Annotated in this window: 186 protein-coding genes, 2 tRNA genes and 4 pseudogenes (2 of these 192 running past the window's edge); 110 read left to right on the forward strand and 82 right to left on the reverse strand. The window is 62.9% G+C overall.

Annotated elements, in window-relative coordinates:
- The 4 genes from AC07WT_RS04630 to AC07WT_RS04645 form a co-directional block, all read left to right on the forward strand.
- On the forward strand, positions 1-181 hold the end of the coding sequence (locus AC07WT_RS04630; RefSeq protein WP_492591073.1) for an ABC transporter substrate-binding protein. 1,067 nt of this gene lie to the left of the window's left edge; 181 of the gene's 1,248 nt are visible here — the last part of the coding sequence; its start codon lies beyond the left edge, outside the window; its stop codon occupies positions 179-181.
- A 197-nt stretch (positions 182-378) separates the two neighbouring features.
- Entirely contained in the window at positions 379-1,320 is a 942-nt protein-coding gene (locus AC07WT_RS04635; protein WP_494946215.1) for a carbohydrate ABC transporter permease, read from the forward strand.
- The gene (locus tag AC07WT_RS04640) at positions 1,310-2,167 is read left to right on the forward strand and encodes a carbohydrate ABC transporter permease (protein WP_492591071.1); all 858 of its coding nucleotides are present in this window, start codon (positions 1,310-1,312) and stop codon (positions 2,165-2,167) included. The genes AC07WT_RS04635 and AC07WT_RS04640 overlap by 11 nt, the downstream gene beginning before the upstream one ends.
- Before the next feature lie 101 nt (positions 2,168-2,268).
- On the forward strand, positions 2,269-3,384 hold the full coding sequence (locus AC07WT_RS04645) for an ABC transporter ATP-binding protein (protein WP_494946216.1): 1,116 nt from the start codon (positions 2,269-2,271) through the stop codon (positions 3,382-3,384).
- A gap of 79 nt (positions 3,385-3,463) precedes the next feature.
- Here the strand turns inward: AC07WT_RS04645 and AC07WT_RS04650 are convergent, their stop codons facing one another.
- From AC07WT_RS04650 to trxB, 5 genes are all read right to left on the reverse strand, one after another.
- Positions 3,464-4,384, reverse strand: a complete 921-nt coding sequence (locus AC07WT_RS04650; protein WP_492591069.1) for a LysR family transcriptional regulator — start codon at positions 4,382-4,384, stop codon at positions 3,464-3,466.
- A gap of 170 nt (positions 4,385-4,554) precedes the next feature.
- Positions 4,555-5,214, reverse strand: a complete 660-nt coding sequence (locus AC07WT_RS04655) for a glutathione S-transferase family protein (protein WP_494946217.1) — start codon at positions 5,212-5,214, stop codon at positions 4,555-4,557.
- A 204-nt stretch (positions 5,215-5,418) separates the two neighbouring features.
- Positions 5,419-6,042, reverse strand: a complete 624-nt coding sequence (locus AC07WT_RS04660) for a trimeric intracellular cation channel family protein (RefSeq protein ID WP_492591067.1) — start codon at positions 6,040-6,042, stop codon at positions 5,419-5,421.
- Between the two features lie 10 nt (positions 6,043-6,052).
- Positions 6,053-6,820, reverse strand: coding sequence for a Smr/MutS family protein (locus tag AC07WT_RS04665; RefSeq protein WP_494946218.1), 768 nt, complete (start codon positions 6,818-6,820; stop codon positions 6,053-6,055).
- Positions 6,821-7,047: 227 nt separating this feature from the next.
- Positions 7,048-8,046 carry a thioredoxin-disulfide reductase gene (gene trxB / locus AC07WT_RS04670; protein ID WP_494946219.1) on the reverse strand — a complete coding sequence of 333 codons (999 nt, stop codon included), beginning with the start codon at positions 8,044-8,046 and terminating at the stop codon, positions 7,048-7,050.
- A 420-nt stretch (positions 8,047-8,466) separates the two neighbouring features.
- On the opposite strand from trxB, the gene AC07WT_RS04675 reads away from it, so the two are divergent.
- Together AC07WT_RS04675 and lolA are read left to right on the forward strand one after the other, a co-directional pair.
- Positions 8,467-10,782, forward strand: coding sequence for a DNA translocase FtsK (locus AC07WT_RS04675; protein WP_494946220.1), 2,316 nt, complete (start codon positions 8,467-8,469; stop codon positions 10,780-10,782).
- A gap of 222 nt (positions 10,783-11,004) precedes the next feature.
- Positions 11,005-11,748, forward strand: coding sequence for an outer membrane lipoprotein chaperone LolA (gene lolA / locus AC07WT_RS04680; RefSeq protein ID WP_492591063.1), 744 nt, complete (start codon positions 11,005-11,007; stop codon positions 11,746-11,748).
- A 95-nt stretch (positions 11,749-11,843) separates the two neighbouring features.
- On the opposite strand, the gene AC07WT_RS04685 is transcribed toward lolA, so the two are convergent.
- A complete protein-coding gene (locus tag AC07WT_RS04685; RefSeq protein ID WP_494946221.1) occupies positions 11,844-12,764 on the reverse strand; it encodes a LysR family transcriptional regulator in 921 nt (306 codons plus the stop codon).
- A 159-nt stretch (positions 12,765-12,923) separates the two neighbouring features.
- Here AC07WT_RS04685 and speB point away from each other — a divergent pair, with 159 nt between their 5' ends.
- From speB to AC07WT_RS04705, 4 genes are all read left to right on the forward strand, one after another.
- Positions 12,924-13,913 carry an agmatinase gene (gene speB / locus AC07WT_RS04690; RefSeq protein WP_492591061.1) on the forward strand — a complete coding sequence of 330 codons (990 nt, stop codon included), beginning with the start codon at positions 12,924-12,926 and terminating at the stop codon, positions 13,911-13,913.
- Between the two features lie 366 nt (positions 13,914-14,279).
- Positions 14,280-15,593 carry a replication-associated recombination protein A gene (locus AC07WT_RS04695; RefSeq protein WP_494946222.1) on the forward strand — a complete coding sequence of 438 codons (1,314 nt, stop codon included), beginning with the start codon at positions 14,280-14,282 and terminating at the stop codon, positions 15,591-15,593.
- A gap of 146 nt (positions 15,594-15,739) precedes the next feature.
- Entirely contained in the window at positions 15,740-17,035 is a 1,296-nt protein-coding gene (gene serS, locus AC07WT_RS04700; RefSeq protein WP_492591059.1) for a serine--tRNA ligase, read from the forward strand.
- Between the two features lie 166 nt (positions 17,036-17,201).
- A tRNA-Ser gene (locus AC07WT_RS04705) sits at positions 17,202-17,291 on the forward strand.
- Positions 17,292-17,557: 266 nt separating this feature from the next.
- Here AC07WT_RS04705 and AC07WT_RS04710 read toward each other — a convergent pair.
- Complete coding sequence (locus AC07WT_RS04710; RefSeq protein WP_494946223.1) at positions 17,558-18,901, reverse strand: DUF3443 family protein; 1,344 nt, start codon at positions 18,899-18,901, stop codon at positions 17,558-17,560.
- Between the two features lie 29 nt (positions 18,902-18,930).
- Complete coding sequence (locus tag AC07WT_RS04715) at positions 18,931-19,470, reverse strand: DUF2844 domain-containing protein (protein WP_494946224.1); 540 nt, start codon at positions 19,468-19,470, stop codon at positions 18,931-18,933.
- A 545-nt stretch (positions 19,471-20,015) separates the two neighbouring features.
- Here AC07WT_RS04715 and AC07WT_RS04720 point away from each other — a divergent pair.
- From AC07WT_RS04720 to AC07WT_RS04755, 8 genes are all read left to right on the forward strand, one after another.
- Positions 20,016-22,205: a two-partner secretion domain-containing protein gene (locus tag AC07WT_RS04720; protein ID WP_494946225.1), complete on the forward strand. Its 2,190-nt coding sequence runs from the start codon at positions 20,016-20,018 to the stop codon at positions 22,203-22,205.
- A gap of 8 nt (positions 22,206-22,213) precedes the next feature.
- Entirely contained in the window at positions 22,214-24,055 is a 1,842-nt protein-coding gene (locus tag AC07WT_RS04725) for a ShlB/FhaC/HecB family hemolysin secretion/activation protein (protein WP_494946226.1), read from the forward strand.
- Between the two features lie 10 nt (positions 24,056-24,065).
- Positions 24,066-24,983: a peptidylprolyl isomerase gene (locus tag AC07WT_RS04730; protein ID WP_494946227.1), complete on the forward strand. Its 918-nt coding sequence runs from the start codon at positions 24,066-24,068 to the stop codon at positions 24,981-24,983.
- Between the two features lie 127 nt (positions 24,984-25,110).
- Complete coding sequence (locus AC07WT_RS04735; RefSeq protein ID WP_494946228.1) at positions 25,111-36,627, forward strand: beta strand repeat-containing protein; 11,517 nt, start codon at positions 25,111-25,113, stop codon at positions 36,625-36,627.
- Between the two features lies 1 nt (position 36,628).
- The gene (locus tag AC07WT_RS04740) at positions 36,629-37,150 is read left to right on the forward strand and encodes a hypothetical protein (RefSeq protein ID WP_494946229.1); all 522 of its coding nucleotides are present in this window, start codon (positions 36,629-36,631) and stop codon (positions 37,148-37,150) included.
- Between the two features lie 115 nt (positions 37,151-37,265).
- Positions 37,266-37,736 carry a hypothetical protein gene (locus tag AC07WT_RS04745; protein ID WP_494946230.1) on the forward strand — a complete coding sequence of 157 codons (471 nt, stop codon included), beginning with the start codon at positions 37,266-37,268 and terminating at the stop codon, positions 37,734-37,736.
- Between the two features lie 2 nt (positions 37,737-37,738).
- On the forward strand, positions 37,739-38,308 hold the full coding sequence (locus tag AC07WT_RS04750) for a hypothetical protein (RefSeq protein WP_494946231.1): 570 nt from the start codon (positions 37,739-37,741) through the stop codon (positions 38,306-38,308).
- A gap of 218 nt (positions 38,309-38,526) precedes the next feature.
- A complete protein-coding gene (locus AC07WT_RS04755; protein WP_494946232.1) occupies positions 38,527-39,036 on the forward strand; it encodes a hypothetical protein in 510 nt (169 codons plus the stop codon).
- Positions 39,037-39,270: 234 nt separating this feature from the next.
- Here the strand turns inward: AC07WT_RS04755 and AC07WT_RS04760 are convergent, their stop codons facing one another.
- Entirely contained in the window at positions 39,271-39,486 is a 216-nt protein-coding gene (locus AC07WT_RS04760; protein ID WP_494946233.1) for a hypothetical protein, read from the reverse strand.
- 262 nt (positions 39,487-39,748) lie between these two features.
- Here AC07WT_RS04760 and AC07WT_RS04765 point away from each other — a divergent pair, with 262 nt between their 5' ends.
- From AC07WT_RS04765 to AC07WT_RS04810, 10 genes are all read left to right on the forward strand, one after another.
- Positions 39,749-40,351, forward strand: coding sequence for a hypothetical protein (locus AC07WT_RS04765; protein WP_494946234.1), 603 nt, complete (start codon positions 39,749-39,751; stop codon positions 40,349-40,351).
- A 32-nt stretch (positions 40,352-40,383) separates the two neighbouring features.
- Positions 40,384-42,102, forward strand: coding sequence for a DUF637 domain-containing protein (locus AC07WT_RS04770; RefSeq protein WP_494946235.1), 1,719 nt, complete (start codon positions 40,384-40,386; stop codon positions 42,100-42,102).
- A gap of 13 nt (positions 42,103-42,115) precedes the next feature.
- Positions 42,116-42,946 carry an Imm49 family immunity protein gene (locus AC07WT_RS04775; protein ID WP_494946236.1) on the forward strand — a complete coding sequence of 277 codons (831 nt, stop codon included), beginning with the start codon at positions 42,116-42,118 and terminating at the stop codon, positions 42,944-42,946.
- Positions 42,947-43,667: 721 nt separating this feature from the next.
- Complete coding sequence (map, locus tag AC07WT_RS04780; RefSeq protein ID WP_492594087.1) at positions 43,668-44,453, forward strand: type I methionyl aminopeptidase; 786 nt, start codon at positions 43,668-43,670, stop codon at positions 44,451-44,453.
- Positions 44,454-44,638: 185 nt separating this feature from the next.
- Entirely contained in the window at positions 44,639-45,172 is a 534-nt protein-coding gene (locus tag AC07WT_RS04785; protein WP_494946237.1) for a GNAT family N-acetyltransferase, read from the forward strand.
- Positions 45,173-45,341: 169 nt separating this feature from the next.
- Positions 45,342-46,217: a septum site-determining protein MinC gene (minC, locus tag AC07WT_RS04790; RefSeq protein WP_494946238.1), complete on the forward strand. Its 876-nt coding sequence runs from the start codon at positions 45,342-45,344 to the stop codon at positions 46,215-46,217.
- A gap of 104 nt (positions 46,218-46,321) precedes the next feature.
- Positions 46,322-47,137 (forward strand): septum site-determining protein MinD, encoded by an 816-nt coding sequence (minD, locus tag AC07WT_RS04795; protein ID WP_492594084.1) that lies wholly within the window; start codon positions 46,322-46,324, stop codon positions 47,135-47,137.
- A gap of 14 nt (positions 47,138-47,151) precedes the next feature.
- Complete coding sequence (gene minE / locus AC07WT_RS04800; RefSeq protein WP_012432104.1) at positions 47,152-47,406, forward strand: cell division topological specificity factor MinE; 255 nt, start codon at positions 47,152-47,154, stop codon at positions 47,404-47,406.
- 649 nt (positions 47,407-48,055) lie between these two features.
- Entirely contained in the window at positions 48,056-49,060 is a 1,005-nt protein-coding gene (gene waaC, locus AC07WT_RS04805) for a lipopolysaccharide heptosyltransferase I (protein WP_492594082.1), read from the forward strand.
- A 526-nt stretch (positions 49,061-49,586) separates the two neighbouring features.
- Positions 49,587-49,724: a hypothetical protein gene (locus tag AC07WT_RS04810; protein WP_494946239.1), complete on the forward strand. Its 138-nt coding sequence runs from the start codon at positions 49,587-49,589 to the stop codon at positions 49,722-49,724.
- A gap of 146 nt (positions 49,725-49,870) precedes the next feature.
- Here AC07WT_RS04810 and AC07WT_RS04815 read toward each other — a convergent pair whose 3' ends face one another.
- The 3 genes from AC07WT_RS04815 to AC07WT_RS04825 form a co-directional block, all read right to left on the reverse strand.
- Complete coding sequence (locus tag AC07WT_RS04815) at positions 49,871-50,050, reverse strand: hypothetical protein (protein ID WP_494946240.1); 180 nt, start codon at positions 50,048-50,050, stop codon at positions 49,871-49,873.
- 102 nt (positions 50,051-50,152) lie between these two features.
- On the reverse strand, positions 50,153-51,460 hold the full coding sequence (locus tag AC07WT_RS04820) for an MFS transporter (RefSeq protein WP_494946241.1): 1,308 nt from the start codon (positions 51,458-51,460) through the stop codon (positions 50,153-50,155).
- Positions 51,461-51,988: 528 nt separating this feature from the next.
- Complete coding sequence (locus tag AC07WT_RS04825; RefSeq protein ID WP_494946242.1) at positions 51,989-52,531, reverse strand: energy transducer TonB family protein; 543 nt, start codon at positions 52,529-52,531, stop codon at positions 51,989-51,991.
- 200 nt (positions 52,532-52,731) lie between these two features.
- Here AC07WT_RS04825 and AC07WT_RS04830 point away from each other — a divergent pair, with 200 nt between their 5' ends.
- Positions 52,732-53,037, forward strand: a complete 306-nt coding sequence (locus AC07WT_RS04830; RefSeq protein WP_492594077.1) for an NIPSNAP family protein — start codon at positions 52,732-52,734, stop codon at positions 53,035-53,037.
- A 262-nt stretch (positions 53,038-53,299) separates the two neighbouring features.
- Here the strand turns inward: AC07WT_RS04830 and argH are convergent, their stop codons facing one another.
- Both argH and AC07WT_RS04840 read right to left on the reverse strand, forming a co-directional pair.
- The gene (gene argH / locus AC07WT_RS04835) at positions 53,300-54,706 is read right to left on the reverse strand and encodes an argininosuccinate lyase (RefSeq protein WP_494946243.1); all 1,407 of its coding nucleotides are present in this window, start codon (positions 54,704-54,706) and stop codon (positions 53,300-53,302) included.
- A 221-nt stretch (positions 54,707-54,927) separates the two neighbouring features.
- On the reverse strand, positions 54,928-55,740 hold the full coding sequence (locus AC07WT_RS04840; protein WP_492594075.1) for a helix-turn-helix transcriptional regulator: 813 nt from the start codon (positions 55,738-55,740) through the stop codon (positions 54,928-54,930).
- Positions 55,741-55,908: 168 nt separating this feature from the next.
- Here AC07WT_RS04840 and AC07WT_RS04845 point away from each other — a divergent pair, with 168 nt between their 5' ends.
- Positions 55,909-56,661 (forward strand): class I SAM-dependent methyltransferase, encoded by a 753-nt coding sequence (locus AC07WT_RS04845; RefSeq protein ID WP_492594074.1) that lies wholly within the window; start codon positions 55,909-55,911, stop codon positions 56,659-56,661.
- 152 nt (positions 56,662-56,813) lie between these two features.
- On the opposite strand, the gene ppc is transcribed toward AC07WT_RS04845, so the two are convergent.
- The gene (gene ppc / locus AC07WT_RS04850; RefSeq protein ID WP_494946244.1) at positions 56,814-60,041 is read right to left on the reverse strand and encodes a phosphoenolpyruvate carboxylase; all 3,228 of its coding nucleotides are present in this window, start codon (positions 60,039-60,041) and stop codon (positions 56,814-56,816) included.
- Between the two features lie 380 nt (positions 60,042-60,421).
- Here ppc and hemC point away from each other — a divergent pair, with 380 nt between their 5' ends.
- Genes hemC through AC07WT_RS04865 form a run of 3 tightly spaced genes read left to right on the forward strand, consistent with a single transcriptional unit; the run spans position 60,422 to position 64,625 of the window.
- Positions 60,422-61,411: a hydroxymethylbilane synthase gene (hemC, locus tag AC07WT_RS04855; protein ID WP_494946245.1), complete on the forward strand. Its 990-nt coding sequence runs from the start codon at positions 60,422-60,424 to the stop codon at positions 61,409-61,411.
- Positions 61,411-63,432, forward strand: a complete 2,022-nt coding sequence (gene hemDX, locus AC07WT_RS04860) for a fused uroporphyrinogen-III synthase HemD/membrane protein HemX (protein WP_494946246.1) — start codon at positions 61,411-61,413, stop codon at positions 63,430-63,432. The genes hemC and hemDX overlap by 1 nt, the downstream gene beginning before the upstream one ends.
- Before the next feature lie 2 nt (positions 63,433-63,434).
- Positions 63,435-64,625: a heme biosynthesis protein HemY gene (locus AC07WT_RS04865; RefSeq protein ID WP_494946247.1), complete on the forward strand. Its 1,191-nt coding sequence runs from the start codon at positions 63,435-63,437 to the stop codon at positions 64,623-64,625.
- 53 nt (positions 64,626-64,678) lie between these two features.
- Here the strand turns inward: AC07WT_RS04865 and AC07WT_RS04870 are convergent, their stop codons facing one another.
- From AC07WT_RS04870 to AC07WT_RS04880, 3 genes are all read right to left on the reverse strand, one after another.
- Positions 64,679-65,998, reverse strand: a complete 1,320-nt coding sequence (locus AC07WT_RS04870; RefSeq protein ID WP_492594069.1) for an MFS transporter — start codon at positions 65,996-65,998, stop codon at positions 64,679-64,681.
- Between the two features lie 144 nt (positions 65,999-66,142).
- Entirely contained in the window at positions 66,143-66,901 is a 759-nt protein-coding gene (locus AC07WT_RS04875) for an SDR family oxidoreductase (RefSeq protein WP_494946248.1), read from the reverse strand.
- Positions 66,902-66,992: 91 nt separating this feature from the next.
- The gene (locus AC07WT_RS04880) at positions 66,993-68,432 is read right to left on the reverse strand and encodes an aldehyde dehydrogenase family protein (protein ID WP_494946249.1); all 1,440 of its coding nucleotides are present in this window, start codon (positions 68,430-68,432) and stop codon (positions 66,993-66,995) included.
- 262 nt (positions 68,433-68,694) lie between these two features.
- Between AC07WT_RS04880 and ppa the strand changes: the two genes are divergently transcribed.
- Positions 68,695-69,222, forward strand: coding sequence for an inorganic diphosphatase (gene ppa, locus AC07WT_RS04885; protein ID WP_492594066.1), 528 nt, complete (start codon positions 68,695-68,697; stop codon positions 69,220-69,222).
- 320 nt (positions 69,223-69,542) lie between these two features.
- Complete coding sequence (locus AC07WT_RS04890; protein ID WP_494946250.1) at positions 69,543-71,636, forward strand: FUSC family protein; 2,094 nt, start codon at positions 69,543-69,545, stop codon at positions 71,634-71,636.
- Between the two features lie 67 nt (positions 71,637-71,703).
- Here the strand turns inward: AC07WT_RS04890 and AC07WT_RS04895 are convergent, their stop codons facing one another.
- Both AC07WT_RS04895 and AC07WT_RS04900 read right to left on the reverse strand, forming a co-directional pair.
- Positions 71,704-72,021 (reverse strand): GIY-YIG nuclease family protein, encoded by a 318-nt coding sequence (locus AC07WT_RS04895; RefSeq protein ID WP_492594064.1) that lies wholly within the window; start codon positions 72,019-72,021, stop codon positions 71,704-71,706.
- A gap of 9 nt (positions 72,022-72,030) precedes the next feature.
- Positions 72,031-73,200, reverse strand: a complete 1,170-nt coding sequence (locus AC07WT_RS04900) for a GNAT family N-acetyltransferase (RefSeq protein WP_494946251.1) — start codon at positions 73,198-73,200, stop codon at positions 72,031-72,033.
- A 132-nt stretch (positions 73,201-73,332) separates the two neighbouring features.
- Here AC07WT_RS04900 and AC07WT_RS04905 point away from each other — a divergent pair, with 132 nt between their 5' ends.
- Both AC07WT_RS04905 and glnK read left to right on the forward strand, forming a co-directional pair.
- Positions 73,333-75,021 (forward strand): NAD+ synthase, encoded by a 1,689-nt coding sequence (locus tag AC07WT_RS04905; protein WP_494946252.1) that lies wholly within the window; start codon positions 73,333-73,335, stop codon positions 75,019-75,021.
- A 148-nt stretch (positions 75,022-75,169) separates the two neighbouring features.
- Entirely contained in the window at positions 75,170-75,508 is a 339-nt protein-coding gene (glnK, locus tag AC07WT_RS04910) for a P-II family nitrogen regulator (protein WP_006048444.1), read from the forward strand.
- A 288-nt stretch (positions 75,509-75,796) separates the two neighbouring features.
- On the opposite strand, the gene AC07WT_RS04915 is transcribed toward glnK, so the two are convergent.
- The 5 genes from AC07WT_RS04915 to AC07WT_RS04935 form a co-directional block, all read right to left on the reverse strand.
- Entirely contained in the window at positions 75,797-76,921 is a 1,125-nt protein-coding gene (locus AC07WT_RS04915) for a porin (protein ID WP_492594061.1), read from the reverse strand.
- Positions 76,922-77,521: 600 nt separating this feature from the next.
- Positions 77,522-78,301 (reverse strand): ABC transporter ATP-binding protein, encoded by a 780-nt coding sequence (locus AC07WT_RS04920; protein WP_494946253.1) that lies wholly within the window; start codon positions 78,299-78,301, stop codon positions 77,522-77,524.
- A gap of 41 nt (positions 78,302-78,342) precedes the next feature.
- The gene (locus AC07WT_RS04925) at positions 78,343-79,056 is read right to left on the reverse strand and encodes an ABC transporter permease (RefSeq protein WP_494946254.1); all 714 of its coding nucleotides are present in this window, start codon (positions 79,054-79,056) and stop codon (positions 78,343-78,345) included.
- On the reverse strand, positions 79,053-79,742 hold the full coding sequence (locus tag AC07WT_RS04930) for an ABC transporter permease (RefSeq protein WP_492594058.1): 690 nt from the start codon (positions 79,740-79,742) through the stop codon (positions 79,053-79,055). The genes AC07WT_RS04925 and AC07WT_RS04930 overlap by 4 nt, the downstream gene beginning before the upstream one ends.
- Positions 79,743-79,945: 203 nt before the next feature.
- The gene (locus AC07WT_RS04935) at positions 79,946-80,722 is read right to left on the reverse strand and encodes an ABC transporter substrate-binding protein (RefSeq protein WP_494946255.1); all 777 of its coding nucleotides are present in this window, start codon (positions 80,720-80,722) and stop codon (positions 79,946-79,948) included.
- 686 nt (positions 80,723-81,408) lie between these two features.
- Between AC07WT_RS04935 and AC07WT_RS04940 the strand changes: the two genes are divergently transcribed.
- The gene (locus tag AC07WT_RS04940) at positions 81,409-82,119 is read left to right on the forward strand and encodes a pirin family protein (protein WP_494946256.1); all 711 of its coding nucleotides are present in this window, start codon (positions 81,409-81,411) and stop codon (positions 82,117-82,119) included.
- A gap of 215 nt (positions 82,120-82,334) precedes the next feature.
- On the opposite strand, the gene AC07WT_RS04945 is transcribed toward AC07WT_RS04940, so the two are convergent.
- Positions 82,335-82,871: a Spy/CpxP family protein refolding chaperone gene (locus AC07WT_RS04945; RefSeq protein WP_494946257.1), complete on the reverse strand. Its 537-nt coding sequence runs from the start codon at positions 82,869-82,871 to the stop codon at positions 82,335-82,337.
- 220 nt (positions 82,872-83,091) lie between these two features.
- On the opposite strand from AC07WT_RS04945, the gene AC07WT_RS04950 reads away from it, so the two are divergent.
- Positions 83,092-83,817 (forward strand): response regulator, encoded by a 726-nt coding sequence (locus AC07WT_RS04950; protein ID WP_492594054.1) that lies wholly within the window; start codon positions 83,092-83,094, stop codon positions 83,815-83,817.
- Complete coding sequence (locus AC07WT_RS04955) at positions 83,801-85,117, forward strand: ATP-binding protein (RefSeq protein ID WP_494946258.1); 1,317 nt, start codon at positions 83,801-83,803, stop codon at positions 85,115-85,117. Before AC07WT_RS04950 ends, AC07WT_RS04955 begins: the two co-directional genes overlap by 17 nt.
- 83 nt (positions 85,118-85,200) lie before the next feature.
- Here AC07WT_RS04955 and AC07WT_RS04960 read toward each other — a convergent pair whose 3' ends face one another.
- Together AC07WT_RS04960 and AC07WT_RS04965 are read right to left on the reverse strand one after the other, a co-directional pair.
- Positions 85,201-85,467 (reverse strand): hypothetical protein, encoded by a 267-nt coding sequence (locus AC07WT_RS04960; protein ID WP_115104224.1) that lies wholly within the window; start codon positions 85,465-85,467, stop codon positions 85,201-85,203.
- A gap of 163 nt (positions 85,468-85,630) precedes the next feature.
- Entirely contained in the window at positions 85,631-87,322 is a 1,692-nt protein-coding gene (locus tag AC07WT_RS04965) for a sensor domain-containing diguanylate cyclase (protein ID WP_494946259.1), read from the reverse strand.
- 712 nt (positions 87,323-88,034) lie between these two features.
- Between AC07WT_RS04965 and AC07WT_RS04970 the strand changes: the two genes are divergently transcribed.
- Positions 88,035-89,786: an ABC transporter permease gene (locus tag AC07WT_RS04970; RefSeq protein ID WP_494946260.1), complete on the forward strand. Its 1,752-nt coding sequence runs from the start codon at positions 88,035-88,037 to the stop codon at positions 89,784-89,786.
- Positions 89,787-89,809: 23 nt separating this feature from the next.
- Positions 89,810-91,156, forward strand: coding sequence for an ABC transporter ATP-binding protein (locus AC07WT_RS04975; RefSeq protein ID WP_494946261.1), 1,347 nt, complete (start codon positions 89,810-89,812; stop codon positions 91,154-91,156).
- Positions 91,157-91,218: 62 nt separating this feature from the next.
- On the opposite strand, the gene AC07WT_RS04980 is transcribed toward AC07WT_RS04975, so the two are convergent.
- The 3 genes from AC07WT_RS04980 to AC07WT_RS04990 form a co-directional block, all read right to left on the reverse strand.
- Positions 91,219-91,734, reverse strand: a complete 516-nt coding sequence (locus AC07WT_RS04980; protein WP_494946262.1) for a hypothetical protein — start codon at positions 91,732-91,734, stop codon at positions 91,219-91,221.
- A 74-nt stretch (positions 91,735-91,808) separates the two neighbouring features.
- Positions 91,809-92,387 carry a hypothetical protein gene (locus AC07WT_RS04985; RefSeq protein ID WP_492594048.1) on the reverse strand — a complete coding sequence of 193 codons (579 nt, stop codon included), beginning with the start codon at positions 92,385-92,387 and terminating at the stop codon, positions 91,809-91,811.
- A gap of 312 nt (positions 92,388-92,699) precedes the next feature.
- A complete protein-coding gene (locus AC07WT_RS04990; RefSeq protein WP_494946263.1) occupies positions 92,700-93,761 on the reverse strand; it encodes a sigma-54 interaction domain-containing protein in 1,062 nt (353 codons plus the stop codon).
- 342 nt (positions 93,762-94,103) lie between these two features.
- Here AC07WT_RS04990 and AC07WT_RS04995 point away from each other — a divergent pair, with 342 nt between their 5' ends.
- The 6 genes from AC07WT_RS04995 (at position 94,104) to otsA (ending at position 98,827) form a co-directional block, all read left to right on the forward strand.
- The gene (locus AC07WT_RS04995; RefSeq protein ID WP_494946264.1) at positions 94,104-94,421 is read left to right on the forward strand and encodes an ElaB/YgaM/YqjD family protein; all 318 of its coding nucleotides are present in this window, start codon (positions 94,104-94,106) and stop codon (positions 94,419-94,421) included.
- 61 nt (positions 94,422-94,482) lie between these two features.
- A complete protein-coding gene (locus AC07WT_RS05000; protein ID WP_494946265.1) occupies positions 94,483-94,749 on the forward strand; it encodes a hypothetical protein in 267 nt (88 codons plus the stop codon).
- A gap of 305 nt (positions 94,750-95,054) precedes the next feature.
- Positions 95,055-96,458 carry a sigma-54-dependent transcriptional regulator gene (locus AC07WT_RS05005; RefSeq protein ID WP_494946266.1) on the forward strand — a complete coding sequence of 468 codons (1,404 nt, stop codon included), beginning with the start codon at positions 95,055-95,057 and terminating at the stop codon, positions 96,456-96,458.
- 135 nt (positions 96,459-96,593) lie between these two features.
- Positions 96,594-96,821, forward strand: coding sequence for a hypothetical protein (locus tag AC07WT_RS05010; RefSeq protein ID WP_492594043.1), 228 nt, complete (start codon positions 96,594-96,596; stop codon positions 96,819-96,821).
- 154 nt (positions 96,822-96,975) lie between these two features.
- Complete coding sequence (locus tag AC07WT_RS05015; RefSeq protein WP_494946267.1) at positions 96,976-97,188, forward strand: hypothetical protein; 213 nt, start codon at positions 96,976-96,978, stop codon at positions 97,186-97,188.
- 214 nt (positions 97,189-97,402) lie between these two features.
- Positions 97,403-98,827 (forward strand): alpha,alpha-trehalose-phosphate synthase (UDP-forming), encoded by a 1,425-nt coding sequence (gene otsA, locus AC07WT_RS05020; RefSeq protein WP_492594041.1) that lies wholly within the window; start codon positions 97,403-97,405, stop codon positions 98,825-98,827.
- A 55-nt stretch (positions 98,828-98,882) separates the two neighbouring features.
- Here the strand turns inward: otsA and AC07WT_RS05025 are convergent, their stop codons facing one another.
- The 4 genes from AC07WT_RS05025 to dcm form a co-directional block, all read right to left on the reverse strand.
- Positions 98,883-100,316, reverse strand: a complete 1,434-nt coding sequence (locus tag AC07WT_RS05025; RefSeq protein WP_492594040.1) for an MFS transporter — start codon at positions 100,314-100,316, stop codon at positions 98,883-98,885.
- Positions 100,317-100,451: 135 nt separating this feature from the next.
- Positions 100,452-100,961, reverse strand: coding sequence for a YbhB/YbcL family Raf kinase inhibitor-like protein (locus AC07WT_RS05030; protein ID WP_494946268.1), 510 nt, complete (start codon positions 100,959-100,961; stop codon positions 100,452-100,454).
- A gap of 163 nt (positions 100,962-101,124) precedes the next feature.
- A complete protein-coding gene (locus tag AC07WT_RS05035) occupies positions 101,125-101,571 on the reverse strand; it encodes a very short patch repair endonuclease (RefSeq protein ID WP_494946269.1) in 447 nt (148 codons plus the stop codon).
- Positions 101,572-101,603: 32 nt separating this feature from the next.
- Complete coding sequence (gene dcm / locus AC07WT_RS05040) at positions 101,604-102,893, reverse strand: DNA (cytosine-5-)-methyltransferase (protein WP_494946270.1); 1,290 nt, start codon at positions 102,891-102,893, stop codon at positions 101,604-101,606.
- Between the two features lie 336 nt (positions 102,894-103,229).
- Between dcm and AC07WT_RS05045 the strand changes: the two genes are divergently transcribed.
- On the forward strand, positions 103,230-103,451 hold the full coding sequence (locus AC07WT_RS05045; RefSeq protein ID WP_494946271.1) for a hypothetical protein: 222 nt from the start codon (positions 103,230-103,232) through the stop codon (positions 103,449-103,451).
- Between the two features lie 189 nt (positions 103,452-103,640).
- Positions 103,641-104,345, forward strand: a complete 705-nt coding sequence (locus tag AC07WT_RS05050) for a glutathione S-transferase C-terminal domain-containing protein (protein WP_494946272.1) — start codon at positions 103,641-103,643, stop codon at positions 104,343-104,345.
- A 93-nt stretch (positions 104,346-104,438) separates the two neighbouring features.
- Here the strand turns inward: AC07WT_RS05050 and AC07WT_RS05055 are convergent, their stop codons facing one another.
- Entirely contained in the window at positions 104,439-104,663 is a 225-nt protein-coding gene (locus AC07WT_RS05055) for a hypothetical protein (RefSeq protein ID WP_492594034.1), read from the reverse strand.
- 161 nt (positions 104,664-104,824) lie between these two features.
- On the opposite strand from AC07WT_RS05055, the gene AC07WT_RS05060 reads away from it, so the two are divergent.
- Positions 104,825-105,151 (forward strand): DUF4148 domain-containing protein, encoded by a 327-nt coding sequence (locus AC07WT_RS05060; protein WP_494946273.1) that lies wholly within the window; start codon positions 104,825-104,827, stop codon positions 105,149-105,151.
- Between the two features lie 576 nt (positions 105,152-105,727).
- Here the strand turns inward: AC07WT_RS05060 and AC07WT_RS05065 are convergent.
- Positions 105,728-105,802: transfer RNA gene (locus AC07WT_RS05065), tRNA-Arg, on the reverse strand.
- A 601-nt stretch (positions 105,803-106,403) separates the two neighbouring features.
- On the opposite strand from AC07WT_RS05065, the gene AC07WT_RS05070 reads away from it, so the two are divergent.
- From AC07WT_RS05070 to AC07WT_RS05080, 3 genes are all read left to right on the forward strand, one after another.
- Positions 106,404-106,958, forward strand: coding sequence for a tyrosine-type recombinase/integrase (locus AC07WT_RS05070; RefSeq protein ID WP_494946274.1), 555 nt, complete (start codon positions 106,404-106,406; stop codon positions 106,956-106,958).
- 173 nt (positions 106,959-107,131) lie between these two features.
- Complete coding sequence (locus AC07WT_RS05075) at positions 107,132-107,845, forward strand: trypsin-like serine peptidase (protein WP_494946275.1); 714 nt, start codon at positions 107,132-107,134, stop codon at positions 107,843-107,845.
- Positions 107,846-107,937: 92 nt separating this feature from the next.
- On the forward strand, positions 107,938-108,168 hold the full coding sequence (locus AC07WT_RS05080; protein ID WP_494946276.1) for a hypothetical protein: 231 nt from the start codon (positions 107,938-107,940) through the stop codon (positions 108,166-108,168).
- 102 nt (positions 108,169-108,270) lie between these two features.
- On the opposite strand, the gene AC07WT_RS05085 is transcribed toward AC07WT_RS05080, so the two are convergent.
- Together AC07WT_RS05085 and AC07WT_RS05090 are read right to left on the reverse strand one after the other, a co-directional pair.
- Complete coding sequence (locus tag AC07WT_RS05085) at positions 108,271-108,957, reverse strand: SOS response-associated peptidase (protein WP_494946277.1); 687 nt, start codon at positions 108,955-108,957, stop codon at positions 108,271-108,273.
- A 123-nt stretch (positions 108,958-109,080) separates the two neighbouring features.
- Positions 109,081-109,425, reverse strand: a complete 345-nt coding sequence (locus tag AC07WT_RS05090) for a hypothetical protein (RefSeq protein ID WP_494946278.1) — start codon at positions 109,423-109,425, stop codon at positions 109,081-109,083.
- Positions 109,426-109,659: 234 nt separating this feature from the next.
- Between AC07WT_RS05090 and AC07WT_RS05095 the strand changes: the two are divergent.
- Positions 109,660-109,962 (forward strand): annotated as a pseudogene (locus tag AC07WT_RS05095) (DNA adenine methylase); the annotation flags it as partial.
- A gap of 39 nt (positions 109,963-110,001) precedes the next feature.
- Here the strand turns inward: AC07WT_RS05095 and AC07WT_RS05100 are convergent.
- The 4 genes from AC07WT_RS05100 to AC07WT_RS05115 all read right to left on the reverse strand — a co-directional run bounded on the left by AC07WT_RS05100 (position 110,002) and on the right by AC07WT_RS05115 (position 113,447).
- Positions 110,002-110,214: a hypothetical protein gene (locus tag AC07WT_RS05100; protein ID WP_494946279.1), complete on the reverse strand. Its 213-nt coding sequence runs from the start codon at positions 110,212-110,214 to the stop codon at positions 110,002-110,004.
- A 233-nt stretch (positions 110,215-110,447) separates the two neighbouring features.
- Positions 110,448-111,407 (reverse strand): hypothetical protein, encoded by a 960-nt coding sequence (locus tag AC07WT_RS05105; protein WP_494946280.1) that lies wholly within the window; start codon positions 111,405-111,407, stop codon positions 110,448-110,450.
- Between the two features lies 1 nt (position 111,408).
- Positions 111,409-112,554, reverse strand: coding sequence for a hypothetical protein (locus AC07WT_RS05110; protein WP_494946281.1), 1,146 nt, complete (start codon positions 112,552-112,554; stop codon positions 111,409-111,411).
- Between the two features lie 701 nt (positions 112,555-113,255).
- Entirely contained in the window at positions 113,256-113,447 is a 192-nt protein-coding gene (locus AC07WT_RS05115) for a rubredoxin (protein WP_492596128.1), read from the reverse strand.
- A 324-nt stretch (positions 113,448-113,771) separates the two neighbouring features.
- Between AC07WT_RS05115 and AC07WT_RS05120 the strand changes: the two genes are divergently transcribed.
- The 5 genes from AC07WT_RS05120 to AC07WT_RS05140 all read left to right on the forward strand — a co-directional run bounded on the left by AC07WT_RS05120 (position 113,772) and on the right by AC07WT_RS05140 (position 121,783).
- The gene (locus AC07WT_RS05120; RefSeq protein WP_494946282.1) at positions 113,772-114,173 is read left to right on the forward strand and encodes a DUF4399 domain-containing protein; all 402 of its coding nucleotides are present in this window, start codon (positions 113,772-113,774) and stop codon (positions 114,171-114,173) included.
- Between the two features lie 171 nt (positions 114,174-114,344).
- Positions 114,345-116,273 (forward strand): ATP-binding cassette domain-containing protein, encoded by a 1,929-nt coding sequence (locus tag AC07WT_RS05125; RefSeq protein ID WP_494946283.1) that lies wholly within the window; start codon positions 114,345-114,347, stop codon positions 116,271-116,273.
- A gap of 374 nt (positions 116,274-116,647) precedes the next feature.
- A complete protein-coding gene (locus AC07WT_RS05130) occupies positions 116,648-118,633 on the forward strand; it encodes a DNA topoisomerase IV subunit B (RefSeq protein ID WP_494946284.1) in 1,986 nt (661 codons plus the stop codon).
- A gap of 62 nt (positions 118,634-118,695) precedes the next feature.
- Positions 118,696-121,020 (forward strand): DNA topoisomerase IV subunit A, encoded by a 2,325-nt coding sequence (parC, locus tag AC07WT_RS05135; protein WP_492596124.1) that lies wholly within the window; start codon positions 118,696-118,698, stop codon positions 121,018-121,020.
- Positions 121,021-121,324: 304 nt separating this feature from the next.
- Positions 121,325-121,783: a CopD family protein gene (locus AC07WT_RS05140; protein ID WP_492596123.1), complete on the forward strand. Its 459-nt coding sequence runs from the start codon at positions 121,325-121,327 to the stop codon at positions 121,781-121,783.
- Positions 121,784-121,882: 99 nt separating this feature from the next.
- On the opposite strand, the gene AC07WT_RS05145 is transcribed toward AC07WT_RS05140, so the two are convergent.
- From AC07WT_RS05145 to AC07WT_RS05165, 5 genes are all read right to left on the reverse strand, one after another.
- Positions 121,883-123,091, reverse strand: coding sequence for a chromate transporter (locus AC07WT_RS05145; RefSeq protein WP_492596122.1), 1,209 nt, complete (start codon positions 123,089-123,091; stop codon positions 121,883-121,885).
- A 192-nt stretch (positions 123,092-123,283) separates the two neighbouring features.
- The gene (locus AC07WT_RS05150) at positions 123,284-125,644 is read right to left on the reverse strand and encodes a bifunctional diguanylate cyclase/phosphodiesterase (RefSeq protein ID WP_494946285.1); all 2,361 of its coding nucleotides are present in this window, start codon (positions 125,642-125,644) and stop codon (positions 123,284-123,286) included.
- A gap of 829 nt (positions 125,645-126,473) precedes the next feature.
- The gene (locus tag AC07WT_RS05155; RefSeq protein ID WP_492596120.1) at positions 126,474-126,938 is read right to left on the reverse strand and encodes a RidA family protein; all 465 of its coding nucleotides are present in this window, start codon (positions 126,936-126,938) and stop codon (positions 126,474-126,476) included.
- 57 nt (positions 126,939-126,995) lie between these two features.
- Positions 126,996-128,192, reverse strand: a complete 1,197-nt coding sequence (locus AC07WT_RS05160; RefSeq protein ID WP_494946286.1) for an aminotransferase-like domain-containing protein — start codon at positions 128,190-128,192, stop codon at positions 126,996-126,998.
- Between the two features lie 75 nt (positions 128,193-128,267).
- A complete protein-coding gene (locus AC07WT_RS05165; RefSeq protein WP_494946287.1) occupies positions 128,268-128,957 on the reverse strand; it encodes a VOC family protein in 690 nt (229 codons plus the stop codon).
- A gap of 261 nt (positions 128,958-129,218) precedes the next feature.
- Between AC07WT_RS05165 and AC07WT_RS05170 the strand changes: the two genes are divergently transcribed.
- The 8 genes from AC07WT_RS05170 to AC07WT_RS05205 all read left to right on the forward strand — a co-directional run bounded on the left by AC07WT_RS05170 (position 129,219) and on the right by AC07WT_RS05205 (position 138,522).
- Positions 129,219-130,673, forward strand: a complete 1,455-nt coding sequence (locus AC07WT_RS05170; protein ID WP_494946288.1) for an aminotransferase-like domain-containing protein — start codon at positions 129,219-129,221, stop codon at positions 130,671-130,673.
- Positions 130,674-130,813: 140 nt separating this feature from the next.
- Positions 130,814-132,712 (forward strand): molecular chaperone HtpG, encoded by a 1,899-nt coding sequence (gene htpG / locus AC07WT_RS05175; RefSeq protein WP_494946289.1) that lies wholly within the window; start codon positions 130,814-130,816, stop codon positions 132,710-132,712.
- Between the two features lie 405 nt (positions 132,713-133,117).
- The gene (locus AC07WT_RS05180; protein WP_494946290.1) at positions 133,118-133,813 is read left to right on the forward strand and encodes a chorismate--pyruvate lyase family protein; all 696 of its coding nucleotides are present in this window, start codon (positions 133,118-133,120) and stop codon (positions 133,811-133,813) included.
- Entirely contained in the window at positions 133,813-134,286 is a 474-nt protein-coding gene (locus AC07WT_RS05185; RefSeq protein ID WP_494946291.1) for a DNA-deoxyinosine glycosylase, read from the forward strand. The genes AC07WT_RS05180 and AC07WT_RS05185 overlap by 1 nt, the downstream gene beginning before the upstream one ends.
- A complete protein-coding gene (locus tag AC07WT_RS05190; protein WP_494946292.1) occupies positions 134,283-135,197 on the forward strand; it encodes a class I SAM-dependent methyltransferase in 915 nt (304 codons plus the stop codon). The genes AC07WT_RS05185 and AC07WT_RS05190 overlap by 4 nt, the downstream gene beginning before the upstream one ends.
- Positions 135,198-135,483: 286 nt before the next feature.
- Positions 135,484-135,723: a DUF3311 domain-containing protein gene (locus AC07WT_RS05195; RefSeq protein ID WP_494946293.1), complete on the forward strand. Its 240-nt coding sequence runs from the start codon at positions 135,484-135,486 to the stop codon at positions 135,721-135,723.
- Entirely contained in the window at positions 135,723-137,273 is a 1,551-nt protein-coding gene (gene mctP / locus AC07WT_RS05200) for a monocarboxylate uptake permease MctP (RefSeq protein WP_494946294.1), read from the forward strand. The genes AC07WT_RS05195 and mctP overlap by 1 nt, the downstream gene beginning before the upstream one ends.
- A 124-nt stretch (positions 137,274-137,397) precedes the next feature.
- Positions 137,398-138,522: an FUSC family protein gene (locus AC07WT_RS05205; protein ID WP_494946295.1), complete on the forward strand. Its 1,125-nt coding sequence runs from the start codon at positions 137,398-137,400 to the stop codon at positions 138,520-138,522.
- 99 nt (positions 138,523-138,621) lie between these two features.
- Here AC07WT_RS05205 and AC07WT_RS05210 read toward each other — a convergent pair whose 3' ends face one another.
- From AC07WT_RS05210 to AC07WT_RS05230, 5 genes are all read right to left on the reverse strand, one after another.
- The gene (locus AC07WT_RS05210) at positions 138,622-139,038 is read right to left on the reverse strand and encodes a VOC family protein (RefSeq protein WP_494946296.1); all 417 of its coding nucleotides are present in this window, start codon (positions 139,036-139,038) and stop codon (positions 138,622-138,624) included.
- Between the two features lie 290 nt (positions 139,039-139,328).
- Positions 139,329-140,282: a transaldolase gene (gene tal / locus AC07WT_RS05215; protein ID WP_494946297.1), complete on the reverse strand. Its 954-nt coding sequence runs from the start codon at positions 140,280-140,282 to the stop codon at positions 139,329-139,331.
- A 249-nt stretch (positions 140,283-140,531) separates the two neighbouring features.
- Positions 140,532-141,752 (reverse strand): benzoate/H(+) symporter BenE family transporter, encoded by a 1,221-nt coding sequence (locus AC07WT_RS05220; RefSeq protein WP_494946298.1) that lies wholly within the window; start codon positions 141,750-141,752, stop codon positions 140,532-140,534.
- Between the two features lie 40 nt (positions 141,753-141,792).
- The gene (locus AC07WT_RS05225) at positions 141,793-142,968 is read right to left on the reverse strand and encodes a vWA domain-containing protein (RefSeq protein WP_492595422.1); all 1,176 of its coding nucleotides are present in this window, start codon (positions 142,966-142,968) and stop codon (positions 141,793-141,795) included.
- Between the two features lie 94 nt (positions 142,969-143,062).
- Positions 143,063-143,905 carry an AAA family ATPase gene (locus AC07WT_RS05230; RefSeq protein WP_494946299.1) on the reverse strand — a complete coding sequence of 281 codons (843 nt, stop codon included), beginning with the start codon at positions 143,903-143,905 and terminating at the stop codon, positions 143,063-143,065.
- A 435-nt stretch (positions 143,906-144,340) separates the two neighbouring features.
- On the opposite strand from AC07WT_RS05230, the gene AC07WT_RS05235 reads away from it, so the two are divergent.
- Both AC07WT_RS05235 and AC07WT_RS05240 read left to right on the forward strand, forming a co-directional pair.
- Positions 144,341-144,709, forward strand: a complete 369-nt coding sequence (locus tag AC07WT_RS05235; protein WP_115104129.1) for a c-type cytochrome — start codon at positions 144,341-144,343, stop codon at positions 144,707-144,709.
- Between the two features lie 47 nt (positions 144,710-144,756).
- Positions 144,757-145,140: a c-type cytochrome gene (locus tag AC07WT_RS05240; protein ID WP_492595424.1), complete on the forward strand. Its 384-nt coding sequence runs from the start codon at positions 144,757-144,759 to the stop codon at positions 145,138-145,140.
- Between the two features lie 157 nt (positions 145,141-145,297).
- Here the strand turns inward: AC07WT_RS05240 and AC07WT_RS05245 are convergent, their stop codons facing one another.
- From AC07WT_RS05245 to rsxB, 3 genes are all read right to left on the reverse strand, one after another.
- Entirely contained in the window at positions 145,298-145,732 is a 435-nt protein-coding gene (locus AC07WT_RS05245) for a DUF1841 family protein (RefSeq protein WP_115104124.1), read from the reverse strand.
- 249 nt (positions 145,733-145,981) lie between these two features.
- Complete coding sequence (nth, locus tag AC07WT_RS05250; protein ID WP_494946300.1) at positions 145,982-146,626, reverse strand: endonuclease III; 645 nt, start codon at positions 146,624-146,626, stop codon at positions 145,982-145,984.
- Between the two features lie 24 nt (positions 146,627-146,650).
- Positions 146,651-147,493 carry an electron transport complex subunit RsxB gene (gene rsxB, locus AC07WT_RS05255; RefSeq protein ID WP_494946301.1) on the reverse strand — a complete coding sequence of 281 codons (843 nt, stop codon included), beginning with the start codon at positions 147,491-147,493 and terminating at the stop codon, positions 146,651-146,653.
- Between the two features lie 346 nt (positions 147,494-147,839).
- Here rsxB and AC07WT_RS05260 point away from each other — a divergent pair, with 346 nt between their 5' ends.
- Positions 147,840-148,472: a TetR/AcrR family transcriptional regulator gene (locus tag AC07WT_RS05260; RefSeq protein ID WP_492595427.1), complete on the forward strand. Its 633-nt coding sequence runs from the start codon at positions 147,840-147,842 to the stop codon at positions 148,470-148,472.
- 124 nt (positions 148,473-148,596) lie between these two features.
- On the opposite strand, the gene AC07WT_RS05265 is transcribed toward AC07WT_RS05260, so the two are convergent.
- A complete protein-coding gene (locus AC07WT_RS05265; protein WP_492595428.1) occupies positions 148,597-149,874 on the reverse strand; it encodes a polyhydroxyalkanoate depolymerase in 1,278 nt (425 codons plus the stop codon).
- Between the two features lie 184 nt (positions 149,875-150,058).
- The gene (locus tag AC07WT_RS05270; RefSeq protein ID WP_494946302.1) at positions 150,059-151,939 is read right to left on the reverse strand and encodes a glycoside hydrolase family 15 protein; all 1,881 of its coding nucleotides are present in this window, start codon (positions 151,937-151,939) and stop codon (positions 150,059-150,061) included.
- 230 nt (positions 151,940-152,169) lie between these two features.
- On the opposite strand from AC07WT_RS05270, the gene AC07WT_RS05275 reads away from it, so the two are divergent.
- On the forward strand, positions 152,170-152,415 hold the full coding sequence (locus tag AC07WT_RS05275; protein ID WP_492595430.1) for a hypothetical protein: 246 nt from the start codon (positions 152,170-152,172) through the stop codon (positions 152,413-152,415).
- Positions 152,416-152,692: 277 nt separating this feature from the next.
- On the opposite strand, the gene AC07WT_RS05280 is transcribed toward AC07WT_RS05275, so the two are convergent.
- A complete protein-coding gene (locus AC07WT_RS05280; RefSeq protein WP_115104110.1) occupies positions 152,693-152,845 on the reverse strand; it encodes a DUF3096 domain-containing protein in 153 nt (50 codons plus the stop codon).
- 349 nt (positions 152,846-153,194) lie between these two features.
- Between AC07WT_RS05280 and AC07WT_RS05285 the strand changes: the two genes are divergently transcribed.
- Entirely contained in the window at positions 153,195-154,352 is a 1,158-nt protein-coding gene (locus AC07WT_RS05285; RefSeq protein ID WP_494946303.1) for a lactonase family protein, read from the forward strand.
- A gap of 92 nt (positions 154,353-154,444) precedes the next feature.
- On the opposite strand, the gene AC07WT_RS05290 is transcribed toward AC07WT_RS05285, so the two are convergent.
- Together AC07WT_RS05290 and AC07WT_RS05295 are read right to left on the reverse strand one after the other, a co-directional pair.
- Positions 154,445-158,287, reverse strand: a complete 3,843-nt coding sequence (locus AC07WT_RS05290; protein WP_494946304.1) for an FtsK/SpoIIIE family DNA translocase — start codon at positions 158,285-158,287, stop codon at positions 154,445-154,447.
- A 315-nt stretch (positions 158,288-158,602) separates the two neighbouring features.
- Positions 158,603-159,130 (reverse strand): META domain-containing protein, encoded by a 528-nt coding sequence (locus AC07WT_RS05295; RefSeq protein WP_494948381.1) that lies wholly within the window; start codon positions 159,128-159,130, stop codon positions 158,603-158,605.
- Positions 159,131-159,590: 460 nt separating this feature from the next.
- On the opposite strand from AC07WT_RS05295, the gene purT reads away from it, so the two are divergent.
- From purT to AC07WT_RS05325, 6 genes are all read left to right on the forward strand, one after another.
- A complete protein-coding gene (gene purT, locus AC07WT_RS05300; protein ID WP_492595433.1) occupies positions 159,591-160,805 on the forward strand; it encodes a formate-dependent phosphoribosylglycinamide formyltransferase in 1,215 nt (404 codons plus the stop codon).
- A 104-nt stretch (positions 160,806-160,909) separates the two neighbouring features.
- Positions 160,910-161,122, forward strand: a complete 213-nt coding sequence (locus AC07WT_RS05305; RefSeq protein ID WP_492595434.1) for a DUF6726 family protein — start codon at positions 160,910-160,912, stop codon at positions 161,120-161,122.
- Between the two features lie 113 nt (positions 161,123-161,235).
- Positions 161,236-161,604: an MliC family protein gene (locus AC07WT_RS05310; protein WP_494946305.1), complete on the forward strand. Its 369-nt coding sequence runs from the start codon at positions 161,236-161,238 to the stop codon at positions 161,602-161,604.
- Positions 161,605-161,876: 272 nt separating this feature from the next.
- Complete coding sequence (locus tag AC07WT_RS05315) at positions 161,877-163,529, forward strand: acetolactate synthase large subunit (protein WP_492595436.1); 1,653 nt, start codon at positions 161,877-161,879, stop codon at positions 163,527-163,529.
- A 140-nt stretch (positions 163,530-163,669) separates the two neighbouring features.
- The gene (locus AC07WT_RS05320) at positions 163,670-165,106 is read left to right on the forward strand and encodes an aldehyde dehydrogenase family protein (protein WP_494946306.1); all 1,437 of its coding nucleotides are present in this window, start codon (positions 163,670-163,672) and stop codon (positions 165,104-165,106) included.
- A 471-nt stretch (positions 165,107-165,577) separates the two neighbouring features.
- Positions 165,578-167,038, forward strand: coding sequence for a DEAD/DEAH box helicase (locus tag AC07WT_RS05325; protein ID WP_494946307.1), 1,461 nt, complete (start codon positions 165,578-165,580; stop codon positions 167,036-167,038).
- 72 nt (positions 167,039-167,110) lie between these two features.
- Here AC07WT_RS05325 and gluQRS read toward each other — a convergent pair whose 3' ends face one another.
- Positions 167,111-168,004 (reverse strand): tRNA glutamyl-Q(34) synthetase GluQRS, encoded by an 894-nt coding sequence (gluQRS, locus tag AC07WT_RS05330; RefSeq protein WP_494946308.1) that lies wholly within the window; start codon positions 168,002-168,004, stop codon positions 167,111-167,113.
- A gap of 42 nt (positions 168,005-168,046) precedes the next feature.
- A complete protein-coding gene (locus AC07WT_RS05335; RefSeq protein ID WP_494946309.1) occupies positions 168,047-168,910 on the reverse strand; it encodes a sulfurtransferase in 864 nt (287 codons plus the stop codon).
- Positions 168,911-169,270: 360 nt separating this feature from the next.
- Between AC07WT_RS05335 and dnaE the strand changes: the two genes are divergently transcribed.
- Positions 169,271-172,849, forward strand: a complete 3,579-nt coding sequence (gene dnaE / locus AC07WT_RS05340; RefSeq protein WP_494946310.1) for a DNA polymerase III subunit alpha — start codon at positions 169,271-169,273, stop codon at positions 172,847-172,849.
- Here the strand turns inward: dnaE and AC07WT_RS05345 are convergent.
- A complete protein-coding gene (locus AC07WT_RS05345) occupies positions 172,843-173,625 on the reverse strand; it encodes a glycosyltransferase family 2 protein (RefSeq protein ID WP_494946311.1) in 783 nt (260 codons plus the stop codon). The two genes, dnaE and AC07WT_RS05345, sit on opposite strands and share 7 nt — an antisense overlap.
- 242 nt (positions 173,626-173,867) lie before the next feature.
- On the opposite strand from AC07WT_RS05345, the gene msbA reads away from it, so the two are divergent.
- Entirely contained in the window at positions 173,868-175,661 is a 1,794-nt protein-coding gene (gene msbA / locus AC07WT_RS05350) for a lipid A export permease/ATP-binding protein MsbA (RefSeq protein WP_492595443.1), read from the forward strand.
- 142 nt (positions 175,662-175,803) lie between these two features.
- A complete protein-coding gene (locus tag AC07WT_RS05355) occupies positions 175,804-176,871 on the forward strand; it encodes a glycosyltransferase family 4 protein (RefSeq protein ID WP_494948382.1) in 1,068 nt (355 codons plus the stop codon).
- 98 nt (positions 176,872-176,969) lie between these two features.
- On the opposite strand, the gene AC07WT_RS05360 is transcribed toward AC07WT_RS05355, so the two are convergent.
- Entirely contained in the window at positions 176,970-178,073 is a 1,104-nt protein-coding gene (locus AC07WT_RS05360) for a glycosyltransferase family 4 protein (protein WP_492595444.1), read from the reverse strand.
- Between the two features lie 66 nt (positions 178,074-178,139).
- The gene (waaC, locus tag AC07WT_RS05365; RefSeq protein ID WP_494946312.1) at positions 178,140-179,168 is read right to left on the reverse strand and encodes a lipopolysaccharide heptosyltransferase I; all 1,029 of its coding nucleotides are present in this window, start codon (positions 179,166-179,168) and stop codon (positions 178,140-178,142) included.
- A 302-nt stretch (positions 179,169-179,470) separates the two neighbouring features.
- Here waaC (AC07WT_RS05365) and AC07WT_RS05370 point away from each other — a divergent pair.
- Positions 179,471-179,686 (forward strand): annotated as a pseudogene (locus tag AC07WT_RS05370) (transposase); the annotation flags it as partial.
- A gap of 66 nt (positions 179,687-179,752) precedes the next feature.
- Here the strand turns inward: AC07WT_RS05370 and AC07WT_RS05375 are convergent.
- From AC07WT_RS05375 to AC07WT_RS05390, 4 genes and pseudogenes are all read right to left on the reverse strand, one after another.
- Positions 179,753-180,763 (reverse strand): glycosyltransferase, encoded by a 1,011-nt coding sequence (locus AC07WT_RS05375; protein WP_494946313.1) that lies wholly within the window; start codon positions 180,761-180,763, stop codon positions 179,753-179,755.
- Positions 180,760-182,016, reverse strand: a complete 1,257-nt coding sequence (locus AC07WT_RS05380; RefSeq protein WP_494946314.1) for an O-antigen ligase family protein — start codon at positions 182,014-182,016, stop codon at positions 180,760-180,762. The genes AC07WT_RS05375 and AC07WT_RS05380 overlap by 4 nt, the downstream gene beginning before the upstream one ends.
- A 314-nt stretch (positions 182,017-182,330) precedes the next feature.
- A complete protein-coding gene (locus tag AC07WT_RS05385; RefSeq protein WP_494946315.1) occupies positions 182,331-182,651 on the reverse strand; it encodes a hypothetical protein in 321 nt (106 codons plus the stop codon).
- 142 nt (positions 182,652-182,793) lie between these two features.
- Positions 182,794-182,928, reverse strand: a pseudogene (locus AC07WT_RS05390) (ester cyclase); the annotation flags it as partial.
- A 206-nt stretch (positions 182,929-183,134) separates the two neighbouring features.
- Between AC07WT_RS05390 and AC07WT_RS05395 the strand changes: the two are divergent.
- From AC07WT_RS05395 to AC07WT_RS05440, 10 genes and pseudogenes are all read left to right on the forward strand, one after another.
- Positions 183,135-184,058: a recombination-associated protein RdgC gene (locus AC07WT_RS05395; protein WP_494946316.1), complete on the forward strand. Its 924-nt coding sequence runs from the start codon at positions 183,135-183,137 to the stop codon at positions 184,056-184,058.
- 18 nt (positions 184,059-184,076) lie between these two features.
- Positions 184,077-184,382 (forward strand): hypothetical protein, encoded by a 306-nt coding sequence (locus tag AC07WT_RS05400; RefSeq protein ID WP_494946317.1) that lies wholly within the window; start codon positions 184,077-184,079, stop codon positions 184,380-184,382.
- Positions 184,383-184,754: 372 nt separating this feature from the next.
- Positions 184,755-192,569: a hemagglutinin repeat-containing protein gene (locus AC07WT_RS05405; RefSeq protein ID WP_494946318.1), complete on the forward strand. Its 7,815-nt coding sequence runs from the start codon at positions 184,755-184,757 to the stop codon at positions 192,567-192,569.
- A gap of 150 nt (positions 192,570-192,719) precedes the next feature.
- Positions 192,720-193,931, forward strand: a complete 1,212-nt coding sequence (locus AC07WT_RS05410; RefSeq protein ID WP_494946319.1) for a hemolysin — start codon at positions 192,720-192,722, stop codon at positions 193,929-193,931.
- Positions 193,928-194,197: a hypothetical protein gene (locus AC07WT_RS05415; RefSeq protein WP_494946320.1), complete on the forward strand. Its 270-nt coding sequence runs from the start codon at positions 193,928-193,930 to the stop codon at positions 194,195-194,197. The genes AC07WT_RS05410 and AC07WT_RS05415 overlap by 4 nt, the downstream gene beginning before the upstream one ends.
- A gap of 80 nt (positions 194,198-194,277) precedes the next feature.
- Positions 194,278-194,829, forward strand: coding sequence for a hypothetical protein (locus tag AC07WT_RS05420; protein WP_494946321.1), 552 nt, complete (start codon positions 194,278-194,280; stop codon positions 194,827-194,829).
- Between the two features lie 42 nt (positions 194,830-194,871).
- Complete coding sequence (locus AC07WT_RS05425; RefSeq protein WP_494946322.1) at positions 194,872-196,473, forward strand: UbiA family prenyltransferase; 1,602 nt, start codon at positions 194,872-194,874, stop codon at positions 196,471-196,473.
- A 12-nt stretch (positions 196,474-196,485) separates the two neighbouring features.
- A complete protein-coding gene (locus tag AC07WT_RS05430) occupies positions 196,486-197,658 on the forward strand; it encodes a hypothetical protein (protein ID WP_494946323.1) in 1,173 nt (390 codons plus the stop codon).
- 2 nt (positions 197,659-197,660) lie between these two features.
- The gene (locus AC07WT_RS05435; RefSeq protein WP_494946324.1) at positions 197,661-198,002 is read left to right on the forward strand and encodes an EamA family transporter; all 342 of its coding nucleotides are present in this window, start codon (positions 197,661-197,663) and stop codon (positions 198,000-198,002) included.
- Positions 197,999-199,769: pseudogene (locus tag AC07WT_RS05440) on the forward strand (ShlB/FhaC/HecB family hemolysin secretion/activation protein). Before AC07WT_RS05435 ends, AC07WT_RS05440 begins: the two are co-directional and overlap by 4 nt.
- A 406-nt stretch (positions 199,770-200,175) precedes the next feature.
- Here the strand turns inward: AC07WT_RS05440 and AC07WT_RS05445 are convergent.
- The 3 genes from AC07WT_RS05445 to AC07WT_RS05455 form a co-directional block, all read right to left on the reverse strand.
- A complete protein-coding gene (locus tag AC07WT_RS05445; protein WP_494946325.1) occupies positions 200,176-201,384 on the reverse strand; it encodes an MFS transporter in 1,209 nt (402 codons plus the stop codon).
- 73 nt (positions 201,385-201,457) lie between these two features.
- Positions 201,458-201,919, reverse strand: a complete 462-nt coding sequence (locus AC07WT_RS05450) for a VOC family protein (RefSeq protein ID WP_492595451.1) — start codon at positions 201,917-201,919, stop codon at positions 201,458-201,460.
- 229 nt (positions 201,920-202,148) lie between these two features.
- Positions 202,149-203,804: an SH3 domain-containing protein gene (locus AC07WT_RS05455; protein ID WP_494946326.1), complete on the reverse strand. Its 1,656-nt coding sequence runs from the start codon at positions 203,802-203,804 to the stop codon at positions 202,149-202,151.
- Between the two features lie 142 nt (positions 203,805-203,946).
- Between AC07WT_RS05455 and AC07WT_RS05460 the strand changes: the two genes are divergently transcribed.
- The 6 genes from AC07WT_RS05460 to AC07WT_RS05485 all read left to right on the forward strand — a co-directional run bounded on the left by AC07WT_RS05460 (position 203,947) and on the right by AC07WT_RS05485 (position 209,716).
- Positions 203,947-204,372 (forward strand): TOBE domain-containing protein, encoded by a 426-nt coding sequence (locus AC07WT_RS05460; protein WP_494946327.1) that lies wholly within the window; start codon positions 203,947-203,949, stop codon positions 204,370-204,372.
- A 219-nt stretch (positions 204,373-204,591) separates the two neighbouring features.
- Positions 204,592-205,101: a GAF domain-containing protein gene (locus tag AC07WT_RS05465; protein WP_494946328.1), complete on the forward strand. Its 510-nt coding sequence runs from the start codon at positions 204,592-204,594 to the stop codon at positions 205,099-205,101.
- 275 nt (positions 205,102-205,376) lie between these two features.
- Positions 205,377-207,077, forward strand: a complete 1,701-nt coding sequence (locus tag AC07WT_RS05470; protein ID WP_494946329.1) for a putative bifunctional diguanylate cyclase/phosphodiesterase — start codon at positions 205,377-205,379, stop codon at positions 207,075-207,077.
- Positions 207,067-208,284 carry a glycosyltransferase family 87 protein gene (locus AC07WT_RS05475; protein ID WP_494946330.1) on the forward strand — a complete coding sequence of 406 codons (1,218 nt, stop codon included), beginning with the start codon at positions 207,067-207,069 and terminating at the stop codon, positions 208,282-208,284. Before AC07WT_RS05470 ends, AC07WT_RS05475 begins: the two co-directional genes overlap by 11 nt.
- A gap of 894 nt (positions 208,285-209,178) precedes the next feature.
- On the forward strand, positions 209,179-209,316 hold the full coding sequence (locus AC07WT_RS05480) for a hypothetical protein (protein WP_492595457.1): 138 nt from the start codon (positions 209,179-209,181) through the stop codon (positions 209,314-209,316).
- Positions 209,317-209,392: 76 nt separating this feature from the next.
- The gene (locus tag AC07WT_RS05485) at positions 209,393-209,716 is read left to right on the forward strand and encodes a hypothetical protein (RefSeq protein ID WP_494946331.1); all 324 of its coding nucleotides are present in this window, start codon (positions 209,393-209,395) and stop codon (positions 209,714-209,716) included.
- A 215-nt stretch (positions 209,717-209,931) separates the two neighbouring features.
- Here AC07WT_RS05485 and rng read toward each other — a convergent pair whose 3' ends face one another.
- From rng to upp, 9 genes are all read right to left on the reverse strand, one after another.
- Positions 209,932-211,401, reverse strand: coding sequence for a ribonuclease G (gene rng, locus AC07WT_RS05490; protein ID WP_494946332.1), 1,470 nt, complete (start codon positions 211,399-211,401; stop codon positions 209,932-209,934).
- Positions 211,402-211,410: 9 nt separating this feature from the next.
- Positions 211,411-212,037 (reverse strand): Maf family protein, encoded by a 627-nt coding sequence (locus AC07WT_RS05495; protein ID WP_494946333.1) that lies wholly within the window; start codon positions 212,035-212,037, stop codon positions 211,411-211,413.
- Between the two features lie 252 nt (positions 212,038-212,289).
- A complete protein-coding gene (gene rlmH, locus AC07WT_RS05500) occupies positions 212,290-212,760 on the reverse strand; it encodes a 23S rRNA (pseudouridine(1915)-N(3))-methyltransferase RlmH (protein ID WP_115104009.1) in 471 nt (156 codons plus the stop codon).
- Between the two features lie 79 nt (positions 212,761-212,839).
- Positions 212,840-213,292 (reverse strand): ribosome silencing factor, encoded by a 453-nt coding sequence (rsfS, locus tag AC07WT_RS05505; RefSeq protein WP_492592144.1) that lies wholly within the window; start codon positions 213,290-213,292, stop codon positions 212,840-212,842.
- Positions 213,293-213,296: 4 nt separating this feature from the next.
- Positions 213,297-214,052 (reverse strand): nicotinate-nucleotide adenylyltransferase, encoded by a 756-nt coding sequence (locus AC07WT_RS05510; RefSeq protein WP_492592149.1) that lies wholly within the window; start codon positions 214,050-214,052, stop codon positions 213,297-213,299.
- A gap of 49 nt (positions 214,053-214,101) precedes the next feature.
- Positions 214,102-215,025, reverse strand: a complete 924-nt coding sequence (gene hemF, locus AC07WT_RS05515) for an oxygen-dependent coproporphyrinogen oxidase (protein ID WP_494946334.1) — start codon at positions 215,023-215,025, stop codon at positions 214,102-214,104.
- Positions 215,026-215,303: 278 nt separating this feature from the next.
- Positions 215,304-216,602, reverse strand: coding sequence for a phosphoribosylamine--glycine ligase (gene purD, locus AC07WT_RS05520; RefSeq protein ID WP_494946335.1), 1,299 nt, complete (start codon positions 216,600-216,602; stop codon positions 215,304-215,306).
- Positions 216,603-216,832: 230 nt separating this feature from the next.
- The gene (locus AC07WT_RS05525) at positions 216,833-217,561 is read right to left on the reverse strand and encodes a YebC/PmpR family DNA-binding transcriptional regulator (RefSeq protein WP_494946336.1); all 729 of its coding nucleotides are present in this window, start codon (positions 217,559-217,561) and stop codon (positions 216,833-216,835) included.
- 451 nt (positions 217,562-218,012) lie between these two features.
- The gene (upp, locus tag AC07WT_RS05530; RefSeq protein ID WP_410834401.1) at positions 218,013-218,663 is read right to left on the reverse strand and encodes a uracil phosphoribosyltransferase; all 651 of its coding nucleotides are present in this window, start codon (positions 218,661-218,663) and stop codon (positions 218,013-218,015) included.
- A 255-nt stretch (positions 218,664-218,918) separates the two neighbouring features.
- On the opposite strand from upp, the gene AC07WT_RS05535 reads away from it, so the two are divergent.
- The 11 genes from AC07WT_RS05535 to AC07WT_RS05585 all read left to right on the forward strand — a co-directional run.
- A complete protein-coding gene (locus tag AC07WT_RS05535; RefSeq protein WP_494946337.1) occupies positions 218,919-219,698 on the forward strand; it encodes an SDR family oxidoreductase in 780 nt (259 codons plus the stop codon).
- 58 nt (positions 219,699-219,756) lie between these two features.
- Positions 219,757-220,146 (forward strand): methylglyoxal synthase, encoded by a 390-nt coding sequence (locus AC07WT_RS05540; protein WP_494946338.1) that lies wholly within the window; start codon positions 219,757-219,759, stop codon positions 220,144-220,146.
- A 53-nt stretch (positions 220,147-220,199) separates the two neighbouring features.
- Positions 220,200-221,174 carry a quinone oxidoreductase family protein gene (locus tag AC07WT_RS05545; protein ID WP_492592139.1) on the forward strand — a complete coding sequence of 325 codons (975 nt, stop codon included), beginning with the start codon at positions 220,200-220,202 and terminating at the stop codon, positions 221,172-221,174.
- 261 nt (positions 221,175-221,435) lie between these two features.
- Positions 221,436-221,549, forward strand: a complete 114-nt coding sequence (locus AC07WT_RS05550) for a hypothetical protein (protein WP_028196918.1) — start codon at positions 221,436-221,438, stop codon at positions 221,547-221,549.
- The gene (kdpF, locus tag AC07WT_RS05555) at positions 221,546-221,638 is read left to right on the forward strand and encodes a K(+)-transporting ATPase subunit F (RefSeq protein ID WP_007583461.1); all 93 of its coding nucleotides are present in this window, start codon (positions 221,546-221,548) and stop codon (positions 221,636-221,638) included. Before AC07WT_RS05550 ends, kdpF begins: the two co-directional genes overlap by 4 nt.
- Positions 221,635-223,440, forward strand: a complete 1,806-nt coding sequence (gene kdpA, locus AC07WT_RS05560) for a potassium-transporting ATPase subunit KdpA (protein ID WP_494946339.1) — start codon at positions 221,635-221,637, stop codon at positions 223,438-223,440. The genes kdpF and kdpA overlap by 4 nt, the downstream gene beginning before the upstream one ends.
- 78 nt (positions 223,441-223,518) lie before the next feature.
- The gene (kdpB, locus tag AC07WT_RS05565; RefSeq protein ID WP_492592137.1) at positions 223,519-225,630 is read left to right on the forward strand and encodes a potassium-transporting ATPase subunit KdpB; all 2,112 of its coding nucleotides are present in this window, start codon (positions 223,519-223,521) and stop codon (positions 225,628-225,630) included.
- Positions 225,631-225,682: 52 nt separating this feature from the next.
- Positions 225,683-226,261 carry a potassium-transporting ATPase subunit KdpC gene (gene kdpC / locus AC07WT_RS05570; protein WP_494946340.1) on the forward strand — a complete coding sequence of 193 codons (579 nt, stop codon included), beginning with the start codon at positions 225,683-225,685 and terminating at the stop codon, positions 226,259-226,261.
- A gap of 197 nt (positions 226,262-226,458) precedes the next feature.
- Complete coding sequence (locus AC07WT_RS05575) at positions 226,459-229,473, forward strand: DUF4118 domain-containing protein (protein WP_494946341.1); 3,015 nt, start codon at positions 226,459-226,461, stop codon at positions 229,471-229,473.
- A complete protein-coding gene (gene kdpE, locus AC07WT_RS05580; RefSeq protein WP_494946342.1) occupies positions 229,466-230,164 on the forward strand; it encodes a two-component system response regulator KdpE in 699 nt (232 codons plus the stop codon). The genes AC07WT_RS05575 and kdpE overlap by 8 nt, the downstream gene beginning before the upstream one ends.
- A gap of 283 nt (positions 230,165-230,447) precedes the next feature.
- Positions 230,448-230,686, forward strand: the beginning of a protein-coding gene (locus tag AC07WT_RS05585; protein WP_492592133.1) for a DUF4126 domain-containing protein. The gene runs 373 nt beyond the window's last position; the window shows 239 of its 612 coding nt (coding positions 1-239); it begins with the start codon at positions 230,448-230,450; its stop codon lies beyond the right edge, outside the window.

Raw genomic sequence — 230,686 nt, forward strand, 5'->3', positions numbered from 1 at the left:
GTATGCGGATGAACAGGTGGCGATCAAAGCGGGCGGCTATGTGCCTTCGCTGGCACATGGCATGGCGCAACCGGATGCAGCAGCCGGCGCGATCTCGGACGTGGTCACGAAGTTCATGAACTCGCAGCAGGATTCGAAGACCGCGGTCGCAGCGCTCGCGAAGGCAGCGAAGACCAAGTAAGTGAAGTAGACGAAGCGGCACGCCCGGCTGTCCAGTGAGCGGGTGCCGGGCGCGCTCTTCGGATCGCCTGCAGCGGTTGCGTTACATCGGGCAGGAAACTTCACCCCTGGTTTCATAGAGTCACACCCATGCCGTTGCGGCCGCGCGTTGTCCTGGCGTGAGCGCCCCGGCGGTACAGTTTCAGCAGGAGTCGAGTAGTGACTGCTTCTATCAGCGGAAACGGGAAAAACACGGCCTCCGTGACCCGCCGCGCGTCGCCGATGGCGGCCCTTGCCGATCGCTGGATTCCGAAGCTGGTGCTCGCACCCAGCGTCGTGATCAGTCTGATCTTCGTGTACGGCTTCATCGCCATTACCGGCTATCTGTCGTTGTCCAATTCGCGACTGATGCCGCGCTATGAATTTGTCGGTCTCGACCGTTATCGCGAACTGTTCGATAACGATGTGTTCTGGACCTCCGCCGCGAACCTCGGCTGGTTCGGTATTCCGTTCATCGGTATCTGTATCGGCCTGGGTCTGTTCCTCGCCATCCTGCTCGATCAGCAGATCCGCAATGAAGGCGCGCTGCGCGCCGTGTTCCTGTATCCGATGGCGCTGTCGTTCATCGTGACGGGTACGGCCTGGCAATGGATCATGACGCCGAGCATCGGCCTCGAAAAAGTCTTCCACGACTGGGGCTGGACGAGCTTCTCGTTCAGCTGGCTGGGTGATCCGGACAAGGCGATTTTCTGCGTCGTGGTCGCGGCCGTGTGGCAATCCACCGGCTTCGTGATGGCGTTGTTCCTCGCCGGTTTGCGTGGCGTCGACGCGGAAATTTTTAAGGCTGCGCAGATGGACGGCGCGAGCTTGCCGACCATCTATCGCAAGATCGTGATCCCGAGCATGCGTCCGGTATTCTTCTCCGTACTGCTGATTCTCTGCCACATCACGATCAAGACCTTCGACCTGGTCGTCGCGTTGACGGCGGGCGGGCCGGGTACGTCGTCTTCGCTGCCGGCTATTTTCATGTACACGTTTTCGTTCAATCGCGGGCAGCTGGGCGTCGGCGCGGCATCGTCGATAATGATGCTCGCCACCGTCGTGGCCGTGCTCGTGCCGCTGATGTATCTGGAATCGAGGAGCACCCGCAATGCAGCCTAAGATGACGATCAGCCGTGCCGTCATTTACGCGGCCTTGGTTCTGTTTGCCCTGTATTTCCTGTTTCCGCTGTACGTGATGCTGTCCACGTCGTTCAAGGACATCGACCAGCTGCGCACCGGCAACCTGCTCACGCCGCCGTCGCACTGGACCGTCGATCCGTGGATCAAGGCGTGGAGCGGCGCCTGTACGGGCGTGCGTTGCGACGGCATGCAGCCGTTCTTCATGAACTCGGTGCGCATGGTGATTCCGGCCGTGCTGATCTCGTCGATCGTCGGCGCGTTCAACGGTTATGTGCTCACGCACTGGCGTTTCCGCGGCGCCGATCCGATCTTCACGATGCTGCTGGTGGGCTGCTTCATTCCGTTCCAGGCGATCCTGCTGCCGATGGCGCGCTTCGAAGGCTTGCTCGGCCTGTCGAATTCGATAACCGGTCTGGTGGTGGTGCACGTAATCTACGGTATCGCCTTCACCACGATGTTCTTCCGCAACTTCTACGTGAGCGTGCCGGCTGAACTCGTGAAGGCCGCGCGTATCGACGGCGCCGGGTTCTTCACGATCTTCACGAAGATTCTGCTGCCGGTGTCGCTGCCGATCTTCATGGTGTGCCTGATCTGGCAATTCACGCAGATCTGGAATGACTTCCTGTTCGGGATTGTGTTCTCTGGCGTCGATTCGATGCCGATCACGGTGGCGCTGAACAACCTCGTGAACACCTCGACCGGCGTGAAGGAATACAACGTGGACATGGCCGGCGCGATCATCGCCGCCTTGCCGACCTTGCTCGTGTACATCATCGCCGGACGCTATTTCGTGCGCGGCCTGACGGCGGGCGCAGTCAAGGGCTAAGGGCTTAAACCATCCGAGCGCGGCGGCGTTTCCTCGGCGAAGCGCCGCCGTTACCCGACAAGACGTTTTCAAGCAGTACCAGAGACAAGAGGATTCACAGCATGGCAAGCCTTTCCATCCGTGACGTGTACAAGACTTACCCGAATGGGGTGCCGGTTCTGAAGGGTGTCAATATCGACATCGAAGACGGCCAGTTCCTGATTCTCGTCGGCGGCTCGGGCTGCGGGAAGTCGACGCTGCTCAACATGATCGCCGGCCTCGAGACCGTGACCAAGGGCGAGATCCAGATCGATGGCAAGACGGTGAACAACCTGTCGCCGAAAGATCGCGACATCGCGATGGTGTTCCAGTCGTACGCGCTGTATCCGTCGATGACGGTGCGCGAGAACATCTCGTTCGGGCTGAACATCCGCAAGGTGCCGAAGAGCGAACAGTCGCAGATCGTCGATCGTGTGTCGAACACGCTGCAGATCACACATCTGCTGGACCGCAAGCCGGGCCAGCTGTCCGGCGGCCAGCGTCAGCGCGTGGCGATGGGCCGTGCATTGGCGCGCGATCCGGTGATGTTCCTGTTCGACGAACCGCTGTCGAATCTGGACGCGAAACTGCGTATCGAGATGCGTTCGGAAATCAAGCTGCTGCATCAACGCCTCGGCACGACGATCGTCTACGTGACGCACGATCAGATCGAAGCGATGACGCTCGGCGACCGGATCGCGGTGATGAAAGACGGCATCGTCCAGCAGTTCGGCGCGCCGCAAGAAATTTACGACTCGCCGTCGAATCTGTTCGTGGCCGGCTTCATCGGCGCGCCGCCGATGAACTTCATTCAGGGCACGCTGGTGGAGCAGGGCGCGGGTGTCGGCATCGAGCTGGATACGGGCGTGGCGCGCAATGTCCTGAACCTGCCTTTCGACTCCGCGAAGGTGAAGTCGCATCTTGGGCGCGACGTGATCCTCGGCTTGCGCCCGGAGCGGATCACCGACGCGCGCGGCGCGCATGGCGACCACGCGAAGTTGCAGCCGATCGAAGTGAAGGTCGACGTGATCGAGCCGACCGGCCCGGACACGCTGGTGTTCGCGCAGGTCAACGGCAAGCGCATCGTGAGCCGGGTGCACCCGGCTTCGAATCCGCAGCCGTTGTCGAACACGACGCTGTTGTTCGATGCGTCGAAGGCGGTGCTGTTCGATCCCGCCAACGAAGAGCGGCTTGCCTGACAACAGGCGGTTGGCTGAGCGATCCGGTTTGAAAAAGCCCCACGCGTCGTGAAACGTGTGGGGCTTTTTCTTTGGTTTGCTAGTGCTCGTCGGCGCTGCGCAGGTCCGGATTGTTGCGCGCCAGTTCGGTCACCCAGTCGATGAACGCGCGCAGCCGTGAGCTCAGATTACGGCGATGCGCGTAGAGAATCGACAGCGGCGTGGGCGGACTGGCGTACGACGTGAGTATCTCCTGCAGCGCGCCTTGTTCGATCAGATCGGCGACCATGAAGCGCGACGGCTGGATGATGCCGTGTCCGAGCGCGCCCGCGCACATGTAGACCGTGCCGTCGTTCACGGCCAGCACGCTTTTCATCGTGACCTTGACGAGCTCGCCGCCGACTTGATACTCGAACGGGAAGGTCTTGCCGCTGCGCGCGGAAACGTAGTTGACCGCGCGATGCTCGCTGAGCTCTTCCAGCGTGGTCGGCGTGCCGTATTTGTCCAGATAGGCGGGCGACGCGCAGGTGACGATCCGCGCGTTGCCGATGCGCCGCGCCACGAGACTCGACTCCTCCGGTGTACCCATGCGGATCACGCAGTCCACACCGTCCTGAATCAGGTCGATATTGCGGTCCGCCAGCCCGAGCCGCACGTCGATCTCGGGGTATTGCCGGTAGAAATCGTCGAGCGCGGGAAGCAGCAGTACGCGGGCGAGCGTGCCGGACGTATCGACGCGAATCGTGCCGCTCGGGTTTTCTCGCTTGTTCGACAGCGAAGACTCCGCGTCGGCGACTTCGGCGAGGATGCGCACGCATCGCTCATAAAACAGCGCGCCGTCTTCGGTGACGCTGACCTGGCGCGTCGAACGGTTCAGGAGCCGTACGCCGACGTGTTCTTCCAGTGCCTGGATCGTGCGGCTTACTTTGGCGCGGGGCAGGTCGAGCGATTCGGATACTTTGGAGAAGCTGTTGGCGTCGACCACACGCGTAAATATCTCCATCGCCTCGAAACGGTCCATATCTATGCCTTGTCAGTGATTGGCGGAAGGTGTTTTCGAATTGAAGTGTATAGGTTGACAGGATTGTTGTGGCAAGCCGCGCAAGCCGATGCGTCCGCGCTTGGGTCCCTGTCGCGTCCATGCCCGCGCGCGGGGCGGCGCACCGGAAGCGCGCGGTCGGTTCGATGTGGTCAATCCCGATCGGGTGCGCCGAGCGGGAATAGCGGGCGATAGGGGCGTGCTTCGTCGACGGCGCGCGCAAATGACGGGCGTGACAGCAGTCGTTGCCGGTAGGCGAGCACGTGAGGGAACGCTGGGCCGATGCGATGCGTCCAGTCGGCAAAAAACAGGGAGGGGGCGGCACTGCAGTCGGCGAGGCTGAACGTGTCGCCGGCGGCCCATTCGCGTTCCGCCATGGTTTTGTCGAGCCAGCCGTAGGCGGTATCGAGCATCGCGCGTGCGTCGGCGACGCCGCGGACGTCACGCTCCGTCTCAGGCCGCAGACTGTCGTAGACGATCTTTTGCTGCGGTGTCGAAATGTAGTTGTCGAACAAGCGATCCATGCTGCGGACTTCGAGCGCGGCGCGGGCGTTCGCTGGAAGCAACGCCACGGGGCCGGGATGATACAGGCCGAGGTATTCGATGATGGTGGTGGCTTCCGTCACGGTGCGGCCGGCGTCGACGAGCACGGGAAAGCGCTTGAGCGGCCACAGTGCCGCGAATTCGGCCATGATTTGCGGGCCGTCGTGCGACAGAACGCGAAAATCGAATGCCGTGCCGTTTTCGTACAGCGCGATCAGGACCTTTTGGGAGTACGACGAGAACGGGTGGGCGTAGAGCTTCAGAGTCATCGTGATCACCTTTTCGATTGAACAGGAGTAACGGCGGGAGTAACGGCGGGAGTAACGGCCGCCGGCAGGGCCGCTTTATCCGACGACGAATGACGCGGGGAGAAATCGACACCGGCGAAGTCGTTTTCTGCGCGGCGCTTCGCCGAGGCGCCGCCGAGGCCCCCCGCGGCGCGAAGACTTTGCCGCGCCGTAGGCAAACAAGAATCAGTGTGGCAACCGCACATCGAACCTGAACGTCACCAATCTGGCGAGCAAAATAAACCCGGTAGCGATCAGCACGCTATAAACCGTATCGAGATTGACGTAATCAAGCGCCACATACAACCAGCACCCGACAAAAGCACAAGTCGCATACGGCCGCGAATCGCGCAAAATAAGCGGCACTTCATTGCAGAGCACGTCGCGGATCACGCCACCGAACACGCCGGTCAGCACCCCCATCATCACGGACGTGAACCACGGCATCTGCGCGTCATGCGCGATCGAGGTCCCCGCGATACTGAACAACCCAAGCCCGACCGCATCGGCAATCAGCAGCACACGTTCAGACAACAACCGCGAAGTCATTTTCAGCAATGTCGGCGCAAACAGCGACATCACAAATATGGCGATCAGATAATCCTGATGCTCGACCCAATAAAAGGGCCGGCGCTCCAGCAGCACGTCGCGCAACGTCCCGCCGCCGAAGGCCGTGGCGATCGCCACCAGAAAAGTCCCCACTGCATCGAGTCGTCGCGTCCTCGCTTCGATGAAACCGGAAATCGCGTACGCGAAAATAGCCAGCGCCTCCATGATGGTCAGCGCGAGCGTCAGCCTCGGATGGATCATCGGGACTCCGTCAGGACCTGGCGTGAGCCGGCGATGCGCCCGGCTGTAGCAGCACGACCACCGCGCCCGCGCCGCCGTCGTGAGGGCGCGCCTGACAGAACGCGATCACCTCGGCTTTCTGCACGAGCCACGCCCGTACCTTGCCCTTCAGCACCGGCTCTTTACCGACCGACCCCAAGCCCTTGCCGTGAATCACGCGCAAACACCGCAAGCCGCGCTTCACCGATTCGCGAATGAATTCGGCCAGCGCCTCGCGCGCTTCCTCGCGCCGCATGCCGTGCAGATCGATTTGCGCCTGCACGATCCAATCGCCGCGCCGCAGTTTCCGCACGACGTCCTGACTCACGCCTGGCCGGCAATAAGACAGCGTCTCGTCGGTTTCGAGCAGCACTTCGGGGTCGAACTCATCGGAGATCGCTTCGTGCAGTACGGCTTCTTCGTCGAGTCTGGTTTGAACCGGCACCGGCGACGGCGGATTGCGCGGTAGCGTAGCGCGCGGCGGCGCGGCTAACGGCGCAACCGCGCCGATCTCGCGGCGAAACAGATCGGCGTCCGCGGAGGCCTCGCGTTGCGCCGCCGCGGCTGCCGCGCGTTCGCTTTCACGCCGTTGCGCCTCGCCCTTCAATGCGTCGCGCAGCGCGCCGAGCCCGGCAAGACCCGCTGCGGGGTCGAGCTTCGGTGTGACGACCGGCGCGGCCGGGCTGGGCGCCGCCACCGCGGGCCTGGCAACGGCACGCGGGCGTTTCGGTTCGCTCGGATGAGGCAGATTCTTCGGCATATCGCTAATACACGCGGAAAAGTAGATCGATCACGCAACGCCGCACTCGCTTCGAACCGTGTCGCGGTGCATCGTTCAGCAGCAAGGCACAAAGGACGCAGAGCAGCAAGCGTAAAGCGAAGGACGCAAAGCGAAGGACGCAAAAAAGGCCGCTGGCTTGTCAGCCGCGGCCTTTTCGATACAGCAAGCGGCCGGGCCACGCCCAACCGCTATTTTACCGTCGCGGATCAGCGCTCTGCTTCCGCGCTCATCACGTGCTCGCCGATCCCGTCGATGGTTTCCAGATAGCGTTGCGCGTCGAGCGCGGCCATACAGCCGGTGCCCGCGCTGGTGATCGCCTGACGATAGACGTGATCCTGCACGTCGCCCGCGGCGAACACGCCCGGCACGCTGGTGGCCGTTGCAAAGCCGTTCAGGCCGCCCTTGGTGATGATGTAGCCGTTCTTCATCTCCAGCTGGCCTGCAAAAATGTCCGTGTTCGGCTTATGGCCGATCGCGACGAACAGGCCCTGCAAGGCGATGTCGGTGGTGTCGCCGGTTTGCGTGTGCTTGATGCGCAGGCCGGTCACGCCGGATTGATCGCCGGTCACTTCGTCGAGCGTGTGGTTCCACTTGATTTCCACCACGCCTTCTTTTTCCTTCGCGAGCAGACGGTCGATCAGGATCGGCTCGGCGCGGAACTTGTCGCGGCGATGGATCACGGTCACCTTTTTGGCGATGCCCGAAAGATAGAGGGCTTCCTCGACCGCGGTATTGCCGCCGCCGATCACGGCCACATGTTGTTGCTTGTAGAAGAAACCGTCGCAGGTGGCGCAGGCCGACACGCCTTTGCCCATGAACGCTTCTTCGGACGGCAGGCCGAGATACTGCGCCGACGCGCCGGTCGAGATGATCAGCGAGTCGCAGGTGTACTCGCCCGAATCGCCGATCAGGCGGATTGGCTTCTCATCCAGCTTGGCCGTATGGATGTGGTCGAAGATGACTTCGGTGTTGAAGCGCTCGGCGTGCTCCAGAAAGCGCGTCATCAGTTCCGGGCCTTGCACGCCGTTGCCGTCGGCCGGCCAGTTTTCGACGTCGGTCGTGGTCATCAGCTGGCCGCCCTGGGCCAGACCCGTGATGAGCACCGGCGACAGGTTGGCGCGCGCCGCGTAGACCGCAGCCGTATAGCCGGCGGGACCGGAACCGAGAATCAGAACCTTGGCGTGTTTCGTGGAAGATGCGGGCATGATCGAAATCCTTATACGGCGCCGGGCTCGCCCATGCGAGGCCGCGCGACTTGAGCTGAAACTGTAGTTGGGTATCAGGGCGCCATTATAAAGGCCGGCAAGCCGGCCTGCTCTATGAAGCTTTCTGATCGCCGCGATAGCCTGCAGGCATTCTGCGGGCATTCTTCGTACGCCCGTTCCGGCGCGCGCAGGTGCGCTCAGGCATTCGCCGGCATATTCGGACTCGCCGGGACGGCCGTTGCCTGGGCGGTTGCCTGGCCAGTCGGCCAAGTTACCGTCATTTACAGCCTTGCATCCGGCACTGCGTTTACAATAGCCCGGATCGAAGTCCCCGCTAGCCGGGACCGGGCCTGAAGCCGCGCGGGGCGCCGCTTGGGCCGCGACTCCGGCCGCGAATTGGCCACACAAGCAACAGGATCAATGGCAAAAGCTCCCTATTCCGCGAGCGCGCAGGCATTGCCGCACCGCATGTCGCGCCTTTTCACCGAAATCCGCTGGATCTTGCAGGTGGCGCTCGGCGTGTTCCTGCTGATGGCGCTCGTCAGCTACAGCCGGCGCGATCCGAGCTGGACGCACGCCGCGCAGGTCGACCATATCGCCAACTGGGCGGGCCGCGTCGGCGCATGGACGTCGGACATCTTGCTGCTGCTGTTCGGGCTGTCCGCCTACTGGTGGATCGTGCTGCTCGGGCGCCATATCTCCGCCAATTACCGCCGTATCAGCCGCAACGAGGACCTTCAGGAGGACGCGCCGCGCGACGCCGGCTGGCTCGCGGACGCGTTCGCCTTCGTGCTGGTGTTGCTCGCCTGCGACGGTATCGAAGCGCTGCGCATGTGGTCGCTGAAAGTGCAGTTGCCGCGCGCGCCGGGCGGTGTGATCGGCGAGGCGGTCGCGCGCGGGGTGTCGCACGCGCTGGGCTTCACGGGCGGCACTTTGGCGCTGCTGATCGTGCTCGGAATCGGTTTGTCGCTGTATTTCCGTTTTTCCTGGCTGTCGGTGTCGGAAAAGGTCGGTGAATCGATCATTTCGGCCGTCACGTTCGCCAAGCTGCGCCGCGAGGCGGGCCGCGACCGTAAATTGGGCGAAGCCGCGGCGGTCAAGCGCGAAGGCAAGGTCGAGAAGGGCCGTGTGCGGATCGAGGAGCACGAGCCGGTCATGATCGTGCCGCCGGTGGTCACGCCGGCCAAATCGGAGCGTGTCGAGAAAGAGCGCCAGGTGCCGCTGTTCACGGACCTGCCGGGCGATTCCACCTTGCCGCCGATCTCGCTGCTGGACGCGGCGCCGGCCGCGCAGGAAACCATTTCCGCCGACACGCTCGAATTCACGTCGCGGCTGATCGAGAAAAAGCTCAAGGACTTCGGCGTCGAAGTGAGCGTGGTCGCGGCCTATCCCGGTCCGGTTGTCACGCGTTATGAAATCGAACCGGCCACGGGCGTGAAGGGCAGCCAGATCGTCGGTCTGGCCAAGGACCTGGCGCGCTCGCTGTCGCTGGTGTCGATCCGCGTGGTCGAGACGATTCCGGGCAAGAATTACATGGCCCTGGAGTTGCCGAACCAGCGCCGCCAGACCGTGAGCCTCTCGGAGATTCTCGGCTCGGCGGTGTATGCGGATGCGGCTTCGCCGCTGACCATGGGTCTCGGCAAGGATATCGGCGGCAAGCCGGTGTGCGCCGACCTCGCGAAGATGCCGCACTTGCTGGTGGCCGGCACCACCGGTTCGGGCAAGTCGGTGGGGATCAACGCGATGATCCTGTCGCTGCTCTACAAGGCGAGCGCCGAACAGGTCCGCATGATCCTGATCGATCCGAAGATGCTCGAAATGAGCGTCTACGAAGGCATTCCGCACCTGCTGTGTCCGGTGGTCACGGACATGCGCCAGGCCGGTCACGCGCTGAACTGGGCGGTGGCCGAAATGGAGCGCCGCTACAAGCTGATGAGCAAGATGGGCGTGCGCAACCTCGCCGGCTACAACAACAAGATCGACGAAGCCGCGAAGCGCGAGGAGAAATTGCCGAATCCGTTCAGCCTGACGCCGGACGATCCGGAACCGCTTACGCGGCTGCCGAACATCGTCGTCGTGATCGACGAACTCGCTGACCTGATGATGGTGGTCGGCAAGAAAGTCGAAGAGCTGATCGCGCGGATCGCGCAGAAGGCGCGCGCGGCCGGCATCCATCTGATTCTGGCCACGCAGCGTCCGTCGGTGGATGTGATTACCGGCCTGATCAAGGCCAACGTGCCGACGCGGATGGCTTTCCAGGTGTCGTCGAAGATCGACTCGCGCACGATTCTCGACCAGCAGGGCGCGGAATCGCTGCTCGGCATGGGCGACATGCTGTATCTGCCGCCGGGCAGCGGCTTGCCGGTACGCGTGCATGGCGCGTTCGTGTCGGACGACGAAGTGCACCGCGTCGTCGATAAGCTCAAGGAGCAGGGCGAGCCGAACTATATCGAGGGCATTCTCGAAGGCGGTGCGACGGGCGAGGGCGACGAAGGCTCCGCGGGCGCCGGCGGAACCGGCGCAGGCGACGGCGAGTCGGACCCCTTATACGACCAGGCGGTCGATGTGGTGCTGAAGAACCGCCGCGCGTCGATCTCGCTGGTGCAGCGGCATTTGCGCATCGGCTATAACCGCGCGGCGCGCCTGCTCGAGCAGATGGAGAACTCGGGCGTGGTGTCGGCGATGTCGTCGAACGGCAACCGCGAGATTCTGGCGCCGGCGCGGGAAGCGGAATAAATCCAGTCGAACGGGCCTGGCGAAATCAGCCTCGCGGAACGAGCCGGCGGAATCGGCCGAGGCGGCATAAGCGTCGTTTAAGAGTCGTTGCTTAAGCTGATTCCCAAGGGTTCGCACGTTGGGCTTGCCGTCCTGGCGATTGCCGCTCATCGTGCGCCGGCCGGATTCCCGGCTACCGGCCGCCGGAACTGCCAAACGAATTCAATCAAGGGAGAAAACTACATGCAGCCATTCGCGCAGCAGCACGCTCGACAGCGTGTCCAGTCCAGCCGTTTCGGCCAACTCGCTCGTACGATCGTGCGTGGCGTCGGCAGTGTGGCGATCGGCGCGTCGATGCTGGTCGCGTCGCAGGCATTCGCGAGCGGCACCGAGCAATTGAAGGCGTTCGTCGCGCAAGTCCACTCGGCGCGCGGCACCTTTGTGCAGCAGGAAGTGCGTGCGCCGAGCAAGGCGCAGCAGGGCGCAAGCGGTGCGAGCGGTGTATTGTCGACGGGCGGCGGCAAGAGCGGTACGTCGAGCGGTACCTTCACGTTCGCGCGTCCCGGCAAGTTCATCTGGCAATACGAGAAGCCGTATGCGCAACTGCTGCAAGCCGACGGCGACAAGCTCTACGTGTACGACAAGGATCTGAATCAGGTCACGGTGCGCAGCCTTGGCGGCGCGCTCGGCGCGAGCCCGGCCGCGATCCTGTTCGGCAGCAACGATCTGGACAAGAACTTCACGCTGCGCGATGCGGGCGTGAAGGCCGGCATCGATTGGCTCGAACTCACGCCGAAGGCAAAAGACACGCAATTCCAGCGCGTCGGCATTGGCTTCAAGGACGGCAATCTCGAAGCGATGGAATTGCACGACGTGTTCGGCAACGTCACATTGCTGACGTTCTCCAACATTCAGAAGAACCCGCCGTTGCCGGCGGATGCGTTCAAGTTCACGGTGCCGAAGGGCGCGGACGTGATCCACGGATAACCCGCACATCTGGCTACGCAATGAAAAAAACCGCGCATTCAATGCGCGGTTTTTTTGTTCGCGGCATGTGCTGCGCAGTACCCGGGGCAGTACTGTTACCCATCCACTTCCAGCGCCTGAACCGGATGCGCGGCTTTCATATCGTCGATAAACGCCTCGACGATATCCGTGCGATGCTGCCGGGCCCGCGTGACCATATGAAACGCGACGCGGTAACGCATCTTTGCCGGGTTCAACGCGGCGAGCAAACCTTGCTTGACGAACGGCGCCGCAAAATGCCCCGGCAAATAGCCGAGATGATGGCCTGAGAACACCAGCATCGCGACCGCTTCCATGTTGTCCGCGACGGCGGTGACGTTCTGCGGCGTGGTCGAACTCTCTGCCTCGGGCAACGGATAACTGCGCCACGCCCATTCGTGAGCCGCGGCTTCAGCGGGCGACACCTCACCGGCCGAAGTGAACAAAGGATGCCCTTTCGCGCAATACGCGAACTGATCTTCGGCGAACACTTCGGTGTATTCGAGCGACGGCACGCGGTGCCAGAAATAGCCGATGCCGATCTGAATCCGGCCGTTGAGCAACAGCTCTTCCAGCTCGCCCGGCGAGCGCACCAGAATCGAAAACCGTACCGACTGATCGCGCGTGCGAAACCGGCCGATCGCGTCGCTGATGCGCGCGCTCGCCGATACGGGCGTGTGGCCGATCATACCGATATCGAGCGTGCCGACCAGCTTGCGGCCGACATTGCGCGCCTGCATGCCGAAGGTATCGACGGCGGACAACAGTGCGCGGGCCGCGTCGATGAACTGCTCGCCGCGCGCGGTCAGGCTGAAGCCGCCGCGGCCGCGCTCACAGAGCCGGTAGCCAAGACGCGTTTCCAGCGTGGCGAGCTGTGTGCTGATGGTCGACTGGCCGACGTTGAGCGTCGCCTGGGCCGGCGAGACGCCGCCGGCGTCGACAATGGCAAGGAAGACGCGGATCAGGCGCAGGTCGAGATCGGTGAGTTGGGAGAACATACATCGGGATACATCGTTAAGGATCGATGTTAAGTTTATTCTGTTCGTATTTTAACTTCGCGAAAACTGCTCAAGAATCGAGATTCGCCCGGCAAGGTGCTTTTCCCTCGGCCGGTTGCACCCTATTGGCTTAGTGCCCCTTTTCATTGCCGAGACACGATGAATACTTCTTCCTTCATTTCCCCCGAAGCCGGCGAACGGCCGCAACCGCTGTCCGGCAACGCGATGCCCCGCTGCGGCGGCATCGCGACGATGATGCGGCTGCCGAACGTCGGCTCGGCCGAAGGGCTCGACGCCTGTTTCGTCGGCGTGCCGTTCGATCTCGGCACCTCGAACCGCACCGGCGCGCGCTTCGGGCCGCGCCAGATCCGCAGCGAATCGGTGCTGCTGCGCCCGTACAACATGGCCACGCGCGCCGCGCCGTTCGATTCGCTGCGCGTGGCCGATATCGGCGACGTCGCGATCAATCCGTACAACCTGCACGATTCGATCAAGCGCATCGAAACCGCGTACGACGAAATCCTCCAGCACGATTGCAAGCCGATCACGCTGGGCGGCGACCACACGATCGCGCTGCCGATCCTGCGCGCAATTCATCGCAAGCACGGCAAGGTCGGCCTGATTCACGTCGACGCGCACGCGGACGTCAACGACACGATGATGGGCGAGAAGATCGCGCATGGCACGCCGTTTCGCCGCGCGGTGGAAGAGGGTTTGCTGGATTGCGACCGCGTCGTGCAGATCGGTCTGCGCGGCACCGGCTACGCCGCGGAAGATTTCGACTGGTGCCGCGATCAGGGCTTCGAAGTCGTGCAGGTCGAGGCGTGCTGGAACCAGTCGCTGGTGCCGTTGATGGCGCGCGTGCGCGAACGGATGGGCGACGCTCCGGTGTACATCACGTTCGATATCGACGGGATCGATCCGGCGTTCGCGCCGGGTACGGGCACGCCGGAAATCGCCGGTTTGACGGTGCCGCAGGCGCTGGAAATCATTCGCGGCTCGCACGGGCTGAACATCGTCGGCTGCGATCTGGTCGAGGTGGCGCCGCCGTATGATCCGTTCGGCACGACCGCGCTGCTCGGCGCGAATCTCGCCTTCGAATTGCTGTGCGTGTTGCCGGGTGTCGAGTATCGCGCCTCTACGCGTTGAACTGACGAACGTTGATGCTGCGTGAAAGGAAAAGGCCTGCAAATGCAGGCCTTTTCTGTTTGTCGCGGTGAGTTTGGAAACCTAAGCGTATGCAGTCTTTCGAGCCGATACGAACGCCAGATAACCCACCGCGCCGATCGCAAGTGCGGGCAGCGTTGCTGACGTTGCTTCCGATGTTGTCTGATTTTTTAGCTGGATTTGCCGCGCAAACGCAGCAGCCCGATCCGCGCGTCCGTCGCCCGGGCGCCGTCACTGTCATAATGCGGGACGTTGCCCGCACCTTTGCGTGCCGGCTTTGCTCATCCGGCAGCACGCCGCCTTCATACGGACAGCGTCCGGAAAAGCCGAGATTATCCCCAAAACGTCATGTTTGAAGAAACCCGTGCCAATGTTCCGCTCGCCGAACGCCTGCGGCCCCGCAATATCGACGAAGTGATCGGCCAGACGCACCTGCTCGGCCCGAACAAGCCGCTGCGGGTCGCATTCGAATCCGGCGAAGCCCATTCGATGATCCTCTGGGGCCCGCCCGGCGTCGGCAAGACCACGCTCGCGCGGCTCATGGCCGACGCGTTTCACGCTGAGTTCATCGCGTTGTCCGCGGTGCTTTCCGGCGTGAAGGATATCCGCGAAGCCGTCGAAACCGCGCAGATTCATCGCGCGAACGGGCATCAGACGCTGGTGTTCGTCGACGAAGTGCATCGCTTCAACAAGAGTCAGCAAGACGCGTTCTTGCCGCACGTCGAGTCGGGGCTGTTCGTGTTCGTCGGCGCGACGACCGAGAATCCGTCGTTCGAGGTGAATAGCGCGTTGCTTTCGCGAGCCGCGGTCTACGTGCTGAAGAGCCTGACCGACGAAGAGCAGCGTGAACTGCTCGAGCGCGCGCAGAAAGAACTCGGCGGCCTCACGTTCACCGACGAAGCGCGCGACGCGCTGATCGGTTCCGCCGACGGCGACGGCCGCAAGCTGCTCAATAACCTCGAAATCGTTGCGCGCGCGGCCTCACAGCAGAAGACCACGGAAATCGACGGCGCTTTGCTCGGCAGCGCGCTCGCGGAGAATCTGCGCCGCTTCGACAAAGGCGGCGACGCATTCTACGACCAGATCAGCGCGCTGCATAAATCGGTGCGCGGCAGCAGCCCGGATGGCGCGCTGTACTGGTTCTGCCGGATGCTCGACGGCGGCGCGGACCCGCGTTATCTCGCGCGACGCATCGTGCGGATGGCGTGGGAAGACATCGGTTTGGCCGATCCGCGCGCGGCCCGTATCGCACTCGATGCCGCCGAAACCTACGAGCGCCTCGGCACGCCCGAAGGCGAATTGGCGTTGGCGCAGGCGATCATCTACCTGGCGGTCGCGCCGAAATCGAACGCCGGGTACAACGCATACAACGAGGCGCGCCGTTTCGTCAGCAAGGACCAGTCGCGCAGCGTGCCGGTGCATCTGCGCAACGCTCCGACCAAGCTGATGAAGGAACTCGGCTACGGTCACGAATACCGCTATGCGCATGACGAACCGGATGCGTATGCGGCCGGCGAAACCTATCTGCCGGACAACGTGCGCGACCCGCATTGGTACGAGCCGACGCCGCGCGGTCTCGAAGGCAAGATCGGCGACAAGATGGCGCGTCTGGCCGAACTGGACGCGCGGTGGCGCAGCGAGAACAAGCCTAAAAAGGGCTGACCGAGGGCTGACCGAGGGCTGAGCGTTTTCGCGGCGCGTTCCGCGGCCGCGGCCGCATTCCGCGCGCCTTGCCCATCTAACGCACCGGCCGCCCGCGCCGGTGCGCTAAAATCCCACCTTCATACAACGAACACCCGCCCCATCTCATGCTCGACATTCAGCTGCTGCGCAAAGACCTCGACGGCGTCGCGAAGCGCCTCGCCGACCGCGGCTATACCCTCGACGTGGCGGCGTTCACCGCGCTCGAAGCGGAACGCCGCGACACCCAGACCCGTACCGAAGAAATGCAGGCGCGCCGCAACAGCCTGTCGAAGCAGATCGGCGCGATGAAAGGGCGGGGCGAGGATACTTCGGCGGTGATGGCTGAAGTGGGCGGTCTCGGCGACGCGATGAAGGCATCGGCGGCTCAGCTCGACGATATCCAGAAGCGTCTGTCCGACCTGCTGCTCGGCGTGCCGAACCTGCCGCACGAAAGCGTGCCGGCGGGCAAGGACGAAGTCGACAACGTCGAAGTGCGCCGCTGGGGCACGCCGCGTCAGTTCGACTTCGAGGTGAAGGATCACGTCGATGTCGGCACGCCGCTCGGCCTCGACTTCGAGACCGGCGCAAAGCTCTCGGGCGCGCGCTTCACGATGCTGCGCGGACAGATTGCGCGGCTGCACCGTGCGCTCGCGCAGTTCATGATCGACACGCATACGCAGCAGCACGGCTACACCGAGATTTACACGCCGTACATCGTGAATCCGGAGATTCTGTACGGCACCGGCCAACTGCCGAAATTTGCCGACGACATGTTCCGCGTCGAGAAGGGCGGTGGCGAGAACACGGTCACGCAGTATCTGATTTCGACGTCGGAAATTTCGCTGACGAACACGGTGCGCGACAGCATCGTCGAAGCGAGCGCTCTGCCGATCAAGCTGACCGCGCATTCGCCGTGCTTCCGCTCGGAAGCGGGCTCGTATGGCCGCGACACGCGCGGCATGATCCGCCAGCATCAGTTTGACAAGGTCGAGATGGTGCAGATCGTCGCGCCGGAAACGTCGTATGACGCGCTCGAGCAGATGGTCGGCCATGCGGAGACGATCTTGCAGAAGCTCGAGTTGCCGTACCGCGTGATTACGCTGTGCACGGGCGACATGGGTTTCTCGGCTTCCAAGACCTATGACCTGGAGGTTTGGCTGCCCGCGCAGAATACCTACCGCGAGATTTCGAGCTGCTCGAATACGGAGTCGTTCCAGGCGCGCCGGATGCAGGCGCGTTATCGCAATGCGCAAGGCAAGCCGGAGCTGGTGCATACGCTGAACGGCTCGGGTCTCGCTGTTGGCCGGACGCTGGTCGCGGTGCTGGAGAACTTCCAGAACGCGGATGGCTCGGTCACGGTGCCGGCGGCGCTGCGGCCTTATCTGGGCGGCGTGGAACGGCTGGAAGTCGCGGCAGGGTGAAACTGCTACTGCGTTGGTTCGATTGACGGGCCTCTTTGAAGATTTTTTGTCAGAGGGGCTTGGAAATCGAATTCAGCTGTTCTATAATCTTTCTCTCCCAAGCAACGACCCGCTTGGATCTGACGAAACAGCCTCGCTGTTGTGAGTTTTGTGAGTTGGAAAACCCGGAAAGGTGGCAGAGTGGTCGAATGCGCTGGACTCGAAATCCAGTGTACCTTTAGGGGTACCGTGAGTTCGAATCTCACCCTTTCCGCCAAGACATCAAGACTACAGGCCCTTCGGGGCCTGTTTTCGTTTCTACCCGCCAAAAAACCCGCCGTCCATCTCCTCAGTTTTGAGACCCCTGAAAAGACTTCTCGAAACTGCACTTCCCTGGCAATACTGCGCTATCAAGTGCATAAAAAAACTTTGCGTTTACTTTAGACCCAAGGACCGTCAGCCACGACAAAACAGAAAACCGGCAGCAGGCTGCACAAAACCGCAGCCCGCGCCGGCAGTCACCCAGCACTTACACCAGCGTGGTCAATTCGACACGTACGCCACATACGGCCCGGTGCCGCCGCCCGTCGAACTGCGGCCGCTGATGCCGTAGTACACATGCCTCCCGTAGAACGCCGGAATCCCGAAGTCGAGATCGCTGTTCATGTAGAGGCCGAGGTTGTTAAACGCGTTGTTAGAGCCCGCGAGGAGAGTCGCCGCGTTTGCGATGTTGAAGCCGAACGTCGCATTCGCCGGACTCGTCGATGCGAGCGTTGCCGAGCGGCCCAACATCGTACTCGGCGTGTAGAACATCGAGGCGTTGTGCGTGATCGTCGAATCCTGGAAGAACAGCGCGGTCGAGCCGGAATCGAAGAACGCCCCGCTGCTCAGCGTCTTGCCATTGAACGTCGCCGTGAAGTTGCCGTTGATGTCAGTGGGAATCAGCGTCGCACCGGCGCCGGACAATACGTTATTGCTCTGCGTGTCGATCCCGAACACGAGCGTGCCGGCCGCGGTCGCGCTGCCGCTGTCGGACACCTGGGCCATCTCGATGATCACACCGTTGTTGTCCTGGGAAAACAGGTACACGGGGTTGGCGACCTGAGCAGTCGTCGCGACGTTCACCGCAGTGCCCGCATTGGTGTAGTAATGCTGCGTGATCGGCGTGGTGGCGTTCGCGCATGACGAGCCGCAGTCTTGCGGCGCCACGCCGATACCGAGGATGCCGTTTGCACCGAGCGCGCTGGGCGAGTCGATCGCGGTGCCGACCTTGCATTCGGTGGGAGCCGAGATCGCCAGGTTGGGATCGGTCATCACGTGAATCGGTACGCTGGAAGCCAGTTCGCCACCCATCTTCACGTCCGCCGTATGTACCGTGCCCCACGCGTAGCCGCTGCCGAACAGCGCGCATTCGGCGAGCGGCAGGCTACTGGACGAATCGGTTTCAGCCGTCAGGCTGTTGAACGTCGTGGTCGGCATCGCCGACTCGAAGAGCCGCAGGCCATACGAGCCTGTATCCACCAGCACGTTCGAGATGGTCGAGCAGTTCGTCGCGCCGCTTGAACCGGGCGCGCAGATCGTGACATTCACCATCGGTTGATTGCGGATACCGGTACTCGACACCGTCATGGCCACCGTGTTCGACGAACCGGCCAGCGTCGGCACGGCCGACGCGTCGACCGCGAGGGTGTTGCTCGACGTGGTCGTGTTGCTGGACGTCGAGCTGCTGGTTGTGGAGCCGCTGGTTGTGGAGCCGCTGCTGGTTGTGGAGCCACTGCTGGTCGACGAACCGGATGTCGCGGTAGTCGACGAGCTGCCGCCACCGCCGCCGCATGCAGTCAGACACAGGCCGAGCGTCGCGGCCAGAATCCACGCGAATTTGCGCATTGCTTTCTCTCGTTTGATCTTGTTGCCGGTTATTGGATATCGTCGGCGCTCAAGCCTTGCGGCAGCGCTTGCGGCAGGTAGGCACGGCCATGGAACGCGCCCATGTGGCCGCCGGTTTCGACCACTAGGCCGGTCTGGCGCACTGCGGCCGGGCCGTAACCGCCGCCTTGCGCGGCGTGGATGTCTGCGAGCCCCTGGGTGTAGGACGGAAAATAGTCGCCGAGCAGCGTGTTGAGCGGCGCCATCGTCGGACCCTTCCAGCTGATTGCGAACACAGCGTTGTTCTGCGCGACGTACTCGCGGATGACGGTGCCGGACGCCATCGTCGTCTCGTTGACGGTGTACGCGGCGGACGCGACGCCCGATGCCTGCGCGAGGCGCGCGGCAAACGATGCGCTGGCGGCGGTGCCGGCGCGGGTCGTCGTCGTGCTGCCGTCGGTGCGGATGCCGCTCGAGTAAGTCGGCGCGCTCCCCAATGCGCCGTATGCCGGCAGGGCTGCAAGCGCCGCCCCGACGCTGGTTGCGATCACCGCGGTCGCGGCAATGCCTCTAATTGAATTGATGGCCATATTGTTGATCGGGTTTTTTTGGTCTGGGCGTGCGCCACCACGTTGCAGCGCGGATGCGCGCACGGTAAGCATTATTACCCTCCGGTAATAATTTGATCCGACGAATAGCGGCCTGGAATAGGCTCTATTTAGCCCCAATTTTGCGGGACCGATAGCGTGATGAAAGTTATCCAGGGTAATTCGGGGCAGCAGCACTGTATATATTGGCCGTTATTTTTATGCTTCATGCATACCCGAATTGCGCAGACGTCGACTATTGGCAGTTTAGCTGTTTCCGTTATCCCAGATACTGATCAACCCGGATCTCAGGATTATGTGCGTTGTGCTTACACGGCGCATTTCAGGTGAATATGGGCGTTTTGAAAAGCCGAGTCTGAAGTACCTCTTATTCGTAATGTAAACGAAAGAAAATTGTTTAAATAACTTACTAAAGATTCCCGTCAATCTGCCGACATTCGTAATACAAAAGCCAGATCTGACTTCTCTGGTTCCGAAAAATCAAGCAGAACAAGAGTCCGCATGTACGAGCGGGGCGGGGTTGTTGTATGGAAAGTCGGCATCAGTTTCAGCTCCCCAGTTACGAGAGCTGGCGCGCCATTTACCGCGCCATTCAATTTTCTACCTGTCTGATAGCGTTCTTTCCGCTTGTTGGCAGAGCGGCGGGCATCATCGTCGACGGTGGGACGGCGACCATCGTTTCAACCGCGGCGAATGGCCGTCAAACGGTCAATATCGCGCCGGCCTTCGCCGGCGTGTCGAATAACACCTATAGCAGTTTCAATGTAAGCGCGGCCGGCGCCGCGCTGAATAACGTCGGCATTAATGCCCGGACGATTGTCAATCAGGTTACCAGTACGAATCCCAGCGTGATTAGTGGGCCGATCGAAGTGCTCGGCTCGCGTGCTAACGTCGTATTGGCCAATCCCAACGGGATTACGGTGAATGGCGGATCGTTCGTCAACACCGGGCGCCTCGCGCTGACCACTGGCACGGTCAGCTTCAAGGACTCGACGCCGGTCGCGGGCCTCCCGGAACGCGACGTCGTGCTCGACACGGCGACCGGCACGATTGTCGTCGGGCCGCAGGGACTGTCGAGCGCGCTGATCGGACTCGATCTGATCGCGAAGAATGTGCAGATCAACGGGCCGCTCACCAATGGCTTCACGTCGCAGACCGCCTACGTGCGCGCCGTGGCCGGCAGCAGTCACGTCACGCTGAATACGGCGGTTTCGCCGAACGACAACAGCAACGACTGGCTTACATTGAGTCCGTCCGCGAGCGCGGCCACCGCCAGTTCATTCGCCATCGACATCACCGCCGCCGGCAGCCTCACGAGCGGGCGCGTGCAACTGATCGTCACCGACAAAGGCCCCGGCGTGCGCAGCGCCGGGCCGATGAACGCGACGCTCGGCGATTTCACGCTGTCGTCGAACGGTTCGGTGCAGTTCTCGAACACGTCGCTGACGGCGCAGAACAACCTCGATCTGCAGGTGCAGGACAGCGTCGCGTTGTCGGATATGAAGCTGAAAGCGAGCAACGGCTCGGCGACGCTGACCGCAAGCGGTGCGGTCAGCCTGACCGGCAGCAGCCTGCTTGCCGACGCCGGCATCGATGTGAGCGGCGCGGGCATCGCGCTCGCACAGGACGCCACGGCGCAAGCGGTGATCGCTTCGGCGACCAGCGGCGTGGTGCTGACCAGCACCGGCGACATCACCAACGTCGGTTCGCTGATCCAGGGCCAGCAGAAGAACACCCTCGATTCGGCGTCGCTCGGTGCGGTCACGCTGAATGCGACGGGCAACGTGTTGAACCAGTCGACGCCCACGGGCCTGCTCGGCGTCGTGTTCGGTGTGAACGGCGATGTGTCCGTGACGGCCGGTGGTTCCGTGACGAATCGGAACGCGCGCATTCTGTCGAACCAGAACCTGACGATCACCGCTGGCGGCGACGTCGACAACATCGTCGATCATTCGACCGGTGTGAACGGCGGCGCGCCGGTCAGCTATTCGGACCGCAGCTGGCGCCTGATTTTCGTCGAACATCGCGACGACGGTTTCAACGTCGACTACGGCGCGATCGCCGATCCGACCAAACTCTCGTACATGACTGCCAACGCCGGCAACGTGACGGTTGCCGCGCAGAACGTTCACAACATCGGCGGCACGATACTCGCGCAAGTCGATCCGAAGAGCCCGACGGCCGGCGGCTCGATTTCAATCACCGCGCGCGACCAGTTGCTGACGCAGGCCATCTTTACCGGCCAGGCGTCGTTTCATCGAACGTGTTTCATTTTCTGCAGTTCGAGTTCGTCGAGCAGCGTGCAGGGCTACGGCGGCGTGATTCAGGCAAACAATGACATCAATCTGAAAGCGGGCACGCAGATCACCAATACGGGTGGCCTCGTGTCGGCAGAAGGCGCGCTTAAACTCGACGCCCCGAGAACTCTCGCACAAGCCGTACTCGGCTACGCCGCGATTAACCGCACGCACGACCTCAAGGCGTGGTTCGGCAACGCATGGTCGGCGATCTTCGCGGCCGATACCGGCGGCCTCTTCATTGGCGGTTCGGGTCAGGTCCAATTGACGGGCGAGGCCGATATCGACGGCGGCGTGTTCAACGCGCCGGGCGGTATTCAGGCGGCCGGCGGCGTCAACACGATACGCAAGCCGTACACCGCGCCGGTCACGATCGGCAATCACAACCACCTCGGGCTCGTGTCGTGGTTCGGGCTATGAAGCCGCCTATGACGCGGGCCATAAAGCGCGCTATCAAGCGCCGCGCACCCCAGCTCGCGCGCTGCACGCTGGCGATACTCGCCGGCGCGGCGGCGGCGCGTGGCTTCGCGCAAACGCCGCCGGGTTTGCCGAACGCCGCCGCATTGGGCGGCGTGCCCTTCGGTGCACCTATCCGCGCCGAACAGGACCCGGCTCAACGGCTGTTGCAGGAACAACGCGACCGCCAGCGGCGCGAGGAAATCCAGCAACCGCCCGCGCAGATCGAGGTGCCGCAACCGACGGTGGTCAATCTGCCCGAAGGCGCGGATGTCGAAACGCTGCCGGACGTCGAGCCGCTGTTCAGGATCGACCACATCGAGTTTATCGGCGACAGCGTGCTCGGCTCGTCCGCGCTCGAAAAGATTGCCGCGCCGTTCATCGGCAAACAGCTCGGCCGAAATCGCATCAACCTGCTGCTGCGCCGCGTGACCGAAGCGTTCATCGCGCGCGGCTACATCACGACGCGCGCGTATCTCGGCGCGCAGAATCTCGCCTCCGGCACGCTGAAGATCAACATCGTCGACGGCAAGGTGTCCGCCTTCACGCTGAACGGTCATCCACTGCGTCCGCGCGATCCGAACGAGCCGTGGTACACGACGCACGGCGGCGGTCTGCTGACCGACGCGGGCACCGCGTGGGCCTTCGGCGACAGCCCCGGCGACGTGTTGCGCCTGCCCGATCTCGAACAGGGCGTCGACCAGATCAACAGGTTGCGCCGCAACCAGGCCGAGATCCAGATCATGCCCGGTGAGACGCCGGGCGATTCGGTGGTGGCCATTACGAACCACTACGGCGACCGCGTTTTCTACGACCTCGGGATCGACAACTACGGCAGTTCGCAAACCGGCACGCTGCGTTATCGCGCCGGCGTGGAAGCGGACAACCTGATCGGCTTGCAGGAGTCGCTGTCGTTCAACTACGTCGGCACGCAGGACAGCAACGCGGTGGTGTTTTCCGCCGCGGCGCCATACGGCTATCAGACCTTCAGCTACACGACGTCGCTGTCTGAATACCAGCAGACCATCAGCGACGTCGCTTTGCTTCAAGGCCGTACGTTCAGCCAGATTCTCGGCTGGAGCGACGTGTTGGCCCGCTCGCGCGCCGGCCGCACCAGCGTCGACGTCACGCTCACCAAAATGCGCACGGAGCGCAGTCTGAACGGCAGCGAATTGTCGCCGCAGGACCTCACGGTATTGCGCGTCGGCCTGAACGGCTTGTGCAGGTTTGTCGCGCGCGATCAGGCTGCGGCCGCGACGTGGGACGTCGGCGTGTCGCAAGGCTTGCCGTGGCTCTCCGCGAGCCACGACGGCCCGGATATCGGCGTGGCCGACGCGCACAGCCAGTTCACCAAACTCGATGCCACCGCCACGCTGCAGGTTGCGCTCGGCACGCTGGCGGGCACGCAATGGACCTATCGCGGCACCTTGCGCGCCCAGTACAGCCGCGTTGCGATGTTCGGCAACGAGCAGATCTTCCTCGGCGGCATGGATTCGGTGCGCGGCTTCACCGAAGGCGGCATCGCCGGCGACAGCGGTTTCTATCTGCGTAACGAGGCCGCCTGGCAGAACGTGCCGGTCTGGCATGACGCGCGCCTCGAACCCTACGTGTTTCTCGACGGCGGCAAATCGCATCTGGTCGCACGGGGCGGCTGGCCGACGCTGATGGGTACCGGCGTCGGCGCCCGCGCGCAATGGCGCTACAACACGCAAACCGTCACCAGCGAGGTGCTGCTCGGGCAGGCCTTGCTTCAACCCGCCGCACTCGGAAAAAAAGCCACCGTGCTGCTCGCCACACTCAACTGGTCACTCTGAAGAGGTTCATATGAAACATCGTCCGCTCGTAGTCAGGATTCGCCACGCGACGCTGATTGCCACGCTCGCCACACTCGGTCTCGCGGCCGGTTTTCTGCCCGCCGCGCACGCGGCCAACAAGCCGTCGGCGAAACCTTCAGCCGACAAGGCAGCGGATGCCGCCGGCGGCCCGCTGCCTGCCAACGGCGTGGCGCGCGTGAACAACGTTGTCATTACGCAGGATCAACTCGACCAGGCCGTGCGCGCGTTGAACGTGCCGGACACGCCTGCATTGCGCGCGTCGGTGAAGAATCAGCTGATCGCGCGTGAGCTGTTCCGCCAGGCCGCTGAAAAACAGCACTACGAATCGCGCCCGCAAGTCGTGGCCGCCGTCGAGCAGGCGAAGACGGCCGCGATGACCGCTGCGTATCTGCGCGACCAGGTGAAACCTGCACCGGTGACCGATGCCGACGTGAAGGCGAAATACGACACCATCGTCGCGACCCTGGGCGAGAACGAGTACAAGCCGAGCGCGATCGCCGTCAAGGATGCGGACACCGCGCAAACGGTGCTGACGCAACTGAAGAAAGGCACCGACTTCGCGCAACTCGCAAAGCAGTACAGCCAGGGTCCGGGCGCGGCGCAAGGCGGCGCGCTCAACTGGATTTCGTTCAAGACGCCGATCCAGCCGGGCAATACGCAGAACTGGCCGCAGCCGCTCGCCGAAGCGCTCGTCAAGCTGCCGCAAGGCGGCGTGTCGAGCGCGCCGGTGCAGGTCGGCGACGCGTACTGGATTCTGCGGGTCGACGAAAAGCGTCCGACGCAGATTCCGCAGTACGACCAGATCAAGGACACCTTGCGCAAGCAGCTCGAGCAGGTCGCGCTGGAGAAGGCCACGGCACAGGTGGTGGTCGATCTGATGAAGAACGCACGGATTCAGCAGCAATAAGAGCCTCGTATTCCAGGGGGGGCAGCGGACGGGATTAAAACCGCTGCCACGCCGCTCCGGGTTGGTCGCCCGGAACGGTGAAGAAGAAGTGCCGGAAGTAAAAAAACCAGAAAAAGACGAGAGCACCATGAACACGTCCACGCGCTACGCTTTACGACAACTCGAGCAAAACCGTCAGGCTCACGACGAGCGGTACGACAACAGCATGCAGTCCGCACGGCTGCGCTGGTCGGTGCCCATGCCTGCGCGTGCGTATCGCGTGTGGCAGCGCGCGATATCGGCGCTCGTCGCGTTGACGCTGTTCGCCGGTCCGCTCTCGATCACGTTCGAGCAGAGCCGTGACGCGGCTGGTGTGCTGGCCGCCGGCAGCCATCGTCTGGATGACGAAGCATGGCAACGCATCATCGACCTGAGCGCGGTACGGATTCGCTTTGCGATGCAAATGGCGCGGGCTGCGCCGATCGTCGATCCGACCGCACCGATCTCGTTTCAGCCGAAGCTCACGCAGACCACCGGCGCGGGCGGCGGCGTGCCTGTCGTGAACATCACGGCGCCGAACGCAGCGGGGATTTCGCTCAACAAATACCAGAGCTTCAACATCGATCCGGTCGGGCTGATCCTGAACAACAGCCTGATGGCCGGCACGTCGCTCACCGGCGGCGACTTGCAGGCGAATCCGAATCTCGCGGGCCGTACGGCGAGCGTGATCGTCAACCAGGTGACGTCGACGGGCGCAGCGTATGCGAGCTTGCTCAACGGACCGCTGGAAGTGTTCGGTGCGCCCGCCACTGTCATCATCGCGAACCCGAACGGCATCACGACGAACGGAACCGGGTTCACGAATACGATCGGCGTGACGCTATCGACCGGTACGCCGCAGTTCCTGAGCGACCTCAAGGGCACCGTTACCGACTTCAATAACGCGCAGGCGGTCGGCTATAGCGTGACCGGCGGCCATATCCAGATCGAAGGCAACGCGGGCGTGAACGGTCCCGGCGCGGGGATCGAAGGCACGGTCGGCACGATCGACCTGATCGGCGAGACCATCGGCATCAATGCGCCGCTGTATGCCGGTTCGCGGATCAATGCGATTGCGGGGCGCCAGTTCGTGCTGCCCTCGGCGGTGACGAGCACTGGCACCACGTATGCGACGTCGGCGAACGGTGCGGACAACACGGCCAACGCGATCAACGGCGCGAACGGCCGCGCCAACAACGGCCTCGCGATCGACGCCACCGCGTTCGGCGCGATGACCGCCGGCCAGATCCAGGTGATCGGCACGGCGGCCGGCATGGGCGTGCGCACCGACGCGCAGATGGCGGCGAATACCGGTGACCTGCTGCTGTCGTCGAATGGCGATCTGACCGTGAACGGTTCGGCCGCGCAACAGCAGGCGACGCTGCAGGCCGCAGGCAATCTGTCGATGACCGGTGCGCACGTCGGCATCAGCGGCTACACGATCAACGCGAACGGCGATGTCACCTCGACCGGTACGATCCAGACCGGCGGCAAGCTCGCGGTGACGGCGGGCGGCAACGTCAACGTGGCGAACGCGCAATCGAACGGCGACACGGCGATCACCGGCGGCGCGAACGTCACGCTCGGCGACGTGCAGACGGGTGGCGCGCTGGCCGTGAACGCGCAAGGCCACGACGGCGCGGGCGACATCAATCTGAACGGCACCTCGGTGATGAGCGGCGCGACGAGCCTGCAGGCCGCGCGCGACATCAACGTGAGCGGGCAGACGAACGGCAGCACGCTGCAGGTCACCGCGCAACGCAACGTCAACGTGAACGCGGCGTTGCAAACGTCGAGCGATCTGGCGTTGGGCGCGACGCAAGGCAGCGTGACTACCAACGCGACCGTCAAGAGCGGCAATGACCTTGCGTTGAGTGCCGGCCAGAACGTGAGCGTGAACGGACAGGCCACCGCGCAGAATGCGGTCACGGTGACGACCGGGCAGGACTTCGCGGTGAGCGGCTCGCTCGCCAGCGGGTCGACGCTGGCCGCCAACGTGGCGCGCGATATCTCGGTAGCGGGCTCGTTGCTCGTGGGCACCGACGCGCAGGTGGGCGCCGGACGTAACGTCGACGTGCCTGGCGTCGTGATCGTGCAGCGGGACGGCGCATTCAACGCACAGAACAATCTCACGGGTAGCGGTTCGGTGGCTTTCGGCCAGAGCGGCACGCTGACCACCGGCCAGAACGTGGCCTTCACCGGCAAGCTGCTGGCCAACGGGTTGCAAGTGACGGCGGGCAACAATGCGAGCGTCGCCGATGTACAGGCGGGCGGCGCGTTCAACATCGCGGCGAACGGGATCACGAGCAACCCGGGCGGCGGCGGTGACGTGACCTTCAACGGCAATGCGGCGGTGGTCGGCGCGACGAACGTGCAGGCGGCGCGCGACGTGCTCGTCAACGGCACGCTGGCGGGCGGTTCGCAAGTCGCGCTGACGGCGCAGCGCAACCTCACCGTGGCGACGAGCGGCACCGTGCAGGCGGTCGGCGATCTGTCGGTCGCGGCGGTAAACGGCAGCGTGAATTCGGGCGGCACGTTGAACGGCGCGTCGAACCTCGTCGTCAACGGTGCGCAGGATGTTGCGCTGACCGGCGCGACGAGCGTGACCGGCGATACGACGCTGACAGCCGGGCATGATCTGACCATCGGCGGCACGCTCGCGGGCCAGGGCGCGGCGACGCTCAACGCGGGGCATGACGTGGTCGCGGGCGGCAGCATCGGCTTCGTCAAGGACACGAATGTCACGGCGGCGAACGATCTGTCGGTGACCGGCGCGCTGCAAGGCGCTGGCGTTTCGCTGACGGCAGGCCGCTCGGTGGCATTGAACAACGTGCAGGCGAACTCTGCGCTGCAGGTTGCGGCGAACGGCGGCACGCTGGCGGTCAACGGCCTCGTCGCATCGCTGTCGACCGCGTCGCTGATCTCAGCCGGCGATACGTCGGTGAACGGTGCGTTGCAGAGCGCGAACGCATTGAGCGTGACGAGCGGCGGCAACACGTCGATCTCGGGCAGCGTCGCGTCGAACGGTGACGTGACGTTGAAGAACGCAGCCGGCTCGTTGACGAGCACCGGCAACATCCAGTCCGGCGACAATCTGCTGATCGACGCGGCGCAATCCGTCGACCTCGGTGCACAGGGCACGTCCGCACTCGGCGACCTGACGGTCAAAGCCGGCCAGAACCTGACGATGAACGGTTCTGTGGTCGCACAGGGCAACGGCACGCTGACGGCCGGCGGCACGATTGCCGGCGCGGCGACCAGCGCGTTCGGTCTCGCGGCGAACGTCAGTTCCGGCGGCGATACGAACCTGACCGGTTCGCTGCGCGGCGGCTCGGTGCAGACGACGGCGGGCGGCTCGGCATCCCTGCATGACGTGCAGGCGGCATCGCGCCTCGCACTGGCAGCCATTCAGGATCTGAACATCACCGGTGCGGTGACTGGCGGCGCGGCGGTTACGCTGAACGCAGGCCAGAACATCGGCATTAGCGGTTCGATCCAGTCGGCTAACGACACCACGTTGGCCGCGCAGAACGGCAGCGTCGGCTCGACGGGCACGATCGCCAGCAACGGCGCGTTCAACGTGCAGGCCGGCTCCGACGTCAACCTCGGCGGCACGACTACCGTCGCGCTCGACACCACGCTGAACGCAACACGCGACGTCAATGTGACCGGCATGCTCGCCGGGCAAGGGCAGGGCATCGTTACTGCAGGCCGTGATATCGGCGGCGCGGGCACGATGACCTTCACGCAGGCGGCCACGCTCAATGCGGGCCGTGATGCGGCACAGGGTGGGTTGATCCAGGGTCAGGCCGTTCAAGTAACGGCCGCGGGGAACATCGGCGTCAATAATGTCGAGTCGGCCAGCACAATCGCGCTGGTTGCGAATGGAACGAACCCTGCTGCAGGGCCGGGCAACCTTACCGTCAACGGATCGGTCGCTTCCGCGGGTGCGGTCACGGCGACCGCGCAGAACGACGTGACCGTGAGCTCGACGGGCAAGATTGCGAGCGGCACGACGGTCGGCATGAACGCGCAACACGATATCAATGTCGCAGGCGCGGTCGAGTCGGTCGGCGACGCGGTGCTCAATGCGCAGCAGGGCAGTCTGAATGCGACGGGCGGTATCAATAGCGGCGGCAAGCTGAACATCACGACGGGGCTCGATCTGTCGCTTGGCGCGAGCACGAGTGCAGTCGGCGACGCGACGTTGAATGCGGGCCGCGACGCGCTGTTGAACGGCTTGCTGATCGGCCAGGCGAACGGCTTCGTGACGGCGGGGCGCGACATCAGCGGCGCGGGTACGCAAGCGTTTACGCAGGCGGCGAACTACACGGCGCAGCGTGATATTGCGCTGACCGGCGGTGTGCAGGCGAACGTTATCAATGCGCTGGGTGGCAACAGCGCCGCGCTGCACGACGTCAATTCGTCGACCACCCTGACGCTGACCGCAAACGGCAGCGCGGGCGGCGGCGATGCGGCTATCACCGGCACGGCCACTGCGCCTGGCGTAGTGACTTTAAGCGGCGCGCGCGATGTGCTCGTCAGCGGTTCGTTGACCACCGGCGATGCACTCACGCTCGCTGCTCAACGCAACGTGTCGGCGAGCGGCATCGTGCAAACCACGGCTGGTGATCTGACGGCTACGGCGGCGACGGGCAGTATTGCGCTCACCGGCACCACGGCCACGTCGGGTGCATTGAATCTGACGTCCGCGCTCGATGTGCAACTCGGTGGCCAGATCAACGCGGCTAAAGACGTAACCGTGCAAGCGGGCCGCGACATTCAGTTGACCGGCGCGCTGGCAGGCCAACTCGGCGGCACGCTGACGGCATCGCACGATATCGCCGGCGCGGGCACCGCTGCGTTTGCTCAAGCCGCGACGCTGAGCGCATCGCACGACCTTGCATTGACCGGCGCACTGCAAGGCGCGAGCGTCACGGTGACGGGCGGCAACAACGCCGGCCTCGGCAGCGTGCAGGCCGTGACCAGCAATCTCGCCGTGACTGCGAGCGGCAACGCGGGAGGCGGCGATGTGACGCTCGGCGGCACGGCCACCGCATTCGGGACGCTGGTGCTGCAGGCGTCGCGTGACGTCGGCGTAGGTGGCGCGATCAACACGGGCAGCACCACGACGATCGCTGCGGCTCGCAATATCGCGCTTGCCGACGTCAACTCGGCCGGTGACCTGATGCTCACGGCGACCAACGGCAATGCGAGTGCCGCGAATGTCACGACGCAAGGCAATCTGACTGCAAGCGCGGGCCAGGCGCTGACTTTCTCCGGCGCGACGACGGTGGGCGGCAATGCGCAGCTCACGTCGGGCGGCGACATGTCGCTGACCGGCGGCATCGGCGCGCAGAACGTGGGCACGTTGACGGCGGGCGGTTCGATTAGCGCGGCGTCCGTCGCGTTCGGGCAGCAGGCGACGTTGAACGCGGGCGGCAGTATTGGCGTGTTGGGCGGCGTCGTGACCAATGGCGCGCTGAATGCGACGGCGGGCAACGATCTGTCGATGGGTTCCGCGCAAGCAGGTGGCGCGATCGCGTTGCAGGCGCAAGGGCGCAACGGCGCGGGTGATGTGAAGGTCGGCGGCGCGCTCGCTTCGGGCGCGGCGGTGACCGTTAGCGCTGCACGCGATGTGACGATCGGCGGAAATGCCAGCAGCACGGACAAGCTTACCGTCACGGCGGGCCGCAATCTCATCGCAAACGGCACGATCGGTGCGAATGCCGACGTGACGCTGACGGCGACGGGCGGCAATCTGAGCGTCGGCGGTGCAATCACCAGTCAGGGCAACCTCACGGCGAGTTCCGGCGGCGCGCTGGCGCTGAGCGGCGAACTCGTCAACGGAGATACGACGCTGAATGCAGGCGGCACCGCGACACTGACCGGCGCATTCCTCGGTCTCGGTCTCGCGACTATCAACGCCGGCGGTTCGGTGAACGGAGGCGGCGCGCTGACCTTCGGCAAGGACATCACGATCGGGGCGGGCGGCGGCATTGTGCTCGGCGGCATTCAGGGCGCGGGCCAGTTCAGCGCAACGTCGAACGGCGATATGTCGTTCGGTGCGACCACGGCGGTCGGCAACGTGACGGCGAAATCCAGCGTAGGCGGCGTGAGCTTCGGCGGCGCGCTGCAATCGGGCGGCAACGTCGTGATTCAGGCCGCCAACAACGCTACCGTGGCGGGCGCGGTGTCTTCCATGAGCACGGTGAACGTTACGGGTACGACGGGCAACGTCAGCGTGGCAGGCGTGTCGTCGAACGGCGATACGACGATGACCGCGGGCCAGACGTTAACCTTGAGCGGCACCAGCACGGTAGCGGGGCAGTTCTCGCTGTCGGGTAACAACGTGACGCTCGGCGGATCGCAAAGCGGCTCGAAGACGGTGACCGTGGCCGCGCGCAGCACGCTCGATGCGAGCCGTACCACGCTCGTATCGACGCAGAACATGCAATTGAGCGGCACCAACGTCACGCTCGGCAACGTGGTGGTGGGCGGCGCGCTGACGGCGACGGCGTCGAATCAGCTGTCGCTGGTTGGGTCCGCGGTGGATGTGGTGGGCGCTGCGACGCTGACCTCGCAGAACGGTTTTTATAACGCCAGCAATGTGCTGTCGGGTGGTGCGTTGTTTGTGTCGGCGCCGAACGTGACCAATGCGTCGAACGCGTCGCTGGCGTCGACCACGACGACCACCGTCAATGCGACGAACTTCACCAATGCGGGGCTCGTGAACGGCGCTTCGACCAACGTCAGCGTGGCGGGCGGATTGAATAACGCAGGTGGCTCGTTGATGGCGGTCAACGGCCTGACCATCAATACCGGGACGCTGAACAACCAGAACGGGATCGTCTTCGCGGGTAATCCGAATGCGCCGAACGGACCCACGACGGGGGATGTTTCACTGACGATCAACGGCGGTGACGGCTCGTTTTATAACGCGGGCGGTCAACTGCTCGCGCAGCGCAATATGGCGATCGGCGCGTCGAACATGACGTTCGATCCGACGCAGGGGACGATCAGCCAGGGTGGGCAACTTTGGTTGACCGCCGGCTTCATCAACGTCGGCAGCAACTGGAATTTTGGTGGGCAAGGTGTGTCGCTGACCGGGCTCAATGGCATCAGTAACTACGCGACGATCAATGGCACGGCAGCGTTGACGTTGTCTACCAATGGCACGTTCACGAATTTTGGGCAGGTCACGGGCAGTGACGTGACGTTCAACGGGACGTTGAATAACGTGGCTGGCGCGGTGATGCATGCAGATGGCACGCTGGCGCTGAACGGGAACACGACGAATCGCGGAACGGTTGAGGCCGGCAACACACTTTTGATTAGCGGGGGCAATTACGACAATCAATCGTCTACGACGCAGTCGAACGGAAACATGCAGTTCTCGCTTGCCGGAACTCTGCTCAATACGGCTGGAACGATTTCGGCGGCGGGCAACATAACCATCAACGCATCGTCGGTAGTGAACGACGGTGTACAGGGTGGGTTGACTTCATATACGCAGGTCGTCTCTGCAGCCGATAACCCAGCGCTGTATGGGTCGATTGTCGTCGGGACAAAAACAGTTTATGGGTTCACTGCCGGAAACGGCGGCTCGTACTACGACGCAACCTTCTCGAGTGATGCCACGATTTCGCAGCTCGGTCCGGACCTGGCGAACGGCGTGCTCGACGTCGCATATAACACCTCGCTGACGGGGATGTACGGCGCACAGTTGACTCAGCCGACGCAAATCGGAAGCTCATTACAGTCGGCCGGCGTTCCTATCCAGACCATCGCGCTGCCAGGCATTGACCGCGCTATCACAGCGGCCGGTGCTGGAACGCCCGGAACCATCATGGCAGGTGGGAGCATCAATCTAACCGCCAGTTCGCTCTCGAATGCCGACGGAATTATCTCCGCCGGGGTTGACGTCAGTTTTAACCTCCAGTCACTCAACAACGGTTCGTTGGGCAATGTGACTGCACAGGTTGTAGATACCGTCGACGCCGGGCAACTTGCCGCCTTCATGGCGCAGCTGAATGCACTCGGGACCGTCGGACTGTACAACCAGCCTATCCCGTACGCGCTAGGTGGATACGTCGGTGGCGAGACGACGGCGACGTTCAACACGAGTGCTTCTGTGCCGGCGAGCATTACAAGCACGACGACCACGTTTGGCCAACAGGGCCTCGTAGTGGCTGGCCGTGACATGAACATGGCAGGCGGAAATCTCGTCAACAGCGGCAACATTTACGCCGGTCGCAATTTCAATGCGCAGGCGGCGCAATCGTTCCAGAATCAGGGGCAACAGATTACGTCAACGACCACTTCGCCGGGATGCGCTGCGGGCGTCTCAAGCGGCGAATGTGCGGCAGGCATGGGTTTCCGCGGTGGCAATCCAACCACCACTGCTTTCAGCTACGCGCAACAGAGCGCGACAATATACGCCGGCAACGACCTGTTGATTGCGGCAGGTCAGATTGACAATACCTTTGGCAACATCCTCGCTGGTCACAATATTGTCGTTGGCGGCGTCGGTACCACTGCGAGTTCGACCACGCCTGCTCAAAGCCTCAACAACAGATCGGGCAATATCGTCGCGGGCAATAACATCACGCTCAACGTCTCGGGCGCGATTACCAACAACCTGCCGCCACCCGTGCCCGTGCATCAAAACTACGGATCGAAGGAACAGTATTCGGGCTGTATGACCGCGGGTGGTTACAAGGAAAGCTACTGCGAAGGCTATGTCGATCAGCAATCGGGCAGTTCGTCGGTCATTAGCGCCGGCAACAACCTGCAGATCAACGCGGGCAGCCTGACCAACATCGGCAGCCTGATTGCGGCAGGCAATTCGGCGACGATTTCGGTTGCCGGTCCGGTGGTCAACGAAGCGCAAACACTGAACGCCTACTGGCACTCGCATTGGGTGCAGGAAACCGGCATGTTCAGCAGCGACAAGCGCCACGACGTGTGGGCATGCGGGTCGTCCGCGGAATGTACGGCGCTCTACGGCAGTGCCTATACAAGCACGGGCGGCACGATCGATCCGCCGCAACCAGTCGGCAACATTGCTGCGACGATTCAGGCACCGAATCTGTCGATTACTTCGGGCGGTCAGATCCAGAACGTCGGTAATGTGATCGGCACGTCGGTGACGCTGACCGGCCAGAAGCTCATCAACGGCATCACGACGGCGAACACTTATACGCCGCGCGTGAATGCGCCGTCGCAGGTGATTTCGCTTAGCCCAGTCAGTTTGCCGGGGTTGAATCTGTCTATGCCGCGTGTGGTCGGTGGGACGATTCCGACGCCGGTCGCGGGCAAGGCTTCGTATGTCGATAATTCTCTGGGTACATCTGCGCTCGGTAATCTGAGCCCGCAGGATTTGCTGACTGCACTGCCGACCAGTCTTCAGCCGAGCTCCACGCTGTTCTATTACAACCCGCAGGAAGAGGATCTGATGCTGCAGCAGGCGGCATTGCAGCAAACAGGCAAGGCAAGCTTTATCGACGGGCTGACGTACGACAGCAAGACTGGCACATCCGTTACAGAGCAGGAGAAGGCATACCTGTATCAGAACGCGCTCGACTATGCGAAGACGAACAACCTGCAACTGGGCGATGCGCTGACGCAGACGCAGATCAACGCGCTCGACAAGCCGATGCTCTGGTACGTCGAACAGACCGTGCCGGACCCGACGTGTACGGCGACAGGCATCGCGACCTGTCCGACCATTACTGCGCTGATGCCGCAGGTTTATCTGCCGCAGAACACGAGTGCGATGTCGGCGGGGGGCAATATCTCAGGCCAGAACGTCACGCTTAACTTTGATAAGGGTAGCGGCGGCAGCATTCTGAATACCGGAAGCATCACGGCTTCCAACACGTTGACGGTCAACACCGACACGTTGACCAACCAGGCGAATCAGGTGGACGTTGGCCAGATCTGGGCCAAGGTGAAGGGCGGTTACGTCAATACCACGGGTACGACGGTTCAGCCGGGCGGCTTCATGAGCGCGGCGAACATGGATCTCAACGTGCAGACGTTGGGTCAGATCGGCGGCGCGCTTCAGAAGCTCAACGCGGACGGCACGGTCGATCAGGCGGGCACGCAGCAGGCGTTGGCTGCACTTCAGCAGCAGCTTGGCACGAACTTCACGCAGACCACGGTTAGCGACAACCTGCACACGGACTTCGTGAAGGACGGCGGAGGGTTGCCGACGTTTGTTGTGGCGGCGATTGCGATTGCGGCGTCGATTGTGACGGCAGGGGCTGCTGCGGCGGCATTGGGTGTTGCTCTGGACAGCATGTCCCTTCCCATGGCGATGATGGTTGGCGCGCTAAGCGCGATGGCGGGCAGTGCCGCAGGGCAGCTTGCATCTGGTGATGGATTCAACTTCGGTCAGATGCTGGAAGCTGGCCTAACCGGAGCCTTGACCGCTGGTGCGTTCTCCGCACTGGGTGCTGGAACGCAAGGTCTTCAGCAGATCGGCAGCAAGATCGCGAACGGCACTATTACCGCGACCGAAGTTGGGCAAGCGTTGGGGACGATTGCTGAGCGAGGATTGGTGACCGCAGGCATCGACACTGCGGTGTATGGAGGCAGCTTTGGTCGAGCATTTGAGAACAGCGTAATCGCGGACGCAGGTGTTGTCGGCGCCAGTGCGATCGGGACCGAATTCAACGGTCAAAATGGCAATCCAGACCCATCGAGTCCGTTGTATGTCGCGAGCCATGCAGCTTTGGGATGCGCTCTGTCGTCGGCAAGTGGAACCGGATGTGTCGGCGGTGCCATTGGTGGGGCAGCCAGTGCGATCGTTGCCCCAGATGTGATCAAGGCGATCGATCCGACCGGTGCGGACCTGACAACGGGGCAGACGGCACTGGTAACAGCTCTGTCGACATTGGTTGGCGGCGGCGCAGCGGCGGCGTCTGGTCAGAACGTGCAAGGGGCCGTGAGCGCAGCGCAGAATGAAGCGCTGAACAACTCGACGCAGGACCCGCAAGCAGCGGCGAAAAGCGGAGGGCTGACCCACGAGCTCATCGCCGCAGCATATACGCTCATGCCGTGGTTGCCGGGCAATCCAGCGGGGCAGGCAGTTACTTCAATGGTTCTTTCTAATGCGCAAGACCTGATTGGACAAATTCAGTCGCACAATGGGCCTAATCCGCCGTCAACCGGAGCAGCACCCGTGACGGTTTGTGATCCGCCGTTGTGCTATGTGTCTGCATCCCCGGGAGGGCCAGGCGGCCCGTCCAGCGCGCTTCTGTCGAAAGGCGGCGATAATGGAGAGAGTGAACTACAGGGCAGTACTGGAGGCTCGGCCACCGGTCAAGCACCTGCCACAAACAACTCATCGACCGGGTCCAACACTGCATGGTCCGGCTCTACAATTGGCAGAAGTATTCCCAATTCCGATATTGGCCTTACACGCAACCAATTCGAGCAAAACCTATTAGATGCTGGATTCACCGCCACCCCAAAGGGGGGCGCGAACGACGTAACGCTGTACACGAATGGTAGTGTGCAATACACAGTTCGCAACAACGCTACGTCAACGGGCGGGCCCTCTGTTGACTATCGAGTCAACGGCAATTTGGTGAGCAAGATTCGATTGAAGGGACAGTGAAATGGAATATATTTCTGACGCCGAGTTGTACCAGCAACTGTCGAACCAAGCAGCCTGCCTGAGGCGTTGGCAGGTAGGTCAAGAGATGGCCGGCACGTCACACCGTTATTTCGACTGGCTAGAGTTTCTGGTGAAAGGATTCTGGACATTCATTGTTGATCTCGCACGCCGAAGTGGCGATAAGGCGATCTACTTCTACGATCTTGAGCAGGCCCAGACGTCAAACTTTGTACAGAAGTTTGGTGTGTATCCAGTCATTCGGCTGGATGCCGACTTAACCGAGTCGGAATACATTGCTGCGCTTAACAAGGAGCCTGGTGAGGTGTTCGGACACACGTTCGCCCTTTCGAACACTAATGCTTACCTCATCTTCCCGGCATCCGCGAAGTGGTGTGTGCATGGGGAGTACGTTATCGAGATGTCCGAGCTCGTGACGACTGTCGGGCTTCCCGAAGACTCGCTGTTTCCTCACGACTTCTGGGCCGCGTCGGAAGCCATGCGCCGTGTCAGTTCCGTAAAGTGATCTCCCTTGTTCGGCGAAGGAGCCGCTGCGTAGTTTTGTTGCCACAAAGAGTGGAGGATCTGCCGGGGCGGGAGGGAATGTCCCCACAGGCTACACGCAAAACTCAGATGGTACGGTGACAGGTCCAAAAGGTGGGACCTACACGCCAACCGGCACGTCCGATGCCTACGGCAATCCTGTATACCTAGGCGGCAATGGCAACTACTACACCCTGTCGTCCGATGGATCGACTAGAGTCGTTTCTCCGAATCCGCCGACAGGTATCGGTTCAACCGGTCAAATTGGAGAAGATGCGCTTAAGGCGCTGGGTGGCCAGTCTCAAGTGACATTCCCAACCACTCAAGGGTCGCGCGTAGTTGATCAACTCGCCCCGGGCAACGTGGCCAATGAAGGGAAGGTGGGGTACGTCACGTACGACGCAGCCACGGCACTTCAGGTTTCTAAAGATGCAGAGCTATTAAATACAGGTGCGGTTAATGGCGTAACATGGAATTTCTATCGTAGCCCCGTTACGGGTCAAGTTGGGCCATCTCCAGCCTTGAGCCAGGCGCTGACCAAGGCCGGGATTAAAATTGTGACGCATTAACTATGAAATTTACGACTAGCTACACACCTGTCACGACGGCATTTGCATCGATGGACAAAAAGGAACTGACTGAATTTTACGAATGGTTCATGGGCAACTTGCCGTATTGCATCGAAGAGCTTATGCAGCTTGTCAGGAGCACGTCCGGCTTCGAAAAATGGAGTCCTGATTATTCCCCTGATTCGCTAAATTCACTTGGCGACTGGTTTTCTGTGAAGGTTGGAAAAAGAGATTTAACTTCCCAGGAAATGGATGCACTCAAGCGCAACGTTAGTGGTTCAGCGGAAATTGCTCCTTGGGACCTGACCGATGAGACAAAAACACTTGCTGTCTATGTGGGTATGTATTACGGGCAAGTGGCGCTACAAAATTTTCCGTCGCTCAAATGGGAGCAGCAGTTGGGAAATAGAAAGCTTGCTGACTTCGGGCAGCCCGTGATAGTTGGCGAGGGATTTTTGCCAAGCAATCCTGTAAGGGTTGCTAATGCTTTTGCGTGGGGAATAGCTGACGGAACCAGATCGGGAGCGCGATTGCGTGAAGTTTATGACTATTGGATAAATTTGAAAAAATAGGCTCGATTAGTTGCCACAAACAGTAGCGTTGCACCAAATCCAGGTAAGACGACGGTGCATCTTTCGACGGCCGAAGATGGCACGACGCAATACGGCGGTATCACCGATAATATTGACGCTCGATCGGCGGCACACCTGTCTCAGAAGGGCATCGAAATCGATCCCATACCTGGTCTCCAAGGGAATCACGTGACGATGCTCGAGCGGTTGAACAGGTTTTGATCGAATATAACGGGTTAGGGAAGAACGGCGGTTCGTTCGTTGCTCAACAAGATCAACAGTATCGCTACCACAAACCCGGTCTATGCGAACTCTCTATCCAGACGGGCCGCGATATTGCAATCGGTCGGATATCCGGGATTCAAGTGATGGTTAAGGCTGGGGATGTATTCGCTATCAAGACCGCGAACGGGGATGCATATTTCCAGTTCGTGAAGAAGATTGCTCCCATGGGGTCGTTAATCCGGGTGCTTCCAGGCACGTTTCCAGATCAACCTCCTGAGTGGGACGCGCTTATTGACTGCGAAACTAACTTCTGGATCTTCTTTCCTGTTGCTGCTGCGCTAAAGCAAGGGATTGTGCGGAAAGTGGTGCATTGCCCGATTCCAGAGCATGCTTGCAAGCCTCCTGTCTTTCGGGCTGGCGTTGTGGATCCGTCAACCGGCAAGGTTGAGACTTGGTGGTTAATGGGACGGAGAAAAGGAATGGAAGATTGGCACGATTACTGATGAGCAACGAAGGCTACCCATAAGAGGTTCGTGGAACGATACGCTGCTCGTCAAGCGGATTGAAGAAGGTTGGCTTCCCGAAAAAGATCCGCGCTAGTGATGCAGCGGCAAATACCAGGCAGATGATGAACCCGGCCCGAGTGCCGGGTTCGTGCTTTGTGGCGTCTGAGCGTGTCGCGGCGCTGTCGTCTGGTTTGTGCAATTCCCGGTTGCTGTGCGTGCGGCACCGGTTGGCTAGAAAAGCCTCTTTGCGACTTCCCTGCGGAAGTCCTCGTTGCGGTGCATTTGCTTCGAAGTCTGCATCGCGCTCTGTATCCATTCGGAGGCCAAATCCCGCTTTGTGCCCTGCTGCGGGTCGAGTGACTGTGCGGTGGAAATGCCCGAATTGCTGCGCGGTACCGGGCCGTCACCGGCCGGGTTAATTGCGGATTGTTCGTTGTGGTTCAACATCAAAATCTCCCCTGTTAAGAGCATACACATGACGCACGCGCACGTGCGAGGTCAAAACCATCGGTAAGCCAATGATTCTGCGTCAGAAAATGCGTCAGACAAAGTTTTTTTGCGGCGTGGGCCATGCGACCTCAAATTAGCTGAAACCCTTGCGGGTAAAGGTGCCCGGCGTGTCTGCCATTGTCTGACACAGGTGCAAAAAAAGCCCGGTGAGTTGGGGGCTCGCGATGAATAAAAGCAGGCGTCCTGTCTGGCCAAGCCGATGCTCTGGTACGTCGAACAGACCGTGCCGGACCCGTCTTGTACGGCGACAGGCACGGCGACCTGTCCGACCATCACTGCGCTGATGCCGCAGGTCTATCTGCCGAGCAATACAAGTGCGATGTCGGCGGGCGGCAATATTACCGGCACGGATGTCACGCTCAATTTCAACAAGGATGGTGGCGGCAGCGTTCTGAATACCGGAAGCATCACCGCTTCCAACACGCTGACGGTCAATACCGGCACGCTGACCAATCAGGCCAACCAGGTCAACGTCGGGGAGATCTGGCAGTACGTTCAGGATGCCGGCTTCTCGAAGACGAGCGGCACCGAGGTCCAGCCGGGTGGGTTCATGAACGCGGCCAACATGGATCTGAATGTGCAGACGCTGAACCAGATCGGCGGTGCTCTGCAGAAACTCAACGCGGACGGCACGCTCGACCAGGGCGGAACCCAGCAATTGCTGGCGAACCTGCAGCAACAGTTCGGCGGCGCCTTCACGCAAACCGCCGTGCATGACGACCTTCACACGGACTTCGTTGCCCAAGGTGGGGGGGGCCGACTTATGTCGTTGCAGCAATTGCGATCGCCGCGTCGATTGTAACCGGTGGCGCGACCCTTGCTGCACTGGGCCCGGTGCTTTCCGGTGCACTGGCGGGGATGGTCGGCGCATTCGCGTCTCAGGCATTCTCGGGGAATGGCATCGATCTCGTTCAGATCGCGGAGGCCGGTGCCGTTGCCGCCCTGAGGGCGGGGGCGTTCTCGGCTGCCAACGTTGGCGGTACGCAGGCTCTTCAGCAGCTCGGCGGCAAGATCGCGAGCGGCGCAACAATTACAGCGAGCGACATTGGGAACGCAGTTCAACTGATCGCTGAACGAAGCGTAATCACTGCGGGCGTTGACACGGCGATCTACGGCGGAAGCTTTGGGCGAGCGCTGGGGTACAGCGCTCTCAGCGATGTTGCGGCTGTGGGGGCGGCTACGATCGGGGCAGCCTCGGTGAACAATCCTATGTTCGCCGAGGGTAGTCCCGGCTATGTGTTGGCGCACTCAGGACTGGGTTGTGCGATGTCAGCCGCCGAAGGTAACGGGTGTGCTGGTGGGGCCATTGGCGGGGCCGCTAGTTCCATCGCGCCACCTCTCGTTCGCGATGCGCTTTATAACGGTACCGAGACCGTCGCATATACGACCAACAGCGATGGAACAACTACACGCACGACTAGCTACGAGAACGCCAACTACAACGCAGTTACCGTCGCAACGTCCACGTTGCTTGCAGGCGCATTCGCGAACGCCTTAGGGCAGAACTCGTCTGGTGCAGTTGATGCGGCGCAGAACGAGGTGTTTAACAATACCGACAGCACGAAGTCGACCATCATTCAAACTATTCAGGCATGGGCCGCCGTTCTAAATCCGACGACGTTGCCTGGTCTGCTGAGCAGCTACGCGAAAAATACGTCAGCTCAGCAGATTGCGTCAGGTTTGGGCGACGCGGCACTGAGTGATGCGAACGATGTGCAGAAATGGGCTGACCAATTTGCAGCTCTGGTAAAGCAAAACGTTCCGACGGGACCGGCCCCTGCTGATCCGCTGGGCGGCCCGACGAGCGGTGGCGGCGCAGGGCCTAATGCCTTCGCGATTGTCGCTGAAGCCGTCGAGTGCGGCATTAGTGTGGCCGCATGCGTTGCGGCAATGTCGGCTGCCACCGGCGTGACAGTGAAGACCCCGCCAAACGCGATATTTTCAAGTGGAGGTAATAGTGATGAGCCGGGCGGCAATGCCTCGACCAGTAGCGCTGGCACTAACGGCGCCTCGCTGGGTAACGGCGCGCAAAAAGCCCTCGACGCTGTCCTCACCACGCCTTCGGTGGAGCCCACAAGCAGTGGCTATATCAATAGCACTAAAATCTGCCAGAGTAGTTGCGTTGTCGACGGTCTAACTTCCTCACAGGAAGCACTCCTGCAAAGTATTGTCCGGAACGGGGATAAGAGTGGATTCTTGACAGAGTCGCTGGTTGATTCCATTGCGGAAAGCGGCAATTACAATATCATGGGTGAAACCAAATTCGGATCCAACAACGGACTTGATCACGTGCTCGAAAGGCCTGATGGAAGCGTCACGATTATTGTTGATTCGAAGCAGATAAATAATGGTAGCGTCCGGCTGGGGACGACGCAGGCAGGGATACAGCTTAGTCCGAATTGGATTGAGTCCGCGTTGGAAAACTTGCCGGATGGTTTCCCGGCGAGGAGCGCTATTACAAATGCCCAAAGGAATGGGACTTTATACACAGCTGTTGCCGGGGTTGATAAAACAACGGGAAAATTGGTTGTTATGCCGGTTAAATTTAAGTAATGAAGGAGGCTGTGTGAAAAACGCGCTAGGTAGAAGTGACGCCATGATTAGGTTGACTCATGCGATTGATTATCGCGACGACTATCTGTCGAAAGGCACTGTGACCCAATGTCTTGATCACATTGAGAATGGTACTGGAAGCCCTACCGGTTGCTTGCATACTTTAAAAATTTTTGCTGGAGCCTCAGCTGTGGTAGCTTGGTATCACGAAGGGGATCTGGTTTCGCTGAAAAATTGGTGCTACGTTCGGGCAAAGCTTGAATTTATATTGATGCAGCCGCCATACAGTGAGACTGGTGGAAGTGCGGCATATGAAAACCGAGCTTTACATGGATTTTTCTACATAATTTCCGAACATGCCGATCTGATAAATTGGTATTCGAAATTGGATAATATATTTGACGTTAAGCGAATTAATAATCCAAAATTGTTTGATTTTTGGACGGAGCAATTTTTCATTGCTCTGAGAGGCGAATGGGACATCTTGGCCGAGCGATGCGAATTAATCTTGGCGAATCCGCCATCAGCTAGCCGTGAAAAGAAATTCTTGATTGACCATCGTTTCTATCTGGCTCTTGCGCGCGGAGAGATTCTGGAGATGAAGTCAATTATTGAGGAGCTGGTTACTGAGAAAATGCTTAAAAAGCGGGCTGCCCTCGAGGGCGGTTTTACCGCTGACTTGATCTGTACGCCTGCGCTGCTCTATAGCAAACTCGCGTGGCGCTGGGGGTATCAAATCGAGGTTGACAGTCCTTATATTCCGAAACAGTGGCTTCCGGTTGAGCCTCTTGCTCAATACACAGACCCGTTTGATTTTATGCGTGAGTACAACGTCCGTGTATAGATGAAGATGGCCCGCGTCAACGGACAGATCTGCAACGGGGTATTGACAGGTGGATTAGCTTCCATTGAGCGTTGAGTCGCGGGTTGTCCACGGCCGGGCGGCAGCTTCACTTTGAAGAAATGATGTCGAGCGAAGCGAATGTGTTGCGTTTGCATTCGCGCGCATGGCCGCGTTATCAGGCTGCGGAAATACCGACGACAGCAAGTCAGCGGATGAGTCGGTCGAAAGAGATCCACATCGATTTGCGCGAGTCGCTCCGACTGACCCGCAATGCTTTCCAGCGCCACGATCAGTTGCTCATTGTCATTCGCCGACCAACCACCGATCAACCGCCGATTCGGACCGACTGTGCGATTGCGGCCAGCCGTGGTCCCGTTCTTCACAGAGGAACTAAACGATGCGGGCAGAAAACCCGAGTCCTCAATCACCGTTACGGAGCGAATACGGCGCCAGACGAAATGCATCCAAAGAATTCTATGCGCGCTAGCAGCACGCGCCTCGTTGAGGATCGTCCGGCGCGTATCTGCCGGATTTGCCGGGGCGCGCGCCGATCCTCTGTACAATTGCCCGATCGAAAACCGATGTGAGCCCGTTCGCGGTGCCAGCTCGAGCGGCATGGCGGCGAGGCCGGTTCTGCACGCCTGAGCGCGAATCGCACCGCCGCAATGCCTGCAACGTGTGTTTTAAACATCGACCCACCCCGATCCCATCGACCGAATTCATGGCCATTACCTACAAGACTCCCGACGACATCGCCAAGCTGCGCATCTCCGGCCGCCTCGCCGCGGACGTGCTCGCGATGATCGGCGAGCACGTCAAGGCCGGTGTCTCCACCGACGAGCTCGACGCGCTGTGCAACGACTACATCGTCAACACGCAAAAATCGATTCCGGCGAACGTCGGCTATCTGGGCTTTCCGAAGACGGTCTGTACCTCGGTCAATCAGGTGGTGTGCCACGGCATACCCAATCGCAGCGAGATCCTGAAGGACGGCGACATCATCAATATCGACGTCGCGATCATCAAGGACGGCTACTTCGGCGACACCAGCCGCATGTACTGCGTCGGCCAGCCGAGCACGGTGGCGCGTCAGCTGATCGACACGACCTATGAAGCGATGCTGGCCGGCATCCGCGAGGTGAAGCCGGGCGCGACGCTCGGCGACATCGGCTATGCGATCCAGAAGACCGCGCAGCGCGACGGCTTCTCGATCGTGCGCGACTACTGCGGACACGGCATCGGCAAGGTCTACCACGAAGACCCGCAAGTGCTGCACTACGGCCAGCCTGGGCAGGGCGTGCGCCTGAAGCCCGGCATGGTCTTCACGATCGAACCGATGATCAACGCGGGCCGCGCCGGCACCACGGTGCAGCGCGACGGCTGGACCGTGGTCACCAAGGACCGTTCGCTGTCGGCCCAATGGGAGCATATGGTCGCCGTAACCGAAGACGGCTACGAGCTGCTCACGCCGTGGCCGGACGGCACCGGCGACTACGAGGCGCCCTGAGCACGCCGCCCAGGCGCTACGCCGAACCGGCAGGGCCGGCGGCGGGCGTGCGAAATGCTGCGCGGATTGGGCGCGGTTCCTGTGCCGTGGCCCCGCGCCGCCGTCCCGTCCTGCAAATAAGGATTTGACTCGCGCGCCGGTTCGGTTAAAGCTACGCGTTAGGATTTCAAGGGGTTTTCGTCTGCATGAATCCGTCATTGACTGTTCGCCGTATTGCCGCTGATCAGGGCGCCGTTTTTCGCGAACTCCGTACTGCGTCGCTGCGGGAGGCGCCCTATGCCTTCGGCGAAACGCTTGAGGACGCTTTGTCGGCAGATGCCGCCAGTTTCGACGCCACCGCCGCCTCACACGCTGTTTCCCTTGCCGCCACCAGCTTCATCCTCTATACCGAGGGTCATCCCGCCGGACTGATCGAAGCATATTTCGACGACACCGCGGCGCGCCGCGCGCTCGTCTGTGAGTTATGGGTGGCGCCGGCCGTGCGTCATCTGCGGGGCGGCGAGCTGCTGGTCGACACGGCCAGCGCCTGGCTCGCGAGCGAAGGCGCGATGGAAATCTACGCGTGGGTCGCCGATGCCAACCGCAATGCGATGCGCTTCTACGAGGCGCTCGGCTTCGGCCCGACCGGCGAGCATCGCCGTGTCGCGCGCGCGCCCGAGCAGGCGGAAAGCCTGCTGGTGCGCCACGTGCCGACCACGTCTCAGGTGTTTGAGCAGTGATCCCGCGAGCGGCGCGCAGCAGCCTGCCGCTCAAGTCCCATCCGCGTCTGTACAGCGTCGTGGCCCATCGCGCGGTTCAAGCGCGGCTGTGGCGGCGCGCTCTATCGGCAAAAAAGCTCGCCGCCCGCGTGGACGCCTGTAAAATACGCAAAATTTTTTGCCGAACGCTATGTCGCCCAAGAAATCACCCTTTTTCGAACTCCGCAGCGGCTCTGTCGACACGCTCCTGTTCGTGGTCAAGACAACCGACCTCGAAGCCATGCGTGCCGAACTGACGCGGCGCTTCGAGGCGACCCCGGAATTTTTCGCTAACGACGTCGTCGCGCTCGACGTGCGGCGCCTCGCCGAGAACGAACGCGTACCGCTCGCCGAGATCGCGCAGTTGCTCGAGAGCGTGCGTATGCGCCCGGTCGGCGTGGTCGCCAACGCGCAGCAAGCATGGGCGGCCGAATCGGCGTTGCCATTGCTCGAAGCGCGCGATCACCGCGGCGCTGCCGCAAAATCCGCCGACGAAGAAACCGTGACCGCGGCCGCACCGGCGCCGGTTGCTACCGCCGCGACGGCTACACCACCGGCCGATCTCTTCGAAGGCGCCGGCACGCACGCAGCCGGCACGCCCGCAGCCGGAACGCATGCAGCCGGAACGCCGGCCACGGCCGCCGCGGTCGAACCGGCACGCGCAGCCGAGCCCGTACGCCTTGCCACCTCATCGCAAACGATGGTGGTCGACAAGCCGTTGCGTTCCGGTCAGCGCATCTACGCAAAGGGCGATCTGGTCGTGCTCGGTCTGGTGAGCTACGGCGCCGAGGTCATCGCGGAAGGCAACATCCATATTTACGCGCCGCTGCGCGGCCGGGCGTTGGCCGGCGTGCAGGGCAATCACGACGCGCGCATTTTCTGCACGTGTCTCGAGCCGGAACTGATCTCGATCGCGGGCATCTATCGAACGACCGAGAACCCGCTGCCTGCCGACGTGCTCGGCAAGCCGGTGCAGATCTGGCTCGAAGAAGAAAAACTGATGATCGAACCGTTGCGGCTCACCTGATTGGCATGAAGCGCGCGCTGCCCAGAACGGTTTCGGCACGCACCGTTGCACGCTAAATATGACCGCACATAATTGACGAATTTGACGAACACAAGGTAAGGGTAATGGCAAAAATCATTGTGGTGACTTCGGGCAAGGGTGGCGTGGGCAAGACGACCACGAGCGCGAGCTTTGCGTCGGCCCTCGCGCTGCGGGGCAGCAAAACCGCCGTGATCGACTTCGACGTCGGCCTGCGTAACCTTGACCTCATCATGGGCTGCGAGCGCCGTGTGGTGTACGACCTGATCAACGTGATCCAGGGCGAAGCCAATCTGAACCAGGCGCTCATCAAGGACAAGAAGTGCGAGAACCTGTTCATCCTGCCGGCCTCGCAAACGCGTGACAAAGACGCGCTGACCATGGAAGGCGTCGAGAAGGTCATCGACGATCTGATCGCGATGGACTTCGAATACATCGTCTGCGATTCGCCGGCGGGTATCGAATCGGGCGCGCTGCTGGCCATGCATTTCGCCGACGAAGCACTGATCGTGACGAACCCGGAAGTGTCGTCGGTGCGCGACTCGGACCGTATCCTCGGCATCCTGTCGTCGAAGACCAAGCGCGCGATCGAAAGCAAGGAGCCGATCAAGGAACATCTGCTGATCACCCGCTACAACCCGAAGCGCGTCAGCGAAGGCGAAATGCTGTCGCTCACCGACATCCAGGAAATTCTGCGCATCGACCTGATCGGCGTGATTCCCGAATCGGAAGCGGTGCTGCATGCGTCGAACCAGGGCTTGCCCGCTGTGCACATGGACGGCACGGACGTCGCCGAAGCCTATAAGGATGTCGTGTCGCGTTTCCTCGGCGAGCAGAAATCGCTTCGCTTTACCGATTACCAGAAGCCAGGCCTCCTGCAGCGCCTCTTCGGCACCAAGTAAGGGGAGCGCACGTAATGTCGATTCTTTCGTTTTTGCTGGGCGAGAAGAAGAAATCCGCGTCGGTAGCGAAGGAACGCCTGCAGTTGATCATCGCGCACGAGCGCGCCGGCGGCCATGCGCCTGCCGATTACCTGCCTGCGTTGCAACGCGAACTGGTAGCCGTGATTTCGAAGTACGTGAAGATTTCCCACGACGATATTCGCGTGAGTCTCGAACGCCAGGACGACCTCGAAGTGCTCGAGGTCAAGATCGAAATACCGCAGGCCTGATTGTTCACGGCTTGCGTCGCTCTGCTTCGGATTGCTCCACATGACGTGCTGCGCGCCTCGCTTTGTTTCGTCGATCGGACGTGATGGAGTGGGGCTCGTAAGCGCATCCTTCGCGGGCCGCTGCTTGCGCAGCTACTCGCGCCGCCATGCCGCCGTCGAAATAATCCGTTGCACTTCAGAGCCGCCCGCTACACGCGCTGCAGTCAGCCTGTTCGTCCCCTCGCGCATTAAACGGATAACGCCACATCCGGTGTCTATCCGCAGAGGGAAAACATGAACAGGACCTTTCGCTTGCTGCTCGCTCAGGCCTTATTGACCGTCGCCGGCGCGGCTGGTGTATCTGCGCGCGCCGGCGGTTGCCGTCTACTGATGGGCGGCGCCGGGGCTGTCTTCTGCGGGGGGGGGGCGCCATTGACCGTCGCGGCCGCGGCAGGCTCGGGCGTCTCGGAAGGGTGAATTATAGCCACCGCTGGATTGGCCAAATTGTTTGAAGGAATTTTGAAATATATTCAAAGCGGTATTTGTAAGGCGTGGTGCGTATATGTAACGCGTCGTATTAAGAACCGCATCGCATGCTGCGGTCTTCAGCGTTGATTACCCTAATCGTCGGCTAAAATAGTTTGACGTTTGAACAACTAACAGGTCCTCAATGAAGCGAGTCCTTATCGTCAAGGTCACGTCACTCGGCGATATCGTGCAGGCGCTGCCAGTTGTCGCCGACATCAAACGCGCTTATCCCGGCGTTCAAGTGGACTGGGCGGCTGACGAAGCATTCGCCGAAGTGGTGCAATGGAGCCAGGGTGTGGATCGCGTGCTGTGCGCGCCGCTGCGCCGCTTCAAGAAAGCACGCCGGTGGGCCGATTTCAAAGCGATCGCCGCGTCGATCGCCGAATTGCGCGTCTACCGCTACGACTTCATCGTCGACATTCACGGTGTCTATAAGAGCGCGATCATCGCCTTTCTCGCGCGCTCGTCGCAGCGTATCGGGTATCAGTCCCAGGATCTCGGCGAGCGCGGCGCCGCGTTTGCCTATACCGGCCGCTTCGGTCCGCGTCCGCAGTGCAATGCGTGGCACGGCATGCGTATCAGCGCGGGTCAAGCGCTCGGCTATGAGGTCGAAGGGCCGGCCGTCTACAATCTGCGTCTGCCCGATCCGGCCGCGGCGCCGTTCGCGGCGGACAGCGCGCCGGTCGCCGCGCTGTTTCACGCCACGTCCAAAGACGACAAGAAGTGGCCGATTCCCCATTGGGTAACGGTCGGCCGCGAGTTGGCCGAGCGCGGTTTCCAGGTGGTGTTGCCGTGGGGCTCGGAGGGCGAGCGAGCCGAGGCGCAGAAGATTGCCTCGCAGGTGCCGGACGCAACTGTCCTGCCGAAGATGAGCGTGACCGAAATCGCGCAGATGATCGATGCATGCGCGCTGGTGATCGGCACCGATACCGGCTTCGTCCACCTCTCGCATGCGTTGCAGAAGCGCACCGTGATGATCTTCGTCGCGACGTCGCCGTCGCATTGCGGCGTTGAAGCGCCGTTCCGTTCGATTTCCATCGGCGACGGCCGGTCGGTGCCGTCGATCTACGCAGCGCTCGACGCAATCGACTACGTGTGCACCGATCCGAACGCCATCGAAACAGAGCGCGGCTCGGCTGCGGCCTGAACGCTTCTCGCGCTTTCGCGCAAACCTTTGGTCAAAAGAAAAGAGGCGCGACGCGCACTCGCCCGATCAGACCGGCGCTGCCACGGAACGCCTCCGAAAATCGCCCGCGTCGGGGAACGGCGGGCGGAGAGGAATCAATGAGCGGCATTGCGCATTACACGCTTGTTAAATCTGTCGCTTTTCGTTGAGCACCTGATTGGCCACGCGCGCTGTTTTCCGTTCACCGTGGCTCGCGGCGTAGTACGCGAGCGCGGCTAATTCATGCACATCATCAGCAGCTTTATCCGCGCACCCGCCGCCGGCCGGGCCTGCGCCGGGTCGGGATGTTCAACGCAGTATAGGCGGTGTTCTCTTCCGATGTGAGCCGGTCGCGGCCACGCTCGGCAACCTGGCGGTTACAGGGCGCAATCGTGTAACACGTTGGTGACCTTCCCTTACAAATCGCAACGCTCGCACGAGGCGGCGTCGTGTTCAATCGAGTCATTCGGGGTTGGCTCGAATGACTCTGACACAAAGGGAGAACAACGTGAAACGCTTGATCCTGACTTTGATTGCAGGCTCGCTGCTGGCTACGGCGCTCGGCGGCTGCATCGTCGCCCCGGCGCCGGGTTACTACTACGGCGGTGGCGGCTACTACCATCACGGTGGCTACTACTACTACTAGCTACTAGCGGCTAGCGGCTAACCGCTAACGGCTCGCAGTGCATGTACAGCGCTGAAGCATGCGACCGCCACGGGCCCGCATGGGCTCTGGCAGTCGCAACCGTGGTGCGGGCCGCCTCGCGAGGCGGCCCGCAACGCTTACGCTACTTACGCTAGCAGCATTTCGAAAGCGACCACGGCGGTGATCGCCGCCGCGTTCGCGGCCAGCGCTTCCACCACGATGCCTTTCCAGCTCGCCGGGCGAAAGCACAACGTCAGCAGCAGCGAACACAGCAACGCCAGCGCAATGATCACGACGACGTCTGCGTTGTGGAGATGAATGTTCATCCGGGCCTCCCTGCTTGCCAAAGGGTTATTCGACCCGAGTATAGGCAAGTCAAAAAGGCACGCAAGACCGGGAAGTGACTCAGGACGCGGCGTGCCCCCTCGTTACATCAGGCGCGTATCGCGCGTCTCGCGCATGCACAGCACGCCGATCATGCTGACAGCCGCGGCGATCGATACATACGCGCCTACCCAGCTCAGTCCGCCGTGCGCGGCCAGTACTTGCGCGATATACGGCGCCACTGACGCGCCGAGAATCCCGCCGAGGTTATACGACACGCCTGCACCGGTGTAGCGCACGTTGGTCGGGAACAGTTCCGGCAGCAACGCGCCCATCGGCGCGAAGGTCACGCCCATCAGGAACAGTTCGATCACGAGGAACAGCAGCACCAGCGGCGTCTGACCGCTGCCGAGCAGCGGCGCCATCGCGAAGCCGGACAGGATCGCCGCGAGGATGCCGGCGATCAGCACCGGCTTGCGTCCATAGCGGTCGCTGGCCCACGCCGACAGCGGTGTGGCGAGCGCCATGAACACCACCGCGATGCACAGCATGCCGAGGAAGGCCGGCCGCGGAATGTGCAGCACCGACACGCCGTACGACAGCGAGAACGTCGTGGCGTTGTAGAACAGCGTGTAGCAAACCACCATCGCCAGTGCGCCGAGCAGCGTCGGCCGCCAGTGTTGCGAGAGCAGCGTCGCGATCGGCACCTCCACGCGCTCCTTGCGTTCGATGGCCGCCTGGAAGGCCGGCGTTTCCGCGATCTTCAGACGCACATACAGGCCGAGCACGACCAGCACCGCGCTGACGAGGAACGGCACGCGCCAGCCCCAACTGCGGAATTGCTCGTCGGAGAGCGACAGCGCGAGGCCGAAGAACAGACCGTTGGAGGCCAGAAAACCGATCGACGGCCCGAGTTGCGGGAACATGCCGAACCAGCCGCGCTTGCCCGCCGGCGCGTTCTCGGTGGCGAGCAGCGCGGCGCCGCCCCATTCGCCGCCGAGGCCGATGCCTTGACCGAAACGCAAAATGCATAACAGGATCGGCGCGAGGCTGCCGATCGAGTCGTAGCCCGGCACCAGACCGATCAGCGTGGTGGACAAGCCCATCACCAGCAGGGAAGCGACCAGTGTCGATTTACGGCCGATCCGGTCGCCGAAATGACCGAACAGGAACGAGCCGATCGGCCGCGCGATGAACGCGATGCCGAACGTGACGAAGGCCGACAACGCTTGAGCGGTCGCCGAGCCGTGCGGGAAAAACACCGGTCCGATGACGAGCGCCGCGGCGGTCGCGTAGACGTAGAAATCGTAGAACTCGATCGCGGTGCCGATGAAGCTCGCGAAGATAATCCGCGCGCTGCTGTTTTGCCCGCTTGCATTGGGCTGGGCCGCGGAAATCGGCGAAGTGGACATGCAGGGTCTCCTTGTGTCGTGACGCCGCCGGGCGCCGGGCCGCGTTGGCGGACGGCGTGGGTTCAGGCGGCATCTTTGTTCAGGGTCGTGCGCCTCGGCGCGTCTCGCTGGCCTGTCAAGGCCACGCGCGATGAAGGCGACGATGCGCAACGATGCGCGACAGCTTACAACGGCAGCCGGCGGCGGACGTACGCGAAAGCGCCGATACCAGGGAATAACCAGGTGCGTTGCAGGCGTCGAGCAGCTGGCGCGCCAGGGGCTGGGCGGCCGGTTCAGCGCCAGGCGCTCATCGTCGGGCAGGCGCCAACCGGGTCAGTTGTCGGTAAGCGTAGCCAGGGCATCGAGCAGGCAGCGCGCGCGGATGACGCGGCGACGCTGCAATCGGGCGCTCGCCGCGCCGGCGGGTGAGCGGGCGGCGACAGCCATGCCGGAAGGCTCCGGCGGGAGGAATCGGAAAATTATAGCGAGCGCGGCCGCAGCGCAGCAAGGCGGCGCATGGCGTATCGCGTGGCTTACCGTCAGCCGCATTCAGTCGATGGCTTGCGCTTGCGGTGACGCGAACGTGCGCAACTGGAACTTGCCGTCGTCGTTGAAGAGCCAGTCTTCGAACAGTTCGAGCTGGCCACGGCTGTTCAGCAATTTGCCGGGTGGCTGCGGCAGCGGCGCGGCACGGCGCAACGTTGCAAGCGCGGTGCTCTCGGCTTCGTTGTCGCCGTTGGTGCGATACACCGCCGATTGGACCAGCTGACCGTTGCTGTCGACCGTGAACGAGACCACCACCAGCGAGCGCAGCATCGCTTGCGGCGTGCCGCGCAGCACATAGGATGGATTGCGCTCGATGATGCGTTGGGCGACGGCGCTGCGGTACTGATCGAGTGTCAGGCTGTTGATGGCGGCCACCGGCGTCTGGACGACCGGCCGTTGCGGCAGCGTGATGGTGCAGCCGGCCACGGCGAGCGCCAGCATCGCAGTTGTCGCCAACGCGGTGCTGCGCACGTGCGATGGACATGCGCAGACGCGTGAAGCAAAGCGTTCAGTAAAGCGGCGAAGGTGGCGCGCGCGGCTGAGCATCGTCGTAGAAGCATTGAAACCAGATCTAACTGGATGGTAGTCAAAAAGCGCAAGGATGCAATTGGCGTTCGCCCTGCGATGCGATGCAACGAAGGTAGTGCGTTCGCAAGCCCGCTGAGCGTGACGCCGGCGCTGCTTACCCGCGAATTGACTTACCATCGCGTAACGCCCAATCCGGAACAGAAACAGAAACCAACGCCATGATTACCTGCTATCTGCGCTACATCATCGACCCGTACAAACTGAAAGAATTCGAGCACTACGGCAAGCTGTGGATTCCGTTGGTCGAAAAATTCGGCGGCCGCCATCACGGCTATTTTTTGCCGTCCGAAGGCGTGAGCAATGTAGCGCTCGCGATGTTCTCGTTCGAATCGCTGGCGGCTTACGAGGCGTATCGCATCGAGTCGATGGGCGATCCCGACTGTCAGGCCGCGTTCGCGTATGCGGAACAGACGCGCTGCATCGTCAGCTATGAGAGGAGTTTCTTCAGGCCGGTTTTCAGTTGATCGCGCGCTCTGTAATGGCCTGAAATAAGGCCGGATTCCTCTGCGGCCGAAACACGCCTACACTCTGATGTCCTCTTTCGAGAGGCATCGGTGGAAGTCTTTCATTTAGCCCGCTTCGTGCGGGCTTTCTTTTGTGCGCCGTCCGCCGCCCGCCGCTTGCCTGGCCTGAAAAACAAAAAAGGCGAACCCGCCGGTGGGTTCGCCTTTTGCCATGTCGCCCGTGCGTAAGAACGCGCCGGACTGCGTTGTTTGACGAGTCGCGTTACTTCAACGCGTCCCGTGCAGCCTTGACGGCCGCAAGAACCTGTTCGGGCGCCGTGCCGCCCGCATGATTGCGGCTCGCCACCGACCCTTCGAGCGTCAGATACGAGAACACATCTTCGCCGATCAGATGCGCGACGTTCGGCAACTCGCTGCGCATTTCCTCGAGCGTCAGGTCGGCCAGATCGCAGCCGCGATCGACGCACACCCGCACCGCCAGCGCGACCGCTTCGTGCGCATCGCGGAACGGCAGGCCGCGCTTGACCAGATAGTCGGCGAGATCGGTTGCCGTGGAGAAGCCTTGCAACGCGGCGTCGCGCATGGCTTGCGGCTTCACCTCGATGCCGGCCACCATCTCGGCAAAAATCCGCAGCGTATCGGCAACCGTATCGACGGTGTCGAACAGCGGCTCCTTGTCTTCCTGGTTGTCCTTGTTGTACGCGAGCGGCTGGCCTTTCATCAACGTCAACAGCGCCATCAGATGGCCGTTCACGCGGCCGGTCTTGCCGCGCGCCAGTTCCGGCACGTCCGGGTTCTTCTTCTGCGGCATGATCGACGAACCGGTGCAGAAGCGGTCGGCCAGATCGATGAAGCCCACGCGCGGGCTCATCCACAACACCAGTTCCTCCGAGAAGCGCGACACGTGCGTCATCACCAGCGCCGACGCTGCCGTGAATTCGATCGCGAAGTCGCGATCGGACACCGCATCCAGCGAGTTCGCGCAGATGCCGTCGAAGCCGAGCGTTTTCGCCACTGCGTGACGGTCGATCGGATAGCTGGTGCCTGCCAAAGCCGCCGCGCCCAGCGGCAGACGGTTCACGCGCTTGCGGCAATCGAGCATGCGCTCGGCGTCGCGCGAAAACATTTCGACGTAGGCCAGCAGGTGATGGCCGAACGTGACCGGCTGCGCGACTTGCAGGTGCGTGAAGCCGGACATGATGGTCGACGCGTTCTGCTCGGCCATGTCGAGCAGGGCCGTGCGCAGATCCTTCAGCAGGCCGCCGATCCGGTCGATTTCGCCGCGCAGCCACAGACGGATATCCGTCGCGACCTGGTCGTTGCGCGAGCGGCCGGTATGCAGGCGCTTGCCGGCGTCGCCGATCAGCGCGGTCAGGCGTGCCTCGATGTTCAGGTGGACGTCTTCCAGATCGAGTTGCCACTCGAACTCGCCACGCTCGATTTCACCCTTGATTTGCGCCATGCCGCGTTGGATCGCGGCCAGGTCGTCGGCGGCGATGATCTTCTGCGCGGCCAGCATCGAGGCGTGCGCGAGCGACCCTTCGATATCGACGAGCGCCAGACGCTTGTCGAAGAAAACCGACGACGTATAGCGTTTGACGAGTTCCGACATCGGCTCCGAGAAGCGAGCCGACCAGGCTTCGCCTTTTTTGTGCAGTTGGGACGTCATGGTGTTTGGCAGTTGAGCGGTGAGGAGGCTGACGGCGTTTGCGTAAGGTATGCGGGCGCCGCCGAAGCGAAGAAAGACAGAGATTTTAACACCGGGGCGGGGGTGCCAAATGGCGCCGGCGGCCTGTGGCGGTTATTCGGGCAAAAAGCATCCCAAGGCACCGCCGGCCTAAGCGGGTTGTTCGGTCACGGGCGGCGGTAAAGGCGCTGTCGCTGCGGCGCCTATTCGCGCACCAGCACCACCAGCTTCAGATCTTCGCGATGCGCGGGTTTGAAGGTGATCTGGTCGTAGACGATGCGGCCGTCGCGCGGATGGTTGAATTCGCGCCGTCCGCCTTCGCGGCCGCCCACGTCTTGCGACGCCCAGAAGCGCGCGAACGCGTCGCTGGCGGCGCTCAGCGAGTCGATCAGCGCGCGCGTGGGCGCATCGTTCAGATGGCGGATCGAGTCGGCGCGAAATTCGGCGGCGAGGCGCCGCGCGCGCGTTTCCCAGTCGAGGATCAATTCGCGCGCGGCCGGCTCGGTGAACGTGTAGCGCAGCAGATTGCGGTCGTGCGCGCCGTCCAGCCAGCCGACGAAGAGGTCGGAGGCGCGTTCGTTCCAGGCCAGCGCATTCCATTGGCGATCGAGCACATAAGCCGGTGCGTTCACCAGTTGCACGGTTTGCAGCAGCGTGGCGGGTGCATCGGCGGCGGCCGGGTCGGGCTCGGCCGGATCGCGCTGGGCGGCCAGTTCGAACAGATACGCGCGCTCGGCGCGCGACAGTTGCAGCGCTACGGCGATCCGCGCCAGCGCATCGGCCGATGCGGATACCGGCCGTCCCTGTTCGATCCATGTGTACCAGGTCGGGCTGACACCGCATAACTGCGCGACTTCCTCGCGCCGCAAACCCGGCGTACGGCGGCGCGGGCCCGGCGGCAGGCCGACCGCTTGCGGCGAGAGCCGCTCGCGGTGCGCGCGGATGAAGTCGCCGAGCGCGCGGGCGGGCGTTGCGTCGAGTGGCGGCGGGTGGTCGGCTGAGGACGGCGTGGTCATTCTGGGTAGTCGTTCGGCGTGGTCGTTCAGATCAAGCGCCACTTGGCGGGTGTTATCGATACCAGAATAATTGCTTAACTTGTACTGGTACACGGCGGGCTCTATTGTAACGGCTGGAACGGCGCGCAGCGTTCCAACCCGATCCCACACAAGTAACCGGAGCCTCCCATGAAACATCACGATCAGGTCGCCGACGCCTTCGGCTCGACCGCCGCCGCGTATTTGACGAGTCAGACGCATGCCACCGGCGCCGATCTGCAGACGCTGGCCGATTCGATCGCGGCGACCCCGGGCGCGACGGTGCTCGACATGGGCTGCGGCGCGGGCCACGCGAGCTTCGCGGTGGCGCCGCATGCCGAAGCGGTAATCGCCTACGACATCGCGCCGCAGATGCTGGCAACGGTCGAAGGCGCGGCGCGCGAGCGCGGCCTCGCCAATATCCGCACGCAACAGGGCGCCGCCGAAACGTTGCCGTTCGACGCTCATTCTTTCGACTGGGTCATCAGCCGGATGAGCGCGCATCACTGGCACGACGTGCCGCGCGCCCTGGCCGAGGTGCGCCGCGTCCTGAAGCCGGGCGGCAAGGTGTTGTTCATCGACATCGCCGGCATCGATCATCCGCTGCTCGACACGCATATTCAGGCGGTGGAATTGCTGCGCGACGGCTCGCACATTCGCGACTATCGTGCCGACGAATGGATCGCGCTCTTCGAAGCAGCTGGTTTTACGGCGACGATTCGCGAGCGTTGGCGGATTGCGATCGAGTTCGAATCGTGGGTGGCGCGCATGCGCACGCCTGAGCCGCGTGTGGTGGCGATCCGCTCGCTGTGGAACAGCTCGCCCGATGAAGTGCGCCAGTATTTCGACGTGCAGGAAGACGGCTCGTTCAAACTCGACGCGTTGATGGTCGAAGCGCAATAAGCAGCGCAGTAAAGCAGGGCAATAAGCCGCGCGACAAGCCCCAAAAAAAGAAAACGGCGGAATGCCGCAACCGACATTCCGCCGCGTGCAGCGGACCGTTCGAACATAGCGGGGCGCAGCAAGCCGCCCACCCGCCGCGTCGCAAAGAAGCGTCAGCCCGTATTCCGCAGGCCCGCCGCGATCCCGTTGATGCTCAGATGAATCCCGCGACGCACGCGCGCGTTCGTATCGCCCGCGCGGTGACGCTTGAGCAGTTCCACCTGCAGGTGATTGAGCGGGTCGAGATACGGGAAGCGGTTCTTGATCGAACGCGCGAGCAGCGGATTTTCCGCGAGCCGCTCGCTCTTGCCGCTGATCTCCGACAACACTTTCGAGGTGCGCTCCCATTCCGCGACGATCCGCTCGAAGACGTGCTTGCGCAGTTTCTTGTCGGAGACCAGCTGCGCGTAGCGCGAGGCCACCGCGAGGTCAGTCTTCGCCAGCACCATGTCCATGTTCGACAGCAGAGTCGAGAAGAACGGCCACGTCTTGTACATCTTCTTGAGCAGCGCGAGACGGCGTGCGCGTTCCGCGTCGCTTGGCGCGCCGTCCAGATGCGCGGCCACCGCGCTGCCGAAACCGTACCAGCCGGTCAGCAGCAAACGGCATTGGCCCCATGAGAAGCCCCACGGAATCGCGCGCAGATCTTCGATCTTGCGTTGCTTCGGGTCCTGCAATTTACGCGAAGCCGGACGGCTGCCGATGTTCAGCTCGGCGATCTCCGAGATCGGCGTCGATTCGAAGAAGTACTCCTTGAAGCCAGGCGTCTCGTAGACCAGCGCGCGATACGACGCCATCGCCGCATCGGACAATTGCTGCATCGTCTCTTCGAAAACGGGCAGTTGCGCGGGCGCATTGCCGTGCGGCAGCAGCGATGCTTCAAGCGTCGCGGCGACCACGGTTTCGAGGTTGCGCCGACCGATTTCCGGATTGCCGAACTTGCTGGCGATCACCTCGCCTTGCTCGGTCAGGCGGATCTGACCGTCGACGGTGCCCGGCGGCTGCGACAGAATCGCCTGATAAGTCGGGCCGCCGCCGCGGCCGACCGTGCCTCCGCGTCCATGGAACAGGCGCAGCGTCACGCCGCGCTCGTTGAACAGCGACACCAGCGCGAGCTCGGCGCGGTACAGCTCCCAGTTCGACGTGAGGAAACCGCCGTCCTTGTTGCTGTCCGAGTAGCCGAGCATCACTTCCTGCTCGTTGCCCTGATGTTCGATCAGCGCGCCGACGCCCGGCAGCGCGATCAGATCGCGCATGATGTGCGATGCGTTGCGCAAGTCGGGGATCGTCTCGAACAGCGGAATCACCATGAGCGCGGCCCTGGCCGGATCGTTGGCGTCGCCGAGACGACCATGCAGCAGGCCCGTTTCTTTCTGCAGCAGCATCACTTCGACGAGATCGCTGACCGTCTCCGTGTGCGAAATGATGTAGTTGCGTACCGCGCGTGCGCCGAATTTCTCGCGCGTGACGCGGGCCTCCTCGAGCACGCCGAGTTCGTTCTTCACGAGGTCGGAATACTCGACGTACGGCGAGCGCAGCAGACGCGGCTGCGCGAGTTCCGTGAGCAGCACGTGCAACTTGTCCGCTTCTGAGAGCGCGGCATAGTCCGCTTCGACGCCCGCGCGTTTCAGCAACTCCGCGATCACTGCTTCATGGATGTCGGAGCTTTGGCGCAGATCGATGCTGGCGAGGTGAAAACCGAACACTTCGGCGGCGCGAGCGAGCGGCGACAGGCGCGGTGCGGCCAGCGACGCGCCGTGATGCTCGGCGAGCGAATCGATCAGCACATGCAGGTCGCGCACGAATTCGGCAGCGTCGCCGTACGGTTTGGCGCGCACCGGCGCCGCGCCGCGGCCCGCGCTGCGCACCGGCACGCTGCCTTCGCCGAGGCGCACGCGCGCGCTCGCCGCGAGCCGCGTGTACACGCCGATCAGCGCGCGGCGATACGGCTCGTCGACGCGATGCGGCGACTGGTCGGGCGAGGCGGCCGCGAGTTCTTTCAGTGCGTCGCTCGCGCCGGCCAGCAGGTTCGATACCGACAACTCCGCGCCGAGCTTGTGCACCTTCTCCATGTAGTGTTCGAAGATCACCGCGGCCTGGCGGGTGATCGCGTGCTCGAGGGTTTCCGCCGTGACGTTCGGATTGCCGTCGCGGTCGCCGCCGATCCAGCTGCCCATCTGGAAGAAGGGCGGCAGGCGCGCGGCGAGCCCGTGCTCGGTGAGTGCGTCTTCGATGTCGGCGTAGAGCGCCGGGATTTCCTCGAGGAAGGTGGCGCGGTAGTACGACAGCGCGTTTTCGATTTCATCGTCGACCGTCAGCCGCGAATCGCGCAGCATCCGGGTTTGCCAGAGCGACGTGACGCGGGCGCGCAGCATCGCTTCGTTGTGCGCGCGCTCGCGCTCGGTCAGCGGCTGATCGCGTTCGGCGAGCAGGTGTGCGATGTGGTGCTGGGCGTCGAGAATGCTCTTGCGCTGCACTTCGGTTGGGTGCGCGGTCAGCACCGGCACGATCAGCGCTTCGTTGAAGAACTGCTGCAAGACCGGCGTCGCGGCGGCGCCCGCTTCGACCAGCCGTTCGAGCGCATGCGCGACGGTGCCGGGCTGCGAGGTCGAACCGGCCAGCGCGTGAATGCGGTGACGGCGGTTGCGGTGACGGTCTTCGGCGATATTCGCGAGGTGCGAGAAATAGCTGAAGGCACGCACCACGCTGACCGTTTGCTCCGGGCTCAGCGAACGCAGCTTCTTGTCGAGCGTCTGCGCAGCGGCGCTGTCGTCTTCGCGGCGAAAGCGCACGGCGGTCTGACGGATCGTTTCCACGACGTCGAACACCGCGTCGCCTTCCTGCTCGCGCAGGACGTCGCCGAGCAGCCGTCCGAGATAACGGATGTCCTGGAACAGCGGGTGGTCCTTGTCTTCACGCGTGCGGCCGCCGCTTTTCGGCGCCGGCACGATCGTATCCTTCGACGCGGCTTGCAGCTTGGGCGCTTTGGGCGCTTTCGCCGCGTTCGCCGCTTTCGCGTCTTGAGCCGCTACGGTTTCGTCTGCGGCGGCTTTGATCTTGATCTTCGTGGATCCGGCCTTGGCCGGTTTGACTGCCTTGGCGGCGGTCGCGGCTTGCGTTGCCGCGCTGGCCTTGACGGGTGTGGAAGCTTTGGCGGCCTTGGGGGTTTTGGCGGCATTCGCTGCTTGAGCCGCTTTGGTCACTTTGGCGGTGCGTTTGGCCGGTGCGGCCTCGGAAGCAGAAGCGGCGGAAGCGGCGGATGCAACGGCGGCGTCGGCCGCTGAAGCGTTGGGCGATGCAGTGTTGCGGCGAGCAGGGCGCGCCGATCCGGAAGACGTCACGATGGGTTTCCTCAGGGAAGCCAGGGTCTATTGAACGATGGACTGCTACTACGTGGCTACTGCTTGGACTGCAGGAAAACGATACGCGTCGATGGACATGCGCTGGGGATTGGGCCGAGCGTTTTTGCACAATACGCACGAAAAAACGCACACTGTGTGCACGCTATGCACGAGACGCCGCACTGCATCATCGCGCATGCCGCCGCACGATGCGCGAACGACCGTGCGTGAACAGGCGAAGGATGTGGCAGGTGCGCGCCGCGCGGAGCCCGTCTCCTCCATCGATACCGCGCCAGCACGGCGCTCCGGCGTGCCTGAAGACACAAGGGCGCGTGCTAACATTGATTGTTATTACATCCCGTCATTCGATCAGCAAGCTAATGAACACCGAGACGTTATCCGCGCCACCTCACACGCTTGTGATTGCGTCGCGAGAAAGCCGCCTGGCCATGTGGCAGGCGGAGCATGTGCGATGTGCGCTGCACAAATTATATCCATCTTGCGACGTAAAAATCCTCGGGATGACCACACGCGGCGATCAAATTCTCGATCGCACCTTGTCGAAGGTCGGCGGCAAGGGCCTCTTCGTCAAGGAACTGGAGAGCGCGCTGGCCGACGGCCTCGCCGATCTGGCCGTGCATTCGCTCAAAGACGTGCCGATGGAACTGCCCGCCGGCTTCGCGCTGTCCACCATCATGGAGCGCGAAGACCCGCGCGATGCGCTGGTGTCCAATGAGTACGATTCGCTTGCCGCGCTGCCGGCCGGCGCCGTGGTCGGCACCTCCAGCCTGCGCCGCGAAGCGATGCTGCGCATGCGTTACCCGCATCTGGAAGTGCGGCCGTTGCGCGGCAATCTGGATACGCGGCTGTCGAAACTCGATCGCGGCGACTACGCGGCGATCATTCTGGCGGCTGCCGGTCTGAAGCGGTTGGGTCTGGCCGAACGCATCCGCGCGTTGCTCGATCCCGAAGACAGCCTGCCCGCAGCCGGCCAGGGCGCGCTCGGCATTGAGATTCGCGCCGATCGCGCCGACCTCGCGGCGTGGCTCGCACCGCTGCATCACGAAGCCACGGCCGCCGCCGTCGAAGCGGAGCGGATGGTGTCGCGTGCGCTCGGCGGCAGTTGCGAAGTGCCGCTCGCGGCCTATGCAAGCTGGCACGACGGCGCGTTGCATCTGCGCGGCATCGTCGCGACGCCCGATGGCCGGCGCGTGTTGAGCGCGCAGGCGTCGGCGCCCGCGCCGAGCATCGAACGCGCGGTCGCGCTCGGCCAGGAGGTGGCGAACGCGCTCGAACAGCAGGGCGCCATGGAAATCGTCCGCGCGCTCAGCGCGGCGAGCGGCCCCGCCGGCGCGGTGACCGGCGAGTGATGGCGGCCGCTATCCCAGGCAACGCATCTTCCTCCGTCGGCCAGGCGGCGTTCACGGTCGTGATTACGCGACCGGCCGGTCAGTCGAGCGAACTGATTTCGCTGCTCGCGGCGGCCGGCATCGTCACGCTGGAGTTCCCGCTGATCGACATCGCGCCTGTGGCAGACGACGCGCCGTTGCGCGCCGCGCTGGCCTCGCTCGAACGCTACGCGCTGGTGGTGTTCGTGTCGCCGAACGCGATCGACCACGCGTTTGCCCGCAGCAACGCGATCTGGCCGCATGCGCTGCCGATCGGCGTAGTCGGCCCCGGCAGCGTGCAGGCGCTCGCGCGCCACGGCGTCGCGGCGCCGGCGTACCACGTCGTCAGCCCGCCTGCCGTGGCCGACGACGATACGGCGCGCTTCGATTCCGAAAGCCTCTTTGCCGCCATCGACACCGCGCTCGGCGCGGCGACGCTCGAAGGCAAACGCGTACTGATCGTGCGCGGCGACGGCGGCCGCGAGTGGCTGGCCGACCGTCTGCGCGAAGCGGGCGCCGAAGTCGAGACGGTGGCGGCGTATCGCCGTCTCGTGCCGGAACCGTCTATCGCCGCGTGGGCGCGCGTGCACGCGCTGCTGGCAGGCGCACCGCATGCGTGGCTCCTCACCAGTTCCGAAGGCGTGCGCAATCTGCACGAACTCGCGCAAGACCATCTCACCGCCGACGAGATCGCGCAGCTGAAACGCGCCACGCTCGTCACGCCGCATCCCCGTATCGCGCAGACCGCGCGGGCATTGGGTTTTGATAGCATTACGGTGTCCGGCGCGGGCGCTGAGCGCCTTGCCCGCGCCTTGCTTGCCGCCGTGCCTCCCGTTGTTCAACCGGTACCGACCAACCCGGCTCATTCACCGGCTAAATCACGCATGACTGAAACGAACGCATCTACGAACGCTTCACCCCAGCCGGCCGCGACCACTGCGTTGCCGCCGAATCAACCCTTCACGCCCTACGAAGCGCAAAAAAAGCGCCGCAGCGCGAGCGGACCGCTGTTGTGGTTTGTCGTCGTGATCATCGCCTGTGCGGCGGGCGTGGGCGGCTATGCGCTCAATCGCAAGGTGGAGCGCGCCGAGCAGCAGCTCGCGCAACGCCAGCAAGCCAACGACGCGCAGACCAACGAACTGCGCGTCAAGACCGATCAGGCGCTCGCCACGGTTCATCAGTCGGACTCGCAGGTCGCGCAGCTCGAAGGCAAGCTTGCCGACGCGCAAAGCGCGCAGCAGGCGTTGCAGCAGCAATACGCCGATCTCGCGCGCAATCGCGACGACTGGACGCTCGCCGAAGTCGGCCAGATGCTCTCGGCAGCGAGCCAGCAGTTGCAGCTCACCGGCAACACGCAACTCGCGCTGTTCGCGCTGCAAAGCGCGGACACGCGCCTCGCCGCTTCGGACGGCGCGCAGGTGGTCGCCGTGCGCAAGGCTATCGCGCAAGACATCGACAAGCTGAAGGCAGCGCCTTCCACCGATCTCACGGGTCTGGCCATCAAGCTCGACAACGCGATCGATCAGGTCGACAGCTTGCCGCTTGCCGGCGAAGCACCGATCGCCCATGCCACGCCAAAGGCTGCCGCCTGGGCCGACACGGCGAAGGTGGCCGCGGCCACCGGCGAGCCGCGCTGGAAAGTGTGGTGGCGTGAAGTCACGAGCGGCATCGGCCAGCAGCTGACCAGCCTCGTGCAAGTGCGCCGCATCGACAACGCCGACGCAATGCTCGTCGCACCGGATCAAGGCTACTTCGTGCGCGAGAATCTGAAGATGCGCTTGCTGTCGGCACGGCTTGCGCTGCTCTCGCGCAACCAGACCACGCTGAAGTCCGACCTGCACGCGGCGGACGCCGCGCTCAAGCGCTACTTCGACAACACGTCCAGGAAGACGCAGACCGTGATCGATCTGGTCAAGCAGGTGGACGCGGGCTCGGCGGCAGTCGAGGTGCCGAATCTGAATACGAGTCTGCAAGCCGTCAACCAATACCGGAGCCGAGGTTAATCATGGCAATCCGGGGACTTCTATGGCTTGCGTTGCTGTTCGCCGTCGCCGTGGTGCTGGCGGTGGTCGGGCGCTTCGACACGGGGCAGGTGCTGCTGGTCTATCCGCCGTACCGCGTCGACATCTCGCTGAATCTGTTCGTGGTCGGCCTGGTGGTGCTGTTCATCCTGCTGTATGCGCTCCTGCGCATCGGGCGCAATATCTGGCGCATGCCGCAGCGTGTGGTCGCGTATCGCGCGCGCTCGCGGGTCGCGAAGGCGCACGCCGCGTTGCGTGACGCGATCGGCAATCTGTACGCCGGCCGTTTTTCGCGTGCTGAAAAAGCCGCGAAGGATGCGCTCACGAATGGCGACAACAAGGGCGCAGCCGGTTTGATCGCGGCCACCGCGGCGCACCGCATGCATGAATACGCGCGGCGCGACGAATGGCTCGCGCAGATCGACGGAGCCGACTGGCAGGACGCGCGCCTGATGGCCACCGCCGACATGCGCGCCGACGGCCGCGACGCGGACGGCGCGCTCACCGCGCTGACCGAAATGCAGTCGCAGGGCGCACGGCGGATTCACGCGCAGCAGATCATGTTGCGCGCGCAGCAGCAATTGAAGAACTGGGGCGAAGTGCTCAAGCTCGTTAAGACGCTGGAAAAGCGCGAGGCGATTCATCCGGCGGTGGCGGTGCGTTTGCGTCAGCTTGCGGCGGAAAACCTGCTGCGCGACCGGCGTCACAATGCTGATGCGTTGCTGGAATTGTGGCATTCGCTGTCGGCCACCGAACGTCATTCGCCGCGTCTCGCCGATCTCGCTGCCGAACTGCTGGTGTCGCTGAATCGTCCGCAGGAAGCGCGCAAGATCGTCGAAGAAGCGCTGGCGCAGAACTGGGACGCGCGTTTGCTGCGCCGTTATCCGGACACCGCCGCCGGCGACGCCTTGCCGCTGATCCAGAAGGCCGAAGGGTGGCAGAAGGAGCGTCCGGAAGATGCGGATCTGCTGTTCGCGCTGGGCCGCCTGTGTCTGCATCAGCAGTTGTGGGGCAAGGCGCAGTCGTTCCTCGAGCACGCGCTGAAACTGGCCGACAACGAGACCTTGAAGATCCGCTCGCATCGCGCGCTGGCGCGTTTGCATGAGCAGCTCGGCGATGCGGATAAGGCGAGCCAGCATTATCGCGAGAGTGCGCTGGCGATGAATGTGGTCTGAGGGTTGCGCCGCACGCTCGGAACGGCGCTACCTGCTCTACGTCATCAACCGGCTTACTTGTCGACCATCTTCGCCGGCACGCTGATCGCCAGCAACCCGCCGAGAATCAGGAACGCCGCCAGCATATACATGCCGGAATCGTTCGCGGCGGTCACCTGTTTGAGCCAGCCGACCGCATACGGACTCAGGAAACCCGCGAGGTTGCCGATCGAGTTGATCATCGCGATGCCGGCCGCGGCGCCGGTGCCCGCGAGGATCGCCGTCGGCAGGCTCCAGAACAGCGGCAGGGTGGTCAGGATGCCCATCGTCGCGAGCGTGAGCGAGGCCATGGCGAGCACCGTGTTGTGTGTCCACACCACCGACAGGATCAGCCCGATCGCGCCGGCAAACGCCGGCAACGCGATATGCCAGCGGCGCTCGCGCGTACGGTCCGCGCTGCGCGATACGAATACCATGGCGACCACTGCCGCCGCGAATGGAATCGCGGACAACAGGCCGATCATGAAGGCATCGGTGACGCCGGTCGTCTTGATGATGGTCGGCAGCCAGAAGCTCACGCCATAGAGGCCCATCACGAACGAGAAGTACGTGAGGCTCAGCATCAGCACGCGAGCGCTCGTCAGCACCTGGCGGATCGGCATGTCGTGCTTGGTGGCTTCTTCGGCCGCGACGTGGCGTTCGAGCAATTGCTTTTCCTCATCGCTCAGCCACTTTGCCTTCGAGATGCGGTCGTCCAGCAGCAGGAACACCATGATGCCGACGATCACCGACGGCAGCCCTTCGAGCAGAAACAGCCACTGCCAGCCGTGCCAGCCGTGCGCGCCGTTGAAGCTCTTCAGGATATAGCCGGATACCGGCCCGCCGATCACGCCGGACAACGCGATCGCCGTCATGAACAAGGTGGTCATGCGGCCGCGCCGGTGCGCCGGATACCAGTAGGTGAGATACAGGATGATGCCGGGGAAGAACCCCGCTTCTGCCAGACCGAGCAGGAAGCGCATCACGTAGAACATCGTCGGCGTGGTGATGAACATGGTCAGCATCGAGATCACGCCCCACGACACCATGATCCGCGCGATCCACACGCGCGCGCCGACCTTGTGCAGGATCACGTTGCTGGGAATCTCGAAGATGAAATAACCGAGGAAGAAAATCCCCGCGCCGAAGCCATACACCGCGTCGCTGAGATTCAGATCGGCGCTCATTTGCAGCTTCGCGAAGCCGACGTTGACGCGGTCGAGATACGCGACCACATAGCAGAGCATCAGGAACGGCGCGAGCCGCCAGGTGACCTTGCGGTAGGTCGCCTCCTCGAACGTGGAAGGCGGCGCTCCCGCGCCGGGGTGGTGGAGCGGATTTGCGGGACTAGCCATGGTGTCTCCTCTTTTCTTGTGTAAATGAAGTACCGCCGTCGATCGATTCTATCTGCGCCGGGTTGTCTGCACGGTGATTCGATACCGGGGGAAAACACTGATTTCGAAGCAGGCGGCGGCTCTCATGCGCGGCCGCCATGCCGGTTAAACGCAGCGCCCGCCGTCGACTTCGAGGCACACGCCGGTGATGAACTCCGCCTCGTCCGAGGCCAGATAGAGGGCAGCGTTGGCAACGTCCTGCGGCGTGGAAAAGCGCCCGAGCGGAATGCCGGCGAGGAAGCGTTTGCGATTCTCAGGCGTATCTTCGACGCCCATGAATTCCGAGAGCAGCGCCGTCTCGCCGATCACCGGATTCACGCAGTTCACGCGAATGCGGTCGGGACCCAGTTCGACGGCGAGCGACTTGCTCGCAATGATCACCGCGCCCTTGCTGCCGTTGTACCAGACGAGGCCCGGCCGCGGCCGCACGCCCGCCGTCGACGCGATATTGATGAAGGCGCCGCCGCCCTGCTCGCGAAAATACGGCACGAATTCCCGCACGCTCCAGTAGATGCTTTTGACGTTGACCGCGTAGACGCGGTCGAACTCGGCTTCGGTGACATCCAGCACCGGCTTGTTGCGATGCGTGGTGCCGGCATTGTTGACGACGATCTGCACGCTGCCGAAGTCTTGGAGCGCGGCCTCGCGCAGTTGCTGCCAGTCTGCGCGCTGCGCGACGTTGCCCGCCACCGCGATCGCTTTGCCGCCGGCCAGCGCGATTTCGCTCGCCACGCGCTCGGCCGCCGCGCCGTTCAGATCGTTGACCACTACGTTCGCGCCTTCGCGCGCGTAGGTCTTCGCGATGCCTTCGCCGAAACCTGAGCCGCCACCCGTGACGATGGCTGTTTTACCTGTCAATCGCATGATGTCTCCGTTGTTTGTTGTGAATGGTGATGCGTGACGCGAAGTGTCTGACGGCGACCTAAGCGTGACCTAAGCGCAACCTAAGCGCAACCTAACCGTGCCGGATCGCGATGGTCTTCAGCACCGTGAAGCCATACAGCGCTTCAAAACCCTTTTCGCGGCCGTGGCCCGAATGCTTGACGCCGCCAAACGGCAATTCGACGCCGCCGCCCGCGCCGTAGTTGTTGATGAACACCTGGCCCGAGCGCAGGCGCCGCGCAAGGCGCATTTGCCGCGCGCCGTCGCGCGTCCAGATGCCAGCGACGAGGCCGTACTGCGTACCGTTGGCGAGCGCGAGCGCTTCATCCTCGTCGGCAAAGGACATGGCGGCGAGCACCGGGCCGAATACTTCGTCGCGCGCCAGGCGGTGCGTGGCGGGCACGTCGCGCAGCAGCGTGGGCGCCTGATAGAAACCGCTTTCCGGCGCTTGCGGAATCACTTCACCGTGTGCCGCCATCGGGATGCCGTCGTGTTGCGCGTCGGAGAGAAAATCCCATACGCGTTGCTGCTGTTTCGCGTTGATCAGCGGTCCGCAGTCGAGATCGGCATGCGACGGACCGACTCGTAACGCGTGGAAGGCGCTGCTCAGCCGGTCGAGTAATGGCTCGTAGATAGCCCGGTCGATCAGCACGCGGCTGCCCGCCGAGCAGGTTTGCCCGGCGTTTTGCACGATTGCCGAGATCAGCACGGGGAGCGCCGCATCGAGATCGGCGTCCGCGAACACGATTTGCGGCGACTTGCCGCCTAGTTCCAGCGTGACCGGTACGTGATTCTCGGCGGCCATCTGCGTGACGAGTTTGCCGGTTTCCGGCGATCCGGTGAACGAGATGTGATCGATACCCGGATGGCGCGCGAGCGCCGCGCCGGCTTCATGGCCGTAGCCGGTGACGATATTCAGCGCGCCCGGCGGCAAACCCGCCTCGGCGGCCAGTTCGGCGACGCGCAAGACCGACAGGCACGCATCTTCGGCCGGTTTGACGACGCACGCATTGCCGGCGGCGAGCGCTGCGCCGACGCTGCGGCCGAAAATCTGCATCGGGTAATTCCACGGCACGATATGGCCGGTCACGCCGTGCGGCTCGCGGATCGTCAGCACCGTGTAGCCGGCTTGGTAAGGCAGCGTTTCGCCGTGCAGTTTGTCGGCGGCGCCGGCATAGAACTCGAAGTAGCGGGCGAGGGCGGCGGAATCGGCACGCGCCTGTTTGAGCGGCTTGCCGGTGTCGCGGGCTTCGAGTTGCGCCAGTTCTTCCTGGCGGGCGGCGACCACCATCGACAGCCGGTAAAGCACGCGGCCGCGTTCGGCGGCGCTCGCTTCACCCCACGCGCCCTCGAAGGCGCGGCGGGCGGCGTGGACGGCGGCGTCGATATCCGCCGCGGTGCCGCGCGCAAGCTGGGTGAACGGCTGGCCGTCCGAGGGATCGAGCACGGCGATCGTCTCGCCGCCTGATGCGGCAACCCATTCGCCGCCGATGAAGTGTTTTGCTTCTTCCATGCATGCTCCTGTGAGGCGCGAACCCGAGGCACAAACCCGAGGTTCACATACCTGATGTTCACAAACGAGAGGCACAATCGAGAGACGCCTGACGATTATCGCGCCGATCCGGCAAAGGGTGCCATCGGCCGATTGGCTATAATGGCGTATCCCGCACTGTCCGGCCGCTGCGCGTTGTTCGACTGGTTCACGTCTGTTGAACGTACACGCGGCTCACGCCGCACCCCGTGTTCCGAATTCCCATCCTGATCAGAGAGCGCTCATGAGCTTCAATCACGTCCCCGCAGGCAAAGACCTTCCGCAAGATTTCAACGTCATCATCGAAATCCCGGCGCAGAGCGATCCGGTGAAGTACGAAGCCGACAAGGATTTGGGCCTGCTCGTCGTCGACCGTTTCATCAGCACCGGCATGCGCTATCCGGCCAACTACGGCTTCATTCCGCAAACGCTGTCGGGCGACGGCGACCCCGTCGACGTGCTGGTGATCACGCCGTTCCCGCTGCTGGCAGGCTCCGTGGTGCGCGCACGCGCGCTCGGCATGCTGCAAATGACTGACGAATCGGGCGTGGACGCGAAGCTGATCGCCGTCCCGCACGACAAGATCTGTCCGATGACGGCCGACCTGAAGTCGATCGACGATGTGCCGGCGTATCTGAAAGACCAGATCAAGCACTTCTTCGAGCAATACAAGGCGCTCGAAAAGGGCAAGTGGGTGAAGGTCGAGGGCTGGGCGGGCATCGAAGCCGCGCACAAGGAAATCAGCGAAGGCGTGGCGAACTACACGAAGTAAGCTGCGTTACACCGGTTGGAAAAAACCGCGCGAGCCTGCAAGGGCCGCGCGGTTTTTTATGGGTCGGTTTTTCATGAGCCTCATATAGCGTTCGATGTGCATGGCCGAATGCCGGTTGAATTCCCGCTTGAATTCCCGCTTGGCTCGGGCGTCCGGCCTGTCCGCCACATAGACAAAATGCATCGGCTGAATGAACTGAAGGCATTTTTATGGCTAGGTGTAAACCCTTATCATTCGCCGCCTGTCGCAGGTTTCCTGTCGTCGGCGTATGAATGCGCTGACGCAGCGCCAATGCGCGTTTTTGGGAGCACACCGTCCGGATGCTGAATCGCAAGTCCAATCCATCGTCGCCACGCTGGTCGAACCGGCTATACGCAATCGTCAACGCTATCTACCGCAAACGGCCGGTTTGGATGGTGTCGTTTTCGACGAGCGAGGCGAGTCTGTCGGAAGGGCTGAGAGCCGCCTGCGCGTCCACGGCCATGCTGGCGGTGGGCAACCTGCTGCACGATCCGACCTTTGCATGGGCGGCGATCGGCGCGTTCTGGACATGTCTCGCCGACGCAGCCGGCTCCAACCGGGCCCGTTTCGCTTCGATGATGGGCTTTGCGCTTCTGTCGACGCTGGGCGGCGGCGTGACCGCGTTCGCCTCCGGTGTCGGGACTTCGCTCGCGGCGCTCGCCATTCTGGTCTTCACGACGCTCGGCGCCTTCGGAAGAATATGGGGCGCGGCCACGTCGCAGGTGACGATTCTGGCCGCGACCGCCTGCGTGGTCATGGTCGACCGGCCGATGCGCGACCTTCGGGAGGGCATGGCGTTTCTGGGCGTCTACCTCGCCGGATGCCTGTTTGCCGTCGTTCTGAGTCTGACCGTCTGGCGCATTCATCCGTTTGGCGCGAGCCGGTCTTCGCTGCGTACCGTGTATCTGCGTCTGGCGGACATTGCCTTCGACAACGCTCGCCTGCTCAAGCAGCGCGCGGCGCCCGGGCAATGGGCCACGCATGCCGCGAAATTCCGCGCCGATGCGCGAGCCGCGCTGGAGCGCTCGCGCCGGGCACTCGCGCAGGTGCCGATATCGAGGACCGGCGGCCGGGAAACCTATGACAATTTCCTTGCCTTGCTGACCGAAAGTGAATCGCTGTTTGCCTATCTGATTGCGGTCTCCGGCGCCTGCGAAAAGGCCCCGAACGACCTGCGGCGCTCGAGCCGGGCGGCTCGGCTGCTGGCTGGGATCGGCAACGTGCTGCGAAGCATCGGTCTCGCCGCCAACGATGGGCAATGGGGGCGCGTGGCCAGCCTGCAACCGCGCTTGCAACGCCTCGCCCGGCGGCTCGAATCCGCGCTGACGGAACCCGTGAAGCTGAAATCCGGCTTCGAACTGGTCGATTTCGCGCCGGCCTATGCGCAGGCCGAAGGATGGTTGGACAGCGCCGCCAGAGTGGCGGCTCAGACATGGTCGACGCTCAAGGCGAACCTGTCGAGTCAGTCTGTCGGCCTGCGCCACGCTGCTCGCGTGGGCGTCACGACGACAGCGGGATTTCTGGTCATACGGGCGCTGGGCCTGCCCTTCGGCTACTGGGCGACGATGGCGACGCTGCTGATACTGCAGCCGTCCATTGCCGCGACGTGGCCGAGGAGTATCGAGCGCGCGGCGGGAAGCATCGTCGGCGGCGTACTGGCGGCCGGCATTGGCTATGCGATTCATTCGCCGCTCGGTATTTCATTCGCCGTCTTTCCGCTGGTGGTGGCGACGATGGCGCTGCGTCCCGTAAGCTACAGCCTCTTTGTTCTATTCCTGACGCCCACCTTCGTGCTGGTGGCCGACTTTGCGACGCCAGGCGCCAACGAATTTTCTTTCGCGCTCACGCGGCTCGGCAATAACGTGCTCGGCTGCGTATTGGCGCTGCTCGCGACGTTCTATCTCTGGCCAACCCGGGAAAAGGTGAATCACCGGACCTTTCTCGCCACAGCGGTGCGGGCCAATCTCGAGTATCTCAGGGCCGCGCTGGCGTACCCCGGCCGCAGCGACAAGGACATGGAACGGTTGCGCAGAGCCGCCGGATTGAGCAGCAATAACGCCGAGGAGGCCATCGGCCGGATTCGCCTCGAAAAACTGGAAGACTCGATGGCCGACACCGTCACATTGACGGTGCTGAGCCTGCTGCGAAAGATGGCGGGCACCGCGGCACAACTGCGCCTGAGTGCGAACCGGCGCGGCATGCACGATGAACTCGGCGCGTGGATCGAGGCGGCGAGCGCCGACATCGAGGCCGCGCTGAATCGAACGCTAAGGCCGATACGGCGCGACCTTCCCGCGCGGGACAGGCTGTCGTCGCTGGAGGCCGATGCGGTAGGAGAGATCGCCCTCATGCATCGGCTGCTCACCGAGCGGATGCGCGAGGCGAGAGGTTAGGCGGAGCGAATGCGCATGCATAAAGCCACGCAGAGCGGAGGTCGTGGTCGCAGTGCGCGCTGCTTCGCTAGGAAGCGCCGACTTCGTCTTCCGCCGCTGCTTCTTCGGGCGCGGGCAAGGGCAGCACCGAATCCAGGGTCCGCAACCCCGCGGCCAGCGCCCGCTTTTTTGTCGGCGACAGACGCTTGACCCAATACTCGGCGCGCGACGCACTCGAGCGGTCCGTCAGCTCAAACGACGCCAACACCTGCACCGGCTTGCGCGAACGCGTATAACGCGCGCCCGCACCGCTCACGTGTTTGTCGAAGCGCGCCTGCACGTCGGTGGCAATGCCGGTATAGACGCTGCCGTCCGAGCATTCGAGCAGATACAGAAACCACGGCATGAGTGTGCTTCAGCTCCTGAACGGATTGTGTTCGCGCAGCTCGTCCACATACGCGTGGATGCTGTTCTTCTCGTTGTCGAGAAAGTGGCCGACCGCATCGGCGAAGGCCGGATGCGCGAGCCAATGCGCCGAGCGCGTCACGGTAGGCAGAAAACCGCGCGCCATCTTGTGCTCGCCCTGCGCACCGCCTTCGAACGCGCCGAGTTTCTCTTCGATGCAGAATTCGAGCGGCTGGTAGTACGCGGTCTCGAAGTGCAGGCAGGGCACGTGCTCGAGCGCGCCCCAGTAGCGGCCGTACAGCGTGCCGCCGGTGTTCGCGTCGCGCTGATAGACCACGAGCGAGCTGGCGATCGGCTTGCCTTCGTATTCGGCCATCACCAGCAGCAGGTTCTCCGGCATCGACGCGCCGATCATGCGGAAAAAATCGAGGTTCAGATACGGACTCGAAAAGTGCTCGCGGTAGGTTTGCCGATAGCACTTGCTGAAGAAACGCCAGTCCGCGTCCTGAATGTCTTCGCCGCGGATCCGGCGCATCGTCACGCCGGCCTCGCGCACCTTGCGGCGCTCGGCGCGGATGTTCTTGCGCTTCTTCTGTTCGAGCGTCGACAGGAAATCGTCGAAGTCGCGATAGCCGTCGTTCAGCCAGTGAAATTGCACGCCTTCGCGTTGCATCATGCCGAGATCGGTCAACGCGTTCGCTTCCGTTTCGGTCGGAAACAGCACGTGCAGCGACGACACGTCGGTCTGCTCGGCGAACGCCATCAGCGTCGCGGCCAGATGCCGCAACGCGTGCGTATCCGCCGCTAGCAGCCGGTTGCCCTGCACCGGTGTGAACGGCACCGCGCACAGCAGCTTCGGGTAATACGGCAAGCCGTTGCGCTTGTACGCATCGGCCCAGGCCCAATCGAACACGTACTCGCCGTACGAATGCCCCTTCAGATAGACGGGCGCGGCCGCCGCGAGCCTGCCTGAACGCGGATCGGTCAGCGTGACGAATTGCGGCGCCCAGCCGGTGTCGGCGACCGCGCATCGGGTCGCGCAGAGCGCGCTCAAAAACTCGTGCCGCAGAAACGGTGTGGGCTGCGGCTGCTGCGCAAGCAGGGCATTCCACTCAGCGGCGTCCACCTCGGAGGGCGACGCCAGAATGCCCGTGCGATAATCAAAGCGTTCCTGGTTCAATCTGTGTGACTGTTTCCAATGAGCGACGCGCAGCGTTGAGCGGTGCGTCGTTCGTTTATCCGATTTGTCCGTTCCGTCGAGCTATCCAGCCGCGGTACTCGCAAGCCGCGTGGCTTGCCTGTCGATCCTGCCATGAAGACCCGAATCGCTCTTGCTCAAATCAATGTCACCGTCGGCGATTTCGCCGGCAATGTCGCGAAGATTGTCGCTGCCGCGCGCGCCGCGCACAACGATGGTGCGAAGCTGCTGATCGCACCGGAACTCGCGCTCTCCGGCTATCCGCCCGAAGACCTGTTGCTGCGTCCCGCGTTCTACACGGCGAGCGCGGCGGCGCTGGCCGATCTCGCCGCGCAACTCAAGCCGTTCGCCGGCCTGCATGTGATCGTCGGCCACCCGCTGCGCGACGCGGCGCACGGCCATGGTAATGCAAACGCGCCGATCGAGCGCGGCGTGCCGCCGGTGGACACGTTCAACGCGGCGTCGCTGATCGTCGACGGGGAAGTGGCCGGCACGTATCGCAAGCAGGATCTGCCGAATACCGAGGTGTTCGACGAGAAGCGCTACTTCGCATCCGACCCGAAGCCGTTCGTGTTCGAACTGGACGGCGTGAAGTATGGCGTGGCGATCTGCGAAGACGTGTGGCATGCGTCGGCTGCGCAAATGGCGAAGTCGGCGGGCGCGCAAGTGCTGCTGGTCCCGAACGGCTCGCCGTATCACCTGAACAAGGAAGCGGTGCGGGTCGACATTCTGCGCGCGCGAATCCGCGAAACCGGCTTGCCCATGGTCTACGTGAACATGGTCGGCGCGCAGGACGAACTGGTGTTCGACGGCGGCTCGTTCGTGCTCGACAGCGAAGGCGAACTGGTCGCGAAGATGGCGCAGTTCGACGAAGGCCACGCGATCGTCGAGTTCGACGGCGCGCGGCCGGTTCCGTCCGCCATTGCGCCGGAACTCTCGCTCGAAGCGCAGGTGTACGCGGCGCTCGTGATGGGCGTGCGCGACTACATTAACAAGAACGGCTTCCCGGGCGCGCTGATCGGCCTGTCGGGCGGCGTGGATTCGGCGCTGGTGCTGGCCGTGGCGTGCGACGCGCTCGGCGCCGACCGGGTGCGCGCGGTGATGATGCCGTCGCGCTACACCGCGGACATCTCCACGACCGACGCTGCCGACATGGCCCGCCGCGTCGGCGTGCGTTATGACGAGATCGCGATCGCGCCGATGTTCGACGCGTTCCGCAGTTCGCTTGCCGGGGAGTTCGCCGGCCGCGCCGAAGACGCCACGGAAGAAAACATCCAGGCCCGCATCCGCGGCACCTTGCTGATGGCGCTGTCGAACAAGTTCGGCTCGATCGTGCTGACCACCGGCAACAAGAGCGAAATGGCGGTCGGCTACTGCACGCTGTACGGCGACATGGCCGGCGGCTTCGCGGTTATCAAGGACATTGCCAAGACGCTGGTCTACAAGCTGTGCCACTACCGCAACCAGACCACCACGTTCGGCAAGCAGAACGTGATCCCCGAGCGGATTCTGACGCGCGCGCCGTCGGCCGAGCTGCGCGAGAATCAGACCGATCAGGACAGCTTGCCGCCGTACGAAGTACTCGACGCGATCATGCGCATGTACATGGAAGAGGATCGCTCGCTCGCCGAAATCATCGCAGCGGGCTATGCGGTCGAAGACGTGAAACGCGTCACGCGCCTCATCAAGATCAACGAGTACAAGCGCCGCCAGGCGCCGATCGGCATTCGCGTCACGCACCGCGCGTTCGGCCGCGACTGGCGTTATCCGATCACGTCGCGCTATACCGAACCGGTCGAGTGAACAGGGCCGCGCGTTAGAACCAACGCTTATGGACATCCCTAAGCGTATCCAAAAGCGCGCGCCGGATTGCCGCAACGCATCCGGCGCGGCGTAGAATAAAAATCATCCGTTTCCCTTTCACTCTGCCAATCACGAGACGAGGTTCGCCATGAAGCGCATCACTGCAGTCATCAAACCGTTCAAACTCGACGAAGTGCGCGAGGCGCTCGCGGAAGTCGGCCTTACCGGGCTGACCGTTACCGAAGTCAAAGGCTTCGGTCGACAAAAAGGCCACACCGAGCTCTATCGTGGTGCAGAGTATGTGGTCGACTTTCTGCCGAAGGTGAAGATCGAAGTGGTGGTCGCCGACAATCAGTGCGATCAGGTGATCGACGCGATCATCGGCGCGGCGCGCACCGGCAAGATCGGCGACGGCAAGATTTTCGTCGCGGACGTCGAGCGCGTGATCCGTATCCGCACGGGCGAGGAAAACGAAGCGGCGGTTTGAGCGGCGCGTCCTGCAGCATTGAAACGCCGGTCTAAAGCGCTGCCGGAATTGCAACGCGCGCAGCGCACGTATCGCACGCACCGCGACGGTGCGCGGAGGCCGCAAAACACAGTGGTAAAACCGCGCGCAGAAATAAAAAACGGTGCGATACCCTTTCGGACATCGCACCGATACGCGCCTCTCGCAGCAGCGTGAAAAAGATTCTCTCGAAGATCTTGTGACTACGCCCCGAAGGAAGTCCCCTTGGGGGGGCGCCCCGAAGGAAGTCCCCTCGGGGGCACCGTTCGCTTAGAACGAGTGTTGAATACCTGCGTACACGCCGCTCTGGCTGTGGCCATGCAGCGGGTTCTCGTTGTACGAGACCGTGCCGTCCGAAGCGGTGATGTTGCCGCCATTGCCTGCGCCGTTCGCGTCCAGACCGAAGTTAGCCGTCTTGCTGTTGCGCACGGTGGCCACCTGGATGTCCAGCAGCGTGCGCTTGGACAGGTTGTACGTGCCGCCGATCGTGTAGATCGTTGCGTTACCCGCGCCCTTGTTCGCATTCACGTGATACACCGCTGCGATCAGCGCGGCAGCCGGCGTGGCTTGCCACGTCACACCACCCCATTCGTGATCGAGCGAGGTCGGCGCCGTGCCCGCTGCGCTTGCTGCTGCGGACGTGCGGATCGCCTGGTACGCGCCCTGGATCTTGAACTGACCGAGGAACACGTTGACAGCGCCCGTGTATTCACGCGAGAAGTTGAACGGGTCGGTGAACTGGCCGTTCTTGTTGTTGCGGATTTCGTCGTACAGGCCGCGCACCTGGAACAGCGACGAGCTGTACGTGAGTTGCAGACCGGCTTCGCGGCCTTGCGGCGTCGTGCCGTTACCGTTCCAGCTCGTTGCGTTCGACAGTGCGTACTGACCGTACACGTCAAAGCCGTAGAACTTCGGCGACTGGTAGGCAATGTTGTTGCTCGATTGCGGCCAGTTGCGGCCACGCACCAGCGATGCCGACGACCAGCTCGTCTGACCGAACGGGTCGAAGTCCCACACGCCGTTCGAGATGAAGAGCATGCGGCCCAACGTCAGCGTGCCGTACGCGTCGTTCGACATACCGACCGTTGCCCAGCGATTGAAGAGACCGCCGCCGCCAGGACCTTGACCGTTCATGGTGTTGAACGAGCCTTCCAACTGGAACAGAACCTTGTTGCCGCCACCGATGTCTTCGACACCCTTCATGCCCCACAGGCTCGTGCCCCAGTCACCGCTTTCCGCACGGACGCGCGACGTGGAACCCGTGTAATTAGCGTTCGGAAGGCCACTGATGTATTCCAGGCCAGCATCAAGGCGGCCGTACAGCGTTACGCTGCTTTGGGCGTGCGCAACTACACCGGCTGTCATCAGCGCCGCGGCGAGCAAAGCTTTCTTCATCTTCTCCTCCATACCCTGTCAAAAAGTAAAACCCAGTACTGCGAATGGTGTTCGGACGCGTGCAGCGCCGAACAGAAATCGGTACCAGGGAGATTAGCGGGTGGATCGGGTCTCATGCCGTGACGGGTAGCCTTGGCGGCTATTCTGAGCGTCATGCCGATCCCTCGCCGACCGGTTCTCCTCTGTGTTTTGAAGTGAAACTACTTTTAATGAACTTTGTTTTGCTACTTTGGTTACTAATTTATCAAAAATACCCTTGTCTGGGAGAAGAAATTAGTACCTGTCCTGGCAGGTGTCTCCAAATTGCAATACGAATGTGCGCAAAGAATTGCCGCCACGTCCGAAAAACGGCCAGAAACCCTTATGCGACAAGGGAATCACGGTTCGGAGCGAGCAACGTTAAGGATTGCCACTATTGACGCTTTAAATGCAGCGGAGTAGGGCGGGGGCGGCGTGTATCTGGGCGCGCCGGCAGCCATTTTCGCGGTGCAAAAGGCCGGAATGCACAGGTGAGCGAAACAAAAAAGGCGCTTGTAAGCGCCTTGTAATTTTACTTCGACTACGGCCCAAATATTGGGCCGTACAAACGCCTCTCTCTCTCTATTTGAGGCTGCCGGAAAGAAACTGTTTGAGCCGTTCGCTCTTCGTGTTCCTGAAGACTTCGTCGGGATGGCCTTCTTCCTCGACGCGGCCCTGATGCAGGAACATCACGTGATTCGACACGTTGCGCGCGAATGCCATCTCGTGCGTGACGACGATCATCGTGCGGCCTTCTTCGGCGAGCGTCTGCATCACCTTGAGCACTTCGCCGACCAGTTCGGGGTCGAGTGCGGAAGTGGGCTCGTCGAACAGCATCACGTCCGGATGCATGGCCAAGGCTCGCGCAATCGCCACGCGCTGCTGCTGGCCGCCCGACAGATGCGACGGGTACTGTTTCTCCAGGCGCGGAGCCAGGCCCACTTTCTCCAGATACTGGCGCGCGCGCTCTTCGGCTTCCTTGCGCTTCAGACCCAGCACATTGATCGGCGCCTCGACGATGTTCTCGAGCACGTTCATATGCGCCCACAGGTTGAAGTGCTGGAACACCATCGACAATTTGGTGCGCACGCGCTGCAACTGCTTCGGATCGGACACGCGCAGCGCGCCGGCCTTGCCGATCTGCGTGCGGACTTCTTCGCCGTCGACGAAGATGCGCCCCGAGTTCGGCTGCTCGAGAAAGTTGATGCAGCGAAGCATCGTGCTCTTGCCTGAACCGGACGAGCCGATCACGCTGATCACGTCACCGGCGTTGGCCTTCAGCGATACGCCCTTGAGGACTTCGTTGTCGCCGTACTGTTTGTGAAGCTCGTCGACGAAGAGCTTTTGCTTCTTGGTGTTCATCAGGATCCTTGGCGGGCTTGCTTGGGGCGCGGTGCCCTGGGTTACTTGCCTTGCGGCCGCAGGTAAGCGAGCCAGCGGCGCTCGGCGCGGCGGAACAGCCACACGAGCGCGAAAGAAATCAACAGATAGAGCAGGGCGGCGAGGCCGAACGCATTGAACGACTGGTACGTGGCCGAGTTCACGTCGCGGGCGATCTTGAGGATGTCCGGCACGGTCGCGGTGAATGCGACGGTGGTGGCGTGCAGCATCAGGATCACTTCGTTGCTGTAGTACGGCAGCGCGCGGCGCAGCGCCGACGGCAGAATCACACGGCGATACAGCGTGAACGACGACATGCCGTACGCACGAGCCGCTTCGATTTCACCGTAAGGTGTCGCCTTGATCGCGCCCGCGAAAATTTCAGTGGTGTACGCGCAGGTGTTCAGCGTGAACGCGAGCAGCGTGCAATGCATGCCGTCGCGGAAGAACGCGTTGGTCAGCTCGTGATTGCGGATGATCTCGAGGCTATACAAGCCGGTGTAGCAGAGCAGCAACTGCACGTAGAGCGGCGTGCCGCGGAATATATACGTGTACAGCCACACCAGACTGGCAAGCCACTTCTTCTTCGAGACTCGCGCGACCGCGAGCGGAATCGACAGGCAGAAACCGAGCCCGATCGACACCACCAGCAGCCACAGCGTAATAGCGAGGCCGGTGAAGCGGTAGCCGTCGGTATAGAGATAATTGCGCCAGTATTCCTGAATGATCTCGATCATAGATCCGCCTTTCGCACGCCGGTCGAGTAACGCTTTTCGAGGTACATCAGTACGAAGTTGGACACTGTGGTGATGACGAGATAGATCGCCCCTGCGAACAGGGTGAAGAAGAAGAACCGCAGCGTGCCTTTGCCGGCATCCTGCGAGGCCTTGACGACATCCGCGAGACCGATGATCGACACCAGCGCCGTGGCTTTCACCATCACCTGCCAGTTATTGCCGATGCCCGGCAGCGCGAAGCGCATCATCTGCGGGAACATGATCCGCGAGAACACCTGCCAGCCGGTCATGCCATAGGCCGCGCCCGCTTCGAGCTGGCCGCGCGGCACCGCGAGAAACGCGCCGCGGAAGGTCTCGGTGAAGTACGCGCCGTAGATGAAGCCGAGCACCGCGACGCCGGCCACGAACGGGTTGATGTCGATCTGGTCCCAGCCGAGCATGTCGGTCAGGTTGTTCAGCCAGATCTGAATGCTGTAGAAGAGCAGCAGCATCAGCACCAGATCGGGCACGCCGCGAATCAGCGTCGTGTAGACGGTGCCGACACCATAGGAAAAGCGGTTCTTCGACAGTTTCGCCGCCGCGCCGAGCAGGCCCAGCACGAAAGCGAACGCCAATGACAACACCGCCAGTTTGACGGTTTGCCAGGTGCCGTTGAGAAGCAGCGGGCCGTAGCCTTGAAGGAACATATGGGGTCCTTGACGATGCGTTTGCGACGCACCGCGAAAGACGCGGCCAGCTATGCGCCGCGTTGTGCCGCGAGCCTGAGTTCGACTCTCGTTTGAGTCTTTACGACTGTATTGCGAAGCCAGGGGAAAGCCCATGCGGGCGAGCCCCGAATTTCGTGGGTACTGCGTGTTGCGTATGGCGGATCGACTGCTCAGTGACTGGCTCAACGTCCCGGATAGATGTCGAAGTCGAAGTACTGCTTCGCGAGCTTCCTGAACGTTCCGTCCTGGTGAACTTGCGCCAATGCCTGATTGAACATCGCCTTCAGTTCGGCGTCGTCCTTGCGCAGGCCGATTGCCGTGCCTTCACCGATCGTCCTCGGGTCCTTCACTTCCGGGCCGGCCCAGGCGAAGCCTTTGCCGCGCGGCGTCTTCAGAAAGCCGGCGTCGGCTTGCACTTCGTCTTGCAGGGCGGCGTCGAGACGGCCCGATGCGAGGTCGGCGTACACCTGATCCTGATTCTGGTAGGGCACCACGGTCACGCCTTTGGGCTCCCAGTAGGCCTTTGCGTAGGCTTCCTGAGTCGAGCCCTGCTCGACGCCGACGTGTTTGCCCTTCAGCGAGTCAGCCGTCGGCAGGAGCGGCGAGCCGGTCCTGGCGATCATGCGGGCCGGCGCGTCGAACAGCTTGTCGGAGAAGTCGATCTGTTCGCGGCGCTTGTCCGTGATGGTCAGCGACGACACGATCGCGTCGTATTTCCTGGCCTTCAACGCCGGGATGATGCCGTCGAGGTCCTGCTCGACCCACACGCACTTGACGTTCATCTTCGCGCAAAGCGCGCGGGTCAGATCGACGTCGAAGCCGACGACTTGTCCGCTGGCCGCCTTCGATTCGAACGGCGGGTAGCTGGCGTCCACCCCGATGCGCACGGTTTTCCATTCTTTCGCCATGGCGCCCGTGGTCATGACGGCGAGCGCCACGCACAGTGCGAACTTCTTCATGTTTCTCCCGGATCAAACTGATCGTCGTGTGGCTCGATCTCGACGACCGCCGGCTGGTGGCTGGCCGTCGCTATTCTAGGCGGTCAAAATTGTTGCGCCGCGTGTGGATGCCGCGCCGGAGCGGCGCATCGAGCGGCCGGTGCGCAAGGGCGGAGTCCGCAGTGGTTCCCGCGCAGCGCAGTTGCCCCCGCGCAGTTGCCCCCGCGCAGTTGCCCCCGCTATCCACGGCTGTCTCTTCGCGCCCCCGTTTGCCCGCATATGCCCGTATGCCCGCATATGCCCGTATGCCAGGCCCGCCGGCGAGCCCGCGCACCGACGTTCTCTCAAAAAGGGCGGTATTTTACCCGAACAGGGGCCGCGCGCCAGTGTGGAACCCCCAGGGCAGCGGGCAACTGGCGCAAATGCGTTGTGCATGCGCGACGCCGTTGTGCGTGGCCTGGTCCATGATGATCCGCCGTGGCTGGCAATGGGCTGGCGTCTGTATCCGGGGGGCCGGCCATCCGGGAGCCGGCCCCCGGAATCAGGCCGCCCGCAGCCGGGTCACTCAACAGCCGGCCAGGCCGTGCGCCACACCCGCACCCGATTGCGTGGATTTGTGGAACGATCCGGTGCACCCACGCGGATTGTCTGGCGCGGGTCGTGCCCATACATTCTGGCCATCGTTATTTACCGACCAGGAGTACCCCATGATCGAGATTCGACGTTCCGACGAGCGTGGCCATGCCAATCACGGCTGGCTCGACTCGTATCACAGCTTCTCGTTTGCGGACTACCGCGATCCGCAACACGTGCATTTCGGACCGCTGCGGGTCATCAATGAGGACCGCATCGCCGGCGGCCAGGGATTCGGCACGCACGGCCATCGCGACATGGAGATCGTCACCTACGTGCTCGACGGCGCGCTCGCGCACCGCGACAGCATGGGCAATGGTTCGACGATCCGTCACGGCGACGTGCAACGGATGAGCGCCGGCACGGGCGTGATGCACAGCGAGTTCAATGCATCGCCGGACGAACCGGTGCACCTGCTGCAGATCTGGGTGATCCCGCAACGCGCGGGCGACCAGCCCGGCTACGAAGAAAAACGTTTCGACGACGTCGACAAGCGCGGCCGTCTGCGTGTGGTCGCTTCGCCCGACGGCCGCGACGGTTCAGTGACGATTCACGCGGATGCGTCGATCTACGCGGCGCTGATCGATGGTGCGGAGCAGGCTGAGTTTGCATTGCCGAAAGGTCGTCTTGCTTACGTGCATGTGGCACGGGGCGCGCTTACCGTGAACGGCGAAGCGCTCAGTGCCGGCGACGCGGCCAAGCTTGTCGAGACCGGCAAGGTGACGCTCGAAAAGGGCGATAACGCCGAAGTGCTGTTGTTCGACCTGGGTCCGCTCAACGGCTAGGCGCTTAAGCGGCTGAGCGGTTAACCTGAAGAGCGCGCGAGTGGATGCGCGGCTGAACGGCCGAGCGCTCATGGCCGATGGTTGAAGACGCAACTAGCGTATCGGTATCGGCTTGCACGCCGCGCGCTCGAACAAAAACGCCACGGAAAACTTTCCGTGGCGTTTTTGCTTTCAGGCGGCGGCCGGCCAAAGCCGCTGTCCGCAGCGCGTGCCGCTTACTGATTGGCAGCCGGCGCGGACGCTGTGCCCTTGCGATTTTCCCAGCGCTCGCGCATCTTTTCGTGACGTGCTTCCATCTTGGCGAAGCGCTGTTTCAGCGCCGTGCTGACGGTGGTCTTCTGCTGGTCGTTCAGGCCGTTATAGAACTTGAGCCATGCATCAGAAGTCTGCTGACGCAGTTGTGCGTCCTTCTGCTCGACTTGCTGGTGCGCCGCGGCCATCGCATTCAGGTCCAGAATCGGCTGCTGCTGCGCGGCCTTGAACTGGCTCCTGATCTGCTCGTGGTTGGCGCGCTCCGCTTCGTGGTTCTGCTTCATGGTGTCGAGCGCGGCTTGCCACTGCTTTTCCTGATCCGCGTTCAGGTTCAACTGGTTATGCAGCTGGGTCAGTTCCTTCATGAAGTGGCCGTGCCAGCCGCCGGGGCCGCCGTGTTCGCCGTGATCAGCAGGTTGCACGGCATAGGCGGCGCCCGCGCCGATGGCGAGAGCAGTGGCGGCGACGGCGAGAATGCGCGATTTTTTTTTGGTGGACATGTAAGGCTCCTTGTAATGGAATAGCCGACGATGCAACCGGCAACAGAAGACGGCCTGCATTCGGTAAGACACAGCGTAGAGATGTGCGCCCGGCGCTGTGTTACGTGGCTGGATGCGGCTATTACGGGACATTACGTGCGCCTTTCACCGTAACACCCGGTAACCCTTTGAGGGTCGGCCGGGGTCGGAAACCCACCCTCCTGCGCGTTAAACTTCAGCCATGGCTACTCAAATACTTGTTGTCGACGACGACGTCGAATTGCGCGATCTGCTGCGCGACTACCTGGCCCGTCAGGGCATCGAGGTCTCGGTGCTGCACGACGCCGGCTCGCTCGAGCGGCGGCTCGAACGCGAGCGCCCGGACCTGATCGTGCTCGACCTGATGATGCCGGGTGTCGACGGGCTGACCGCGCTGCGCAAGCTGCGCGCGTCGGGCGACGACATTCCCGTGATCATGCTCACCGCGCGCGCGGACGACGTCGACCGTATCGTCGGTCTGGAGCTCGGCGCGGACGACTACCTCGGCAAGCCGTTCAACCCGCGCGAGCTGCTGGCGCGCGTGCAGGCGGTATTGCGGCGGCGCCGCACGCTGCCGTCGGCGGCGGCGCCGGAGCAGCGCGAGCCGTTCAGCTTCGGCCGCTTCACGCTGGATTTCCAGTCGCGCACGCTGCATCTCGAAGACAAGCCGCTCACGCTGTCGGGCAGCGAATTCGCGCTGCTGAAGATTTTCGTCAATCACCCCATGCGCACGCTCACGCGCGAGCGCCTGCTCGAACTGCTGCACGGCCCGGAATACGACGGCACCGACCGCGGCATCGACGTGCAGGTGTGGCGCTTGCGCCGCATTCTCGAAACCGATCCGTCCACGCCGCGCTTCATTCAGACGGTGCGCGGGCGCGGCTACGTGTTCGTGCCGGACGGCGAACAGCATGCGCCGACCCATTGATTCGCTGTTCGGACGGCTGGCGCTGCTAGTTGTCGCGGTGCTGCTGCTGTCGCATTTCGCGTGGTACGCGCTGATGCGCCTCGAGCGCAGCCATCTGCAAACGCGCTACGCGGTCGAGGAAGCCACCTTCCTCGTCGACGCGGTGCGCCAGCACGTCGCGCGTACGCCGGACCAGCCGTTGCCCTCGCGCGTGAGGCTGGTCGATCCGGCCAGCCCGGACGTGCCGCCGGATGCCGCGAACCTGCCGGCGCCGCTCGAACGTTTCATCGACGACGTGCGTGACCGCATGCCGTCAGGCACCCTGGTGCGGATCGGCCAGCCGGGCCATCCGCCCACGCTGTGGGTGCGCGCCGTCTCGGATCGCAACTGGATCGTTGTGCCGGTGCAGCCGTTGCGCACGCCGCGTTCGCTCGACCGTACGGTGCTGTGGCTCGCGATCATCTTTTCGTTCGCGGTGATGGCGGCGCTGTTTGCCGCATGGGCGTTGCAGCAGCCGTTGCGCTCGCTCGCCCAGGCGGTGGCGCGGTTCGGCCGCGGCCTGCCGGTGCCGCCGGTGCCCGAGCGCGGCCCGCGCGAATTGCGTCAACTCACGCATGGCTTCAACCAGATGGTTCAGGAAGTGGCCCGTACCGAGAACGACCGCGCCGTGATGCTGGCCGGCGTCGCGCACGACCTGAAAACGCCGCTTGCGCGTCTGCGGCTGCGCGCCGAGATGATGGACGAAGTGAAGATGCGCGACGGCGTGGTGCGCGACGTCGATTCGATGACGCATATCGTCGAGCAATTTCTGGTGTTCGCTCACGACGGCGCCGATCGCAGCGAGGCGGTCGAGGTGGATACGCAGTGCGAGCGCGTGGTGCGCAGCTATCGCGCGGTGGCGTCCGGTGCGCCGGCCGTGCAGACCGAACTCAATGCGGGGCGCGGTTTCCTGCTGCCTGCCGCCACGCTCGACCGGATTCTCTCGAACCTGCTCGACAACGCGTACGCGTACGGCGCGCCGCCGATCGTCGTCGCCACGGCGCGCACGCCTCAGGGCTTCACGCTGTCGGTGCGCGACAACGGCAGCGGCATCGCCGCGCAGGATCTGATCAATGCGAGCCGTCCGTTCGTGCGGCTCGATCCGGCGCGCGGCGGCAACGGCCATAGCGGTCTGGGGCTGGCGATCGTCGAACGGCTGGTGCGGCGTGCGGGCGGAGAGTGGGAGATCGGCAACCACGAGGGACGTGGCTTGCGGGTTTTGATGAGCTTTCCGTTCGAGTCGGTGCCGCGTGTCGCGGCGGCATCGGAAAGTGCGTGGTAGGTCAGGGGTGAGGGCGCCCGCGCCCGGCCCCCTGCGTATAGTCGGAGCGCGCGCCTGAGTATCTCGAGACGCGCAGCGGCGTGCTAGTCTGAAAACAGCGTGTTCAGCGCATTCGCCGCCTCGTTATCCACCGTATTCCACGTCACCGTTTCGGCTTCGAAGATGTAGTGCGTGGTGTATTTGCCGAGACGGGCGAGTATCTCTTCCTGAATCAGCTCCGGCGCGACGTCCAGTTTCAGATACCACGCGGTCGACGACAGGCGCGTCTGAAATGCGCCGTATTCGGCCAGCAAGTGGTCGAACGCGTCAGCATCGTGATCGCGGCACACGATGACCAGATTTCCCTTCATGCGAATCTCCCGTTAGAGCGGTAGCGGCAATCTCAATATCAGGGTTGATGATACCTGCTTCGTCATGGCATGCCGAAGGCCGGGTCTTGCGCCGGGTCTTACGTTACGTCATCTGGATTCTGGATGCGCGCGCGGATGCGTCCCGCTGCGCATCGATTTGTTGTTACCAGACGTTGGCGGCAGTGCGAGCCGGCGGCGCGGTGTCGTCGGGCGGGAGCGCTTCGGTGCGGTCGCGACCGCCGGTCTTTGCCGCGTACAGCGCGAGGTCGGCGCGGCTCATGATCCGCTCGGGCAGATCGTCGGGCGAGAGTTCAGTGATGCCGATGCTGACGCTCAGGCCCACCGAGGCAGGCAGCTTCGGCGAAGGAACCGCCTTCAGGCGCAGGCGCAGCCGTTCCACCACTTCGCGGCCGCCGGCGAGGCCGGTGGCCGGCAGCAGCAGGCCGAATTCTTCACCGCCGAGCCGGCCGACTGCATCGGCGCCGCGCAATTCGGCGCGGCAGGTGTCGACGAAATGTTCGAGCGCACGGTCACCGGCGGCGTGGCCGAAGCGGTCGTTGATCTGCTTGAAGTGGTCGAGGTCGGCGATCGCCATGCACAGCGGCTCGTTGTTCGCCTGCGCGCGTTCGATCTCGTGGCTCAGCAGATCGAGAAAATAGCGCCGCGACAGCGCGCCGGTCAGCGCGTCGTGGCGCGCCTCGGCCGACAGCAGCGTATTGGCCGATTGCAATTGCTCGGCCAGGTCGCGCGTGGCGCGATGGTGGCGCCGCTCGCGCACATACGACACAGTGATCACCCACGCCAGCGCGACCGTGCCGGCCAGCGTCAGAAACACCAGCAGATGATCGCGCTTGTGATTGCGCAGCAATTCAGGCCAGGCCGCGAGCGGGTCGACCAGATGGGCCGACAGTCCCGAATTCAATCCGCCGCGCGCCTGGTAAAGCGACGGCGCGGGCCGCTCGGTCATGCCGAACAGTTGCGCGGCGATCGCGGTGGGCACCCACGGTGCCTGCTCGCGCACCTGTGGGGCGACCTGAATCCGTACGTCGGGGAACGACTCGCGGTGATAGGTGGTCTGGCGTTCGGCCGCGCTCATGTGCTGGACCCGCGAGTCCGGCAGCGCGTGGCCTTCGAGCGCGCTGTTGTGCGCCATGATGACGACGCCGTTCTCGTCGGCAACGAAGGTGCCGGCATGCGCGACCCAGTGGCGCAACCTCGCGATCCCCACCTTGGCGACCACCACCCCGACCAGCAGGCCATCGGCGTAGACCGGCGCCGCGATGAAGATGCCTGGCTCGCTGCTCACGCGGCCGACGCCGTAGGCTTCCGAGAACGCGCCGAGCAGCGCGTTGGTCAGGTAGCTGCGCGTGCGCATGTCGGAGCCGACGAAGGATCGCTCTGCGGCGAGCGGGTTGTGGATGGAGTTGCTCGAGGCGACGCAGATGCCGCTGGCGTTGACCAGCCAGATCTGGTCGAGTCCGGAGAAGCCTTGCGCGTCGTGCAGAAAGTCGCTGACAGCGGCCATCTGCGGGTCTTTCAGTAACGCGGCGCGCTGGGCGGGTTCCGCCGCTTCGTCGTTCGCGGCATAATTCTGGGATTGTGACAGCGCGTGCTGGACCACATCCATCTCGGCCATGGTTGCCGGAATGGCCCGCGACATCGCGAGGTCGCTGGCGATCACCTCGGCCATGTTGTCGACGATCGACGCGGACATTTGCCGCTGCACGTGCAAGGCCGCGTCCAGCTCTTGCTGTACCATCCGGTCCGCGACCATGCCGGCCACGAACCAGCAAACGAGCACGATCAGCACAAAGCTGACCGGTCCGGTTGCCTGGCGCAAGGTTGTCCTGTTCATCGACCCTCTGATCCGTCTGGCTGTGACATGCAACAAGCTCGTTCGTGGCAGCGCGCCGGCGCTGATTCGTCCTTGTGGAAACGGGTGGCGGGGTGCCGTAGCGGCCCGGGATGAACCACGAACATGCGCCACGAACATGTGCGTCGTTTCCCGATTTTAACCGTCGTGGGACCAGACGCCACCGTTATTGCGGGAATGCGAAGTACACCCGTATAGCCCATCAGGTTCTTAACGGCAGCGTGTCGGGATTCTGAATGGTTGCGCGGGGTTTTCGGGTGGCGCGGGGCGATGCCTGATGGATCCTCGGCGGGCCCTCGAGTGTAGCTGGCGCGCGACGATAAACGACTGCGGTATGGCTTGCCGATGACGGGCCGAGATTCGTTGCCGGGAGTTTGCCGCTTTTTACTGCGAAAGGTTGTGCCTGAAACATAGGATGGTGTAGTGTCGTGCCGTCCAAAACAAGGAGAGCTCGCCAGCCTACGGGCGGCGCCTGCGGCGACAGAGGAGTCCGGCTTCGCGGTACCGGTCCCGGGCAGCTTGCCCGAAGACACGTCCGCCACCGGTCTACGTGTCTCCAACGCTAACGATTTACCGCGCACACGCGTTTTGCCATGCCTGATTTCCGCTTTCCGGACCGATCTTCAGACCGCCGCGCCGAAGCCTCGGCCTCCTTCATGCACTCGAATGCCTGTCACAACGGGGAGGGCGCCTGATGGATTTCAGCTTCGACCTGAAGCGCACTGCCAATGCTTCCGCTTGGCGGGTCCTGCCCAATCGCTGGGACTTCGTCGCCTTTCCGCTGATCATCTGCATCATTGCGATGGCGGCGATCGGTTTTCACGAGACGCTGGCGCCGATGTCGACGCTGAAGACTCAGGCGATCTCGCTCGACCCGTCGAACCTGCCTGAATATGCGATGCGCACCACGCTGCGCATGCTCGCGGCCATGGTCGCGTCGCTGACCTTCACGCTGGTGTACGGCACGCTCGCCGCCAAGAGCCGCCGCGCCGGCATGGTGCTGGTGCCGATTCTCGACATCCTGCAATCGGTGCCGGTGCTCGGCTACATTTCGTTTACGGTCACGTTCTTTCTCGCGCTGTTCCCGGGCCGAGTGCTCGGCGCCGAACTGGCGGCGATCTTCGCGATCTTCACGAGCCAGGCGTGGAACATGACGTTCAGCTTCTATCAGTCGCTGCGCACGGTGCCGCGCGATCTGGACGAAGTCTCGCGCGGCTTTCATCTGACTTCATGGCAGCGCTTCTGGAAGCTCGAAGTGCCGTTCTCGATGCCCGGCCTCATCTGGAACATGATGATGTCGATGTCGGGCGGCTGGTTCTTCGTGGTGGCTTCCGAAGCCATCACGGTGGGCAACAATACGATCACGCTGCCGGGGATCGGCGCGTTTCTGTCGCAGGCGATCTCCGAGAAGAATCTGCACGCGATCTGCTGGGTGATTCTCGCGATGACGGTCGTGATTCTCGCCTACGACCAGTTCCTGTTTCGCCCGCTGGTCGCATGGGCCGACAAATTCCGCATGGAAACCACCAGTTCGGGCAATGCGCCGGAATCGTGGCTGCTCGACCTGATTCGCCGCACGCGCCTGATTCACCGTTTGCTGGTGCCGCTCGGCTGGATGTTCGCGAAGGCCGCGCGCATGCCGTTCCGGCTGCCGGCGATTCACGGGCCGCGCTTCCAGATTCCGCAGCGCGAGAAAACCTCGCGTATCGGCGACATCGTGTGGGCGGCGCTGGTGCTGGTCGCCACCGTCTATGTGGTGTACCGCGTGTTCATCTATGTGCGTACCGGCGTCACGCTCGACGAAGTCGGCCACGTGTTCGTGCTTGGGCTCGTCACGCTGCTGCGCGTGGTGCTGCTGATCGCGATCGCCTCGGTGGTCTGGGTGCCGATCGGCGTGCTGATCGGGCTGCGTCCGGCGCTCGCGGAGAAGATCCAGCCGCTCGCGCAGTTCCTTGCCGCGTTCCCGGCCAACCTGCTGTTCCCGGTGTTCGTGATCGTGATCGTGCGCTTTCATCTGAACCCGGACATCTGGCTGTCGCCGCTGATCGTGCTCGGCACCCAGTGGTATATCCTGTTCAACGTGATTGCCGGCGCCAGCTCGTATCCGAACGACTACCGCGAGGCGGCCAAGAATTTCCATATCCGCGGCTGGCAATGGTGGCGTCAGGCGATGCTGCCGGGCATCTTCCCTTATTACGTGACCGGCGCGATCACCGCGTCGGGCGGCGCGTGGAACGCGAGCATCGTCGCGGAGTTCGTGCAGTGGGGCGACACGAAGGTGGCCGCGCATGGCTTGGGCGCGTATATCGCACAAACCACCGCGGCGGGCGATTATCCGAAGATCATTCTGGGCATCGCCGTGATGTCCCTGTTCGTGACCTTGTTCAACCGCCTGCTGTGGCGTCCGATGTACGCCTATGCCGAGTCCAGGCTGCGGCTCGATTGACAGTAAATTTAAGGCAAAACGCGATGCAAAATCCTAAAGCTGCCATAACCGCCGCGCCGCTCCAGACGCCGCCGATGCCTCCGCGCCTGGGCGAAGAGATTCTGTGCGTCAAGGACGTGTGCCGGGGGTTCAACAAGACTCAAGGTGAGTTGCTCGTCCTCGACGATGTGAACCTGTCGCTGCGCGAAGGTGAGATCGTCGGCATGCTGGGCCGTTCGGGATCCGGCAAGTCGACGCTGTTGCGTATCATCGCCGGCCTGATCGAGCCGACCGACGGCGATGTGACCTATATGAGCAAGCCGCTCGACGGCCCGGCGAAGGGCGTCGCGATGGTGTTCCAGACCTTCGCGCTGTTCCCGTGGCTGACCGTGCTGCAGAACGTGGAAGCGGGCCTCGAAGCGCAAGGCGTCGCCGCGCGCGAGCGCCGCGAACGCGCGCTGGCCGCGATCGACCTGATCGGTCTCGACGGTTTTGAAAACGCGTATCCGCGCGAGTTGTCGGGCGGCATGCGTCAGCGCGTCGGCTTTGCGCGCGCGCTGGTGGTCGACCCCACGCTGCTGCTGATGGACGAGCCGTTTTCCGCCCTCGACGTGCTGACCGCCGAAACGCTGCGTACCGACCTGCTCGACCTGTGGACGCAAGGCCGCATGCCGATCAAATCGGTGCTGATCGTCACGCACAACATCGAGGAAGCGGTGTTCATGTGCGATCGCATTCTGGTGCTGTCGTCGAATCCGGGCCGCGTGATCGCCGAGATCAAGGTGCCGTTCAAGCATCCGCGCAACCGGCTGGATCCGGCGTTCCGCCGTCTGGTCGACGAGATCTACGCAAAGATGACCGCGCGCCAGACCGACGAAGCGACCAAGAAAGGGCTCGAACTCGGCAGCTGGCTGCCGCATGTGTCGACCAACCTGATGGCCGGTCTGATCGAAACGCTCGCCGCCGCGCCGTACCACGGCCGCGCCGACATGCCGGAAATCGCCCGCTCGCTGCATCTGGAGGTGGACGATCTGTTCCCGGTCGCGGAAGTGCTGCAGCACCTGGGTTTCGCCGACGTGCGCGAAGGCGATATTTTCTTGACGCCGCCGGCGCGCGTGTTCGCCGAGTTCGGTACGCAGGAGCGCAAGATGATGTTCGCCGAGCATCTGCTGCGGCACGTGCCGCTTGCCGCGCGAATCAAGAAGGTGCTGAACGAACGGCCGGGGCATCGGGCGCCGCGTGTGCGCTTCGAGCAGGAACTGGAGGATTTTCTGTCGGACAGCGCCGCGGAAGAGACGCTCGACGCAGTGATCAACTGGGGCCGTTATGGCGAGATATTCTCGTACAACGACCAGACGGAAATTTTCAGCCTGGAAGACGTGGAGTCTTAAGTTCGTTGGAGACGATTACGACGCTTCAAGCAAAAAGCGGCAGGGGAGACCCTGCCGTTTTTTTATTGCAGATTGCCCCAGCGTTCGACCGCCGGTTCCGCGGACGCCCACTTCCAGCCTTTGTCCTGCTGGCACGCGCTGCCGGTGTACCAGGCTTCGTGCGCGTTCGGGCCGTCGCCGTCCTGGACCGAAAACACGAATTCCTTGCATAGCGCGAGCGCCGAACCGAATGCACGGGTCACACGCACCTTGCCGTGGCCGTTCTCGATCGGTAGCGTGTGCTTGACCGCCCAGGGCCGCGTCTCGCCGACCGGCATCGCGCCCGCCAGGGCGGCGATCATGTTCTGCTGATCGGTGTGCAGGGTGCGCACATAGCGGCCGATGGCTTCGTCGGTGGCGGCCTGCACGGCGATGCCGACGCCGATGCCCACGGCCGGATTGGTGGTCACGAGACCCGAGGCGACGCCGGCCGCCGCGCCGCTCGCCGCACCGACCGACGAGCAGCCGCTCGTCAGCAGACCGGCGCCGATGCACAGCGCACCGGCCAGCGCGAGCCGCAGGCGGTCGCCGGAAAGCACAGGAGGGACCGAGCGAGGAATCAAACGCGGAATCAAATGGAGAATCAGACGCGGGACCGAACGCGAAAGCGCCTTCATTGCAGCGCGCCCCAGCGTTCGGTGGCGGGTTCGGCCGACGCCCATTTCCAGTTGTCGCCGTCGCGGCAGATCGATGCGACATAGAACGCGCTGCTCGCGGGCACATTTTTGGTGGCGGTCTGATCGACCGAGAAGACGATTTCCTTGCAGTCGAGCGCGCCGCTGCTGATCGTGCGGCTGACGGTGACGCGGCCATGTTCGTCGTCTTCGATCGGCATGGAGTGGGTCACGCTCCACGGCGCGACGGCGCCGACTTCGAGCGGCCCGGCGATTTTCGCGATGCCGTCCTGGGTATTCTTGTGGACCACGCGCTCCGAGTACTGCACGCCGGCGCGGGCTGCGGCCACTGCGCCGAGACCGATGCCGGTGGCAACCGCCGCATTGTTGGTGACCTTCGCCGCGAGCGCGGCGCCCGCGATACCGGCGCCGGCAGTGGCGCCTTCCGAGTAGAGCGAACCACAGCCGCTCAACGCCGACGAGATCGCAATCGCCAGCGCGACAAGCGCCGTTGCATTTGAGTATCCGCGTTTGGCCGTTGGTTTTGCCCGGTCGGCCCACACTATATTTTTTTGCATTTCCCTGTCTCTGCTTCTGCCGGCGCCCTTCATTTACGCTCAAAGCGAGTTGGTGAACGAACAGCACGCCGATTCCATCGTTGCGACACGCGCTGCCGCATTTTGCAGGATGCTATTTGTAATTGGCAGAGGGAAAGTGCAAGCAATTGCAAAAGATGATGCGGGTCAAATCGGTTTCTGTTGAACGGATGCCGATTTGCCTGGTGATGCGAAGGGATTGCAGGCGCGATTGCAAGCGCGTGGAAATGAGCGCGGATGTGGACTGCGGACACGCGCTCACGCGAACCTGGCGCGCGAGCGGGATGGCACAGCTTATTGTTCGATTTCTTCTTCCGCGGCTTCGTCGCCGCCGTAGGCGCTCAAGCGGTTGTACAGCGTTTTCAGGCTGACGCCGAGTGCCTTGGCCGCACGCCGTTTGTCGCCGCCGCAATATTTCAGCGTGCCGAGAATGATCTGCCTTTGCGCATCGGCGAGCGGCGTTCCGATCCACACGCTCATTGCATTGCCCTGTGTGACGGGCTTTTTCACACGCGACGCGAGATGCGGATGCGGCAGCTCGACCGTCTTCTCCGCGAGAATGAATGCGCGATAGACGGCGTTCTTCAACTCACGCACGTTGCCCGGCCACGACCACGTGCGCAGCGTTTCGATCGCCCGTTTGCTGAAGCTCTTGTGCGTGCTTTCCTGCTGGTTCAGCAAGGCGAGGAAGTGTTGCGCGAGCAGTTCGCGATCGCCTTCGCGCTCGCGCAGCGGCGGCGCGCGCAACGGAAAAACGGCGAGACGGTACATGAGATCTTCGCGCAGGCCGTTTTCCTTGACGGCCACCGCGGGGTCGCGATTGGTTGCGGCGATCACGCGCACGTCGCCGTGAATCGGTTCGCTGCCGCCGACCCGATAGAACGTGCCGGTCTCGAGCGCGCGCAGCAGCTTGACCTGGCGGACCGGCGCCATCTCGGTGATTTCGTCGAGGAACAGCGTGCCGCCGTTCGCATGTTCGAAGTAGCCGACGCGGCCCTGGACCGCGCCCGTGAAACTGCCTTTCTCGTGGCCGAATAATTCGGCTTCGATCAGCTCATCGGGAATCGCGCCGCAGTTGACCGCGACGAACGGTGCTTCCTTGCGGCTGCTTTGATCGTGAATCGTGCGGGCGATCAACTCCTTGCCGGTGCCCGATTCGCCGATGATCAGCGCGGTTGCGTCGGTGCTGGCGACGCGCGCGATCTGCTCGTACAGCTCCTGCATCACCGGCGACGAGCCGTACAGCAGCCCATACGATTTCAGTCCCGCGATGCCGTCCGCGACGCGCTGCTTCGCCTGTTCCGAAGCATGGCCGCCGGCGGAGACGGTGGGCGAGTCCAGATCGGTTGACGCCATAAACGGGGAGTCCTGGGCAAATGTAGTTCGTTGTTGCGGCGCGCAGGCCTATAACGAGAAGGTGACCCGCAAGATCAATATCTCACAAAAGACGATTTAACCACTTCGACGGCGTTTGCGGCAATCGGCGTCACGGCTGGCGAAATACATCGGTGAACGGTCGGTCGAAAGTGCCGGAATGGGCGAAACCGCGGCTCACGAACGGCAAATTTACCGGGAACGATATTTGCCGTTGGCACCCGACACGCATCTGTTTCCGACCTATTGCGCCGGCTATGGACGCTGTCTGACGACTCGCCGGAAACAATTCGCGAACGCAGAACTCAGACATGGGAGTGAATGATGGCTGACACCACGCAACAGCTTGCACTCGGCGGGCAGAAGATCGTCCAGGATCTGCAAGTGCTGCTGAAGGACTCGGAGGAAATGCTGCGGCTCGCCGCCAACGTACCGGGCGAAGGCGTCAGCGCGCTGCGCGATCGTCTCGGAACGCATGTCGAGAGTTTGCAGTCGGCGCTCGGCGACGCGCAACAGAGCGCGCAGCGGCGCTATCGGGCCGCGACCGTCAACGCCGAGCGATACGTGCGGCACAACCCTTGGCAGTCGGTCGGCATCGCAGCGGGGGTGGGTTTCCTGATCGGCGTTCTGGCCGCGCGCTGAGGCGCAGCCATTCCGTGCCGACCCGCTTCACAACGAGCTTCACGACGAAAAGGAGTTCACGATGGCACGACCTAAAATTGGCATTTTTGGCGCGCTGATGGTTGTCGGCGGTTGGCTGGTCCTGCGCTATGTGCAGAAAAACCGTGCTTCGCAGGTTCCGGCGGCGCGCGAATTGAGCCGCTGGGAGGGTGAGGGCGGCATGGTGGCCACCCCGCCTACCCCGGCCGGCAGTGTCGAGATGGAGAGCGTCAACCCGGCCACCCATGGCGCGAATGGCTCGGAGCATCCGGGCGGCAACGGCAGCGCATGGCCGTTTCCGCGCAGCTGAACGCCGCTGCTTTAACCGCATCGCCAGGGCACCGCAGTTTGCCGTGCGATGGCCGGATGCGTTGCTGTTTTGTCTCGATAACGCCGTATAATAGGCAAATACACAACAATGACGTGTTAAACCCACCGGTTTCTCCAGATATTGTTGCGATATTGAATTAAGTCGAAGGCCCGGCGCTTTTGCCATAAAGTTTGCGTGTGCTCACATTCGGGCGCATCGCAGCCAGGCTAAAGGTTGCCGGCCGGCTTTTTTAGCATGCGGGTCAGCATGTTTCCCCATTCACGCTTTCGGGCTTTCGAGACGCGATGCCACACGTACTGATTGTCGATGACGATGCCGGTACCCGCGAGGCGCTTTCCACCATCATCGGGGAAGACGGCCTCACCACCGCCACCGCGGGTGATTTGCGCGAAGCGCGTATTCAACTGGTCCGGCAGATGCCGGACGTCGTGTTTACCGACCTGAAGCTGCCCGATGGCAGCGGCGTCGATCTGTTCGAAGACCTCGATCCGCGTTCGGGCGTCGAGGTGATCGTGATTACCGGCCACGCTACGGTGGAGTCGGCGGTGAACGCGCTGAAGATGGGCGCGACCGACTACCTGGTGAAGCCGATCAACATGCAGCGCGTGAAGGCGATCCTGTCGCGCCTGCCGCGCCCCGGCGACCTCAAGGCGGAAATCGGCACGCTGCGCGGCGAGTTGCGCCGCATGGGCCGCTTCGGTCTGATGCTCGGCAATTCGCCGGCCATGCAGGAGGTGTACGACCAGATCGGCCGCGTCGCGCCGACGGCGGCCTCGGTGATGCTCGTGGGCGAGTCGGGCACGGGCAAGGAGGTCGCCGCGCAGACACTGCACCAGCTCAGCCTGCGACGTAAGCATGCGTTCCTCGCAGTGAACTGCGGCGCGATTTCGCCGAACCTGATCGAGTCGGAAATGTTCGGCCACGAGCGTGGCTCGTTCACCGGCGCGGACCGGCAGCACAAGGGTTATTTCGAACGCGCGAACGGCGGCACGCTGTTTCTCGACGAAATCACCGAAATGCCGATCGAGTTGCAGGTCAAGCTGCTGCGCGTGCTGGAAACCGGCATGTTCATGCGGGTCGGCACGACCAGGGAAATCGAAACCGACGTGCGCCTGATCGCCGCGACCAATCGCGATCCGGAGCAGGCCGTGCTGGAAGGCAAGCTGCGTCTGGATCTGTACCATCGCCTGAACGTGTTCCCGATCAGCCTGCCGCCGTTGCGCGACCGGGGCAAGGACGTGGAGCTGCTTGCCCAGTCCTTCCTCGACGAACTCAATGAGCATCACAGCACGAAGAAGCATTTCCCCGCCGCGGTGAAGGAGATGCTGTTGTCTTACCCTTGGCCGGGCAACGTGCGCGAGTTGAAGAACTACGTGCAGCGCGCGCACATCATGTCGGGTGCCGATTCGGACAGCACGGCAACGGTGCCGTTGCAGATCACGTTATCCAAGCCCGCGGCCGGCACGTCGATCATGATTCCGTTCGGCACGTCGCTCGCCGAAGCGGATCGTCAGCTGATTCTCGCGACCCTCGAACAATGCGGCGGCGTGAAAACGCGCGCGGCTGAGATTCTCGGCATCAGTCTGAAGACGCTGTACAACCGTCTGGTCGATTACGGCAACGACGCGCGTGAAGAAGGCGACGCCGCCGCGGACGAATCGCGCGCCTTGGGCGGCGCCGACGCGTAAAGCGCCACACCCGACGCGTCACGGCCCGACGCGTCACGCTCGCGAGCGACGTGCGCGCCATCTCGCGAGGAGCGCGTCGATTTCGGCACAGCCCTTGCTGCGATTCAATCGAACGCGAAAACGAGGATCACCGACATGCCGGAATATGCTGCCGCTCCTGTGCTTCCCGCGCTTGCTCTTGCGAAGCACGCTCACCGTCCCGAGCCGGTCGAACCGCCGTTTACTCCTGACGAGCCCGACACGCCCCCCACGCCGACTCCAGATCCGCTCGAACCGGTTGCTCCGCCGATCGGCGATCCGCCGCCGCAACCGACTCAAACGCCGCAAGCCGGCGGGCTGCGGCAGCAACGCGTGCAACTCTGACCGGCTTTGTGCGCGACGCCACATACCGGCGCAGCGATTTTATGTACTTGTTACAAAGCCGGCGCATCTTTTACCGGCAATTTACCTTCGTGACCCCTAGACTATATTGATGCCGCCTTGTTTCGGCGGCGGCCTTCCGCTGGAGGCAGCGATCATGAGACATCCCGCACTGCGACGTTCCGCGCGCCACTCGAAGCGCGATTCCCGGCCGTCCAGCAACAATAGTGTTCCGCCGGTGACGCCGGATCCGGCCGCGCAGAACCGCGTCGCGCCGAACGCCCCGCCAGACGGCGAGCACAATCAGGGCGGCGTGCGTCCGGAAGGGCTGGAATATCAGCGCGATCTAGGCTCGGAACAGGACGCTTGAACCACGCCTGACGCGAGCGGTTGCAGGCTTCTGGGGTCGTCATACAAAGCAGAAAAAATTTCTTCGCGGTGCTGCGGCGTCGCGCGTTTTTGCTCGCCCTTCACATTTTCATACATTTTTATTTCTGCTGTCTCATAAAACGGCACGCGACTTGCATGCACCTGCCTGGCACATATCCATATGCAACGAAACAACTGACTGAGGTGGAGCACCAATGAGCAGACTGATCGTGGTATCGAATCGTGTCGCGCCGACCCAGGAAGGGCGTCCCGCAGCGGGCGGGCTCGCGATCGGCGTGCTGGACGCGCTGAAGGAAACCGGCGGAGTCTGGTTCGGCTGGAGCGGCGAGACGGTGGCTGAACCGTCCGATCCGGTGATCGAAAAGCAGCGCAATGTCACCTACGCGACGGTGGGTCTCACCAAGCGCGACTATGACCAGTACTACCGCGGCTTTTCGAACGCGACACTGTGGCCGACGTTCCACTATCGCAATGACCTGTCGCGTTACGACCGGCAGGAATACGCAGGCTATCAGCGCGTCAACGCGACGCTCGCAAGGCAGCTCAAGGAGCTGCTGAAGCCTGACGACATCATCTGGGTGCACGATTATCACCTGCTGCCGTTCGCGCGCTGCCTGCGCGATCTCGGCGTGAAGAATCCAATCGGCTTCTTCCTGCATATTCCGTTTCCAGTGGCCGAAGTGCTGCGGACGATTCCGCCGCACGAAGAGTTGCTCAAGGCCATGTGCAGCTACGACGTGGTCGGTTTCCAGACCGAGGCGGACCGCCAGTCGTTCGTCGACTATATCGAGCGCGGCCAGCATGGGAGTTCGAGCGAAGACGGCATGGTGCACGCCTATAACCGCTTCCTCAAAGTCGGCGCTTACCCGATCGGCATCTATCCCGATGCGATCGCCAAGGCCGCGGAGCAGTTCACCGACCGCAAGCCGGTGCGCAGCCTGCGCGACGGCATGCGCGGGCGCAAGCTGATCATGAGCGTCGATCGGCTCGATTATTCGAAGGGGCTGGTGGAGCGCTTCCAGGCATTCGAGCGCTTGCTGCTGAATGCGCCTGGTTGGCACGGGCGCGTGTCGCTGGTGCAGATCGCGCCGCCGACTCGCGCCGACGTGCAGACCTATCAGCGGATTCGTCAGACGCTCGAGGGCGAGGCGGGGCGCATCAACGGCCGTTTCGCGCAACTCGACTGGACGCCGATCCAGTACCTGAACCGCAAGTACGAGCGCAATCTGTTGATGGCGCTGTTCCGTCAATCGCAGGTCGGCTATGTGACGCCACTGCGCGACGGGATGAATCTGGTCGCCAAGGAATACGTCGCCTCGCAGGATCCGGCCGATCCGGGCGTGCTGGTGCTGTCGCAATTCGCGGGTGCGGCCGAGCAATTGCCGGGCGCGCTGGTCGTCAATCCGTTCGACCTGTCGCAGATGGCCGAGGCGCTGGAGCGCGCGCTGTCGATGCCGCTCGCCGAGCGGCAGGCGCGTCACGCCGACATGATGGCGCCAATGCGCGAGAACAATCTGTCGGTCTGGCGCGATACCTTCCTCGCCGACTTGCGCAATGTCGCGACGGCTTCTTCCGTGACGGCCAAGGCGGTAAAGCTCGCTGACGTGACGGCGACGTAGCCGGATCGAGGGCGGCCGCGCGGGTTTTCTAAAGCACGTGTGCCGGTCACGTCACTCACGCGCGCTGCACGACCCGTAACGTGCTGACCACGGCGGCGACGGCCGAGAAGCACGCGGCGACATACAACGCGACGATCGGCCCGTGCTGCGGCGCGACGCCGAAGATCAGCGCGACCAGCGCCGCGCCGAGCGTCTGTCCTGTCAGCCGCGCGGTGCCGAGCATGCCGCTCGCGCCGCCGCTGCGTTCACGCGGCGCGGCCGACAGTATGGTCCGGTTGTTTGGCGACTGGAAAATGCCGAAGCCCGCGCCGCACAGCGCCATGCGCCACGCGATCTGCATTGGCTCGGGGTGCGCGCCGAGCGTGGCGAGCAGCAGCAGGCCCGCGGTCAGCGCAACGAGTCCGATGCCGCCGAGCCAGCCCGCCGACACCTTGTCCGACAGCACGCCCGACAACGGCGCCGCAACCACGATCACGAGCGGCCACGGCGTCATCAGCAAACCGGTTTGCACTTGCGACAAACCCAGCGTGTCCTGCAACAGAAACGGCAGCGAGACGAACGCCAGCATCTGCGCGCAGAACGAACAGACCGACGTGCCGATCGACAGCGCAAACACCGGAATCCTCAGCAAATCGATCGGCAGCAGCGGGGCGGCCTGCGTCAACTGTCGGCGCACGAAGAAGTAGCCGATCACGAGTGCGCCGAGCGCTTCGAACGCGACGTAGCCGAGCCGCTCGCCGTGACCCAGGCCGTCGACGGCGAAGATCAGCAGGCCGAACACGAACGCGTTCATCACCGCGCTCAGGTAGTCGTATGGCGAATCGTGGCCGGGGTTCAGCGGCAGCGCCTTGAATCCGCCGACGATCGCCGCGATGCCGATCGGCACATTGATCGCGAACAGCCACGGCCACGAGGCGACGGCGAGCACGCCGGAGGCGACCGTCGGCCCGACCGCGGACGATATGGCGACCACCATCGCGTTGATCGCGACGCCGCGCCCGAGCTGCGTGGGCGGATAGATCATGCGCACGAGTGCCGTGTTGACGCTCATGATGCCCGCCGCGCCGAAGCCCTGGACCACGCGCGCGAGCGCGAGCGTCGGCAGCGATGTGGACAGCGCGCAACCGAGCGAGGAGACGGTGAACAGGATCAGCCCGGACAGATAGACGCGCCGGTAGCCGATGCGGTCGCCGAGCGACGCGAGCGGCAGCAGCGAGATCGTGATCGCGAGCTGGTACGCGTTGATGACCCAGATCGAGCCGGCCGCGCTCGCATGCAGATTGCGCGCGATGGTGGGGAGGGCCACGTTGGCGATCGCGCTGTCGAGCACCGCCAGCGTGAGAGCGAGCGCGATAACCAGCATCGCCCAGTAGCGTTGCGGAACCGGCAAGCCCTGCTCGGCGGGCTCCGTTGGCAATGCGTCGGCGGCGGGAGTCTCTGCGGCGGCGGCCGGAAGTGAACCGTCCGTGCGGGATGGTTGTGCGTGCATCGTTCTTTTGAATTGTCGGGGGCGGCTCTTCGGTCACGGGATGAGCCACGCGCGCCGCTTGCCGCGTCGGAATGCACAACGGCGGCAGCGATGATGCCGGTACTGAAAAGGCATACCGGCATCGCGTCTCACGCGTTATTTGAGTTCGTACAGACCGGTATGCGTGGTCGAGTCGATTTCGTTCAGATGCGTCATGAAGCGCGCGACCGCGTTAGTGGTCTCCGCGGTGATCGGCAGATGCGGCACTTTCAGTGCGTGCAGGCGGAAGATGTAGCGATGCGTTCTGTCGCCGCGCGGCGGTGCGGCGCCGCCGAAGCCGACCGTGCCGTAGTCGTTGCGCACTTGCAGCGCGCCATGCGGCAGCAACGAGCCGTCTGCCTTGCCGGCGTTGCGCGACAGCGAGCGGGCGTCGGCCGGAATGTTGACGACGACCCAGTGCCAGAAGCCGCTGCCGGTTGGCGCGTCGGGATCGTGGACCGTGAGTGCGAAGCTTTGAGTGTCGGCCGGCGGCGCCTCCCACTGCAGCGCGGGCGAGATGTTCCCGCCTTCGCCGTCGACGCCGAATGCCTTGTCATCGAATTCGTGGTCTTTCGGCATGAAGCCATTGGTGGGGAACTCGTCGGACCAGAGACGGAAATCAGCCATCGTATGCCTCCCTTCAAGGATGGTTCTGGAGATGGCCGGGGCGCGGTTTCATGCTGCCGACGTAGTGCCGGATCGACCCGCAAAAAATGCCCCGGGTGAGCCAATCGAGTGTATCACCAGCGGCTTTCGGATTCGCGTGAGCGGGTCAGGCTACAAGCGGCTTTCAGCCGCGTTCCTCGAAGCTCGGCGCGTCGCTGCGCAACCACTCCACGAGCCGCTGCAACACACCCTCGATATCGCGATTGGCGCCGCGCAACGCGCACTCCCACACCACCGCGACGCGCCAGCCGCTCGCGAGCAAGGCTTGCTGGACCTTGTCGTCGTTGCTGCGGTTGCGGTCGATCTTGTCGCGCCAGAACTCGGGCCGGGTTTGCGGCCACTTGAACAGATGGCAGTCGTGGCCGTGCCAGAAACAGCCGTGCACCAGCACGACGGCGCGGTAGCGCGGCAGCACGATGTCCGGGCGGCCCGGCAGATCGCGGGCGTTGAGCCGGAAGCGAAAACCCTGACCGTGCAGCAGGCTGCGGATCAGGATTTCGGGTTTCGTATTGCGGCCGCGGATGCCGGACATCATCCGGCTGCGCGTCGCACTATCGACGATATCGACCATCGTAAGAGACTCGGGTAGCTGTCCTCGATAGCTTAGGCGTACAGCGAGAGGGTTTGAGTCGAACCACGGTGATGGCGTGTCCCCTCGGCGAGCAGGGTTTGCACATGCGGCAGCATGATGCGCGCGACTTCCCGCATCACCGGCATCACGACGCTGTTGCCGAACTGGCGGTAAGCCTGAGTGTCGCTGACGGGAATCCGGAACGTGTCGGGAAAACCCATCAGCCGCGCGCACTCGCGTGGCGTGAGACGCCGCGGGCGCGACTGCTCGCCCTGATAGACCAGAATCTCGCTGCCGTCCTTGTGATAGCGCGCCGACAGCGTGCGCGCGACGCTGTCCGGATAGGCCATGCCGAAGCCGAAGCCGTTACCCGCCGCGCGATGTTTCGCCGCGTAGTTTTGCAGATAGGTCCAGAGGTTCGGGGTAAGCGTGTACTTCGGTTGAACGCGCCGGTTGGCGTGGTCGAAGAAACGGTCGTGATCCCAGGGCAAGTCCGGTTCGCTGCCGTCGGTGCGGTGCAGGATCGAGCTCAGACGCGGGCCGTGTTCCGGCAGATGCAGATCGTCCCATGAGAAGGAAGTCTTGCCGCGAAAGCCGACGATGATGATCCGCTCGCGATGCTGCGGCGTGAAATGCTGGCCGTCGACCACCCGGTAGTGCACCTCGTAGCCGAGTTCGTCGCGCAAGGTTTGCAGGATCACGTCGAAGGTGCGGCCCTTGTCGTGCGAGAGCAGATTTTTCACGTTCTCCAGCAGGAACGCGGCGGGGCGCTTCGCCGCGATGATTCGCGCGACGTCGAAAAACAGCGTGCCTTGTGTCGTGCACTCGAAACCGTGCGGCCGGCCGAGCGCGTTTTTCTTGCTGACGCCCGCGATTGAAAACGGCTGGCACGGGAAGCCGCCGAGCAGCACGTCGTGGCCCGGCACCTCTTCGGCGGGGAACGAGACGATGTCGCCGATCAGCGCGTGATCGGCGCCGGCCGGGTAGTTCTCGCAATACGTCCTGGTGGAAAAATCGTTCCACTCGCTCGTGAAGACACAGGCGCCGCCGTGCGCTTCGAAACCCATGCGAATGCCGCCGATACCGGCGAACAGATCGATGAAGCGGAAGCTGGCGTCACCGTCGGCCGCGCCGGCCCCGGCTCGAGCGCCGGTGTGCAGCAGATCGCGCAAGGCCGGTTCGAGCATGGCCGGACACGGTGTTTCGCCTTTCTCCCAGCGGCGCACCGTCTTGATGTCTTTGCCGACGTGCGCGGCGATTTCGCGTTGAGTGAAGCGGGCGCGCGCCTGCTTGAGCAGTTCGAGCGGTGCGGCGAGGGTCACGGGCGTCCTTGCTGGGAATTTTTGCGGACATTATGACCTAAGGTCGTCCCATTTTTCCTGTTTTTGCGGACGATGGGCAGAAAATATTCGACGTCGACGGGCGAGTTTTGGGGGATAGGCAAATGTCACAATTGGCCGTGTAGGCTTACGTCGTGACGCGAATTCCCCGCGTTGCGACGTGTTGTGGCCGCGGCTTCGTTCGCGGCCTTTTTTATGCGCTGGAAGTGCTCGTTGTTGTTGCTGGCCGCGAGCCGCGCTCGCCTGGGAGTAACCCGGGTTCGGCGCCGCGCACCGCGCTCTGCCCTTAGACTTGGCGCATCCAACAGGAGGTGCGCCATGACACCCGAAAAAGTGCTTTCGATGTTCGAACGACAGTACCTGGAAGGCAAAGCGCCCGTCGATCTCGAAGCCACCTGCGCGAGCTTCGCCACCTGGCTGGCGGCCGCGTGGGAACAGCTCGACGGCGAGCAGAAGACGCTCTTGATGACCGTCGGTGCGGCCTTGTGGCGCGAAGGATATGACCTGCGTGCCGGCACCGCGACCAAGGATTTGTGGTGAACCTTTGAGCGGAGCGTCGCGTGGCCACACTCGCAGTGGGGTGTTGCGAGCGGCGCCGCACGCGTTGTGCTGAGTCGGTTTATATTTGGCGGTCCCGCTTTCGGGGCCAGCTGTTCAGCCCGCGGTTCAGCCCCATTGCCAATTTCCGATTTCCAGCCGCAGTGCTCGCACAAGGGTTACATCACTACCATGACCGAACTATCCGCGTTCCCCATCACGAAGAAGTGGCCTGTTGAACATCCGGAGCGGCTTCAGCTCTACTCGCTGCCAACGCCGAATGGCGTGAAGGTGTCGATCATGCTCGAAGAGATCGGTCTGCCGTATGAACCGCATCTCGTGCGTTTTGATACGAACGATCAGATGACGCCCGAGTTCATGTCGCTGAATCCGAACAACAAGATTCCGGCGATCATCGATCCGCACGGCCCCGACGGCAAGCCGTTGCCCCTGTTCGAATCCGGCGCGATCCTGATTTATCTCGCGGACAAGAGCGGCCGGCTGATTCCGAAGGACGCCGCGGGCCGCTATGAAGCGATCCAATGGGTGATGTTCCAGATGGGTGGAATCGGCCCGATGTTCGGCCAGCTGGGTTTCTTCCACAAGTTCGCCGGCAAGGATTATGAAGACAAGCGGCCGCGCGACCGCTATGTCGCGGAGTCGAAGCGTTTGCTCGGCGTGCTGGAGCAGCGTCTCGACGGACGCAACTGGATCATGGGCGACGCTTACTCGATCGCCGATATCGCGACCTTTCCCTGGGTGCGCAACCTGATCGGTTTCTATGAAGCAGGGGATCTGGTCGAGATTCAGGATTTCCCGCATGTGCGGCGGGCGCTGGCTGCGTTCGTCGCGCGTCCCGCGGTGGCGAAGGGGCTGGAGATTCCGCGGCGCGTCTGATTTTCCGGCGTGGCCGGGGGGCGGCGATGGTCGCCTGCGTGGCGGATTAATTCCTATAAACCCGGGCAAATCCGCGACGGCGCTGCGTTTCGGTCAATGCTGCCCGGCGTTCAGCAGCAACCAGACTTGTTGCGGGACGGAGCCCGCGACGATGCGCGCAAACGCGGCGCCGCAGCGGATGCAAGTGAAGTGTTGCTCGGCTTGAGCGTCCTTCACTGCTCCGGCGGCGTTCAATGTCAGGTTCTCGTGTGGCTCGACCGTCGACGGCTGTCCGTAGAGTTCCGCGCACGGCGCGCATGGCTGTATCCAGAGTTCCATTTTGTTGAGCAGGTTAGGTCGTACTATTGTCGCGTTTGCAGCAACAGTGATTTCATGAGTTAGGTATTTACCCGAGGTTGGGCCCCTCCTAGACTACGTCCATGGGTTGCAGGCAAGCAGGTCTGTAGCGCCACACAAAACAATCTCTGGAGGTAGTCATCATGAAATCGCTCATCAAAGCTGTTGCTGTTGCACTCGTTCTCGCCGCTCCGGTCGCATCGTTCGCGCAATCGAACGGGCCTGTGACGCGCGCCCAGGTTCGGGCTGAACTCGTCCAGGTCGAAAAGGCCGGTTATCGACCCGCTGCCGGTAAAGATCCGTACTACCCGGCAGATATTCAGGCAGCTGAAGCACGCGTCGCTGCACAAAATGGTAACGCGCAATCCAGCGGTTATGGTTCGGCTACAAGCGGCTCGGCGCAATCGGGCAGCCGTACCGAGACGACGGTGAGTTCGTACTCGGCGCCGGTGGTCTACGTCGGTCACTAATCGATACGGGTGCGAAGCTCGACCCATCGAGCCTCGGCTCGACTCGTATCGACACGAAACAGGCTCGCTCTCGCAAGGGGATGCGGGCCTGTTTTGTCGTGATCAGGACTCCTCCGTCGTCGGCGTTCCGGCGGCTTCGCCCGGCTTCTTCTGTCCGGGCGGTTTTTCAAGGTTGATTGGCCGCTGCGGGGCTGTGCTTCTTTCGGAAGCGTGTTCGAGAAGCGTTTCGTGGCGAAGAAGTGATCGCGTCCATGCGGAAACGTCCGAAACGTATCGCCGGCTCGGCTCGGTACCGTGCGAGGACTCGATAAGGCGTATAAGAGCGCAGATTCCTGTTTTCGTCTCAAATACGTGACAATAGTTGCTGAAAGCGTTGATGGACCCGACAGAATTTACGTGGCCAGACAGGACGGTGCTTTAGGGCATGTCTTAGGAATTTGTGCTTCGCCGGCGTCCCCAAACAGTCTGGCTTGTATGTAGCGACCGTAGGCAAAATTGACGGCGACAAAAAAGCCCCGCAGCGCAAGGCTATACGGGGCTTTTCTGGGCGAACTTGGGAAATGCTGGCAAGCTGATTGGTCCCCCCGACAGGAATCGAACCTGTATCTAGCGCTTAGGAGGCACTTGTTCTATCCATTGAACTACGGGGAGAGGATAGTTTTAACGGGGTGGATCGGAGCCTTGCTGCTATTGGCTTCCGCCTTGTCCCGTGGGCGTTTCCGGCTTTTCTGCTTCGTCCTAAATGAAGCGCCGAGACAGCTTGTGAACCCTAATTTATACCCGCCTTTGCTACAGATCGACCCTGTAGCAGCGAAAAGTGATCTGGCACTGCTACAGTTTCTGAGACGGGGAAAACCATGGCTTCAATCCTGCCAGTAGGCAGTCGCTGACGTGCCCAAGTACGCAAGCGAGGGCAGAGTATAGCAAAAACGTTCAGAACGAAAGGCGCTGCCGAAGCCTGGGCGTGGGCTAGGGAAGTCGAGATCGATAACGGCCAGAATACGGTCGACGCGGCGACCGTCAAGGTCGGCGAGTTCGTCAGGAAATACCGCGTAGCCCGCGCCGAATCCGGGCGGCCCGTCAAAGAAAAATCAAACGAGGATTACATCCTGCGATGGCTGGAGGATGCGTTCGAAAGTGACTTTGCTTCGAAGCTCACGACGCAACGCATCGTCAAGTTTGCACAGGAACGCAAGGCGGCCGGCGCAGGCGGGTACACGGTCGACACGGATATCTCGAAGCTCGCACCGTCATGCGCCACATGGCGTCATTGCTCGGCCTGACGCTGCCCGATGCAATTGGTGCGGCTTGCCCCACGTTTCACCATCTGCGCCTGATCGATGCCGGCGGCACGCGTGACCGCCGCCCGACAGCCGAAGAAATCGAGAAAATCTTTGCGTGGTTCGCCGAGCATCCGGAGCGCCAGCAGGCCATGCCGGATCTGCTGCGCGTCGCAAGACAGTGTGCGTTCCGCCGTGGCGAACTGTTCAACCTGCGCTGGGATGATATCGACGCTGAGAATCACCTGGCGCTGGTGCGCGATCGCAAGCATCCCCGGCAGAAGATCGGCAACAACGAGTGGCAGTACGCGACGCTATCGATGCGCGTCTTCGCTTCTCCCGCTGGCCGATCAATGATCGCGAGCCTTGTCCGACGTGTTGCGGAAAGGGCTTCTATGAAGAACGGCCATTCACGGAAGTGCCGCACCTGTGCGCGCCTTGCAAAGGCGACGGGAAGGAAACGGCCAACGAATCGGCGCAATGTTTGCGTGAAACATCGATGGAGTACTCGTACGTTAGCACCGTGACTTCCGGCACATTTTCAGCGGAAGCGATCGCGAGGAGTATCCACATGAGCGAGGCGAAATGCCTACCGTGTGCGAAATGTACTCCGGTGAGTTATTGACGTTACTTCATCAGTCATTCGCGTCCGTCGGCATTTGTGCAGATCGCGTCACGAGCACGAATCAAGGAGCTAACCATGCAACAGCCAGACGCACCTAAACCTCTAAGCGCCAAAGTCCCGGTCCGGGCCGTCGCGCGATTGAGTGTGGTAACAAATCGCGGACCTGTGACATCTGGAACAGGTTCGGGGGTTCTGATCGACAGTTACCACGTACTCACCGTTGCACACAATGTGGTGTCTTCTGACGCTGAGAATCCGTGGCTCGCAGCGGCGGTGACCATACGATTGGGCTCGCGCGTCGGGGAGCCTGCTGAGAAGCAGCAGCATTACGCTAAGTGCGTGTTTTGTCCTCAGGCTTTCCCACGGCACAGGAGTTGGGACATCGCCATAGTTCGTCTTGATCGTCCGGTCAAACTCGACAGGTATCCCAAGCTGTGGGTTATCGACTCAGACTCGCCTCATCAGATCTGCATTGCCGGTTTTCCTGGTGGCGATCGTCTTGCAACATCGGAAGGTGAATGGAGCGGCGTCAATCCGGAGGTCAATGCATTGTCATCCATTAATCTTGTCACAGCCCCGGGCTCCAGTGGTTCGCCAATCTTCATGTGGGATGGGGATCAGCCACTCGTGTGCGCAGTGCATAGTGGTCATGCCGAGGACGATAAACAGAAGGTCACTGAAGACAAGTTAGCTATTCTGATTACCCAGGAGACGGCGGAATTTATCTTACGTGTGCTCGCAGCCGGAGATGCCGACTTGGTCAGGGATGGCTTCGTGGTATGGCTTTAGGGTGTAGCCCTGCGACGGAGGGCGACGTTCAAAACGTTTAACAAGTTACCTGGCCTCGCCTGTGCGCGAGGCCTTTCTTATTGGCGTTGGACATGGCGAAAGACAACGAAATCTCGACGCCGGCACAGCTTCCTGCGTCGACGCTTACAGCAGGCGCAGCGCGGATCGCTTTTCACGACAAGGTATTCGAGTCGCGCACGCTGGTGTTTGCCAACGGCACAACACTGGTCGTTGAAAAGAGCACCATAGTGGCTTCCGACGAAGAACAGACCGCCGCGCTTGCCCGCCATCCCGATTTCGAACGCGCCGCGGACGGATCCTGACGATGGGCGCGAGTACGGCGCTGGTCGGCATGGACCGGCAGACAGGGAAGCCCATTACCGGCATCGCGCATCTCGAGCAGAGCCGCCCGTGCGGAACCGCAACTAGAGCGGATTCACCAGATTCGGCCCGTCTATTCCGGGTCTGTTGACGGCGCGGCCGACCTTGAAGAAATCGAATGCCTCGGCGGGCAGTGCGGCAGTGCGTGCGAGCTCGGCTGCGACTTCGGGCGGTGTGGCCGGGTCGAGCCACTGGCGGGCCGTGTCCGCACCGAACACCACCGGCCGCCGGTCGTGCACGTCGACGAGCCCCGCGTCGACCGCGGCAGTAACCAGCACGAAACCATCGCCGGCCTGTTGTTCCGCATCCGGGGCGACGTTGGTCAACGCGGCCATCCACAGCGGTGCGTGGCTTTTCGTACCGATGGCATAGGGCTGCTTGCCGCCGTCGTCGGCCTTGATCCACTCATACCACTGGTCGGCCGGCACGAGAATGCGGCCGTTTTTGAGCATGGGTTTCCACGCCGATGTCAGGAGCTTTTCAACGCGGGCATTGATGATCTGCGGTAGGCCCTTGGCTTGCGCCCAGGCAGGGCGGTAACCCCAATGAACGCGCCTGACGACGCCATCCGGATAGATGACAGGCTGCAGGGTGCCAGGCGATGCATTCCAGCTTGGTGTGTCTTCTGGCGGGCCGTTGCTGCTCAACAGTGGCCAGCGCGTGTCGCGGTCGTTGGCGAGTGGCGTGACATAGTCAATACCGTAGCGGGCGCGGGCGAAACGACCACACATGGCGTGCTCCTCGTCGAGAGGACGGTCGGCGGTGAACCTGACCGGATGATTGCACCATCCGCCTGGCGCCGTCCATCGTGGGCGGTACCAGGTTACTTTGACCTTGCTCAGGCGGACCTGCGCTCAGTTCTTTGCAGGTGTTTTGAGCGGCAGGTAGTGCTCGCTGTCGTACGCGGTGGTGACGGTGTAGCCGTCGCGTTTGCGGATCTTCAGAAAGAACAGAGTAGGCGAGACGCCGGCGGCACCGCCACACGCTTCAGTGTGGTTTTCCCGCACCCGCACCAGAAAGTATTTGCCCTTGTCGGCGGTATCGAAGAGGAGGCACTCGGTCTTGTCTTTCGAGAGACCGTAGGTGCGCGTGATGTCGGCTGCACGGGTGGCTGCGTTATCGTCATTCGTCACCGGTTGCTGGGCGGCGCACGCCTGCGTGCAGACGACGAGGGCTGCTGTGATGATCGCGCGGCGCATCATGGCTCGGTTCTGCGCGAATCATATTGGTCGAGCTTGTGCGCACGGACGATGGCGTTGAGCTTGACTGCGTAAGACGGATCCGTCGCATAGCCGTTGTGGGCGAGCGCATTGGCGAACTGTGAACTGCGGGTGTAGAGAAAGCACGACGCGGAAGCGTGGGTTGTTCCAGAGCATCTGCGCATAGTCGTCGGCGGCATCTTCATAGCTGCCGTAGGCGCGGAAAGCGTCGTCGACAAGTACGATCGGCCGCACACGCTGTTCTACCTGGATCCTCCGTATTGGGAGACCGAAGGCTACGGCGTGCCCATTCCGTATTCTGAATACCTTGAGATGGCTACCCGTCTGCGATTGTTGAAGGGCAGGGCGATCGTAAGCCTCAACGACCATCGGGACATTCGGCGCGCATTCGACGGCTTCCACATTGAGACGGTCGACATCAAGTACACCGTGGGCGGTGGCGGCCGGGAGACCGCGCGGAAGGAGGTGATTATTTTCAGCTGGGATGATGCGGCGCAACCCGCCGGTCTGTTCTGACCGCACTTTATATATCGGCCGTCGGAGGCGCAGAGCGCTCTAGCGCTCTGGAATTTCCGACTCGCTGAATGTAAAGAAGTAAGGAATCTCAAAACGCTCAAAGTTCGGTCGGTCGAAGGTGGGAAGCTGCTCGATGGTCACCGTTTCCGAAAGCGGTGTGCTCGACTCTTGCGCGCGTATTACAAACGTTCGAAGGGCCGTCTGGATGAACTCTCCCAGGCGACCGCCGGTCTCGCTCAACTCATCGATCATGGCTTCCGCACCCGCCACAATGTTGGCAGGCAGAGGAGTGCGGCAAGGTGACTTTGAGGGGCTCAGTTCGACCCCTATGCGCAGATCTCAACATAGCAACCCGGAACGGCCCTTCAACGCGCTTAGCCGGAAAAGCCCGCCGTTAAGTTTATCAGCCGTTCGTGCCGCTTCAGCGAAGTTTCGGGCACAACCAGACGTTCGTTAACCTAACGTCGCTTGTGCAACGGCGGAAGTTACGCAAAATCGGGGCTTAACCGGCTGTTTTCCTTCACCTGCCACCAATCAGAAAACGCACGCGCTGAAAACGTTGGCCGCCGACCATTGGGAAACACAGTAGGGGGAGCATACCGACAAATCAGGTAGACCAGTTCAGGCACGCTCCACACTTGAACTCCGAGTCGTTGACATTCGGCCTTGGATTCTTCGCTCAGGCGATATGTTGTAACTAACACGAGCTGCAATGGCGTCAACATCTGAATGCCAAAATTTCTCCAGATGCCGCTCTCGCTTCTTTGGATGAGCCAACCGCCGACCAATTCGCGTATGTGTGCCGGATTGATCAGCTTTAAGTCGCTTGGGTTTGAGCCAATTGCGGCTTTCGATGAGGCAACGACCATCACGCGATGTCCAGGTCGAATGACCTTGTCACCAATGAGCCCGTCCAGAAACGCGTCCTCGATGTGGATTAGATGATTCCACGCGATGGCGTCAACACCTTGGTCCCCGGAGCCCTTCGTAGCTTCCCCGTAGTGACACGCCTCGGACAAAATAGCTGCCGCCACAACTTCAAGCTTGTGCCCCTTGTCTATTTGCAGCAACTCGCGGCGAATCGCTTGATGTGTCGCAATGCGGGTAAGAAAATCTATGGGATAGTCTGTCGGCAACCCCTTAAGTCGCAGGTATGTGGAGATGCCGGAAATAAGCGTCCGGTTCTGCCGCCCTCTTTGAAAAATGATAAACGACGGCACCTCTCCCTTGTCCCGAAGTAATTCATCGCGCGCACAAGTGAGGTGACCGATGGCCACTGCTCCGGCGCCGGTCGGATCTGGGTCTGGAAATACGCTTGCGCGTTGAATCGCATTTAGACCCAAGACATCTCCGAAAAAATCTTCGACAGACTTTTCCGGTGCATCAACACCAAGCGATCGGGCATGGTCGATCACCCGCTTTATATCTGCATTGGTCAAGGTCATCTTATTCGCCGGACAACGCCTGTATCATGGACAGCATTTTCGCGACCTGCTTTTGCAGTTCCAGCAATCTTTGTTCTGTTTCAGGGGAATCAGTCAGGTCTTCGGAGGTCGTTCGCTTGAGCGTTCTCGTGAAGCTGGCAATTTTTTTAGGTAGGGCTCCCTCCTTCCGCTCTTCGAAGAGAATCTCCGCAGACTTGAAATCGCGATCAATGAGCGACTCTTCAATAGTCGCATCTCCCAGCTTGAGCATGTCGCGAAGCCTGCGGACGGCCACTTCGGCCGACAGTTCCGGCACCAGGTCGTCATCGGTGTCTTGGTCGCCAGACGATGCGCTCCTAAGTCTGGTAATCAGATAATGAAAGAACGCCTGCTCATATTCTTTGTTGAGATATTGCATCTCATCGGCTGACCAACCGAGCCATTGGGATACAACTGGTGCTCGAGCAGCTTCGGAAAACGCGTTGTATGTTAGTGAATGCTCAATGGAATTTGCGCGCTCGAACTTTACAAAGTCCTGATATAAGACGTGAGCCTTGAGATCACGAAGCACCTCCGACTTTTTTCGGCCAAAACGTTCAGCAACGTCTGATACGTCCCAACCCTCATCAAAGATAAGACGCGACTGGAATTCGTATCTGCTTGCGGGCTCCCAGCTTTTGGCACCCATAAGATGCCGCATGCCAATATAAATTTCCGATGCGCGACGATATGCCGCCAACTGTTGCGCCGACTTCCCAATCACAGATCCCTTTAGAACGAAGCATGGAAGGGTTTGCAGCGACTCGCGCACCGTTGGACGCAGTTTTTGAAGAGCGGGGCCATTCTCTTCGATAAGCCTACGTACCGCAGTGACCCTTCGGTTGCCCTCAAGGACAAGGAACTTTTCTCCGTCATATCTCGCGACAATTAGCCGCTCGTGCTTCAAAAATCCATTGTTTGCAATTGAGGCCGCGAGGGAGCCAATGTCGAATCGGGGATCGCCGTTGACGACGTCGAAGAGCTTTTTCTGAATTGAAGGCTGTCCGTATAGTTTAAGTTCCAGATTTCGGAACGTCTCGCCTACGCGCTCTAGCAGCCGGAGATTTTCGGGGTCAAGGAGCAACCGGGCTGGCTCTATCTCCAGAGCGTCACCTTCTGGGAGATCCAAAGCGGGACCTTGAGCGCTATTGATTTCGTCGTCTCGATAGGGGGCTGCATCGGCAGTCGGCTTTCGTCCTGTCGGACGACGAGCGCTAGATTTCGCCGCTACCTTAGCCGTCGCAGGCGAAGACCTACGAGGTGTTGCTGCTGCCTTTTTCGCGGCTGCTCTTGTAGTCATCGAAAAATGTTCTCAAAATTGGGGCGGTTACGCGGCACTGTAAAGCTTTTAGACGGTTCCGCCAATCCTATCTGGAGTAGAGAGGTGGCTGGGCCGTGCGCCGCTCTAATGGAAGAGAGGTGCCATTCGAATGGGCGTTGGCGAGCGCGAGCCGTGACTGCCGAATAGTCGGCTGGTGCTCTAAGAGAGGAAGTTTCGCCTGCTACAGATTTGCTACAGCAATGGTAGCAATCCATATCTGACAGGCCTTGCACCTGTCATTCCACCCCCTGAACTACAGGGAGAGGACCAAGCCGAAATAATCGCTTCAATCCTGCCGGCCGACAAGGTCCGCGAGGATCGGGCGAGTCCCAATTCGCCAGCGAGCGCAGCGTATATCGAACCCGCCGGACGGGAGGAGTGCAGCGAAGCGCCTCTTCCGCAAAGCAAACGGCCCGGCAGGCATCGCCCGCCGGGCCGTCCAGACCGCCTGACGTACCGCGTTCAAGCACCGCACTCAAACGGTGCATCACCGGTTCAATCCAGCAACCTCAAAACTCCACCACCGCAAACTCCGCCTTGCTCACGTCGCACAGCGGGCAGCGCCACTCGTCGGGAATCGCGGCGAAGCGCGTGCCGGGCGCAATGCCTTCTTCGGGCAGGCCTTCTTCCTCGTTGTAGATCCAGCCGCAAATCAGGCAGACCCAGCTCTTGTATTCAGTCACTTCAATTACTTCGCTCACGACGCACTCTTTCTCGGTTCAATACAACAATCCGCCCGTTCTGCCCCTTTTCGGGGCAGCGGCGGCGACCCGCAATAGTACCGGAATTTGCCAAACGGACCTCCGGATACGATGTCGCAGCGCCGCAAACCGCCCGGCGAAACGTCCGCCATCGCGCTGCGAATCGCGTCACGCACTCGGTGTATGCTCTGAGCCGCGGCTTATCTCGACACCGTTCATGCCCGACGCATGGCGTCTTTCGCGACGGCCGGCGTCCGGTGGTTGATCCCGCCACGGCCGTCCGGCGCGCAGCGCATCAAGCCGCTTTCCTCAAAGGAGAAAACGATGTTTAAAAACAAATGGTTGACCGGCGCCGTGCTGGCCGGGTTGCTGGCCGCATCGGGCGTGGCGCAGGCCGAAGGCGTGTCGTTCGTGCAGCCGAAGGACGGCGCAACCGTCAGCAATCCGGTGCACGTGGTGTTCGGCGTCGACGGCATGAAGATCGCGCCGGCTGGCACGATGACCGAAGGCACGGGCCATCATCATCTGCTGATCGACGGCAAGCCGCTCGCCAAGGGCGAAGTCATTCCGGCCAACGACAAGTCGCTGCACTTCGGCAAAGGCCAGACCGAAACCGATCTGACGTTGCCGCCCGGCGACCACACGCTGACGCTGCAATTCGGCGATGGCGCGCACCGTTCGTACGGTCCGGGCATGAGCAAGACCATCACGGTTCACGTGAAATAACCTTGCCGCCCAAACGCTGCTGGACGTGCAAATCCCGTCCGGCAGCGTTTCACGCTCAATATCCGCTCCGCAAGCCGGCCATTCGGCCTATCTCGTCCGGCATACAGGCACTCGCCCGTGCGCCCGGTACAATGAGCAGTTCCGACTCATCGCTGTCTTCTCCAATTCTCCATGTCGCTTTACACCATTACCGGAGCCCAACTGGCCTTCGGTCACGTCGCGCTGCTCGATCACGCGGATTTCTCTCTCGAAGCAGGCGAGCGCGTCGGGCTGATCGGCCGTAATGGCGCGGGCAAGTCGTCGCTGCTGAAGATCGTCGCCGATCTGACCAAGCCTGACGACGGTCTCGTCACGCGTCAGCAGAATCTGACCACGGTCTATGTGCCGCAGGAACCGGAGTTCGATACGGACGATACGGTGTTCGAGGCGGTCGCCGCCGGCCTGACTCACGCTCGCGCGCTGCTGGATGAATACGACGCGGTCGCCGATCAGCTCGCCGATGCGCCGGAAGGTCCCGAGCACGACGCGCTGATGTCGCGGATGAACACGCTGCAATCGTCGCTGGATACCGCGGACGCCTGGAACTGGAGCACGCGCGTCGCCACCACGCTGCAGCAGATCGGCCTGAATGGCGAAGCGCGGGTCGGCTCGCTGTCGGGCGGGATGCAAAAGCGCGTCGCGCTGGCGCGCGCGCTGGTCGTGCAGCCGGATGTGCTGCTGCTGGACGAACCGACCAACCACCTCGACTTCGACGGCATCCGCTGGCTCGAGGAACTGCTGGTTTCGCTGCGCGCGGGGCTGCTGTTCATTACCCACGACCGCGCGTTTCTCGATCGTGTCGCCACGCGTATCGTCGAACTGGATCGCGGGCGTCTGTTGTCGTACCCGGGCAATTTCTCGGCCTATCAGACGCGCAAGGCGCAGCAGCTGGAAATCGAGCGCGTCGAAAACGAAAAGGCCGACAAGCTGCTGGCACAGGAAGAAGTGTGGATTCGCAAAGGTGTGGAAGCACGCCGCACGCGCAGCGTCGGCCGGATCGCGCGGCTCGTGCAGATGCGCAACGAGAGCGCCGAGCGCCGCAACGTGCAGGGCAACGTCAAGCTGGACGTCGGTCAGGGCGAGAAGTCCGGCAAGATCGTCGCCGAACTGACCGACGTGACCAAGCGCTACGGATCGCGCACGGTGGTCGACAAGTTCACGGCCACGGTGATGCGCGGCGACAAGATCGGTTTTGTCGGCCCGAATGGCGCGGGCAAGACCACGCTGCTGAAAATGATTCTCGGCGACCTGCCGCCGGACGAAGGCACGGTGCGCATCGGCACCAACTTGCAGGTGGCGTACTTCGACCAGATGCGCGCGCAGCTGGATCTGGAAAAGAGCCTCGCCGATACGATCAGCCCGGGCAGCGAGTGGGTCGAGGTCAACGGCCAGAGGAAGCACGTGATGAGCTATCTGGGCGACTTCCTGTTTGCGCCGGAGCGCGCGCGATCGCCCGTCAAGTCGCTGTCGGGCGGCGAGCGCAACCGTCTGCTGCTCGCGCGTTTGTTTGCACGGCCGGCCAACGTGCTGGTGCTCGACGAGCCGACCAACGACCTCGACATCCCCACGCTCGAACTGCTCGAAGAACTGCTCACCGACTACGACGGCACCGTGCTGCTGGTCAGCCACGATCGCGCGTTTCTGGATAACGTCGCGACTTCGGTGATTGCCTCGGAGGGTGCGGGCAAGTGGCGCGAGTATGTCGGCGGCTTTACCGACTGGCAGATTCAGCGCGACCGTTCGCAGCAACTCGCCGCCCAGCAGGAAGCGCAGAAAGAGTCCGGCAAGGAGGCTGCGCCGAAAGACAGCGGCGCAGGCCGCAATACGCAGCGCACCGCCAAGCTGTCGTTCAAGGAACAGCGTGAACTCGATGCGCTGCCGGAGAAGATTGCCGCGCTCGAGGCCGAGCAGAAAACCATCGGCACGCAACTCGAAGACGGGTCGATTTTCACGAAGGACCCGCAGGAAGGCACGCGCCTGACCGAGCGCTACGCCGCGATCGACGAGGAACTGCTGATCGCGCTGGAACGCTGGGACGAATTGGAAAACAGGCGCAAGTGATGCACGGGGGCGGCGCGATCGCACATCGCGCCCCCGGGTCAAGCTCAGGTGTCGAAATAGGCCGAACCTGAGCGCTGCCCCTTATCCAAACGGCCAATCTCGCACGCAGTGAATTGCCGCCTGTATCGAAATCAGTAAAATACCCCGCGAACAGGCTTCCCCGGCGTTCGCACCGGCGCAGATGCGGTACAGCCGGCATCGAGCGGCCGTCGAGCGCGCCAAAGGAAGCAAGCGTCAAAACAGCTTGCCCGCACTGCGGGCACCCCACCTAACCCCGTTGTTTCGTTTCGCTTTTTTTGCAAACTCAACGCATTGTCCACGGACCTGTCCACAGGACCTGTGGACAACGATGAACCGACGGACCCGAGTCAACCATGTCTACGAAAAAGCCAAGCGCCGCGTATAGCGAAGCGTCGATCAAGGTGTTGAAGGGCCTGGAGCCGGTCAAGCAACGGCCCGGGATGTACACCCGCACCGAGAATCCGCTGCACATCATTCAGGAAGTTATCGACAACGCATCGGACGAGGCCCTCGGCGGCCACGGCCGGCAAATCACGGTCACGCTGCACGCTGACCACTCCGTCTCGGTCGAAGACGACGGCCGCGGCATTCCGTTCGGCCTGCATCCGGAAGAAGGCGTGCCGGTCGTCGAGATCGTTTTCACGCGCCTGCACGCGGGCGGCAAGTTCGATAAGGCCGCCGGCGGCGCGTACACGTTCTCGGGCGGCCTGCACGGCGTCGGCGTGTCGGTCACCAACGCGCTGTCCACGCGCCTCGACGTCACGGTGTGGCGCGACGGCAAGATCGCCGAACTGAGCTTCGCCAACGGCGACGTCGCCAAACAGCTCGAAGTGCGGCCCGCCACGAAAAGCGACAAGAAGTCCGGCACGCGCGTCACCGCGTGGGCCAATCCGAAATACTTCGATTCGCCGAATCTGCCGTTCGGCGAATTGCAACGCCTGCTGCGCTCGAAAGCGGTGCTGCTGCCGGGCGTGGAAGTCACGCTGGTCAACGAGAAAACCGGCGAGCGGCAAAGCTGGAAATACGAAGACGGTCTGCGCGGCTATCTGCTCGAAGGCATGAACGGCAGCGATCTGCTGATCCCGCTGTTCGAAGGCGAGCGCTACGTCGAAAACTCGCGCACGAGCGAAGAGACCTTCGCCGAAGGCGAGGGCGCAGCGTGGGTCGTCGCGTGGAGCGAAGAAGGTACGCTGATGCGCGAGTCGTACGTCAATCTGATTCCTACACCTGCGGGCGGCACGCATGAATCCGGTTTGCGCGACGGTCTGTACCAGGCGGTGAAGAGCTTCGTCGAATTGCACAATCTGCAGCCGAAGGGCGTCAAGCTGCTCGCCGAAGACGTATTCGCGCGTGTGTCGTTCGTGCTGTCGGCGAAGGTGCTCGATCCGCAGTTCCAAGGGCAGATCAAGGAGCGCCTGAATAGCCGCGACGCGGTGAAGCTGGTGTCGTCGTTCTCGCGTCCGGCGCTGGAGTTGTGGCTGAATCAGCACGTCGAGCACGGCAAGAAACTCGCCGATCTCGTCATCAAGCAGGCGCAGGCGCGCACGCGAGCCGGCCAGAAGGTCGAGAAGCGCAAGAGCTCGGGCGTCGCGGTGCTGCCGGGCAAGCTGACCGACTGCGAATCGACGGAAATCGGCCGCAACGAACTGTTCCTTGTGGAGGGCGACTCGGCGGGCGGTTCGGCGAAGATGGGCCGCGACAAGGAATATCAGGCGATCCTGCCGCTGCGCGGCAAGGTGCTGAACACGTGGGAAACCGAGCGCGACCGCCTGTTCGCGAACAACGAAGTGCACGACATTTCGGTGGCGATCGGCGTCGATCCGCACAGCCCGGACGACAAGGTCGATCTGTCGAATCTGCGCTACGGCAAGATCTGCATCTTGTCGGACGCTGACGTGGACGGCTCGCACATCCAGGTGCTGTTGCTCACGCTGTTCTTCAAGCATTTCCCGCAGCTGATCGAACGCGGTCATGTGTGCGTGGCGCGTCCGCCGCTGTTCCGCGTCGATGCGCCCGCGCGCGGCAAGAAGCCGGCGCAGAAACTCTACGCGCTCGACGAAGGCGAACTCGAAGCGATCCTCGACAAGCTGCGCAAGGACGGCGTGCGTGAAACGCAATGGTCGATCAGCCGCTTCAAGGGCCTCGGCGAGATGAGCGCGGAGCAATTGTGGGACACCACGATGAACCCCGACACGCGGCGGCTGACGCCGGTGGCGCTCGGCGAACTCGACTACGACGCCACGGTCGCGCGCATGACGATGCTGATGGGCAAGGGCGAAGCGGCGTCGCGGCGCAGTTGGCTGGAAGAAAAGGGCAACGAAGTGGAAGCGGATATCTGAGCGCGCGCGTAGCGCATCGGATCGCACGGTAACTTCACGCCAAATACGGATACGGAATCTAGATGGACGACGATAACACTCTCGACCTTTTCACCGAGCCGCCGCCGCCGGAAGGCGACTTCCTGACGCTCGGCAATTACGCGGAACGCGCGTACCTCGACTACGCGGTGAGCGTGGTCAAGGGCCGTGCTTTGCCGGATGTGTGCGACGGCCAGAAGCCGGTGCAGCGCCGCATCCTGTTCGCGATGAACGACATGGGCTTGAGCGACAACGCCAAGCCCGTCAAGTCGGCGCGCGTGGTCGGCGACGTGCTGGGTAAATATCACCCGCACGGCGACCAGTCCGCATACGACGCACTCGTGCGTCTCGCGCAAGACTTCTCGATGCGCTATCCGCTGATCGACGGCCAGGGCAACTTCGGTTCGCGCGACGGCGACGGTGCAGCGGCGATGCGCTACACGGAAGCGCGCCTCACGCCGATCGCGAAACTGCTGCTCGACGAAATCGACCAGGGCACGGTCGACTTCATGAAGAACTACGACGGCGAATTCGATGAGCCGAAGCTGTTGCCCGCGCGCTTGCCGTTCGTGCTGCTGAACGGCGCATCGGGCATCGCCGTGGGTCTGGCGACGGAAATCCCGTCGCACAATCTGCGCGAAGTCGCGGCTGCGGCGGTCGCGATGATCCGCAATCCGAAGATCCAGCACGCCGAGCTGATGCAGCATATTCCGGGTCCGGACTTCCCGGGCGGCGGCCAGATCATTTCGAGCGAAGCTGAGATTTCCGCCGCATACGAAAGCGGCCGCGGCAGCCTGAAGGTGCGCGCGCGCTGGAAGATCGAAGACCTCGCGCGCGGCCAATGGCAACTGGTGATCACCGAACTGCCGCCGAACACGGCCGCGCAGAAGGTGCTCGAAGAAATCGAAGAGCAGACCAATCCGAAAATCAAGCTCGGCAAGAAGGCACTCACGCCCGAACAGTTGCAGACCAAGCAGACCATGCTGGCCTTGCTCGACGCGGTGCGCGACGAATCGGGCAAGGACGCGCCGGTGCGCCTCGTGTTCGAGCCGAAGTCGAGCCGCATCGATCAAACGGAGTTCGTCAATTCGCTGCTCGCGCATACGAGCCTCGAATCGAACGCGTCGCTGAACCTGGTGATGGTGGGCGGCGACGGCCGGCCGCGTCAGAAAGGCTTGAGCGAAATCCTGCACGAGTGGATCGCATTCCGCTTCGCGACGGTCACGCGCCGCACGCGTCATCGTTTGCAGAAGGTCGACGACCGGATTCACATCCTCGAAGGCCGGATGATCGTCTTTTTGAATATCGACGAAGTCATCCGCATCATTCGCGAGTCGGACGAACCGAAGGCCGCGTTGATAGCGGCCTTCGGGCTGTCCGATCGCCAGGCCGAGGACATTCTCGAAATCCGGCTGCGTCAGTTGGCGCGCCTCGAGAAGATCAAGATCGAGAAGGAACTGGCCGAATTGCGCGACGAGAAGGCCAAGCTCGAAGAACTGCTCGGCAGTGAATCGGCGATGAAGCGTCTGCTCATCAAGGAAATCGAAACCGACGCGAAGCAATACGGCGACGAGCGCCGCACGCTGATCCAGCAGGAAAAGCGCGCGACGTTCGAAGCGCGCGTGGTCGACGAGCCGGTCACGGTGGTGGTGTCGCAGAAGGGCTGGGTGCGTGCGCTCAAGGGCCACGGGCTGGACACGGCCGGCTTCACTTTCAAGGCCGGCGACGGGCTCTACGCAGCGTTCCAGTGCCGCACGCCGGATACGCTGGTCGCGTGGGGCAGCAATGGCCGCGTCTATTCGGTCGCCGTGGCGATCCTGCCGGGCGGCCGTGGTGACGGCGTGCCCGTCACGTCGTTGATCGAGCTCGAATCGGGCAGTCATCTGCTGCATTACTACGCGGCTTCCGCGGATCAGGCGCTGCTGCTCGCGTCGAGCAACGGCTTCGGCTTTATCGCCAAGGTCGGCGATATGGTGAGCCGCGTGAAGGCCGGCAAGTCGTTCATGACGATCGACGCGGGCGCTGCGCCGCTCGCGCCGATGCCGATGCTGCCGGATGCGACGCGCATTGCGTGTCTGTCGTCGGGCGGGCGTCTGCTGGTGTTCGGCCTCGACGAGATGAAGACGCTGTCGGGCGGCGGACGCGGCGTCACGCTAATGGCGCTCGACGATAAGGAAACGCTGGTGCAGGCGCTGTCGATCAACGACGCGGGCGTCATGTTGATCGGTACGCGCCGCGGTGGCCGCGTGGACGAAGAGAAGCTGAGCGGCGCCGCACTCGCGCCGCATGTCGGCAAGCGGGCGCGCAAGGGGCGTGCGCCTGAGAGCAAGATGAAGCTCGACGGTATGCGTCCGGTGTTGGCCGCTTAACCAGGAAGCAAAGCAAGGAAGCAAAGCAAGGAAGCAAAGCAAGGAAGCAAAGCAAGGAAGCAAAGGTGGGAACGCGGCGCGCGTTTTGGTTCTGGTCGAACTTCAAGTGCGCGCCGTGGGTAGTAAAAAAATCCGGGGTGTAGCCGTCGCGGTATCGGGCGCGCTGCAATTACAACTACAAAGAATGTTAAGAGGGCGCCGGTGCATGGAACTGCGCGTACAGTGCGTGGTCGAACGCGCTCAATAGCCGCTGCTAATATCATTCGTCATAAGCGGTGTGGCGTCGTCGGGAGAGGAAAACAACATGAACAAAGCTATCGAACTCGCGCTCTTTCTGCATCTGCTTGCCGTCGCCGTATGGGTCGGCGGGATGGTGTTCGCGCATTTCTGTTTGCGTCCGGCAATTGCCGATCTTTCGCCGCAACTGCGCTTGCCGTTGTGGGAATCGGTGTTCAGCCGCTTCTTCAATTGGGTTGCAGCGGCAGTGCTGGTGATTCTGCTCACCGGCGGTTTTCTGCTGATGCAATTCGGCGGCGCTCACGCCACCTGGCCGTTGCATGCGATGGCCGGCCTCGGCATCGTGATGATGCTGATCTTCGGACATATCCGCTTCGCCGTATTCCCTCGCATTCGCCGCGCGGTGCAGGCGCAGAAATGGCCGGACGGCGCGCAGGCTGTCGGCACGATCCGCCGTCTGGTGCTCGTCAATATCGTGCTGGGCGTCGTGACAGTCGGCGTCGCGGTGCTGTCGCGCGGGTTCTGAAGTTCCGCTTCTGACGCCAGTGTTGTGAAACCACGCTCGTGCATCAAGCTCGTGAATCAAGCATGTAAATGACGCTTGTGAAGCGCGGGACGGCGAGGCCTACGGCAAGGTGCCGTAGGCAAACCACAGCCCGCATACCACGGCCACTGTTCCGTACACCACGTATACCGGCGCCTTGAGCTTCGCGAAGCACATGCCGGAGAACAGCGCGGTCAACAGATATGCGGGTTCGAGCGGCACATGAACCGCAATCCGCAGCACGGCCACCACGAGAAATGCGGTCGTCACCGCACGCAAGAACCGCATGCCGTGCTCGAAACGCGTATGAGTCTTCAACTGACGCAGATGCCGCTGCGCCAGCACCACGAGACAACCTGACGGCACGAACAACGCGAGCGTGGCAATCAGCGCACCCGGCCAGCCATCCACCAGATAGCCGAAGAACGGCACCACATTCAATAGCGGCCCGGGCGACAACGGCGAGAGCGAGAACGCCAAAGTAAAGTCGTTGTCCGACACGCCGATCACCGGCGTAACGAACAGCGTCTTGAGCACCGGCAGCGCAGAGAAGCCGCCGCCGAACAGCGTCATGCCCGCGCCCGCCAGGCGCGGCCACAGCAGCGCCAGTTCATAGCGATGCGGCAACGGCAGCGCAAACAACACCAGCAACACGCACAGAGCAGTCAGCAATTGCCAGTCGCCGCGCGCGATCGACATGACGATGCGCGTATCGCGAGCCGGGCTGACCAGCCAGCCGGCGCCGAACGCCGCGCCGAGTATTACCACATAGGCGGCAGGATTGCGCGCATAGAAGAGCGCCACGCAGCCGAGCGCCGCTGCGATCCATTCGAGTTTGCCGTGCACCAGCGCGCGCGTCTGTTTATACCAGGTGATCGCGATCAGCGTGGCCAGCACCACGCTGAAGTGATTGAGCAATGTCTGCGAAGCTGCGGCACGCACGACCGGCGTGCGGTAGAAGGTCGCGAACAGCGTCATCAGCATGAAGAAGGGCAGCACGCTCGCGACACCCGCCACCCAGGCGCCGGCGCGTCCGCGCAGCGCATGGCCGACTTGCACGGCGACATTGCAGCCAACCGGCCCGGGCACCATCCAGGCAAGCGCGATCAGATCGGAAAACGCCACGCGCGAGAGCCGGCCTTCACGTTCGACGTAGTGGTTCTCGAGCTGCGCCATGAGCGCGAGACCACCCCACGACAGCGCCGACAGGCCGAACACGACCCTGAACAGCGTCCATAGCGGTTCCCGTTTCCCTCGTCTGGCGGCTTGCTGGCTCGTGATCGTCTGCATGGCGCTGCGAGCGCACGGCACGCGCCCGCCCTGTGGAATCATTGTTATGGTGGCGCGCCCGGCGTGCCGGCATCGCGCTATGTCGCAGTACGGAGTGAATGTAGCCGGTTTTGTGGCGGTGCGCCTGACTTGAACATGAGAGGCTTGTAACCGTTCGTGTCGGGCGTCTATCGGGCCGCGATCGGGCCCGGATCAGTCGTTGGCGCTGGTGCTGGGCACGCTGCTCGCGCTGTCGACGGCGTGCGTAGCGTGACGATCCGTCATGCCGCATACGCCGAAGCGTTCGAGCAACACCGGAATCGCGTCCACCGGAACCGGGCGCGAGAACAGGAAACCCTGGGCCTCGATATGGCCGAGCGCGGCCAGCCAGGCAATCTGCTCTTCGGTTTCGGTGCCTTCGACCACCACCGTGAGTCCGAGCGAGCGCGCCAGATTGACGATCGCGGTGACCATCACGCAGACGCTGCGGTCGCCCGGAATCGCCTGGACGAACGAACGGTCCACCTTCAGCGTATCGACCGAGAAGCGATTCAGATAGGACAGCGACGAATAGCCGGTGCCGAAATCGTCGAGCGCGATACGCACGCCCAGGCGCTTTAACGCGAAGATCTTCTCCGAGACGAGTTCGGGATACTCCATCATCGCCGTTTCGGTAATTTCGAGTTCGAGGCGGCGCGCGGAGATCCCGGTTTCCTCGATCGCGTGCGAGATGGTTTCGTACAGATCGCCGCGCCAGAACTGCACCGCCGAAATGTTCACCGCCAGCGACAGCGTGTCGTAGCCTTGCTGCTGCCAAAGCGCCAGCTGGCGGCAGGCGGTCTCGATCACGAAGTCGCCGATCGGCACGATCAGGCCGGTCGATTCGGCGACCGGAATGAATTCGTTGGCCGGAATCAGGCCATGCTGCGGATGATTCCAGCGCACCAGCGCCTCGAAACCGGTAATGCAGCGGCGCGTCAGATCGATCTTCGGCTGATAGGCGAGAAACAGTTGCCCTTCGGCGAGCGCGACGCGCAACTGCTGTTCCCACTTCATCAAATGATCCGCGCGATGCGACAGTTGCGGCGAATAGAACTGGTAGCAGTTCTTGCCCGCGTCTTTCGCGCTGTACATCGCCAGGTCGGCCTTTTTCAGCAGGTCGATCTCGCTCTCATTGACCACCGAGTAGAGCGCAATGCCGATGCTCGCATGCAGCACGAAGGAGCTGCCGCGGACCTCGAAAGGCTTGTCGAATGCTTCGGCCGATGCTTCGGCCAGGGTCACGGCGCGCTTCTCGACGTCGTCGCCCTTGATCACGACGACGAACTCGTCGCCGCCGATACGGCTCAACGAGCCGCCGTCGTTGACTGCCGCGGCGAGGCGCGACGCGGTCATTTGCAGCACGATGTCGCCCGCGTTGTGGCCGAGCGTGTCGTTGACGGTCTTGAAGTTGTCGAGATCGATGAAGAGAATCGCAAGGCGCCCGAGATTGGCCGGTTGCGCCACGTCGTGCCGCAGGCTTTGCAGCGTCGCATAGCGATTGCGCAAGCCGGTCAGCAGGTCGTATTCGACCAGATGCGTCATCTCGCGCTCGCGGCCGAGCAGCTTGCCGATCAAGCCGGTCGCGACAGCGAAGAAGCTCAGCATGGCGAGCGAGATGAAGCCCGCCATCAGCAGATAGACGTTGCGCGTGTGGTTGTAGTCGGCGAACTCCTCGGTTTGCGACAGGCCGACCAGCACCCCGAGCGGATAGCCGTCGATATGCCGGTACGACACGATGCGCGTGACGTTGTCGATCGAATCGACATAGGTGCCCGACACATGCTCGGAGGTCGGATACGAGCCGCTTGCCGAGAACGCGCCGTTGGCGTTTTCGGCGCTGCCGGTACGCCGTGCGAGCACACTGCCGCTGTCCGAGATCACCGCGATCACGCCTTCGCGGCCGATTGCCGCGTTATTGTAGAAATCGCTGGTGAAATAGCTGGGGTCTTCGGAGACCACCACGACGCCCGCGAACGAGCCGTCCGGATGATTCAGACGCCGCGTCATCTGCAAGGTCCAGTGGCGGGATATACGGCCGAGCACGGGTTTGCTGATAAACAGCTGATCGTCGTTTTCGTGTTCGTGGACCTTGAAGTGCTCGCGATCGGACAGGTCGATACGCTTGGGGTTGAGTTCGGCCGTGTTGGCGATCAGCGTGCCGTGCTCGTCGATCAGCGATACCTGCACCAGCGTCTCGCTTTGCACGACACCTTTCTCCACCGTGCTGGCGAGATCGAAATGATCCGGGGTTTTCTCGAACTCGAATTTAACAAAGCGGGTGATCTGATCGACCTGGTGAATCGCCTTGACCGTGTGCTGCTCCAACGCCGCGGAAAGAATTGCAGCAGAGGCCATCGCTTCGCGGTAAGTGGCTTCTTTTTCTACCGATAGCCGCGCAAAGATCACTGTCCAAAGCAGGATCAGGACCAGCACGCCAAGCGCGGGAATCGCGAGCAAAGCGCGGCGGCGCGACACGGCGGGATCGCGGCGAGGTTTGGCTTCGCGCTGGTCGGAGAAGCGGTATTGGCTCATCTGGCGGTCCGAGCCCTGGTGCCGGCCGGCTGCAACTGCGCGAGCATTGACTGCGCTAATTTCATGGTTGGCTGCATGGTGACCAAGGTGCCGGTACTGCTGCGCAGAGAAAGGGAGCGTGGCGTCGTGCCTGACCATCCGCTGATCGTTGAGTACCTTTCGATATTACTTAATGCGACTGGATTAAGGAAGGGTCCGCGCATCGGGTATACGCGGGCGGCGACAGCCGTTCCCGCCGACTGGATTCGCAGACCACGCGGTCGGCTATAAAGCCGAGGCGGGGCGGGCGTTTGCGAGGTTTTCATCGGTGGTCCGGCGTTCAGGAGTTCAGGCGTGCCAGGCCTCTGACAGGCCTCTTGTCATGCATGGCGCATTGGTCGGGAATCGTGCGTGGGAACAATGCATGCCGCAATGCGCCAATTTGTGGTTCGGTGTGGCCGGAAAAGGCGCGGTGCCGCTGGCCGCATGGGTGAGCCGCTGTATGCAAACAGTGCGCCAGCACGCCGTGCGCCGCTCACGATAGTCTGAATGTGCCGTCGACGATCGTCACCGACGTGAACTCATCGACGTGTTTGAAACGGACAGTGCTGGCTGGCATCGGCGGGTCTGGCGAATCTGGCAGGGTGGGATGGTTGGCGGATTCTATCTGGTGATGAGGGAACGATCTACCTCGCCACAAATGCAAAACGCGCCACGGGTGATCGACACCTCGCGACGCGTTCAGTACGCGTTCCGAACGACCGGCCGGCCAGACCGGCCAACCGGTCTGATTCGACCGCGTTATTTCACCGCCTTGTTTCGCGGCCTTATTTCGCCGCGTTACTCGACCTTACTCGACTTCGGCAATCATCTCGATCTCGACGCATGCGCCAAGCGGAATCTGTGCCACGCCGAACGCCGAGCGCGCATGTTTGCCGCGCTCGCCGAACACGTCGGCGATCAGTTCGGACGCGCCGTTGGTCACCAGATGCTGCTCGGTGAACTCGAGCGTCGAGTTGACGAGGCTCATCAGCTTGACGATGCGCGTGACGCGATTCAGGTCGCCCACATGCGCGTGCAGCGTGGCAAGCAGGTCGATCGCGATCGAGCGCGCGGCGGCCTTGCCTTCTTCGGTGGTGAGCGTGGCGCCGAGCTTGCCGGCCCACACCTTGCCGTCCTTCTTCGCGATGTGGCCGGACAGGTACACCGTGTTGCCGCTTTGCGCGCTCATCACATAAGCGGCTGCCGGAGCGCCTGCGCCCGGCAATTCGATGCCCAGCTCCTTGAGCTTGTCGTACACATTCGTTTGAGACATGTCATGTCCTTGGTCGTTAGTGAAATTTCGGTGACGCGGGGGGCGGGCGAAGACTGCTTAAACCTTCGCGCGAATCAGTGCTGCGAGACGCGCCACGCCTTCGTCGATTTTGGCCGGCGGCACCGTGACGAACGACAGGCGCAGCGCATTGTGCTGCGCTTCGTTCGCGAAGAACGGGCCACCCGGCACGAATGCGACATTCTGCGCGACGGCTTCTTCGAGCAGTTTCATGCTGTCGATCTGCGCGGGCAAGCGCACCCACACGAACATGCCGCCTTCCGGACGGTTCCAGCTCACGCCCTCGGGCATATGGCGTTCGAGTGAGGCCAGCATCGCCGCGCATTGATCGCGATAGAGCGCGCGGATGGTCGGCACGTGCGTGTCGAGGAAACCGTCCTTGACCACTTCGTACACGATACGCTGCGTGAAGCTCGGCGTGTGCAGATCGGTGGCCTGCTTGGCCTGCACGAGTTTGAAAATCAACTCTTCGGGCGCGATGATGTAGCCGACCCGCAGGCCCGGCGCCAGCACCTTCGAGAACGAGCCCAGATGGACGATGTGATCCGGCGACATCGACAGCATGGTGGGCAGCGGCTCGCCCGCATAATCCAGCGCGCCGTACGGATCGTCTTCGATCACCGGGAACGGTGCGGTCCTGGCAAACGCCGCAAGAGCGCGGCGGCGTTCGACCGGCAGACGGCGGCCCGTCGGATTCTGGAAGTTCGGTTGCGCATACAGGAGGCGCGCGCCGGCCGTCAGTTCGGGCGTGAGCGCTTCGGGAATCAGGCCTTGCTCGTCGGTCGGCACCTGCACATAGCGCGGCTCGTACATCGAGAACGATTGCAGCGCGCCGAGGTAGGTCGGCGTTTCGACCAGCACCGGGCTGTCCGGGCACACCAGCACTTTGCCGAGAAGGTCGAGCGCCTGTTGCGAGCCGGTTGTGATCAGCACCTGGGTGGCGCGAATCTGCGCGCCGTTCACCGAATAACGCTGCGCAATCCATTCGCGCAGCGGCAGATAGCCTTCAGTCGCGCTGTATTGCAGCGCGGCGGCAGGCGCGTCGCGCAGAATGCGGTCCGACGCTTCGCGCATGCGCTCGGCGGGGAAGGTGGCCGGCGACGGCAGACCGCCCGCGAACGAAATGACTTCCGGCCGCTCAGTGACCTTCAGGATCTCGCGGATCGCAGAGCTCGTGAGCTTGCGCGCGCGTTCGGACAATTGCCACGTGGGGGCTTTCAAGTCGCTTTGGTCCATGGTCTCCTCATCTGGTGTGTCTGGAACCGGTCAAAACTTCAATTATCGCGCGAGTCGGCGACCCGCGCGCGCTGGTTATTTAAGGGTCCGTAGACCGTCGGGCGTTTCAAACTCGGCGCTGAGCGCCGCCGCGCCTGCGGTCGGCGCCAGCGCAATCAGGTGCGCCGCGCCCAGCCACTGCAATTGCGCCGCTATCGCGTCGGCCTGCGGATGGACGGCGTTCAGCGATTTCAGCGCGAGACCCGTCTCCGGCAATACCGCCGACGGATGCCACGGCGTGTCCCACTGAATCAGCGACGGCAGCACGCCGTCGCCGGCGCCTCGCCAGGCGGGGAACCCGTCGTCGTCGGGCACGGTCAGGCCCCATGTGAAATCGCCGCGCGTCATCGGCACGATCGGCGCGATGCGCTGCGGATACTGGGGTTGCCACGTCGCGAGGCGTTTCGGCCGGTCGACGCGCGCGACCCAGTGCGACAAATACGGCCCTTTTTCGAGCCGCGCGTGGGTCGCCGGGTCGTCGAGGGCGAACAGCCGGGGCCGCGGCGTGGCGCCGTCCGCCGGCGCGACGGCTTGCGGATCGATCGCGATCACCTCCAGATACACGCCGCCCCACAGGTTCAGCAGGCGGTTGTGTGTGCGCATCAGCGGATGCGCGCCGCCGCCGGCCGGTGCGACGCCGAGCGTGTCGGCGACGTACTGCGTGCCCTCGTCGAGGGTACGGGCGGAAATCACCAGGTGATCGAGACGAAGCGAATGAGCGGTCATGGCGGATCGAAGAAACGGTTTCTGCGGTGAACCGGAGCGCGCGCCGGGTGGGTCGGCAACGCTGCCGGGGTCGTAAGCATAACCGTTCGCCGGGTCGGCCGGCGAGGCGGACGGCGGCGGTTTCGCCGCTATCGTCAATTCGCGGCTCCGCGCCGTGTCGGGCTCCTCAATGATCCGCTGCTTGTCTCAAATGTAGCGGCGGCGACCGGCACAGTAACGGTACAATCGTCTCGATACTGTTCGGTACAGTTGGAGCCCGTTATGTCCGTCCCGCTTGCCCAGATACCCGCCCCGCACGACACGGCGTCGCTGACGCTGGTCGAGCAGCTCGTCCAGTGGGCGCGCCGCCGCATCGAGGAGCGCGTGTTCCGCCCCGGTATGCGCATGCCGTCGATCCGCAAGCTGGCGCTCGACAAGGGCGTGTCGCGCTTCACGGTGGTCGAGTCGTACGAACGGCTGGTGGCGCAGGGTTACCTGGAGTCGCGGCGCGGCTCGGGCTTCTATGTGCGCGAGCGGCTCGGCGGCGTCGCCTCGGGCGAGATCCGGGCGGCCGCCGAGGCCGCGCCCGCGCCGGCCACGATCGACGTCGTCTGGTTGCTGCGCAATATGCTGCATACGGGCGCGCGCCCCGAGCGCAGCCCGGGGCTGGGCTACCTGCCGGGCCGCTGGCTGGACGGCGATCTGATCACCAACGCGCTGCGCACGCTCGGTCGGCAAAGCGGCGCGCAGATGCTCGGGATCGGCACGCCGCTGGGTTTTTTGCCGCTGCGCCAGCAGTTGCAGACGCGGCTGGAGGAACTGGAAATCGGCGTGTCGCCCGAGCAGATCGTGATGGTTTCCGGCATTACCCAGGCGATCGACCTGATTTCGCGCATTTACGTGAGGCCGGGCGATGCGGTGATCGTCGGCGATCCGGCCTGGTTCCAGATGTTCGGGCGCTTTGCGTCGCAGGGCGCGCGGCTGGTCGGCATGCCGTATACGCCGGACGGTCCCGACCTCGACGCGCTCGAATCGCTGGTGCAGACGTGGCGGCCAAAAATGCTGGTGATCAATTCGGTGCTGCAGAACCCCACCGGCACGTCGCTCACGGCCGCGCAGGCGTTCCGCATCCTGCGTCTCGCCGAAGCCTATGACTTCATCGTCGTCGAAGACGATATTTACGGCGACCTGTGTCCGCCGAGCTATCCGGGCACGCGTCTCGCGAGCCTCGACCAGTTGAAGCGCGTGATCTACCTCGGCAGCTTTTCGAAGACGCTCGCGCCGAATCTGCGCGTGGGTTTCATCGCCTGCGCACCGGACGTGGCGACCGCCGTCAGCGATCAGAAAATGCTGGTCGGCATGACGAGCCCCGAACTGAATGAGCGCGTGCTCTACAAGATTCTCACCGAAGGCCATTACCGGCGGCATGTCGAGCGGCTGCGCGCGCGGCTGGACGGCGTGCGCGAAAAGTCCGTGCGGATGCTGGAAAAAACCGGCCTGAAGCTGTTCCTGACGCCGACGGCGGGTATGTTTCTATGGGCCGACACCGGCGTCGACGCGGACGCGCTGGCGGCCGCCGGCCATGAAGACGGGTTTTTGCTGACGCCCGGGAGCCTCTTTTCACCGCAGCAATCGCCGACCACGTGGATGCGCTTCAATATCGCCAATTGCGGCGATCCGGAGCTGTCGACGTTCCTGTGCCGGTATCTCGACAGCGTCGCGCGCCGCGCCTCTTGAAACCGCGCCGGATCGCCCCCAGTTAGGCGGACGCTCCGGTGGCCCGGCGCAGCGGCGCGTGAGCCGCGCGGGCTTCGTCCCGGCGCCGCGCCCCAACCGAATCAATCGCGAATCAACCGCAACAGAGAGGAAGTCCGACCATGGCACAAGAAACCATGAGCTTTCAGGCAGAAGTGAAACAACTTCTGCACCTGATGATCCATTCGCTGTACAGCAACAAGGAAATCTTTCTGCGCGAGCTGATTTCGAACGCATCCGACGCGGCCGACAAGCTGCGCTTCGAGGCGATCGAAAACAGCGCGTTGTACGAGAGCGATCCGAATCTGCGGATTCGCGTGTCGTACGACAAGGCCGCGCGCACCGTCACCATCGACGACAACGGCATCGGCATGAGCCGCGACGAAGCGATCGCCCACCTCGGCACGATCGCGCGTTCAGGCACCAAGGAATTCTTCGGCAAGCTCTCCGGCGACCAGCAGAAAGATGCGGCGCTGATCGGCCAGTTCGGTGTGGGCTTCTACTCGGGCTTCATCGTCGCGGACAGGATCACGGTCGAAACGCGCCGCGCCGGATTGCCGGCGTCCGAGGGCGTGCGCTGGGAAAGCGCGGGCGAGGGCGACTTCGCGGTCGAGCAGATCGAGCGCGCCGCGCGCGGTACGACCATCACGCTGCATCTGCGTGCCGATGAAGACGAGCTGCTGTCGTCGCATCGTTTGAAGTCGATCATCCAGAGGTACTCGGACCACGTCGCGCTGCCGATCCTGATGAAGAAGGAAGAGTGGGACGCGGAAAAGAGCGAAATGGTCACGAAGGACGAAGACGAGACCGTCAACCAGGCGAGCGCGCTGTGGACCCGCGCGAAGAGCGACATCACCGAAGAGCAGTACGAGCAGTTCTATCAGCACCTGTCGCACGATCACCAGGACCCGCTCACGTGGACGCATAACCGCGTCGAAGGACGCAGCGAATATATACAGCTGCTATACGTGCCCGCGCATGCGCCGTTCGATCTGTTCAACCGCGATCATCGCGCCGGGCTGAAGCTGTACGTGAAGCGCGTGTTCATCATGGACGACGCCGAGCAACTGCTGCCCGCGTATCTGCGCTTCGTGAAGGGGGTAGTCGATTCGAGCGATCTGCCGCTTAACGTGTCGCGTGAAATCCTGCAGGAGAGCCGCGACGTCAAGGCGATCCGCGAAGGCGTGACCAAGCGCGCGCTGTCGATGCTCGAAGAACTGGCGAACTCGGAGAATGACGCCGACAAGGAGAAGTACGCCGGCTTCTGGAAGGAATTCGGGCAGGTGCTGAAGGAAGGCGTCGGCGAGGATTTCGCCAACCGCGAACGCATCGCCAGGCTGGTTCGCTTTGCGTCGACGGATACGGAATCGCCGGAGCAAACCGTTTCGCTCGCCGATTACGTCGCGCGGATGAAGCCCGAGCAGAGCAAGATCTACTACGTGACCGCGGACACCTGGCAGGCCGCGACCCACAGTCCGCATCTCGAAGTGTTCCGCAAGAAGGGCGTGGAAGTGCTGCTGCTGACCGATCGCGTCGATGAATGGATGCTGTCGTTCCTGAACGAATTCGACGGCAAGCCGCTGCAAAGCGTCGCGCGCGGCGATCTCGATCTGGGCGCGCTGAACGACGAAGAAAAAGAGGCGCAGGAGAAGGTCGGCGAAGAGTTCAAGCCGCTGGTCGACAGGATGAAGGAAGCGCTGAAGGACAAGGCGAAGGACGTGCGTCTGACGTTCCGCCTGACCGATTCGCCGTCCTGCCTCGTCGCCGACGACGGCGACATGAGCGGTTATCTGCAACGTATGCTGAAGGCCGCGGGTCAGCAAGCGCCGTCGTTCCATCCGATTCTCGAAGTGAATCCGGAGCACGCGCTGGTGAAGGGCTTGCATGCGGACAGCGCGAACTTCGACGACTGGTGCCATCTGCTGTTCGATCAGGCCCTGCTCGCCGAAGGCGGCGCGCTGGAAGATCCGGCGAGTTTCGTGAAGCGGACTAATGCGTTGTTGCTCACGCGTGCGGGATGAGCTCGCGAGTTGAGTTGGCGAGTTGAGTTTGCGAGTTAAGTTTGACTAAGCGTCGCGCTGACGCTCGTGGTTGAAAAATGCGCTGCTTCGGCAGCGCATTTTTTTGCCCAGCGCGCGGTTTTGCGCCGGGTCAGGTGGACAACGGCGGCAGCTTGATGCGCGGGCGCCTGTCCGTTTAAACGACGCACTTGCGATAGGACGGCGCCGGCCAGTTCTCTTTCCAGATGCAACGCACCCGGCCGCCGCAATACGACCGCCACCCGATGTGCAATGCGGTCTGAGGTTTAAGCGGCAAGCCGATTGAGGCACCTCAGCATCCGAGCGGCTGCCAATAGAACGTCCTGACGGGAGGAGGGGGCAGGTCTGGCGATCGTCTGATCGGCGTCGCCGTTATAATCCGACACCATGCCTATCCGTTTCGATGCCGCCGACGCCCACTGGCGCGTCGCTCCCTTACCCGGCTTTAGCGCTGCCCAGAAAGACTGGCTGACCCGCGGTGGTTCACTGACCGCGCATCTGCGCACGCTCGGCGCGGTCGCGGTGCGCGTCACGCGCGAAGCCGTTGCGCGGCCGTGGGCCGACGAGCACGCCGCGCTCGGCCTCGCGCCGCGTGCCCCCGCGTGGGTTCGGGAGGTGGTGTTGTCGGTCGACGGCGTGCCGTTCGTCGCCGCGCATAGCGTGGCGCCTCTCGCGGCGAGCGTCGGCGTATGGCAGGCGACACGGCGGCTGCGTACCCGTCCGCTCGCCGAGTTGCTGTACAGCGATAGCAGCGTCGCGCGTTCGTCGCTGGTGAGCCGCAGGCTGACGGCGCGTCATTCGCTGTACCGACTGGCTGCGTATGAGATCGACGGCGCGCCGCCGCATGCGCTGGTCGCGCGCCGCTCCGTGTTCGAGCGCCACGGTGCGCCGCTGATGGTGACCGAATGCATGTTGCCCGCGCTGTGGGTGCATCTGGCTTCGTCGGCGTGCGAGTCGTCCGCGCCTGCATCGCACGCGGCGCATCCGCGTTCGCGTGAACATGGGCGCCCGCTCGAGCACACCGTATCGCGAGCGCATCCCGCGCATCCCGCGGTTCGCGCGCCAGGCGAGGCGAGCCGCTGATGCTGCGCGGCTTTCCACCCGTCGTCGCCGCCGGTACGCATACGCTGATTCTCGGCAGCTTTCCCGGCGAAGCGTCGCTCGCCGCGACGCAGTATTACGCGCATCCGCGCAACCAGTTCTGGCGTCTGCTCGGCACGGTGCTCGACGAGCCGCTGGCCGAACTCGCTTACGAAGAACGTCTGAGGCGTGTACTCGCGCATGACATCGGCGTGTGGGACGTGCTTGCGGCTTGCCATCGCGAGGGGAGTCTGGATGCGGCGATCCGCAACGCGCAACCGAATGACTTCGCGTCGCTGCGCGAGCATGCGCCGCTGCTGCGCAAAGTCTGCTTCAACGGCAAGACGGCGGGCCGCTTCGCGCCGGTGATCGGCGAAGCCGGCTACGCCACCCTCGTATTGCCTTCGTCGAGTCCGGCGAATGCTATGCTCTCGTTCGACCAAAAATTGCGCCTTTGGCGCGACATCCTTACATGACGAAATTAATCAAGCGCGCTTCGGCTGAAGCGCGTGCTTTCCGCCATCAAGACGCAGACGCCGCGGGCGGCAAACAGAAAGCAGTGCGCAATAACAGGCGCGCGCAACACGGCGACGATCTGCACGACGCGCCGCAAATCGAAGCGCCGCGCAAGCCGCGTTTTGCTCCTGTCACGTTCTCGGAAGAAGGCGGCGTGCGCTACCTGCATTTCGGCACGGAATGGGTGCAAGGTGCGATGCGTCTGCGCAAGCCGGATCACATCGAACTCGAATACGCGCAGCAGATGATGGCCTGGCTGCTGTTCATCGAAACGCCCAGGCGCATCGTCCAGCTCGGTCTGGGCGCCGCGGCGCTGACCAAGTTCGCCCACCGCTTCCTGAAGCGCGCGAAGGTCGAGGCGGTCGAGTTGAATCCGGCGGTCGTCGTCGCCGCGCGGACGATGTTTGAACTGCCGCACGACGATGCGCGCCTGACCGTACACGAAACCGACGCGTGGGACTTCGTCAACGACCGCGCCAATCACGGCACGATCGGCGCGCTGCAAGTCGACGTCTACGATGCGACCGCGCGCGGCCCGGTGCTCGACAGCGTCGCCTTCTACCGTGCCGTGCGCGCGTGTCTGACCGGCGCGGGCGTGGTGACGGTGAACCTGTTCGGCGATCACCCGAGCTTCGTGCGCAACATGAAGCGGCTGAATGAAGCGTTCGACGGCCGCGTCGTCGCACTGCCGGAAGTGCATGACGGCAACCGCATCGCGATCGCCTTCTCGGGCCCGGCGCTCGACGTGCCGTTCACGGCGCTGCAAGCGCGCGCCAGGCTGATCGAAGCCGAACTCGGCCTGCCGGCGCGCAAGTGGATCAAGGGTCTGCAGGAATCGACCGGGCAGACGGGCAACTCGTTCTCGGTCTGACGATCGACAGGCAGCCGGGCCGGGCAAGCCGGCTCGACTGCTCTCAGACGCAACGCCCGCTGCCGCACGGTTTATGCGGCCGGGGACACCCAAGCCGCGCTCGTCCCGCTTCGCCAGCACCGTCCCGCCTCGGGTCGTCCCTGCTTGACCGCACGTTCGCGGCTCCTATACTCTTTCGATGCTTTCGGGGCGCCCGTCGCTTATCCGCGGGGCGGCTCCCCGCTGCGGGATCCACCACCCGTCAAAACACGGGCCAACATTTCAATAATAGGTAGGAGGAGACGTCATGGCTCACGACGCCGACGCGAACAAAGCCAGCAAGCGCTGGCTCTGGTTGCTGTTGCTGCCCTGGATCGCAATGGTCTGGGTGCCGTCATATAACAAGGTCGAACCGCAACTGTTCGACTTTCCGTTCTTCTACTGGTATCAGCTCCTGTGGGTGCTGATCAGCGCGGTCATCACGGCGCTCGTGTACTTCAAGACCAAGACCCGTTCGACGGGCCGTCCGCAAGGGGGCGCGCAATAATGAACGCCACCGCGACATTCGTCTTCGTACTGTTCTTCGTCGGCGTCACCATTCTGGGCTTTATCGCGGCCCACTGGCGGCGCGGCGATCTCGCTCATCTGGAAGAGTGGGGCCTCGGCGGGCGGCGCTTCGGCACCATCGTCACCTGGTTCCTGCTCGGCGGCGACCTGTACACGGCCTACACGTTCATCGCCGTGCCGGCGCTGGTGTTCGGCGCGGGCGCCACCGGCTTCTTCGCGCTGCCGTACACGATCATGATCTATCCGTTCGCGTTCGTCGTGTTCCCGAAACTGTGGAGCATCGCCAAACGCCACGGCTACGTGACATCGGCCGACTTCGTCTCGGCCCGCTATGGCAGCCGCATGCTCGCGCTGGCGGTCGCCTTGACCGGCATCGTCGCGACGATGCCGTACATCGCGCTGCAACTGGTCGGTATCGAAGTGGTGATCGGCGCACTGGGTTTCGACACCACCGGCTTCGTCGGCGATCTGCCGCTGATCATCGCGTTCGCGATTCTCGCGGCGTACACGTACACCTCGGGTCTGCGCGCGCCGGCCATGATCGCGGTCGTCAAGGACATCCTGATCTACGTGACGATCTTCGCCGCGATCATCGTGATTCCGCCGCAGCTGGGCGGCTTCGGCCATATCTTCGGCGTGGTGCCGCCGGCCAAGCTGTTGCTGAAGGCGCCGGACGTGTCGAGCCTGAACGGCTACAGCGCGTATGCGACGCTCGCGGTCGGCTCGGCGCTGGCGCTGTTCCTGTATCCGCACTCGATCACCGCCATCCTGTCGTCGAATTCGGGTAACACGATCCGCCGCAATATGGCGATGCTGCCGGCTTACTCGCTGGTGCTCGGTCTGCTTGCGCTGCTCGGCTTCATGGCGCTCGCAGCGGGCGTGAAGGATATGCCGGAATACGCGCCGTACTTCAAGGCGTTCGGGCCGAACTTCGCGGTGCCGGCGCTGTTCCTGCACTTCTTCCCGTCGTGGTTCGTCGGCGTCGCGTTCGCGGCGATCGGCATCGGCGCGCTGGTGCCGGCGGCGATCATGTCGATCGCGGCAGCGAACCTGTACACGCGCAACATCCACAAGGAGTTCGTGAACCGCAACATGACGCACGACCAGGAGACCAACGTGGCCAAGCTGGTGTCGCTGATCGTCAAGGTCGGCGCGGTGGCGTTCGTTCTCGGCCTGCCGCTCACGTACGCGATCCAGCTGCAACTGCTGGGCGGTATCTGGATCATTCAGACGCTGCCGGCAATCGTGCTGGGCCTGTACACGCGCGTGCTCGACTACCGCGGCCTGCTGCTCGGCTGGGCGGCCGGCATCGCAACCGGCACGTGGATGGCGATTTCGCTGAAGCTGGCCGGCTCGATCTTCACGATCCACCTGTTCGGTCTCGCGATTCCGGGCTACGCGGCGGTGTGGTCGCTGGTCGTGAACCTGGTGGTGTCGGTGGTGGTGAGCATTCTGGTGCGCGTGCTGGGCATGCAGCGCGCCGAAGACCGTACCCGTCCGGAAGACTATCTGGACGCGGTCGAAGGCTGAGCAAGCTGCTCTACTTCGGGTCAGTGAACCGCGCCCGCAGACGGAAGTTTGCGGGCGTTTGTCTTTCCGGCGCACTCTGGTGCACGATAGCGGAACTGTTCTTCAAAGCGTCCGTCGCGCCGCCATGGCCTCTGCCGATTCCCCCACCGTGATTGCCCGCCGTTCGGCCATTAGCCGCATGGTGCGTGCGGTCGCGTCGCCGTACTACCGCTATCGCCATGCGAGGGTGTTGCACAGTCTGCGCGTCGGTCTCGCGATGCTGGTGTCGATTCTCGCCACGACCGGTATCGACATCCCGCACGGTATCTGGTCGTCGGTGACCTTGCTGGTGGTGATCGGCGGCTTGCAGCATCACGGCAACATCCGCAAGAAGGCCGCGGAACGGGCGGCGGGCACTTTGCTCGGCGCGTCGATCGGCCTGGTGCTGATCCTGCAGCAGAACCTGATCGGCTCGCTGCCGCTCACCTACGTGCTGATGTCGATCGTCGCCGCGATCTGCGCGTGGTTCGCAATCGGCTCGTCCGGCTATGTCGGCCTGTTGACGGCGATCACGATGTGCATCGTCGCGGGCCACGGCGACAATCTGATCGACGTCGGGCTGTGGCGCACGCTGAACGTGCTGATCGGCATCGTGATCGCGCTGGCGTTTTCGTTCGCGCTGCCGCTGCACGCGACCTACTCGTGGCGCTACGGCCTCGCCGACAATCTGCGCGAATGCGCGCGGATCCATGCGCGGCTGCTGCAAGGCGAGACGATCAGCGAAGACGAGCAGGTCAAGGGCTTTCTAAGGATCAACAAGCGGCTGGTGCAACTGCGTTCGCTGATGCCTTCGGTGGCCAAGGAGATCGATGTGCCGCAGGCCCGGCTCGAGGAGATCCAGCGCTTGCATCGCTCGGTGCTCAGTTCGCTGGAACTGCTGGCGACCGGGCCGCTGATGCGCGCCGACGCAGCGGCGCGCGCCGCCTTCGCGCAGGAGTGCGGAATCGAGGTGCGCGCCGTGCGAAGCATTCTGCTGGCCACGGCGCGCGGTCTGCGCTTTGGCCGCGCGACGCAATTCAGGATTCCGGCCGCGTCGCCGCTCTCGCCAGCGCGCAGCGACGCGGCGTTGAAACTGCCGCCCGACTTGCAAGGTCCCTATTGGCTCGGGCAGCGGCTGGCCGAACAGGTCGACCGGCTGCGCGCATTGCTGCTGGAAACCGAGCCGAACTGGAACATCGAACGGCATGCGCGGACGTTGCTGAAGGTCTAGGGCGAGGGCTAGGGCTAGGCAACTGGCCGAAAACAGACCGCCGCTGCCGCGGGCGCTGCCGGCCTGACAGCAGCGGTATTCGCCACGACGGCGACAGCTTTAGTTTTCCGGTACCGTCACCATCCAGGCGAGACCGAAGCGGTCCACCGCCATGCCGAAGCCCTTGCTCCAGAAGGTGGCTTGCCACGGCATCATCACCTGTCCGCCGTCGGCTAGCGCATTGAAATATTTTTCGGCCGATGCCGCATCGTCGGCTGTCAGCGACAGGTTGAAGCCGTTCATCGGGCCGGCATTGGGGTCGCAGTGGCCGTCGGACGCCATCCAGACCGTCGAACCGAGCTTGACGCTCGCGTGCATGATCTTGTCCTCCATGCCGGGGCGCAACTGTCCCTGTGCGTCGGGCGGTGCTTCCTTGTAGCGCATCAGGAACACCACCTCCGCGCCGAGTTTCTCGCCGTAGTACTTGAGCGCTTCTTCGCAACGGCCGTTGAAAAAAACGTAAGGCTGGACATACATGATCGTCTCCCGGAGTTTTGGGTCAGCGGAACGCGGCGCTGCGAACCTCCAGACGTGCACAGGTTGAGGTGCGGGCGGGCGTGCAGACGATTGTAGTCGTCCGTTGCAGCAGCAATTGTGACTTTGTGCCGGAAGAGCGGCGGGTTCGACGTGGCCCCGATAAAACGCGGCCAGAGGCGAGTCAGAAGCGAGTCAGAGCGACCCGGAAACGACCCGGAAGCGACCCGGAAACGGCGCGCGGCCCTGAACCGGAAGGCTCAGGGCCGCGCGCTTGAACAGAGGAGGCGGGTTTAACGCAGCGCTTCGATCAGCTTTTCCAGCTTGACGGCGTCCGCGGCGAACGCGCGAATGCCTTCAGCGAGTTTTTCCGTCGCCATCGCTTCGTCGTTGACGAGGAAACGGAACGACGATTCGTCGACCGGCACGCGTTCGATGTCCGCGCCCGTGGCGATCTCCGGCGACAGCTTGCGCTCCACTTTCTCGGTGCTCTCCTGCAGCTTTTGCAGCAGATCCGGACTGATGGTCAGCAGATCGCAGCCGGCCAGTTCGAGAATCTGACTCGTCGTGCGAAAGCTCGCGCCCATCACCTCGGTCTTGTAACCGAACTTCTTGTAGTACGCGTAGATGCGGCGCACCGATTTGACGCCCGGATCGTTGGCGCCGCCGTCTTTCGCTTCGTCCCAGGCGCTGCCGGCGTTCTTCTTGTACCAGTCGTAAATGCGGCCGACGAACGGCGAAATCAGCTGCGCGCCCGCTTCGGCACAGGCGGCCGCCTGCGCGAGCGAGAACAGCAGCGTCATGTTGCAGCGGATGCCTTCTTTCTGCAGCACTTCGGCCGCGCGGATGCCTTCCCACGTGGAGGCCAGCTTGATCAGCACGCGCTCGCGCTCGATGCCGTGGTCTTTGTACAGCGCGATCAGTTCACGGCCCTTGGCGATCGAGCCTTCGACGTCGAACGACAGGCGCGCGTCCACTTCGGTCGACACGCGGCCCGGGATGATCTGGAGGATCTCGGTGCCGAATGCGATCAGCAACTGGTCGATGATCACGCCGACCGGCTTCGACGCGTGCGCTTTCACGGTTTTTTCGAGCAGCGGACGGTAATCGTCCTTCTGCACGGCCTTCAGAATCAGCGACGGATTGGTGGTCGCGTCCTGCGGCTTGTACTGGGCGAGTTGCTGGAAGTCGCCGGTATCGGCAACGACGGTGGTGTATTGCTTGAGCTGGTCGAGTGCGGTTGTCATGTTCGAGCCTTCAGGGCGTACGTGCGCCGTGGTTCAGGAGAAATGAGGTCGCCGCCGGACAAAAAGTACAACCAGTCCGGCGGCCGGGAGTCACGCTGCAGCATTTACCCGCCATGTTGCCGGGAAACGCTGCCGGATACTTCTATTCTATGGCGGATCGCCTGATGCGGCATTGACACTTGCCCCCGGCGATCCGTTCACGCGGATTTCAGGCCCCGTTTTTCCGGCGCCGCATTGTCACGGACGCCGTCAGACGCGGCGCGCGTTCAGCACCAGTTGCGTCAGCACGCCCGCAACCAGTCCCCAGAATGCTGAGCCGATCGACAGCAGGGTGAGGCCCGAGGCCGTCACCATGAACGTCACCAGCGCCGCTTCGCGCTGTTTGAGGTCTTGCATCGCGTTGGCAAGGCCGCTCATGATCGAGCCGAACAGCGCCAGCGCAGCGACGGAGACGACCAGCGCCTTCGGCAAGGCCGCGAACAGCGCGGCGATGGTCGCACCAAAAATCCCGGCGATCAGATAGAAAATGCCGCACCAGACAGCGGCGGTGTAACGCTTGCCGCGGTTGTCGTGCGCTTCGGGGCCGGTGCAGATCGCCGCCGTGATCGCCGCAAGATTGATGCCGTGCGAGCCGAACGGTGCGAGCAACAGCGAGATGATGCCGGTCGTCGAAATCAGCGGTGCGGACGGCGTCGTGTAGCCGTCGGCGCGCAGCACCGCGATACCCGGCACGTTCTGCGACGCCATCGCGACGACAAACAGCGGAATGCCGATGCTGATGCTCGCGGCCACCGAGAACGCCGGCATGGTGAACACCGGGTGCGCGAGCGCGACATGAAAGCGGCTGAAGTCGAGCAGGCCGAGCCCGCCGGCGGCGATCGTGCCGACGCTCAGCGTCGTGACGATCGCGTAGCGCGGCACGAGGCGTTTGGCGATCAGATAGGTGAAGAACATCGTCAGCACGAGCGCGGTCTGGAACTGCGCGGCGCGGAAAATCTCGATGCCGATTTCGAACAGAATGCCCGCCAGCAACGCCGAGGCGATGCCTGCCGGGATTTTTTTCATCAGCGTATCGAACCAGCCGGTCAGGCCGACCACGGTCAGCAGCAACGCGCAGACGATAAACGCGCCGATCGCCTCCGCGTAAGCCACATGCGGCAGCGACGACACCAGCAGCGCCGCGCCCGGCGTCGACCATGCGATTACGATCGGCGCGCGAAAACGCAGCGAGAGGCCGATCGTGCCGACGGCCATGCCGATCGACAACGCCCAGATCCACGACGAAATCTGCGCATCGGTCAGATGCGCGGCCTGGCCCGCCTGGAACATCAGCACCAGCGAACTGGTGTAGCCGGTCATCATCGCGACGAAGCCGGCGACGACGGCTGACAGCGAGGTGTCGGCGAACGGTCTGAGACGTCCGGGCGATGCGGTGGCAGCGGAAAATTCGGGCGATGAAGACGGACTCATGCAGATACTTTCTTGTAGTTGGCGTTAGAACGTGAACGGATTATTTGCTCAGCATGCGCATTGCCGTTTCGAGGCCGGCGAGCGTGAGCGGATACATGCGGTGGCCGAGCACTTCGCGGATTGCGCTGACCGACTGCCGGTACGGCCACAGGGCCTCCGGCTCCGGGTTCAGCCACGCATAATGCGGAAAATGATCCGCCAGCCGCCGCAGCCACACGGCGCCGGCTTCGGGATTGTTGTATTCGACCGAGCCGCCCGGCTGCAGCACTTCGTATGGACTCATCGTCGCATCGCCGACGAAGATCAGCTTGTAATCCGGCGTGAACTTGTGCAGCACGTCCCACGTGGGCATGCGCTCGGCGTGGCGGCGGCGATTGTTCTTCCACAGGAAGTCGTACACGCAGTTGTGGAAGTAATAGAACTCGAGGTGCTTGAACTCGGCCTTGGCCGCCGAAAACAGCTCTTCGGTGCGTTTGATGTGATCGTCCATCGAGCCGCCCACGTCGAGCAGCATCAATACCTTCACCTTGTTGTGCCGCTCCGGCACCATCTTCAGATCGAGCCAGCCGGCGTTTGCAGCGGTGCTGCGGATCGTGTCGGGCAGATCGAGTTCTTCGGCGGCACCTTCGCGCGCAAAACGGCGCAAGCGGCGTAGCGCGATCTTGATGTTGCGTGTGCCGATTTCGACCTGATCGTCATAATCGCGGTAGGCGCGCGCTTCCCACACCTTGACCGCCGTGCGATTGCCCGCCGCATCGCCGCCGATGCGCACGCCCTCCGGGTTGTAGCCGCCGTTGCCGAACGGCGACGTGCCGCCCGTGCCGATCCATTTATTGCCGCCTTCGTGGCGCTCTTTCTGTTCGTCGAACAGTTCCTTGAGGCGCTCCATCAGCTTGTCGAGACCGCCCATCGCTTCGATCTGCGCTTTTTCTTCGGGCGACAGATCGCGTTGCAGCTTCTTCTTCAGCCAGTCGAGCGGGACGTCGAAGGCAAGCTCCGAGGTTTGCGCGACGCCGTTGAAATACGCGCCGAACGCCTGGTCGAATTTGTCGAAGTATTGCTCGTCCTTGACCAGCGTGATGCGCGCGAGATAGTAGAAGTCGTCGAGCGACGGCGCGATCACGTTGGCTTTCAGCGCTTCGAGCAGCGTCAGATATTCCTTCACCGACACCGGCAGTTTGGCCGCGCGCAGCGAATAAAAGAAGTCGATCAGCATGCTGTTTCCTCTGCGGCGGCTGGGGGGGCGGCGGTACTGCGTGCTCAGCCACGTCGTGACGACGGCAATAGCGGTATTAACGGTGTTAACGGTGTTAGCGGTTGTTGCGGTTCATGAAGATCAGCCGCTCGAACAGGCTTACGTCCTGTTCGTTTTTCAGAAGCGCGCCATGCAGCGGCGGAATGATCTGTTTCTGATCGCTGGAGCGCAGCGCATCGGACGGAATGTCTTCGGCGAGCAGCAGTTTCAGCCAGTCGAGCAGTTCCGACGTGGACGGTTTCTTCTTCAGTCCCGACACGTTGCGCAATTCGAAGAAGCTCTGCATGGCCGCGGCGAGCAGTTCCTTTTTGATGCCGGGATAATGCACCTCGACGATCTGCTGCATCGTTGCCGGATCGGGGAACTTGATGTAATGGAAGAAGCAGCGGCGCAGGAACGCGTCGGGCAGTTCCTTCTCGTTGTTCGACGTGATGATGACGAGCGGGCGCTGTTTGGCGCGAATCAGCTCGTGCGTCTCGTACACGTAGAACTCCATGCGGTCGAGTTCGCGCAGCAGGTCGTTCGGGAATTCGATGTCGGCCTTGTCGATCTCGTCGATCAGCAGCACCGTTTGCTGGTCCGACTCGAACGCCTGCCACAGCACGCCCTTGACGATGTAGTTGCTGATGTCCTTCACGCGCTCGTCGCCGAGCTGCGAATCGCGCAGACGCGACACCGCGTCGTACTCGTACAGACCCTGCTGCGCCTTGGTGGTGGACTTGATGTGCCACTGCAGGAGCGGCATGTCGAGCGCGGCGGCGACCTCTTCGGCCAGCATGGTTTTGCCGGTGCCGGGTTCGCCCTTGATCAGCAACGGGCGTTTCAGCGTCATCGCGGCGTTGACCGCGAGCTTGAGGTCGTCGGTGGCGACGTATTGCGATGAGCCTTCGAAACGCATGGCGAGATGCTCTTTTTGGGAAAAAAACCCAGTATAAGTCAGAAGGCCTGTTGGGCTGAACGGGGCCCGCGTAGGGTGTCACCCGCGGTGTCATCCACGGTGCCGGACGCCGGCGGGCGGTGGCCGGGCGGCTCTCGGGCGGCCGGCGGGTGGTGGCGGGTGGTGGCGGCATGGCCCGCGGCGCGCCTTTCGCGCGCTGACGCGGCTGCAGCCGGTCCGCCGCGGGCGGCAGGTTTGGCGCCCGCGCAGCAAAGCGGCCCTGGGCGCGGGTTCGTGGCAGCCGGATGCGCCGCCGCCCCGCGCGGTGGACGTTCGGCGCGGCGTCGCGGTACAATTAGCCCGATTTTTTTGGCCTGCGTGGCTACCCTATAAGAATGACGGCGCGGGCCGTTGCCTTTTTGGGCGCCCGTTTCCCCTCAAGCCAGGTTACATGCTATGAATAAATTCGTCGGCAAACACGTCGTGATCGCAGCGCTGTCGGTGCTCGCGGGCTATGCGGCCAGTGCGCAGGCAGCGGATGTCGTCGGCAACGCGAAGGCGGGCCAAGGCAAGGTCGCGATGTGTATTGGCTGCCACGGCATCCCTGAATACCGCACGGCTTACCCTGAGGTCTACCGCGTGCCGATGCTCGGCGGCCAGAATCAGGCGTATCTCGAGAACGCGCTGCACGGCTACAAGAAGGGCGACCGCCATTTCGAAACGATGCACGCGATCACCGTGTCGCTGTCGGATCAGGACATCGCCGATATCTCTGCCTACTACGCAGCGCAAAATTCCTCTTCGAAGAACAATCCCGACAAGTGATCGGCGTCGGTCACTCGGTTATTTATATTCGCGGGATAGGAGAATTCATGAATAAGCCCCAACAGGCACTCCACACGGTGTTCAAGGCTGCATGCGCGTCGGCGGCAGTGATCGGTCTGGTTGCAGCGAACGTCGCGCACGCCGCCGATGCCGGCAACGGCAAGGTGCTGGCCGACAGCCACAATTGCGCGGCTTGCCACGGCGTCAACCTGAACAAGCCGGTGAGCCCGGAATATCCGAAGCTCGCCGGTCAGCACGCCGACTATATCTACTGGGCGCTGCGCCAGTATCAGATGGGCAACGGCAATCCGCACCTCGGTCGCAACAACGCGATCATGCAGGCGCAGGTGCAAAGCCTGTCGCCAGGCGACATGAAGGACATCGCGGCTTATGTCGAATCGCTGGACGGCGATCTGGTGCAGAAGAAGTAAGCGCGCTGCGCGCTTGCCGAGCTCGCTTTTTTTCGCACCATTCCTGATTGAACGACACCCTGCTTCGGCGGGGTGTCGTGCTTTTGGCGCCGCGATTTGCGTTATTGCGTTATTGCATTACGCGCCGACCGCCGTGGTCCGGCCGCGCCGTGGCCGCTCAGTCCCGTGTGGCGCGCCGTTCGATACGCTGCAAATACGCGTCCGTATCCGGCGGGGTGCCGGTGCGCTGCGCTTCCCAGATGGTTTCGCCGAGGCAGTCCATGATCGCGTGTTGCGCTTCATGGGTCGAGCCGAGGCGCGCGGCGAGGCGCTCGTGCGCGGCGCGAATGCCGGGCGGCTGGTCGATCGAGAGTTGCTCGGTGATCGCCAGATGCATCGACAGATGCAGGAACGGGTTGGTCTGTCCGCGTTCGGGCGAGTAGTCCTGGGTTGCCGCGCCTTCGCTATCGGCCAGATCGGCGTGGTACTCGGGATGCTCGACGATCCAGTCGGCGGCGATCGCTTCGAGCGGCGTCAGAATCTCGCCTTGACGCTGCTTGCGCCAGGTGTCGGTGAAAAAGAGGCGAACTTCGTCGCGGCTGGGATTGAACATCGTGGGGCCGGTGCGTTGAGGTCGATGCGTTGAGGTCGATGCGGGGGTGCAGGGCGTCATTTTACGCCGGGGCTGGAGGGCTTGCTGACGGTGCTGCAAGCACCCCAAGCACGCCAAGCACCCCAAGCACCCCAAGCACGCCAAGCACCCCAAGCACCCCAAGCACCCCAAGCGCGCCTGGACGGCAATGCTGCCGGAGGGTGCACGACCGAGGCGCTCGCGCGTGTTCGCTTCGTCGCCGCGCCGCGTTCAAAGATCCGGCGGCGGCGTCTTCGGCCGGAACTCGCACAGCGGCTCGATCACGCAATGCCAGCATTCCGGCCGGCGCGCCTTGCATACGTAGCGTCCGTGCAGGATCAGCCAGTGATGCGCATCCTGCTTGAATTCGGCCGGCGTGAATTTCTCCAGCGCCACCTCCACTGCGCGCACATCTTTTCCCGGCGCCAGCCCGGTTCGATTGGCAACCCGAAAGATATGGGTATCGACGGCGATGGTCGAATGGCCGAACGCGGTGTTCAGGATCACGTTCGCCGTTTTTCGGCCGACGCCGGGCAGACTCTCGAGCGCTTCGCGATCTTCCGGTACTTCGCCGCCGTACTGGTCGAGCAGGATGCGGCAAGTCGCGATAACGTTCCTGGCCTTGGTCCGATAGAGGCCGATGGTCTTGATGTAGTCCGCGACGCCTTCTTCGCCGAGGTCGAAAACCTGCTGCGGCGTGTTCGCGACGGGGAACATCTTGCGCATCGCTTTGTTCACCGACACGTCGGTGGCCTGCGCCGACAGCAGCACGGCAATCAGCAGTTCGAACGGTGTGGTGTACTCGAGTTCGGTGGTGGGATGCGGATTGAGACTCTGAAGCGTCTCGTAGATGGCGCGGCGTTTGTTCGCGTTCATGCGGAGCGTGAGGGTGAGGTGCGGTTAGCGCTTCGTGGAGTGAGTGTCGGTGTCGTCGTCCGCCGCGAGTCCGAGACGGCGGCGGCGCGCCTCGGCAGCGTCGATCTGCGCCTGCACATCGGCACTGACATGCTCGGTGTTCAGCGGACCTTGTCCTTTGGCTGCCAGCTCTTCTTTCTTCTTGCGCGCACGCTCGAGCGCGGCCTGGATAATCGCGCGTTTTTTCGCTTCGGCGTCGTCCGCGGCCGGCGCGGCGGGCGCGGTGGGTGACGCTCCAGCCGAGGCTTCGGCGCCTTGCACAGGCGCGCTGCTCGCGGCTCGCCGCGCTGCAGCACGCGCTTCGGCGGCTTCGCGTTCGCGCGCAAGACGCGCTTCGCGCCGGTCGTGGCGTTCACGCGCGGCGTCGGCCTGGGCCTGGCTCCACGCGTTCCAGCCGGTTGCTTCGCCGGTGACGGGCGGCATCGCGATGCAGTCGACCGGGCAGGGCGGCACGCACAGGTCGCAACCGGTGCAGAGCTCCGCGATCACCGTATGCATCTGTTTCGGTGCGCCAACAATTGCATCGACTGGACAAGCCTGCATGCACAACGTGCAGCCGATGCAAAGTTGCTCGTCGATAACCGCCAAAGGACGCGGCCGTTCAACGCCATTGGCGGAATTGAGCGGGATCACCGGCTTGCCGAGCAGCGCGGCGAGGCGCGCGACGCCTTCGGCGCCGCCTGGCGGGCATTGGTTGTAATTGGCCTCGCCGCTGGCGACGGCTTCGGCATACGGACGGCACGCCGGATAGCCGCACTTCGTGCATTGCGTCTGGGGCAGCAGATCTTCGATGCGATCTGCGAGTGTTATGGAATCGGTCACGGTCACGACATTGGGGCTTGCTTCGCGGCCGCGCGGCGCCGAGGGCGGCCTCGGGGAAAGCACGCGGCAGGCTGGGCAACACAAAAGCGCGGCGAAAGCGCGCAAAAACCTGCCGATGCAGGCGAATACGCGCAAGCGCTCGCTCACGCTGGGCTTGAACTAAATAGCACATTATCGCCGATTTCCCCAATTGCGATCCGCAATCCATGTGCCATAATCGAAGCGCTTTTTCGAAAGACCGCAGAAGGGTGTCCCCCAACCATGGCGCGCCCGTTCAACGCTGTCGGTGCAAGGCCCGAGGAGAGGCCGGCGGCGCGATCCGGATAACGCGGCTCACGAAGACGATGCCACCATGAATCAGCCGAAAATCAAAAGAGATCCTGAAGGCACGCGGCGCCGCATTCTGCTTGCGGCGGCCGAAGAGTTTGCAAATGGAGGGTTGTTCGGCGCGCGCGTCGATCAAATCGCCCGCCGCGCGGAAACGAATGAACGCATGCTCTACTACTACTTCGGTAGCAAGGAGCAGCTTTTCACTGCCGTACTCGAGCACGCATTCAGCGCGCTCAATGAAGCGGAGCGCACGCTCGAACTGAACGGCGTCGCGCCGGTCGAGGCCATCACACGCCTCGCGCATTTTGTTTGGGATTACTACCGCGATCATCCCGAGTTGCTGCGTCTCGTCAATAACGAGAATCTGCATGAGGCACGCTACATGCAGAAGTCGACCCGCATCCGCGAAATGATCTCGCCGATTGTCGCGACGCTCGGCGGCATTCTCGAGCGCGGCCAGCGCGCGGGGTTGTTTCGCACTAACGTCGACCCGCTGCGCTTTTATGTGACGCTGTCCGGCATGGGCTACTACATCGTGTCGAACCGCTTCACGCTCGAAGCGACGCTCGGCCGCGATTTCAGCACCGCAAGCGAACGCAGCGAACTCGTGCAGATGAATATGGAGTTGCTGCTCGCGTATCTGTTGCGGCGTTAGGGCACATCGCACGCGCCAAGAAACCTCAGAAACTTCAGAGGCGCGAGAAGCGTAAGACGTTCCAGAAACGGCAACGGCCTCCGAAGAGGCCGTTGTTCTATCTGTCTGCGTGACTGTGTGACGCTCAGGCTTCGACTTTTTCCTTCGTCACCTTCGGCGCCTTGTTGTGCTCGAGGATGAAGTCGCGCAGCTGCGGATAGATGATGGTGCGCCAGCGGCGGCCAGAGAAAATGCCGTAGTGGCCGCATTTCTCCGCGGTGAGGTGACGCTTGTCCTGCTCCGGAATTCCGCTGCACAACCCGTGCGCGGCGAAAGTCTGACCGTCGCCGGAGATATCGTCCAGCTCGCCTTCAATGGTGAGAAGCGCGGTCTTCCTGATGTCCTGCGGACGTACACGCTCGCCGGCGACGTCCCACGTGCCTTCGGCAAGACGGAACTCCTGGAACACCATGCGGATCGTGTCCAGGTAATAGTCCGCGGCCATATCGAGCACCGCGTTGTATTCGTCGTAGAAGCGGCGATGCGCTTCGGCGTCGTCTTCGTCGCCACGCAACAGGCTTTGGTAGAAGTCCCAGTGCGACGCCGCGTGCCGCTCCGGATTCATCGCGACAAAGCCGGTGTGTTGCAGAAAGCCCGGATAAACCTTGCGGCCCACGCCCGGATAGTTCGGCGGCACCGTAAAGATCACGTTGTTCTCGAACCATTCGTACGAGTGTTGCGTAGCCAGCGAGTTGACCGAAGTCGGGCTCTTGCGCGCGTCGATCGGGCCGCCCATCATCGTCATGGTGCGCGGCGTGTCTTCGCCGCGGCTCGCCATCAATGAGATGGCGGCGAGCACCGGCACGGTCGGCTGGCACACCGAGATCACGTGCAGATTCCTCGCTCCGATGTGACGGATGAATTCCTGGATGTAGGCGATGTAGTCGTCGAGGTGAAACTCGCCTTCTTCGAGCGGCACCATGCGCGCATCGATCCAGTCGGTAAGGTAGACCTTGTGGTCTTGCAGCAACGTTCGCACGGTATCGCGCAGCAGCGTGGCGTGGTGTCCGGACAACGGTGCGCACACCAGCACGATCGGCTCGTCTTTCAATTGGATAACAGCGTCGCTGTCGTCCGCGAAACGCTTGAAGCGCATCAGGCGGCAAAACGGCTTTTCGATGATCGTTTGTTCGATGATCGGGATGTTATGGCCGTCTTTGACGATTTGATGAAGGTTGAACTCGGGCTTCTCGTAGTCTTTGCCGAGCCGGTAGAGCAGTTCGTAACCGGCCGACAGGCGCGTGGCGCCCGGCACGTAGGCGAGAGGGCTGGCCGGATTCGCGAACGACTTCGACGCAGCCTGAGCCCAGGCGGTAAGGGGGCTTAACATCGCCCGCTGGAATTCGTGAAATTGGTAGAGCATGGGTGCTCCGTACTTAAGCGGTTCGCATGGGGCTTCGCAAACACGCTGTGGCGTTGCGGCAGGCCGTATTGGTTGTTTGTTGGCGCATTGATTTTCGGCCGACGGTCGGGGTGATCATATCGAACAAAGCGTATTTGTGCAATGCAGCAATTTGCGCGCGACGGACGCTCAAACTGTCATTAGATCATGCTACTGGCGATGCTGCCGCGCCGCTATCAGGGCTTGCCGCAGCCTTAAGTTGTGCCTCTCCGATGCCGTTATGAGGTGGCTGGCCGGTGGCCTCGGCCATTTTCTGCTCATGCTTCATCAGGTTCAAACCGGTGTGCACCAGCGCCACATGCGAAAACGCCTGCGGGAAATTGCCGACGAGGCGCTTCGCGGTGGGATCGTATTCTTCAGACAGCAAACCGACGTCGTTGCACAGCGCGAGCAGCCGTTCGTACATCGTATGGGCCTCATCGATGCGGCCTTGCAGCGCGAGGTTGTCCACCATCCAGAACGAGCACGCGAGGAAGGTGCCTTCTCCGGGCGGCAGGCCGTCGTCGTATTCAGTGGTGCGGTAGCGCATCACGAAGCCGTCACGCATCAGATCTTTTTCGATCGCCGCCACCGTGCCTTTGATGCGCGGATCGTCCGGCGGCAGGAAGCCGACCAGCGGCATCAGCAACACGCTCGCATCGAGCTGGTCGCTGCCGTAGAACTGCGAAAACGCGTTGAGCGCCGGATTCCAGCTGTTCGCGCACACCTCTGCGTGGATTTTCGCGCGGGTCGCGCGCCAATCGTCGAGCGGGCCGTCCAGCTTGAACTTTTCCGCCGACTGGATCGCGCGGTCGAAGGCGACCCACGCCATCACCTTCGAGAAGGTGAAATGCTGGGGTCCGCCGCGCGTTTCCCAGATGCCTTCGTCCGGTTCGAGCCAGATCGTGTCGAGGTGGCGGAGCAGCGCGCGTTGCACGTTCCACGCGGTGTCGTCCGCCTGCAGGCCGCCCACGCGCGCCAGATGCAGCGCGTTCATCACCTCGCCGTAAACGTCCAGTTGCCGCTGGCCGACCGCGTTGTTGCCGATCCGCACCGGTCGCGCGTCCTGATAGCCCGGCAGCCAGTCGATTTCGAACTCGGGCAGACGCCGTTCGCCGGCGATGCCGTACATGATCTGCAACTGGTCCGGCGCGCCGGCCATTACGCGGCCGAGCCAGGTGCGCCACGCGCGCGCTTCGTCGTAATAGCCGCCGCGCATCATCGCCAGCAGTGTGATGGTGGCGTCGCGCAGCCAGCAGTAGCGGTAGTCCCAGTTGCGCGCGCCGCCGAGCTGTTCCGGCAGCGAGGTGGTGGGCGCGGCGACGATTCCGCCGGTCGGTTCGTAGGCGAGCGCCTTCAGCGTGATCAGCGAGCGGCGGATCGGCTCGGCCCACTTGCCCCCGACGGTGCAGCGCGACGACCATTCGAGCCAGTGATTCTCGGTGCGCGCGAGCGCCGTGTACGGATCGCGCCCGGGCGGAATGCGCAGATGCGAGGCGGCGTAAGCCAGCGAAAACGGCACCCGCTCGCCTGCGGTGACGGTGAATTCCGCGACGGTCTTCATGTTCTCGCCGCGCAGTTCGACCGGCGTGCGCAGTACCGCGGTGTCCGGGCCGGCGATCGCCTTGATGCCGCTGTCGTGCTTCAGGCGGTCGACCCACGGAATCGAAAAGCCGTAATCGAAGCGCAGCACGAGTTCCATCCGCATGCGCACGGCGCCGCGTTTGCCCACCACGATCCGAACCATCTCCGACCAGCCGTTGCCCGGCGGCATGAAATCGATCAGCGTGACCGCGCCCTCGGGCGTGTCGAAATCGGTTTCGAGGATCAGGGTTTCGCCGCGATAACGGCGCGTGATCGTCGGCGGCGTGTCGCAGACCGGCGCAATCAGCCAGCGGCCGTTGTCGGGCGTGCCGAGCAGGGCGGCGAAGCAGGCGCCGGAGTCGAAGCGCGGCCAGCACAGCCAGTCGACGGAACCTTCGCGGGAGACGAGCGCAGCCGTGTGGCCGTCGCCGATGAGTGCATAGTCTTCGATGAGTGCGGGCATGGGGAGCGTGTCTCTAGTGCGCGCGGCCATGGCCGCTGCGCTTGGTGTCGTTGTTACTACCGGACTCGCGCGATGCGCTTTGGGTCAGCGCGCAATGAGGCAAAACGCGAGTTGGTAAATTGTCAAATCACTGCCTACAATCGGACTTCAACCTGCTGCGCCACGCCTTCCGCCTGGCGCATCGGTCTTGCCCCTAGCGCGTGCAGACGCCGTCTCGGAGGACAAAAGCCATGCTGAACCCGTCGAAATCCGATTGCATCACGATTCTCTCGGCCGCCAGCGAACTTGCCGACGATTCGATGTTGCCGCTCGACCCTAGCCGCCTCGGCCTGTCCCGCAACGGGATGCTGGCCGCCGCGGCCTTCCTGAGCGAACGGGCCTGCTTCCGCCATTACCGCGAACGTGACGGCCATTATGCCGTCGGCGCGCTGTCGCTGCAGGGGCGCCTGCGGCTCGAGCAGCTGTCGAACGGCTGACTATCCCGGAGGCGCGGGCTTCGGCCTCGCGCAGTTTGCCCGCGCAGTTTGCCCGCGCAGTTTGCCCGCGCAGTTTGCCCGCGCAGTTCGTCCGTAGTCTGCCCGCAGTCTGCCGCCAGGTGTTACAGCCAGGCTCCTCGTCACGGCAACCGTCACCGCGCGTGCCGTTCGTTTCGCTTCCTTCGCTTCTTTCCTATACCCGGCCGCGCTCATGCGGACCGGTCGCCGGGCTCGCACCGCTCCCGGCCGTCTATCCCTCGCTGCCGTCTGCCGCCGCTCAGAAGTGCGACGACCCCACGCCGAAGAGTCCAATGATGCCGATGATGATCAGATAGAGCGCGACGATGTAGTTCAACAGGCGCGGCATGACGAGAATCAGAATGCCGGCGATCAACGAAACGAGCGGGCCCAGGCTGAGTGTGACGTTCATGAAGACTCCGTGGTGTGAGACTCGATTGAGAAAACGACCTGTGAGGCGGGAACGATTGCTGCTCGTGCACACCGATAACCGGTAGCCGGATTGGCTGCATGATCCGGTGCAACGCTTTTATACTTGCGTCGACAACTACAGTGCTCGACCGGCGGCGCGGCAGACCAGAGACACATTACAACCGATTCAACCCAATAACCGATGTCCAGGAGGTCGTATGCTTCGTGGTGCCCCGGCCGCGGTGCGCGCCGTTTCAAGCTCTGCTTCGCCGTTACCGTCAACGGCAGGATTCGCCGGACGGCCGGCTCCTTTGCGCTCCGCCCGCTCGATCATAAAAGGTTTCGTGCTCATGGTCTCGATTGTTGCGTCGCATGCGTTTGCGCAAGATGCCGGTCCGGCTCCCGCCGACGGCGTCTATGACCTGCTGGTCGGCACTTATACGGGCAGCAAGAGCGAAGGACTCTACGTCTATCGCTTCGACACGAAGACCGGCGAGGCGACCCGCGTATCGGTCGCGCAGACGGTCAACCCGTCGTATCTGGTGGTCAGCCGTGACCGCCGCTTCGTGTACGCGGTCAACGAATTGCCCGGCGACAACGGCCCGGCGACGCAGCGCGGCGGCATCAGCGCATTCCGCTTCGACGCCGCGAGCGGCCAGCTGAGCTTCCTCAACAAGGTCTCGTCGGACGGCAATGATCCGTGCTATCTGAGCCTGTCGCCGGACGGCAAGTATCTGCTGAGCGCGAACTATTCGGTGGCCGCCGACCCGGGCGGCAGCTTCGCGGTGTTCCCGTTGCAGGCGGACGGCCAGGTCGGAGCCTCGGTGCTCACGGTGCATCACGAAGGCGGCGGTCCCGTGAAGGGCCGCCAGGACAACTCGCACGTGCATTCGACGGTGTTCTCGCCGGACGGCCGTTACCTGTTCGCGCAGGATCTCGGCGCCGACAAGCTGTACTCGTACCGCTACACGCCCGACGGCAGCCGCGGCCTGTTCGGCCCGACCGACTCGCGCTACACCCAGGAGAAGGCCGGCACCGGCCCGCGCCATCTGGTGTTCGGCGTCGACGGCAAGCATGCGTACCTGGCGAGCGAGCTTAACGCTACGGTCAGCACTTTCGAGTACAACGACGGCAAGCTTGCGCAAGTGCAGACGTTGCCGCTGACGGAGCCGGGCTTCAAGGGCGCGGTGGGCGCCGCGGCGATCCATCTGTCGCCGGATGGGCGCTTTCTGTATGCCTCCAATCGCGGCGATGCGAACGAGATCGTGATCTTCTCTGTCGACCCGGGCAACGGCCGCCTGAAGAAGATCGGGCATCAGTCGAGCCTCGGCAAGTCGCCGCGTGAATTCGCGATCGACCCGACCGGCAACTGGCTGATCGTCGGTAATCAGAACAGCGACACCGTGTACGTGTTCAGGCGCGATCAGCAGACCGGTTTGCTCGAGGCGAATCCGAAGCGCTTCGACATCGGCTCGCCGGTGGATTTCAAGCTGGTTTCGCCGTCATGAGGATTGGGTGACGCGTGTGATGTGAAGACACGCGTTGAATAAAAAACGGGCCGCTCGTAGCGGCCCGTTTTTTATGGCTGGCTTTGCTGCGGCTATTCAGCCGGTCCCGGTGCGAGCACTTCGCGGCTGCCGTTGATGCCCATTGCCGACACCAGGCCCGCTGTCTCCATCTGCTCGACGAGGCGCGCCGCGCGGTTGTAGCCGATGCGCAATTGCCGCTGCACCGACGAGATCGACGCGCGCCGCGTGCGCACCACGAAGGCGACGGCTTCGTCGTAGAGCGGATCGGCTTCGGCGTCCGGCGTTTCGCCGAACAGGTCCTGCGCCGCGCCGCCTTCGGTGGCCGGGCCGTCGAGAATGCCTTCCTCGTATTGCGGCTCGCCGAACTGCTTCAGATACTCGACGATCCGATGCACTTCCTCGTCGGCGACGAACGCGCCGTGCACACGCTGCGGGTAACCCGTGCCCGGCGGCAGGAACAGCATGTCGCCCTGGCCGAGCAGCGATTCCGCGCCCATCTGATCGAGAATCGTGCGTGAGTCGATCTTCGACGACACCTGGAACGCAACCCGCGTCGGAATGTTTGCCTTGATGAGGCCGGTGATCACGTCCACTGACGGCCGCTGCGTCGCGAGAATCAGGTGGATGCCGGCGGCGCGGGCCTTTTGCGCGAGCCGCGCGATCAGCTCTTCGATCTTCTTGCCCGCAACCATCATCAGGTCGGCCAGCTCGTCGATCACCACCACGATGAGCGGCAGGGGCGCGAGCGGCTCAGGCGCTTCGGGCGTGAGCGAGAACGGATTGCCGAGCTTCTTGCCCGTGGCTTCGGTGTCGCGGATTTTCTGGTTGAAACCGGCCAGATTGCGCACGCCGACCGCCGACATCAGGCGGTAGCGTTTTTCCATTTCGCCGACACACCAGTTCAACGCGTTGGCCGCCAGCTTCATATCGGTGACGACCGGCGCGAGCAGGTGCGGAATGCCTTCGTAGACCGACAGCTCCAGCATCTTCGGATCGATCATGATCAGGCGCACTTCGTCGGGCGTCGCCTTGAAGAGCAGCGAGCAGATCATCGCGTTGATCGCGACCGACTTGCCCGAACCGGTCGTGCCCGCGACCAGCATGTGCGGCGCCTTCGCCAGATCGGCGACCACCGGATGGCCGGTGATGTCCTTGCCCATCGCCAGCGTCAGCTGCGAATGCGAGTTCTGGTAGACGTTCGCTTCGAGAATTTCGGACAAGCGGATCGTCTGGCGCTTCGCGTTCGGCAACTCGAGGCCCATGCAGGTCTTGCCCGGAATCGTCTCGACTACGCGGATCGACGTGAGACCGAGGCCGCGCGACAGGTCCTTCATCAAGCCGACGATCTGGCTGCCGCGCACGCCGAGCGCCGGCTCGATTTCGAAGCGGGTAATGACCGGGCCGGCCGAGTGGCCGACCACCGTCACGGGCACTTTGAATTCCTGCAGGCGCTGCTCGATCAGGAGCCCGGTCTCGATGAGCTTTTCTTCGGAGACCGGTTCGACATCGGTGTCGGCACACGCGAGCAGATCGAGCGTGGGCAATTCGACCATCGACGCGGCGGGCGCGCGGAACTCGAAACCGTTGGTCGGGCTGTGGCCGCGCAGCGGCGCACGCGGGACTGCGGATTCGGCAGATTCGGCAGATTCGGCGGGCTCGGCCGCCGGTTCGGCCGCCGGTTCGGCGGTGAACGGCGCTGACGATGGCGCGGTTGACGCGATCGGCTCGGTCGTCGAAACGCCGGTCCGCTCCTCGGCGAAATCGTCAGTTGCTGCCGGTTCGGCTTGCGCCGCGAAGCCAGGGAAGCGGACAACGTTCGACGCGCGCGGCGCGCTTTGCGGCGATGCGGCAGCAGCCGCGTCCGATGTTTCCGGCATATCCGACAGGGCGGGGGAGTCCATCGGGTCGGCTTCGATTTGCGCGGCCGCGTCGCTCGCGTTCACGACGTGCAGCGATGGCATGGTGTGATGCGTGGCTGCGGTATCGCTCGACGCGGTGGCGCTGCTCACGCGTTGCGCACCTGCCGACGAAGCCGCGCCCAGCGGCGCGACGGCATCGATCCTGGTTTCCCAGGGCACCAGGGTTTTATCGATGACGACATCGGCGATCGGCGCCGCCGCGATGACAGGTGCTTGCGTCTGGATCGGCTCGTTCCGCTCGATATGCGCCGCCGGGGTGCTTGCGCTGCCCGGAGCTCCGATCTGCGGCGAAGCGGCAGACGTAGGCTGTCCTGCGTGCGCTGCGTTTGCAGCATCCTCGGCTGCGGCGGTAGCAACATTCGACGTTGTCACTGGCGAAGGCGCAGCCGACTGATGTAACGTTCGCGCAGGTTCAGCATGCGCGTTTGCGTTGCTTCCGGTTTGCACCGCGCTCGGCGCCGAGTTGTTTTCTACGGGGGGCGGCGCTTCTGTCTGCGCGTCGGACGCATAGGGTTCAGCCGCAAAGGCCTGAGCCGGCGCGACGGCGGTGACCGGTGCCGCAGTGAAGGCTTCGACAGGAGCAAACGCGGGAGCCGGCGAAACCGTCGTCACCGTCGCCGTTTCCACGCCGGTGCTGCGCGCGAGACTTACACCGGCGAGATCGGTCCAGCGCGCGGCGTTTTCCTCGATGCTGCGAAGGGTTTCCTGCACGCTGGCGGGCGGCGTGACCGGCTGCGTCGTCGCCATAGGCCGCGTGTAACTGGGCGCCGGCGAGTTGAGCGGAGCCGGACGGCGCGCAACCGGTGTCGCGGCGAGGTTCGCCCGCGGGGTGGCCGCGAACGTTTGCCCGGCGGACGTGGGCCGGCTGCCTGAAGACACGGCGCTTGCAGCGCCCGGCAGCGCGGACGGACGGTTCACTCCGGAAGTGGAACCTGCAGCCGCATTCGCTGCGGTCCCTGAAACTGTTCGCGCGGCATTCATCGCTTGCGACGCGTGTGCCGCAACGGCCGGCGCGACTGCTGCGCCGGCCAGGCCTGCCGCACCCGCGCCAATGCCGATGGAACCCGCCGGCCGTTGCTCCCCGGCCGGGCGCCGGCCCATCTGCGAGCCGCCATCGCGAGCTGGGGCCGCGCGCGATCCCGCTCCCGATGCCGTCGAGGATGCCGGGCCGCGGGGCGCCGCTGCCGGATCGCGCAACCATCCGGCCGGCGCAACCGGCTCGGCGGGCATCCATGCCGCGGTCCTGTCCTGGTTCAGCGCTTGTCTCGTTACCGGCGCCTGGTGCGGCGGCGTTCCGGACGACGTCCGCGCTGCCGGCTCGGCTTGCTGTGTCTGGCTGCGCGGCTTCACACCGCCGGCGCGCCAGGTCGCCCCGGCGCCGTGCGCCGCTGCGTCCTTGCCTGCCGAAGCCACACCCGTCACACCCGTCACACCCGCTGCCCCCGCCGCAGCCGCAGCCGTGCCGCGCCCGCTCGCCGGCGGCCGCCAGACGGTCGGGCGTGCATAACGTCCGGTGCGTCCGTTGTTTTTGGGCGCCATCGTATTGGCGGACGGCGAAACGTGCGACGGCAAACCGTCATCGACGCTGCGATGGCGGCGCGCTTCCTCGTCGCGTTTGGCGAGGCCGCGCGACAGGCCGAGGCCGAACGCGCCGTCGGCCCATACCGCGACGTCGCGCCAGCGGAAGTCGAGCAGCCAGGGCAAGCTGATCGCCAGCAGCGCGAGCGCCGCGAGCGGCGTGCCGATATGGCCGAGCAGATGACCGAAGCCAGCCGCCAGCGCATGTCCGGCACCATTGACGCCCACCGCGCCGATCAGCGACGCCTCCAGCGTGCAGCTCGCCACCATCACGCAGACAAAGCCGAGCCAAAGGCGGATCGTGCCGGGGCCGCGCAAACCTGCGCCGCCCGGCAGCGCCGACTTCACGAGGCGCCACAAAAGAGGAATGAACCAGATGGCCGACCCGCCGAACCAGCCGAAAACTACCGTGTGCATGCTAGACATCAACGAATGACGGACGCGTAAAAACGCAATCCGTCGAGTTTAAACCGGCGAAGCCCGATGCTTCGAAGGCAGACGCAAGTTTGCTTGCGTCCAGTGGGAAAGCAGACCGGCGCGCGGCCTGCCGTCGATAAAAAACAACGGCTGCCGCGACAACCGGTACGCGTCACGCGGACAGCAGCGGCGGCAAGCAGGCCGCCGTACCGTCCGGACCGCATGGCCCGGACCGCATGGTCCAGACCGAATGGCAAAGACCGAATGGCAAAGACCGAATGGTCCAGACCGAATGGCCCAGACCGAATGGTCCAGTCATTTTGCGCTGCGGTCGAACGTCAGCGTGTCGCCGTTATCGAGCACCAGCTGCATCTGCTGCGGCTCGCGCATTTGCACGCCGGTACGGTCGATGTGCGCGAGCGCGTTGAGATACGCGCCTTCGATCTGTCCGCCCGGCGTCATGCACGCCATGCGCGTGCCGCCCAGCGTGCCGAAGCTCAGCTTGCCGTCTTTCAGCGTGTACGAGCCCATGTAGCGGTTGCAGCCGGAAAAACCGCTGGCGTGGCGCTGGCCTTTGTCAGTGGACAGCACGAGCGTGATCGGCGCGCCCTGAGCCGCGGGCGGAACCGCGCGCGCCGTGCCGTCGGCCTGCTTCCAGCCCGAGAGCACCCAGCCGGTGTCGTCGAGCAGTTGCGTCGCGGCCGGGTTGAACGGGTCGGGCGGCGCGGCTTCCGAGTCGGGATGTTTCGGCATCGCGCAGGCGCTGCACAGCGCAGCCACGCTCAACGCGGCGACGGCGGTGCGCGCATGAGCACGCAGGCAAGTACGCAGCCAAATACGCAGATAAGCACGCAGCGGCGGACCGGCCGGCGTGACGGCACGGCGGCTGGTCGCTGCATGGGCCGCGCGCGGCGCAGGCGGCGCGACTTGCGACGTGGCCCGGGACGCTGCGGACAACGTGGACGACGGCGTTGCAGGCTGCGCTGCCGTCGACGGCGCACAACACGTTGCGATGAAGCGCGCAACACGTCGCGCGGAGGAGCTTTGGAGCATGGCGTCGTTCCTCTTCAAACTGGCGAAGGCGTAAGGGTAACGCACTAAGCTCGCCGCACGCGAGCGCAACGGCGTGCCGAGGGCGCCGCAGCGCTGTCGCGCGCCTTGCGCGCAGACTGCGCTGCGGCCGGCGAGCGAGGCGCGGCGAGGGATGATGTCGGGGTGTGCATCGGGGTGCGCATCGGGGTGTGCATGTTAACATCGTGTTCCACTCAATCCCACCCTCATCCGACTTTTATCTGGAGACCCCATGCAGATCGGCCAACGGATCGGCACACCGCTTTCTGAATCCGCCACGCGCGTTATGCTGCTCGGCGCCGGCGAGCTCGGCAAGGAAGTGATCATCGCGCTGCAACGGCTGGGCGTCGAAGTGATCGCGGTCGACCGTTACCCGAACGCGCCGGGCCACCAGGTCGCGCACCGCTCGCACGTGATCGACATGACCGACCGCGCCGCGTTGCGCGCGCTGGTCGAACAGGAACGCCCGCATCTGATCGTCCCCGAGATCGAAGCGATCGCCACCGACGCGCTCGCCGCGATCGAAACCGACGGTCTCGCCGAAGTGATCCCGACCGCGCGCGCCACGCAACTGACGATGAACCGCGAAGGCATCCGGCGTCTCGCCGCCGAAGACCTCGGCCTGCCGACCTCGCCGTACGCGTTCGCCGATTCGCTCGACGAATTGCGCGCGGGCATCGCCAAGGTCGGCTACCCGTGTGTGGTGAAGCCGGTGATGTCGTCGTCGGGCAAGGGGCAGTCGGTGCTGAAGAGCGACGCCGACGTCGAACCCGCCTGGCAATACGCGATGGCCGGCGGCCGTGTGAATCATGGCCGCGTGATCGTCGAAGGTTTTATCGACTTCGAATACGAAATTACCCAGCTGACCGTGCGCGCGATCGATCCGGCGAGCGGCGAAGTCGATACCTATTTCTGCGATCCGATCGGCCACGTGCAAGTGGCGGGCGACTACGTCGAGTCGTGGCAGCCGCAGCCGATGAGCCCGCTCGCGCTCGAACGCTCGCGCGAAGTGGCGCACAAAGTGACTGCGGCATTGGGCGGCAGGGGCCTGTTCGGCGTGGAACTTTTTGTACGCGGCGATGACGTATGGTTCTCGGAAGTCAGCCCGCGTCCGCACGATACGGGTCTCGTCACGCTGTGCTCGCAGCGCTTTTCGGAGTTCGAGTTGCATGCGCGCGCGATCCTCGGTTTGCCGGTGGATATTTCGCTGCGCGCGCCGGGGGCGTCGGCGGTGATTTACGGCGGTCTGGACGAAGCAGGCATTGCTTTCGAAGGTGTCGCGGCGGCGTTGGCGGTGCCGAATGCGGATCTGCGCCTCTTCGGCAAGCCGGAGAGTTTCGTCAAGCGTCGCATGGGCGTGGCGCTCGCCACCGGCGAGAACATCGACGAAGCGCGCTCGCGGGCGAAGCAGGCTGCGGCGGCGGTGCATCCGGTTTCCGCGAAGTAACGCGTGCCGAAGCGCGCCGGACCGTATCGACATGCAATGAAGTAACCCGCGCGCTTTGCAAACCCGCAGCGCGCGAATCCTGAATTGTTGAAGTAGAGGTAGGTATGGTCCTGGAATCCCGCAAGAATACGCGGCGTGGGACGTTTGGCCGGCTTGGCGCACTCGGCGTACTGCTCGCGCTGTGTGCCGGGATGACCGGGTGCGGCCTTGCTGCCGCGCCGTGCCGGGTCGCCTCGGCGGGTTTGAAGATCGTGCCGCTGGTCGGTCACGTCGCCGCTGCGCCGACCGATGCGTGCGCCGACGTGATCGATCCATAAGGCGGGCCCGATCGGCGATTCATCAGCGATTCAGCAGCGGGCCGTGGGCGGCCCGGAAGCGCTCCGCCAGCGTGCCGCCCATGCATGATGCGCAACAACAATCGAGGCGTCCGATGAAGAAATGGCTTGTTGCAGTAACCGCGGCGGTGAGTTTCGCGGCGCTGTACGGCAACGCATGGGCCGCGCCATTGCGGCTCGCCGAGATTCAGACCCAAAACCGGCAAACGCAGAAATACACCTGCGCGACCGGCAAGATCCTGCAAGTGACATACTGGAACGCGGCGAACGGCCAGAGCTTCGCACTCGTGCCGGTGAAGGGCCAGCAACTGCTCTTCGTCAACACCATGTCGGCCTCCGGCGCGAAGTATCAGGCCGGCAGCTACACGTGGTGGACCAAAGGCCCGCGCGCCGACCTGTACGACGCAATGGACGGCGAAAACGCGCCGCCTGTGCTGTCCGACTGCATCACTCTCAATCGCTGAGCATGACGTGGCGGCTTCTTTACCGTGCCGCCGCTTGCCTCGTCTGACCTTCTGCATCGCGGTATCGCCCGCCTGCGCACATCTTTTCCGTTCGAGTAGTAAGCTGTCCGGCATGGCATTCGCTATATCCGACCGTGCCCCGCAGTGCCCCGCTGTGCCCTGCAGACCATGCCGCGCTTTGCCGGCGCGGCGGCCGTCTTCGATCATCGTCCGTTCCCGGACCTCAACGCGCGGGCTGATGGCCCGCGTCGTTTCGTCAAGCGAGACCCTCCATGAAAGCATCGGACCTGTTCGTCAAATCGCTGGAAGCCGAAGGTGTCGAGTATGTGTTCGGTATCCCCGGTGAAGAAAATCTCGATCTGCTCGAATCGCTGCGCCGCTCGAAAATCCGTCTGATCCTCACGCGTCACGAGCAGGCGGCCGGTTTCATGGCCGCCACTTATGGGCGCCTCACCGGACGCACCGGTGTGTGTCTCGCCACCCTCGGGCCCGGCGCGACCAATTTCGTGACCGCCGCCGCGTACGCGCAGCTGGGCGGCATGCCGATGCTGATGGTGACCGGGCAAAAGCCGATCAAGTCGAGCAAGCAGGGGCATTTCCAGATCGTCGACGTGGTGCGGATGATGGAGCCGCTCACCAAATACACGCGGCAGATCGTGTCGATCGCCAACATTCCGGCGGCGGTGCGCGAGGCGGTCCGCCAGGCCGAGGAAGAGCGGCCCGGCGCCACGCATCTGGAGTTGCCCGAAGACGTCGCGCACGAAGAGGGCGACGGCAAGCCGATTCCGAAGAGCTACAGCCGCCGTCCGGTCGCCGAGGAAAAAGCGGTCGCGCGCGCGGTCGAGGCGATCACCAACGCGAAGCACCCGTTGCTGATGATCGGCGCGGGCGGCAATCGCAAGACCACCACGCGGATGCTGCGCGAATTCGTCGACCAGATCGGCATTCCATTCTTCACGACGCAGATGGGCAAGGGCGTGATCGACGAATCGCATCCGATGTGGCTCGGCAACGCCACGCTCTCGGACGGCGACTTCGTGCATCGCGCGATCGACCACGCGGACTGCATCATCAACGTCGGCCACGACGTGATCGAGAAGCCGCCGTTCTTCATGCGCAGCGGCGAAGCGGGTGAGAAGACCGTGATTCATGTGAACTTCCTGGGTGCGGAAGTCGATACGGTGTATTTCCCGCAAATCGAAGTGGTCGGCGATATCGCCAACGCGGTGTGGCAGCTGAAGGAAAGTCTCAAGGAGCGTAAGGAACATTGGGATTTCACGCGCTTCAAGGAGATCAAGCAGCACTTCGAAGAGCACCTGGTGAAGGGCCAGCACGACGACCGCTTTCCGATGTATCCGGTGCGGATCGTCAACGACGTCTACGAGACCACGCCGGTGGACGGCATCGTGTGTCTGGACAACGGCATGTACAAGATCTGGTTCGCGCGCTACTACCGCGCGCACGAACCGAATTCGCTGCTGCTCGACAATGCGCTGGCTTCGATGGGCGCCGGTTTGCCTTCGGCGATCGCGACCAGGATCGTGCATCCGGATCGCAAGGTGATGGCCGTCTGCGGCGACGGCGGCTTCATGATGAATTCGCAGGAGCTCGAGACGGCGGTGCGCCTCAAGCTCGATCTGGTGATCCTGATTCTGCGCGACGACGCGTTCGGCATGATCCGCTGGAAGCAGGAGAACATGAATTTCCCCGACTACGGCATGACGCTGCGCAACCCCGATTTCGTCGCGTATGCGCAGAGTTATGGGGCGATCGGGCATCGGGTCGAGTCGGCGGCGGACTTCGCGCCGTTGCTGCGCGAATGTTTCGCGACACCCGGTGTGCACGTCATCGACGTGCCGATCGATTACTCGGACAACGAGCGCGTGCTCAATCGCGAGATCAAGCGGCTGAGCGCGCAACTGTAAGTGGCACGCACGCGGCAGACGGGCAGCGCGGGTCCGCGCGGTAAGCGTAGTAGGCGTAGTAAGCGGACCCGAGGTGGCAGGGCATGGCCCTTGCTGGCTGCATCGCTGCTGACCATGCATCGGATCAAGGAGAACGCGTCATGTTGCAGAAGACTTACCCGTACTACCTCGCCAACGAAGCGGTGGCCGCCAACACCGATCTCGAAGTCACCGACAAATTCAGCGGCGAAGTGGCGACTCGCGTCGCGATGGCCGACGCGGCCGCCATCGACAAGGCGATCGGTTATGCCGTCGACGCGTTGCCCGGCTTGCGCGCGTTTCCACCCTTCAAGCGCCAGGCCGTGCTGGAACACTGTGTGAAGCGCTTTCGCGAGCGTTACGACGAACTGGCGCTCGCGCTGTGTATCGAAGCCGGCAAGCCGATCAACGACTCGAAAGGCGAAGTCACGCGGCTGATCGATACGTTCAAGGTGGCGGCCGAAGAGTCGGTGCGCATTGACGGCGAGATCGTCAATCTGGAGATTTCACCGCGCGCGAAGGGCTATCACGGCTATGTGAAGCGCGTGCCGATCGGTCCGTGCTCGTTCATATCGCCGTTCAATTTTCCGTTGAATCTGACCGCGCATAAGGTTGCGCCGGCGATCGCCGCGGGCGTGCCGTTCGTGCTGAAACCCGCGAGCCGCACGCCGGTCGGCGCGCTGATCATGGGCGAGATTCTGGCGGAAACGGACTTGCCGAAAGGCGCATTCTCGATCCTTCCCGCGCATCGGGATGGCGCGGATCTGTTCACAACCGACGAGCGTTTCAAGCTGCTGTCGTTCACCGGTTCGCCGGCGGTCGGCTGGGAGCTGAAGAAGAAGGCCGGCAAGAAGAAGGTGATTCTGGAGCTGGGCGGCAACGCGGCGGCGATCGTCGACGGCGATCAGGGCGGCAAGCTCGATTACGTGGTCGACCGGCTTGCGTTCGGCGCGTTCTACCAGTCGGGGCAGAGTTGCATCGGCGTGCAGCGGATACTGGTGCATGCGAAGGTTTACGACGCGCTGCGCGAAAAACTGATCGCGAAGACGAAGTCGCTGGTGATGGGCGATCCGAAAGACGAAAAGACCTTTGTCGGGCCGATGATCTCCGAGTCGGAATCCAGGCGCCTTGCCGGCTGGATGGAAAGCGCGGTGCAGGCGGGCGCGAAAATCGTCGCGGGCGGCAAGGTCGAGGGCGCGATGTTCGAGGCGACGCTGCTCGAGGGCGTGAAGCGCGACACCGATCTGTATCGCAAGGAAGCCTTTGGCCCAGTGGCGATGCTGGAGCGTTTCGACGATTTCGACGCGGCGCTGGCTACTGTCAACGACAGCGACTTCGGCCTGCAAGCCGGCGTGTTCACCGACTCGCTCGCGCATGCGCATCGCGCGTGGGACGTGCTCGAAGTGGGCGGCGTGGTGATCAACGACGTGCCGTCGTTCCGGGTCGACAACATGCCGTATGGCGGCGTGAAGGATTCGGGGCTGGGGCGCGAGGGCGTGCGCTACGCGATCGAGGATATGACCGAGATGCGGTTGATGGTGATGCGCGAGACGTGGTGACGGGTGAGGTGGTGCGCGGCGGCGATGTCGTTAGCGCGCGGGGCCTACGGACGCAGTTTGTGCGCCGGAATCCACCCCCGAGCCGGTTACTGGCGTCGGGCGGCAGGGCGGGCGCGGCATAGCTGCTGTCACGCAACTGTCGTCTGCACGAACTACGCTGCCAGCGAGGCGCCCCGTGCCGGGTTGCGATCCGCCAAAGCCTGCCCGGACGGCCGGTTGACCGGGGCGCCCGGGCAGCTTTCGCCGGCGTAGGCAGAAAGCCGGCACATGCGCCATGAGTGTTTTTGCTGAAGTGCTACAATACCGGCCTTTCCGGCGGGTGTTTCCGCCGGCCGGAGCCGGCCGCATTTTTTCCCGCAATACCGACGGGTCCCGTGCGGAACGCCGTGGCTCCGCCTTCATCCTGATGCCCTCTGCGGTTCCGACCGCTGCCGCGCGCACGCGCCAAGCGCATTTTTAGCGAAAGCCACCATGTCCGACACAGCCGTCACGCCCAGCACTGAGACTTTTGATCAATTCGGTCTCGCGCCCGACATCCTGAAAGCCGTCAAAGAATCGGGCTACACCACGCCTACGCCGATCCAGGCGCAGGCGATTCCCGTCGTGCTGGCCGGGCGTGACGTCATGGGCGCCGCGCAAACCGGCACCGGCAAGACGGCCAGCTTCTCGCTGCCGATCATCCAGCGCTTGCTGCCGCAGGCCAGCACGAGCGCGTCGCCCGCCCGCCATCCGGTGCGCGCGCTGATCCTCACGCCGACCCGCGAACTGGCCGACCAGGTCGCCGCGAACGTGCAGGCGTATGCCAGGCACACGGCGCTGCGCAGCGCCGTGGTGTTCGGCGGCGTCGATATGAATCCGCAATCCGAGCAACTTCGCCGCGGCGTCGAAATCCTGATCGCCACGCCAGGCCGTTTGCTCGATCACGTGCAACAGAAAACCGCCAACCTCGGCCAGGTGCAGATCCTCGTGCTCGACGAAGCTGACCGGATGCTCGACATGGGCTTCCTGCCCGATCTGCAGCGCATCCTGAACCTGCTGCCGAAGGAGCGTCAGACGCTGCTGTTTTCGGCCACGTTCTCGGGCGAAATCAAGAAGCTCGCGGCCACTTATCTGCGCAATCCTCAGACGATCGAAGTCGCGCGCAGCAATTCGACTGCGACCAATGTGACGCAGATCGTTTATGAAGTCGCCGAAGGCGACAAGACCGGCGCGGTGGTGCAACTGATTCGTGAACGCGGCCTCAAGCAGGTGATCGTGTTCTGTAACAGCAAGATTGGCGCAAGCCGTCTGGCGCGTAGTCTGGAGCGCGATGGCGTGGTCGCTACTGCGATTCACGGCGACCGCACGCAGAATGAGCGGATGCAGGCTTTGGACGCTTTCAAGCGTGGCGAGATCGAGGCGCTGGTCGCTACTGACGTGGCGGCGCGTGGGTTGGATATTGTCGAGCTGCCTGCTGTTATCAATTTCGATCTGCCGTTCAATGCGGAAGATTATGTGCACCGGATCGGGCGCACCGGGCGTGCTGGCGCTTCCGGCGATGCTTTGTCGTTGTGCAGCCCGAATGAGCGTAAGCAGCTCGCCGATATCGAGAAGCTGATCAAGCGGCCGCTGGATGTGCAACGCTTGACTGTCGATACGCCGGTGCGGCATCACCATGAAGAGCGGGCGCCGCGGCGTGAGCGCGAAGGGCGCGATGAGCGGCCGGGGCGCCGCCGTTCCGGGGCCGCTTCTTCGGCTTCGTTCGATCGGCCGCATCATCATCGCGCTCAGCCTGTGGATGATTTCTTCCTCAAGCCGTATGAGCCGTCGCCTTCTTCCGTTCGGAAAGTCGAAGAGGCTGCCGCGTCTGCGGCTCCGCAGAAGTCGTCGTCCAAGCAGCCGTTGGCTGCGCTGTTGGGTGGGTTTGGGATGCAGAGAAAGTCTTCTTCCTGATTTTTTATCTGCTCTTTGGCCTAAGCGGGATCCTCGCGCCGGCACGGTAGTGGCACATCTGGAATCTGTGTTCTATTTTCCCGTTTTGCGCACACCCATTCGCTGTGCCCATGCCGACGTTGCGGCAGCATAAAAGCCTTCTAGCGTCGCGTGCCCGGCGCTCCCTGACTCCAGTCCGAGATGCCGTGCGGCTGCGCTGAGCGCTTCAAGCGGTTTTTCAGCATCCAGCGCGATTGCGCCGTTTTGCTTGCTGAGCTTTTCACCCTGGTCGTTCGTGACGACCGGCACATGCAGGTACTCGGGCGTCGGCACGCCGAGGCAGCGCTGCAAGTAAATCTGCCGCGCCGTCGAATCCATCAGGTCCGCGCCTCGTACGATGTGCGTCATGCCCGCGTCGGCGTCGTCCACCACCACCGCCAGTTGGTACGCCCACTGGCCGTCCGCTCGCTTCAACACGAAATCACCGACCTCGGTGGCCAGATTCTGTGTCTGCGTGCCCTGCCAACGGTCTTCGAATGCAATCACCGCCGCGTCGCCGTCCGGCACGCGCAAACGCCATGCGCGCGCAGGTTTGCCATGCAGGCCGTCGCGGCACGTGCCGGGGTACGCGAGTGTGGTGTTGCGCGCGTGCGCATGCAATAACGAATCGGCAATCTCCTTGCGCGTGCAGCCGCACGGGTAGATCAAGCCGGTAGCCTTCAGCTGCTCCAATGTTTCCTGATACCGTGCGATGCGCCGGCTTTGCCAGACCGGCGGCTCGTCGGCGTGCATGCCGAAACGCTCGAGCGTGGCGAGTATGTCTTCGGCGGCGCCTGGAACAGTGCGCGGAGCGTCGATGTCTTCGATGCGCACGAGCCATGCGCCGCCATGCGCACGCGCGTCCAGCCAGCTTGCGAGCGCGCTTGCCAGCGAGCCGGAATGCAACGGCCCCGTAGGAGATGGCGCAAAGCGTCCGCGATAAGTCATGGGTTTGACGGGTGGATTATTGCGCGCAAGGGCGTGCGTTCATCACGCGGCGCGCGCAGCCTTGCTGTCCGGATGGCATTCCGGACACGTCTTGCCCGCCACATACAACGGCGATTGCTGCGCTTCCGGTGTCACCACCGCGCGGCAGCCGAAGCATTGCACGGTCGCGGTCGGTTCCAGTTGCGGATTGAGCGCGGTGCGATAGTCGAACACGAAGCAGTCGCCGTGGTAATGCGCGCCGCCCACTTCCTCGAAATACTTCAGGATGCCGCCTTCGAGCTGATACACGTTCCCGATGCCGACTTCCTTCATATGGATCGCGGCCTTCTCGCAACGAATCCCGCCGGTGCAGAAGGACACGACCGTCTTGCCCTCGAGGTCGGCACGGTTTTGCTCGATGACTTCGGGAAAGTCGCTGAATTTCGTAATGCGGTAGTCGAGCGCGTCGTCGAAGGTGCCGACGTCCACTTCGAACGCGTTGCGCGTGTCGAGCATCACGACCGGCCGGCCTTCGTCGTCGTGGCCGCGGTCGAGCCAGGTTTTCAGCGTGGGTGCGTCGACGAACGGCGCGCGGCCGAGTTCCGGCCGGATCGCCGGCTTTTTCATCGTGATGATCTCGCGCTTGAGCTTGACCAGCATGCGGCGAAACGGCTGCTTTTCCGACAGGCTTTCCTTGAATTGCAGATTCGCGAACTTGCCCTCGAACAGCGGATCGTGGCGGATGTAGTCGATAAACGCGTCCGCGGCGCCGCGCGTGCCGGCGACGAACAGATTAATGCCTTCCGGCGCCAGCAGCACGGTGCCGCGCAAGCCGAGCGCGTTGCAGCGCTCGGTGACGAAAGGCCGCCATGCGGCTGTGTTTTCGATAGTCGCGAAGTGATACGCGGCGAGATTGACGATGCTCATGTTTGTCCAGCGGTAAAAAGCGGCCAGCGGCGTGAGAACGGCGCGTATTGAGCCGCCGTGTGGCGCGGCCACGTCGAAAGGGCGAAACCCGTATTATCCCTCAAGCCGGCGCTTCGACCGACTCGGCCGAACGGCCAGCCTGTTGCGGCAGCGCAAATCGCGCACGATTTTGGGCCGAGTTGGCGCCCGACGTACGCCTTCGAGCGATCGAGGCGCACAGATTGCGCACGTCGTTCAAACCCGTTGTTCAAACCGTTCCCCGCCGCCGGACGCCGGCGCGCGGTGCTCACGCATTTAGCCCCTGGGCCGAACGGCTAACGCGCGGGTTTGGCCTGAAAACTCCAGTAGGGTGGAGTTACAATGTCGCCCATGTCAGATCCTCGCTTCGTTCATCTCCGCGTTCACTCCGAATTCTCGATTGCCGATGGCATCGTGCGCCTCGACGACATCGTCAAGGCCGCCGCCAAAGACGGTCAGGGCGCGCTCGCCCTCACCGATCTCGGCAACGCGTTCGGCCTCGTCCGTTTCTACAAGGAAGCCCGTGGCAAAGGGGTCAAACCCATTGCCGGCTGTGACGTCTGGATCACCAATCCGGACGACCGCGAAAAGCCCTCGCGCCTGCTGCTGCTGGTCAAAGACCGCCGTGGCTATCTGAATCTGTGCGAGCTGCTCAGCAAGGCTTCGCTCACGAACCAGTATCGCGGCCGCGCGGAAGTCGAAGCCGGCTGGCTCGAAACCGGTCTGGGTGAAGGCCTGCTCGCGTTGTCCGGCGCACAGCAGGGCGACGTCGGTCTGGCGTTGGCCGCCGGTAACGAAGAAGCGGCAAAGCGCAACGCGCTGCACTGGGCGAAGGTGTTTCCGAACGGCTTCTATATCGAGTTGCAACGCTGCGGCCAGCCGGGCGGCGAGCAGTACGTGCAGCAGGCGGTGGCGCTCGCGGCGTCGCTGAAACTGCCGGTGGCCGCCACGCACCCGATGCAGTTCATGACGCCGGACGATTTCACCGCGCACGAAGCGCGCGTGTGTATTTCCGAAGGCGACATTCTGGCGAATCCGCGCCGCTCGAAACGCTTTACAGCCGAGCAGCATTTCCGCACGCAGGACGAGATGACCGCGCTGTTCGCGGACATTCCGTCGGCGCTCGCCAATACTGTCGAAATCGCCAGGCGCTGCAACCTGACGCTCGAACTCGGCAAGCCGAAGCTGCCGCTGTTCCCGACGCCCGACGGCATGTCGCTAGACGACTACCTCGTGCATCTGTCGAAGGAAGGCCTGGAGAAGCGGCTCGAGCAGTTGTACCCGGATCAGGCGGAACGCGACGCGCAGCGCGAAACGTACTACAAACGCCTCGAATTCGAGTGCGGCACGATCGTCAAGATGGGCTTTCCGGGCTACTTCCTGATCGTTGCGGACTTCATCAACTGGGCGAAGAACAATGGTGTGCCGGTCGGTCCGGGCCGGGGTTCGGGCGCGGGTTCGCTGGTCGCGTATGCGCTCGGCGTGACCGACCTCGATCCGCTGCGCTACAACCTGCTGTTCGAACGGTTCCTGAATCCGGAGCGGGTCTCGATGCCAGACTTCGACATCGACTTCTGCCAGCACGGCCGCGATCGCGTGATTCAGTACGTGAAGGACAAGTACGGTGCGGACGCCGTGTCGCAGATCGCCACGTTCGGCACGATGGCGGCGAAGGCTGCGGTGCGCGACATCGGCCGCGTGCTCGATCTGGGCTATATGTTCACGGACGGCATCGCCAAGCTGATTCCGTTCAAGCCGGGCAAGCACGTCACCATCGCCGACGCGATGAAGGAAGAGCCGCTCTTGCAGGAGCGCTTCGACAACGAAGACGAAGTGCACCAGTTGCTCGAACTCGCGCAGCGCGTGGAAGGCCTGACGCGTAACGTCGGCATGCACGCGGGCGGTGTGCTGATCGCGCCAGGCAAGCTGACCGATTTCTGCCCGCTTTACACCCAGGGCGACGAGAGCGGCGTCGTGAGCCAGTACGACAAGGACGACGTCGAAGCCGTCGGCCTGGTGAAGTTCGACTTTCTGGGCCTGACCACGCTGACGATTCTCGACTGGGCCGAGCGCTATATCCGCCGCCTCGATCCGTCGAAGAAAGACTGGTCGCTCGCGCAAGTGCCGCTCGACGATCCGGCGTCGTTCTCGATCCTGAAGAAAGCGAACACGGTCGCCGTGTTCCAGCTGGAAAGCCGCGGCATGCAGGGCATGCTGAAAGACGCCCAGCCTGACCGCTTCGAGGACATCATCGCGCTGGTGGCGTTGTATCGTCCGGGTCCGATGGACCTGATTCCGAGCTTCTGTGCGCGTAAGCACGGCCGCGAAATGGTCGAGTATCCCGATCCGCGCGTCGAGCCCATCCTGAAAGAGACCTACGGCATCATGGTCTATCAGGAGCAGGTGATGCAGATGGCGCAGATCATCGGCTGCTACTCGCTCGGCGGCGCAGACTTGCTGCGTCGCGCGATGGGTAAGAAGAAGGCCGAGGAAATGGCCGAGCACCGCGCGTTGTTCCGCGAAGGTGCCGCGAAAAACGGCCTGAGTGCCGAGAAAGCCGACGAAATCTTCGACTTGATGGAGAAGTTCGCGGGCTACGGCTTCAACAAGTCGCACGCGGCTGCCTATGCGCTGCTCGCGTACCACACCGCATGGCTGAAGGCGCACCATCCGGCCGAATTCATGGCAGCCAATATGTCGCTCGCCATGGACGACACGGACAAGGTCAAGATTCTGTTCGAAGACTGCCTCACGAACGGGATGAAGGTGTTGCCGCCGGACGTCAACCAGTCGGCGTACCGTTTCGAACCGGTCGCGGAAGCGGACGGCAAGCGCTCGAAAACGATCCGTTACGGTCTCGGCGCGATCAAGGGCAGCGGCCAGAACGCGATCGAAGAAATCCTGCGCGCGCGCGAAGAAGGTCCGTTCATCGACATCTTCGATTTCTGCAATCGGATCGACCGCCGGATCGTCAATCGCCGGACGGTGGAAGCATTGATCCGCGCCGGCGCCTTCGACACGTTGCATGCGAATCGCGCGCAGCTGATCGCGTCGGTGTCGCTGGCGATGGAAGCCGCCGAGCAGGCGAGCGCCAACGCCATGCAGGCGGGTCTGTTCGACATGGGCGACGCGCCGTCGCAAGGTCATGAACTGGTCGACGAACCGGAATGGCCGGAAAAGAAGAAGTTGCAGGAAGAGAAGGCCGCGCTCGGCTTCTACCTGTCGGGCCATCTGTTCGATGCGTACAAGGACGAAGTGCGCCGTTTCGTGCGTCAGAAAATCGGCGATCTGAAGGAAGGGCGCGACAAGCTGGTGGCGGGCGTGATCGCGTCGCTGCGCACGCAGATGACCCAGCGCGGCAAGATGCTGATCGCGCTGCTCGACGACGGCACCGGTCAATGCGAAGTGACCGTCTTCAACGAGACCTTCGAAGCGCACAAGCCGCTGTTCAAGGAAGACGAACTGCTGGTCGTGCAGGGCCAGGCGCGTAATGACGCGTTCACGGGCGGCATCCGCTTCACCGTCGACACGGTGATGGACCTCGGCCGCGCGCGTTGCCGTTACGCGGAAGCCGTCAAGGTGCAGATGAACGGCAATGCGGACGCATCGGCGTTGCGGCGTGTGCTCGAAGCGCATAGCGCGGGCAAGGACGAGCCGCAAGCAGCCGCGGCGCCCGCTGCGTCAGCGCGGAGCGGCGGTGGAGGCGGTGGCCGGAACGGCGGCGGCTATGGCGGCGGTGATGGCCGCCAACGCCAGGCTGTCCAGATCCCGAACGGGCTTGCTGTGCAAGTGGTCTATCGCAGTGAGAATGCGCAAGGGGAAATGCGTCTGGGCGACGCATGGCGCGTGAAACCTACCGACGAACTGCTGGCTGCATTGCGCGGCGAGTTCGCGGGAAGTTCGATCGAAATCGTCTATTGATGCCGGGCGGGCGGAGTCGCCCGCGGCTTGTCCCCCAGTCGCGCCAGCTTCAAAAACCGGTAGTACACCGTTTCCGCATTGAACACCGCGATCATGAATCCGGCGCGGCCGTCGAGAAACCCGCGCCGCAAGATGTAAGTCCGCACGAACGCCCACAGGCCGCGACCCACGGCCTTGCCGAAACTGCCGCGCTTGCCTGCTGCGTGACGCTGCTTCGCGCCTGCCGTCGAATACGTGTCGAGCTTGCGTAATACGCCCTCGAAGTCTTCGTACGAGTAGTGCATCAGCTTGCCGGCCAGGCGCTGCGCCGGCGTGTCGAACACCAGGCGCTCGTGCACGAGGTCGTCGGAAAAACGCGCCGCGCCGCGCTTGAACAGACGCGGAATCCAGTCCGGATACCAGCCGCTGTGATGAATCCAGTGGCCGCAGAAGCTCGACAGGCGATCCACCGCGTAGACCTCGGCGGTGGGCGCGGCAAGTGCCGCGCGGATTGCCGCGGCAAGTTCCGGCGAGACGATTTCGTCGGCGTCGATCGAGAGTACCCAGGTGGTGGTCAGCTGATCGAGCGCGCGGTTTTTTTGCGGACCGAAGCCGGGCCAGTCGGTTTGTTCGAGGACGCGGGCGCCGTGTGCGCGGGCGATCTCGGCCGTGCCATCGGTGCTGCCGCCGTCGATCACGACAATCTGATCGGCGAAGGCCACGGCTTGCAGGCATTCGGCCAGCCGAGCCGCCGCGTTTTTGGTGATGATGGCGACGCCGAGGGTGGTTTCTTGCATACCTGAATTGCGTGGTGGGTGCAGAGTGACGGAATAGGTCGCGCAAGTATACACAGCACGGTGTACGACGCAGCGCGTGCGGCCGGACACGTCCGCACGCCGACAGCGGCCCTGTACCATCCGGCTGGTTCATCACCGCCGGCCGCGCGATCCCTAACCGTTTACAATGCCGTATTTGATTTTTCGCGTGGCGGACATTCCGTCCGGCGCGCGGATGCCGTTCCGCATTCCCAGAGGACTCCTTGAGCGCGAAGCCAACGTTAAGCAAACCCATCGGTTCAGGTGAGGCGTCGTCGCCCGTCGTCGTCATGCGGCGCTTGTGGCCGTATATCAAGCCGCTGCTGTGGGTGATGATCGGCGCGATCGTCGCGATGGCCGTGAGCGCCGGCACCGACGCGGCGATTCCCGCGCTGCTCAAGCCGCTTCTGGACAAAGGCTTCGGCGCGCATGCCAGCGACAGCGCCAAATGGTTTGTGCCGGCCGCCGTGATCGGCCTTGCGCTGATTCGCGGGGTGTCGCAATACGCGTCCGGCTATCTGCTTGCCTACGTGTCGAACAAGATCCTGCTCGAACTGCGGCTGAAGATGTTCGACCGGATGATCCACTCGAGCGTGGCGTTTTTCCAGCGCGAAACCGCGAGCACGGTGATCAATGCGATCGTCTTCGAAGTGAACCAGATTCTCAACGTGCTGCTGAGCGTGCTGGTCACGCTGGTGCGCGATTCGCTGACCGTGTTGTTCCTGCTCGGCTATCTGTTCTACCTGAACTGGCGTCTGACGCTGATCGTCGCGGTGCTGCTGCCGGGGATCGGCTGGCTGGTCGGCAAGATCAACCGCCGTCTGCGGCGGCTGAACCGCGAACATCAACTGCTGACCAACGAGCTGTCGTACATCGTCGAAGAGACGGTGGGCGGCTACAAGGTCGTCAAGGTGCACAACGGCGAGCAGTATGAGACCGACCGCTTCACGTCGATGAGCCGGCGTTTGCGCGGCTACTCGATGCGCATGACGGTCTCCGGCGGCCTCGCGCAGCCGTTGACGCAATTCCTCGCGTCGATTGCGCTCGCGGTGGTGATTACGATCGCGGTGGTGCAGTCGTCGTCGGATCAGACCACCGTCGGCGGCTTTGTCGCCTTCGTCACGTCGATGCTGCTGATCATCTCGCCGCTGAAGCACCTGATGGACGTGAACCAGCCGCTGCAACGCGGCATGACGGCGGCCGAGCTGATCTTCGGCCTGATCGACGAGCCGTCCGAGCCGGCCGGCGGCGGCAAGCCGCTCGATCGCGCATCGGGCGAGGTCGAATTCCGCGACGTGTCGTTCATGTATGGCAGCAACGCCACGCACAAGCGCCACACGCTCGACCACGTGTCATTCAAGGTGGCGCCGGGCGAAATGGTCGCGCTGGCCGGTCCGTCCGGCAGTGGCAAGACCACGCTGGTGAATCTGCTGCCGCGCTTTTTCGATCCGACCGGCGGCGAGATTCTGATCGACGGCGTCGCGCTGCCGGAATACGGCCTGCACGCGCTGCGCAGCCAGATCGCGATGGTGAGCCAGGACGTGGTGCTGTTCAACGACACGGTGGCGAACAATGTCGCCTATGGCCAGAAGGCCGATCCGGACAAGGTCAAGGCGGCGCTGCGCGCGGCCAACCTGTGGGATACCGTCGAGGCCATGCCGAACGGCATCGAAACGCTGATCGGCGACAACGGCATGATGCTGTCGGGCGGTCAGCGGCAACGTCTGGCGATCGCCCGCGCTATCTACAAAGACGCGCCGATCCTGATCCTTGACGAAGCGACGTCCGCGCTCGACTCCGAATCCGAGCGCCACGTGCAGGCCGCGCTGGAAACGCTGATGAAGGGCCGCACGACGCTCGTGATCGCGCACCGTCTATCGACGATCGAGCGTGCGAACCGGATTCTGGTGATGGAAGCAGGGCATATCGTGGAGCGCGGCAGTCATCGCGAGCTGCTGGCCCAAAACGGGCTGTACGCGCATTTGCACCGCATCCAGTTCCAGCAGGACGCGGCATGAGAGCGGCAATACGTGCGGCGCGTTTTCTCTAGTGTCTGCACGATGCTGTGCGCCGTTCGGACCGGCAACCCATATGACCCGGATGCGCCTGTCCGCCGCCTCCCTTTGTTTGACCGGGCGCTCACGCGCGGTCGCCTGAATGATGAAAATCGGACTCTCAAGTAATGCGCTGAAACACAGCGGCGGTCTCGAGCGTTATGCCATGGACCTCGTGCGCGGCTTTTCCGTGAAGGGCATCCAGCCGGCGTTTTTCGCCCGCCGCTTCGATATGTCGGTGCCCGAAAGCCGCATGGTCGAGCCGCATCGCATCAATGTGTCGCTCCTGCCGGGCAAGCTGCGTGACCGCTGGTTTTCGTGGCGCTTGCGTCGGGCGCGCCGGGCAGCTCACGTCGACGTGATGATTGGGTGCAACCGGGTCGATTCGTCGGAAATCGCGATCTGCGGCGGCACGCATCTCGGGTTTTTGCGCACTACCGGGCGAGATCAACGGCGTTCCGACCGTTGGCAGATCGCGCTCGAGCGCCGTCAGTACGAGCGGGCAAGTGTGATCGTCGCGCACTCAAAGCTGATGCATGATGAACTGCGTGAGTTATATGGCATCGACGATGCGAAGATTCTCGTGCTCTATCCGCCGGTCGACAGCGCGCGCTTCACCCAGGTCGACAGCGCGCGGCGCGCTACCCTGCGGCGCAAGTTCGGCTTCGCGGATCACGAGATCGTACTGCTGTTTCCGTCGAGCAGTCACGAGCGCAAGGGTTTGCCGCTGATCGAAGCTGCCCTGAGCGATACGGACTTACCGGTGGTGCTCGCCGTCGCGGGACGTCCGCCGACTCGTACTTCCGGGCGGATCCGCTATATCGGCTATATAAAAGAAATCGAGGATGCCTATCGGGCCGCCGATTTCACGATTCTTGCCTCGAAATATGAGCCGTTCGGGCTGGTGGGTGTCGAATCAGTGATGTGCGGCACGCCGGTGATTTTCCCGTCGAGCATCGGTTGTTGTGATGCGATCGCGGAGCACGCGAAGTTTGTTTTCGCCCCGGACGATGTCGCCGATCTGCGCGCGACGCTCGAACGCGCGGTGCGGCAGCGGCTTGCCGACCCGGCGCCGCGCGAGTCCACGCGCAACGCGGTGCTCTATGACGCGCGGGTCGCCGGTCACGTCGACGCACTGTTGGAGCTGGCAACGCGCATTTACGATCGTAAGTGAGACCGGCTCGCGCGCTGCCTGAGGGTGGCCGGGGCGTTGCTTACAACCCCGGCTGTTGTGGCCGGCAGATCCTGCCGGTTTCGAATGGCGTTAGCCCTTCACATAAGCCGTTGCCGCTTTTTCACCTCCAGCACGCGCCGGTAGACGGCTTCCGTGCCCTCGATGAAATGCTGGTCGCTGAATTGGGCTTCCGCCCGCAGTCGCGCCAGCCTGCCCATTTCCGCGACCTCCGAGCGCCGCGCGACGATGTCCGCGAGCCGCGCGGACAATGGCGCAGGCGCTTGAGGTTCGACGATCCACCCGTCGACGCCGTCGGTGATGTTCTCCGGCAATCCCGCATACCTTGAGACGATCACGGGCTTTGCCGTGGCCATCATTTCCCGGCACGCGAAGGAGACGGTTTCGATGGCGTACGAAAGGACAAATCCGAGATCGAATGCGGCGATATGGGTGCGTACGTCATGCAGGAGACCGGCCACTGTGATCGCGTTACGCATATTGAGCGCATCGATGATGGCCCATTGTTCGGGGGTGGGTTCCGGACCGACCACTATGAGGTGAACCTGTTCGCGCAGCGGCAACGGCAGGGCCGCGGCCGCGGCGACCATGTCCATAGTCCCCTTGTACCATTCGAAGCCCGTGACGGTTCCAATGATCAGTTTGCCGGCGTTTTCGTCCCCCACGATTTCGCGGCGTCGCTTCTGCATCGTTTCTGCATCGGGAGGAGAAAAGCGAGACGTGTCGATGCCATTCTTAACGACGGTGACGCCGCGCTCGCGATAGGGCGTCTCGCGCATCATGGAAGCAGTGAAATCGGAAACGGCAATCACGTGGTGCGTAGCCAGACGGGCGCGGATGATGTTAGCCAGCCCTTTGCCGACGGCGATCGAATTGTGTTTCGTGAAGATGATCCGCGGCTTTCTTCGCCCGAGGCCGGCGGTCGCGATCATCACCAGCCGATGGTCCGCGGATCCGTTGACATGGACGACGTCGATCCGTTCGCGCGTGATCAGCACCCGCAGGCGCCGTGCCGACCTCCACATGTTCCCGAGCTGATTGATTTTGCTGGGGAAGTCCATGGGAATCAGATTCACATCCGCCAACGGCCGAGCCTGCGCAAATAGGGTGCTGGTGGATGGCGTTGCCATATAGATGGAATGGCGCTGAGCCAAGGCCTTTGCTATCGCGACCAGATAAGTCACGTGACCGCCGCCCCGTCCGGAATGGAAGTTTGTTAGTAATATTTTCATTGTTTCGAAAGCGCTGGCTTACACGCTGTTGGCCGGGTTTGCCGTTAGGCCAGGGGCGATGTCTGTTTTTTCGGGGTGCCTGGAACCTTCGAGAACGCTATCGATAGCCTCTCTTACTTCGTCGATCGAAGCTGGCCGTCCCCCATCACCCACCGAGGTTGATAAGCCCTGTACGCTAATGCCGAAATGGCGCCGCGATGTCGCCGTGAAAATCATGACGGTGGGCTTTTGCAGGGCACTGGCGAGATGAACGAACCCGGTGTCCGTGCCAACGACGAGAGCCGACATGTCGATGTGCTGCGCGACCTGTTCCACGGTTAGACGGGGCAACACAATGGCGCCCGGGATGCCTTCCGCTATCGCTATCGCGTCCTTGTGCTCCGACTCGGAGCCCCACGGCAGCAAGGGCGTGATGCCCTGGTTCCTGAGAGGCTGGCCGATGGCGTGCCAATGGGCAATGGGCCACTTCTTTTCGTCACTCGATGTGGCGTGGAAAAACAGCGCAAATGGTGCGTGCTTCGCTGCTTCGGGCATGATGCCCGCCGGGGGAACGCGCAGGCCGAAGTGCGGCAGGCCGTCGATCGAATAGCCGAAGGTCTGACTGACGGTGGCCCGCAGTCCGTCCCACGCATTCAGATCGCCTCGTGGCGCGAAGCGCTGGTTATAGGCGAAGGCGGCACCGCTCTCGCCAAGATCGGCATTGCTATAGCCATAGCGGCGGCGCGAGCGGGCGAGAAACGCGATGATCGCGCTTTTGTAGACGCCGTGCACGTCGATAACGGCGTCGTATTTTTCACGGCGTAGTTCGCTAATCGAAGCCGCAATGGCTTTCAGGTCATCGAGGCTGCGCCGCTTCTTGAAACTGCGCAGTGGCGCGCACAGCACGCGATCGATACCCGGGTTCCAGCGAAGTATATCGGAGAATGCTGCGTCCGCAGCCCAGTCCACTTTGATTCCGGGAAACGCTCGATGGAGATCCGATACGATGGGTTGACCGTGAACGATATCACCAAGTGAAGTGACCTTGACAATTAGAATTCTGTTCATCAGAGCAGTTGTATGGCATTTCGGGGCGGCTTGTCCGGTTGGAATAGACGTTGCCGTATCTCGGATAAGAACGCTTCGGAAGTGGCGTATAACATCGCGCATTGGGATGGCCGGCGCTTCAGGAGAGAATCAGCTTGACCCGTGTGAGCGGCAGGTCCGATCGGAGTAATCCCTAACCGCGCGATTATACCGGAACCCCGTATAGGACTGCATTTTGCCCGGCATGTCCGGCACGGCCGGAGGCTGTGTGAAAACGCCCTGATCGCCTAAACCGAATCAACGCATTCAACTGAGGTGGGCGGATGAAGCGATTCATAGAAGGCGAAGATCGCAAGCAGGTCACTCTGCTTCCAGAATGCCTTGATGACTTCATCGACGACGATAACCCAGTCAGGATAATAGAAGCATTTGCCGAAGGCTTCGAACTGGGGCCACTCGGCTTTGACGGCGCCACGTCTTCGGTTACCGGGCGCCCGTCCTATCATCCAGCAGTGTTGCTGAAGATCTACTACAAGGGCGATTCAGGCCTGGGGCGGGCCCGGTGGCCACCCGCGACGAGGGCTCCGGCGCGGCGTATTTCGCCGTCAGATTTTTCGCTTCTGCAGCTTGATCCACAGCGCCGGTGCGTAGACCGCGGGGCAGGTGTTGTAGAGAAACATACGGATCCGCAGGCCCAGCTTCACATTGCGTGTGCCCGTCAGCAACGCCATGCGTTCCGATATGCTGCGCGCATTGAACATCGCGTGGATGAACTGCTCACGCGCGATTTTGGGCGCGAGGGCTGCGCGCATCCGGTCTCCGAGGCCGACGATATCCGCATCCTGCTGCAACTGCGCCGCTTCCACGAGTGCGAAGCCATTGCCCTGGCGCATGCGAGCAACCATTTCGGCCGTGGTTCGATAGCGGCGCTTGCCCGAAAGACCACCGCGCCGATACCGCACCAGCGGTTCGCGCACGCTCAGCGCGCCGCCTGAGACAATGGCGCGAAACGTCATGATCTGGTCCTCAGCTGCCGAGCCGGCCATCATTGGGCCGAAGCGCTCGAACAGCCGGCGCGACCACGTGTGCGCCGCGCCCACCAGCCACGGCTTGTTCGCGACCCAATCGTCGAAGTCCCGATAGGTGCCCAGTTCGGTCGGGGCCATGCGTTCATGCACCTGGCCAGTTTCGTCCATGTCCGCGAGGTCAGTCGCGATCAGATCGGGGCGCCGGTCATGCGCAAGCCAGTACTCGACAACCCTCTCGCAACGATTGGGTGCGGACATGTCGTCGCCGGCGGCAACGAACAACAATTCGCCGCGCGCCATCGATCCCAGGCGTGACAGATGCGCGCTGATCCCTTCGTTGGCGGTGTTCCGGCGCGTGATCACATGATGCGGACCGCTGTATTCGCGTGTTGCTGCTTCGATTGCAACGTAGGTGCCGTCACTGGAGGCATCGTCGGAAATGATGATCTCGAGCGGCGTGTACGTTTGTGCGAGCACGCTGCTCACCGCATCGGCGATGACCCTTTCCTGGTTGTAAGCGATCAGCAGCACCGAAACTAATGGCTTGCCTGGCGCAGGGGAGGGGCTGTTCGGAACGTTGTGGCTCATGGTGCGGGTTGGCGCGACAACTCGCGTTTGCGTGAGTCGATGATCGCTAGAAACGTGGCGCTCAGCAGGGCGAGTAAGGCCGTGACCATTACGGGGACCAGGACGTCGATGGTGAGTCCGAAGACAATGGTGCTGGAGGCGACGGCGAGCCCGGAATACGCGGCGGCGCGGATCACCGGATCGGCTGAGTGCCGGTGATGCCAGAAGTAAGCTGACAGGCCGACATAGAACAGCGCGAGGCACAGCGCGCCGATCACGCCCATTTCAGCGATCGTCGAGAAGAAATCGCTGTGCGCGCGTTCGTTGACGATCTCGCCTTTTGCCTCGCCGTGCTTCGACATGTCGTCGAGGGCGTTGACCAGCTTCCCTTTGCCGACACCATACGCGGGATGTTCGGTGAACAGCCGCCAGGACGCCTGCCATAGCTGAAGACGCAAGCCGACAGACGTGTTTTCGTCACCGCGGCGCAACTGCGCCAGGTCCGCAGTTGCCTGTTCAACCCGGGTCATGACGCGTGCAGTCGAAAGCAACGCGGCGCTGCAAACCATGATCACAAGCACTGCGATCAGCAAACGCTTCTTTTGCGCGAACCAGTGGTACTGGTAACTGAGCAGGACCACGAAGACGGGAATGGCGAGCCAACCCCCGCGCGTGCCGGACAGGTACGACGCGTAGCCGCCGCTGAACAGCGCCAGCAACTTCAGTGTCAGCGCCCGCCAGTCGCGGACGTCGTCCCAGCCGAGCGTAAACACCGACAGGAAGGCCAGCAGCAGCGCAGTGTCGCCGAACGGAATCGCGTTCGTGTAGTAGTTGTCGAGACGGCTGACATCGGTCCAGCCGCCCTTCAGCTGATCGACGAGTGCCCAGATCCCCACGGCGACGGCGCCTGCTGCGCACCCCCAGCCGATCATGCGCAGATTGCGTGACGGGAACTGGCGCAGCAGCAGGAACAACGGCAGCGCGAACAGGAAGCGCGACAGTGCGTCGAACTGGCGTGGCATCCAGTAGTGCATGAACAGTTGCTGGACGGCGATGGCGACGACCAGCACCAGCATGCCGGTCGTGTACCAGCGATAGGTTCGCAACGCAGCGAAATAACCGGACGTACGCCGGTTGGCGACGGCTGCGCCCAGCGCGAGGGCGACCAGCGCGAAGAAACAGTAACCGGTGCCACCACGCCACACGAGGTTCACGGCGGGGGCAAGAAATAGCAGTGCGGTGCTGAACCAGATCAGACTGGGGGCAAAAATCATAGGCCGAAAATTCGTGTGAACATTACCGTTCCGGTCTGTCGATGCCAAGATCGGAGGTTCAGTGCGCTAATTTTAAGACAGGAAGGCGACCGCGATTATAACCGTGTGACAACGCCGATTGCGCCAACTGGCCGTTAGTGTAATGCACGCTAAAGTTCGCTCCGGTGGGGCTGTGTGTTTCGTGAACCGTGGACGGCCTGTCCGCCCGGTTGCTGCATCTGTATAAGGCGCATTTCCTGCCGCGCGGCTTGACGGCTCCTGCTTTTTTTCATTGCCGTACGCCGGCAGCCTGTCCAGTAGGGGCAGCCTCGCACCTAGACGCCGCCGGTCACCAACGGCAACACCGTCAAATCCGGATGCGTGCCGTCGACGATGCTGCGTCCCACATGCACACCTTCGTACAACGCCGCCTCCTTGCCGATGAAGCTCTCTTCGCCGTCGGCATGAAACGGGATCGTATGCCCGGGGATAGCCGGATCGGCGCCCGGATGGCAGACGTAGCCGACATACGTGTAACGGTTGTCGGCTACGGCTGACGGGTGTGCTTCATCGGGCGCGTTTTTGAGAAACGGCGCCACGTGAATCTCAAAACCCTCGTACTCCACCATCTGCCAGGGTGCGGATTCATCGGACATGGCCGCCTCCGTCTATGTCGCACGCTTCTCAAAAAAGTCTAGGTGATTTGAACGCAAAACGCGCTCAAAGACGCATGCGGCAAAACCACTATGGCTTGATTGCGCCGAGCTGCCTGAGCAGCGTCAGATTGTCTTCGAGGTGTCAGTTTCCGGCGATGCGGCCATCCTTCACGCGATAAAGATCGAAAGCCTGGAGGCCGACGGTCTGACCGTTGCCTTTGAGGTTCTGGAACTGGCCAGTGAAGTGTCCGTAGAAATGCAGATGGACCGACGCGCGGCCGGCACGATCGCGGTGCTTTTCGCCGACATCGAGTCGACCGCAAGAGGGTGGGGAACCGGCAAGCGCGCTCGCCGATCGCGATGCCGGCGAGCGCGGCGGCACGCCCAGATATCCATACCCAACTTCGGCCAACGCTGGCCGACTTGCGTCGCGGGCCGGCGCCGTCATATAGAATGACGCGCTTTGCCCGTACATCACCGTCCATGTGGTTCAAAAATCTTCAGCTTCACCGTCTTCCCGCTCCGTGGTCCGTCACCCCTGAACAAATCGAGAAGTGGCTGGCGCCCCACGCGTTCGCGCCAGGCAACAGCGTCGAGATGCAAAGCCACGGCTGGGCGTCGCCGCGCGATAACGATTCGCTCGTCTATTCGCTGAACCGCCAGATGTTGCTGGTGTTTCGCGCGGAAAAGAAACTGCTGCCCGCTTCGGTCGTCACTCAGGTGACCAAGGCGCGTGCTGTCGAACTCGAAGAGCAGCAGGGCTTCAAGCCCGGCCGCAAACAGATGCGCGAACTCAAGGAGCAGGTCACCGACGAACTGCTGCCGCGCGCGTTCAGCATTCGCCGCGACACGCGCGTGTGGATCGATGCCGCGAACGGCTGGCTCGTGATCGACGCGGCTTCGCAAGCAATCGCCGACGAGGTGCGCGGTCTGCTGGTCAAGTCGATCGATCAACTGCCGCTCGGCACGGTGCGCGTCGCTCAATCGCCGGTCGCGGCGATGACCGACTGGTTGCTCTCCGGCGAGGGCCCCGCGGGTTTCACGCTCGACCAGGACACCGAGTTGCGCTCGGCCGCGCAAGGCAACGCGACGGTGCGTTACGTCGGTCATGCATTGGATGCCGAAGACATGCGCCGTCATATCGAAGCCGGCAAGCAATGCATGCGGCTCGCGATGACGTGGAAAGATCGCGTGTCGTTCGTGCTGACGCCGTCGCTGACGATCAAACGCGTCGCGCCGCTCGATGTCCTCAAGGAAGCGAGCGACCCCACCGCGCAAAACGACGACGAACGCTTCGATTCCGACGTCACGCTGATGACCGCCGAACTCGACCGCATGCTGGCCGATCTGCTCGACGCGTTGGGTGGCGAGCAGGGCGAGGCGGTGCCGCAAGCCGCAGCTGCCTGAGCTTTCTTGAGCTGCTGTATGCCGGCGCGTTGGGCAATCCAGCGCGCCGATGCGGACCCATCGCCGGGCCCGTGCATACGCGAGCAGGCGGACGTGCTCGCACGCATTGCGGCCACCGCGCCGTATGACTCGACGCGCAGTGCTGCCATCGAGGCCGCACGGGTGAACCGGGCGACCGCACTTCAGGTGATGGAGATTCATCGCTGCCTGCAGCGCTGGGCTGATATCGGCAAGGGCAATGCGCGTGACGAGGCGCGGCGTGCGCTCGCCCAGGTGAATGATGACGGAGTACGGTGGTACGAAACGGGAGACGGGAAGCCGTAGCCCTATCATCCACGCGCGGGCAGTTTTCGGGCTACAGGGCGACTTCGGTCGCCCTTTGCTTTTTTGGGCCGTTTCTCGGAATTGTCCTACGGCAATTCGGAGTCCGTTGCGTGTAAGAGTACCGGGCGTATTTAGCCGTCTATCCCGCAGCCTGTGTTGACATTCCTCCGTTGACCTGGCTGCTTTCGCCCGCTTCGGTGCGGGCTTTTTTGCCCGCTCAGGATAAGCCATTTCGCCGGACTGCTCGATAGGACCATTCTGATTTGGATGCAAACGTTGCAGCACTGCAAATTTTGCGAATTGTTAGCCTTTTGCCGGTTCGATATCCGCTAGTTTACGGCCGGTCAATAATCCGTAATACGAAGCAGAAGAATGAACCGGAAGACATACAGGCTGGTGTACAGCCGACTGAGAGGAATGCTTGTCGCCGTCGAGGAAACCGCCACGGCAACCGGCAAGCAGGCGGGACAGACGACGGTACGCAGCAGAAAATCACAGGGTGTGATTTTTTCGTTGCGGCAGATTGCGTTCGCCGCGCTCGCGCTCATCGGCGCGCTGCCGTCGCTGTCGGGCGCACAGATTGTTCCGGGCGGCGCGCACGCCCCGTCCGTCATCCAGACACAGAACGGCCTCGATCAGGTGAACATCAACCGGCCCTCGGGTGCGGGCGTCTCGATGAATACCTACGGCCAGTTCGACGTGCAGCAGAAAGGCGCGATCCTGAACAACTCGCCCACTATCGTGCAGACGCAGCAGGCGGGCATGATAAACGGCAATCCAAACTTCGGCCCCGGCCAGTCTGCGCGCGTCATCGTCAACCAGGTCAACAGCAGCGCAGCGAGCCAGATCAACGGGCATCTTGAGGTAGCAGGCCAGCGGGCAGAGGTCGTCATCGCGAACGGCTCTGGTATCAGCGTGAACGGCGGCGGCTTCATCAACACGTCGCGGGCCATCCTGACCACGGGCACGCCGAACTTCGCACCGGACGGGTCGCTCTCGGGTTTTAGCGTGACCGGGGGCAACATCAGCATCCAGGGCGCGGGACTGAATGCAGGCGATACGGACCAGGTTGACCTTCTATCGCGTGCCGTACAGGCGAACGCCGCGATCTATGCGAAGAACCTGAATGTCGTGACCGGTGCGAACAGCATCAGCCATGACACACTCAATGCAACGCCCATCGCGGGCGACGGTCCAGTACCGGGCGTGTCCATCGACGTAAGCCAGCTCGGTGGCATGTACGCGAACCGTATCGTTCTGGTGGGCACGGAACAGGGTGTGGGTGTATCCACCAGGGGGGTGCTGGCCGCACAGTCGGGCGAGCTGACGCTGACCACACAGGGCAAGCTCATCCTCGCCGGACAGACCAATGCGAGTGGAAACCTCGCCCTGTCCGCTCGCGATGGCATCGACAACAGCGGCACCACCTACGCGCAGCAGAACGTCACCGCCAGCACGCCCGGCACGCTCACGAATAGCGGCGTGCTGGCCGCGCAGCAGAACACGACCGTCAATGCGGGCAGCGTGGCATCGACCGGCACGCTCGGCGCGGGCGTGAACGGTGACGGCAGCCTCGCGCAGTCCGGCGATCTGTCGGTGACGGCGGGCGGCACATTGACCGCGACAGGTCGCAACGCGGCGGGCGGCAATGCAGTGCTAAATGGTGCGGCGGTCAATCTCGCCGGAAGCAGTACCTCGGCCAACGGTGCGCTGGCACTCACGGCCAGTGGCGGCGACCTGAACCTGTCGGGCGCAACGGCGACGGCAGGCGGCGCGCTGGACACGCGCGCCTCCGGGACGCTGGTGAACGACGGCGGGGCACTGTCCTCGGGCGGTCCGCAGACCGTCACGGCGGGCGCACTGTCCAACCGCAATGGGCAGATTGTCTCGGAAAGTACGCTCAACGTCGCGGCAACAAGTGACTTGTTGAACCAGGGCGGTACGTTGCAGGCGGCGGGCGCGCTTTCCGCCAATGCCGCCTCACTCGACAACTCGGGCGGTCACATTGCGGCGCTTGGGGCGGACGGCCTGACGCTGACTACGATCGGCCTGCTGAACAATGGCGCAAGCGGGACCATCGGCGGTAACGGCAATGTGACCGTGCAGGCCGGACAGATCGCGAACGCGGGTTCGATCACGGCGGTGCAGTCACTGATTGCCAGCGCCGTGCAGACCCTGTTCAACGGCGGCACGCTGGCGGCGAACGGCAACATCACGCTGTCCGCGGGTTCGACGCTGACGAACGCGAACACCATCGCGGCGGGTCATCTTGCTACGCTTACTGCAGCGACATTCGACAACAGCCACGGCAACTTCGGTGCAGACCTGCTCGCGCTGCATGCGACGAACCTCGTCAACCACGGCGGCAGCATCACGCAGACCGGTAAGGGCGCGACGACCGTCGACGTAACCGGCACGCTCGATAACTCGGGCGGCACGCTCCAGACCAACAGCGACAGCCTGGCGGTCGGCCCCGCCGCGCTCGTCAACGACGGCGGCACGATTGCCAGTTCCGGCACCGGCACGCTGTCGGTCAATGCCGGTACGCTTTCAAACAATGGCGGGACGATTGCGACGAATGGTGCGCTTGATGTCCGCTCGGGTGCGGCGTCGAACCGGGGCGGCACGCTGGCCGCGCAGACGGGTGCGACGCTCCGCGTTGCCTCACTGGACAACAGCGCGGGCGGCTACGTGGGCGCTCAGACTGTTTCGGTGACGGACACGGGCGCGCTGAACAACGCAGGCGGCACGATCCAGGCGGACGACACGCTGTCCCTCTCGGCGCAGTCGGTTGCCAACGATGGCGGGTCCATTGCGAACGGCGGCACGGGCACGACCACGGTCAGCGCCAGCGGCGCGGTCACGAACACGGGCAACGGCCTGATTGGCGGTAATGGCGACGTGTCGGTATCGGGCGTCAGCATCGGTAATGCTGGTGGTACGGTCACGGCAGGCGGCGCGGCAACGGTGCAGTCCGCCAGCACGCTCGACAACCGGGCGGGCCTGATCCAGGGCAGCGGGAACGTGGCGGCCCTGGCGCAGGGCGCAATCGACAACACAGGCGGACAGATCGAGGCGGATGCGACGGTAGACAACCCGGCTGCAACGCTGGCCGTCACAGGCGCATCGCTCGATAACGCGAACGGTCGCATCGCGAACACAGGATCGGGTGCGACAACTGTCAGTGCGGCCACCATCACGAACAGCAATGCAGGTGGTGTCGCTGGTGCAGGCACCATTGGCGGCAACGGTGACGTCAGCGTTAGCGCGGGCACGCTGTCGAACACGAACGGCGCGCAGCTCGTGTCGGGTCATGACCTGACGCTGGACATCGCGCAGCTCGCAGACAACACCAGCGGCTCGCTGTCGGGCGCGAACAACGTCACGCTGAACGGCCCCAATGCGGGTGTCATCAATGCGGGCGGTTCGATCCACGGCAACGGTGCGATTGCGCTGAACGCGGCCTCGCTCGACAACACGTCCGGCCGGATCGGCAACGATACGGGCAGCGGCGGTTCGGTGTCCGTCAGTGCCGGCACGGTTGCGAACCAGAACGGCGCAATCGGTAGCGACCAGAATCTGAGCGTCACGACGAACCAGCTTTCCGGCGATGGCCGGATCGTTGTGGGCAATGACGGCGCAGTGACGGTCAACGGCGATTACACGCTCTCCGGCACCAACCAGATTCAGGCCAATAACAACCTGACGTTCACCACGGCGGGCAACCTCACGAACCAGGGCACGCTCGGCGCGGTGAACGCGCTGACGGTGAACGCGGCGAACGTGGACAACCAGAGCGGCGCGGACCTGAACTCGTCAGACACGACGGTCAATGCGGCGAACGCGATCACGAATGAAGGCCGCATCGAAGGCGACTCGGTGACGACGCACAGCGCGTCGCTGACCAACACCGCAACGATTGTCGGTAACACGGTGACGCTGAATGCCGGTTCCATCGCCAACACGGGCGCGGCTGCGGCCATCGCGGCGGCGTCGGTCGTGAACCTGTACGCACCCGGCGACATTTCGAACACGGGCGGCGCGAACATTTTCAGTCTCGGTGACATCAACATCGCGGCGGATGGTACGCGCGATGTGAACGGACTGCTCGCCAACCGTAGCAACTCGGTCACCAATGACCAGTCCACCATCGAGGCGCAGGGCAACATCGAGGTAGCCACACAGACGCTGACCAACACCCGCCCCGCGCCTACGGTTGAGACCGTGACAACCGATGTTGATACGGTTCACCAGACCAAGCGCAGCAAGTACATGGCCTGCACGACTCAGAATGCCGATAAGGGCTACTGTACGCAGGCGATGTGGGACGATGGCTACAAGACGCCGCTTAACACGACCTTCTCTAACTCGCAGATTGTCACGGAACAGGTCGGGCCAAACGCGACGGACCGGCTGCTGATTGTGAATGTCAACGGCCAGCAGCAGACGATCTGGTACAACACAATTACGACCAACGCTGACGGCACGATCACGGTCAGCTATTGGGATGGCTACGATCCCAACGTCAACTACGATCCCGGCACCGAATACGCATCGCGCAACGACGCGCACAAGGGTTACCAGCGCGTCGAGATCGCACGCGACACGACGACTACCACGCAGCAGGACCAGGTAACCGGGCCGCAGGCGCAGCAGGCGCAGATCATGGCGGGCGGCAACATGGTGCTCGCCAACGTCGGTACGCTGAACAACGCATACAGCGCAATTGGCGCGGGCGGCTCCATCCAGATCGGTAGCGCCGATGCGAACGGCGATGTGGCAAGCGGCAACTACGGCGGCACGCTCGTCAACAATACCGGCCAGACGCTCTACCAGTACCAGAAGCAGGACATCGTTTCGACCTACGCGTGGAACGAGAACATTTCGCGCGATGTCGGCACCGTGGTTGAGCCGTCGATTGTCCTGTCCCCGGTTGCCATCGGCGGCACGGGCGGCACTATCATCGCGAACAACTCGGTGCAGATCAGCGCAACCGACATCAACAACACAAACGTGGCGGCGGCAAACTCCGCGACCGGCGCGACGGGCGGCACGCTCGGGGCGAATGGCACGGTGGGCGGTATCACCGGCACAGGTGCGCAGGCGGTCAACCTGGCAACCGGCCAGACACAGACTATTAACGCGCCGCAGTCCATCGGTGGACCGGGCGGCGCGCTCAGTATCACGCTGCCGTCGAGCGGCCTGTACACGTTCAACACGGACCCAGGCGCGTCATATCTGGTCGTCACCGATCCGCGACTGACCAGCTACACGAGTTTCATATCGAGCGACTACATGCTGGGGGCACTTGGCCTCGATCCGTCGAAGACCATCAAGCGGCTGGGTGATGGCGTGTACGAAGAACAGATGGTGCGCAACCAGATCACGCAGCTCACGGGGCGCGTCTATCTGCAGGGCTACACGAGCAACGAGGACGAGTACCGCGCGCTGATGAACAACGGCGTGAACGTCGCGAAGGAATTCAATCTCGAACCGGGCATGGCGCTGACCGCCGCGCAGATGGACGCGCTTACCAGCGATATCGTGTGGCTGGTCAGCCAGACCGTCACGCTGCCGGATGGCAGCACGCAGCAGGTGCTGGCCCCGGTCGTCTATCTGGCCCACGCCCACGCGAACGACCTGCAGCCGACCGGTGCGCTGATTGCTGCCGATGATGTGGAGATTCACGCCACGGGCAGCGCAACCAATTCGGGTGTCATCAAGGGCGGTACGCAGACCGTTGTTGCTGCAACCAACATCCTGAACCGGGGCGGCTCGATTGGCAGCAGCACGGACAACGGCACGACGGTTGTTTCAGCGACAAACGACGTAGTCAACGCGTCGGGACGGATCACGGGCAACCGCGTGGCCGTACTCGCCGGTCATGACATCGTGAACACGACGCTGGTTGATACGGTTGGCTTCAGCTCGGCGGTCGGCAACAGCAAGGTCAGCCAGAGCCTGCTCGGCGCACAGGGCACGATTGCATCGACAGGTGACCTGCTTGTGGTCGCGGGTAATGACCTGGCGGTACACGGCGCGAGCATCGCTGCGGGCGGTAACGCGCAGATCGCAGCGGGTCATGACATTACGGTGGATACCGTGCAGTCGGACACGTCGCAGTCGGTAACAAAGAATGCCGACCATCATTGGGAGGCGTCCAGCACGATCAACCAGACCGGCGCAATCACGGCGGGCGGCAGTCTTGCGATGCAGAGCGGCAACGATACGACGCTCAAGGGGGCGACGGTCAGCGCGGGCGGCGACATGGCGGTGGTAGCGGGCAGCAACCTGACGGCAACGACTGTCACCAACACCGCGACCTACAACAATGTCGCAACCGATGACAAGACGCGCAAGCAGTCTGACCGTAGCTATGACGAACAGGCAGTCGGTACGAATATTTCCGCAGGCGGCAATGCGACGCTCGCGGCCCTGAGCGCCGATCCCAGCAAGGGCAACGTCACGCTCACGGGTTCGTCGCTGGCAGCGGGCAGCGGCGCGTCAACCATTGCGGCCACCGGCAACGTGACCATCAATGAAGGCCGCGAGGAACACGATTCGTACTCGGCTACCGAATCGAAGCGTGGCAGCTTCGTGCACGGTTCGACCACCGACACGATGCAGAACACGCAGGCGAACATCGGCGTGGGCAGCACCGTGTCCGGCGATACGGTCACGGTCAGCGCTGGCAAGGACCTGAACGTCAAAGGCTCGACCATCGCAGGCACGAACGACGTGAATCTGGCTGCGGCGGGCAACGTGAGCATCACGACCTCCCAGGACACGCAGACCACATCGAGCTACTACCAGAAGCACGAATCCGGGCTCGGCACAGGCGGCGGGATTGGCATTTCGGTGGGCAGCAAGACGCAGACCGATACGGCCAACACCACACAGGTGACGAACACCGGCAGCACGGTCGGCTCGCTCAATGGCAGTCTGAACATCGCGGCAGGCAAGGACCTGCATGTAACGGGCAGTGATCTGATCGCCGCGCAGAACGTCACGGGCACAGGTGCGAACGTCACGATTGACTCTGCCGTCGATACGTTGCACCACGACGAGACGCAAGAGGTCAAACAGAGCGGCTTTACGCTCGCGATCAAGGCCCCGGTGATTGACGCAGTGTCCAACACGGTAGATCAGGCGCACGCGGCGAGCCATAGCCAGGATGATCGCGCGGCAGCACTGCATAGCATGGCGGCGGCAAGTAGCGCGTACGATTCGGTCGGCGCGGCTGGCGCTGCACTGGGCGCGCTCGCAAACAACCAGAAGCCGGAAGCGAAGATCGAACTCAGTTACGGCAGCAGCCACAGCCAGAATACCTACACCGAAGACAGTACGACGAATCGCGGGTCAAACGTCACGGCAGGCGGCACGGCTGCGTTCGTGGCTACCGGAGACGGCACGCCGGGAAGCGGCAACCTGACGATTGCGGGTTCGAACGTGAACGCAAACGACGTGATCCTGGCGGCAAAGAATCAGGTCAATCTCGTGAACACGACCGATACCGATTCGACGCGCAGCACGAATGAATCCAGTAGCGCGAGCGTCGGTATCTCCTACGGTACGCAGGGCTTCGGCGTTGACGCGTCGATGTCCAAGGCGCACGGCAACGGAAACAGCGACGCGGCCATGCAAAACAGTACGCATGTGACGGCGGCGAACACCGCGACGATCATCTCGGGCGGCGATACCAACATCATCGGTTCGAACGTCAACGGTCGCCAGGTGAACGCCGATGTTGGCGGCAACCTGAACATCGCTAGCGTGCAGGACACGATGTCGAGCAGCGCCCATCAGGAAAGCACGGGCGGTGGCTTTGCGATCAGTCAGGGTGGCGGCAGCGCCAGCTTCAGCCATACCAACGCGAACGCGAACGGCAGCTACGCGAGCGTGAACGAACAGGCTGGCATCCAGGCGGGTGACGGCGGCTTCAACATCAGCGTCAAGGGCAATACCGACCTCAAGGGCGCTGTGATTGCGAGCGATGCGGATGCGGCGAAGAACAACCTGTCCACGGGGACGCTGACCTTCAGCGATATCCAGAACCAGTCGAGCTACGACGCGCACTCGGGTGGTTTCAGTGCAGGCGTGACGACCGGTGACGGTGGCGCGAACTACAGCACCCATGGCAATACCTCGGGCAAGAATACAGGCGGCGGCGCGCCGATGTTGAGCTAGGACGACAGCGGTAGTGACAGCGCAACCACGCGTAGCGGCATCAGTGCGGGCACGACCAGTGTCACCGATGCGGCCAACCAGACGCAGGACATCGCGAGCCTGAACCGTGACACGTCGGACACGAACGGCTCGGTTGCGAAACTGCCGGACGTGAACAACCTGCTCGAGCGTCAGGCGGACATGATGGCGGCGGCGAGCGCAGCGGGTGAAGCGGTCTCGCGGCGCATTGGTGACTTTGCACAGTCGAAGTACGAGGAGGCGAAGGCGAACGGCGATCAGGCCGGAATGGATGCATGGAAGGAAGGCGGCACAGCTCGCGCGGAAATGCAGGCCGCAGGCGCGGCACTTGTGACCGGCCTTGCGGGCGGCAACGCACTCGGCGGCGCGGCGGGTGCGGGTATCGCTTCAATCGCTGCGGGCAAGCTGAACGAACTGAGCGGCGCGATTGCGGGATCGAACCCGACTGGCAGCTCTGACATAAACACGGCGCTTGGCAACATCGTGGCGAACGCGATTGCTACTGGCGCGGGTGCTGCGGTGGGCGGGGACGCGGGTGCGTTCTCGGGCTACAACGTGGACCGGTTCAACCGGCAGTTGCATCCCGAAGAAAAGACGCTCGCAAAGCAGCTTGCAGACAAGAGCGGCGGCAAGTACACCGAGGCGCAGATCGAAGACCAGATGCGCATCATGGGCATTAGTGCAGACGGCACGCATCAGTCCGGCGCACCGGATACGCTGGTTGGTCAGGCTCCGACCGATTCGGGCGCGCGCTGGATCTCGGTGGGAACCACAGCGGACGGGCAGCCGATCCTTACTCAGATTACCGCACAGGCCGACGCCGCGATGCAGTCGTACATCCGCGCAAATTACAACTCTGCGTCACCAGGGGGCGTGCCTAGTCAGTACGCCTATGACATGCCAGCGGGCGGCGGATCGTTGAACGTAACGGGTCCATTTACCAAGTTCGACAAGAGCGACGCGGACTTTATGCGTAACACAACGGCAGATGCGGCTGGGATGATTTCGACCAATGCGGGGCGGTTCAGTGCGGCAACGGCTGCTGCCGCGCAAATCCCATCGCCGTACTCTGCTGGACTCGCAGGAGCAGCTTATGTTGCAACGGTTGCAGGATTCGGGGCTGACGCAGTGGCGCAGCTAGTTAAACCGAATGTTGGGCAGTACACCGTATCCGGCGTTACTGGGTTGATATCAGGAGAACTGTCTGACCGAGTTCCAGGGCTAGGGCCAGCTATTAACGAGACTGCGAATAAATTCAATAACAGCACGGCTGCTCAGAAGACCCAGGATTCTTTGAATAACTATTGGAACAGTTTCGTGAACTACTGGAGGGGGAAGCAGTGAAGATCGAGGTCATTGAAGACGGAAATTTTAAAAGATGGGTTCGGACGAGCTTGCTTGTCATCGGTTTGCTGACCATGTATCTCGCTTACAAGTTTGTACCGCCAGCGCCATTTGGTGGCTTCTTGCTGTTGCTTGGATTCGCGATCTCGGCTGTGGGAGGCTATGCGAGCAGAGCGCATCTGCTAAAAATCAAGCCTTTCGAAAGCAGCTACAAGAAGGTCCGCAAGAGCTACGAAGTGAAGGACAACGAGCAGGACCAGTCTTGATCGCAAGGATCCCGGTTGTGGCCGGGTAGTACAGATTATTTCAACAACTGCTAGAACTATTTGCTCTGAGAAAAACCCCCATGAAAATCCGATATCTTGCTGCGCTTCTCTTCCCACTCGTTAGTGCGTGCTCCGTGCTTGCCCCGGATCTTGCAGATGAAAATCAGGGACTAAAAGGTCTGGCTGCGGAAAGCTTGGAGCAATTTTATGGAACCTATCAAGTGGTGAACGCTAAAGGCCGCAACTGGAATGTATCGACGGTATCAGTCATCCGTGGTGATGCTGCCGGAAATAACCTCCCGCTGTTTCGTCTCTACAGGAAAGACGGCAAACAGTTCGACACAATCACGCCACGCGTGTGCGAAACCTCGAACACGCGCAAGAAGCCCGAAGGTAGCAATGGCACTTACGTGACGTGTGGGCTAACGGGCATGATGTCCAATGAGCCGTTCCTTATCTTCGACAGCTTCCCAATGGTATCGAAATCAAACAATCTCATCTTCAAAGATAAACCATTTGAAATCAAACCCGGTGAATATCACATCTTCCTAGCCTATAAAAATGGCGGATCGGCAGACTTCGAAATGGTTCGCGTCACCGACGGTAGTGTGAACAAACCGGCAGTAGAGTAACCGTTATTTCTACCGTCGCTCCCGGTTCGTTACAACCGGCAGTTGCATCCCAAGGACAAGACGCTGGCAAATCTGGTAGCGGACAAAAGCGGCGATGAATACGCGCAGGCTCCGATCGAGGAGCAACTGCGCACTGTGGGCATCTCCGAAACGGCTCCTTCTGCCGCGAATTCGCTTCATCTAAAGATTTTTGAATATCGAGAGCTGGTGCAAAAGACTATTGATTTACCACTCGTCGTGGATCTGGACGGAACGCTGACATTGACGGACACGCTGGTGGAATCCGTCATCCTGGCCATAAAGCGGAATCCGTTGAACCTTATCCGCTTGCCGATATGGCTTCTGAAAGGACTACCGGCATTCAAGGCCGCAATTGCTGCACGCTCCAATCTTGCCGCCGCACACCTGCCATATCGCGAAGCCTTGATCGAATATCTGGCCGAGGAGAAACATGGTGGCCGCAGGATCATTCTTGCCACCGCCGCGCATAGCTCAATTGCAAAGAACGTGGCTGCGCATCTTGGGCTCTTCGACGAGGTGCTGGCTACGGAGGAAAGCATCAACCTGAAGGGACTGGCGAAGCTGGAAAGAGCACGCGAATACCTCGGCGAGCGATTCGTCTACGCGGGTGACAGTCATGCCGACCTACCGGTATGGTTGGGGGCTCAGGCGGCCATACTGGCGGGCGTCTCACCACGTCTGGCTGCTTCGGTTCGTGCGTATGTACCTATCGAGCGAGAGTTCCCCAACAGGAAAGCGGGTCTGTCAATCTGGTTAAAGGCATTGCGCGTTCATCAGTGGCTCAAGAACCTGCTGCTCTTCGTCCCCTTGCTGACGGCTTTTTCCTTCTTCGATATCGGAAAACTGATTACGCTCGCGATTGCGTTTGTGGCGATGTCGCTGGGCTCGTCCGCGACCTACATCGCGAACGATATCTGGGATCTGGAAAGCGATCGCCGGCATCCTCGCAAGCGGGGACGCCCCTTCGCGAGCGGAGCATTGTCGATATCCAGTGGACTCCTGTGTGCTGGGGTGCTCCTCACTGTATCGCTAGCGCTGGCGTTCGCAACGTCGAGCATGTTTGCGGCAATGCTGGTGCTATATCTGGTTCTCACCACTGCCTATAGCTGGTTTTTGAAAACGCGCGTTGTGATCGACGTGATCGCGTTGTCGCTTCTTTATACGTTGAGAATTTTCGCGGGATCGGTGGCAGTTCACGTCAGCATAAGTCGCTGGCTGCTCGCGTTCTCAGTCTTTGCGTTCCTGAGCCTCGCGCTCGTCAAGCGCTGTTCTGAACTGGTGTCCTTGCGTGACAGCGGTAACGCCGGCACGGTAGGGCGCGATTATAAAGTCGCTGATCTTGAGGTGCTGTGGCCGCTCGGCATCGGCTCGTCGCTGGCGGCTGTGATCGTCTTTGGTCTTTTCATTAACGCACCGGAAACAGCATCCCGATATGCAATCCCGGACTTGCTGTGGATTATCGCCGTCGGGTTGATCGCACTGTTCGCGCGTCTGTGGATCAAGACAGTGCGAGGCGCGATGAATGACGATCCAGTCGTTAGCCTAATCGAAGATCACGGCAGTCTCTTCACGATTCTGATCATGCTAGCCGCCATGATGACGGCTCACTTTATGCAGTTTTGACGGGTGTCGAAAATGAATTTGAAAAACAGAAACAGGATGCTTGCGTTCTGCCGGTTCTCGATCGTATTCGTAATGCTACTGGTTTGCGCCGGAAACATAACCAACAGCGTTCTGCTGAAGTTCGGGTTTCGCGACGACCACAATATGGTCGGCTATGCACAAAGCCTTACTCTGATCAGCATGATGGAAGGGACAGCACCGAAGCCGTACGTCTATCGGTCAACTTTTGCCAAAATTGCAAAACGGATGGCTGGTCAGCTCAGTCCAACGCTTCAGCAGAAGTTGTACAAGTCCATTACCCGCTATGACTCATTGCATCATAGCTACTTCAGCGGCGTTCCAGACGTATTCTGGACGCCGAATGTCGCGATCGCGTATCACGTTGTGTATTTCTTCGTGGTGTTGTCAATGGTTCTCGCGTTATGGCTGGTCTACAAGCTCGCGCGGATGCACGACTTTTCATTCGGGCAGTCACTGGGGTTTCTGGCCGGCTTCAGCTTCATCTATCCACTTACGTTCCAGCAAGGCGCGTATTACTATGACTTCATCGAAATACTGGGTGTGTTCAGCGCGTGCTATTTGCTGCTCAAGCGGTGGATGATTCCATGCACGCTGGTCATTGCGTTCTTCTCGTTCAACAAGGAAACGTTCTTCCTCGTGCCGCTTGGATTGTTCTTCCTTCACGCACAGGACGTTTCGATGCGCAGACGGATCGGCTGGTTGGTGGCCCAACTGGCGTGTTGCCTCGTCAGCCGACATTTCATCACGGGAGGCTATGAAGCGAATGGCGGCGGCTTCGTCGAATTTCACGCGAAGGAGAATCTGCTGTTCTGGATCACCCCCCAGTCATATGCTCGTTTCTATAACCTCATTGCCAAGGGCATCCTGACGCCGAGCCTGCAGAATCCGCTGATCCTCGTACCTGCGATCGTGTTCTTTCGCCGTGCCTGGCAGGAAACGGGCGCTCGCTATAGAAGATATTTCTTTGCATCCTTTCTGCCAGTTGCGTTGCTGTTTCTTCTCTTCGGCTATACGGACGAAGTCCGCAACTTATCCCTCGCTTTTCCAGCAGTTGTACTCGTTGCATTGAACGCTGCTAGCCGGTTTGGGCATATCTTTTCGCATGCGCAAGCCGATCAGGCGCGCGTTGAAACACAGGGGCGCTCTCCCGCCGCGGCGGGTTAATCATGTCATTGATCGCATTGATTGCCAGTGGCATGTTAAGCGGGCTGGCGAGTGTTCTGTTACGGCTCGCCGCACTCCGCGCCGCAGCACCCTCAGCAGGTGAATGGGTGATGCCGCTTTTGCTTCGCGCAGGCGCGATGGGCTCTTACGGAATCGGCTTTGTGCTCTATGCGCTTGCACTTCGTAAAGCGAGTTTGGGTCTGGCCTATCCGTTGATGGTCGCGGTCTCGATTCTCGTTGTACTCGCGTTTACAGCGCTGCATGAGCAGATGTTAAAACCGACGCAGATAGCCGGCGCAGTAGCGATTTTTATTGGGATTTGGCTGGTAACCAGACAGGCATGACAAAACAACAATGCATACGCACAAGCAAAGTCCTGTGTGCCCTTCCGTTGATAGCATCCGCCTCGCTGGCAGGTCAGCCTATCTACGCACAGCATGCGCCGACGCCAGCCGATGAAGCCGCTGCCGCACGGGCCAACGCCGAGCAGAACCAGCAAATCCAGTAGCAGCGCGACGCACAGCAGCGCGACGCGACCGTGCAGGCACCCGCAGTGCGTTCGACCCTTCCACCATTCGACGGCTATCCGCTGCTGCCGGTCGAGACGCCATGCTTCCGCATCAGCACGTTCGCGCTCGATGTCCCGACGACGCTGCCCGATGCCGTGCGCAGCAAGGGAGGCTCGGCCCTAGCACTGGACCCGTTCGCCTTCGCGCGCGAATGGCTCGACCACTACAGGGGGCAGTGTGTCGGCAAGTCCGGCATTGACACGCTGACCAAGGGGCTGCAGCAGGCGATCCTGAGCCGTGGATATGTGACGACGCGCGTGCTCGTCCCCCAGCAGGACCTGTCAGGCGGCACGCTGGCATTCGCGCTCGTTCCTGGCGTCGTGCACCAGCTCCGCTTTGCCGACCCTGAGACGCGCGGCACCCTGAAATCCGCATTCCCCGCCCGCGACGGCGACCTGCTGGACCTGCGCGATCTTGAGCAGGGGCTGGAGCAGATGAAGCGCGTCGCGTCGCAGGACGTGGACATGAAGATCGAGCCGACCGACACACCGGGCGAAAGCGATGTCGTCGTGACCGTGAAGCGCTCGAAGACGTGGAGCTTTGTTGCATCCGTCGATAACTCGGGCACGGACGCGACCGGCAAGTGGCAGGGTAACGTAAGCCTCGGCATCGACAACCCGCTTGGCCTGAATGACGTGTTCATGGTCGGCGCGAATCAGGACCTGTCGTTCGGCAACAAGTCGCTCGGCTCGCACGGGTTCAACGGCTCGTATTCCGTGCCATGGGGCTACTGGACGGCCACGCTGTCCGGCAACACGAACACCTACTACCAGAACATTGCGGGCGTGAACCAGACCTTCGTGTCCAGCGGCAATTCGCAGACTGCTCGCGCGCGTACTGAGGCGTAGCCAGAGCGACGTGTTCGGCGTGGAATTCCAGCTATCGAAGCGCTTCGGTGAGAGCTTCATTGACGACACGGACATACCGCAGCAGCGGCGCAACAACACGTTCATCGAGGCGGGGCTGACCGACCGGCACTACTTTGGCGCGGCGCAGTTCGACGGCACGCTCGCGTATCGCCAGGGTGTTGGTGGATTCGGCGCGACGCCCGACCCGTATCCTGATGGCCCCACGTACCGTTACCACATGGCCGTGCTCGACGCGAACCTGTCGGTGCCGTTTGCCGTCGCCAGCCAGAACTTCCGGTATGTAACGACCGTTCACGGGCGGTTCACCAACGACACGCTGTTTTACCTGGACAACCTGACCACCGGCAGCCGTTACACGGTGCGGGGCTTCGACGGCGAAACCATGCTGGCGGCAGAGAAAGGTTTTTACTGGCGCAACGAGCTGCAATGGCCTATCGGACAGACGGGACAGGCGCTGTACGCGGGAATCGACTATGGCCGCGTTTTCGGGCCGAACACGGCGTTTCTGGCCGGAACGCAACTGGCGGGTGCGGTGATCGGCATCCGCGGTGGTCTGCCTTCACGCTTTGTCGGTCTCTCCTATGACCTGTTCGTCGGGACGCCGGTCTACAAATCTAGCGGCTTCCCGACCTCGCGCGTGACGGTCGGCGTGCAGGCCACGGCGCAGTTCTAGCGTGCCGTGGGGGAACGCGAGGGACGTCGCCCACTCGACGTGCACCGCAGCATCGACAACTACACCTGCCTGGACTTTAGACAAGTCACTTGTCTTGTTAGTCCGCGTTAAGGGGCGCCGTTAGCTTGAATCTCAAACGAGACACATGTCTAATATGTAGGACGGTCCTTCTGTAGGGGGACGAAGGTTTCGCCGCACCGCAGCGTGTGGGAAACGTGGGGGAATGGATGTTTGAGGGCGCGTGGGGGACGGAATTTTCCCCACACGCCGCCCGGAAAGCCTTGTGCGGCGGGGCTGTTTATCACAGGGTGTGATTTGTCCACAGCCTTTTCAACATTTTCTGTGGACAAGTCCACGACCACTTTTTGTTTGCCCGCGCAGCAGGCAAACAAACAAACGCCCCACGTCATTCCCCAACCGCCAGCGCGCGCCTGCGCCGCTGCAGCGCCGCGCCAATCGACACCGCCGCGCCGATGCCGCCCATCGCCAGCGACAGCGCCACGATCAGCCAGCCGGTCTGCGCCCGTCCGGAGAACACGCCGACCAGCAAACCGGCGAGCGGCTGCGTCATGTTGTTCAACAGGATGATGACGCCGATGGTTTTGCCGTAGTCCTGCGGCGGGATGATTTTTTGCCGCGCGCTGCGGATGTAGACGTTGAACATCTTGTCGAAGCCGACGATCAGCAGGAAGCCGAGCGCATAGCCGCGATGGTCCGCACTCGCACCGGCGATCACGCCGCCCGCACAGATCGCGACGAAGGCGACCCGGCCCAGCATCTGCGCGGGCCACGAGGTGCGTGCGATCGTCAGGAGGATCAGCACGGTGGCCACCGCGCCGGCGGTTTGCAGCCCGGCGTAGTAGCGGCTCGATTGCGCGTGAATACCGGTCACCATGGCGGCGGATGTCGCGAGCGTCACGCCGATCACCAGGTTTTCGGCGGCGGCGAGCAGCACGACTTTCTTCAGGCCCGGCAGAAGCAGCACATGCCGCAGCGCGGTGCGCAGCGGCCGCGTCCAGTGGCCGGGTTCGACGCGCGGCGGAGCGCCGGCGCTAAAACCGCTCGTGCGTTGCCACAGCAAAAGGGCGCCGTCGGCGAGCAGAAACAGCGCGCCGGTGGCGCCGACCACCCATTCCCAGCGCCACAGCCCGAGCAGCAGCGCGGCCAGCATCGGGCCGAGGACGAACCCGAGTTGATCGGCCAATTGCGAGTAAGCCAGCACGCGCTGAAACTGCTGCGTGCTGAAGATCTGCGGCAGCATCACTTCGCGGGCGACCAGGCCCTGGCTCGTCAGCACGCCGCACAATGCGGATAGCGCGATCAGCCAGCCGATTCCGCCGAACAGCGCATAAGCCAGCACGCCGCCGAAACACACCAGCGCGCGCACGGTCTGACTCACGCGCATCAGCTTGAGCGGCGAGATGCGGTCGCACAACGCGCCGAAGAACGGAAACACCAGATAGCGCGGCAGCGTTTCGACAAAGAACGCGACGCCGGACCACGAGACTTTGTGCGTCGTCTGGAACACGACGAGCGGCACGAGAAACAGCAGGATCTGATCGGCGAGGCGCGCGACAAACAGCGAGCAGAAGAAAGCCTGATGGTTGACGCGCACCGTTCATATCCCGCCGTTTATGGGTCGAGGACGATCCTATCAAAGAACGCGGTCTTGCGGCCGGGCGCGCCGCTTACTTCATGTCTCGCATGCCTTGCTGAATCTGTTCCGGCGTCAGATCGCGCGTATGTGTCGCGAGCGACCAGTTGTGGCCGAACGGATCCTGGATCTGGCCATAGCGGTCGCCCCAGAACATGTCGCTGACGGGCATCGTCACGGTCGCGCCCGCGTCGACGGCCTGCTTGAAGCTGGCGTCGACATCTTCGACGTAGAGATGAATCGTGACCGGCGAGCCACCCAGCGTTTTCGGACCGACGGCGCGATGCTCAGGCCATTCGTCGGTCAGCATCAGCGTGGAGTCGCCGATTTTCAGCGAGGCGTGCATGACCTTGCCGTCCGGGCCCGGCAGGCGGACTTGTTCGACAGCATTGAACGCCTTGGTGTAGAACGCGATGGCGTCCGCGGCGTTGGCGCAAATCAGATAGGGGGTGAGCGAGTGCATCCCTTCCGGGATCGGTTTGACGGGGCTGGACATGACGGCGACTCCTTGAAGTAACAGGTTCGAGAGTTGAAAGCCCCGCTGCGCGAGCCGGGTCTTCAACGTTACGACGACTGGCGTGCGGTTGGATCGACACTCCGGAAAAAATATTTTCGGGCGCGGGCGTCAGCGTTCGCTTCAATGCACTCAATCCACGCCTGATCCGTGCTCAACCCGTGCACAGCCTTTGCGTCCAACTCTTGAGCCCAACCCTTGCTCGACCTCGTTAGCCGGCCGGGTTGTCGTCGTCAGGCGGCGTCGCTGCGCCGCTGGCGGGCGCGCCGAGGATGCTGATCTGGAACGTCGGGGTTGCCGCCAGCGATTGCAGCGCGGCGTCTTCCGCAATGTGTTCGAACAGCGGCAGAATCACCGAGCCGCCGATCACCGCGCGCCGGCTATTGTCGGCCGGACGTAAGCCCCACACGTCCTGATAGACGACCGGGACCGCGACGCCGTTGCGGGTGGTGTTGCCGATGTACAGCATCACATGGCCGCCGATGTAGATCAGCGTACGCATCGGTTCGCCGTGCTGCGCAAGGTAGTCGAGCCGTTGCGCCGGCGTCGACGCAGACAGATCGACCATGCGCCCGGCGCTCATCTGCGTCGACGAATGGCGCGGCAGCCACACGCCGAACGCCGCGAAGATGCTCTGGAGATCCGACGAACAGTCGTTGTAGAGCCCGCTATTGCCCCAGCCGTACGGCCGCCCGATCAGCGTTTTCATCAGCATCGCCAGATGACGCGGCGTGGCGGCGAGCGGTAGCGGGGCGATTTGCGCTTCGTCGAGCTGGGCGGTGCGGATAGTCGCATGGCCGTCCACATCGCGAGCTGGGACCAGGAGCTGGCGGGCGGCGGGCTGGTCCGCATTACCGATTGCGGTCATGATTGCGTTCCCGATTGCGGTCGCGTTGGCGTTCTTGCCGGCGGGCCGCCTGGCGTTTTCAGGCGCGAGCGGCAGCAGCGTACCGGCCGGCGCAGCGAAGCGGAACACGCCGTGGCTGTCTCGCACGGGCGCCGAGGCCACCGTCACCGCGCCCAGCGACTTGCCGGTGGCCGCGCGCCAGGTGTCGACAAAGGTGTCGTCGGTCATGCCGACGCCGTCGCTGCGCACCCAGCCTTGCACGTCGGGCGTCTGCACGTAGGCCCACGCGCCGTCGACGCTCGTACCCAGCACATACAGCGGCGAGCCCGGACGCACCGCCGAGATTTGCAGGTTGTCGAACGGATAGCCTTCGCCGGCCAGGCGATGGTCGTAGAACGACGGGTCCATGGTCGGCAGCTCGCGCGCCATCAGATTCCCCGTGGCGATCGCGCGGCGCTCAGGCCGATAGGCGGACGCCTGCTCGAACTGGCCGACGTTCATGTTGTGCGCGATCGCGTCGATCCACGCCTTGTCGTGCGGCCGGAAATTCTCGCCGTAGCCCAGCTCGGCGCCGGTCTTGCCTGTGTTGTCGTATTTGGCGAACCGGCGTTGCTGCAACGCGGCAATGTCGGCGCCTTGCTGGCGATAGACCCGCATGCTCACAAAAGCGGAATTCCACGGCGACGGCGCGTTCGTGCCGGTGCCGAAGTAGCGCGCGTAGAGCGCCTTGAAATGCGCGTGCTGATCGGCGGGACTCAGGAACGGCTGGTCGTGACCGGGACTGTCCGGTTCGAGCCAGTGATCGACGTTCTGGTCGTAATTGGCGATCGGGAACAGCGTGACGGTGTCGGCTGGCGCGTGCGCTTCGCGCGTCGGCGCGGGATTGCTGCAGGCGGCGAGGGCGGTGCACAGCGCGACGCTGTAGAGGGCGCGCAGCAGGCTGGCATGGGCGGTACGCCGCGCGGCGCGCCAGGCGGCCGGGAACACAGTTGCAAGGCGGGATGTGACGGCAGCAGGCATGGGTTCGACGGGAATGGTCAAAAAAGGGGGCCGGGGGTTCGATGATACGGTGTCGCGCGGCGTATGTTCCGATACACTCGATTTCACATTCGACCGATAGCCTCGAATTGTTTATCGAGGCCGCATCATCAGGAGATCACTCATGCGAACCAGCGCACGCAATCAATTCGCCGGCGAAGTGGCCGAAGTCAAACACGGTGCAGTGAACGACGAAGTCACGCTGCGCACTCAGGACGGTCTCGAGATCGTGGCGATCATCACGCACGGCAGCGCGGTTTCGCTCGGGCTCGCGGCAGGCAAACCGGCGTTCGCGCTGGTCAAGGCTTCGTCGGTGATCGTGATGGTCGACGTGGCGAAGAGCCAGGTGTCGGCACGCAACTGCATCACCGGTACGGTGTCGGCGGTGACGAAGGGCGTGGTGAATTCGGAAGTGACGATCACCGCGGGCGGCGCGCAGATCGCCGCGATCATCACCAACGAAAGCGTCGAGCGCCTCGGTCTCGCGAACGGCAAACCGGCAACGGCGATCTTCAAGGCGTCGAGCGTGATCATCGGCGTCGATCAATGATCGAAGCAGCGCTCGCGGCGGCGAAGCGTGACTGAAGCGTGACTGAAGCGCGACTGAAGCGCGAGCGAAGCGTGACGGTTTCGGTCCATGCAACGCCTGAAGCAGACAGGGCGGAAAGAGACCGGCATGCGTGGCGGCTCGAGCCGTGAATGAAATGACGGCTTGCTTTACACTGCACGCCTGCTTGTTCCTCTTTCCGCTTTCACCACGGACACCGTCATGTTCGAAGTTTCCTCAGCCTCGCATCTGCCTAAAGCCGCCCAATACGAAGGACTGATTGCCCAGGCGCGCGCGCTTCTCGCCGACGAAACCGACTGGGTCGCCAATGCCGCGAACTTTTCGGCGCTCGTGTTTCATTCGTTGAGCGATCTGAACTGGGCCGGGTTTTACTTCCACGACGGCCGCGAACTCGTGGTCGGGCCGTTTCAGGGCAAACCTGCCTGCGTGCGCATCGCGCTCGGCAAGGGTGTGTGCGGCACGGCCGCGCAGACTCGCCAGACACAAGTCGTGCGCGACGTGCATGAATTTCCCGGCCATATCGCTTGCGATTCCGCATCGCAATCGGAAATCGTCGTGCCGCTCGTCGCACCGGACGGCACGCTGATCGGCGTGTGGGACGTCGATAGCCCGATCGTCGAACGCTTCGACCAGGAAGATGCCAGGGGAATGGAAGCGCTGTGCGCGGTGTTCATCGAAGCCGCGTTGCCGCGCGCGCCATCGGCGTCTTAAGAAGCGCGGCTAGCAGGACCGACGGCACGCCCGCGCCACTGCGGGCCTCGTGCCGATATAGCGCACTCTCCACGCGCTCGAAGCGGCGCCTGACCGCACTATCCTCACTGGTTTGGGAGTCGATCCACCACGATAATGTCCGGCCAGGAAAGCCGTTATCATACGCACGGTTGCATGGAGGATCGCACCACCCTGTCGGCCGCGCTGTCTTTGCCGTCCGCGTCAGGAACGCTTCAATTCGTTTCCCATACTCAGGAAAATCAAAGGCCGGCGCGATGCAAGATCCCTCCTACGCCGAAACGCGCACGCGCGATGCCGCGCTTTTGGCGGCGCCATACGGCATGTTTATCTGCACCGCGGACGGCACGTTCGACAGTGTCAACGCCGCTTTCGAACGGCTGACGGGTTTTGCCGCCGAAGAACTGGTTGGCCTTCGCACCCTCGAGTCACTGCACGATCCCGCCGAACTTGCCAGGCGCCGCGCCGAATGGCCGGCGCTGGCCGCCGTAACCTCGCGCTACGAAGGCGAATGGACCTGCATACGGCGCAACAACACGCCCGTCCGCGTGGTTCTTGCACTGGCGCCACTGGTTGCCGAACCGGACCTTCCCGGCGATGTGGCGCCGCGCTATGTCGGCATCGCCATCGACATGACGCGTTATGCGCAGTCCGAGGCGCGACTGTGGTACGTCGCGCATCACGACGGCGTGACGCGTCTGCCCAATCAGACGCTATTCACTGAACGCCTCGATCTGACAATCGCGCGCTGTCAGCGGACCGGCAGCGGTTTTACGCTGCTGATCGCCGAACTCGACCATCTGCGCAAACTGCGCGACGCACTTGGTTTGCACGCGGCCGAGCTGGTGTTGCAGATCGTCGGCGAACGGTTGCGCGGTCTGTTTCCCAACGACGGTACGATCGCCTCGATCGGCGGCACGCAATTCGCGCTGCTGATCACCGAAAGCGGCGCGGCCGCCGATGCATTCGCCGCGGAAGCACTCGCCCGCATTGCCGAATCGATCGACTATGCAGGCACCGCGCTGAACATCACCGCGAGCATCGGCATCGTCGCTTATCCGGACGATGGCGGCGACGCGCCGACGCTGATGCGTCGCGCGGGCGTGGCGTTGTCGGCGGCTTCGGCGGTGAGCGGCAATGCGGTGCGGCGTTTTTCCGCCGCGCTCGAAGGCCAGGCGGCGCGCCGCTTCGAACTGGAGACGATGCTGCGCGACGCGCTCGAGCGTCAGCAGTTGCATCTCGTGTATCAACCTCAAGTGACGCTCGCAACCGGCTGCATCGCGCAAGTGGAGACCTTGCTGCGCTGGAATCATCCGCAGCGTGGTTTGATCAGTCCGGTCGAATTCGTGCCGGTCGCGGAGGAGGCGGGCCTGATCGAGCGCATTGGCGAATGGGTGATCCGCACCGCGTGCCGGGATGCGGGCAAATTGCTGCGGCTCACCGGCACCTTGCCGCGGGTGGCGGTGAACGTGTCGCCGCAGCAGTTCCAGCGGCACAACCTGTTCTCGACGATTCGCGAGGCGCTGGAAGAAGCCGCGCTCGACCCTTCGTATCTGGAAGTGGAAATCACCGAAGGTGTGCTGCTTGACGACACCGAGCAGGCATTGCAAACGCTGCATGCGTTGCGTGAATTGGGCGTTGAAGTCGCGGTGGACGACTTTGGCACGGGCTATTCGAGTCTCGCGTACCTAACGCGTTTTCCGCTGAATCGCCTGAAAATCGACCGCTCGTTTGTGATGCGCATGACCACCGATCCGCAATGCGCGGCGCTGGTGGGCGCGATCATCGCGATGGCGCATGCGTTGAAACTGCGGGTGACTGCCGAAGGCGTCGAGACGGCCGAGCAGGCCGCGCAGCTGGAGGCGCTCGGTTGCGACGAAGCGCAGGGGTTCTGGTTCTCGCGCCCGGTTACGGCCGCGGCGCTGGGCAATCTGCTGGAGCCGTTGGGTGCGGGTTGAGGAAAACGGGGCGGCCATGCCGGTTACATCAACATCGTCAGTCAAACGAATCAGCGAACGGCGCATCTTGATCTATGGGCTTGCGGCACTTGCAGCCCAATGCCTTGTGCTTGCGATCTCGGGCTTTCGATATTACGCGCTCGCCGACCGGTCAGCCCCAATGGTCGGAGCTGATTTCGTAATCTTTTGGTCCGCAGCGCGCGTCGCACTCGAACATGGAGCGGCGGCCGTGTTCTCGGCGCATTGGATGCGTCCCATTGAGTCGGCGCTATGGCCGCATGAGTCGTTTGCGCCATGGCCGTACCCGCCGACATTCCTGCTCGTCGTCCTCCCGCTTGGATTGCTGTCATTTGGCCTCGCGCTCATCGTATTTCTCGCAATCGGCATCGCCGCATACGGCGCGACAATAGCGAGGATTGCTCACAAGATCAACCGAAGCGCATTCATAGCGATGGTCGCATTTCCAGGTGTCGCCGTCGCGATCATTACCGGTCAAAATTCGCTCCTCACGACGGCTATCGCCGGCGGCGCGCTCGCGCTGCTCTCATCAAGTCCGATACTCGCCGGCGCGTGCATTGCCGCGCTCACCATCAAGCCGCAATTCGGCATTCTGTTTCCCGTCGCGTTGATTTGTGGGCGGGAGTGGAAAGCACTGGCATCGGCGGGTGTATGCAGCATTGCGTTTGTTGGTATCAGCGCGCTGGCATTAGGTCGCGAGGCGTGGATCGCGTTTGCTTCATTCCTGCCAGAATTCAACAGGATTGCCATCGAACACGGTCACGAATTGTGGAGTGGAATGCCGACCCTATTCGCGGTCGGACGGTTCGCAGGGCTTTCCGTACGGATGGCATATATTACCCACGCCGTCGTGGCGGTGCCGGCTGCGATCGCGATGGCTTATCTATGGGTCAAGGGCGCCAGGTTAGAACTGCGCGCTGCGGCCTTGGTGGTCACGACGCTGCTCGTTCAACCGTATTTTATGTACTACGATCTTGCGTGGCTCGCGTTGCCGATCGTGTTTCTTCTCCGGGATGCCGAAACAGTCGCATTGGGCCGCGTCGAGTCGATTGCGCTCGCGGCGGCTTGGATGATGCCGGCGGTGGGGTTTTTCGCGTCACGGTTCGATATTCATCTCCAATTGGCGCCCGCCATTCTAGTCGGGTTGCTCGCGATCATCTTGCGTCGCCATTTCTCCGGCACGAGGTGAGATGCGATTTCTTTGCCACATGAAATCGCCCCAACCTGAAAACGCTTAAGCCGCGAGTGCAGGCAGCAAACACAAACCGCGTTCGGACCTTGGAAGTTAAGGCGGTTACGATTCCCACCGGCCCTTTTGCATGGCCTCTTCCAACATGCCAAGTGTCAAGGATCGCCCACCTAGCGTTTCGCGTGCCTCCGTGCTGAACGGTGACTTAACTACCGCTGCAAGAAAAGAGCCGATGTTCATTTGACGTACCGGCTATCCGTATGATGATAACCGTCAAAGAATATCGCGCAGCCGCCGCATAGACAATGCGGCTTACCAATGCTGACGTTCCTCGCCCGTCCTTTGTCACGCCGAATGCATGCCTAGCATGGCTGCAATTGCCTATCCACCGGCCGCTCCGGGTCGATGGCTGGCTCTCCAACGCCGTCGCACGCCAGCCGCCGGCATTGGCCGCATCGTTTACCGATAGCATCCGACCGGCCCGCACTGACACTCACGTTCCGTAACCAGTCGCTTGGCCCAAGGCGCTCTGAGCCGATGGTGTTGCCTGGTTCCGGACGGGGCAGCGGAACGCAGTGGCGAAGAAGTGGCGAGCACTACCTCGCGAACCCGCGCTAATGCTGAAAGGACAATTTCCTGCGAGTCATCCGCACGGAACCCGCGGCGCTGGCGGCGCGCAACATGGCACCCGGCTTTTCTTCATAGTTCGATAGACGAAACGCTGAGGGCCTCGACGCCGACATCGCGGCAATGTGTGCGCCGATGCTGCATTGACCGCGCGGAGGAGGGCCAGATTGAACGCGAGAGGTTTGTGCGCCGGCGTTGATCCAGCCGGGACGCAACGCGGTATAGTGGCTGAAACAATCGTGCCGGGGGTTCCTCTAGGGGATCAAGATGGGCACGCTCTTTTACTACGTGAGCGCCGCGATGGTTGGCGGCGGTTTCGGGACAAGCGGAATATTCGGGCAGGTATTTCTCTGGAGTGGCCTGATTCTGATCGCCGCATCATTCGTGTTCAAGGAAGAGGACTGACCTTGCCAGCGCATTCCGATCGGCAGAAGCGGAGGCAGCGAAGCTTGCGAACGAAAGGGATGACGCTATCAAACAGATGCAGGAGATACTAGGGCAGTTATCCGATGCAAAACAACAAGACGAACAGAAGGCACAAACAATTACAAAGCTTAAAGTTCAGCTCAAGAAGTTGACGGATGCCGTTGAATCGAGCAAGGCCGCGGTCGCCCTCGGCCTGGGAATGGTGTCGGGCGCCGACCGCTGGGCGACGACCGCAATCCCGGCTAGACCTTTCGTTGTTAGGGGAGACTTTTCAGCCGCCACCGTTGCCACTGTTGTGCCGATGGTTGGCATAGAGACCGCGATGATGGTTGATCCCTTGTCCGGGGCTTTGATTGCCAAGTCGGCGAAGCGGGGGTGATCGCATCACCTGCCGCGCCAAGAAGCGCTAAGGGAATGTAAATGAGGAGCGCCGGGGCGGGGGCGCTTCGCGATTAGTTGCCCGACAACGAGATGGCGCAGCAATTCGGCTCGCGTTTGGTCGTCGACGTGGTCGCTCATGGTCAGCGGGTAGCCAGGAGGGAATTTGAGGTCGAAAAATTGCATGAAACCCTTGATGGATAAGGGTTTTGAGATTCACATCAGCACAATATCGTACTGCTCCTGACTCAAATTCGACTCCACCTGCAACGACACCGGTTTACCGATGAAATCGATCAGCATCGCCAGATGCTGCGACTCCTCTTCGAGAAACAGATCGATCACCTGCTGCGACGCCACCACGCGAAACTCCTTCGGATTGAACTGCCGCGACTCGCGCAGTATCTCGCGCAGCACGTCATAGCACACCGTGCGCGGAGTCTTGACCTGGCCCTTGCCCTGGCAAACCGGGCAGGGCTCGCACAGCACATGGGCCAAAGATTCGCGCGTGCGTTTGCGCGTCATCTCCACCAACCCAAGCTGCGAGAAACCATTGACCGTCACCCGCGTGCGGTCGCGCGCCAACGCTTTCTTCAATTCGCCGAGCACCTGCTCCCGATGCTCGACGTTTTCCATATCGATGAAGTCGATGATGATCACGCCGCCCAGGTTGCGCAGCCGCAATTGCCGCGCGATCGTATGCGCGGCTTCGAGGTTGGTCTTGAAGATCGTATCGTCGAAGTTGCGTGCGCCGACATAACCGCCGGTGTTCACGTCGATCGTGGTCATCGCTTCGGTCTGGTCGATCACCAGATAGCCGCCGGACTTCAGGTCGACGCGGCGTGACAACGCGCGCTGAATTTCCGCCTCGATGTTGTACAGATCGAAGAGCGGCCGCTCGCCGGTGTAGTGATGCAGTTTCGACGACACCGCCGGCGTGAACTCGGCCGCGAAGTCGGCGAGCATCTGATACGTCTCGCGCGAGTCGACCTGGATGCGCGAGGTTTCGTCATTGACGAAATCGCGCAGCACGCGCTGCGCGAGATTCAGGTCCTGATACAGGAGGCTGGTAGGCGGCATACGCTGGGCTTGCGACAGAATCGTCGCCCACGTCTTGCGCAGATACGCGACGTCGCCGGCCAGTTCTTCGCTGGTCGCATCTTCGGCGATGGTGCGCACGATGTAGCCGCCTTTCTCATCGGCGGGCAACACGGCGGTCAAACGCGCGCGCACGGCTTCGCGTTCGGCTTCGCTTTCGATCTTCTGCGAAATGCCGATATGCGGTTCCTGCGGCAGATACACCAGCGTGCGCCCGGCGATGCTCACTTGCGTGGACAGCCGCGCGCCCTTGGTGCCGATCGGATCCTTGACGACCTGCACCATCAGCGTCTGGCCTTCGAACACGATCTTCTCGATCGGCTGATGCGGCGCCTGATGCAGCGGCTCGCCGGCAATGCGCGGATGCCAGATATCGGCGACGTGCAGAAACGCGGCGCGTTCCAGGCCGATGTCGATGAAGGCGGATTGCATGCCCGGCAACACGCGGACGACCTTGCCGAGATAGACATTGCCGACGCGCCCGCGCGACAGCGTTCGTTCGACGTGAAGTTCCTGGACGGCGCCTTGCTGGACGAGCGCGACGCGCGTTTCCTGCGGCGTGACATTGATCAGGATTTCTTCATTCATGGTGTTGTTTTAGAAGTCGATGCGCGCTGCACGCAGGAGGGCAGCGGTTTCAAAAAGAGGCAAACCCATGATACCTGAATAGGACCCGTCGATATGCTCGATAAACTCGGCGGCGCGTCCTTGCACGCCATACGCGCCCGCCTTGCCGAGCGGCTCGCCGCTCGCCGCATAGCGGCGAATCGCATCCGCGTGCAGTGCAGCAAAGCGCACTTTCGACACCGATAGCGCGGCGGGCAGCAACGTGCCTTCCGCGTCGATCACGGCCACGGCCGTCAGCACTTCATGATCGCGGCCGGCCAGACGCGTGAGCATCGCGAACGCGTCGTCGGCATCGACGGGTTTGCCGAGGATCGCTTCGTCGATCGTGACGGTTGTGTCCGCAACCAGGATTGGCCGCACAGCATGCTCGCCGGCCACGAGGCGCGCGCGTGCGGCGCGTGCCTTGGCAATGCAGACGCGCTGCACGTAGTCGCGCGCTCGCTCGCCGGGCAGCTCGGCCTCGAGCGCTTCGGCATCTTCATCGGGACGCGGCAGCAGCAGTTCGAAGCGCACGCCGAGTTGCTGCAGCAACTCCTGGCGGCGCGGACTTTGAGAGGCGAGGTAGACGAACGGGTGCAGCGCGGCGGAGATTGGCATGAACAGGTCTCGATGAAGCGGATTGCATGAACGCGCGATGAGCTTGTCTTTCAAGCATCGACGAGCGCGTCGATAAGCACGTCGATAAGCGCGTCGATAAGCACGTCGATAAGCACGTCGATAAGCGGGGCAACAAGCGCATCAATCGGCGCACGTCAATGAGCACGTCAATGACGCACGTCAATGAACACGTCGACAAGCGCCGCAGGCAACGAGACTAAAAACGCGCGATCTGTCGGCAGCCTCGTTCGCTCACGCGCGGTGATAGGGGTGATTTTGCGTGATGGTCCACGCGCGGTAAAGCTGTTCGGCGAGCAGCACACGGACCATCGCGTGCGGCAGCGTCAGACTCGAGACACGCAGCAGCATATCGGCGCGCGCTTTCAGATCGGGGTCGAGCCCGTCGGCGCCGCCGATCAGAAACGCCACGTCGCGGCCGTCCTGCTGCCAGCCGGGCAGGGCGGCGGCAAGCTGCATCGTGGTCCAGTCCTTGCCGCGTTCATCGAGCGCGACAATGCGTGCGTTCTTCGGCAGCGCGGCCTCGATCTTCTGCCGTTCGGCGGCCATCACGCTTTCCGCCGGCCGCCCCGACGAACGCTGCTCGGGCTTGATCTCGCGCAGTTCGATACGCAGTTCGGGCGGCATGCGCTTCGCGTATTCGTCGAAGCCGGTGGCGATCCAGTCCGGCATCTTGTGGCCGACGGCGAGGATATGCAGTTTCATCACGGATGTAATCACGGATGTAATCGCGGATTCGATCGCGGAGGCAATCGCAATTCAGGCGACGGGCGAGCCAAAGCGCTTAGCGGCGGCGTGCCGGCGTCTTGCGTGCGGGCTTCGCAGCCGGCGCTTCGTCTTCTTCCTCGTCGTCGAGCGGCTCGCTTGCGCTCGCGCCGCCGAACGGGCTCGGCGCCGACAGCTTGATGCGCACCGGCTTCTCGCCCCAGATTTCTTCGAGGTTGTAGTACTGGCGCAGCGCCGGTTGCAGGATGTGCACGATCGCGTCGCCGCAATCGACCAGCACCCATTCGCCGATGTCCTCGCCTTCGGTGCTGACGATGTCGCCGCCGGCTTCCTTGACGTTCTCGCGCACGCTGGAGGCGAGCGCTTTGGTCTGGCGGTTCGAGGTGCCGCTCGCGACGATCACGCGATCGAACAGGGCGGTCAGGTGGGTGGTGTTGAACACCTTGATGTCTTGCGCCTTCACGTCTTCGAGAGCGTCGACGATCACGCGTTGCAGTTTGCGAATATCCATGGGGTTACCGGTGGTACAGATGATGTTGAAGAATATAGTCCCACACCGCGGCGGGGACATGGCTCGCGGCGCGGGCCGGGTTCGGGTCCTGCTGCTCGCCCTGCTGTTTGTCCTGTCGTTCGCCGCCCGCATGCTGGGCGAGCCGCTGCGCCACCTGTTCGCGCAGATGCGCGCGAATGTCGGTGGCCGAGACGTCGAACGCAAGCGTCGTGTCGATCAGCAAGTGGCCGCACGGCGTGGCTTGCAGCACCACGGCGCGGGCGCGGCGCGCGTCGATTTCTTTCGCGACCGCCAGCGGAATCGACGCGAGGTCGAAACCGGGACGAGTGGCCGCGCAGATATGCGCGAAGTCGAACAGACGCCGCCAGTCGCGCCATGTGTCGAGATGCACCAGTTGATCCGCGCCGATCAGCAGCGCAATCGACGCCTCCTGACCTTCGCGTTCACGCCAGCGTTGCAGCGTGTCGATCGTGTAAGTGGGGCCGTCGTGATCGATCTCGTCGGTCGCGACGCGCACCGTGACGCCCGGCAGCACGAGCTCGCTTGCTGCCGCGCGCGTCATGGCGAGGCGATGCACGGCCGCCGACACGTCCGATTTCTGCCACGGCTGGCCGGCCGGCAGCAGCACCAGTTCGGTCAGTTGCAGCACGTCGGCGAAACGCCGCGCCAGCGCGAGATGGCCGTCGTGGATCGGATCGAAAGTGCCGCCGAGCAGTCCGATCCGGCGAGGCAGGGCGACAGGATGAGCGTTCGGCTTCAGGTGAAGATCCTTTGTCGTGACGATGCCGGGTACGGTGCGGGCGCGAGCCTCACACCCACTCGCGCGGCACGAGAAAATCGCTGTAGAGGCGCGCTTCCGGCGTGCCCGGTTCGGGGTGCCAGTTGTAGCGCCAGTTCACCACAGGCGGCATCGACATCAGAATCGATTCGGTGCGTCCGCCGCTCTGCAGCCCGAACAGTGTGCCACGGTCGAAGACCAGATTGAACTCGACGTAGCGGCCGCGCCGGTATGCCTGGAAATCGCGCTCGGCCTGGCCGTACGGAATGTTGCGGCGCTTTTCGATGATCGGCATATACGCTTTGAGGAACGCATCGCCGACGCTTTTCAGCATCGCGAACGATTGATCGAAGCCCGGCGCGGAGAAATCGTCGAAGAAAATCCCGCCGATGCCGCGCGGTTCGTTCCGGTGCTTGAGGAAGAAATACTCGTCGCACCAGCGCTTGAAACTCGGATAGAGGTCCGCGCCGTAAGGCTGCAACGCATCGCGGCAGACCCGATGGAAATGCTGTGCATCTTCCTCGTAGCCGTAGTACGGCGTCAGATCCATGCCGCCGCCGAACCAGAACACCGGCTCTTCGCCCGCCTTGGTGGCGATCAGCAGACGCACGTTCATATGCACGGTCGGGCAGTGCGGATTGTGCGGGTGCAGCACAAGCGAGACGCCAATTGCTTCGAAGCCGCGGCCGGCCAGTTGCGGACGCGCCGCGCTCGCCGAGCCGGGCAAGGTGTCGCCGGCGACGTCCGAGAAACCGATGCCGGCGCGTTCGAAGAACTTCCCGCCTTCGAGAATCCGCGTGCAGCCGCCGCCGCGCAGCTTTTCGCCGGGGGCGCGCTGCCATGTGTCGGTGGCGAACGGCGTACCGTCGAACGCGCCGAGCGTGTCCGCGATTTGCGTTTGCAGGCCTTGTAGCCAGCTACGCACGGCCTGTGCGTCATAGCTCGATTTGGTCATGAATGTAGATGCTGAGGGCGGTACGCTCGTCGTGCCGCGGGTTCTTCGTGAAGGACGGCCGGCGTTCTTCGGATCGTCCGGCGAAAGCGCGGCGGTACGGTTGTTCGCGCGGTTGTTCGTTTTTGGGCTCGCGTCTGGATCCCGCCTGGAACCCATTTGGCCGTAGCCAGGGCAGTACCCAATGGGCGCCCGCATAGTGCGGCGGGCTCTGGAACAGCCGCTGAAAACCCGCAGTGTAGCGCCGATGGCGCCACATTGCGGGCGAGCGGGGGCGTGGCTTAGTGCTTGCCTTCCGTCCTGGCGTCGTGCTTGCGGTTCAACGCACGGTAGCCGATGTCGCGGCGATACTGCATGCCGTCGAACGAGATCTGATTGATCGTCTCGTAAGCGACCGACTGCGCGCTGCGCACCGAATCCGCCAGACCGACCACGCACAATACGCGGCCACCCGAGGTGCTCAGCTTGCCGTCGGCGAGCGTGGTGCCGGCGTGGAACGTGACTGAATCCACCGTTTCGGCCGGGATGTCGCTGATCCGGTCACCCTTGCGCGGCGTGTCCGGATACTTGTGCGCGGCCAGCACCACGCCGAGCGCGGTACGGCGGTCCCATTCCAGTTCGACCGTATCGAGCGTGCCGGCAATCGCCTGCTCGACCACCTTCGAGAAGTCACCCTTCAGACGCGTCATGATCGGCTGCGTTTCCGGGTCGCCCATCCGGCAGTTGAATTCGAGCGTTTTCGGGTTGCCTTGCGGGTCGATCATCAGGCCCGCATACAGGAAGCCGGTGAAGCGGATGCCTTCCTTCTCCATGCCGCGCACTGTCGGCAGGATGATTTCGCGCATCACGCGGGCATGCAGTTGCGGCGTGACGATCGGCGCGGGTGAATAAGCGCCCATGCCGCCGGTGTTCGGACCCTGGTCGCCGTCGAGCAGACGCTTGTGATCCTGGCTCGACGCGAGTGGCAGCACATGCTTGCCGTCCACCATCACGATGAAGCTCGCTTCTTCGCCGGCGAGGAATTCCTCGATCACGACGCGCGCCCCCGCGTCGCCGAGCTTGTTGTCCGACAGCATCATGTCGACCGCAGCGTGCGCTTCTTCCAGCGTTTGCGCGACCACCACGCCCTTGCCGGCTGCGAGGCCGTCGGCCTTGATGACGATCGGCGCGCCCTTGGCGCCGAGATACGCGTGCGCGGCGGCGACGTCGGCGAAGGTTTCGTATTCGGCGGTCGGGATGGCGTGGCGCTTCATGAACGCCTTGGCGAAATCCTTCGAACTCTCGAGCTGCGCGGCTTCCTTGCTCGGTCCGAAAATCTTCAGGCCACGCGAGCGGAACAGGTTGACGATACCCGCGGCGAGCGGCCCTTCCGGCCCGACCAGCGTGAAGGCGATCTGTTCTTTCTCGACAAAATCGGCGAGCGCGGCCGGCTCGGTGATGTCGATATTGCGCAGACGCTCATCCTGGGCCGTGCCGCCGTTGCCGGGAGCAACGTAGACGAGCTGGACCCGTGGCGATTGCGCGAGCTTCCATGCGAGCGCATGTTCGCGACCGCCGGAACCGACGACGAGTAACTTCATGTGAATCCCCGAGACTTAAAAACCATAAACGGCTGACGCAGCGCGCTCAGCCGTGCAATAGCAGCAAGGTTCGCACAGGGCGAATGGCCCGGTGGTGGCGCAGGCCACATTGCGAACCCGTGTGGAAGCGGTGTGGAAACGATGCAAACGCCCGCTCAGCAGCAACGCGAGGGTCGGCCGGCGGCTTTGGGCAGCGGTTCGATGCGAACCCGTGCGCCGCCGGGACACGCTCATTCGTCGGCGATCGCGGCGTTTGTATAGACTTCCTGCACGTCGTCCAGATTCTCCAGCGCGTCGAGCAGCTTCTGCATTTTCACCGCGTCGTCGCCGGTGAATTCGACTTCCGTCTGAGGTTTCATCGTCACCTCGGCCAGTTCGGCCTTGAAGCCCGCGGCTTCGAGCGCGGCCTTCACCTTCGGGAAATCGTTCGGCGGGCACAGCACTTCGATACTGCCGTCTTCGTTCGTGACGACGTCGTCAGCGCCGGCTTCCAGCGCGGCTTCCATCAGCTTGTCTTCCGGCGTGCCGGGCGCGAACAGGAACTGGCCGACGTGATCGAACATGAACGACACCGAGCCGTCCGTACCCATATTGCCGCCGTTCTTCGAGAACGCGTGACGCACTTCCGCCACCGTACGCGTGCGGTTGTCGGTCATTGTGTCCACGATCACTGCCGCGCCGCCGATGCCGTAGCCCTCGTAGCGGATTTCTTCGTAGTTTGCACCGTCGACGCCGCCTACGCCGCGCTGGATCGCACGGTTGACGTTATCTTTCGGCATGTTGGCGTCGTACGCCTTTTCGACCGCGAGCCGCAGACGCGGATTCGAGTCGATGTCGCCGCCGCCCATGCGCGCCGCGACCTGAATTTCCTTGATGAGCCGCGTCCAGACCTTACCGCGCTTGGCGTCGGCCGCTGCTTTCTTATGCTTGATGTTGGCCCATTTCGAATGACCCGCCATACCTTTCTCCATCGCGCGCGCCAGCGGGGCGCACGCATAGTGCAATTGTCGTTGCGATGTCGGGCGCTTGCGTTTTGCGCGCCTCGATGTCAGACGGTTTCAGCTTGCCCAACGCCCGGTGATGCCTGGTGATGCCCAGCCGGGTGATGCCTGGTCATGCCCGGTTACGTCCGTTCCGGCCGCCCGGTTGTGTCCGTCACGCCCGGCTGGCGGGACCGAAGTTGCAGCGCGGGCGGGACAGAGCGGTGCGGCCAGCGGACTGAAAACGCCGCGCCGGTCCCGGCGGGCTCCGCGAAAGGCGCGATGCGCCAGGCAGTTGTGCAAGTTGAGCCGCTCTTTGAGCGGATGCGAATTTTATCATGCCGCGGGGCGGCAGCAGGGGGGAGCAATGCCGGAAAGTGCGCGGCGGCGGCGTTTTCCGCCCGCCGCTCGCGCTCTTTTCAAGCCGCTTTCAGTTTTTCGTGCCGAACAGGCGGTCGCCGGCGTCGCCGAGACCCGGCACGATGTACGCGTGCTCGTTCAAATGCGAATCGAGCGACGCCACGTACAGCTTGACGTCCGGATGCGCGTTCTGGAACACCTGCACCCCTTCCGGGGCGGCCACCAGCGCGAGGAACAGAATATTCTCGCCGGCCACGTTGCGGCGCTTGAGCACGTCCACCGCGTGCACGGCGGAGTAGCCGGTCGCCACCATCGGATCGCACAGAATGAACACGCGGTCTTCCAGATCCGGCAGGCGCACCAGGTATTCGACCGGGCGATGATCCTCCGCGCGATACACGCCGATGTGGCCGACGCGCGCCGACGGCACCAGTTCCAGCAGCCCGTCCGACATGCCGATGCCGGCGCGCAGCACCGGCACGATCGCCAGTTTCTTGCCGGCGATCACCGGCGCGTCGATCTCGACCAGCGGCGTGGTGATGCGGCGCGTGGTCATCGGCAGATTGCGGGTGATTTCGTAGCCCATCAGCAGCGTGATTTCGCGCAGCAGTTCGCGGAACGTGCGGGTGGAGGTGTCCCGGTCGCGCATGTGCGACAGCTTGTGCTGGATCAGCGGGTGATCGAGGATGAAGAGATTGGGAAAGCGGCTGTCCTGAGTCATGGCGGGGGCGCGCAAGCGGCGGCAAGAGGGATCGGGGATCGGAGATCGGTTCGGCGGCCGGCGCCGGCCGGAAATCCGGCTGGCGGGCGCGCCACGGCTGCAAGTTTACCGAAAGAGTGGGGCCGGAAGATACCGGAGATTGCAGCCGCCCGGCACAGTCCGGCACTGATTCTTCTAGAATCGGGGGAAACTTTGCAACGAGCGGTCAAGACTTCGTCACAGGGACACACACATCTTCGTCACAGGGACACACACATGGACATGGGAATCGCCGGGCGCACCGCACTGGTTTGCGCGGCTAGCAAGGGTCTGGGGCGCGGCTGCGCGGAAGCGCTCGCCGCCGAGGGCGTCAACCTGACGATCGTCGCGCGCACCGCGGAGACACTGGAGGCGACCGCCGCCGAGATCCGCAAGCTGAGCGGCGTGGAAGTGACGGCGGTGGCGTGCGACATCACCACGCCCGAGGGCCGGGCGGCGGCGCTTGCGGCCTGTCCGCAACCGGACATTCTGGTCAACAACGCAGGCGGCCCGCCGCCGGGCGACTTCCGCAACTTCACGCACGAAGACTGGATCCGCGCGCTCGAAAGCAACATGCTGACGCCGATCGAGCTGATCCGCGCGACCATCGACGGGATGAGCGCACGCGGCTACGGGCGGATCGTCAACATCACGAGTTCGGCGGTGAAGGCGCCGATCGACGTGCTGGGCCTGTCGAACGGCGCGCGCTCGGGGCTGACCGGCTTCGTCGCGGGACTCGCGCGCAAGGTGGCGCCGACCGGCGTAACGATCAACAACCTGCTGCCGGGCCTGTTCGACACCGATCGCATCGGCACCACGTTCGCCGCCCAAGCCAAGGCGCAAAACATGTCCATCGAAGAAGCGCGCCAGCAGCGCATGAAGTCGATTCCCGCCGGCCGTTTTGGCAATCGCGACGAATTCGGCCGCGCCTGCGCCTTCCTGTGCAGCGTGCATGCCGGCTATATCACCGGCCAGAACTGGCTGCTCGACGGCGGCGCTTACCCGGGCACGTTCTGACCCGCCTGCTTTCATCACCACAACAACGACGCTCACCACGGTTCAGGAGTCTTACGTCATGACCACCCGCATTGCGCTGATCGCGCACGATCACAAGAAGGACGACATCGTCAAACTGGCCGGCGAATATGTCGATACGCTCAGGCGCTGCGACATCATCGCCACCGGCACGACCGGCTCGCGTATTGCCGACGCCCACGGGCTGACGGTCGAGCGCATGCTGTCCGGCCCGCATGGCGGCGACTTGCAGATCGGCGCGCAGCTCGCCGAAGGGCGCGTGGACATGGTGATTTTTCTGCGCGACCCGATGACGCCGCAGCCGCACGAGCCGGACATCAACGCGCTGGTGCGCGCGTGCGACGTGCACAACGTCCCGTGCGCGACCAATATTTCGACTGCGCGGATGATCCTCGACGTGCTGACTATGCGCCTGACGCCGCAGGTCTGAACGCGCTTGCCTCACGGTCAAAATCAAACTCAACCACGAACCAGGGAGACATGATGGTCAAAGCGATTCGATTCGATAAAACGGGCGGCCCGGAGGTGATGAAATGGGTCGATGTCGAAGTAGGCGAGCCGGGCGCGGGCGAGATCCGCATCAAGCAAAATGCGGTCGGCCTGAACTACATCGACGTGTATTTCCGCACCGGCTTGTATCCGCTGCCGCTGCCGGGCGGCCTCGGCATGGAAGCGGCCGGCGTGGTGACAGCGGTCGGCGCGGGCGTGACCGGTCTCAAGGCCGGCGACCGTGTCGCGTACGTCGCGCGTCCGCCTGGCGCGTACACGCAGGAACGCGTGCTGCCGGCCGCGCAGGTCGTCAAGGTGCCGGACGCGCTGAGCGACGAGCAGGCGGCGTCGGTCATGCTGCAAGGGCTGACCGCGCAATACCTGCTGCGCCGAACGTATCCGGTGAAGGCCGGCGACACGATCCTGATCCAGGCCGCGGCGGGCGGCGTCGGCCTGCTGGTTTGCCAGTGGGCGAAGGCGCTCGGCGCAACGGTGATCGGCACGGTCGGTTCCGATGAAAAAGCCGCGATTGCCAAGGCGCACGGCTGCGACCACGCGATCGTCTACACGCGCGAGAATTTTACGAAGCGTGTGCGCGAGATCACCAACGGCGCAGGCGTGCCGGTGGTCTACGACTCGATCGGTAAAGACACGTTTACCGCATCGCTCGATTGCCTCGCGCCGCTCGGCATGTTCGTGAGCTTCGGCAATGCGTCGGGGCCGTTGCCGCCGATCGATTCGTCGGAATTCGCCGGGCGCGGTTCGCTGTTCTTCACACGCCCGACGCTCTTCACCTATATCGGCAAGCGCCACGATTACGAGGCGATGGCCGCCGAACTGTTCGACGTATTGGTGTCGGGCAAGGTGAAAACGAGCATCAACCAGCGCTATGCGCTTGCGGACGTCGGCCAGGCGCACGCCGATCTCGAGGGCCGCCGCACGACGGGCTCGACGATCCTGCTGCCATGAGCGTCATGACGTAAGCGCGCTGTAGCGCCGCAGAAATAAAACACCGCGCTGCTTTTACGCGCCCGGCAGCGGGCTGCGAGACGCGCGTCGCGTCGACACCCGCTATCCCAAGGCGCCCAGGCATAAGGCCGTTCCACTTCACGGTGGAACGGCCTTTTCCGTTTACGCGATTTTTACACGCGTCCCGACATCTTTGACCAGGCCTTTACGCGCTTCGGCATAACGTTCCGATCTATCCAAAGTCCGTGTATGGAGAAAAAAATGGATGTGCTGTATGTCGGGGGGCTGGTGCTGTTTTTCGCGCTGACCTTTGCATTGATCGCCGGCTGCGAGAAGTTGATGCAGTTCCGCCGTGGCCAGGGAGCGCGCTCATGAACTGGATTCTCTGGTTATCCGGCGCGGCCACCGCGCTGCTGTTCGCTTACCTCGTTTATGCGCTGTTGCGCGCGGAGGACATTGAATGAACTCGAACAATGTCCTGCAAGCGGGGCTTTTCATCGTCGTACTGCTGGCAGCCGCGGTGCCGATGGCCCGCTATCTGAGCGGCGTGATGGACGGCAGCTCGCGCGTGGTGCGCTTCGGCGGCCCGATCGAGCGCTTGCTGTATCGCCTCGCGGGCGTCGATCCGTCGACGGAAATGGGCTGGAAGCACTACGCGATCGCCACGATCGCGTTCAACGCGCTCGGCGCGCTGTTCCTTTACGGGCTGTTGCGCGTGCAAGGCTGGCTGCCGGGCAATCCGCAGCAGTTCGGCCCGATGACGGTCGACGGCGCGTTCAATACGGCGGTCAGTTTCGTGACCAATACGAACTGGCAGGATTACACGCCTGAACAGACCGTCGGCTATCTGACGCAGATGCTCGGCTTCACGGTCCAGAACTTCTTTTCCGCAGCCACCGGCATCGTGGTGGTGATCGCGCTGATTCGCGGCTTCGCGCGTCACACGGCGCAAACCATCGGCAACTTCTGGGTCGATCTCACGCGCGTGACGCTTTACGTGTTGCTGCCGATGGCGGCAATCCTCGCGGCCCTGTTGATGAGCCAGGGCGTGATCCAGAATTTCAACGCGTATCAGGACGTACCGACGCTGCAAACCACGACGTACGCCGCACCGAAGCTCGATACGCAAGGCAATCCGGTGAAGGATGCGAAGGGCAATCCGGTGACGGTCGATACGCCCGTGAAGACGCAGACTATCGCGATGGGTCCGGTCGCCTCGCAGGAAGCGATCAAGATGCTCGGCACCAACGGCGGCGGCTTCTTCAACGGCAACTCGGCACATCCGTTCGAAAACCCGACACCGTTCTCGAACTTCCTGCAGATCTTCTCGATCCTGATCATTCCGGCGGCGTTGGCCCTCGTGTTCGGTCGCATGATCGCGGACCGCAAACAGGGCGTCGCGGTGCTCGCGGCGATGACGATCGCGTTCGGCGTGTGCGTGTTCGGCGAGATCGGCGCGGAGCAGGCGGGCAATCCGGCGTTGACCGCGTTGCATGTCGATCAATCGGCAAATGCGCTGCAGTCGGGCGGCAATGCGGAAGGCAAGGAAACGCGCTTCGGTATCGCGCAGTCGGGCATCTTTACGGTGGCGACCACGGCGGCCTCGTGCGGCGCGGTGGCCAACACGCACGACTCGCTGACGCCGATCGGCGGCCTCTATCCGATGCTGTTGATGCAGCTCGGCGAAGTGATCTTCGGCGGCGTGGGTTCCGGTATGTACGGGATGCTCGTGTTCGCGCTGCTGGCCGTGTTCGTGGCGGGCCTGATGATCGGCCGCACGCCGGAATACGTCGGCAAGAAGATCGAAGCGTACGAGATGAAGATGGTGTCGATCGTGGTGCTGCTCACGCCGCTGCTGGTTCTCGTCGGCACCTCGATCGCGGTGCTGACCGAGGCGGGCAAGGCGGGTATTGCCAACCCAGGCGCGCACGGTTTCTCCGAAATTCTCTACGCGTTCAGCTCGGCCGCCAATAACAACGGCAGCGCCTTCGCCGGTCTGACTGTGAGCACGCCGTTCTATAACTGGCTCACGGCCATCGCGATGTGGTTCGGCCGCTTCGGCACGATCGTCCCGGTGCTGGCGATAGCCGGTTCCCTCGCCGCGAAGAAACGCATCGGCGTGACCGGCGGCACGCTGCCGACTCATGGTCCGCTGTTCGTCGTGCTGCTGCTCGGCACGGTGCTGCTGGTCGGTGCGCTGACTTATGTGCCCGCGCTCGCGCTCGGCCCCGGTGTCGAACATCTGATGATGATGGGCGCCCATTGAGGCGCGCCATTCGAACCGACGGGCGAACAGGCGCAATTCAGCCGTAAATCAGGCGCACACGGGAAATTCGAGGATTCAATGACTGAACATAATGCAACCCGGTCCATGTTCGACCCGGCGCTGCTGCGCCCGGCGATCGTGGACTCCTTCAAGAAGCTCACGCCGCGCACGCAGTTCCGCAATCCGGTGATGTTCTGCGTGTATGTCGGCAGCATTCTGACGACCATTCTGTGGGTCGCCGCGCTGGCCGGCCAGGCCGAGGCGCCCGCGGGCTTCATTCTCGCGGTCACGCTGTGGCTGTGGTTCACGGTGCTGTTCGCGAACTTCGCGGAGGCGCTGGCCGAAGGCCGTTCGAAGGCTCAGGCGGCGTCGCTGCGCAGCGCGAAGAAAGACGTGATGGCCAAGAAGCTCAACGAGCCGCACCCGAAGTCGCCGATCCGCATCACCGCGGCGACCGATCTGCGCAAGGGCGACGTCGTGCTGGTCGAAACCGGCGACGTGATTCCGGCCGACGGCGAAGTGGTCGACGGCGTCGCGTCGGTCGACGAATCGGCGATCACGGGCGAATCCGCGCCGGTGATCCGCGAATCGGGCGGCGATTTTTCGTCGGTGACGGGCGGCACGCGCGTGCTGTCGGACTGGATCGTCGTGCGCGTCACGGCGAATCCCGGCGAGGCGTTCCTCGACCGCATGATCGCGATGGTCGAAGGCGCGAAGCGTCAGAAAACGCCGAACGAAATCGCGCTGACGATTCTGCTGGTCGCGTTGACGATCGTGATGCTGCTGGCGACCGCCACGCTGCTGCCGTTTTCGATGTTCTCCGTCGAAGCCGCAAAAGCGGGACACGTGGTGACGATTACCGCGCTGGTCGCACTGCTGGTCTGCCTGATTCCGACCACCATCGGCGGGTTGTTGTCGGCGATCGGTGTGGCCGGCATGAGCCGGATGATGCAGGCGAACGTGATCGCCACCTCGGGCCGCGCGGTGGAAGCCGCCGGCGACGTCGACGTGCTGTTGCTCGACAAGACCGGCACGATCACGCTCGGCAATCGCCAGGCTTCGACCTTCGTGCCGGCGCCCGGTTTGACCGAAGAAGCGCTTGCCGACGCCGCGCAGCTTTCGTCGCTTGCCGACGAAACGCCGGAAGGCCGCAGCATCGTCGTGCTCGCCAAGCAGCGCTTCAATATCCGTCAGCGCGATATGGCGTCGCTGCATGCCGAATTCCTCGGCTTCACCGCGCAAACGCGGATGAGCGGTGTCGATCTCTCCCCCAAGGGGACTTCCTCCGGGGCGCCGAACCGCGAGATTCGCAAGGGCGCGGCCGACGCGGTGAAGAACTATGTCGAAGCCAACGGCGGGCGTTTTCCGACTGAAGTCAGCAACGCGGTCGCCGAAGTCGCACGTCGTGGCAGCACGCCGCTGGTGGTCGCGGAGAAAAGCGAGCAGGGCGCACGCGTGCTCGGTGTGATCGAACTGAAGGACGTGGTCAAGGGTGGCATCAAGGAACGCTTCGCCGAACTGCGCAAGATGGGCATCAAGACGGTGATGGTGACCGGCGACAACCGTCTGACGGCAGCGGCGATTGCTGCTGAAGCGGGGGTTGACGACTTCCTCGCCGAAGCCACGCCGGAAGCCAAGCTCGCGACGATTCGCGCGCATCAGGCCGAAGGGCGCCTGGTGGCGATGACCGGCGACGGCACCAACGACGCCCCGGCGCTCGCGCAGGCCGACGTCGCGGTGGCGATGAACACGGGCACGCAGGCGGCGAAGGAAGCCGGCAACATGGTCGACCTCGATTCGAATCCGACCAAGCTGATCGAGATCGTCGAAATCGGCAAGCAGATGCTGATGACGCGCGGCTCGCTTACCACCTTCTCGATCGCCAACGACGTCGCCAAGTACTTCGCGATCATTCCGGCCGCGTTCGCGACGACCTATCCGGCACTGAACGCCCTGAACGTGATGCACCTGGCCACGCCGGCCTCGGCGATCATGTCGGCGGTGATTTTCAACGCGCTGATCATCGTGCTGCTGATTCCGCTCGCGCTCAAAGGCGTGCGTTATCGCGCGCTCGGCGCCGCGATCCTGTTGCGCCGCAATCTGCTGATCTACGGTTTGGGCGGGATCATCGTGCCGTTCATCGGCATCAAGCTGATCGATATGGTGCTGGCCGCGTTCGGCTGGGTTTGAGAAGCGCGCGTTGGGAAGCCAGTTGGGAAGCCATTAAAAGGAATTGCCAATCATGAAAAATCTGTTCCGTCCGTTGATCGTGATCTTCGCGGTACTGACCGCCGTTACCGGACTTGCCTATCCCGCGGTGATGACCGCTGTCGGCCAGGCGGCCTTCCACGATCAGGCCAACGGCAGCATGCTCGAGCAGGACGGCAAGGTGGTCGGCTCGAAGCTGATCGGCCAGCAGTTCGATGCGCCGCAGTATTTCTGGGGACGCCTGTCGGCCACCAGCCCGATGCCGTACAACGCGACGAACTCGGGCGGTTCGAACCTCGGGCCGACCAACCCGGCATTGACCGATGAAGTCAAAGGCCGCATCGACGCGTTGAAGGCCGCCGGCACCGATATGTCGAAGCCGGTGCCGGTCGATCTGGTGACGTCCTCAGGCAGCGGTCTCGATCCGGAGATCAGCCCGGCCGCCGCCGCGTATCAGATCGAGCGCGTGGCGAAAGCGCGTCAGCTCGCGCCGAACGATGTGCAGGCGCTGGTCGAGCGTTATACGAGCGGACGCCAGTTCGGCATTCTGGGCGAGCTGCGCGTGAATGTGCTGCAACTGAATCTGGCGCTGGATGAGATGAAGCAAGGTTAAACGCTGTGGTTCGCGAAGGCGGCGTCCATGTGACGCCGCCTTCGCCATTTGTTGCGCCCGGCATTCGCGGTGGCCGTCAACGCGGTGGTCGCCAATGCGGTAGCCGCCGTTCGCGGGCGGTCCGTCGTTTGCAGCCTGGCTGCTACCGTGCCACCATGCATGCACCAGCGCTCGCCTTACTATGAGAACCATTGAGCATGAACCGCCCCGATCCTGACGAATTGCTCGACAAGCTGCAACGCGACGAAGAGAAACGTCAGCGGGGCAAGCTGAAGATTTTTTTCGGCGCGTCCGCTGGGGTCGGCAAGACCTATGCGATGTTGCAGGCCGCACGCCGCCGTCTGGATGAAGGCGCGGACGTGGTGGTCGGCATTGCGGAGACGCATGGCCGCGACGAAACCGCCAGGCTGCTCGACGGTCTCGACGTGCTGCCGCTCATGCAGATCGAGTATCGCGGCCGCAAGCTCGGCGAGTTCGACCTCGACGCCGCGCTTGCCCGCAAGCCGCAACTGATTCTGGTCGACGAACTCGCGCACTCGAACGTGCGGGGCGCACGGCATCTGAAACGCTGGCAGGACGTCTACGAACTGCTCGACGTGGGCATCGACGTCTACACGACGGTCAATGTCCAGCACCTCGAAAGCCTGAACGACGTGGTCGGCCAGATCACCGGCATTCGCGTCTGGGAGACGGTGCCCGACCGTGTGTTCGATCGCGCCGACGAAGTCACGCTGGTCGACCTGCCCGCCGAGGAACTGCTCGACCGGATGCGCGACGGCAAGGTGTATATGCCGCAGCAGGCCGAGCGCGCAGTGCGCAACTTCTTTCGCAAAGGCAATCTGATTGCGCTGCGTGAACTCGCGCTGCGCCGTACCGCGGATCGCGTCGACGCGCAGATGCGGGAATATCGCGCGGACCGTTCGATCCAGCGCATCTGGCAGGCGCGTGAGCGCTTGCTGGTGTGTGTCGGTCCCGGCCCGGAAGCGCCGATGCTGGTGCGGGCCGCGGCGCGTCTCGCGGCCAGTTTGAAAGCCGACTGGATCGCCGTGTATGTCGAAACGCCGGCGCTGCAGCGTTTGCCCGCCGCGCGCCGCGAACGCACGCTGAACGCTTTGAAGCTCGCGGCCGAACTCGGCGCGGAAACCGCGACGCTCGCGGGCACCGATGCGGTCGCCGCCTTGATCGGCTATGCGCAGGCGCGCAACGTGTCGAAGCTGGTTGCGGGGGCGTCGTCGCGCACCGGCGTGCGGCGCCAGCTGCGTCGACCGCTTGGGGAGCGCATCGCCGAACGCGCGGGCGACCTCGATCTCACCTTGATCCGCGCGTCGTCGGAACGCGATGGCGGCGAGCAGCGCCGTTTGCTGAACACCACTGCGAACGCGTGGCGCGAGGCATTGAGCGCGGCGCGCGAGCGTCGTTCGCCGCCACGCGCCTACGGTTTCGCGCTGGCCATTTGCGCGGGCATCACGCTGCTGTCGAGCCAGTTGATCGACCATATCGATCTGACGAACCTCGTGATGCTGTACCTGCTCGGCGTGATTTTCACGGCCGTGAAGCTGGGCCGCGGACCGGGTGTCGTGCTGTCGTTCCTGAGCGTCGCCGCGTTCGATTTCTTTTTCGTGCCGCCTCGGATGTCGCTGTCGGTCTCCGATACGCAGTATCTGTTGACCTTCTTCGGCATGTTGCTGACCTCGCTCGTGATCAGCCATCTGACCTCGAGCTTGCGCCGCGAGGCGAGCGTCGCGCGCCGCCGCGAACAGCGCACCGGCGCGATGTACGCGATGGCGCGCGAACTGGCCGCGGCGCTGGCGACCGAGCAGATCGTCGGCATCGGCAGCCGGCACGTCAGCGAGGTGTTCGGCGCGCGTGTCGCGATCCTGTTGCCGGACAGCGCCGACCAGGTGAAGCAGAAGATCGAAGACCCCGACGCGGCGATTACGCTCGAAGGCGAGATGCTCGATATCGACGTCGGGCAGTGGGTCTACGATCAGCAGAAACCGGCCGGACATGGCACCGATACGCTGCCTGCCGCCGCTGCGCTGTACCTGCCGCTCAAGGCGCCGATGCGCACGCGCGGCGTGCTCGCCGTCGTGATGCGCAACGAAGGCGAGCTCGACGTGCCCGAACAGCAACGGATGCTCGACGCGTTCGCCGCGCAGATCGCGCTGGCGTTGGAGCGGGTGCATTACGTCGAAATCGCACGCGATGCGCTGGTCAACATGGAGTCGGAGCGCTTGCGCAATTCGCTGCTGTCAGCGATCTCGCACGACTTGCGCACGCCGTTGACGACAATCGTCGGCTTCTCGTCGATGCTCGCGCAGTCGCGTGAAGCACACTCCGGCGCGCAGCCTCGCGACGATCTGGTGGAAGCGATCCACGAAGAAGCGCTGCGCATGACCGGCATCGTCACGAATCTGCTCGACATGGCGCGCCTGCAGGCGGGCAGTTTGCAACTGAACCGGCAATGGACCCTGCTCGAAGAGACGGTCGGCGCCGCGTTGCGTGCCTGCCGGCGCGTGCTGGCGGATCATCCGGTGCAGGTGAAGCTGCCCGCGGATTTGCCGCTGTTGCACCTCGATGCCGTGCTGATGGAGCGGCTCTTTTCGAATCTGTTCGAGAACGCGGCCAAGTACACGGCCGCCGACACACCTCTGACGATCGGCGCGCAAGTGATCGAGGAAGGCGGCAAGCAGTTCGTGCGCGTCACTGTCGACGATGGGGGGCCGGGCTTGCCCGCCGGCATGGAGGCACGCGTGTTCGAGAAGTTCACGCGCGGCGAGAAAGAGTCGGCCAAGCCGGGCATCGGTCTCGGCCTCGCGATTTGCCGCGCGATCGTCGAGGCGCACGGCGGTACAATCGGCGCGCTCAACCGGATGACGGCGGACGGTCGCGTCGAAGGCGCGCGCTTCTGGTTCATGCTGCCGGTGGAAACGCCGCCCGCCGCGCCTGACGCGCTGGAAGACGAGGACATCGGCGCATTGCCCGGTGATTCGGAAGCGGCATCGGAAGCGGCATTGGCACCGGGATCGGAAGCGGCACCGGCATCGGAAGCGGCACCGGGATCGGCATCGACGGCGCCCGACGGCACGACGGCGCAAGGCAAGCCCGACGCCGCGGCGGCGGAATCGCCGCAACCACGGGAGCGCGCTGCCGAGGCCCCGCTCGAACGCAATTCACCTCACAACCCGCTTTCCAAGCCGACCCATGAGTGACCCCAGCATCACCGTCGTCCTGATCGAAGACGAAAAGCAGATCCGCCGCTTCGTCCGAACGGCGCTGGAAGGCGAGGGCATCGTGGTGCACGACGCCGAAACCGGCAAGCAAGGTCTCGTCGAAGCCGCGACGCGCAAGCCCGATCTGGTGATCGTCGATCTCGGCTTGCCCGACACCGACGGCCTCGACGTGATCCGCGAACTGCGCGGCTGGAGCGAATTGCCGGTGATCGTGCTGTCGGCGCGCACCCAGGAAAGCGAGAAGGTCGCCGCGCTCGACGCCGGCGCGGATGACTATCTGACCAAGCCGTTCGGCGTCTCCGAATTGCTGGCGCGAATTCGCGCGCATATGCGGCGGCGCAATCAAGGCGGCGCCAACGAATCGCCGCTGGTGCGTTTCGGTACGGTCACCGTCGATCTGGCCTTGCGCCAGGTGAGCCGCGACGGCGCCGCGGTTCATCTGACCCCGATCGAATACCGGCTGCTGGCGACGCTGGTGCGCCACGCCGGCCGCGTGCTCACGCACCGGCAACTGCTGCGCGACGTATGGGGGCCGTCGCATGTTGAGAGCCATCACTATCTGCGTATCTATATGGCGCATTTGCGCGGCAAGCTGGAGCGGGATCCGGCGCAGCCCGAACATATCGTCACCGAGACGGGTGTCGGATACCGGCTGGTCGGCGCGGTTTGACGCTGTCCGGAGCCCGTCTGCCGTCGACCGCCGTCGATCGCCGTCGACCGGCTTGCTGCCGCAGACCGTGCGCGCTGCTCGCGCCCTATGAGAGACCGCCATTTGTTAGCCGCTCTGCGGTCTGCGAATTAACGTGGCTATAATGAAGTTGAATCCAACCTGAAATTGCCCGCGGCCCATTTGGCGCGGCCGGCTTGGCGCGGGTCTGACGACTTCGGTGCGGCGGCTCCCTTGCCCTTGCCCGTCGGAGCGCCCCGCACGCACAGCGCGCCTGGAGGCGGCCATGCTTGAATCACTTTCGCTTGCTGCTGGCCTTTCGTGGGGCAGCGGGCTGCGCCTCTATCTGACGGTTCTGCTGGCCGGCGTATTCGAACGTCTCGGCCTCATCCATCTCCCCGACACGCTGTCCGCACTGTCTTCGCCGTGGGTGATCGGCGTCGCAGCCGCGCTGACGGTCGCCGAATTCCTCGCCGACAAAATCCCCGCCTTCGATTCGTTGTGGGACGCGATCCACACCTTTAT

This window comes from Paraburkholderia sp. GW821-FHT02A12 (assembly GCF_059422005.1).

What these genes read in the sequence shown, in the direction of transcription:
- lolA (WP_492591063.1), top strand. Translation starts at nt 11,005, where the DNA reads ATGCAGCCATTCGCGCAGCAGCACGCTCGACAGCGTGTCCAGTCCAGC.
- AC07WT_RS04730 (WP_494946227.1), top strand. Translation starts at nt 24,066, where the DNA reads ATGAAACATCGTCCGCTCGTAGTCAGGATTCGCCACGCGACGCTGATT.
- AC07WT_RS05000 (WP_494946265.1), top strand. Translation starts at nt 94,483, where the DNA reads ATGGCACGACCTAAAATTGGCATTTTTGGCGCGCTGATGGTTGTCGGC.
- AC07WT_RS04840 (WP_492594075.1), bottom strand. Translation starts at nt 55,740, where the DNA reads ATGACCACGCCGTCCTCAGCCGACCACCCGCCGCCACTCGACGCAACG.
- dnaE (WP_494946310.1), top strand. Translation starts at nt 169,271, where the DNA reads ATGTCGCCCATGTCAGATCCTCGCTTCGTTCATCTCCGCGTTCACTCC.
- AC07WT_RS04915 (WP_492594061.1), bottom strand. Translation starts at nt 76,921, where the DNA reads ATGAAGAAAGCTTTGCTCGCCGCGGCGCTGATGACAGCCGGTGTAGTT.
- kdpF (WP_007583461.1), top strand. Translation starts at nt 221,546, where the DNA reads ATGAACTGGATTCTCTGGTTATCCGGCGCGGCCACCGCGCTGCTGTTC.
- AC07WT_RS05345 (WP_494946311.1), bottom strand. Translation starts at nt 173,625, where the DNA reads ATGCAAGAAACCACCCTCGGCGTCGCCATCATCACCAAAAACGCGGCG.
- waaC (WP_494946312.1), bottom strand. Translation starts at nt 179,168, where the DNA reads ATGAACAGAATTCTAATTGTCAAGGTCACTTCACTTGGTGATATCGTT.
- AC07WT_RS04955 (WP_494946258.1), top strand. Translation starts at nt 83,801, where the DNA reads ATGCGCCGACCCATTGATTCGCTGTTCGGACGGCTGGCGCTGCTAGTT.
- AC07WT_RS05210 (WP_494946296.1), bottom strand. Translation starts at nt 139,038, where the DNA reads ATGTATGTCCAGCCTTACGTTTTTTTCAACGGCCGTTGCGAAGAAGCG.
- AC07WT_RS04985 (WP_492594048.1), bottom strand. Translation starts at nt 92,387, where the DNA reads ATGCAAAAAAATATAGTGTGGGCCGACCGGGCAAAACCAACGGCCAAA.
- AC07WT_RS04830 (WP_492594077.1), top strand. Translation starts at nt 52,732, where the DNA reads ATGATTACCTGCTATCTGCGCTACATCATCGACCCGTACAAACTGAAA.
- AC07WT_RS05120 (WP_494946282.1), top strand. Translation starts at nt 113,772, where the DNA reads ATGTTTAAAAACAAATGGTTGACCGGCGCCGTGCTGGCCGGGTTGCTG.
- AC07WT_RS05220 (WP_494946298.1), bottom strand. Translation starts at nt 141,752, where the DNA reads ATGAGTCCGTCTTCATCGCCCGAATTTTCCGCTGCCACCGCATCGCCC.
- AC07WT_RS05165 (WP_494946287.1), bottom strand. Translation starts at nt 128,957, where the DNA reads ATGACCGCTCATTCGCTTCGTCTCGATCACCTGGTGATTTCCGCCCGT.
- AC07WT_RS05070 (WP_494946274.1), top strand. Translation starts at nt 106,404, where the DNA reads ATGCGCCACATGGCGTCATTGCTCGGCCTGACGCTGCCCGATGCAATT.
- AC07WT_RS04890 (WP_494946250.1), top strand. Translation starts at nt 69,543, where the DNA reads ATGCTGAATCGCAAGTCCAATCCATCGTCGCCACGCTGGTCGAACCGG.
- upp (WP_410834401.1), bottom strand. Translation starts at nt 218,663, where the DNA reads ATGACTCAGGACAGCCGCTTTCCCAATCTCTTCATCCTCGATCACCCG.
- kdpA (WP_494946339.1), top strand. Translation starts at nt 221,635, where the DNA reads ATGAACTCGAACAATGTCCTGCAAGCGGGGCTTTTCATCGTCGTACTG.
- htpG (WP_494946289.1), top strand. Translation starts at nt 130,814, where the DNA reads ATGGCACAAGAAACCATGAGCTTTCAGGCAGAAGTGAAACAACTTCTG.
- AC07WT_RS04785 (WP_494946237.1), top strand. Translation starts at nt 44,639, where the DNA reads ATGAATCCGTCATTGACTGTTCGCCGTATTGCCGCTGATCAGGGCGCC.
- AC07WT_RS05205 (WP_494946295.1), top strand. Translation starts at nt 137,398, where the DNA reads ATGGCCTCTGCCGATTCCCCCACCGTGATTGCCCGCCGTTCGGCCATT.
- AC07WT_RS05140 (WP_492596123.1), top strand. Translation starts at nt 121,325, where the DNA reads ATGAACAAAGCTATCGAACTCGCGCTCTTTCTGCATCTGCTTGCCGTC.
- tal (WP_494946297.1), bottom strand. Translation starts at nt 140,282, where the DNA reads ATGACAACCGCACTCGACCAGCTCAAGCAATACACCACCGTCGTTGCC.
- AC07WT_RS04660 (WP_492591067.1), bottom strand. Translation starts at nt 6,042, where the DNA reads ATGATCCATCCGAGGCTGACGCTCGCGCTGACCATCATGGAGGCGCTG.
- AC07WT_RS05260 (WP_492595427.1), top strand. Translation starts at nt 147,840, where the DNA reads ATGAATCAGCCGAAAATCAAAAGAGATCCTGAAGGCACGCGGCGCCGC.
- AC07WT_RS05310 (WP_494946305.1), top strand. Translation starts at nt 161,236, where the DNA reads ATGAAGAAATGGCTTGTTGCAGTAACCGCGGCGGTGAGTTTCGCGGCG.
- AC07WT_RS04950 (WP_492594054.1), top strand. Translation starts at nt 83,092, where the DNA reads ATGGCTACTCAAATACTTGTTGTCGACGACGACGTCGAATTGCGCGAT.
- AC07WT_RS04655 (WP_494946217.1), bottom strand. Translation starts at nt 5,214, where the DNA reads ATGACTCTGAAGCTCTACGCCCACCCGTTCTCGTCGTACTCCCAAAAG.
- AC07WT_RS05460 (WP_494946327.1), top strand. Translation starts at nt 203,947, where the DNA reads ATGCGAACCAGCGCACGCAATCAATTCGCCGGCGAAGTGGCCGAAGTC.
- AC07WT_RS05185 (WP_494946291.1), top strand. Translation starts at nt 133,813, where the DNA reads ATGCTGCGCGGCTTTCCACCCGTCGTCGCCGCCGGTACGCATACGCTG.
- AC07WT_RS04880 (WP_494946249.1), bottom strand. Translation starts at nt 68,432, where the DNA reads ATGGAAGAAGCAAAACACTTCATCGGCGGCGAATGGGTTGCCGCATCA.
- AC07WT_RS05265 (WP_492595428.1), bottom strand. Translation starts at nt 149,874, where the DNA reads ATGCTCTACCAATTTCACGAATTCCAGCGGGCGATGTTAAGCCCCCTT.
- speB (WP_492591061.1), top strand. Translation starts at nt 12,924, where the DNA reads ATGAATACTTCTTCCTTCATTTCCCCCGAAGCCGGCGAACGGCCGCAA.
- AC07WT_RS05315 (WP_492595436.1), top strand. Translation starts at nt 161,877, where the DNA reads ATGAAAGCATCGGACCTGTTCGTCAAATCGCTGGAAGCCGAAGGTGTC.
- AC07WT_RS05180 (WP_494946290.1), top strand. Translation starts at nt 133,118, where the DNA reads ATGCCTATCCGTTTCGATGCCGCCGACGCCCACTGGCGCGTCGCTCCC.
- AC07WT_RS05125 (WP_494946283.1), top strand. Translation starts at nt 114,345, where the DNA reads ATGTCGCTTTACACCATTACCGGAGCCCAACTGGCCTTCGGTCACGTC.
- AC07WT_RS05470 (WP_494946329.1), top strand. Translation starts at nt 205,377, where the DNA reads ATGCAAGATCCCTCCTACGCCGAAACGCGCACGCGCGATGCCGCGCTT.
- AC07WT_RS05280 (WP_115104110.1), bottom strand. Translation starts at nt 152,845, where the DNA reads ATGAACGTCACACTCAGCCTGGGCCCGCTCGTTTCGTTGATCGCCGGC.
- AC07WT_RS04845 (WP_492594074.1), top strand. Translation starts at nt 55,909, where the DNA reads ATGAAACATCACGATCAGGTCGCCGACGCCTTCGGCTCGACCGCCGCC.
- AC07WT_RS05055 (WP_492594034.1), bottom strand. Translation starts at nt 104,663, where the DNA reads ATGGAACTCTGGATACAGCCATGCGCGCCGTGCGCGGAACTCTACGGA.
- AC07WT_RS05080 (WP_494946276.1), top strand. Translation starts at nt 107,938, where the DNA reads ATGGCGAAAGACAACGAAATCTCGACGCCGGCACAGCTTCCTGCGTCG.
- AC07WT_RS04995 (WP_494946264.1), top strand. Translation starts at nt 94,104, where the DNA reads ATGGCTGACACCACGCAACAGCTTGCACTCGGCGGGCAGAAGATCGTC.
- AC07WT_RS05085 (WP_494946277.1), bottom strand. Translation starts at nt 108,957, where the DNA reads ATGTGTGGTCGTTTCGCCCGCGCCCGCTACGGTATTGACTATGTCACG.
- AC07WT_RS05450 (WP_492595451.1), bottom strand. Translation starts at nt 201,919, where the DNA reads ATGTCCAGCCCCGTCAAACCGATCCCGGAAGGGATGCACTCGCTCACC.
- AC07WT_RS04940 (WP_494946256.1), top strand. Translation starts at nt 81,409, where the DNA reads ATGATCGAGATTCGACGTTCCGACGAGCGTGGCCATGCCAATCACGGC.
- AC07WT_RS04970 (WP_494946260.1), top strand. Translation starts at nt 88,035, where the DNA reads ATGGATTTCAGCTTCGACCTGAAGCGCACTGCCAATGCTTCCGCTTGG.
- AC07WT_RS05550 (WP_028196918.1), top strand. Translation starts at nt 221,436, where the DNA reads ATGGATGTGCTGTATGTCGGGGGGCTGGTGCTGTTTTTCGCGCTGACC.
- AC07WT_RS04815 (WP_494946240.1), bottom strand. Translation starts at nt 50,050, where the DNA reads ATGAACATTCATCTCCACAACGCAGACGTCGTCGTGATCATTGCGCTG.
- AC07WT_RS04765 (WP_494946234.1), top strand. Translation starts at nt 39,749, where the DNA reads ATGCTCTGGTACGTCGAACAGACCGTGCCGGACCCGTCTTGTACGGCG.
- AC07WT_RS05325 (WP_494946307.1), top strand. Translation starts at nt 165,578, where the DNA reads ATGTCCGACACAGCCGTCACGCCCAGCACTGAGACTTTTGATCAATTC.
- AC07WT_RS05235 (WP_115104129.1), top strand. Translation starts at nt 144,341, where the DNA reads ATGAATAAATTCGTCGGCAAACACGTCGTGATCGCAGCGCTGTCGGTG.
- map (WP_492594087.1), top strand. Translation starts at nt 43,668, where the DNA reads ATGGCCATTACCTACAAGACTCCCGACGACATCGCCAAGCTGCGCATC.
- AC07WT_RS05170 (WP_494946288.1), top strand. Translation starts at nt 129,219, where the DNA reads ATGTCCGTCCCGCTTGCCCAGATACCCGCCCCGCACGACACGGCGTCG.
- AC07WT_RS04760 (WP_494946233.1), bottom strand. Translation starts at nt 39,486, where the DNA reads ATGTTGAACCACAACGAACAATCCGCAATTAACCCGGCCGGTGACGGC.
- AC07WT_RS05485 (WP_494946331.1), top strand. Translation starts at nt 209,393, where the DNA reads ATGCAGGAGATACTAGGGCAGTTATCCGATGCAAAACAACAAGACGAA.
- AC07WT_RS04875 (WP_494946248.1), bottom strand. Translation starts at nt 66,901, where the DNA reads ATGCGATTGACAGGTAAAACAGCCATCGTCACGGGTGGCGGCTCAGGT.
- AC07WT_RS04695 (WP_494946222.1), top strand. Translation starts at nt 14,280, where the DNA reads ATGTTTGAAGAAACCCGTGCCAATGTTCCGCTCGCCGAACGCCTGCGG.
- kdpE (WP_494946342.1), top strand. Translation starts at nt 229,466, where the DNA reads ATGAGTGACCCCAGCATCACCGTCGTCCTGATCGAAGACGAAAAGCAG.
- parC (WP_492596124.1), top strand. Translation starts at nt 118,696, where the DNA reads ATGGACGACGATAACACTCTCGACCTTTTCACCGAGCCGCCGCCGCCG.
- AC07WT_RS05130 (WP_494946284.1), top strand. Translation starts at nt 116,648, where the DNA reads ATGTCTACGAAAAAGCCAAGCGCCGCGTATAGCGAAGCGTCGATCAAG.
- AC07WT_RS04895 (WP_492594064.1), bottom strand. Translation starts at nt 72,021, where the DNA reads ATGCCGTGGTTTCTGTATCTGCTCGAATGCTCGGACGGCAGCGTCTAT.
- rng (WP_494946332.1), bottom strand. Translation starts at nt 211,401, where the DNA reads ATGAATGAAGAAATCCTGATCAATGTCACGCCGCAGGAAACGCGCGTC.
- AC07WT_RS05400 (WP_494946317.1), top strand. Translation starts at nt 184,077, where the DNA reads ATGCCGGCGCGTTGGGCAATCCAGCGCGCCGATGCGGACCCATCGCCG.
- hemDX (WP_494946246.1), top strand. Translation starts at nt 61,411, where the DNA reads ATGGCGGCCGCTATCCCAGGCAACGCATCTTCCTCCGTCGGCCAGGCG.
- AC07WT_RS04945 (WP_494946257.1), bottom strand. Translation starts at nt 82,871, where the DNA reads ATGTCCACCAAAAAAAAATCGCGCATTCTCGCCGTCGCCGCCACTGCT.
- AC07WT_RS05100 (WP_494946279.1), bottom strand. Translation starts at nt 110,214, where the DNA reads ATGATCGATGAGTTGAGCGAGACCGGCGGTCGCCTGGGAGAGTTCATC.
- AC07WT_RS05545 (WP_492592139.1), top strand. Translation starts at nt 220,200, where the DNA reads ATGGTCAAAGCGATTCGATTCGATAAAACGGGCGGCCCGGAGGTGATG.
- AC07WT_RS04665 (WP_494946218.1), bottom strand. Translation starts at nt 6,820, where the DNA reads ATGCCGAAGAATCTGCCTCATCCGAGCGAACCGAAACGCCCGCGTGCC.
- AC07WT_RS04740 (WP_494946229.1), top strand. Translation starts at nt 36,629, where the DNA reads ATGGAATATATTTCTGACGCCGAGTTGTACCAGCAACTGTCGAACCAA.
- AC07WT_RS05320 (WP_494946306.1), top strand. Translation starts at nt 163,670, where the DNA reads ATGTTGCAGAAGACTTACCCGTACTACCTCGCCAACGAAGCGGTGGCC.
- mctP (WP_494946294.1), top strand. Translation starts at nt 135,723, where the DNA reads ATGAACGCCACCGCGACATTCGTCTTCGTACTGTTCTTCGTCGGCGTC.
- AC07WT_RS04975 (WP_494946261.1), top strand. Translation starts at nt 89,810, where the DNA reads ATGCAAAATCCTAAAGCTGCCATAACCGCCGCGCCGCTCCAGACGCCG.
- AC07WT_RS05480 (WP_492595457.1), top strand. Translation starts at nt 209,179, where the DNA reads ATGGGCACGCTCTTTTACTACGTGAGCGCCGCGATGGTTGGCGGCGGT.
- AC07WT_RS05395 (WP_494946316.1), top strand. Translation starts at nt 183,135, where the DNA reads ATGTGGTTCAAAAATCTTCAGCTTCACCGTCTTCCCGCTCCGTGGTCC.
- AC07WT_RS05540 (WP_494946338.1), top strand. Translation starts at nt 219,757, where the DNA reads ATGACCACCCGCATTGCGCTGATCGCGCACGATCACAAGAAGGACGAC.
- AC07WT_RS04820 (WP_494946241.1), bottom strand. Translation starts at nt 51,460, where the DNA reads ATGTCCACTTCGCCGATTTCCGCGGCCCAGCCCAATGCAAGCGGGCAA.
- otsA (WP_492594041.1), top strand. Translation starts at nt 97,403, where the DNA reads ATGAGCAGACTGATCGTGGTATCGAATCGTGTCGCGCCGACCCAGGAA.
- glnK (WP_006048444.1), top strand. Translation starts at nt 75,170, where the DNA reads ATGAAGCGCATCACTGCAGTCATCAAACCGTTCAAACTCGACGAAGTG.
- AC07WT_RS05270 (WP_494946302.1), bottom strand. Translation starts at nt 151,939, where the DNA reads ATGCCCGCACTCATCGAAGACTATGCACTCATCGGCGACGGCCACACG.
- AC07WT_RS05045 (WP_494946271.1), top strand. Translation starts at nt 103,230, where the DNA reads ATGACACCCGAAAAAGTGCTTTCGATGTTCGAACGACAGTACCTGGAA.
- AC07WT_RS04870 (WP_492594069.1), bottom strand. Translation starts at nt 65,998, where the DNA reads ATGGCTAGTCCCGCAAATCCGCTCCACCACCCCGGCGCGGGAGCGCCG.
- AC07WT_RS04710 (WP_494946223.1), bottom strand. Translation starts at nt 18,901, where the DNA reads ATGCGCAAATTCGCGTGGATTCTGGCCGCGACGCTCGGCCTGTGTCTG.
- AC07WT_RS05060 (WP_494946273.1), top strand. Translation starts at nt 104,825, where the DNA reads ATGAAATCGCTCATCAAAGCTGTTGCTGTTGCACTCGTTCTCGCCGCT.
- AC07WT_RS05225 (WP_492595422.1), bottom strand. Translation starts at nt 142,968, where the DNA reads ATGCTGATCGACTTCTTTTATTCGCTGCGCGCGGCCAAACTGCCGGTG.
- AC07WT_RS04865 (WP_494946247.1), top strand. Translation starts at nt 63,435, where the DNA reads ATGGCAATCCGGGGACTTCTATGGCTTGCGTTGCTGTTCGCCGTCGCC.
- AC07WT_RS05420 (WP_494946321.1), top strand. Translation starts at nt 194,278, where the DNA reads ATGAAAATCCGATATCTTGCTGCGCTTCTCTTCCCACTCGTTAGTGCG.
- AC07WT_RS05285 (WP_494946303.1), top strand. Translation starts at nt 153,195, where the DNA reads ATGGTCTCGATTGTTGCGTCGCATGCGTTTGCGCAAGATGCCGGTCCG.
- AC07WT_RS05305 (WP_492595434.1), top strand. Translation starts at nt 160,910, where the DNA reads ATGGTCCTGGAATCCCGCAAGAATACGCGGCGTGGGACGTTTGGCCGG.
- AC07WT_RS04920 (WP_494946253.1), bottom strand. Translation starts at nt 78,301, where the DNA reads ATGAACACCAAGAAGCAAAAGCTCTTCGTCGACGAGCTTCACAAACAG.
- trxB (WP_494946219.1), bottom strand. Translation starts at nt 8,046, where the DNA reads ATGCCCGCATCTTCCACGAAACACGCCAAGGTTCTGATTCTCGGTTCC.
- AC07WT_RS05155 (WP_492596120.1), bottom strand. Translation starts at nt 126,938, where the DNA reads ATGTCTCAAACGAATGTGTACGACAAGCTCAAGGAGCTGGGCATCGAA.
- AC07WT_RS05465 (WP_494946328.1), top strand. Translation starts at nt 204,592, where the DNA reads ATGTTCGAAGTTTCCTCAGCCTCGCATCTGCCTAAAGCCGCCCAATAC.
- AC07WT_RS04990 (WP_494946263.1), bottom strand. Translation starts at nt 93,761, where the DNA reads ATGGCGTCAACCGATCTGGACTCGCCCACCGTCTCCGCCGGCGGCCAT.
- gluQRS (WP_494946308.1), bottom strand. Translation starts at nt 168,004, where the DNA reads ATGACTTATCGCGGACGCTTTGCGCCATCTCCTACGGGGCCGTTGCAT.
- purT (WP_492595433.1), top strand. Translation starts at nt 159,591, where the DNA reads ATGCAGATCGGCCAACGGATCGGCACACCGCTTTCTGAATCCGCCACG.
- AC07WT_RS04960 (WP_115104224.1), bottom strand. Translation starts at nt 85,467, where the DNA reads ATGAAGGGAAATCTGGTCATCGTGTGCCGCGATCACGATGCTGACGCG.
- AC07WT_RS05145 (WP_492596122.1), bottom strand. Translation starts at nt 123,091, where the DNA reads ATGCAGACGATCACGAGCCAGCAAGCCGCCAGACGAGGGAAACGGGAA.
- nth (WP_494946300.1), bottom strand. Translation starts at nt 146,626, where the DNA reads ATGAACGCGAACAAACGCCGCGCCATCTACGAGACGCTTCAGAGTCTC.
- AC07WT_RS05430 (WP_494946323.1), top strand. Translation starts at nt 196,486, where the DNA reads ATGAATTTGAAAAACAGAAACAGGATGCTTGCGTTCTGCCGGTTCTCG.
- AC07WT_RS05375 (WP_494946313.1), bottom strand. Translation starts at nt 180,763, where the DNA reads ATGAGCCACAACGTTCCGAACAGCCCCTCCCCTGCGCCAGGCAAGCCA.
- hemF (WP_494946334.1), bottom strand. Translation starts at nt 215,025, where the DNA reads ATGACCAAATCGAGCTATGACGCACAGGCCGTGCGTAGCTGGCTACAA.
- AC07WT_RS04825 (WP_494946242.1), bottom strand. Translation starts at nt 52,531, where the DNA reads ATGCTCAGCCGCGCGCGCCACCTTCGCCGCTTTACTGAACGCTTTGCT.
- AC07WT_RS04715 (WP_494946224.1), bottom strand. Translation starts at nt 19,470, where the DNA reads ATGGCCATCAATTCAATTAGAGGCATTGCCGCGACCGCGGTGATCGCA.
- AC07WT_RS05380 (WP_494946314.1), bottom strand. Translation starts at nt 182,016, where the DNA reads ATGATTTTTGCCCCCAGTCTGATCTGGTTCAGCACCGCACTGCTATTT.
- AC07WT_RS05050 (WP_494946272.1), top strand. Translation starts at nt 103,641, where the DNA reads ATGACCGAACTATCCGCGTTCCCCATCACGAAGAAGTGGCCTGTTGAA.
- AC07WT_RS04750 (WP_494946231.1), top strand. Translation starts at nt 37,739, where the DNA reads ATGAAATTTACGACTAGCTACACACCTGTCACGACGGCATTTGCATCG.
- AC07WT_RS04675 (WP_494946220.1), top strand. Translation starts at nt 8,467, where the DNA reads ATGGCAAAAGCTCCCTATTCCGCGAGCGCGCAGGCATTGCCGCACCGC.
- AC07WT_RS05160 (WP_494946286.1), bottom strand. Translation starts at nt 128,192, where the DNA reads ATGGACCAAAGCGACTTGAAAGCCCCCACGTGGCAATTGTCCGAACGC.
- AC07WT_RS05105 (WP_494946280.1), bottom strand. Translation starts at nt 111,407, where the DNA reads ATGACCTTGACCAATGCAGATATAAAGCGGGTGATCGACCATGCCCGA.
- AC07WT_RS05275 (WP_492595430.1), top strand. Translation starts at nt 152,170, where the DNA reads ATGCTGAACCCGTCGAAATCCGATTGCATCACGATTCTCTCGGCCGCC.
- AC07WT_RS05290 (WP_494946304.1), bottom strand. Translation starts at nt 158,287, where the DNA reads ATGCACACGGTAGTTTTCGGCTGGTTCGGCGGGTCGGCCATCTGGTTC.
- AC07WT_RS05535 (WP_494946337.1), top strand. Translation starts at nt 218,919, where the DNA reads ATGGACATGGGAATCGCCGGGCGCACCGCACTGGTTTGCGCGGCTAGC.
- AC07WT_RS04650 (WP_492591069.1), bottom strand. Translation starts at nt 4,384, where the DNA reads ATGGACCGTTTCGAGGCGATGGAGATATTTACGCGTGTGGTCGACGCC.
- AC07WT_RS05240 (WP_492595424.1), top strand. Translation starts at nt 144,757, where the DNA reads ATGAATAAGCCCCAACAGGCACTCCACACGGTGTTCAAGGCTGCATGC.
- AC07WT_RS04935 (WP_494946255.1), bottom strand. Translation starts at nt 80,722, where the DNA reads ATGAAGAAGTTCGCACTGTGCGTGGCGCTCGCCGTCATGACCACGGGC.
- AC07WT_RS05025 (WP_492594040.1), bottom strand. Translation starts at nt 100,316, where the DNA reads ATGCACGCACAACCATCCCGCACGGACGGTTCACTTCCGGCCGCCGCC.
- AC07WT_RS04905 (WP_494946252.1), top strand. Translation starts at nt 73,333, where the DNA reads ATGAAGACCCGAATCGCTCTTGCTCAAATCAATGTCACCGTCGGCGAT.
- AC07WT_RS04925 (WP_494946254.1), bottom strand. Translation starts at nt 79,056, where the DNA reads ATGATCGAGATCATTCAGGAATACTGGCGCAATTATCTCTATACCGAC.
- AC07WT_RS05035 (WP_494946269.1), bottom strand. Translation starts at nt 101,571, where the DNA reads ATGGTCGATATCGTCGATAGTGCGACGCGCAGCCGGATGATGTCCGGC.
- AC07WT_RS05075 (WP_494946275.1), top strand. Translation starts at nt 107,132, where the DNA reads ATGCAACAGCCAGACGCACCTAAACCTCTAAGCGCCAAAGTCCCGGTC.
- rsfS (WP_492592144.1), bottom strand. Translation starts at nt 213,292, where the DNA reads ATGGATATTCGCAAACTGCAACGCGTGATCGTCGACGCTCTCGAAGAC.
- waaC (WP_492594082.1), top strand. Translation starts at nt 48,056, where the DNA reads ATGAAGCGAGTCCTTATCGTCAAGGTCACGTCACTCGGCGATATCGTG.
- AC07WT_RS05385 (WP_494946315.1), bottom strand. Translation starts at nt 182,651, where the DNA reads ATGTCCGATGAATCCGCACCCTGGCAGATGGTGGAGTACGAGGGTTTT.
- AC07WT_RS05230 (WP_494946299.1), bottom strand. Translation starts at nt 143,905, where the DNA reads ATGCGTTTCGAAGGCTCATCGCAATACGTCGCCACCGACGACCTCAAG.
- serS (WP_492591059.1), top strand. Translation starts at nt 15,740, where the DNA reads ATGCTCGACATTCAGCTGCTGCGCAAAGACCTCGACGGCGTCGCGAAG.
- AC07WT_RS05245 (WP_115104124.1), bottom strand. Translation starts at nt 145,732, where the DNA reads ATGTTCAATCCCAGCCGCGACGAAGTTCGCCTCTTTTTCACCGACACC.
- minE (WP_012432104.1), top strand. Translation starts at nt 47,152, where the DNA reads ATGTCGATTCTTTCGTTTTTGCTGGGCGAGAAGAAGAAATCCGCGTCG.
- kdpB (WP_492592137.1), top strand. Translation starts at nt 223,519, where the DNA reads ATGACTGAACATAATGCAACCCGGTCCATGTTCGACCCGGCGCTGCTG.
- AC07WT_RS05355 (WP_494948382.1), top strand. Translation starts at nt 175,804, where the DNA reads ATGAAAATCGGACTCTCAAGTAATGCGCTGAAACACAGCGGCGGTCTC.
- minD (WP_492594084.1), top strand. Translation starts at nt 46,322, where the DNA reads ATGGCAAAAATCATTGTGGTGACTTCGGGCAAGGGTGGCGTGGGCAAG.
- AC07WT_RS05575 (WP_494946341.1), top strand. Translation starts at nt 226,459, where the DNA reads ATGAACCGCCCCGATCCTGACGAATTGCTCGACAAGCTGCAACGCGAC.
- AC07WT_RS04640 (WP_492591071.1), top strand. Translation starts at nt 1,310, where the DNA reads ATGCAGCCTAAGATGACGATCAGCCGTGCCGTCATTTACGCGGCCTTG.
- AC07WT_RS05015 (WP_494946267.1), top strand. Translation starts at nt 96,976, where the DNA reads ATGAGACATCCCGCACTGCGACGTTCCGCGCGCCACTCGAAGCGCGAT.
- AC07WT_RS04930 (WP_492594058.1), bottom strand. Translation starts at nt 79,742, where the DNA reads ATGTTCCTTCAAGGCTACGGCCCGCTGCTTCTCAACGGCACCTGGCAA.
- AC07WT_RS05005 (WP_494946266.1), top strand. Translation starts at nt 95,055, where the DNA reads ATGCCACACGTACTGATTGTCGATGACGATGCCGGTACCCGCGAGGCG.
- AC07WT_RS04725 (WP_494946226.1), top strand. Translation starts at nt 22,214, where the DNA reads ATGACGCGGGCCATAAAGCGCGCTATCAAGCGCCGCGCACCCCAGCTC.
- minC (WP_494946238.1), top strand. Translation starts at nt 45,342, where the DNA reads ATGTCGCCCAAGAAATCACCCTTTTTCGAACTCCGCAGCGGCTCTGTC.
- purD (WP_494946335.1), bottom strand. Translation starts at nt 216,602, where the DNA reads ATGAAGTTACTCGTCGTCGGTTCCGGCGGTCGCGAACATGCGCTCGCA.
- AC07WT_RS05495 (WP_494946333.1), bottom strand. Translation starts at nt 212,037, where the DNA reads ATGCCAATCTCCGCCGCGCTGCACCCGTTCGTCTACCTCGCCTCTCAA.
- AC07WT_RS04645 (WP_494946216.1), top strand. Translation starts at nt 2,269, where the DNA reads ATGGCAAGCCTTTCCATCCGTGACGTGTACAAGACTTACCCGAATGGG.
- AC07WT_RS05195 (WP_494946293.1), top strand. Translation starts at nt 135,484, where the DNA reads ATGGCTCACGACGCCGACGCGAACAAAGCCAGCAAGCGCTGGCTCTGG.
- AC07WT_RS04965 (WP_494946259.1), bottom strand. Translation starts at nt 87,322, where the DNA reads ATGAACAGGACAACCTTGCGCCAGGCAACCGGACCGGTCAGCTTTGTG.
- AC07WT_RS04720 (WP_494946225.1), top strand. Translation starts at nt 20,016, where the DNA reads ATGGAAAGTCGGCATCAGTTTCAGCTCCCCAGTTACGAGAGCTGGCGC.
- AC07WT_RS05190 (WP_494946292.1), top strand. Translation starts at nt 134,283, where the DNA reads ATGACGAAATTAATCAAGCGCGCTTCGGCTGAAGCGCGTGCTTTCCGC.
- argH (WP_494946243.1), bottom strand. Translation starts at nt 54,706, where the DNA reads ATGACGTCCCAACTGCACAAAAAAGGCGAAGCCTGGTCGGCTCGCTTC.
- AC07WT_RS05150 (WP_494946285.1), bottom strand. Translation starts at nt 125,644, where the DNA reads ATGAGCCAATACCGCTTCTCCGACCAGCGCGAAGCCAAACCTCGCCGC.
- AC07WT_RS05405 (WP_494946318.1), top strand. Translation starts at nt 184,755, where the DNA reads ATGAACCGGAAGACATACAGGCTGGTGTACAGCCGACTGAGAGGAATG.
- AC07WT_RS05435 (WP_494946324.1), top strand. Translation starts at nt 197,661, where the DNA reads ATGTCATTGATCGCATTGATTGCCAGTGGCATGTTAAGCGGGCTGGCG.
- AC07WT_RS04735 (WP_494946228.1), top strand. Translation starts at nt 25,111, where the DNA reads ATGAACACGTCCACGCGCTACGCTTTACGACAACTCGAGCAAAACCGT.
- AC07WT_RS05030 (WP_494946268.1), bottom strand. Translation starts at nt 100,961, where the DNA reads ATGGCTGATTTCCGTCTCTGGTCCGACGAGTTCCCCACCAATGGCTTC.
- AC07WT_RS05525 (WP_494946336.1), bottom strand. Translation starts at nt 217,561, where the DNA reads ATGGCGGGTCATTCGAAATGGGCCAACATCAAGCATAAGAAAGCAGCG.
- ppa (WP_492594066.1), top strand. Translation starts at nt 68,695, where the DNA reads ATGAGCTTCAATCACGTCCCCGCAGGCAAAGACCTTCCGCAAGATTTC.
- rlmH (WP_115104009.1), bottom strand. Translation starts at nt 212,760, where the DNA reads ATGAAACTGCATATCCTCGCCGTCGGCCACAAGATGCCGGACTGGATC.
- kdpC (WP_494946340.1), top strand. Translation starts at nt 225,683, where the DNA reads ATGAAAAATCTGTTCCGTCCGTTGATCGTGATCTTCGCGGTACTGACC.
- AC07WT_RS04685 (WP_494946221.1), bottom strand. Translation starts at nt 12,764, where the DNA reads ATGTTCTCCCAACTCACCGATCTCGACCTGCGCCTGATCCGCGTCTTC.
- AC07WT_RS05090 (WP_494946278.1), bottom strand. Translation starts at nt 109,425, where the DNA reads ATGCGCCGCGCGATCATCACAGCAGCCCTCGTCGTCTGCACGCAGGCG.
- hemC (WP_494946245.1), top strand. Translation starts at nt 60,422, where the DNA reads ATGAACACCGAGACGTTATCCGCGCCACCTCACACGCTTGTGATTGCG.
- AC07WT_RS05335 (WP_494946309.1), bottom strand. Translation starts at nt 168,910, where the DNA reads ATGAGCATCGTCAATCTCGCCGCGTATCACTTCGCGACTATCGAAAAC.
- AC07WT_RS05455 (WP_494946326.1), bottom strand. Translation starts at nt 203,804, where the DNA reads ATGCCTGCTGCCGTCACATCCCGCCTTGCAACTGTGTTCCCGGCCGCC.
- AC07WT_RS05010 (WP_492594043.1), top strand. Translation starts at nt 96,594, where the DNA reads ATGCCGGAATATGCTGCCGCTCCTGTGCTTCCCGCGCTTGCTCTTGCG.